Origin of the sequence: Agrococcus sp. Marseille-P2731 (assembly GCF_900117395.1) — a bacterium.
In the GTDB taxonomy this organism is placed as follows: Bacteria; Actinomycetota; Actinomycetes; order Actinomycetales; family Microbacteriaceae; genus Agrococcus.
Window position 1 is genome coordinate 223,281 of record NZ_FPEG01000003.1, and the last position, 226,883, is coordinate 450,163.

A 226,883-nucleotide genomic window follows, 5' to 3' on the forward strand; every position below is an offset into this window, starting at 1 on the left:
ATCGAAGTGGTTCTCCAGCGCGTTCTTGTTGCGGCCCGTCACGAACAGCACGTCCTGCAGCCCCGCCCGCACCGCCTCCTCCACCACGTACTGGATCGCCGGCTTGTCGACCACCGGCAGCATCTCCTTCGGCAGCGCCTTCGTCGCCGGCAAGAAGCGAGTACCGAGCCCCGCAGCGGGGATCACGGCCTTGGTCACGGAGTGCGGCATGAGGGAAAGGCTACTTCGGACGGCCGGGCGTCCAGCGCATCGCCGCGCGGGCCCGGTGCGGCGCTCCTTCAGGCGCGGATGAGCGCCAGGACCTCGTCGCGGATCGCCACCATGGCGGCCTCGGTCTCGCCCTCTGCGTTCAGCCGCAGCAGCGGCTCGGTGTTCGAGGGGCGCACCGAGAACCACCAGTCGCCGCCGGGCGCGGTCACCGTCAGCCCGTCGAGCTCGTCGAAGTCGCCCCGGCCAGCGAATGCCTCGACGACGCGCGTGTAGGCGGCCGGCACGTCGGCGACGGTCGAGTTGATCTCGCCCGAGGCGAAGTAGGGAGAGTAGCGCGCGCCGAGCCGCGACATCGGCTCGTCGCCCGCGCCGAGCGTCGCGAGCACGTGCATCGCCGCGAGCATGCCGTTGTCGGCGCCCCAGAAGTCGCGGAAGTAGTAATGGGCCGAGTGCTCGCCGCCGAAGACCGCGCCCGTCTCGGCCATGCGGTCCTTGATGAGCGAGTGCCCGACGCGCGTCCGCACGGGCGTGGCCCCGGATGCGCGGATCACCTCGGGGACGACGCGGCTCGTGATGAGGTTGTGCAGCACCACGACGTCGGTCTCCCCGGCCGCCCGCACGCGTCCGATCTCGCGCTCGGCCACGATCGCAGCGATCGCCGAGGGCGACACCGGCTCGCCGCGCTCGTCGATCACGAAGCAGCGGTCGGCGTCGCCGTCGAAGGCGAGGCCGATGTCGGCGCCGTGCTCGACCACGGCGGCCTGCAGGTCGACGAGGTTCTTGGGGTCGAGCGGATTCGCCTCGTGGTTCGGGAAGGTGCCGTCGAGCTCGAAGTACATCGGCACGATCTCGATCGGCAGCGCCGGCAGCCCCGCGGCCGTGCCGAGCACCGCCGGCACCGTCATGCCGCCCATGCCGTTCGCCGCATCCACCACGACCCGCAGGGGCCGGATGCCGCCGAGGTCGACGAGGCCGCGCAGGTGCGCCGAGTAGCCGGCGAGGATGTCGCGCTCGACCAGCTCGCCGTACCGCTCGGCCTCGGTCAGGCCGCCGTCGAGGTAGCGCTGCGCGCCGTCGCGGATCGCGGCGAGGCCGGTGTCGAGGCTGACGCCCCTGGCGCCCGCGCGCGAGAACTTGATGCCGTTGTAGGCGGCGGGGTTGTGGGATGCGGTGAACATCATCGCGGGCGCGTCGAGCGAGCCCGAGGCGAAGTAGGTGCCGTCGGTGGAGCAGAGCCCGATCAGCACGACGTCGGCGCCTCGGCGGCGCGCGCCGTCGGCGGCGGCGGTGGCGAGCTCCGGGGACGAGGGGCGCATGTCGTGCCCGATGACGATCGGGGCGTCGCCGCCCACCTCGTCGGCGAAGGCCGCACCGAGCGCGCGCACCACCTCGGCGGTCAGCTGCCCGTCGACGAGCCCCCGCACGTCGTACGCCTTCACGATGTCGGTCAGCGCCATGGCTTCCCCCTCCACATTCGACGCGGGCCTCAGCGGCTCGCGTGCCCCGGCTCGTATCGCACGACCTGCCAGCCAGAGGGCCCCGCGTGCCGGTCGGCGTGCGGCGAGCACAGGTCGTAGCTGCCCTCGATGGCGCCCTGCCTGGTCGCCGGCTGCAGCGGGCCGACGACGAGCAGCTGGGCTGCGTAGTCGACGGTGACGGTGCGGTCGGCGTACCGGCGGCAGCCGGGTCGCGAGCACGTCCTGTCTGCGCCGAGGCTGTCGCCGCTGCGGTCGAGGCTGGAGTCCATCCGACCCAGGCTAGTGGCGGCGAGGGCGGGCGCCGACGCGCGACACGTAGGATGTCGGCATGCCCGCCCGCACGCGCTCCCGCGGATCCCGGCACGGCCGTGACATCCGCTCCTCGGTGGCGGGCCCCGTCCTCCCCTTCCTCTCGTCGAGGGAGACGCGCTTCGAGGACGTCGCGGCGGACGCCGCCGACTACGTGGTCTCGCTGTGGCCGGCCGAGCTCGGTGACGTGCGCTTCCAGTGGGCGGACATGCCGCCCGGCGCCCTGGCGGACCGCGTCGACGAGGTGCCCGAGTGGGCGATCGACACCGCCCGGCGCACGATCACGATCTTCCGGCTGCCGCTGCAGCGCCTGCCGCGCGTGCACATCGACGATCCCTGGCACCGCCAGGTCGCCATCGAGGGCGCCGTCTTCCGGGCCGCGGCCGAGCTCATCGGGCGCGACCCGTGGGAGGTCGCCCCGGACCGCTGGCGCCACCACTGAGCCAGCCCGCCGCTGCGGCCGTCGGCGCTGCGGCTAGTGGAGCACCCGCACGCCCTCGGCGGCCGGCCCCTGCGGGCTCGCCGTGAAGCCGCCCGCCTCGCTCGCGCTGCGGTAGGCGACGGCGACGACGAGCTGCTCGCCGGCGACCTCGACCGATCCGCTGTCGACCCGCTGCTCGTGCACGCCGCCGGCCGGCAGCTGCACCATCGCGCCGTCGACCGTGATCTCCTGCGCCTCGGCTGCCGCGCTCACGATGTGCAGCGTCGCTCCCGGGCCACCGGGCACGGCGATCGCCGAGGTGCCCGAGCGCGGCTGACCGCCGGCCACCCAGTCGAAGTCGAGGCCCTCGCCCGCGATCGCGACCGTGCGCGCCCCCGCGACGACCGGCGCATCCGCCTCGACCCTGATCGCCAGCGTGCCGATCGGCAGCTCCTCGAGCGGGAAGTCGGTCACGCGACCAGCCTCGAGCGATCCGGCCGACTCGATCGTGGCGCCGTCGTCGGACTGGAAGACGATGCGCACGGGGCCGCCGGTGGGCGAGAGCAGGCGCAGCACCGGCACCGTGTCGTCGTAGCCCTCCTGCGTCTCCAGGCCCGTGGGCTCGGAGACCGTGACGCCCGGCAGCACCGCGGTGTCGAGCGCCGGCACGGGATCGATGACCTCGAAGCCGCCGCGCTCGAGCCCACGCGTCGTCACCTGCTGCAGGTGCGCCGCCACCGGGGCGCCGACGGCGGAGACCTGCACCACGACATCCGGCACGTCAGGCGCGATCGCAGCGAGGTCGAGCGCGACCTCGGTGCCGGCCTGCACGGCGATGCCGGTCGAGCCGACCGACGACACCTGGCCCTCGGCACCGTAGACCGTGACGTCGACGCTCGCGGCGACGTCGGATGCGTTGGCGATCGTCAGCACCGCCTGCCGTCCGGTGCGCGTCGAGCCGCCGACGAGCCACTGCTCGAGGCGCGGCTCGGCGCACTCGCTCGCGGCGTAGCCGCGCGCAGCCTCGGAGTCGAGCTCGAGCGACTGCGCCGCCGAGAGCGCGGACGCCTCGTCGCTCTGCACGACGGCCTCGCCACCGGGCTGCGCACCGTCGCCCGAGCCGGCGATCTCGACCCGGTCCTGCGCGACCTCGCCGCCGAGGCTGCCGACCGCGACCTCCGGCTCTGCGAGCGACGCGACGGCGAGCGCATCCGCGCCGTCAGCGGTGCCGATCCGCAGGGCGGGACCGGCGCACAGCCGCGACTGCAGCGGCGATGCCGGCTGCACGAGCGAGCTCGGCGCCTCGGCCTCGACCCGCGCGTCCTGCGGCACGGCGCCCGCCGCGAGCACCGCTCCGAGGCCGAGGGCCGCAGCAGCAGCGCCCGCGAGCGCTCGGAGCCCCCAGCGCACGAGGTCGCGGCGCTCGGCTCGTCGACCGGCCTCCGCGGCCTCGTTCGCGGCGGCCTCGCGGTCGGTCAGGGTGACGTCGCTCGCGATGTCGCCGGTGGGCTCGGCCTGGGCCTCGACCGCGAGCTCCTCCGGGGCGGGCCGGTGCTCGCGCGGCTGCTCGCCGTCGGGGATGGGCGAGGGGTCGTCGAACTGCTGCGAGTCGTCGAGCGGCTCCAGCTCGCTGTCACGATCGCTCATCGCCACTCCCCCGATCCTTCGAGCCGGCGCGTGCGGCCGCGCGCACCGCGCCGCAGCGAGGGCAGCGCCGTCACCACGGCGCCGGCGAGCGCGATCAGCTGCCCCAGCAGCAGCCAGCCGGCCCACGCGGGCCGCTCGGGCGGCGTCGCGCCACCCCCGTCGATGCGCTGCCACAGCAGCCCGGCCTCGGTCTGCCCGATCGCCTGCAGGTCGCCGCGAGCGTCGAGGGAGCGCTGCGCGCGATCGTGCAGGTCGGCGCCACCCTCGCGCTCCTGCTCGAGCAGCACGAAGCGCAGGCCTTGGGCATCGAGCAGGCTCGCGATGTCGGCGTCGCCGCCGGACGTCATGTCGACGGCCGCCTGCGCCAGCGCCTCCTCGTCCTCGCTCGGCGCGTCGCGCACGAGCTCGGCGGTCGAGACGCGATCGAGCGTCGTGCCGGTGCCGCGCTCGACGTCGACGCCGAGCGTCGCGTCGGCGAGCGGCAGCAGCACGAGCGTGCCGATCCCCGGCTCCTCGGTCGCCGCGGCCTCGACGAAGGCCGGCATCCGCCGCTCGGGCCCGGCGATGACGGTCGCGGGCGTCAGGAACGACGTCGCCACCACGGGCACCGCGGCGACGACCGCGACGAGCGCCACGAGGCCGCCGGGCACGGCGCCGCGGCGGTCGTCGACCTCGACGGCGACGACCGCGAGGGCGATGAGCGCCGCGAGGCACAGCGAAGCCCCGGTGCCCGCCCACACCGTCACCGGCTGCCCCTCGAGCGACGTCAGCGCGAGCCGCGTCGACGCGATGGCGGTCGCGTAGCCCGCGAGCAGGAGCACGACCCACGGCCAGGCCCGCGAGGGCCGCAGCACGACACCCGCCAGCGCGGCGAGCGCGAGCGGCACCAGCAGCCCGAGCGCGAACCACGCGCCGTCGACACCCGGCGCGAGCCAGGCGATCACGCCGTCGAGGGAGGCGAACGTGCTGTCGGGCGCGAGCAGAGCCGCCTCGACAGCGGTGGGCGGCAGCGACGCCCTCGGCACGCCCGGGTCGGCGAGTGCGGCGAGCGGGGAGCCTGCGAGCCACCGATCGACGACCACCGGAGCCATGAGCGCGGCGGCGGGGACGAGCGTGACGATCGGGCGGAGGAGGGCGCGCCAGCCGACCGCGGCCGCGAGCAGGGCGAGCAGCACCATGGCCGGCAGGAGCACCGGCGCGCCCGCGACCACGATCGCGACGGGGATCGCGGCGGCGCCGGCAGCCCGCCAGGAGTCCGAAGCCCGCAGCACCCCGCCGACGGCGAGCGGCAGTGCGAGGTGCGCGATGACCGCGCCGAGCCGACCCTCGGCGACGCTCATGAGGAGCAGCGGCGACAGCGCCCAGACCGCGGCCGCCACCGCCGGCGCCCACCGCGAGGTGGTCATCCGTCGCACGGCGAAGAACGCGGTGACCGAGGCGATCGCCGGCGCGAGGAAGAGCAGCAGCACGACGGCGGCGGATGGGCTCCAGGGCGTGAGCGAGCCCAGCAGCGCCAGCAGCAGCACGAAGGGATCGGCTGCGCCCGTCACCTCGCCGAGCGCGTCGCGGCTGCCTGCGAGGGCGTTCGACCACAGCTCGCCGAGCGACGAGGAGAGCGGCAGGAGCGAGCCGCCGGTGGCGGCGCCCGCGGCGATGAGCTGCGGTGAGAGCACGATCCCGACGACGACCGCGAGCGCCGTGACCCACAGCCCCGCGCCCTCCACGAATCCGACCCGCTCGTCGACCGCGACCTGCATCCGCTCGGGATCGCCGAGGGCCCTGCGCTGCGACCGCACGGTGCGCCACGAGGCGCGCAGCGGGCGCAGCGAGCGCCAGCCGACCCGCCGCACCGCTGCGATGCGCCGCCGTGCGCGCGCGGTGGAGGGCAGGGCGACGAGGGCGGTGAGCGTCGCGCGCCACTCGGAGAGCACCGCGGCCGGTCGCTTCGCCACCAGGTGCACGACGGTGCGCACGAGACCGGTCGGCAGCAGCAGCAGCCAGTGCAGGAGCAGGGCGAGGGGATGCGCGTAGGCGAGCCGGCGATGCAGCTGCGCACGCCGGGCGATCGCGACCCGCTGGGCGTCGCTGACCGAGCGGGCGGCGAAGTGCTCCGGCCCGCCCGCGCGACGCACCTTCGCGCGCGGCTCGACCGCGACGCGGTGGCCGGCGAGGCGCACGCGCACGCCGAGGTCGAGGCCCGCGTCGATCGAGCGGAGCACGGGGTCGAACCCGCCCACCGCTGCGTACACGTCGCGGCGCACCAGCAGGCCGGTCTCGGCAACGCCGAGGCGGTCGCTGTCGTCGTCGTGCTGGCCCTGGTCGAGCTCGCCCTCGTGCAGCAGCAGGCTGCGCCCGAGCGGTGTCACGGTCTGGCCGAACTCCGAGAACCGGTCCGGCTCATCCGCCCGCATGACCTTCGGCCCCACGAGCACGACGCTCGGGTGCGACTCGACGTGCGCGAGCAGCGCCTGCAGGGCGCGCGGATGCGGCGTCGCGTCGTGCGCGAGCAGCCAGAGCCAGTCACCGGCCTCAGCGTCCGGCAGGGAGGCGACGCCCCTGGAGATCAGCTCGCCGTAGGGCAGTCGGGGCGCGACGACCACGCTGTGCGCGCCGGAGGACTCGAGCAGGGCGCGCGTGTCATCCTTCGAGCCGCCGTCGACGGCGAGCAGCCGCTCTGGCGCGACGGTCTGCGCGTCGACCGCCTCGAGCGTCGCCGGCAGATATGCGGCACCGCTGCTGGCCGCGAGCACGGCGAAGACCCTCGGATGCACTCGGCAAGGCTAGGTGCGCAGGCGCGGCCCGGCTCGCGTTGGCTCCGGTGTGCCGCGGGATCGAGCACGCGGCTCCTGCCGGAGCGCCAGCGCGTCGACGCGCTCGCGCAGGTGGCTTCAGCGCCGCAGCAGCCGCCCCAGTGATCGCTGGGCCCGCGCCGCGATCACGCTCGGGCGCAGCGGGTGCGGGCGCTCGAGGTCGACGATGCGCGACTCGAGCGCGCGCTCGCGCTCGTGCGCCTCCTGCAGCTCGCGCTCCAGCCGGTCGGCGAGGCCCTGCGTGCCGTCGCGCTGCACGCCGAGCCGGTCGCGATCCTGCCGCAGCGTGTCGGCGTCGAGCCTGGCGTTCGTGAGCTCCTCGAGCACGAGCGCCTCGAAGGGCGCCACGATCGCCGCCCGTTCGCGCTCGGCCAGCACCGCCTCCGGCTCGAAGAGCTGGTCGTCGGCATCGTCGAGCGCAGCCGCCAGCCGCTCGGGCAGCAGCGCGGGCAGCGCCGCGAGCGACTCGGGCAGTCGCTCGTCGCGCTCGTAGGGGCCGTGCTCCGCCTCCTCGAGCGTCGGCAGCCGGCACGCGACGAACGCGGTCAGCAGTCCGGCGCGCATCCGTCGCCAGTCGCGCATGCCGTGGTGCTTCGGCGAGGGGTGCAGGTCGGGGCTCGCGTCGTAGCCCTCGCCCATGTTGCGCGTCTTGCGCTCGACCTGGGCCATCGAGCGCCATGGCAGGTGCAGCACCTCGAGCGCGAGCTCGGCCGGCACCTCGCCGCGCTGCTCGATGGAGACGCGGTGGTTGCCCTGCGCCACCTCGACCTCGGGGTCGCCGACGTGCACGGCGTTGGGCGTGGGGTGCGCGATCAGGCCGGCGGCCCGCAGCTGCTCCTCGCTCCGCTGATCGCGGTAGGTGAGACGGCGGATGCCCGACCCGGCTCGGGCGAGCGGCCCGACCATGTTGACGACCGGCACGAAGAAGGAGCCGAGCGAGCGCGGCAGCTCGTCGAAGACCTCGGCGAGGGTGCGGCCGGGGTCGACCGGCCGGAGGAACTCGTCGGCGTCGCCGTTGATGACCCAGTCGGCACCGTGCTCGGTGGCCGCGAGGCGAGCCATCGCGGTGACGACGCGCGACTGCTGCTTGCTGTGCTCGAGGTCGTCGAAGACCGTGACGGGCGCGACGGCCGCGTACTCGGCGAGGATCTCTCGAGTGCCGTCGACCGAGCCGTTGTCGGTCACGAGGATCCGGTCGACGCCCTGGGCGAGGTGGTGCTCGAGGAAGGCAGCGAGGATGTCCGCTTCGTCGCGGACCATCAGAGTCAGGACGAGGGTCACGCGCTCATCCTATGAGCGCGCCAGGGACCCCTCAGGCGAGCTTGCGGAGCTTGCGGCGCTCGCGCTCCGAGAGGCCGCCCCAGATGCCGAAGCGCTCATCGTTCTCGAGCGCGTAGTCGAGGCACTGCTGGCGCACCTCGCAGGTGTCGCAGATGCGCTTCGCATCGCGGGTGGAGCCGCCCTTCTCGGGGAAGAACGCCTCGGGGTCGGTCTCGGCGCAGAGCGCATCGGCCTGCCAGCCGAGCGGGTGGTCGTCGGCCTCGGTGCGGACGCCCGGGACCCCGAGCATGATCGGGTCGACGAACCAGTCGCCGGGCACGCCGCGGCGGAGCCCCTCATCATCGCTGCCTCGCGCTGCTGTCGTGCTGCGCTGCACTCCCTCTCGCATGGCTTCCCCCGGTTCTGCGAGACCCCGGCCGGGCTCGCGCTGCACCAATTACACCGGTGTAGTTCGTCCCGCGTCAAGTCGAGGATTCTACGCGTGTCGCTCGCTGAGGGCGGCAGCGCGCGTCACGGCGTGTCGAGCTCGATCGCCAGCCACGCCTCGGCCGAGTCGACCGCGAATCCGGCATCGACGTCGATCCAGGCGGCCTCGCCGCTCGCGAGCGCGCGCCGCTCCCCGTCGACCTCCACCTCCGTCGGTGCGATGGCGAGCATCAGCGCCCGCCGGGCGTCGACCGCGTGCGGCCCCTCGATGCGCCGCAGCTCGAACGGCGCCTGCGGGCGGTAGGCCAGGGCACCGTCGAGCGCTTCGGCGGCCAGGCGCGGGTCGGCCACCGGCGCGGTGTCGACGACCGCGAGCAGCTCTGCCACGTCGACGTGCTTCGGGGTGAGGCCACCGCGCAGCACGTTGTCGCTCGGTCCCATGAGCTCGATGCCGAGCCCCTCGAGGTAGGCGTGCAGGTTGCCGGCGGGCAGGAAGAGCCCCTCACCGGGCTGCAGCGAGACGCGGTTGAGCAGCAGGGCGACGAGGATGCCGGGGTCGCCCGGGTGCGTGGCCTCGAGCCGCCGGATGGTGTCGGCCTCGACCGGCAGCGCCGCTGCGATGGCGTCGATCCGCTCGTGCGCCGCGGCGAGCGCGGGCGCCACTCCCAGCGAGCCCGAGAGCAGCCACGCGAGGGCGTCGTCTGCGCGCACGCGCTCGGCGACCGGCGCGAAGCGCGCGTCGATGCGCTCGAGGGCAGCGAAGGCGTCGACGGCGGCAGCGCGCGGGCGGAATCCGCTGAGCGCCTCGAAGGGCGTCACGGCGACCACGAGCTCCGGCTTCGCGGCGGGGTCGCGGTAGCTGCGGTGCGGCGCGTCGCGCGGCACGCCCGCCGCCTCCTCGCGCTCGAAGCCCGCGCGCGCCTGTTCGGCGTCCGGATGCGCCTGGAGCGAGAGCGGCTCCGCGGCGGCGAGCACCTTCAGCAGCATGCGCGGCTGCGGCCGCTCGAGCGCGTCGAGCGCGGCGTCGAGGTCGAGGCCGGCGTGCTCGCCCTCGGTGACGCGCGCCGGGCATCCGGGGTGCGCGCCGAGCCAGAGCTCGGCCTCGGGGCCGCCCGAGGGAGCCCGACCGAGGTAGTCGCTCAGCAGCCTGCGGCTGCCCCAGGCGTAGTCGCGCGGTGCATTGGCGATCGGCACAAACACGTCCCGGTCTCCTTCCCGCGATTTGCACGAGCGTACCAACGAGCGCGCCGCCGATCTCGCGCTCCGCATAGCCTGACGCCGACGGCCCGACGGCCGACAGCATCCGCGGCACCGCCGCCGCCGACAGGAACCGAGGAGCCATGACCTTCACGCCGCTCACGAGCGACTTCTACGGGTTCGCCGCCGACCTCAGCGAGGCCGAGCAGGCCTCGCTCACCGAGATCCGCGCCTTCATGGAGGAGCGCGTGCGCCCGGTCATCGACGACCACTGGCACCGCGATGCCTTCCCCATGGAGCTCATCCCGGGCATCGCCGCGCTCGGCGTCATCGGCGCGGGCTGGGCAGAGACGGCGGCGTTCGAGAACTCCGCCGTCTACCGCGGCTGGGTCGCGCTCGAGATGAGCCGCGTCGACGCATCCGTCTCGACCTTCGTCGGCGTGCAGAACGGCCTCGTCGCCGGCTCCATCGGGGTCGGCGGCAGCGAGGAGCAGCGCGCACAGTGGCTCCCGAAGCTCGCCGACTGCTCGGTCGTCGGCGCCTTCGGCCTGACCGAGCCGCTCTCGGGCTCCGACTCCGCCCAGGGCCTGCGCACCGTCGCTCGGCGCGAAGGCGACACCTGGGTGATCGACGGCGCGAAGCGCTGGATCGGCAACGCGACGCACGCCGACATCGTGGTGATCTGGGCCAAGGACGCCGAGGACGGCCAGGTCAAGGGCTTCATCGTGCCGACCGACTCCCCCGGCTTCACGGCCACGAAGATCGAGCGCAAGATCTCGCTCCGGATGGTGCAGAACGCCGACATCGTGCTCGAGGGGGTGCGCGTGCCGGAGGCGATGCGCCTGCAGCAGGCCGCGAGCTTCCGCGACACCGCGCGAGTGCTGCGCCTGACGCGCGCCGAGGTGGCGTGGAGCGCCGTCGGCATCATGGTCGGCGCCTACGAGGCGGCGGTGCGCTACACCACCGAGCGCGTGCAGTTCGGCAAGCCGATCGCCGGCCACCAGCTCGTGCAGGACATGCTGGCGAAGTCGCTCGGGCACATCACCGCCTCGATCGCCCTGTGCGTGCAGGTGTCCCGGATGCTCGACGAGGGCAGGCAGGGCGACGCCCACTCCGCGCTCGCCAAGGCCTACACGACGAGCCGCATGCGCGAGGTGGTCGCCTGGTGCCGCGAGGTCTGCGGCGGCAACGGCATCGTGACCGACTACGACGTCGCGCGCTTCTTCGCCGACGCCGAGGCGATCTACACCTACGAGGGCACCGCGCAGATGAACTCGCTCATCGTCGGCCGCGCGATCAGCGGGCAGTCGGCGTTCGTCTGAGCCGGAGGCGGTCGGTCGCCGCGGCCACCGCGCGGCCGACGGCCCATCCCGTGACGCTCGTGAGCGCCTCGCGCACGATGCCGGGCGTCATCTTCGAGACGCCGAGCTCGCGCTCCCGGAACCGGATCGGCACCTCGACGACCGTCGCCCCCGCGTCGTGGGCGCGCCTGGTCATGTCGATCTGGAAGCAGTAGCCCTGGCTGCGCACCTCGTCGAGCGGGATGCGGCGCAGCAGCGCCGCGGTGTATGCGCGGCATCCGGCGGTCATGTCGCGCACCGGCGAGCCCAGCAGGACGCGCGCGTAGACGTTGCCGAGGCGCGAGATCGCCTGCCGGTGCCACGGCCAGTCGACGATGCCCCCGCCCGGCACCCAGCGCGAGCCGATGGCGAGGTCCGCGCCATCGGCGATCGCGGCGAGCATCCGCGGCACGGCCTCGGCGGGATGCGAGCCGTCGGCGTCGAACTCCACCACCGCATCCGCGCCCCGCTCGAGCGCGACGCGGATGCCATGCAGGTAGGCCGCCCCGAGGCCGTCCTTCGACGGCCGGTGCAGCACGCTGATCCGGGAGTCGGCCGCAGCCATGGCGTCCGCGAGCGCGCCGGTGCCGTCGGGGCTCGCGTCGTCGATGATCAGCACGTCGACATCGGGGGCTGCGGCGAGCAGCCGCTCGATCGTCCCGGGGAGCGCGTCGCGCTCGTCGTAGGTGGGCACGAGCACTGCGACGCGCAAGAGGACCCCGGTTCGTAGGAGGACAGCGCTGGACATCCTCGCACACGGAGCCCCGCCGCTCCGGCCAGGAGCGGAGTGCGAGCCTCGCGGGTGCAGCGGCGACCTTCTCGGCCTCCTCATGCCACGATGGGGTGGTGTCCGGGCAGAAGCGCAGGACGATCCTCGCCACGTGGATCGTCGCCAACGCGGCCTGCGGCGACGCCGTGCGCAACGTGACGGGGTACCCCGTGTGGGGCGCGATCGTGCTGCTCACCTTCGCCTGGGTCGCGATCGAGCTCGTGCTGCTGCGCGTGCGCCTGCAGCGGATGCCGGTGCCGGTGGTCGCCTTCGCGGCCGCCGCGGTCGTCTCCGCCGCGTGGGCGATCGCCCCTGGGTGGTCGCTGCTCGGCAGCCTCATCCTGGTCGGCACGATCGCGGGCGCTGTGCTCATCGCCACGCTGCCGTACCGCACGATCCTCGACGTCGTGCACTGGACGCTGCAGGGGCTGCTCATCGCCTCCGTGCTCTTCGAGTCCTTCGTCGCGCTCGTGCTGCGGCGCCCGCTCTTCCCGCTCTGGGCCGACTACCCGCCGGACGTCAGCGGAGAGCTGCACTGGTCGAGCGGCGCCATCTTCATCGGCGGGCGCGTGCAGGGCGTGATGGGCAACGCCAACCTGCTGGGCATGATCGCGCTCATCGCGCTCATCGTCGCGGGATGCCGCGCCGTCGCGCGCATCGATCGGGCGTGGCCGGTCTGGATCGCGCTGCCGCTGCTCATGCAGGCCGCGACGCGCAGCGCCACCGTCCTGTTCGCGACCGCCGTCGTCGCCGTGCTCACGCTGCTCGTGATCGCCTGGGTGCGCTGGCGCGGCGCCGTCTTCTACCGGATCTTCGCGCTCGCGGTCGCGGCGGGCGTCGTGGTCGTCGGGCTCATCATCGCCAACTGGGCGACCGTGACGGATGTCCTCGGCCGCGACGCCGACATGACGGGGCGCTTCGACATCTGGGAGCGCGTGATCGACCTCGGGCTCACGAGCCCGGTGGTCGGCGTCGGCTACCTCGGCTACTGGATGCCCTGGGTCGCACCCTTCGACCGGCTCGGCGAGATGCACGGCATGGTCTACCTGCAGGCGCACAACGTCTGGCTCGACGTCTTCATGCAGCTCGGCATCGTGGGCGTGCTGCTGTGGGCGGGGCTGCAGTACCGCGCGGTCGCGAACTGCCTCGGCACCCTCTATCGCTCGCCGCGCGGCGAGCACGCGCTGAACGCCATCCCGCTGCTGCTGTGGGTCGCGCTGTTCGTGCAAGGCCTCGCCGAGTCGCGGCCGTGGATCGAGTTCGGCCTGATGCTGCTCGTGATCTTCGCCATCGGGCCGCTGCGGCGGCAGATCGCGCCGCGCGCGCCTCGCACCGTCGCCATGCCGACCGCCTCTTGAGCCCGCTCCGCTGAACCGCCCCCGCCCCAGCCTCGTTAGGCTGGCTCGGTGACCGACGACGAACAGACCGCGCGCCAGGACGAGCTGATCGCCCTCCGCCAGCAGCTGGACGAGCTGCGGGGCGCGCTCCGCAGCGCCGAAGACCGGGCAGCTCGCCAGGACCCCCTCGATCCGCGGCTGTGGAAGTCGCGCGCGGAGCGCATCGTGCGCTTCGGCGGCCGCGCGGCCCGGGCGGTCGTCCACGGCCGCCGTCGCCCGACGCCGCTCGCCGCCGGCGACGCCGACGCCCCCTCGTCGTTCGAGCGCTGGTCGGCACGCATGGACGGCTCCCGCTTCGTCGGCTTCCCCGTCGACTGGCGCTTCAGCCGCGTGCCCGTCACCGAACCCGCCGCCGTCGCAGCGGTCGTGCACTGCCACTTCCCCGAGCTGCTCGACGAGCTGCTCGCCGGCCTCAGCGTCATCGACGAGCCCTTCGACCTCTACGTCACGAACTCGTCCGGCACGCCGATCTCCGCGCAGCAGCTGCGCGCCGCGGGTGCCAGGCACGTCGAGGTGCTCACGGTCGAGAACCACGGCCGCGACATCTGGCCGATGCTGCAGCTCGTCAACGCCGGCATCCTCGACCCCTACCCGATCGTGCTCAAGGTGCACACGAAGCAGAGCGCGTGGCGCGCCGCGCACCAGGAGCTCGAGGGCGACGGGGCCTCGTGGCGGGCCTCGCTGCTCGGCTCGATGCTGGGCTCGCGCGAGAACGTCAGCAGCATCCTGGCGGCGCTGCGGGCCGATCCCGATCTCGCCGTCGTGACCGCGGACGGCAGCATCGCCGGCCCCGAGCACTGGGGCGGCGACCTCGAGCTCGTGCGCGGGATCTACCGCCGCCTCAGCATGCCGCTCGACCCCGATGCCCTGCGGTTCCCCGCCGGGTCGATGTACTGGATCCGCGGCTTCGTGCTGCAGGGACTGCGCGCGTTCCGCTTCGACCGCGACGACTTCGAGCCGGAGGCGGGCCAGGTCGACGGCACCTGCGCGCACGCGGTCGAGCGCATGATCGGCCTGCTGTCGGAGGAGGCCGGGATGCGCGTCATCACGCGCTCCGAGGTGCCCGAGTCGCCCGGCGCACCGTGCACCGCGCCCCGCGCGCGGCTCGTGCCCTTCTACCTGCCGCAGTTCCACCGCGTGGCCGAGAACGACAAGTGGTGGGGCAAGGGCTTCACCGAGTGGTACAACGTCGCGAAGACGACACCGCTCTACCCCGGCCACGACGTGCCGCTGCGGCCGACGGAGCTCGGCTTCTACTCGCTCGAGCTCGACTCGGTGCGCGAGCAGCAGGCAGAGCTCGCCGCCGACCACGGCGTCGCGGGCTTCATGTACTACTACTACTGGTTCGCCGGCCGACGCCTGCTCGAGCTGCCGATCGAGCGGCTGCTGGCGAGCGATACGCAGCAGCCCTTCTGCATCATGTGGGCGAACGAGAACTGGACCCGGCGCTGGGACGGCGGCGACACCGACGTGCTGATCGGCCAGGAGTACGAGACCGTGCCGCCCGAGGACTTCATCGAGGACGTCATGCCGCTGCTGCGCGATCCGCGCTACCTGCGCTCCGGTGGCGCGGTCGTGCTCGCGGTCTACAAGCTCGCGCAGCTGCCAGACCCGGCAGCGACCGTCGAGCGCTGGCGCCAGCGCTGCCGCGAGGAGGGCGTCGGCGAGCTGCTGCTGCTGCAGGTCGACGTCGGCAGCGCCATGGGCAGCCTCCGCGAGGCGGGCGCCCTCGGCATCGTGGACGGCTCGCTCGACTTCGCGCCGCACAACCTCGAGTGGGTCGCGACCGAGATCCCGGCTGACCAGTGGGATCCGCGCTTCGAAGGCAGGGCGATGAGCTACCGCGCCATGGTCGACGCCTACGACGAGCGCCTCTCGCGCCTCGCGAGCGACGCCTACCCCGGCGCGATGGTCACCTTCGACAACACCGCCAGGCGGCAGTGGCTGCCCGACCTCTTCACGGGCACCAACCCCTACACCTTCCGGCGCTGGCTCGCCGCGTGCGCGGCGGCAGTCGCCGACCGCGAGCCGGATGCGCGGATGGTCTTCGTGAACGCCTGGAACGAGTGGGCCGAGTCGGCCGTGCTCGAGCCCACCGAGCAGTACGGGCGCTCGTACCTGCAGGCATGCAGGTCGGCGGTCGGGATCGGATGACCGTGGCGCGCCCGATGACCCGCGCCCTCGTGTGGGCGTTCCACGACGTCGACGGCGTGCTCGACGCCGCGAACGCCCGCTACCTGCGCGCGCTGCTCGAGCACGTCGAGCACGCGGTCGTGGTCGTCAACGGCGAGCTCGACGACGCCGGTCGGAGCCTGATCGCAGCGCTCGGTGCCGAGCTCATCGTCAGGGAGAACCACGGCTACGACGTGGAGGCCTTCAAGGCCGGCGTCACGGCGCTCGAGAGCCGGCTGCCGGAGCTCGACGAGCTGGTGATCGCGAACTCCTCGGTCTTCGGGCCGCTGCGCCCCCTGGCCGAGATGTTCGACCGCATGGCCGAGGTGGACGTGGACCTCTGGGGCATCACGCGGCACGCTCCCGCGAACCCCGAGTCGGGCACCACCGCACCGCGCGCCGAGCGGGCGCACATCCAGAGCTACTTCACCGCCTACCGCGCGAGCGTGCTGCGGAGCGCCGCCTTCGCCGACTACTGGCACGCGCTGCCGCCCATCGAGGGCTATGCGGATGCGGTTCGCCTGCACGAGCTGCAGCAGACCGGCTACTTCGAGGACCACGGCTTCACGTGGCAGGTCGCCGTCGACACGGCCGACCTCGAGCACCTGTCCACGAACCCGATCATCGGCCTCTCCGCGCAGCTGGTGCGCGAGCGCGGCTGCCCGGTCTTCAAGCGGCGGATGCTGTACCTCAGCACCGAGGAGCTCACGGTGCACTCCGACGGTGCCGCGACGGCGGAGCTCTGGCGCCTGCTGCGCGAGCTGCCGGCCGAGCAGCGCGACGAGCTCGTCGCGCACGCCATCCGCACGATGCCCGCCGATCGGCTGCGGCGCACGCTGCAGGACGCGGTGTGGCTGGATGCGCCGGCGCAGGCCCACACCGACACGGCAGAGACAGCCGACGGTGCCGTCGCGATCCTCGACGGGCCCATGGCCCGAGCCTCGGTGCTCGAGTGGGCGGCGGCGATCGGGCCGGAGCGCGTGGCCCTGCTGGGCGACCGCGACGACTCCCCCGCCGCGTCCGCCGCGACCGAGGCCGGCGTGCGCGTGCTCAGCCCGGGAGACCGACCGGCGATGCTCGCCGCGCTCGACCTCGACGCCGAGCTGCTGCTCGTGCTCGGCGACGACGCGCGCCCCGGCTGGGCCGAGGATGCCCGCATCGCGCGCTCCCACGCGCGCGCCGCGCTCGGCTCCGGCGCCGAGGCCCTCCGCGCCGCGGGCGCTGCGTTCCGCGATGACCCGACACTCGGCGCGATCGTGCCGCCGACAGCGCTCGGCCGGCGCCTGGTGGGCAGCCAGGCCCGCCTGCCGGATGCGCGCGCCCGGGCCGCGCTCGAGGCCGCTGCGCCCGGCAAGCCGATCGGGCAGCCGCTCGCGCCCACGCCGGGTGCGTCCCTGTGGGTGCGCAGGGCGGCGCTCGAGCACCTCGCCGAGATCACGGCGGGCGTGCGCGGCGTGCGCCAGCTCGACCACCCGACCCTCGTCTCGGTGCTCGTGCAGGGCCTCGGCACGATCGGTCTCCGCGCTCGCACCGGCATCACCCGAGCTGCCGCCGCCACGCGCGTCGAGCTCGGCGACGCCGCGCTCAGCGCGATCGCCGCGGCTGTGGGCGCCGGCGCGCACGACACGCTCGCCGACGTGATCGCGCGGGCCGGTGGGCGCCCGCTCGACGCGAGCATCTTCTTCGACACCGGCGGCGGCTACCGCCACGTCGGTGCCGTGCAGCAGACCTTCCCGAACGGCGGACCCGCGGTGCTCCAGGCCGTCGTGCCCGACGGCACCCTCGGCATCCGCTTCGACCCTGCCGAGGGCACCGGCCTGCTCGTGAGCGGGATCCGCGTCGACGAGCGCGGCTACCGCATCCGCCCCGTCAACGGCTCGCGCGCCGGCTCGCTCGACCTCTTCTCGACGCACGACCCCGCCTATGACGTCGCCGGGCCGCTGCGCCCGGGCGACACCATCACCATCCGCATCGAGCACGCGGAGCGCATCGACGGCTCCACCGCGGCGCTCGAGCGCATCGAGCGGCGGTTCGGCCCCCTCGGGCCGCTCGGCCGCGTGCGCTCGGCGGGTGTGCGCGTGGTGCGCAAGGCGAGCCGCGTCGTGCGCTCGCGCATGCGCTGAGCCCTGCCGGCGGCGGAGCCGCCATCGCCGACTGGGATACGATGGCGCGGTTCATCCGATCCGCCGGCGCTGCCGGCACCGGGTCATCGTGAGGCAGGAGCTGGCATTGTCGGAGGTCGCGACGCGCCGCGCGCAGCAGCTCGCCAGCACACCCTGGGAGCACGCAGGGGCCAGGTCGAGCGGCATCGGCGGCTTCGTCGCCTCGGTGCGCGACATCTGGCGCTACCGCGAGCTGCTCGGCAGGCTCACGAAGCGTGAGCTGAAGGCGCGCTACAAGGATTCGAAGCTCGGCTTCGCCTGGAGCCTCGTGCGGCCCCTCACGATGCTGTTCGTCTACGCCATCGTGGTGGGCCAGTTCCTCGGCGCCGCCCGCTCGATCGAGAACTTCGGCATCTACATCTTCGCCGGGCTCGCGATCTACACGGTCTTCGCCGAGGTCATCGGTGGCGGCACGAGCTCGATCGTGACGAACTCGGGCCTCATCAAGAAGGTCTACCTGCCGCGCGAGGTCTTCCCGCTCGCGACCATCGGGCCCGCGATGTTCACGCTCGCGATCCAGCTCGCGATCCTCATCGTCGCCGCCCTCGTGACGGGCGCGCTCGCCGTCGGCCCGCACCTGCTCTACGCGCCCTTCGCCATCGTGGTCGCCCTGGTCTGGAGCGCGGCCTTCGCGATCCTCCTCTCGGCCATCAACGTGTACCTCCGCGACATCGCCTACCTCGTCGACGTGGTGCTCGTGCTCGTGATGTGGGGCTCCCCCATCCTCTACTCGATCAGCATGGTCGAGGGGCAGCTGCAGGGCACGGCCTTCGAGTGGCTGCTGACGCTCTACGTCAACAGCCCCGTCACGCTCTCGGTGCTCGGCTTCCAGGAGGCCTTCTGGCAGCCCGGTGCCGCCTCGGCCCACGTGCCCGACCTGTGGCTCAACATGCTCATCTCGGTGGGCGCGGGGTTGATCGCGCTCTTCTTCGCGCAGCGCGTGTTCGCGCGCCTGCAGGGCGACTTCGCACAGGAGCTGTGATGTCCGACGTCTCCGTCATCCGGCTCGACGACGTGTCGAAGCACTTCACCGTGCGCAAGGACAAGAGCCTCAAGGAGCGCATCGTCAACGCTGCGCGCGGTCGCGCGCACGCCGAGCGCTTCGAGGCGCTCAAGCACGTCTCGCTCGACATCGGCAGCGGCTCCACCATCGGGCTCATCGGCCCCAACGGCTCCGGCAAGTCGACGCTCCTGAAGACCATCGGCGGCATCATCCAGCCCTCGAGCGGCACCGTCGAGCGCCGCGGCCGCATGGCAGCGCTGCTCGAGCTCGGTGCCGGCTTCCACCCCGACCTCACGGGCCGCGAGAACGTCTACCTCAACTCCTCGATCCTGGGGCTCACCGAGCGCCAGATCGACCGCTACTTCGACGAGATCGTCGCCTTCTCGGGCATCGAGCAGTTCATCGACCAGCAGGTCAAGTTCTACTCCTCCGGCATGTACGTGCGGCTCGCCTTCGCGGTCGCCGTGCACGTCGACCCCGACATCCTGCTCGTCGACGAGGTGCTGGCGGTCGGCGACGAGGCCTTCCAGGAGAAGTGCCTCGACAAGATCCGCACCTTCCAGCGCGAGGGCCGCACGATCGTGCTCGTCACGCACACGCTGAGCCAGATCACCGACCTCTGCACGCGCGGCGTGGTGCTCTCGCGCGGCTCCGTCGTCTTCGACGGCCCGCCGATCGAGGCGGTCGACGTGCTGCGCGGCGGCTTCCGCTCGCAGCGCGAGTACGAGGATGCTCGGGTCGCGCGCGAGGCGGAGGCGCGCACCGCGAAGCCGCTGGAGCGCGTCACGATCGACGCCGTGCGGATGGTCGACGCCCGCGGCGAGCGCACCACCGCCGTCGACGTCGGCGACGACGTCGCCCTCGAGGTCGACCTGACCGCGCACGACCCGGTCGACGACTGGCGCATGGGCGCCGCGCTCGCCAACGGCTTCGGGCAGACCGCCCTCTTCACCACCACCGAGCGCCTCGGCCTCGACGCCGGCACGCTGCGCGGCAGCACCCGCATCCGCTTCGAGATGCCCGACCTGCACCTGGGCGCCGGCTCCTACGCGGCGAGCATCTCGCTCGAGCACCGCTCCGGCGGCGAGCTCGCGCGCGTCGACGATGCCGCGACCTTCCAGGTCTCGGCCGACGACGCATCCGTCGGCCCCGCCCGCACCGCGCTGCGCGTGCACCGCGAGCAGCGCTGACCCCGGACCCGGTCGGCCCGGCGCATCGCGGCGCGAGCCCGACGCCCCGGCTCAGGACCAGGGGTCAGCCGGGTACCACTGCGCGTCGCGGTGCAGCTCGGCGCTGAAGAGCCCTGCGAGCGACCTGGCGAAGTGCTCGCCGAGGTGGCTGTTGTCGACGTACGTGACGATGCCGCCGAGCGCCGGCGTGCATCGGCCGTCGGGGCAGATGTGGTCGTTGAGGTCGACGAAGAGGCCGCCTGCGTCGGCGATCTGGCTGGCATAGCCGTCCAGGTCTGGCCGCTGCAGCTCGGCGTCGAAGGCGCAGGCCGCGCTGTCGAAGCCCTCACGGCCCGCGCACTCGAGCGGGTCGAAGTCGGTGCGGGGGTTGTCGCGCAGGCCGACGACGAGGGTGCCGGTGCGCTCGTGCAGGAAGCTGACCCAGCCCGGGAAACTGCCGCCGAAGAGATCCTCGCTGCCGTCGGTGTGCGTGAGCGAGGCGATCGTGAAGACCATGTCGGGCGAGGTGGCCAGGATGTAGTCGTTGGCGACCTTCCAGGTGTTGCTGCACGCGCTGACGTCCTCGGGCCAGGCGTTGTCCTCCGGCCAGTGGAAGTAGCAGCCCGGTGAGGTGTAGGTGCGCACGTGCCACGTCGGGTGCTGCTCGATCGTCTCCATGAGCGTCGCCGACATCGCTGCCGAGTGCGAGCTGCCGACGATCACGATCGAGCGCTCCGGCGACTCGACCTGGCCCCAGTCGCGGCAGATGCCGGCGAGGTACGGGTCGTCGTCGGCGCACGCCTCGCCCGGCTCCTGGGCGAACGAGGCGGTGAGGGCCTCACCCGGGTAGACCGTCTCGAACACCTGGTCGGGGTCGGCGTTCGCGCCCATCGAGGCCAGGTCGAGGCTCGACCCCTCAGCCGCCTGCTCATCCGTCGCGCGGTCGAGGGCGGCGCGGATGCCGGCGATCGCCCCGAGCACGAGCGCGACCGACACGACGATCGCGATGAGCTGCTGCGCGGTGCCCGATCGCAGCAGCGCGGGCCCTCCGCCTCGCCGGTTGCGGCGCGTGAAGCGCGACACCGGGAACTCGACGAAGTGGTAGATCAGCACGCTCGCGAGCCCGGAGACGACGAGGATGCCGAGGCCCTGCAGCGGGTTCGGCCGCTCGATGCCGGTCGCCGCCGCGAAGAGCACGAGCGCAGGCCAGTGCGTGAGGTAGAGGGCGTACATGTAGGAGCCCGAGCGCTCGAGCACCGGGTGCCGCAGCAGCGCGTTGCCGCGATCGCCCTCCTGCCGAGGCGAGTCGGCGGCGAGCAGCACGAGGCCGGCGGCGACCACGGGCCACAGCGCTGCGAGGCCGGGGAACGCCGACTCGACCGGCAGCAGCCAGCCGGTCGCGAGCACCGCTGCGAGCCCGACCCAGGTCATCAGCTGCTTGATGCGCGACGAGAGCCGCAGCGAGGGCGCGATGAGGGCGAAGATCGATCCCGCGGCGAACTCCCACAGCCGCCCCCAGGTGTCGAAGTAGGCGAGCTGCTGGTTCTGCGCGACCGAGATGACCGACCACGTCAGCGAGGCGACGAAGATCGTCGCGAAGACGATGAGCAGCGCGCGCCGCACCCGGTCGCGGAACAGCAGGGCGACCACCACGTGGATGATCGGCCACAGGATGAACATCTGGCCCTGGATCGAGAGCGACCAGAAGTGCTGGAAGACGCTCGCCGTCGACCGCGCCTGCGCGAGGTAGTCGACGGCGTTGCCCTGCAGCCAGAAGTTCATCGTGTAGCTGATGGCGGCGAAGGCCTGCTGCGCCAGGTCCTCCCAGTGCCGCTGCGAGAGCAGCAGCAGCGCGCCGCCCAGCGCGAGCAGCGTCGCCGCTGCCGCCGCGGGCAGCAGTCGGGCAAACTTCCGCAGGATGAACGGGATCACCCGCACGCCCCTGCGCTGCTCGACAGCCGTCATCAGCGACCGGGTGAGGAGGTAGGCCGAGATGAGCAGGAAGACGTCGACGCCGCCGGAGACGCGGCCGAACCAGATGTGGAACGTCGCCACCATCAGGAGCGCGACGGTGCGGAGCCCCTGGATCTCGGCGATGTACTGCTGGGCGCCGCCGGTCTTCACCGGTTCGCGGACGGATGTCATCGAGCTCGTACCCTGCTTCGAAGTGGACGGTGGTGCGGGCGCCGGTCGGCGCGACGGCTCAGCCGCGCTGCAGCAGCCGCATCATGTACTGGCCGTAGCCGCTCTTCAGCAGCGGCTGCGCGAGCTGCTCGAGCTGCGCGTCGTCGATCCAGCCGGCGCGCCAGGCGATCTCCTCCATGCAGCCGATCTTGAAGCCCTGGCGATCCTCGATCACGCGCACGTACTCGCTCGCCTGCATCATCGACTCGAAAGTGCCGGTGTCGAGCCATGCGACGCCGCGGTCGAGCACCTCGACCTGCAGGCGCCCCTCCTGCAGGTAGCGCTCGTTGATGCTCGAGATCTCGAGCTCGCCGCGGGCGCTGGGCCTGATCGACTTCGCGATCTCGACCACCTGGTTGTCGTAGAAGTAGAGGCCGGGCACGGCATAGCTGCTCTTCGGCTGCGCCGGCTTCTCCTCGATCGAGACCGCCCGCATCTGGTCGTCGAACTCGACGACGCCGTAGGCGCTCGGGTCGGCCACCTGGTAGGCGAAGACGAGGCCGCCGTCGACGTCGCGGTGCTGCCGCAGGCTCGAGCCCAGGCCCGTGCCGTGGAAGATGTTGTCGCCGAGCACGAGCGCGACTGACTCGCCGTCGAGGAACTCCTCGCCGATGATGAAGGCCTGCGCCAGCCCGTCGGGGCTCGGCTGCACGGCGTACTGGATGTCCATCCCGAGCGACGATCCGTCGCCCAGCAGCGCCTGGAACTGCTCGTTGTACTCCGGCGTCGTGATGACGAGCACCTCGCGGATGTCGGCCATCATGAGCGTCGACAGCGGGTAGTAGATCATCGGCTTGTCGAAGATGGGCATCAGCTGCTTCGAGATGCCCTTGGTGATCGGCCACAGCCTCGTGCCCGATCCTCCAGCCAGGATGATGCCGCGCATGCGCACTCCGTTTCGTCGTCGCTCGCCGCACCCGGCGGCTGAGACAGTCTAGTGCGCGGCTCCCGGCAGGCTTCGCGAGCGGTCGGCGATGATCCTCGCCCGCTCCTCCGGGCCGAGGCACGCAGCGACCGCCCGGTCGTTGCCGTCGCCGAAGACGTTGCCGATGTAGAGGCCGCCGCTCTGGGTGCCCGGCACGAAGGGGTAGTTCGCCGACTGCGGCCGCACCTGGACGGTGCGGAAGCCGCTCGCTACCGCCGTCGCGTGCAGCCACACGTCGTCCTGGTGGGGCGCGAGCGCGAGGAACCCGTCGCCGCGATCGCGCAGCGCGTCCACGAGCTGCGACGGCAGGAGCTGCCCGGAGACCGAGGTGCCGAACGCCGCGTAGCTGGGCACGACGTGCGCGATCGGCGTCCAGCTCAGGTAGCTGCCGATGCGATCGCCCTCCACGCTGACCTCGTGCGCGCGGTGCGCGATGACGGTCGTCGGATGCGCGGCAGCGGTCTCGAGCAGCTCGGCGAGCCACCCGTGCGGGTACAGCTGGTCGTCGTCGCTCGTGACCATCGGCAGCGCGTGCGAGGGCTCGCTGAGCGCGTGCGGGCGCCACTTCGTGTGGACGCCGAGGCCCGGGGCGACGTGGCGGACCTCGAGCCCCCGCCGCTCGAGGCGCGCGATGGAGCGCGGCAGCGTCGTGAGCGAGGGGTCGTCGAGCCAGAGGATGAGCCGCTGCGGTCGTCTGCTGCCGGCCGCGATCGACTCGAGCGCAGCCCAGGCGAAGGCGATCCGGGATGCGGTGGTCGTCATCACCACGACGGCGGGCGCGTCGCCCAGCACCGAGTCCCGCGAGCGCAGGTTGCGCTCGCGCAGCCGGGCGAGCCGACGCAGGGTCGCGAGATCGGGCCGGTCGTCGTAGCGGCCGGCTCCGACCCCTACGCCGAGCGCCCGCAGCGCCATCCGCTCGGCTCGCGCGCTGACCTTCCGAGCAGCACTGCCGAGCGCGCTCGGAAGGGCGCGGCTGAGCGAGTCTCGGGCGGCAGGCACAGCGGCACTCTACTCAGGGGGACAGCTCGAAACATTGCGCCCCGGGCACGGAGGCGACAGGATCAGGTGTTCCCCACCACGTTCGGAGCTCCACCGTGCCCACTCGAACTGCAGCGCGCCGCTGGCCGCGCATCCTTACCGCGGTCGCGCTGGTCGCCATCGCCACGATGCTCGCCCCCACCGCGCCCGCGCACGCCGTGCGAGAGGTCGATCGCGTCGCCGGCAAGGACCGATACTCCACGAGCGTCAACATGTCGCGCACGATCCCCGGTGCGACGGACACGGTCTTCCTCGTCTCCGGGGAGGACTACCCCGACGCGCTCGCCGCCGCCCCGGTGGTCGCCGCGGAGCGTGGTCGCATGCTGCTCACGACGCGACACCAGATCCCGGCGATCGTCCAGCAGGAGATCCGGCGGCTCGCCCCGGCCCACGTCGTGCTCGTCGGCGGGGAGCCGACGCTCTTCCCCCGGATCCAGGCCCAGGCCGCGGCGATGGCGCCCCGAGCCGAGATCGTGCGCATCGCCGGCACGAACCGCGTCGACACCGCGATGCAGCTGCTCGATCGCCTTCGAGGGCGGGCCTCCGCAGGCGTGGTCTGGGTGGCGAGCGGCCGCAACTTCCCGGACGCCCTCGCCGCAGGCGCGGTCGCCGCGCGCCAGGGCCACGGCCTCGTGCTCACCCTGGGCGCGAACGAGCAGTTCACGCGGCAGATCCAGGAGCGTCTGCCGGCCACGACCCGATACATCATCGTCGGATCGGCCGCGTCCGTCGACACCCGGGTCGAGGCGATGCTGCGGCAGACAGGCAGGGCGGTGGAGCGGATCGAGGGCCGCGACCGCTACGCGACCGCAGCCGCGGTCAACACCAGGTTCACCACCTCGACGTCGACGGGCCGCATCCTGCTCGCGAGCGGCGCCGGATTCCCCGACGCCCTCGGCGGCGCCGTCGTCTCGGGCCTCACCGGCAGTCCGCTCTACCTCACCACCCCCGCATGCGCCTCCGCGGACGCGGTGCTGTGGGACATGCGCCGCATCAGCGCCACCGGGGTGATCGCGCTGGGCGGCCTGCCGTCCGTGAGCACGACAGCTGCGCACCTGATCGGCTGCGGCCGCGAGACCGCACTCCAGGGGGTCGCCTCGCTCATCAACGTCGAGCGCGCTGCGCTCGAGGTGCCGGTCGACCCGCTGACGCGGCACTCGTGCCTCGACTCCGCGGCGCAGGGATGGGCCAACCACATGGCGTCCCGTCAGCTCGCGGGCACGGTGCACAACCCGAACCTCACCACGCACGCACGCGCGTGCGCCGTCCGGTCCTGGAGCGAGATCGTGGGCCGCACGGTCGGCGCGGAGGCGGATCCGCAGGCGATGGTGACGCGGTGGATGAACTCCGCCCCGCATGCGCGGATCATCGAGCGCGGATCCTTCGACCACTACGGCGTCGGCGTCGCCCGGTCGAGCACGGGATCCTGGTACTACGTCGTGGTCTTCGGGACCGTCTGAGCCTCGCGCGGCTCGGAGCGGGCCGCGCTAGATCGAGGGCACCTCGACCTGCGCGACGAAGCGGTCGACGAAGCGCTGCACGGACTCGATGAGGTCCCCGAAGGCGACCCCGGGCTCGTACCAGCTGCCCTGCGCCGAGATGATGAACGCCTGCGCCCCGCCCTGGGTCGCGAGCGCGAGCATCCCGAGCGCGACCACCGCGAGCACCACCGGGGCGAAGCGCGCGCGGCGGAGCGAGTCGGCGGCACCGTGCATCGCGAGCGCGGTGACCGCCACCACGGCGGGCAGCAGGTATCGCCCCTGCACGCCGTACGGCTCACCGAACGCGCGCCACTCCCCGTAGTTGTGCCAGAAGAGGAACAGGACGTAGACCGCGCTGGAGAGCACGAGCGGCAGCAGGGCGCGGCGGCGCGGGGCCGTCGGACCGGTCACGAGGGCGATCGCGAGCACGGAGATCACGGCGATCGGGATCGCGACCGTCACGACCGTGGAGACGAGCGGAGGCGCGTGCCAGAACCAGACCGCCTGCAGGTACAGCATGAGCCGCGGGACCCACACGTCGAAGAAGAACTCCGCCCCGTTGCCGACCGCGACCGGCAGGTCGGGGAAGGCCGCGTCCGCGACGCGGTTGCGCTCCCAGACGCCGTAGGTCGAGCATCGCAGCTCGTCGAGCACGGCAGCGCAGTCGGGCGACGGCGACCCGTAGGACAGCAGGTTGCCGACGTAGCGCTCGACGCACAGCGCGATGAGCACGAGCAGCGCGAGCGCGACCACGCCGAGCGCGATCCGGTGCGAGGTGCGGGACGGCATCCGCGGCAGCGAGCGGTCCCGCACGATCGCGATCACGATGAAGCCGAGCAGCACGAGGACGATCGGCGCCGCGTGGAACTTCGTCAGCACGGCCGCGAGGCCGAGAGCGACCGCGCCGAGCACGCCGATCCAGGTCAGGTGACGGCGGCCGTCGTCGCGTCTGGTGCACTGCCGCACGGTCACCCAGCCGCACGCCGCGACGAGCATGAGCATCGCGGAGTCGTAGTTGACCTGCGCCGCCAGGAACGGCGTGACGGGGAGCGCCGCATACGCGAGGCCCGAGAGGTTCGCGACGGTGCGCGAGACACCCGCGGCCCGCACCGCCTCGATCATGCACAGCAGCGCGATCGCGTGCATCGCGACGGTGAGCAGTCGCAGGATGACGATGCGGTCGAGGTCGCCGGCGCCCGCGTCCGCCATCCACCGATCCGGGAACGACATCACGAAGTGGTAGAGGTAGGAGTTGCTGCGGCTGATCGCGCCGACACCCTCCTGGGGGACGGTCTCCTCGAACCACGGCGCCGGGTGCCCGCCGTAGATGGCGATCGACTCGAGGTGCCACTGCTCGTCGAACACCATGCCGGCCCTGGCGATCACGGCGATCCATGCCGCGCCGAGGGCGAGCCACAGGACGATCGCCGCCGTCATCCACCGGCTGCCGATGCCTCTGAGCACCGCTTCCGCCGCGGCGACCGCGCGGTCGCCCGCGACGCGCATCCGTTCGAGAAGCACTGCCTCACCCCTGTCTCCGGGCGAAGCGCCCCTGGCAGTCTAGCGACCGCGCGCCCCCGCCAGCGGTAGGCTGGGGCCCCGTGAGACGGAACCCCGTGAAGCTGTTCATCCAGATCCCCTGCCTGAACGAGGAGCAGACGCTCCCGATGGTGCTCGAGACCATCCCCAAGGAGATCCCGGGTGTCGACGAGATCCACATCCTCATCATCGACGACGGTTCGAGCGACCGCACGGTCGAGGTTGCTCGCGCGCACGGAGTCCGCCACTTCGTCCGGCACCGCCGCAACATGGGGCTCGCGCGGTCGTTCCACGACGGCGTCGAGTATGCGCTGTCGCACGGCGCCGACATCGTCGTGAACACGGACGGCGACAACCAGTACCCGCAAGCGATGATCGGTGAGCTCGTGCAGCCCGTGCTGCGCGGCGAGGCCGAGATCGTGGTCGCCGATCGCCAGACGAAGACGATCGAGCACTTCTCGCCCTTCAAGAAGGCGATGCAGCGCTTCGGCAGCTGGGTGGTCAACCGCGCCGCGGGCACCGATCTCCCCGACGCCGCGAGCGGCTTCCGCGCCTACTCGAAGTACGCGCTGATCCGACTGAACATCGTCACGACCTTCAGCTACTGCATGGAGACGATCATCCAGGCGGGCAACAAGCGCCTGGCGATCACCTCGATCCCGATCACCACGAACCCCAAGACGCGCGAGTCGCGGCTCTTCAAGAACATCTGGCAGCACATGCGCGAGTCGGGCTTCGCGATCCTGCGGGCCTACTTCATGTACAAGCCGTGGGCGCTGTTCGCGACCCTCGGCGCGCTCTTCACGGTCGCCGGCGCCGTGCCCTTCGTGCGATACCTGGTGCTCATCCTGACGGGCACGCCCGGCAGCCACGTGCAGTCGCTGCTGCTCGGCGTGCTGCTGTTCGTCGGCGCGCTGCTGTCGTTCGCGCTGGGTGCGATCGCCGACCTCACGCGCATCACGAGATCGCTGCAGGAGGATTCGCTCGAGCTCGACAAGCTCGACCGCTACGGCGCGACGCGCAACTGGGTCACGGAGGCCACCGCGCCCGAGCAGGACGCGACCGCGGCGTGAAGGAGCGGCTCGCCCGCGCGCGGGCCATGCTCACGCGGCTGGCGGGGAGCCCGCCGGCCCGCTGGGTGGGGCGCCACAAGCGAGCGCTGGCCATCGCGGTGCTGGTGCTCGTGGCCGGCTTCATCGCGATCTACGTCGCGGTACGACCCGAGATCATCGGCGAGGTGCTGGCGGTGGGGCCCGCCGCACTCGCCTGGCTCGCGGCGCTCTACGCCGTCATCGTCGCCACCCACTGGATCATCCTGATCCTGACCGTGCGCTGGTGCGCCGCCAGGATCGGGGGCCGAGAAGGACTCCTGCTGACCGTCTACTCGACGGTCGCGAACTTCTTCGGGCCGCTCCAGAGCGGGCCGGGCGTGCGCGCCGCCTACCTCAAGGCGAAGGTGGGGGTGCGACTGCGCGACTTCACCTTGGCGACGATGGTCTACTACCTGGCGTTCGGCGCCGTGAACGTCTCGCTGCTCTTCGCCCGCACGCTGCCGTGGCTCACGATGCTCGGCCTCATCGTCACGGTGGCGGTCATCGGCGTGGTCGCCTGGCGGTCGGGAGCAGGCCGACGCGTGACCACCGCGCTGATCGCAGCCGTCACCGCCGTGCAGGCGCTGCTCATGGCGGCCGTCTACTTCGTCGAGCTCAACGCGATCGCGGGACCCGGCGCCGATGCGCTCCAGAGCCTCGTCTACAGCGCGTCCGCCAACCTGTCGCTCTTCGTCTCGATCACCCCGGGCGCCATCGGCTTCCGCGAGGCGTTCCTCGGCTTCGCGCAGACGCTCCACGGGGTGGGCTTCGACGCGATCGTCGCTGCCGGCATCGTCGATCGCGCGTTCTACGTGCTGTTCCTCGGCGTGCTCTTCCTGCTGTCGAGCCTGTTCAACCTGCGGGCGATGTTCTCAGGCCCGGCGCAGCGCAGCGATGTCGGCGAGCGCGGCACCGAGAGCGCGGGCGATCCGCGGGCGTGACCAGAGCCGCTCGAAGAGCGCTCGGCCGCGCTCCCCGACCTGCGCGAGCTGCCTGGGGTGATCTGCCGCCCACTCACATGCCTCCGCGACCGCGCGGGCGTCGCGCTGCGGCACGACGAGCGCGTCGCGTCGATCGCTGAACACCCCGCTCTCGAGGTTCTCGCCGACGAGCGTCGGCACTGCGGAGGCGAGGAACTGGTAGGTCTTGCCGGTGATGACGTAGCGGCTCTGCACGGTGCCGCCCAGCGGACCGCCGATGGCGAGGCCGGTGGTCGAGAAGAGCGCGGGCAGCTGCTCGTACGGCACCCAGGACCGGTAGTCGATGCGAGCACCGCGCGCGACCGCGTCGTCCACGAGCGCCCTGGCGTCGTCGTCCCCGCCGACGACGTCGAACACGATGTCCTCGCGCTCGGCCAGCAGCACCGCCGCGTCCAGCAGCACGTCGAGGCCGTGCAGCGGCAGCATCGAGCCGTAGTAGAGCACCCGGAGGGGCGATGCGGGCTCCCGCGGCGCAGGGGCGAAGGTCGCCTCATCGGTGCCGACCGGCACGACCGACCAGAGGGTGCGCGGCAGCGCCATGAGACCAGCAGCGTGGTCGGCGTGGGACGCGGTGTCGGCGAGCACCCTGGCGCACCGCTGCATCAGCAGCCGGAAGGCGGCCCGCAGCGCGCGAGCCGGCACACCGCCTGCCCGCAGCTTCCCGTGCTCCTCGACGAACCACTCGACGGGGTTGATGAACTCGTCGTAGATCACGGGCCTGCGCCCGGCGAGCGCGAGCACCGCCGGCAGGATCTCGAACGCCCGGAAGGTGACGATGTAGGCATCCGGCCGATCGCGGCGCACGCGCCACAGCTGGGCGAGCACCTCCGGGTAGCGGCGCACGCCCGTCGAGCGATTCTTCACGACGACGACCTCGTGGCCGAGGTCCGCCACCGCGTCGCGGAGCGTGATCGCCCGCACGTAGTCGGGCTGTCGGTAGCACGTCACGACGGCGATCCGGAGCACGCGGCTTCCTTCCGATCAGGGATGCTCGGGTCAGGCTAGTCGAGGTTCGGCGGGTAGGCTCGGAGGCCGGCTCGGAGGTCGCCTGAGGAGAGGTTCCGCACCAATGCACGCAGGGGATCAGACGGGTTCGCCCGATCGCCGCGTCCTCGTGCTGCTGGCGACCCACAACGGCGCCGCGTACCTCGAGGAGCAGGTCGGGAGCATCCTCGCGCAGCGCGACGTCGCCGTGCGGCTGGTCGTCTCCGACGACGCCTCCTCCGACGGCACGGGCGAGCTGCTCGCGGCCATGGCCAGCGACTCCCGCGTGACGATCCTCCCGGCCGGGCGGTTCGGCACCCCGCAGGCGAACTTCCTCCGCCTGCTCCGCGAGGCGCCCCTCGACGGCGCGGACGCCGTCGCCTTCGCCGACCAGGACGACGTCTGGCACGCCGACAAGCTCAGCCGCCAGCTGGGCCTGCTCGATCGCCTCGGCGTCGACGCCGTGTCCTCCAACGTGGTCGCCTTCTGGGAGCGGCCCGACGGCGGTCGGCGCACCGAGCTCATCGACAAGGCGCAGCCGCAGGTCGCGCTCGACTACCTGCTCGAATCGGCCGGGCCGGGGTGCACCTTCGTCATGACGCCGCGCGCCGTCGCGGGCATCCGCGCCGGGCTCGAGCACCTGCGCGACGACGACCTCGTGCCGCACGACTGGCTCGCCTACGCCATCGTGCGCGCGAGTGGCGGCCGCTGGCACATCGACGCCGAGCCGACACTGGACTACCGCCAGCACGGCGCCAACGCCACCGGCGCGAACCGCGGCCTGCGGCAGGCCACCACGCGCTTCCGCCGGCTCGAGTCGGGCCACTACCGCGCGCAGTGCGCCGCTGTCGCGCGCCTCTGCGCCGCCGTCGCCGACGACGCGCAGCGGCCCAGGCTCGAGCGCATCGCGCCGCTCTTCGAGCGCACCGACCTCGGCTCGCGCCTCGCGCTGCGACGCCTCGCCGGCGAGCTGCGCCGCGAGGTGCGCGAGCGACGCCTGCTGCGCAAGGCGCTGCTGCTCGGCGTCTGGTGAGGCGACGGCGCTGAGGCCGCGAGCGACACCGCTCCCCCGCGCCCGCCGGTGGCCTGCGCGTCCTCCCTGGCTCCAGCTCGACGCCGACTAGAGTCAGCACTCCCGCCCGTCGACCGAAAGGCCTCCTGCTCCGTGAAGATCCTGGTCACCGGCGGCGCCGGCTTCATCGGATCCACCCTCGTCAGGATGGTGCTCGACGACCGGCTCCCCGGCCTCGAGGGCGCATCCGTCACCGTGCTGGACGCCCTGACGTACTCGGGCAACCGCGCGAACCTCGCCGACGTCGAAGCGCATCCGCACTTCGCCTTCGTGCACGGCGACATCCGCGACACCGGCCTGCTCGATCGTGTGCTGCCGGGTGTCGACGCGGTCGTGCACCTCGCCGCCGAGAGCCACGTCGACCGCTCGGTGCTGGACGCCTCGATCTTCGTCGAGACGAACGTGGTGGGCACGCAGCGCCTGCTCGACGCCGCCCTGCGCCACGGCGTGCGCCGCTTCGTGCACATCTCGACCGACGAGGTCTACGGCTCGATCGAGCGGGGCTCGTGGGCAGAGCACGACCCGCTCGAGCCCAACAGCCCCTACTCCGCCTCGAAGGCGGGCAGCGAGCTCCTCGCGCGCAGCTACCACCGCACGCACGGGCTGGACGTGCGCATCATCCGCTCCTCCAACTGCTACGGGCCCTTCCAGTTCCCCGAGAAGCTCGTGCCGCTGTTCGCCACCAACCTGATCGATGGCCTCCCGGTGCCGCTCTACGGCGACGGCGAGAACGTGCGCGACTGGCTGCACGTCGACGACCACTGCCGCGGCATCGCGCTGGTGCTAACAGGGGGCCGGCCGGGCGAGGTGTACAACCTCGGCGGTGGCACCGAGCTCTCGAACCGCGAGCTCACCGCCATGCTGCTCGAGGCGACCGGCTCCGACGAGTCGGCGATCCAGCAGGTGGCAGACCGCAAGGGCCATGACTTCCGCTACTCGGTCGACACCGCGAAGATCGCCGACGAGCTGGGCTTCGCGCCGCAGATCCCGTTCGCGCAGGGCCTCGCCGAGGTCGTGCAGTGGTATCGCGACCACCGCTCGTGGTGGGAGCCCCTGAAGGAGCGTGCTGCCCTGTGACCGACGCGACGTCGACCCTCGCGACCGACGATGGCGGGCGCCTGACCGTCGTGCTCGACGAGGTCGCCGAGCGGTCGCGCACCATGGTGGGGCGCTATGCGGCCGAGCTCACCCGGGGGCTGATCGCCACCGCGCCGGAGGGCTTCGGCGTCGCTGCCCTGTCGCCCAAGATCTCGACCTCGCGCGAGGCGCGCCTGCGCGAGCAGGTGCCGGGGCTCACCGACCTGCGGCAGACCGCGATCTCGGCGCGCGAGCTGCGCGAGGCGTGGCTGCACACGATCACGACCATCCCCGTTCGCGGCCTCGTGCACGCGACGAGCCTGATGGCGCCGCTCGTGCGCGAGCCCGAGCCGGGCGACCAGGTGACGGTCACCGTGCATGGCCTGCAGTCGTTCTCCGACCGCAGCGAGCGCAAGCAGCGGTGGTTCGACCGCGCGCTCAAGCGCGCCCTCGCCCGCGCCGACGGCATCGTCGTGCCCACCACCGCCGTCGCCGAGGACCTCGGCCTCCTCGCCGATGTCGCGAGCCGGGTGCGCGTGGTGCCGCCGGCGCCGTCCGCGACGCTCCTCACCGCCTCCGCCACCCCGCCGGCGCGCGAGCTGCACCTGCCGGACGAGTACGTGCTCGCGCTCACGCAGCCGGGTGGCCGCGGCCAGGCCCAGCGCCTGGTCGAGACCATCGCGAGCGCGCAGATGCCGGATGTGCGGGTCGTCATCGCGGGACCCGTCGAGTGGGGCGAGACCCGGCTCGCGGGGCTCGCGGTGGAGGCGGGCATCCCGGCCGGCCGCATCGTCATGCTCGGCGAGCTGGGCGACGCCGACCTCGCCGTCGTGCATCGTCGCGCGCTCGCGCATCTGCACGCGTGGGAGCAGGATGCGCTCGGGCTCTCGCTGCTCGACGCGGCCGCGCTCGGCACGGTCACGGTGCACCCCTCGACCCGCTCGCTCGACGAGATCGCGGGCGGCGCGAGCGTGCCCGTCGAGGGCGGCACGCACGAGCTCGCGTCGGCACTGGCGGGGCTGCTCGGCGACGAGGCGCAGCGCGACAGCCTGCGCCTGCACGCGCAGGACCGCGCGCAGGCCTTCACCTGGGAGGGCGCCGCGCGCCAGGTCTGGCAGCTGCACGCCGAGATGTAGGCCTGCGGTGCGGGCGCCGGCGCAGCCGCACCCCGCAGCTCGAGCAGCGCGCGGCCCCCCGCAGGTCGAGGAGTGCGCGGCCCAGCCGCACCCCGCAGGTCGAGGAGCGCGCGGCGCAGCCGCACGCGTCACGAGACCGCAGCAGCGCTGCGCGCCGCGGCCTCCTCGAGCTGCGTCACGGTGCGGGCGCCGGGCTCTCCGTCGAGGCCGTCAGCGCAGCCGCCTCGGCGAGCGCCTGCTGCACCATCGCGTGGATCTGGTCGAAGTCGGGGTTCCCCGTGTCCACGCCGGAGGTCGGCACCAGCTCGAGGTTCGTGATCGGCAGCTCGCGCGTCTCGAGCGCCAGCTCCGACAGCGGCCCGACCATCGCCTGCGGGATGTCGGTGTCCACGAGGTTCTGGCCGGCTGCCGAGAGCTCGCCGTACTTCGTCAGCAGCGTCTGCGGGGTGAACTGCGCGATGATCGCCTCCTGCACCAAGCGCTGCCTCGCCATGCGGTCGTAGTCGGAGGTGCCGGTGCGGCTGCGGGCGTACCAGAGGGCGGTCGGGCCGTCCATGCGCTGCAGTCCCGGCGGGATGTAGCCGAAAGGCTCGGCGCCCTCGACGCCGAGCGCGACCTCCGTGGGCACGTCGATCTCGACGCCGCCGAGCGCATCCACCACATCTTCGAAGCCGTGCATGTCGACGGCGACGTAGAACTGCACCGTGAGCCCGGTGACGCCCTCCACTGCGTCGCGGGTCGCCTCGATGCCTGGGCTCGAGCCGCTCTCCTCCGCGTCCGGGTAGAGCTCGGGGTGTTCCTCGCCATAGGTGAAGGAGCCGTTGAGCATGCAGTCGCTCGACTCGCAGTCGAAGCCGTTCGGGAACGGCCCCCACATCGGCGAGCCCTCCGAGAAGGGGGCGTTGCGCAGGTTGCGGGGCACGCCGACCATGGTCGCCGCACCGCTCTCGGCGTTGACCGCGATCACGGTCATCGAGTCGGGGCGCGTGCCCATGCGATCCTCGCCGGCGTCGCTGCCGAACAGCATGAAGGTGTAGTGGCCGTCGATCGGCTCGACCGTTGGCCCGGCGAAGTCGAACAGGCTCGACACCAGACCGCGGGATGCGTCGACCAGGGATGCGCCGTAGCCGGCGAGCGCGGCGGGCCCGAGGGTCGCGACGATCGAGACGATCGCGATCGCCGCTCGACCGCGCCCGGCCACCTTCGGCAGTCGCGCGAGTCGCAGCGTGTCGAAGCCCAGCACGAGCCAGAGCACGGCGTAGGCGATGAGCAGCACCTCGATAGCGACGAGGCCGATCGAGTTGGCGACCATCGTCAGGAGCGCCGTGCGCCACGCGATCCAGAGGAGGCCGGCGAGCAGTGCCAGCACGACGAGCGTCGCCGTCGCCGCGATGCCGAAGCGGCCGAGCCGCCGGTTGCCCGCCAGCACCTGGGCGCTGCCCGGCAGCAGGAAGCCGACGGCGACGAGCCACCAGCCGCGCCGCTGCATGAGCTCCGGGCTGCCGGAGTCGGGGCTGCGAAGCGGCGTGCCGACCTCGAGCAGCGTCATGCGCCCGTCGCCGGGCGGTCAGCGGCGCCGTCGCCCACGCGGTCGCGCAGGGCCCGGGCCTTCTCGCCCACCTGCCGCTCGAGCGCGGCGGCGTAGTCGTCCAGGCGAGCACCGAGCTCGGCGTCGAAGGCACCGAGGATGCGCGCGGCGAGGATGCCGGCGTTCTTGGCCCCGCCGATGGAGACGGTCGCCACGGGGATCCCGGCGGGCATCTGCACGATCGAGAGGAGGCTGTCGAGGCCGTCGAGGCGCTGGAGCGGCACGGGCACGCCGATCACCGGCAGGCGCGTCATCGAGGCGACCATGCCGGGCAGGTGGGCGGCTCCCCCTGCGCCCGCGATGATGACGCGGATCCCGCGCTCGGCCGCGCCGTGCGCGAACTCCACCATCTTCTGCGGGGTGCGGTGCGCCGAGACGACGTCGACCTCCGACGCGACGCCGAGCTCATCGAGGACGGCCCTGGCCGCCTCCATGACCCGCCAGTCCGAGTCGGAGCCCATGATGATGCTGACCTGCGCTGCCATGCCGTCCAGGGTACGGCGGCTCCCTATGGCCGCCGACCGCCCCTCGCCAGCGTCGGTGCGGCTCACGCGTCGAAGTGCGCGCCCGCGGCGCGCGCGCGGTAGGCGACCTCGTCCATGTCGTCGCCGACCGCGGTCACGTGGCCGACCTTCCGGCCCGGGCGCGCCGCCTTGGCGTACGAGTGCACCTTCACGTCCGGATGCGCCGCGAGCGCCGACGGGTAGCGGTCGGCCATCGAGCCGGAGGCCGGCCCTCCGATGACGTTCACCATGACCGCCGCGGGCGCCACGAGCGCCGTCGAGCCGAGCGGCAGGTCGAGCACCGCGCGCACGTGCTGCTCGAACTGGCTGGTGATGGCGCCGTCGATGGTCCAGTGGCCCGAGTTGTGCGGTCGCATGGCGAGCTCGTTGACGAGCACGCGGCCGTCGCTCGTCTCGAACATCTCGATCGCGAGCACGCCGGTGACGGCGATGCCGTCGGCGACGGTGCGCGCGAGGTCGTCCACGATCGGCTGGATGCCCGCGGCGTGCGGCGCCGGCGCCAGCACCTCGACGCAGATCCCGTCCCGCTGCACCGTCTGCACGAGCGGCCACACCACGACCTCCCCGGAGGGGCGGCGCGCGATCACCTGCGCGAGCTCGCGCCGGAACGGCACGAGCTCCTCGACGAGCAGCCGCGGCCCGCCCGCAGCGGCGCCCTCGAGCCAGTCGCGGGCCTCGTCGACCGAGCGCACCACGCGCACGCCCTTGCCGTCGTAGCCGCCGGTCGCCGTCTTCACGACGCCGACCCCGCCGTGGTCGGCGAGGAACCGCTCGAGGTCCTCCGCCGCATCCACCGCCGCCCAGTCGGGCTGCGGCACGCCCAGCTCGGCCATGCGCCGCCGCATCTCGCGCTTGTCCTGCGCGAAGCGCAGCGCGTCGGGGCCGGGGTGCACGGCCACGCCGGCATCGACGAGCGCGCGCAGCACCTCCTGCGGCACGTGCTCGTGGTCGAAGGTCACGGCGTCGACGCCTTCGGCGAAGGCGAGCACGACGGATGCGTCGCGGTAGTCACCGATGTCGGTGGCCGCGAGCGAGGCGGACATGCCCTCGAACTCTGCGAGCACCCGGATCTCGATGCCGAGCGCGACCGCGGCGGGGATCATCATGCGCGCGAGCTGCCCGCCACCGATCACCCCGAGGATCATGCCGACGGCTCCGAGGCGAGGGCGCCGGAGGCGGGCGCCGTGTCGGGCCGCCCGAGGCCGATGACCTTGAAGCCGGCGGCTGCCCAGCGCTTCGCGTCGAGCGTGTTGCGCCCGTCGACGATGACGCGCGCCTCGGTCTGCGCGGCGACCGCCACCGGGTCGAGGTCGCGGAACTCCTGCCACTCCGTGCCGAGCGCGAGCACGTCGGCGCCGCGGATCGCTTCCTCGACCGACGCGGCGATCGTGAGCGTCGGCACCGAGCGCAGCGCCGTCTCCCCGGCCTCCGGGTCGTAGCAGGTCACGACGCGGCCCTGCTCCTGCAGGCGCCGCGCCACGTCGATCGCGGGCGAGTCGCGCACGTCGTCGCTGTTGGGCTTGAAGGCCAGCCCGAGGAGCGCGACGCGGTCGCCGCCGACGCGGGCCAGCTCGCCGTCGATGAGCTCGACCATCCGGTCGCGGCGGCGCAGGTTGATCTGGTCGACCTCGCGCAGGAACCCGAGCGTCTGCTCGTGCCCGAGCTCGGTGGCGCGCGCCTGGAACGCCCGGATGTCCTTCGGCAGGCATCCGCCGCCGAAGCCCAGTCCCGCGTTCAGGAAGCGGCGGCCGATGCGCGCGTCGAGCCCGATCGCGTCGGCCAGCTGCGTCACGTCGGCGCCCACGGTCTCGGAGAGCTCCGCCATCGCGTTGATGAACGAGATCTTCGTGGCCAGGAACGCGTTGGCGCTCACCTTGACGAGCTCGGCGGTCGCGAAGCTCATCACCAGCCGCTCCGTGCCGCGCGCCAGGATCGCCGCGTAGACGGCATCGAGGGCGGCGACGGATGCCTCGTCACCGTCGGCGACGCCGTAGACCAGGCGGTCGGGCGCGAGGGTGTCCTCGACCGCGAAGCCCTCGCGCAGGAACTCGGGGTTCCAGGCGAGCGTCGCGCCGGTCGGGGCGATGAGCTCGGCCAGCCGCTGCGCCGTGCCGACCGGCACGGTCGACTTGCCGGCGACGAGCGTGCCGGGAGCGAGGTGCGGCAGGAGCGAGGCGATGGCTGCGTCGACGTAGGTGAGGTCGGCGGCATCGGAGCCTGCGCGCTGCGGTGTGCCGACCGCGACGAAGACCACGTCGCTGCCCGCCGCCTCGGCGACGTCGGCGGTGAAGCGCAGCGTCCCTGCATCCACGCCTGCCCGGAGCAGCTCAGGCAGGCCCGGCTCGAAGAAGGGCGGCTCGCCGCGGCGCAGCCGCTCGATCTTCGCCTCGTCGATGTCGATGCCGATGGTCTCGTAGCCGAGGGACGCCATCGCTGCGGCGTGCACGGCACCCAGGTACCCGCAGCCGATCACGGCGATCTTCATGTGAGCTCCTCTTCGTGCGCCCGCGGGCGCGGTGGGTGGATCAGGCGCCGAGGCCTGCGTGGGGGAAGCCGGCACCGGGGTGGCCGGCGGCGGAGGGGATCGCGCCGCGCGCGCTCAGCTGCTCGGAGAGCATGCGCTGCACGAGCGAGGCGACCGGCACGTCCTGCAGCACGACGGCGCGGTCGCCGCCGGTCGACAGCAGCACGTCCCCGGCGCCGAACAGCGCCTGGAGCCCGCGTCGCCGCACGGTCACGTCGTGGACGCGCGCGAGCATCGTCTCGCGACGCGTGCCGCCGAAGCCGGTGCGGATGATGACGCGCTCGGTCGTGAAGGTGAAGCCGCGCGACAGCCACGCGAGCGTCGGCACCACGGTGAGCAGCACCACCACGATCGCGAGCACGGTCAGCACCGCGGTGTTCCAGAGCGCCCAGTCGACGGTGTCGAGCAGCAGCATCGCGAGCCCGGCGCAGAGCCAGAGCACCAGCACGGGCACGACGAGGGCGCGCCCATGCGGTCGCATGCGCGCGATGACTCGCTCCTCGCCGGCTGGCACCCGACGATTCTCCCCCATCAGCGCACGTGCACGACGTCACCGACCCGCACGTCGACGATTTGTCCCTCGTGCTCCACGCGCAGCTCGCCCATCGGCCCGAGGCCCACGGCGCGCCCGAGCAGCTCGCCGTCGGGCAGCTCCACGCGCACGTCTCGCCCGATCGTCACGAGCCTGGCGGCCACCGCCTCGCGGAGGCGCTCGCCGCCGAGCGCCGGCAGCAGGGCGTCGAGCGAGCGCAGCATGTGCCAGAGCACGGCATCGCCGAGCACCGCGGCCGTGCCCTCCGCCCCCTCGAGCGTGAGCGAGGTCGCGGTCGCGGTCGGCAGCTCCTCGTGCTCGAGCGTCAGGTTGACGCCGAAGCCCACGGCGACCGCGTTCCTGCGCCGCTCGCAGAGCACGCCGGCGACCTTCCGGCCGTCGACGAGCACGTCGTTCGGCCACTTGAGGCCCGCTCTGTCGCCGACGAGGGTGCGCAGCGCGTCCGCGAGCGCCAGGCCCGCCGCGAGCGGCATCCAGGCCACCGCGTCCTCGCGCATCCGCCTGGTGTGCACCAGCACGGTCGCGGCGAGGCACTTGCCCGGCGGGCTCACCCACTCGCGCCCGAGCCTGCCGCGACCCGCGCGCTGGTCGAGCGTCGCCCAGGTGGTGAGGTGGCCGGCGCGCTCGTCGACCGCGTCGAAGGTCGAGGCGACGGTCTCGAGCTCGACGATGGGAGCGATGCGGGCGGCGCCGGGGAACAGCATCCCCACAGGCTAGGGCGCTCGGCCGCGCCTCGCCCGCAAGCGAGCGACGACGGCACCGTCGCTCGGAGATGGAGAGGATCACCACCGTTCCGCGGCGAGACGCTGTGGGAGTCCACAAAGGCCGAGCATGCGGCGGCGTCTAGAGTGGCATCCGTGACCGACGAGACCGTGACCGAGGGCAACAGCGCGTCTGACGACTCCGCGGCCGCAGCCCCCATGTCCACCACCGCCGACCGCATCGCGGATCTGCGGGTGCGCCACAGCGAGGCGGTGACCGACAAGGAGGCCCGCGCGAAGGAGCGCCAGGGCGCCAAGGGCAAGAAGACCGCGCGCGAGCGCATCGAGCAGTTCGTCGACCAGGGCTCGTTCGTCGAGTTCGACGCCTACGTGCGCCACCGCACGACCGCGTTCGGCATGGAGAAGAACCGGCCGTACGGCGACTCGGTGGTCACGGGCATCGGCACCGTCCACGGCCGGCGGGTCGCGGTCTACTCGCAGGACTTCACGACCTTCGGCGGCTCGCTCGGCGAGGTCGCCGGCGAGAAGATCACGAAGATCCAGGAGTACGCGATGAAGGTGGGCGTGCCCATCGTCGGCATGCTCGACTCCGGCGGCGCGCGCATCCAGGAGGGGGTGGTCGCGCTCGGCAAGTACGGCGAGATCTTCCGCAACAACACCGCCGCATCCGGCGTCATCCCCCAGATCTCGATCATCATGGGCCCGGCCGCCGGCGGCGCCGTCTACTCGCCCGCGCTGACCGACTTCGTGATCATGGTCGACAAGTCGAGCCACATGTTCGTCACCGGCCCCGACGTCATCAAGACGGTCACGGGCGAGGAGGTCGGCTTCGAGGAGCTCGGTGGCGGACGCGCGCACAACACCGTCTCCGGTGTCAGCCACTACCTGGCCGCCGATGAGGACGACGCGCTCGACTACGTGCGGGCGCTGCTGGCCTACCTGCCCGACAACAACCAGGCAGAGGTCCCCGCCTACGACCACAGCGCCGAGCGCGTCGTCAACGACGCCGACCGCCGCCTCAACACGATCATCCCCGACTCGCCGAACCAGCCCTACGACGTGCTCGCCATCATCGAGACGCTCATGGACGACCGCGAGTTCTTCGAGGTGCAGCCGCTCTACGCGCCCAACATCGTGATCGGCTTCGGGCGGCTCGAGGGCCGCACGGTCGGCGTGATCGCCAACCAGCCGAACGCGATGGCCGGCACGCTCAACATCGAGGCCGGTGAGAAGGCCGCGCGCTTCGTGCGCTTCTGCGACGCGTTCTCGATCCCGATCCTCACGGTCGTCGACGTGCCCGGCTACCTGCCCGGCACCGACCAGGAGTGGTCGGGCGTGATCCGCCGCGGCGCGAAGCTGCTCTACGCCTACGCCGAGGCGACCGTGCCGATGGTCACCGTCATCACCCGCAAGGCCTACGGCGGCGCCTACATCGTGATGGGCTCGAAGCAGCTCGGCGCCGACATCAACGTCGCGTGGCCCTCCGCAGAGATCGCCGTCATGGGCGGGCAGGGCGCTGTCAACATCCTCTACCGCAACGAGATCAAGCGGGCGGAGGCGGACGGCGACGACGTCGCGGCCGTGCGCCAGCGGCTCGCGAGCGAGTACACCTACAACGTCGCCTCGCCCTTCCTCGCCGCTGAGCGCGGCGAGCTCGACGGCATCATCGAGCCGGCCGAGACGCGCGTCATGATCACGCGGGCCTTCCGATCGCTGCGCACCAAGCGCGTGCAGCGGCCGGAGCGCAAGCACGGCAACATCCCGCTGTGATGCGTCCCACGACATGGCCCGTGACGCGATGACGACCTCGAGCCGCCCGGCGCACGCCGACGCATCCGAGCCCCTCATGCACGTCGTCTCGGGCGCACCCACCGCGCAGGAGCAGGCCGCGGTCGAGGCCGTGCTCGTCGGGCTCGCCGAGGAGTGGGCCGAGACGAAGCACCGCCGCGTGCTCGACACCGAGAGCGAGTGGCAGGCGAAGACGCGGCTCCCCTCCGGCGCGCGCTGGAAGCGCGACTGACAGCAGACACCGGGCTCCGCCTCGCTAGCATCGCGGCATGGTGAGGCTGCGCAAGGCGCGTCCGGGCACGGATGCGGGGATCCGGCGACGCAGGTCGGGTCGCGGGTGGTCGTACGCGCACGACGGCGGGCGGAAGGTCTCTGCCGAGGACCGCGAGCGCGCCGAGACGCTCGCGGTGCCGCCTGCCTGGCGGGACGTGTGGATCGCGGCGGACCCGCTCGCGCACATCCAGGCGATCGGCGTCGACGACGCGGGTCGCACGCAGTACCGCTACCACCCCGAGTGGCGCGAGCGACGCGACCGCGCCAAGCACGAGCGCGCCCTCGACCTCGCCGAGGCCCTGCCGTCGCTGCGCCGCCGGGTGACGCGCGACCTCGCGCTCGAGGGACTGCCGCGCGAGCGCGTGCTCGCCGCGGCGCTGCGCATGCTCGATGCCGTCGCGATCCGCGCGGGCGGCGACACCTACGCGCAGGAGCGCGGCTCGCGCGGCCTCATGACGCTGCTGTGCCGCCACGCGACGGTCACGGGCGACGCCGTGCGCCTGCGCTTCCCTGCCAAGTCGGGCCAGCGCTTCGACGTGACGATCGACGACGCACCGCTCGCGGGCTGCATCGACGAGCTGCGCTCGGGGCGCTCTGGCCGCTCGCGGCTGCTCGCCTGGCGCGACTCCGCCGGCGTGCACGCGCTGCGCGACGTCGACCTCAACGCCGCGGTGCGCGAGGCGACCGGCGGCGAGTTCACGGCGAAGGACTTCCGCACGCTGCACGGCACGCTCGTCGCCGCCGACTCGCTCGCCCGCGCCCGCGAGGTGGGCTCGGAGACCGCGCGGCGCCGGGCGGAGCGCGCCGCGGTGCTCGCGGTGGCCGAGGCCCTCGGCAACACCCCCGCCGTGGCCAAGTCGAGCTACATCGATCCCGAGGTGTTCGCGCGCTTCGAGGCCGGCGCGACGATCGGGCTGCGCGGCTCGCGCGAGCGCGCGCTGCTCGATCTGCTGCGATGAGCGCCGCGGGTGCTGGAGCGGGCCCGGTTGACGGCGGCCGCGCCTCGCCGCGCATGCACGCCGTCGTCTCGGGCGCCGGCGTCGCCGGGCTCGCGCTGGCCGGCCGGCTGGCGCTCGACGGGTGGAGCGTCGAGGTGGTGGAGCGCGCTGCCGCGCCCCGCGCATCCGGGTATCTCGTGGACTTCTTCGGGCCGGGCTTCGACGCGGCCGAGCGCATGGGCCTGCTGCCGGGGCTGCGAGCGCGCGCCGAGTCGTTCGAGGAGCTGCGCAGCGTCGACGCCGTCGGGCGGGTGCGGGCGCGACTGCCGATCTCGCTCGTCGAGCGGGCGGTGCAGGGGCGCTCCCTGACGATCCTGCGGCCGCAGATCGTGGCGGCGCTCTCCGAGGCACTGCCTGGTGCGGTGCGGATGCGCTGGGGCACGCAGGTCGAGGCGGTGCACGACGACGGCACCGCCGCGCACGTGCTGCTCTCGGACGGCGAGCGCGTGGCAGCCGACCTGCTGGTGGGCGAGGACGGCGTCGGGTCCCGAGTGCGACAGCTCGTGTGGGGCCCGGCGCGCGGCTTCGTGCGCCCGCTCGGCGAGCTGACCGCTGTCGCGTGGATCGGCGACGACGGGCGGCTGCACGATGACCTGGGCGGCAAGGTGGCGATGCAGCTCGAGCAGGATCGGCAGCTCGTCGTCGCGCCGCTCGGCGAGACGGAGGTGACCGGCTTCGCGGTGCTGCGGGGCGTGGGCGCCGCCGACGCCCGCGGGGCGATCCGAGGGATGGGCGCGCTCGGGCGGCGGGCGGTGCAGGGCGTCCGCGATCCCTACGTCGATGCGGTCGCGCAGACGGTGGTCGAGCCCTGGGTGCGCGGCCGCGTGGTGCTGCTCGGCGATGCGTGCGCCGCCGTCTCGCTGCTCGCCGGGCAGGGCGCGTCGCTGGCCATCGCGGGCGCGGAGCGGCTCGCGGAGGAGCTGGCCTTCGCACGGCACCCGAGCGACGTGACGGCCGGCCTCGCCGCCTTCGAGCGCGACTGGCGGCCGGTGATCGAGCGCGAGCAGGCGCGCGGTCGCCGCGCGCAGGCGACCTTCGCGCCCCACACCCGGCTCGAGGTCGAGGCGCAGCGCGCGGTCTGGCGAGCGGCGGCCCTCCCGGGCGTCGCGCACCTCGTCGCGCGCGCGGCCGGCGGCATCACGAAGCCGCGCTGACGAGCAGCGCGTCGCGGCTCAGCTGCGGCGGAAGGCCGCGACCGCCTCGACGTGGTGCGTGTGCGGGAAGAGGTCGAAGGCCTCGAGCGAGTCGATGCTCCAACCCCGCTCGCCCAGCAGCTTCGCGTCGCGCGCGAGCGCCACCGGGTCGCACGCGACGTAGACGATCTGCGCGGGCGAGAGCTCGACCAGCTGCTCGATCACGTCGCGCCCGGCGCCGACGCGCGGCGGGTCCAGCACGACGAGCCCGTTCGCGAGCCGCTCGCGATCCTGCTTGCTCGCCCGGCTGCCCAGCTCGCGCAGCCAGCGATCCACGCGCCCGGTCTCGGCGTTCGCGCCCAGCCACTCCGCCAGGTTCTCGGAGGCGTGATCGGTCGCCACCTCGTCGCCCTCGACGCTCGTGACGCGCGTGCGCTCGCCCAGCACCTCGGCGATGGTGGTCGCGAAGAGCCCGACGCCGCCGTAGAGGTCGAGCGACCAGCCCGCGGGGTCGACGCGAGCGACGTCGATGACGCGCCGCACCGCATCCGTCAGCACCCCCGGCGCCTCGCGGTGCACCTGCCAAAAGCCCGAGCGGTCGAGCTGGAACTCGCGATCGCCGACCGTCTCGACGATCGTGTCGGATCTGCCGCGCTCGGGCGCGCCCTCCGATGCGATCACGTCGACCTCGCCCTCGCCCCACTCGACGTAGTCGACGGCGGTGACGCCGCCGAGGCGCTGGTCGAGCTGCGCCGAGAGCTGGATGCCCTGGGTCGCCAGGGGGAGGCTCGTCACGGGCACGACCTCGTGGCTGCGCGGCGCGAAGGGGCCTTGGCGGCCTCGGTCGTCGACGTGCAGGCGCACGCGGGTGCGCCAGCCGAGGCCACCGCGCTGGTCATCGCCGGGCGCGGCCTGCACGGGCACCTCGCGGGTGATGCCGCCGGTGCGCTGCAGGGCGTCCTCGATGACGCGCTGCTTGAGCTCGCGCTGACGAGCCAGGCGGATGTGGCCGAACTCGGCGCCGCCGGCGCGCTCGGCCGGCGAGCGGTCGATCGCCGCCTCGGGCCAGATGTGGTCGACGCGGTCGGCGGATGCGTCGACGACCTCGAGCGCGACAGCGGTCGCGAACGACTTCTTCACCTCGACGACCTGCGCACGGACGGTCTCGCCCGGCACGGTGTCGGGCACGAAGACGACGCGACCGCGCTCTGTGTCGGTCGCGCCGTGGCGGCCGACGAAGCGGCCCCCGTGGGCGACGTTGTCGATGGTGAGGTCGACGATCTGGCCTTCGGTGATGTCTGCGGGCATGGCTCCATCCTCCCGCACCGGCGACACTGCCGCGCTCAGCTGGCGGCAGGGCGCGGCCGGCGGGGCCGGCGCCCTCGGCTCACCTCCGCGCCGACGGGGTGCGAGGATCGACGCGTGCAGCTCATCCTCGCCTCCGCCTCCCCTGCCCGACTCGCGTTGCTGCGCCAGGTCGGCATCGAGCCGATCGTGCGACCCACCGACCTCGACGAGGAGCTGCTGATCGCCGCGCACGAGGCCGAGCACGGGCCGCTCTCCCCCGACTCCTACGTGCTGCTGCTCGCGCGCGCCAAGGCTGAGGCGCTGCTCGACCAGGATCCGCTCACGGGCTTCGACGGCCTCGTGCTCGGCGGCGACTCGTCGCTCGAGCTCGACGGCGCCATGCTCGGCAAGCCGCACACGGCAGAGCGCGCTCGCGAGCGCTGGCTCGCGCAGCGCGGCCGCTCCGCGACGCTGCACTCGGGGCATTGGATGCTGCGCGTGCGCGACGGGCGCATCCAGGATTCGGCCGGGGTCACCACGGCGACCCACCTCGACTTCTCGCCCGACATCGATGATGCCGAGATCGACGCCTACGTCGCCACGGGTGAGCCGCTCGAGGTCGCCGGTGCCTTCACGATCGACGGCCGCGGGGCCGCGTTCATCGACCGCATCGATGGCGATCCCTCGACGGTGATCGGCATGAGCATCCCCGCCGTGCGCCGCCTCGCTCGCGAGCTCGACGTCGCGTGGCCGACGCTGACCGCAGCACCCGCCGGCTGAGCCCCTCGCCGGCCGAGCCCTCCTACGTCGTCTGCTGCGCGGGGATCGTGCCCGTCTGGGCGCGGCCGTCGTCGATGTCGAGGTCGGTCGCCGCCTGCTCGAACTGCGCGTGGAGCAGTCGCCAGTAGGCGCCCTCTGCGGCGACCAGCTGCTCGTGGGACCCCTGCTCGACGATGCGGCCGGCCTCCATCACGAGGATCAGGTCGGCGTCGCGGATCGTCGAGAGCCGGTGCGCGATGACGAACGAGGTGCGATCGGTGCGCAGCGCCGCCATCGCCTGCTGCAGCAGCAGCTCGGTGCGGGTGTCGACCGAGGAGGTCGCCTCGTCGAGGATCAGCACGCTCGGCTGCGCGAGGAACGCGCGGGCGATCGTGACGAGCTGCTTCTCGCCCGCGGAGAGGTTCGAGGCCTCCTCGTCGATGACGGTGTCGTAGCCCTCGGGCAGCGCGTGCACGAAGCGGTCGACGTAGGTCGCCTGCGCCGCCTCGAGGATCTCGGCCTCGGTGGCATCCGGCCGGCCGTAGGCGATGTTCTCGCGGATCGTGCCGCCGAAGAGCCACGTGTCCTGCAGCACCATGCCCGTCTGCGCGCGCAGCGCATCCCTCGTCATGGTCGCGGTGTCGACGCCGTCGAGCGTGATGCGCCCGCCGTCGAGCTCGTAGAAGCGCATGAGCAGGTTGACGAGCGTCGTCTTGCCGGCGCCCGTCGGCCCCACGATGGCGACCGTCTGCCCCGGCTCGACATCGAGCGACAGGTCGTCGATGAGCGGCTTCTCCGGCGAGTAGGAGAAGCGCACGTGGTCGAAGACCACTCGGCCGCTGCCGGATGCGGGCGCCGCGCCGCCCTCGTCCGAGGACTCGTCCTCGGCGTCGAGCAGCTCGAAGACGCGCTCCGCGCTCGCCACGCCCGACTGCACCATCGTGACGGTCTGCCCGATCTGGCCGAGGTTCTGCGAGAACTGCTGCGAGTACTGGATGAAGGCCTGCACGTCGCCCACCAGGATCTGGCCGGCCGCGACGAACAGCCCGCCGGCGACGGCGACCAGCACGTAGCCGATGTTGCCGACGAAGGTCATGAGCGGGAAGACGAGGCCGGAGATGAACTGCGCCTTGAACGATGCGGCGAAGACGCCGTCGTTCTCCTCCGCGAAGCGGGCGCGCACCGCCTCCTCGCGGCCGAACACCTTGACGAGCGCGTGGCCGGTGAAGGCCTCCTCGACGATCGCGTTCAGCTTGCCCGTGCGCTTCCACTGCTCCTTGAAGAGCCCCTGCGCCGGTCCCATCACCGCGGCCAGGATGATGCCGGTCAACGGCACGGCGATGAGCGCGATGAGCGCGAGCCAGACGTTGATCGTCAGCATCATGACGAGCACGCCGATGACGGTCAGGAAGCCCGTCACGAGCTGCGACATGGTCTGCGACATCGATTGCGCGACGTTGTCGAGGTCGTTCGTCACGCGGGAGAGCAGCTCGCCGCGCTGCGTGCGGTCGTAGTACGACAGCGGCAGGCGGTGGATCTTGTCCTCCACGTCGCGGCGCAGCCCCTGGACCGTGCGCTGCACGACGCGGTTGATGACGTAGCCCTGCAGCCACTGGAACAGCGCACCGACGAGGTAGACGCCGAGCACGAGCAGCAGGATGCCGCCGAGCGCCTCGAAGTCGATGCCCTGGCCGGGCTGCAGGTTCGGCATCCGCTCGACCATGTTGGCGAAGTCGCCCTGACCCTGCTGCCGCAGGCCCTCGACGATCTGCGACTGCGTCGCGCCCTCCGGCATCTGGCGCTGGATGAAGCCCTGCACCACGAGGTTCGTCGCCTCGCCGAGCAGCTTCGGGCCGAGCACGACCAGCAGCACGCCGATCGCGCCCAGCACGAAGACCACGCCGAGCCACCAGCGGTAGGGGTGCATGAGCCCGATGAGGCGCCGGCCCGACGACCAGAAGGACTTGGCCTTGCCGGGCGGCGGCTCCCAGTCGCCGGCGCCCAGGCGCGCGGCCTCGGCGAGCTCCTCCTCGAGGCGCTCCTCCTCGGTCAGCACGTGCTCCGTCTTCTCGTTCCGTGCCATCTCAGGCCTCCACAGCCATCTGCGACTCGACGATCTCGCGATACGTCTCGCTGCTCGCGAGCAGCTCGTCATGGGTTCCGGTGCCGACGACCCTGCCGGCCTCGAGCACCACGATGCGGTCCGCGTCGACGATCGTCGACACCCGCTGGGCGACGACGATCTGCGTCGTCTCGCCCACCGCCTCCCTGAGCGCCGCCCGCAGCCGCGCATCCGTCGTCAGGTCGAGCGCCGAGAACGAGTCGTCGAAGACGAGCACGTCGGGCTCGGCGACGAGCGCCCGCGCGATCGAGAGGCGCTGGCGCTGGCCGCCGGAGACGTTGGTGCCGCCCTGCGCGATGCGCGCCTCGAGCTGCCCCTCGAGCTGCTGCACGAAGCCGGCGGCCTGCGCGATCTCGAGGGCGCGCCAGAGCTGCTCATCGGTGGCGTCGTCGTTGCCGTAGCGGAGGTTCGAGGCCACGGTGCCGCCGAACAGGTAGGGCCGCTGGGGCACGATCGAGATGCCGCTCCAGAGGGTCTCGGCATCGACCTCGCGCACGTCGGCGCCGCCCACGAGCACGCGGCCGCCGGTGGCGTCGAACAGGCGAGGGATGAGGTTCACGAGCGTCGTCTTGCCCGCGCCGGTCGAGCCGATGATGGCGAGCGTCTCGCCGGGCTCCACCCGGAGCGAGACGCCGTCGAGCACGGGCGTGTCGGCGCCCGGGTAGCGGAAGACGACGTCCTGCAGCTCGACGGTGCCCGGCGTCGGCATCGATGCACCCTGCCCGGGCGTCACCTGCACGACCGTCGAGTCGGTGTCGAGCACCTCGCCGATGCGGTTCGCCGAGACGGCGGCCCTCGGGAGCATGATCGTCATGAACGTCACCATGAGCACGCCCATGAGGATCTGCATGAGGTACTGCAGGAACGCCATCATCGTGCCGATCTCGAGCTCGCCGCGGTCGACGAGCCCGGCGCCGAACCAGATGACCGAGATCGACGAGACCTCGACGATGAGCATGATGATGGGGAACATCAGCACGAAGAGGTTGCCGGTGCGCAGCATCGCATCGGTGACGTCGTCGTTCGCGACCGCGAAGCGCTGTCGCTCGCGGCGCTCCTGCACGAACGCGCGGATCACCCGGATGCCGGTGAGCTGCTCGCGCAGCACCTTGTTGATCGCGTCGATGCGGTCCTGCAGCTGCCGGAAGATCGGCACCATGCGCGAGACGATGATGCCGAGCACGACGAGCATGAGCGGCACCGCGACGGCGATGAGCCACGAGAGCGTCGCGTCGGCGCGCACCGCCATGATGACGCCGCCCACCGCGAGCATCGGCGCCGACAGCAGCATCGTGCAGCTCATCAGGATGAGCATCTGCACCTGCTGCACGTCGTTCGTGTTGCGGGTGATGAGGCTCGCTGCGCCGAAGCGCTGCACGTCCTGCTCGCTGTAGTCGCCGACCTTGCGGAAGATGTCGCTGCGCAGGTCGCGGCCGGCGCGCATCGCGAGCCGTGCGCCGAACAGGATCGCCAGGATGTTCGCGGCGACCTGGCCGAGGCTCAGGCCGAGCATCAGGAAGCCGAGGCGCCAGATCGTGTCGGTGTCGCCGGCGAGCACGCCGTCGTTGATGATGTCGGCGTTGATCGTCGGCAGCATGAGCGAGAGCACCGACTGCGTGAACTGGAACGCGACGACGAGGATCAGCGGAAGCCAGGAGGGCCTCACGTAGCGGACGATGAGCTTCCAGAGCATGGGTCAGGCCTTCTGGTCTTCGAGGACGGATGCCGGCGGGCCGGCCAGGGGTGTCGGTGCGGATGCGTCGGGCTCGGCATCGGTGCGGACGATGCCGTGGAGGAGCACCTGCAGGATGTCATCGGCCGATGACACGGGGGCGTCCTCGCCCCAGGAGGCGGCGGCCGCCCAGGAGAGGGTGCGGACGAGGTCGGCGGCGACGAGCGGCGTGACGCGCAGCTGGCCGGCGTAGGGCTCGAAGTGCTCGGCGATCCAGTGCTTCGACTGCTCGAAGTCGGCGCGCCGCTCGCCGGCCACCCGCTGGGCGATGGGTCCGAGGGCCACGACCAGCTGGAACATGAAGCGCATGCGCTCCACGAGCACGCCCACCATCGTCTCGACGACCGCCTCGAGCGAGTCGCTCTCGAAGCCCTCGGTGCGCTCGTCGGTCATGTGGTGCTCCACCAGCGCGGTGAGCAGCGACTCCTTGTCGCCGAAGGCCTTGAAGAGCGTGCCCTCGGCGACGCCGGCGGCATCGGCGAGCTGCCGGCTCGTGATCGCCGCGCCGTGCTCGAGCACCGCGGGCGTGACCGCCTCGACGATCTGCGCGCGACGGGCGTCGTTGCTGAGGCGCGGGATGGGAGTCACGCCGCCATCATAGATGAGTGAGCGCTCACTCACCAACCCCGCTGCGCAACCGTCGCGGAGGGCGTCAGGCCTGCGGGCGCTCGCGCCGGTCGCGCTGCCACGCGTCCAGCGAGCGCGCGATCGCGGCCTGGGCGGTGCCCAGCAGCTCGTCGGCGATGGCGCCCCAGCTCCCGGGCTCTGCGGCGCGCGGGAGCGCGGCGGGTCCGCCGACGGCGGCGCGCTCCGCGACCTCGAACGCGGCTGTCGCCCCGGCCACCGCGTCGCGGTACGCCGCGAAGCCAGCGGCGCTCAGGCGCGCATCCGCGCTCGCCGGGCGCAGCTCCAGGGCCCGGCCCTGGGCCTCGAGGAAGGCGCGCAGGGTGGGTGAGGCGGCATCCTGCATGCCGGGGGCGTCGAGCGCCGTGCCGGGGTCGGTCTCGTAGACGAGCCAGCGCGCGGTCACCGCGTCGTGCTCGGCGCGCAGTCGCGCGAGCGGCATCGCCTCGACGGGAGCGCTGAGGGGCGGGAGCGCCGCACGGGCGGCCGCGACGGACGCGCGCCGCGCCGCCAGGTCAGCGACGGCAGCCTTGGCCGCGCGCTCGCTGTGGCGCACGAGCCGCCTCGCCTCGGCGATCGCGGCGGCGCCGCCCTCGGCCTTCGCGCGGGCGAGCTCCGCGCGCACGCGCTGCAGCTCGGCCCTCGCCCGGGCGAGCGACCGCTGCGCGCCGCGCACGTCGTGGCGCGCGGCGTCGAGCTCGAGCCGTCGACCGGCCGGGCCGAGGCGCCGGGCGCCGAGCACGCCGATCGTGCCGGCGCTCGCGCCGGCGGGAGCCACCCACCACCACTCGGCGAGCAGCACGAGCACGGGTTCCACCCCTGGATGCTACGGCGCACGCGACGCGCCCCGCCAGGCCCAGGCGACTGTGGGAATCCGCAACGGAATGCCGTCGATCTGTGTGGCGAGTGCACGCATCCGTCATGCATCGCCGCCTAGGCTGAGGAACCATGCCCCGCATCACGAAGGTCCTGATCGCCAACCGCGGTGAGATCGCCGTCCGCATCATCCGCGCAGCGCGCGACGCAGGCATCGGCTCGGTCGCCGTCTACGCAGAGCCCGACCGCGATGCGCAGCACGCGCAGCTCGCCGACGAGGCCTACTCGCTGCACGGCTCGACCAGCGCCGAGAGCTACCTCGTGATCGAGAAGATCCTCTCGGTCGCGCGCCGCTCGGGCGCGGATGCGGTGCACCCGGGCTACGGGTTCCTGGCGGAGAACGCAGCCTTCGCGCGCGCCGTCATCGGTGCGGGACTCACCTGGATCGGGCCGAGCCCCGAGGCCATCGAGCAGCTCGGCGACAAGGTCTCGGCCCGGCACATCGCCGAGTCGGTCGGCGCCCCCCTCGCCCCCGGCACGATCGAGCCGGTCTCGGGCGCGGCAGAGGTGCTCGAGTTCGTCGACGAGTTCGGGCTGCCCGTCGCGATCAAGGCGGCGTTCGGCGGCGGCGGGCGCGGCCTCAAGGTCGCCTTCACGCGCGACGAGGTCGAGCAGCAGTTCGAGTCGGCGACGCGCGAGGCGGTCGCGGCCTTCGGTCGCGGCGAGTGCTTCGTCGAGAAGTACCTCGACAAGCCGCGCCACGTCGAGACGCAGTGCCTCGCCGACGCGCACGGCACCGTCGTCGTCGTCTCCACCCGCGACTGCTCGCTGCAGCGCCGCCACCAGAAGCTCGTCGAGGAGGCGCCCGCGCCGTTCATCACCGCGGAGCAGGATGCGCAGCTGCGCCACGCCTCGAAGGAGATCCTGCGCGCCGCGAAGTACGTCGGCGCCGGCACCTGCGAGTTCCTCATCGGTGCCGACGGCACCATCTCCTTCCTCGAGGTCAACACGCGCCTGCAGGTCGAGCACCCGGTCTCCGAGGAGGTCACGGGCATCGACCTCGTGCGCGAGCAGTTCCGCATCGCCGAGGGCGAGGAGCTCGGATACGACGACCCCGAGGTCCGCGGCCACTCCATCGAGTTCCGCATCAACGGCGAGGATGCCGGCAGCGGCTTCATGCCGCAGCCCGGCCCCGTGCGCATCTACCGCACCCCCTCCGGCCCCGGCGTGCGCGTCGACTCCGGCGTCATCGCGGGCGACGTGATCGGCGGCAACTTCGACTCGATGCTCGCGAAGCTCATCGTCACCGGTCGCGATCGCGCCGAGGCGCTCGAGCGCTCGCGCCGCGCGCTCGCCGAGTTCGAGGTCGACGGCCTGCCGACCGTGCTGCCCTTCCACCGCGCGATCGTCGACGACCCGGCCTTCGCGCCCGCCGGCGACGCGCCCTTCAGCATCTACACCTCGTGGATCGAGACGGAGTTCGACAACCAGCTGCAGCCCTGGGCGGGCGAGGCCGGCGAGCTGGGCGGCCCCGAGCCGCGCCGCACGGTCGTCGTCGAGAGCGACGGCAAGCGCATCGCCGTCTCGATGCCGAAGCGCCTCTTCTCCGACGCGAAGGACGCCAAGGGTCCCGCGCCGCGCCGCACCCGCCGCGCGCTCGAGGGCGGTGCCGGCTCGGGCTCGATCGTCTCCCCGATGCAGGCGACGGTCGTCAAGGCCGAGGTGCAGGTGGGCGACCACGTGGTCGCGGGCGACCTGCTGGTCGTGCTCGAGGCGATGAAGATGGAGCAGCCGCTCTCGGCGCCGATCGACGGCACGATCGCCGCGATCGACGCCCCGGTCGGCAAGACGGTGCCCTCTGGTCACCCGCTCCTGACGATCACGCCCGACGCGGCCTGACGCCGCTCAGTCGTCGCCGGCGTCGCGGATGCGTCGTCGGACGAAGGCTGCGACGGGCCCCGGCAGCGCATCGACGAGCGCGCGGTAGCGCGCTGCTGCCGCGCGCCGGCTGCCGGTGCGCCACTCGAGGTCGGCGAGCGCGAGCGAGGCGTCACGGCGTGACGCAGCGGTCCCCTCGAGCTCGAGCGCGCGCAGCGCCGCCGTCGCGGGCCCGAGGTCACCGCCGGCGCCGAGCGCCGACCGGGCTGCCGCGACGGCCGCCGCGACCCGGGCGGCCGGCGCCGGCCTGATCGCGACGAGGCGCTCGTGCAGCGCCGCGATGCTCGACCAGTCGGTCGCCTCCGCAGAGGGTGCGGCCGAGTGCAGCGCGGCGATCGACGCCTCGAGCGCGAACCTGCCCCCGCTGCCGGCGGTCGCGGCGGCGAGCTCGAGCCCGGCGAGCAGCATCGGGCGATCCCAGCGCGACCGGTCGACCTCGTCGAGCGGCAGGGCGGCGCCGTGCGCGTCGAAGCGCGCGGGCCTGCGGGCGAGCGCGAGCAGCACCACGGCCAGCAGCGCAGCCGCCTCGGGCTCGTCGGGGTGCGCCGCGCGCACCGCGCGGGCGAGCGTGAGCGCGCTGCGCCCCAGGTCGTCGGCGGCGTCCGCAGGCCGCAGCGCGTCCCGCTGCGAGACGGCGTGCACCGCGGCGACGCACTCGAGCACCGCGGGCAGCCGCTCGGCCCGCTCCTCCCCCTCCGGCACCCGGAAGCCACCCGCACCCTCCGCGAGCGCGCGCTTCGCGCGGGTGAGGCGGGCGGATGCGGCCCTCGGGTCGATCCCGAGGTGCCAGGCGATGCGTGCGGTCGGCAGCCCGCACACCACGCGCAGCGCCAGCACGAGGCGGTTCGCGAAGCCGAGCGCGGGATCGCAGGCGACGAGCAGCAGCGCGTAGCGGTCGTCCTCGACCGCCGCTGCGACCGCGGGCTCCGCTGCCTCGCGCGGCGGCTGCCGCGCGAGCTCGCCGTGCACGCGGTCGCGCACCGCGCGCGCCCGCGCTGCGTCGATGTGCAGGCGATGTCCGACCGTGGTGCACCAGGCGACGAGGTCCTCCACCGGTCGCGGCTGCTCGAGCGCCCGCGCGAAGGCCTCGGCCGCGAGCTCCTCCCCCGCGTGCAGCGACCCCGCGAAGGCCGCGAGCTGTCGCACCGTGCTCGGCCATGCCCGCCGGAAGCGCGCATCCATCGACGCCTCCGCAGCAGCCAGCATCCGCGCCTCCGTCACCCCATCGGGAAGATGCGCCGCCACTCGATGTGCCCGCCCGTCGGCACGAGCGGCGCGAGCTGCCGCGCGATCTCCTCCGACTCCGCCTCGACGAGGTAGTAGCCGCTGATGACCTCGTCGCTCTCGAGGCTCGCCCCGTCGGTCCACACGGCATCCTCGACCTCGCGCCCGTCTGGGCCCGGCGTCACGATGCCGCCGTGGCGGCGGTTGTGCAGCGCGTTGCCCGCGACGATGCGAGCGCCGAGCTCGGCGACCCGGCGCTCGAACGCGTCGAACTCGGGGAACTCCGCCGCGATCTTCTCGCCGGCGCCGTCACCGAGGTAGGCGTCGGAGTCCCAGTCGGGCTCCACGATCATGAACAGGTACGTCTCGGCCATCGCCGCATCCTCTCCTCGAGCCGGCTGCGTCAGCTGACGCCCAGCAGGTGCCGTGGTCGATCGACCACACGAGGGAGACGGATGGACCCGGCCGGATTCGACACGTCAGTCCTCGAAGCGGTGCATCGCTCGCGCGGCGTCGGTGATCGAGCCGGTGAGCGAGGGGAAGACCGGGAAGACGCGCGCGAGCTGGTCGACCGTCAGCCGGTGCTCCATCGCCATCGTGACGGGGAAGATCAGCTCTGACGCCTTCGGGGCGACGATGACGCCGCCGATGACCGTGCCGGAGCCGGTGCGGGCGAAGAGCTTCACGAAGCCGTCCTCGACGCCCATCATCTTGGCCCGCGCGTTGGTCGACAGGTCGATGCGGTAGATCTCGCCCTGCGCGACGCCCTGCTCGATCTGCGTCTGCGACCAGCCGACCGTCGCGATCTCCGGCTGCGTGAAGATGTTCGAGGCGACGGTGCGCATCGAGATGGGGTGCACGGCGTCGCCCATGGCGTGGAACATCGCGGTGCGGCCCTGCATCGAGGCGACGGAGGCGAGCGGCATGGCGTTCGCGCAGTCGCCCACGGCGTAGATGTTGGGCAGGTTGGTGCGCGCCACGCGGTTCACGAGGATGTGGCCGGACTCGGCCATCTCGAGCCCCGCCTCCTCGAGGCCGATGCCCGCCGTGTTCGGCACCGAGCCGACCGCCATCAGGCAGTGCGAGCCCTCGACGGTGCGGCCGTCGGTGAGCGTGACCACGACGCCGTCGCCGGCGCGCTCCACCTTCTCGGCCCGCGACTTCGACAGCACGTGCATGCCCTGGCGCCGGAAGACGTCCTCGATCACGCGCGCGGCGTCGGTGTCCTCGCCGGGCAGCACCTGCTCGCGGCTCGAGATGAGCGTGACCTCTGCACCGATGTGGCTGTAGGCGCTCGCGAACTCTGCGCCCGTCACGCCCGAGCCGACCACGATGAGGTGCTCCGGCACCTCCTCGAGCCCGTACAGCTGCGTCCAGGTGAGGATGCGCTCGCCGTCCGGCATCGCCGAGGACAGCTGGCGCGGCGCGGCACCCACCGAGACGACGATCGTGTCGGCCTCGAACTCGTCGAAGTCGGCGCCCTGCTTGCCGGTCGAGACGACCACGCGCCCCGGTCCGTCGAGCCGGCCCTCGCCCTGCACGAGCGTGACGCCGACCTTCTCGAGGTCGGCCTTCATGTCGAGCGACTGCTTCGCGGCGAGCGAGAGCAGCCGCCGGTTCACGGCACGCAGGTTGACGGCGACCTCCGGCTTCTGCGCACGGCCAGCGTCGCCGCGCACCGAGAACTGCACGCCGAGCTGGTTCGCGTCGCGGATGGCGGCGGCCGACTCCGCGGTCGCGATGAGCGACTTCGAGGGCACGACGTCGGTGAGGATCGCGCTGCCGCCCACGCCGGTGCGCTCGATGAGCGTCACGTCAGCCCCGAGCTGCGCCCCCGAGAGGGCCGCCTCGTAGCCGCCCGGTCCGCCGCCGATGATCACCACGCGCTGCTTGCGCTCGAATGCACTCACGCGCACCATCATCCCGCATCCCCGCGGTGGCGCGGGACGCGGGTGCTGCCTGAGCTCAGGCCGCGCGGCGCTCGTGGACGCTCGACGTCAGCGTCGTGCCGTTCACCTCGAGGTAGAGCACCCGCTCGGTGATCGACACCGACATCGTCGTGCGGCGATCCACCGCATCAGCGACCGCGTCGATGAAGCCGTCGTCGAACCAGACGAGCCGCACCTCGTCGGCGCGATGGATGCGCTTGCCCGCCCAGCGCGCGGCGACCCGGTCGGGATCGTGGTGCGTGTAGACGGCGGCGCGCTCGGCGGCCATGCTGCCGCGGTGGACCCGCTCGGCCTCCGGGGCGCCGACCTCGATCCAGGCGGTGATCGCGCCGGTCGCGTCGCGCGCGATGACCGCCGGCTCCGCGCCGCTCGCGACCCCGGAGCCGAAGGCGATGCCCTCCTCGTGCTCGAGGCACAGCGCGAGCACGCGGGTCGCCATGAAGGCGAGGGTCTCGGAGGCGTGCTGGGCGACCTTGAGCGAGAGCTCCTCGTAGACGCCGCGATCGACGTCGGCGAGCTGCACGCTGAAGGTGTGGACGGTCGCGCCGATGGCCATGGGGGCCGAGCCTACGCGAGTGCCGCGCTCGCGCAGCGCGCCCCTCGCATGAGGGAGCTCTCACGCCCGCAGCCGCCCCCGTCTCATCCGGCGCGCGCACACTCGCGGCAGAGCCACCGAAGGAGCCGCCATGACGCTCGCCGCACCGCAGATCCCCGCAGCGCACATCCCCGCGCCGCCCGTCCCGGCGACGCCGACGCCCGCATCCGCCCACCCGATGCCCGTCGCGCCGCCGCAGCGCCCGGCACCGGCCGCCGCCGCGACCGACCCGCTGCCGTGGTGGCTGCCCGTCGTGCCGCTCGCGCTCGTGCTCACGGGCATGCTCGTGCTCGCGGGCTTCGGGGTCATCGAGCCGGCGCCGCCCGGCACGCCGACCTGGTGGCTCCTCGTGCTCATCGGCCACGTGCCCTTCCTCGCCATCCTCGGCTTCCTCGCCGCCGGCCTCACCGAGCGCATCGGCTACCTGCGGCACGGGCGGGCCGCGGCGGTGCCTGGGCGCCTGCCCCCGCGGGCGCCGAAGATCGCGGTGCAGCTGCCCATGTTCGAGGAGCCCGCCGTCGCCGCGCGCGCGATCGCCGCCGCCGCAGCCCTGCACTGGCCGACCGACCGACTGGTGATCCAGGTGCTCGACGACTCGGTCGACCCGGAGTCGCGCCGCATCGTCGACGAGGCGGCCGCCCGCGCTCGCGCGATCGGCGCCGACTGCCGCGTGCTGCGCCGCAGCATCCGCACCGGCTACAAGGCTGGCGCGCTCGAGGCCGCCAGGCGGCAGACGGACGCCGAGCTCTTGGTCATCCTCGACGCTGACTTCGTGCCGGCGAGGCGCTTCCTGCTCGACGCGGTCGCGCACTTCTACGACGCGCACGGGCACCCCCTGCCGGACCTCGCGCTCGTGCAAGCCCGCTGGGGTCACCTGAACGCGGATGCCTCGTGGCTGACGCGCGCGCAGTCGCTCTGGGTCGACGACCACCACATCGTGCAGAAGTCGTTCCGCAGCACCCGCTGGCAGTTCGTCAACTTCACCGGCACGGCCGGCATCTGGCGAGCGGACGCCATCGAGTCGGCCGGCGGCTGGCGCGCCGCGAGCCTCGTGGAGGACTGCGAGCTGAGCTTCCGCCACCTGTTCCGGGGATGGCGCACCACCGCGGTCAAGGAGATCGTGGTGCCGAGCGAGCTGCCGGCGACGGTCACCGCCTACAAGGCGCAGCAGAAGCGCTGGACCTCTGGCTGGATCCAGCTGCAGCGGCTGCACCTGGGCACGCTGCTCGGCTCGCACCGCGAGCGCGCGGGCCGCCGAGCGCAGCTGGCGTACCACATGACGATCGCGTGGCAGTGGCCGCTGTGGGCGGTGTGGGTCTGCACGCTGCCCTTCCTGATCTCGACCGGCCTGTGGGCGGGCGCGCTGGGCACCGGCCTCGGGGTGGCCGTCTACCTGGTGCCGACGCTCGCGTGGCTGCTGCTGTCGACGCTGCTCGCGAGCGTCGAGGGCATGCGGCTGGACGACGAGCGGCCGAGCATGCGGGGCCTCGGCTGGCGGCTGGCTCGGGTCGTCCCCTACATCGTGCTCAACGCCGGCATGCTGCCCCACCAGCTCATGGCCTTCGTCGAGGGCCTGCACGGCCCGCTGCACACCGAGTTCGAGCGCACGCCGAAGGCCGGCGCCGGCACAGCGACCCACGCGGTGCGCATCCACTGGCCGGCGGTGCTCGCCGAGCTCGGCTTCGTGCTGCTGCAGCTCGGCTGGGCCGTCGTGCTGCTCGCCTCCGGGCTGGCGTGGTGCGCGCTCGGGGCCCTGCTGCTCGCCGCCGCTGTCGCCTGGCTCGGATGGTTCTACGGCGATCACGCCGGCCGTCGCGCGTTCCTGCTGCATCGGCGCGCTCGCATCTAGAGTGGGCGGCATGACGCACCCGCTCGACCCGCCCGCAGACCCCCGCGACGTCGCCGCCCAGGCCGCCGACGACATCCGCCGCATCACAGGGGTCGACCGCCACGACATCGCCCTCACGCTCGGCTCAGGCTGGGCGCAGGCCGCAGACCTCATCGGCGAGACGACCCACACGATCCCGGCCACCGAGGTCACCGGCTTCTCGAAGCCTGCGCTCGAGGGGCACGTCGGCACGATCCGCTCCGTGCTCACCGACGACGGCCGCCGGGCGCTCGTCATCGGTGCGCGCACCCACTACTACGAGGGCCACGGCGTGCGCCGGGTCGTGCACTCGGTGCGCACGGCCGCGGCGGCGGGCGCCACGATCATGGTGCTCACGAACGGCGCCGGCGGCATCAAGCCGCAGTGGGAGCCCGGGCAGCCCGTGCTCATCAGCGACCACCTCAACCTCACGGCCGACTCGCCGCTCGAGGGCGCCACCTTCGTCGACCTCACCGACCTCTACTCGCCGCGCCTGCGCGACATCGCCCGGACGGTCGACGCGAGCCTCGACGAGGGCGTCTACGTGCAGTTCCGCGGGCCGCACTACGAGACCCCCGCCGAGGTGCAGATGGCGAAGGCCATGGGCGGCCACATCTGCGGCATGTCGACGGCGCTCGAGGCGATCGCGGCGCGCGAGGCGGGCATGGAGGTGCTGGGGCTCAGCCTCATCACGAACCTCGCCGCCGGCATCCAGACGACGCCGCTGTCGCACCAGGAGGTCATCGACGCGGGGCGCGAGGCCGAGGGCCGCATCTCGCACCTGCTCGCCGACGTCATCGGCGCGATCGGCGACGCCGCATGAGCTCGCCGCTCGAGGCGATCCAGGCGGCGCGCGCGTGGGCTGCGGCCGACCCCGACGCCGAGACCCGCAGCGAGCTCGAGGCGCTGGTCGCCGCCGCCGAGGCGGGCGACGCGGCTGCGGCAGCAGAGGTGACGGATGCGTTCCGCGGCCGGCTGCAGTTCGGCACGGCCGGGCTGCGCGGCAGGATCGCGCCCGGCCCGAACCGCATGAACACGGTCGTCGTCCAGCAGGCATCCGCGGGGCTCGCGGCCTACCTCATCGGCCGTGAGCCGCATCCCTCGGTCGTGATCGGCTGGGACGGCCGGCGCGGCTCCGAGCGCTTCGCGCGCGACGCCGCCGAGGTGTTCGCCGGGGCCGGCGTGCGGGCGATCCTGCTGCCGCGCCTGCTGCCGACGCCGCTCGTGGCCTTCGCCGTGCGCCACCTCGGCACGAGCGCGGGGGTCATGGTGACCGCGAGCCACAACCCGCCGGCCGACAACGGCTACAAGGTCTACCTGGGCGGCGCCGACGACGGCAGCCAGATCGTGCCGCCCGTCGACGGCGAGATCGCAGCGCTCATCGAGCACGCGGCCGAGACGCCCGTCGGCGACTACCCGCGGGGCGAGGTGGAGGTCGCGGGCGAGGGCGTCTGGCGCGCCTACGTCGAGGCGACCGCCGCGATCGGTCAGCCCGATCAGGGCATGGTCGGCGCGAGCGGCCCGAAGGTCGTCTACACGCCGCTGCACGGCGTCGGCCTCGAGACCGTCGAGGCCGTGCTCGACGCCGCCGGCTTCCCGCCGGTCATCGCCGTGCCGGAGCAGTCGCAGCCGGACGGCGCCTTCCCGACCGTCGTCTTCCCGAACCCCGAGGAGCCGGGCGCGCTCGACCTCGCGATGGCGCTCGCGAGCGCAGAGGGCGCCGAGCTGATCGTCGCGAACGACCCTGACGCCGATCGCCTCGCGGTCGCGGTGCCCGACGAGGGCCCCACGGGCTGGCGCATGCTCACGGGCAACGAAGTCGGGCTGCTGCTCGGCTGGGACGCCGCCCGCTCGGCGCGCGGGCACGGCGTGCTCGCCGCATCCATCGTCTCCTCCCCCGGGCTCGGCGCGATCGCGGAGGCGCACGGGCTGCAGTTCGTGCAGACCCTCACGGGCTTCAAGTGGGTCTCGCGCGTGCCCGGCCTGACCTTCGGCTACGAGGAGGCCCTCGGCTACCTCGTCAACCCGGGCACCGTGCGCGACAAGGACGGCATCTCGGCGCTCCTGCGCGTGCTGACGCTCGCGAGCGAGCTGCACGAGCGCGGCTCGTCGCTCTCGGAGGAGCTGCTCGCGCTCGCGGGCGAGTTCGGCGCCTTCGAATCGGGGCAGGTGAGCGTGCGCGTCACCGACCTGAGCCGCATCCCGGCCACCATGGCGGCGCTCCGCGCGCATCCGCCCATCGCGCTCGCGGGTGCCGCGGTGCTCGCAGCCGACGACCTGTCGCTGCCGGAGCACGGCGCGATCGGCGACATCCTGCGCTTCACGCTCGATGACGGCTCGCGGGTGATGGTGCGCCCGAGCGGCACCGAGCCCAAGGTGAAGGTCTACATCGACGCGACCTCGACCGACGGCTCCCCGGCGCAGCGCATCCGTCTCGCCCGCGAGCGCGTCGCGGCGCTCGCCGACGCGGTGCGCCCCCTGCTCGACGCCTGACCCACGACGCTCAACCGGTCAGACGGCACGGCGAGCCCGAGCAGCGCTCGCCTCACCTGCTGACCGGTTGAGCGACGAGGGCTAGGGGCGCAGCGCCTCGATCGCCTCGTCGCGCGCGGTGGCGGCCGCGATGCGGTCGGCGACCCCGGATGCGTCGAGCGCGTTGGCGAGCTCGGCCAGCATCGTGAGGTGGCGCTTCGCGCTCGTCGCGGCGAGCCCGATCACCACCCGCACCGGATCGTGGTGGGGGTGCCCGAAGACCACCGGCTCCTCGAGCACGACGATCGCGAGCGCGTCGCGGCGCACCACCGCGCTCGCGCGCGCGTGCGGCACGGCGACGCCGGGGGCGACCACGCAGTAGGGCCCGGACTGCTCGATCTGCTGCACGAGCTCGTCGACGTAGGCGCGGCCGACCGCGCCGGCCGTCACGAGGTCGACGCCCGCCGCGCGCACGGCAGCGCGCCAGTCCGCGGCACGGACCCCGGGCGAGAACGTCGCCCGGTCGAGCGGCAGCGTCATCGGAGGTCGTCGAACCCGTCGGAGATCTGGTCGGCGAGCTCGTCTCGCTCCTCGATCGTGCAGAACGCGCTCGCAGCGGCGTTCTGCGTCACCTGCTCGAGGTCGTCGAGATCCCAGTCGAAGGCCTCCACCAGCAGGCCGAGCTCTCGGGTGAGCGTGGTGCGCGACTGCAGCCGGTTGTCGGTGTTGACGGTGACGCAGAAGCCCAGCTGGTGCAGCAGGTCGATCGGGTGATCGGCGAGCGTCGAGCCCCACTGCGCAATCGTGCCCGTCTGCAGGTTCGACGAGGGGCTCACCTCGAGCGCGATCTCGCGATCCTTGACCCACTCGGCGATCTCGCCCAGGCGCACGACGATCGCGTCCTCCGACTCCTCCTCGATGACGATGTCCTCGGCGATGCGCGTGCCGTGGCCGAGCCGCAGGGCGCGGCCGGAGAAGAGCGCGTCGGCGATCGAGTCGATGCCCGCCCCCTCGCCCGCGTGCACGGTGGCAGGGAAGTGCGCCTTCGCCAGCAGGTCGAACGCGGACCGCATGCGGGAGGCGGGGAAGCCGTCCTCCGGGCCTGCGATGTCGAAGCCGACGGCTCCGGTGTCGCGGTGGCGGAGCGCGAGCTCGGCGATCTCGTCGCCGCGGTCGAGGTGCCGCATGGCGCTCACGAGCTGGCCGATGCGGATGCGGCCGCCGTGCGTCGCGACGAGGTCGATGGCCTCCTCGATGCCTGCCTGCACGGCTTCGACCGCCTGGTCGAGCGTGAGGCCGCGCTGCAGGTGCTGCTCCGGCGCCCAGCGGATCTCGCCGTAGATCACGCCGTCCTCGGCGAGGTCGAGCACGAACTCCTTCGCGACCCGGTGCAGCCCGTGCTCGGTCTGCATGACGGCCGTCGTGATGTCGAAGGTCTGCAGGTACTCGGGCAGCGAGCCGGACTCCGACTGCGCGGCGAACCAGTCGCCGAGCCCTGCCGCGTCCGTCGAGGGCAGCTCGAGGCCGATCTCCTCGGCCAGCTCGATGATCGTCTGCGGGCGGAGCCCGCCGTCGAGGTGATCGTGCAGGCTCACCTTTGGCAGCGTCTGGATGTCGACGCCGTCGACCTCATACCGGCTCATTCCGCCTCCGTCATCGGGTGCCTGGGGCTCCGATGCTACCCGGCTCGAGCGACGGCACGATGACGGATGCGGGCCGAGGCCCATCGCACCCGGTCGTCAGGCGATGCGCTCGCGCACGATCGGCGGCACGTCGACGACGGTGCCGGGCGCCGCGAGCTCCCAGGCGCCCTCCAGCGCCTCGAGCGCGCGAGGGATGCGGGAGGCGTCGTCCGCCGAGATCGTCCAGAGCGGGTCGCCGGCGCGCACGCGCTCCCCCGGCTTCACGTGCAGGTCGATGCCCGCGGCGTGCACCACGGGGTCGCTCGCCCGCGCGCGGCCGGCGCCCAGGCGCCACGCGGCGATGCCGAAGGGCAGCGCCTCCTGGCGGGCGAGCACGCCATCCTGCTCCGCCACGACCGTGTGCGTCTCGTTCGGCGTCGGCATCGCCGCGTCGGGGTCGCCGCCCTGCGCGATCACGAACCGGCGCCAGACGTCCATCGCGCGGCCGTCGGCGAGCGCCGCCTCGACGTCCGCATCGCCCTTGCCCACCGCATCCAGCATCTCCCGCGCGAGGGCGACGGTCAGCTCGACGACGTCGGCGGGGCCGCCGCCTGCGAGCACCTCGACCGACTCGCGCACCTCGTTGGCGTTGCCGATCGCGAGCCCGAGCGGCGTGTCCATCGTGGTCAGCAGCGCTCGCGTCTCGACGCCCGCGTCGCGGCCGAGGGAGACCATCGTGTGCGCGAGCTCGCGCGCCCGCTCGAACTCCTGCATGAAGGCGCCGGAGCCGAACTTCACGTCGAGCACGAGCGCACCGGTGCCCTCGGCGATCTTCTTCGACATGATGGAGGATGCGATGAGCGGGATCGCCTCGACGGTGCCGGTGATGTCGCGGAGCGCGTAGAGCCGCTTGTCGGCCGGCGCGAGGCCGGCGCCCGCGGCGCAGATCACGCCGCCGACCGTGCGCAGCTGCTCGAGCATCTCGTCGTTCGTGAGGTCTGCGCGCCAGCCGGGGATCGACTCGAGCTTGTCGAGCGTGCCGCCGGTGTGGCCGAGCCCGCGGCCCGAGAGCTGCGGCACCGCCGCGCCGAAGGCGGCGACGAGCGGCATGAGCGGCAGGGTGATCTTGTCGCCGACGCCGCCGGTCGAGTGCTTGTCGACGGTCGGCGCCTCGAGCGATGAGAAGTCCATGCGCTCGCCGGAGGCGATCATCGCGGTCGTGAGGTCATGGATCTCGCGCCGCTCCATGCCGTTCAGCAGGATCGCCATCGCGAGCGCCGCCATCTGCGGGTCGTCGACGTAGCCGCGCGTGTACGCGTCGATCAGCCAGTCGATCTGCTCGGTCGACAGGGCTCCCCTGTCGCGCTTCGTGCGGATGATGTCGACGGCGTCGAATGCCTCAGCCACGGGTGCTGCTCCTCTGGTGCTCGGTGTAGTCGTCCAGCGCGGCCGGGCCGAAGGCATCCGGCAGCACCTCCTCCATGGTGCGGATGCCGCTGACGGTGTCGAGCAGCATGCCCGGCGCCGCATGCTCGGAGAGCAGCTGGCGGCAGCGGCCGCACGGCATGAGCCGCTCGCCGGCGCCGTTCACGCAGGCGAAGGCCACGAGCCTGCCGCCGCCGCCCATCACCATCTCGCTCACGAGCGAGCACTCGGCGCAGAGGGTCACGCCGTAGGCGGCGTTCTCGATGTTGGCGCCCGCGACGATGCGGCCGTCGTCGACGAGCGCTGCGGCGCCCACCGGGAAGCGCGAGTAGGGCACGTAGGCCCTGCTCGACGCCTCGACGGCGCGCGCGTGCAGCGCATCCCAGTCGATCTCGCTCATGGTGCGCCGCCCCTACTGCTTGACGTAGGCCTTGCCGCTCGCCGCAGGGGCGCGCGACTGACCGATGAAGCCCGCCACGGCGAGGATCGTGATGACGTACGGCAGCATGAGCATGAACTCGCTCGGCACCGGGGAGCCGATCGCCCCGAGCGTCTGCTGCAGCGCTGAGGCGAAGCCGAACAGCAGCGCCGCGAAGGTCGCCTTGATCGGGTGCCACTGGCCGAAGATCACCGCGGCGAGCGCGATGTAGCCCAGGCCCGCCGTCATCTCGCGCGTGAACGCGCCGTTGGAGTCGAGCGTGAAGTAGGCGCCGCCGAGGCCCGCGACCGCGCCGGCGAGCGACACGTTCCAGAAGCGCAGCTTCGTGACCTTGATGCCGACCGTGTCGGCCGCGAGCGGGTGCTCGCCGATCGCGCGGAGCCGCAGGCCCCACGTGGTGCGGAACAGGCCCCAGGCGATGAGCGGCACGATGACGTACATCGCGTAGACGATGATCGACTGCTTGAACAGCGCCGGGCCGAGGAGCGGGATGCTCTCGAGCAGCGGGATGGGGATCTTCGGCAGCCGCTCGGGAGAGTTGAGCGCCGGGTTGTCGCTGAGCACCGAGGAGTAGAGGAAGTTGGTCAGGCCGGCGATCAGCACGTTGAGCACGACGCCGACGATGACCTGCTCGACGTAGTAGCGGATCGCGAAGACCGCGAGCACCATCGAGACGAGCACGGCCGCGAGCATCGCGGCGAGCACGCCCAGCATGGTGACGCCGGTGGTGGAGGCGACGACGGCGCCCGTGAAGGCGCCGCACAGGAGCTGCGCCTCGATGGCGATGTTGACGACGCCGGCCCGCTCGGAGATCACGCCGCCCATCGCGCCGAAGATCAGTGGCACCGAGAGGCCGATGGTGGCGAAGAGGAGACCGGGGATGGGGATCATCGCTCCGGCGCCGGCCCAGGTGAGGAAGCCCAGCACGAACAGGATGCCGAAGGCGATCGGGAGCCACATGCCCTGCTGGCGCAGGGTCGCGACCGCCCAGGAGGACAGGGCGGTGAGCGCTGCGAGCAGCACGACGACCACGACACCCGTCGCGCGGGCGGGCAGCACCGCGTCGGGCAGGGCGAAGAAGTCGCCGGCGGACGCCAGGCGAAGCCTCGCCTCGCCGTCTCGGCCGAGCAGCACCATGAGGAGCAGCGCGATCACGGTCAGCACCGCGTAGGAGATCGGCGCCTTCCAGTGCTTGACGACGGCGCGCTCGAGCTCCACGGTCTCGGGTGAGGCGGGGGCGGGGGTCGCGACGGGCTGCGAGGTGCTCATGCCTGCGCTCCCTTCTGCTCGGTCATGGCTCGGAGCGCTGCCTCGTCGCGGCGCTGGCGGCGCGACTTCTTGCCGGGCTGCGGGAGCCCGAACATGGCCCGCACGAGCGGCGGCGCGGCGATGAAGAGGACGATGAAGGACTGCACCACGAGGATGATGTCGATCGGCACGCCTTCGGCGGCCTGCATGCGGAAGCCGCCGGCCTTGAAGGCGCCGAAGAGGAGGCCGGCGAAGAAGGTGCCCCACGGCGTCGAGCCGCCGAGCAGCGCGACCGTGATCGCGTCGAAGCCGATGCCCGCGTCGATGCCGGAGGTGAAGCCGGTCGTGACCGAGCCCGTCACCTGCTGCGCACCGGCGAGGCCCATGAAGCCACCCGCGAAGAGCATGGCGAGCACCGTGATGCGCTTGACGTTCATGCCCGCGTTCAGCGCCGCGCTCGGGTTGTACCCGACCGCGCGGAACTGGAAGCCGAGGTTCGAGCGGTTGATGAGCCACGAGCAGAACACCACCGCGGCGACCGACAGCACGAAGCCCCAGTGCAGGGTGAACGGCGGCCCGAAGATCGACGGCAGCACCGCCGTCTCCGGCATCGGAGGCGAGATGGGGTTGTTGTTCACGGCGTTCTGCAGCAGGCCCGGCGTGCGCAGCATCCAGGTGATGAACCACAGCGCCACGAAGTTCAGCATGATCGTGACGATCACCTCGTGTGCGCCCGTGTAGGCCTTCAGCGCGCCGGCGACGGCACCCCAGAGTGCTCCGGCGACGATGCCGACGGCGATCGCGACGAGCACGTGCAGCACCGGCGGCAGCTGGAACGAGAAGCCCACCCAGCCGGCAGCGGCGGCCGCCCACAGCATCTGGCCGCGGCCACCGATGTTGAACAGGCCGACGCGGAACGCGATCGCGACGCCGAGGCCGGCCGCGATGAGCGGGGTGGCGAAGTTGAGCGTGTCGGTGAACGGCTTGATCAGCTGGGCGAAGCCCGCGTCGGCGCGCGAGAAGTTGAGGATCGAGCCCTGGAAGAGCGCGGAGTAGGCGCCGAAGACCGCCTCCCAGACCGCGCTGAGCATGTCGGCGGGACGGGCGAAGAAGTATCCGCTCGTCTCCTGCACCCGCTCGTCGGTGAGGGCGATGAGGATGCCGCCCACGATGAGCGAGGTGACGATCGCCAGCAGCGCCATCACCAGGTTGCCGCCCATGATGCGCTGGAAGGCGCTGTTCCACGGATCGGCGTCCCCGACGACCTGGCGGTCGTCGGTCGGCGGGGCGACCGTCGGCGCTTCGACCTCCGCCGCCTCGGGTGCGTGCACCACCGGTGCCCCCTCGCCGGAGTCGGGAGACCCGCCCGCGTGGGGCTGCTGCGCAGGCTGGATCGGGTCGTCGGCGTCGCGCGGCTGATCGTTCACGCTGCGGCTCCTTCTGCGTGGCTCTGTCGTTCGCCGGCCATCATCAGGCCGAGGGTGTCGCGGCTCGTGTCCGAGGGCACGATGCCGACGACGCCGCCGCGATACATCACGGCGATGCGGTCCGCGAGCCCGACGACCTCGTCGAGCTCGGTCGAGACCACGATGACGGGGATGCCCGCGTCGCGCGTCGCGATGATCTGGCTGTGCACGAACTCGATCGAGCCGACGTCGAGGCCGCGCGTGGGCTGCGACGCCACGAAGAGGGCGAGGGGACGGCCGAGCTCGCGGGCGAGCACGACCTTCTGCTGGTTGCCGCCCGACAGGGTGCCGACGCGCGTGTGGATGTCCTGCGCGCGGATGTCGAAGGCGCCGAGCTTCTCGGTCGCGAACTCGTCGCGCGCGCCGCGGTCGACCGTGCCGGCCGAGACGAAGGGCGCGCCGCGGTAGCGGTCGAGCATGAGGTTCTCGGCGATCGAGTACTGCCCGACCAGGCCGTCGACGTTGCGGTCCTCCGGCACGAAGCCGACTCCCGAGTCGAGCACCTGGCGCACCGACCTGCCAAGCAGCTCGTGGCCGTTGAGGCTGATGGAGCCCGCCGACTTCGGCTGCAGGCCCAGGATCGCCTCGGTGAGCTCGGTCTGGCCGTTCCCCTGCACGCCGGCGATGCACAGCACCTCGCCACCCTGCACGGTGAAGGAGACGTCGTTGACGACCTTCTGGCCGATCGCGTCGAGGACGGTCAGACCGCTCACCCGCAGCTCGTTGTCGGTGTGCACGGGCGGGCTCTTCTGCACCGTGAGCTCGACAGGGCGGCCGACCATCATGGATGCGAGCTCGGTGCTCGAGGAGTCGGGGCTCGCCTCGCCGACGACCTTGCCCAGCCGGATGACCGTGATGCGGTCGGCGATCGCGCGCACCTCGCGGAGCTTGTGGGTGATGAAGACGATCGCGGTGCCCTCGTCGCGCAGCTGCTGCATGATCGCCATCAGCTCGTCGGTCTCCTGCGGCGTGAGCACGGCGGTGGGCTCGTCGAAGACGAGCACCTTGGCGTCCTGCGAGAGGGCCTTGATGATCTCGACCCGCTGCTGGACGCCGACGGGGAGGTCCTCGATCTTGGCGTCGGGGTCGATGTGGAAGCCGAAGCGCCGCGAGATCTCGAGCACCTTCTGCTTCGCGCCGGCGAGGCCGCCGAGCGCGCGCTCGTGGCCGAGCAGCACGTTCTCGGCGACGGTGAAGACGGGGATGAGCATGAAGTGCTGGTGCACCATGCCGATGCCGGCGCGCATCGCGTCGCCGGGGCCGGAGAATCGCTGCACCTCGCCGTCGAGGAGGATCTCGCCCTCCTCGGCGCGGTAGAGGCCGTAGAGGACGTTCATGAGGGTCGACTTGCCCGCGCCGTTCTCGCCGAGGAGGCAGTGGATCTCGCCCGCCCTGACCTGCAGGTCGATGTGATCGTTCGCGGTGAGCGCCCCGAAGCGCTTCGTGATGCCTCGCAGTTCGAGGGTCGAGTGCTCGAGAGTCATGGGCCTTCCTTCGACGACGCTGACGACGTGGGTGAATCTAGCCGGTGGCGAGCCGCTCGCGCGGACCGGCGGCCGTGCACGCGCGTGGGGGCCGGCCGGAGCCGACCCCCACGCGAGCAGCGCCCTTACGGGCTGGCGGGCGACTCGACGACGATCTCGCCGGCGATGATCGCCTCGCGGATCTCGTCGAGCTGCGTCTGCAGCTCCGCGTCGACCGAGTCCTCGAAGTCGTGGAACGGCGCGATGCCGACGCCCTCGTTCTCGAGCGTGCCGACGTAGGGCTCGTTCGAGAACTCGCCGCTCGCGGTCTCGGTGATGACGGTCTCCACACCGGTCGCCATGCCCTTCAGCACCGACGTCAGGAAGAGGTCGCCGTTCTCGGGCGAGGTCTCGTAGAGGTCGGCGTCGACGCCGATCATCGCGATGCCCGAGTCGTCGCCCGCGTCGCGGATGGCCTCGATCGCCGAGAGGAAGATCGGGCCGCCGACCGGCATGAGCACGTCAGCGCCCTGGTCGATGTAGGTCTGCGCCATGGCCTTCGCCTCGACGCCGGCCGCGAAGCCGCCCGTGAACGAGCCGGTCTGCGCCTCGGCGTCCCAGCCGAGGATCTGCACGTCGGCGTCGTTCTGCTCGTTGAAGTACTCAGCGCCCTCGACGAAGCCGTCCATGAAGATCGTCACCGGCGGGATCTGGATGCCGCCCCATGTCGCGATGATGCCCGACTCGGAGTGCGAGGCGGCTGCGTAGCCGGCGAGGAACGCGGCCTCGGCCGTGTTGAAGACGATCGGCTTGACGTTGTCGGCCGTGATCGAGTTGTCGTCGATGATCGCGAAGCTGACGTCGGGGTTCGCGGTGGCGGCGGCGCCGGTGGCCTCGGCGAGGTTGAACCCCACGGAGACGACCATGTTGCAGCCGCCGGAGATGACGCTGTCGAGGTTCGGCGCGTAGTCCGACGGCGAGGAGGACTCGACCTCGACGCCCTCGACGCCGAGCGTCTCGGAAGCGGCACGGAGGCCCTCTGCACCGAGCTGGTTAAACGAGCGGTCGTCGAACCCGCCCTCGTCCGAGACGATGCAGGGCTGGATGTCGGTGGTGGGCACCTCAGCGGCGGGCTCGGAGCCCGACGGTGCCTCGGGGGCGGCGGAGCAGCCTGCGAGCAGCAGCGCTGCGCCGACGGCGAGCACGCCGCCTCGCGCAGCAGAACGGGTGAACTTCCTCAAGGGATCCTCCAGTGCAAAGGATGCTCGCCGCGACGCGGCTGAGCGCATGATGGATCGAGCATAGGGCCGCGCGCGAGGCCGCCAGGCCGATCATCGGGCACTGCAACGCAATCGTTGCAATCGCGAGGTTGTCTCAGGCTCGACCTCAGCGGCCGAAGGGCGAATCGATCACGATCTCGCCGGCGACGATCTGCCCGCGGAGCGCATCGAGCTCGGCCTTCGTCTCGTCGCTGACGCGGCTCTCGAGGTCGTGGAAGGGCGCGATGTCCACGCCGCCGTTCTCGAGGGTGCCGATGATCGCCTCCGCAGAGATGGACCCGTCGACCGCGTCGGTCACGGCCCGCAGCACCGCATCCTCGGTGTCCTTGAGGATGCTCGTGAGCAGCAGCGGACGGAACTCGGCGGGCAGCGTCTCGTAGCCGTCGTTGTCGACCCAGATGACGAGCGCCTCGCCGCCGGCGTCGAGGGAGGCGCGGAAGGCGCCCTCCCCCACCTGGCCGGCCACCGGGAGGATGACGTCGGCACCCTGCGCGATGAACGCCTGGGTCTGCGACTGGCCGAGGCTGACGTTCTCGTAGTCGCCCGTGAAGGTGCCGTCCTGCTCCTCGGTGTCCCACCCGAGCAGCCGCACCTCCGTGCCCTTGGCCTCGTTGTAGGCCTCGATGCCGGCGGCGAAGCCGTCCATGAACAGCGTCACGGGCGGCTGGTTGGTGCCGCCGAAGGTCGCGACGACCCCGGTCTCCGAGACGGATGCGGCGGTGTAGCCGGCCAGGAACGCCGCCTGCGCGGTGTCGAAGACGATGGAGCGCACGTTCTCGCCCGCGACAATCTCGTCGACGATCGCGAACTGCACGTCGGGGTTCGCGGCCGCCTGCTCCTGCGTGGCGGCGACGAGCTCGTAGCCGACGGTCAGCACGAAGCCGCAGCCCGTGTCGACCGCGGCCTGCACGTTCGGCGCGAGGTCGCTCTCGGTCGTGGAGACCAGCGCGTTCGCGTCGACGCCCAGCTCCGCGTCGGCGCGCTGCATGCCCGCCCAGCTCGTCTCGTTGAACGAGCGGTCGTTCAGTCCGCCGGAGTTGGTGACCATCTGCGCGCACTCCAGCGCCTGCTCAGCCCCCGGGTCGGCGGGACCGGAGGCACCATCGGTCGCAGCGGGTGGCGGCGTGCTGCACGCGGCCAGCACGAGGAGCGCGGCGAGCGCGGGGACAGCGAGGATGCGGGACACGGCGACTCCTTCAGGCAGGTGGCGCCATGCTAGCCCGCGCTCAGAGCGCGTCGGCGTTGCCGCTGCGCCGCACGGCGTCGACGACCTGCTTCACGCGCTGCGCGTTGTCCGTCGTCGTGACGAGCAGCGCATCCGGGGTGTCGACCACCACGACGTCGTGGATGCCGACGACCGAGATGATGCGGTTCGACTGCGACACCACGATGCCGCTCGCGGAGTCGGCGATCACGGTGCCCTGGGAGCCCAGGATCGCGAGCCTGCCGCGGCGGCCGTTGTTGTGCAGCTTCGCGACCGCCGAGAAGTCGCCGACGTCGTCCCAGTCGAAGTCGCCGGGGACGACGACCATGCGGCCTCGGGCCGCTGCGGGCTCGGCGACCGAGTAGTCGATGGCGATCTTCTTCAGCTGCGGCCAGAGCCGATCGACCGCCGGGCCTCGGCGGCCAGGCTCGTCCCACACCGCTGCGAGCTCCTCGATCTGCGCGGAGAGCGCCGGCTCCTCCTTCGCGAGCTCCTCGAGCAGGACGTCGGCGCGGGCGATGAACATGCCGGCGTTCCAGAGGTAGTCGCCCTCCTCCACGTAGCGGCGCGCGACCTGCGCGGAGGGCTTCTCGACGAACTGCTGCACGAGGGCGGCGTTCGGAGCGCCCTCGACGCCGGCCGGCTCGCCGGCGCGGATGTAGCCGAAGCCGATCGCGGGCTCGGTCGGGGTGATGCCGATCGCGGCGATGTAGCCGGCGCGCGCAGCCGTCACCGCCTCCGTCACCGCGCGGCGGAACGCCCGCTCGTCGTGGATCACGTGGTCTGCGGCGAACGAGCCGACGATCACGTCGGGCTCGCGACGGCGCAGCACGGCCGCAGCGAGCGCGATCGCGACGGTCGAGTCGCGCGGGTCGGCCTCGAGCACGATGTTCGCGTCCTCGAGCTCGGGGATCTGCGCCTCGACGGCGGCGCGGTGCGCGCGGCCGGTCACGACCATCGTGCGGCCGGCGCCCGTGAGGGGCGAGAGGCGGTCGAAGGTCGCGCGCAGGAGCGTCTTCCCGCTGCCCGTCAGGTCGTGCAGGAACTTCGGTGCATCGGCGCGCGAGAGCGGCCAGAGCCTCGAGCCCGCGCCGCCGGCAGGGATGATGCTGTAGAAGTCGTCGATGGTCGCCACGCTGCGAGCCTAGTGATGCGCGCGGCGACCGCCGCCGGGCTGGGCGCCTCCTGAGCGGCCCGGCACATCCCCAGGCCGCGTTCACCGCGCGTTCACCCGCTCCTCCCCGCCCGCCCACGCTCGCGCCGTAGCGTTGCCGCCGTGAGCATCGAGCGAGTCGCGATCGTGACCGAGAGCTTCCTGCCGACCGTGAACGGCGTGACGACCTCGGTCTGCCGCGTCCTGGATCACCTCGTCGACACCGGGCGCGAGGCGATCGTCATCACTCCCCGCTGCGGTGCGCCCGTGCACTACCGCGGCGTGCCGGTGCACGAGGTGCCCTCGTTCGCCTACCGGCAGTTCCCCGTCGGGCTGCCGAGCCCGCGGGTGGCCGCCCTGCTGCAGCGCTTCCAGCCCGACGTGCTGCACGCCGCCAGCCCCTTCATGCTCGGCGGGCAGGCGCTCGCCGAGGCCTCGCGCATCGGCCTCCCGAGCGTCGCCATCTACCAGACGGACGTCGCGGGCTTCGCTCGCCGCAACCGGCTCGGCGCCGGCTCGGCCTTCGCGTGGCAGCTGATCCGCCTGATCCACAACGCGGCCGACCGCACCCTCGCTCCCTCGACCTCGGCCATCGCCGACCTCGAGGCGGCGGGCATCAAGCGGGTGCACGGCTGGGCGCGCGGCGTCGACCTCGACGGCTTCCACCCCGACAACCGCACGAGCCAGGCCGCCACGGCGCTGCGCCGACGCATCGCTCCCGGAGGGGAGGCGGTGATCGGCTACGTCGGCCGCGTGGCGCCCGAGAAGGGGCTCGACCGGCTTCGCGCGCTCACTGGGCTGCCCGGCATCCGCGTCGTCATCGTGGGGGACGGCCCCGGCATGCCGGAGACCCGCCGCCAGCTCGCACCGCTGCAGCCCGTCTTCCTCGGGCAGCTCGCGGGCAGCCGGCTGCGCACCGCGTACGCCGCCATGGACGCCTTCGTCCACACGGGCGCGGAGGAGACCTTCGGGCAGACCCTGCAGGAGGCCGCGGCGAGCGGCCTGCCCGTCGTCGCGCCACGCGCGGGCGGACCGATCGACCTCGTGGACCACGGCACGACCGGCTTCCTCTTCGGCGTCGACGACGCATCCGAGCTACGCCTCGCCGTCGAGCGGCTCGCCGCCGACCCCGGCATGCGGGCGCGGATGGGCGAGGCGGGCCGACGGCGCGTGCTCGGTCGATCGTGGCCCGCCATGGTCGAGCAGCTGATCGGCCACTACGACCTGGCCGCCCGCCGCGCGCGCCGCGGCGCGGAGGACCTGGTCGAAGCCTGACCGGCGGCGACCGAGCCCCGAGACGGGCCTCGGCGCTCGCGGCGCTCCCGAGCTCCAGCGCGCGGGCGTAGGATGGGAGCATCTTGCCCGGTCGAACTTCGGAGGGAACGCGCGTGTCTGAGACATCGAGCAGCCTCACCCTCCCCGACCCCACGCCTCGGAGGACCACGTTCAGCGGCACGCTGTATCGCGGCAACGAGGGCATGTGGTCGTGGGTGCTCCACCGCATCACCGGTGTGGCGATCTACTTCTTCCTGCTTGTCCACGTGCTCGACACCTCACTGATCCGCGTGAGCCCCGAGGCGTACAACGCAGTCATGGCGACCTACAAGAACCCGATCATGGGCCTCGGCGAGGTCGTGCTCGTCGGCGCGGTCGTGCTGCACGCCATCAACGGGCTGCGCATCATCCTGGTCGACTCGTGGTCGTGGGCGACGCGCCACCAGCGCGCGCTGTTCTGGGTGGTGATCGGCATCGTCGTGGTGCTGATGGCCTACTTCGTGCCGAACCACCTCGCCAACGTCTTCGGCGAGTTCGGCGAGATCGGGGGCGAGCACTGATGACGACCATCGAGACTCCGAACTACGCCTACCCGGCCCGCTCGAAGGGCCGTCGCGGCCCCAACCTCGAGAAGGCCGGCTGGATCTTCATGCGCGCCTCCGGCGTCGTGCTGGTGGTGCTGATCTTCGGCCACCTCGCCTACAACCTCATCTGGACCCCCGGCGGCATCCACGCCATCGACTTCGGCTTCGTGGGCGGCAAGCTCGCCGACCCGTTCTGGAAGTGGTGGGACGTGCTGATGCTGTGGCTGGCCATCCTGCACGGCTCGAACGGCATGCGCACGATCGTCAACGACTACGTGCACAAGCCCAAGGTGCGCGCCGTCGCGCTGGGGGCGATCGGCGTCGCCGCCGCGGTCCTGATCATCCTCGGCACCCTCATCACGTTCACGTTCGACCCCTGCCCGCCGAACGCCGACCCCTCGCTGCTGCCGTCGTTCTGCGCAGAGCTCTAAGCACCGGAGATCCCCCGCTACATGGCTGACCAGAGTCCCGTCACCGACGGCATCCACTACCACCAGTTCGACGTCGTGATCGTGGGCGCCGGCGGCGCCGGCATGCGCGCGGCGATCGAGGCCGCCCCCAAGGCCTCGACCGCCGTCATCACGAAGCTCTACCCGACGCGCTCCCACACGGGCGCCGCGCAGGGCGGCATGGCCGCAGCCCTCGCGAACGTCGAGGAGGACAGCCACGAGTGGCACACGTACGACACGGTCAAGGGCGGCGACTACCTGACCGATCAGGACTCCGCCGAGATCCTGACGCGTGAGGCGATCGACGCGATCTACGACCTCGAGAACATGGGCCTGCCGTTCAACCGCACGCCCGACGGCAAGATCGACCAGCGCCGCTTCGGTGGGCACACGCGCGACCACGGCAAGGCGCCCGTGCGCCGCTCCTGCTACGCCGCCGACCGCACCGGCCACATGATCCTCCAGACGCTGTACCAGAACTGCGTCAAGCACGGCGTGAACTTCTTCAACGAGTTCTACGCGCTCGACCTCGTCATGGCAGAGGTCGACGGCGTCAAGCGCGTCGCGGGCATCGTGGCCTACGAGCTCGCGACCGGCGAGATCCACGTCTTCCAGGGCAAGTCGGTGATCTTCGCCACCGGTGGCTTCGGCAAGATCTACAAGACCACCTCGAACGCGCACACCCTCACGGGCGACGGCGTCGGCATCATCTGGCGGCAGGGCCTGCCGCTCGAGGACATGGAGTTCTACCAGTTCCACCCGACGGGCCTGGCCGGGCTCGGCATCCTCCTCACCGAGGGTGCCCGCGGCGAAGGCGCGATCCTGCGCAACGCCTCGGGCGAGCGCTTCATGGAGCGCTACGCCCCCACCATCAAGGACCTCGCGCCGCGCGACATCGTCGCCCGCTCGATGGTGCAGGAGGTGCTGGATGGCCGCGGTGCCGGCCCGCACAAGGACTACGTCTACCTCGACTGCACGCACCTGGGCGCAGAGGTGCTCGAGACGAAGCTCCCCGACATCACCGAGTTCGCGCGCACCTACCTCGGCGTCGACCCGGTGACCGAGCGCGTGCCGGTCTACCCCACCGCGCACTACGCGATGGGCGGCATCCCGACCAACAACGACGCGCAGGTGCTGAGCGACAACGACACCGTCGTGCCCGGCCTCTACGCCGCCGGCGAGTGCGCCTGCGTCTCGGTGCACGGCGCCAACCGCCTCGGCACGAACTCGCTGCTCGACATCAACGTCTTCGGCAAGCGCGCCGGCAACCACGCGGTCGCCTACGCGCAGACGGCCGACTTCGTCGACCTGCCGACGGATGCGGCGGACGGCGTCGTCAAGCTGCTCGCGCAGCTGCGCGAGGGCAACGGCAGCGAGAACGTGGCGGAGATCCGCAAGGCGCTCCAGGAGACGATGGACCGCAACGCTCAGGTGTTCCGCACCGAGGAGACGCTGCAGACCGCGCTCGCCGACATCGCGGCGCTGCGCCAGCGCTACCCGAACGTGCGCATCCACGACCGCGGCCGCCGCTTCAACACCGATCTGCTCGAGGCGGTCGAGCTGGGCTTCCTGCTCGACCTGGCCGAGATCGTCGTGGTCTCCGCGATCAACCGCAAGGAGTCGCGCGGCGCCCACATGCGCGACGACTACCCGACGCGCGACGACGTCAACTTCATGCAGCACACGATGGCCTACCGCACCGCCGGCGACACCGGGGTGCCGCAGGAGATCCGGCTGGACTGGAAGCCCGTGCGCATGACGCACTACGAGCCGCAGGAGAGGAAGTACTGATGGCAGCGACACAGGTCAGCACGCCCGGCCAGGAGACCGCCGCAGAGGCTGCCTCGGTCGAGGGCGGCACCGCACCCGACTCGGTCGACTCGGCCGCCGAGGGGCACGACCGCCCGCTGGAGGCCGCTGAGCCGATCGAGGAGCCGCAGAGCTTCCCCGTGACCGTCATCGTGCGCCGCTACGACCCCGAGGTCGACGACGAGCCCCGCTGGGTCGACTACGACGTCGAGATGTTCTCCACCGAGCGCATCCTCGACGCCCTGCACCGCATCAAGTGGGAGCAGGACCCCTCGCTCGCGTTCCGCCGCTCCTGCGCGCACGGCATCTGCGGCTCGGACGCCATGCGGATCAACGGCAAGAACCGCCTCGCCTGCAAGGCGCTCGTGAAGGACTTCGACGTGTCGAAGCCCATCTACGTCGAGGCCATCAAGGGCCTGCCGCTCGAGAAGGACCTGATCGTCAACATGGAGCCGTTCTTCGACTCCTTCCGCGAGATCCAGCCCTTCCTGCAGGCGACGGGCAAGCCCGACAAGGAGCGCCACCAGACGATCGCCGAGCGCGAGCGCTTCGACGACACCACCAAGTGCATCCTCTGCGCCGCGTGCACGACCTCGTGCCCGGTGTTCTGGACGGACGGGCAGTACTTCGGTCCGGCCGCGATCGTGAACGCGCACCGCTTCATCTTCGACTCGCGCGACGAGGCGAGCCAGGTGCGGCTCGACATCCTGAACGACAAGGAGGGCGTGTGGCGCTGCCGCACGACCTTCAACTGCACGGATGCCTGCCCGCGCGGCATCCAGGTCACGAAGGCGATCGCCGAGGTCAAGCAGGCGATGATGACGGGCGTCAAGCTCTAGGGCTCCTGCCCACCGACGAGGCCCGCTCCGCGCTCCGGCGCCGAGCGGGCCTCGTCGTCTGCGGGGTCACGTGCGCTTCGCTCAGAGAATACTTAGCCTGGCGATGTATCGTTTCGGCATGGACGCCGCAGCGAACAGCACTCGCACCGAGACGCGCACCGATCGCCCCGACGGGGCCGGTCGGGCCACTGGCCTCGCCGACCGCATCCGCCCCTGGGCCGTGCTCATCGCGCTGCCGGCGACGCTGGCGCTGGCGGCGCTCGGCGGTGGCGCGTTCGGCGGCCAGGAGGTCTCGAGCGCTTCGTCGGGCGCGCTCTCGGCCGACGCCACCCCGCTCGCGCCCGCGGGGCCTGCGTTCTCGATCTGGTCGCTCATCTACCTCGGGCTCGCCGCCTACGCGATCTGGCAGGTGCTCCCTCGGCACCGTCGCGACGCGCGACAGCAGCGGATGGGCTGGCTCGCCCTCGCCTCGCTCGTGCTGAACGCGGTCTGGATCATCTGCGCGCAGGCGGGCCTGCTGCCCCTCACGGTCGTCGTGATCGTCGCGCTGCTGGTCGTGCTCGTGCTGATCATGCGCGTGCTCGTGCGCGAGCGTGCCGCGAGCTGGCAGGAGGCGGCGGTGGTCGACGGCACCTTCGGCCTCTACCTCGGCTGGGTCTCGGTGGCGACGGTGGCGAACGTCGCGGCGTTCCTCGCCGATGCCGGCGTGCGCCCGGAGCCCTTCGAGGGGCCCGCGATCGCGATCCTCGCGGTCGTCGCTGCGATCGGCCTGCTGCTCGCGCTGTGGAGCCACGGGCGCCTCGCGCCTGCGGCCGCGATGGCGTGGGGCTTGGCCTGGATCGCCGTCGGCCGCGCCTTCGACGAGCCGCACAGCATGGCGGTCGCGATCACCGCCGCAGGTGCGGCGGTCTTCGTCGCGGTGTCGGCGATCGCGCTGCGCGTGCGCGCATGGTCGTCGCCCGGGCCGGCCTGACGCTCAGGATCGGCGGACGGCCACGACGTTCGCGATCGCCCAGGCGATGGCGAGCAGCAGCGCCTGCGCCCACGCCACGAGGAACATCGGATCGTCGGGCTGGAGCAGCAGCATGGCCGCCACGAACGCGCCCAGGGCGATGAGGAGCGCGCAGACGCCGACGATCGCCAGCGCGTGCACCCCGATGTTCCGGTCTCGCTCGTCCAGGTACTCCGCCGCGTTGAGGCGCGTGTAGTCGCTCGCTCGGCCGGAGCGCGCGTAGATCGCGCTCGCTGCCCCCGCGATCGCGATCACGGCGAAGACGATCGCGACGAGCCACTGGGAGCGCACCGCGAACAGCACAGCGGTCAGCAGCGTCGCTGCCGTCAGCACCGCGTTCCACCACGACATGCGGAGCCACCTACGCGTCCACATCGAACAGCTCCTCCACCGTCATCCCGAAGTGCCGCGCGAGGTGCACGGCGAGCGCCAAGGAGGGGTCGTACCGGCCGGTCTCGATCGCGTTGATCGTCTGGCGCGAGACGCCCATCGCCTGCGCCAGCGCCAGCTGCGACAGCTCCTGCCGCAGGCGCAGCTCGCGGACGCGACTCTCCATGTGGAAAGCGTACTTGACACGTCGGCGAGTGACAAGCAGACTTGTCATGACAAGCCGACTTGACACACAGGCGCGCTGCGCGCCCAGTGCGTCACCGCGCATCCGCCACCGAAAGGACCCCCTCGTGCTCGAAGCCCTCTCCGACTTCACCAACGGCCTGCCCGGCTGGGCGCAGTGGCTGGGCATCATGGCGATCAGCGCCATCCCGTTCGTCGAGAGCTACTTCGGCTCCGTGATCGGCATCCTCGCCGGAGTGCATCCCGCGGTCGCGATCGGCGCCGCCATCGTCGGCAACGCGGTCTCGATGCTCGTGTTCGTGCTGGTGGCGGATGCGGCGCGCAAGAAGGCCCTGGGCGGTCGCGAGACCGCGCAGGAGGGCTCGCCGCGCCGCCAGCGCCTCAAGCGCATGTTCGACCGCTTCGGCGTGCCGGGCGTCAGCATCCTCGGGCAGACGCTGCTGCCGAGCCAGATCACCTCGGCCGCCATGGTGTCGTTCGGCGCCTCCCGCAACGCGGTCATCCTGTGGCAGTGCATCTCGATCGTGCTGTGGGGCGTCGCCTTCGGCCTGCTGGCGCTCGGCGGCGCAGAGCTGCTCTCGCTGCGCTGAGCGCCCGGTCCGCTGCCGGATCCGCAGCGGACCGCCTGACGTCGAGCAGCGTGGGGCAGACTGGCCGCGTGAACCACGCGACCATCGCCGCCCTCGACCGGCTCGACGCCCTGCGCACCGCGCTCGACGGCGTCGACCTGCCGCTGTCGATCGCCGGCGCCGACGTCGCCCGCGATGCGCGCCGCGCTGCCGTCCGCCAGATCGACGACTACATCCAGCCGCGCCTCAGCAACCTCGACGCGCCGCTGCTCGCGGTCGTGGGCGGCTCGACCGGTGCGGGCAAGTCGACACTCGTGAACGCGCTCGTGGGGCTCCCGGTGACGCGCACCGGCGTCATCCGCCCGACGACGCGGCAGCCCATCCTGCTGCACTCCCCCGCCGATGCGGCCTGGTTCGCCTCCACGCGCATGCTGCCGGGCCTCGCCCGAGTCACGGGTGTCGTGCGGGAGGCACCCGCGCACCAGGCTGGCGACGACCCCGACGCCACGCGGATCGGCTCGGTGGTCCTCGTCACCGACGATCGCGTGCCGCGCGACCTCGCGATCCTCGACGCGCCCGACGTCGACTCGATCGCCGACGAGAACCGCGAGCTCGCCGGGCAGCTGCTGGCGGCGGCAGACCTCTGGCTCTTCGCGACCACCGCCAACCGCTATGCCGACGCCGTGCCGTGGAAGCTGCTCGACGACGCGGCAGCTCGCGACATCACCGTCGGCGTCGTGCTCAATCGGGTGCCGCAGGGCGCCGAGTCCGAGGTCGAGGCCGATCTGCGCACGATGCTGGGCGAGCGAGGCCTGGGATCCGCGCCCGTCTTCGTGGTCACGGAGTCGCCGCTCGACGAGCGCGGCATGCTGCCGGCGTCGGCCGTCGCGGGCATCCGCGCGTGGCTCACGGGCATCGCGGGCGATCGCGCCGAGCGCGCACGCATCGCCGGTCGCACGCTCGCCGGCACCGTGGAGCGGCTCGGTGCCACCGCTCGCACGGTCGCCGACGCCCGCGACGAGCAGCTCGTCGTCGCGCGCGATCTGCGCGAGACGGTGCGCACCGCCCACCACGACGCGGCGGAGCGCGTCGGCGACGCCACCCGCGACGGCGTGCTGCTGCGCGGCGAGGTGCTCGCCCGCTGGCAGGACTTCGTGGGCACCTCGGACGTCTTCCGCACTCTCGAGTCCTGGTTCTCCCGCACGCGCGACCGCGTGACGGCGTGGTTCCAGGGCAGACCCGCGCCGACCGTCGAGGTCGAGCACGAGATCGAGTCGGGCCTCCACGCGGTGATGGTCGACGAGGCGGGCCGCGCGGCATCCGACGCCTGGTCGCGCGTGCGGCAGAGCGCCGTCGGCAGGCAGCTGACCGGCGGGGCCGACCTCGCGCATCCGCCTGCCGACCTGCCGGAGCGCACGTCGAGGCTCGTGCGCGACTGGCAGCAGGCGCTCATCGAGCTGATCACCGAGCAGGCAGCCGGCAAGCGCACGAAGGCGCGCGTGATGTCGCTCGGGCTCAACGTCATCACGGTCGCCCTGATGGTCGTCGTCTTCGCCTCGACCGGCGGGCTGACGGGCGGCGAGCTCGCCATCGCGGGCGGCTCGGCGGTCGTGGGGCAGAAGCTGCTCGAGACGATCTTCGGAGAGGATGCGGTGCGCCGGCTGGCTGCGCAGGCGCGGGCCGACCTCGAGGCGCGCGTGCACGTGCTCCTGCTCGAGCAGGCGAGCCGCTGGGACCCGCTGCTCGAGCCAATCGAGGCGGGCGCCGACGGCGACGCGCTGCGCGATGCTGCCGCGCAGCTCGAGCGCGCGATGGCCGCGGTCGGCACGCCCGCCGATGGCGCGACGCACCGCGAGCTGCTGCCGAGCGACATGGTCGAGGGCGAGGCCCTGGATGCGGTCGTGACGGGTGCGCAGGCCGAGTCGCCGATCGACGGCGAGGCCGACGAGGTCCACGAGCTGGAGCCGCCGCGATGAGCCGACGGCGCACGGAGAGCGTCGACGAGCTGTTGGAGGCGCTCTCGGAGGCCGCGGAGCTCGGCGCAGGACGCGTGCCCGCCGATGAGCTCGAGGCGGTGCGGCGCATCGCCGAGCGCGCCGGCGAGCGGCGGGCGCTCTCCTCGGAGCACACGGTCGTCGGCTTCTTCGGGGCCACGGGCTCCGGCAAGTCGTCGCTCATGAACGCGCTGGTCGGCGAGGCCGTCGCGCGCACGCACGTGCGCAGGCCCACCACCTCCGAGCCGCTCGCCGCCGTGTGGAACCCGCGCGGCGCATCCGCCCTGCTCGATTGGCTGCAGATCAGCGATCGACGCATCATCGAGCGGCCCTTCGCCGTCGGATCGGGTGGGATCAGCGGCGGAGCGGGCGACGACGAGCTCTCGCTGATCCTGATCGACCTGCCCGACTTCGACTCGGTCGCGCTCGAGCACCGCGCGATCGCCGAGCGCCTCGCCGGGCAGGTCGACGTGCTGGTCTGGGTGGTCGATCCGCAGAAGTACGCCGACGCCGTCATCCACCGCGACTTCATCGCACCGCTCTCGACGCACGCCGCGGTGACGGCGGCCGTCCTCAATCAGGTCGATCGGCTGCCGGCCGGCGAGGTCCAGCACGTCGTCGAGTCGCTGCGCGGACTGCTGCGGCGCGACGGCCTCGAGCGGGTGCAGGTGCTGCCGGTGTCCGCGACCGAGGGCACGGGCATCGCCGAGCTGCGAGGACTGATCGCGCGATTCGCCGGCGAGCGCACAGCGGCGACGCAGCGGCTGCTCGCCGACGTCCGCGGCGTCGCGGCGCGGCTGGAGTCGGCCGGCGTGCCCGGCACGCTGCGCAGCGCCGACGGGCAGGCGCTGGAGCGCGGCCTCGCGACCGCGGCGAGCGTGGATGCGGTCGCCGGCGCTGTCGCGGGCAGCTACCGCAAGCGCGCTGGCCAGGTCACGGGCTGGCCGCTCACCGCATGGATGCTGCGGCTCGCGCCCGATCCGCTGCGCCGGCTGCACCTGCCCTTCGGGCGCGATCGCGCTCGCGATGGCGGTCGCGACGCCGAGCTCCACCGCACTGGTCTGCCGCCGATGCGCGCGGCGCAGCGCGCGCAGGCTGGGCTCGCGGTGCGCGCCTACGCCGATGCGGCTGCGGCCGGGCTCGGCGAGGGCTGGTCTGCCGCGATCCACGAACGGGCGGCGGATGCGCTGGAGTCGTTGCCGGGCGAGCTCGACCGGGCGGTCGCGCGCACCGACCTCGGGGCTCGCGGCTCGTGGTGGTGGCCCGTGCTCGCCGCGCTCCAGTGGCTCGCGCTGCTGGTCGCGGTCATCGGGGGCGTCTGGCTGCTGCTGCCGCTCGTGCTGCCGCTCTGGGGCATGGTCGCCCCGGTGATCCCGCAGCTCGAGGGCACGCAGACGTGGTTCGACGGCTGGCCGATCCCGTTGCTGGCGCTCCTCGGCGGCGTGCTGCTGGGCATCGTGCTCGGCTTGCTCGGCGCGCTGATCGGCGGCGCGGTCGGCGCTGCCCGTCGCAGGCGCGCCAAGCGCCGACTCCGGCGGCAGGTCGCCGCCGTCGCGCGCGAGACCGTGGTGCTCCCGATCGAGGGAGAGCGAGAGCGCGCCCGCGCGTTCGCACTGGCCGTCGGCCGCGCCGGGGGCGCCGCGCGCTGAACCCGCGTCCCCCACCGGGCGCCGCGGCTCGCGCTTCGCGCCGGGTGGCGGCGGACCCTATCCTGCAGCCGCCTCGCGCGCCTCCGCGGCCGAGTTCGCCGTCAGAGCGCGCGCGGCGCGCTCCTTGGCCTCGTCGAGCGTCACCGTGAGCAGCTCGGCGCGCACATCGGCGATGGCCGACGCGCTCATCGACAGGCTCGTCGCGCCCAGGCCTACGAGCACCACCGCGAGCGCAGGATCTGCGGCAGCCTCGCCGCAGACGCCGACGGACTTGCCCGCACGCGCGCCGGCGTCGCCGATGAGCTTCACGAGCCGCAGCACCGCCGGGTGCCAAGGATCCTGGAACCGCGCGACCGTGCCGAGCTGTCGATCGGCGGCCATCGTGTACTGCGTGAGGTCGTTCGTGCCGATCGAGACGAAGTCCGCGGCCTCGAAGACCTGGTCGGCGAGCACGGCGATCGACGGCACCTCGGCCATCGCGCCCACGCTCGTGAGGCCGAGCTCCTTGCCGAGGGCGACGAAGTAGGCCGCCTCCTCGTGGTCGGCGATCATCGGCGCCATCACGTGCAGCTCGGCGTCAGTCGCCGCCTGCGCAGCCGCCAGCGCCGTCAGCTGATCGCGCAGCACCTGCTCGCTGGCCCGGAGTGCGCGGATGCCGCGGAGGCCCAGCGCCGGGTTCTCCTCGTGCGCGTCGTTCAGGAACGCCAGCGGCTTGTCGGCGCCGGCGTCGAGCACGCGCACGACGACCTTCTTGCCCGGGAACGCCTGCAGCACCTCGGTGTACGCCTTCGTCTGCTCCTCGATCGATGGCGCGCTCGAGGCGCCCAGGAAGAGGAACTCGGTGCGGAAGAGACCGACGCCCTCGGCGCCGAGCTCCACGGCACCGGGCGCGTCCTTCGCCGACCCGACATTGGCCATCAGCGGCACCTTCGTGCCGTCGGCGAGCGCGCCGTCCGTGATCGGCGCGGACGCAGCGGCGAGACGGACCTCGCGCTCCGCGCCGGCGGTGGCGACGGCCTCGGCATCGGGGTCGAGCACGACGGTGCCTGCCTTCGCGTCGACGACGGCGAGCTGCCCGTCGCTCGCTGCGCCGAGGATCCCGACGACACCCACCACGGCGGGCAACGACTTCGAGCGAGCGAGGATCGCGGTGTGCGACGTGGGCCCGCCGTCCTCCGTCACGAGCGCCAGGGTCTTCTCGAGGTCGAGCGTGGCGGTGTCGGCGGGCGCGAGGTCGCGGGCGATCAGGATGAAGGGCTCGTCGGACTGCGGGACGCCTGGCGCGGACACGCCGCGCAGGCGCGCCACGACGCGCTGCGCGACGTCCTCGAGATCGGTGGCGCGCTCGGCCATGTAGCCGCCCATCGCGGTGAGCATGTCGCGGAACGACCCATACGCATCCCACGTGGCCCGCTCGGCGTTCGAGCCGCTCTCGAGCCGCGACCGCACGTCGTCGAGGATCGCGGGATCCTGCGCCATCAGCGCGGCGGCCTCGAGCACCTGCTGGGCCTCGCCGCCGACGGCCGCAGCCCGGGCGTTCAGCTCGTCGGCGACCAGCTGCAGCGCCTGCTGCACGCGCTGGTGCTCGCTCTCGACGTCGGCGGCCAGCGGCTCGTCGCTGGGCGGCGCGAGCGGATCCGGCATCTTCAGCATCTTCGCGGCGGCGATGCCGCTGCCGACTCCAACTCCAGAGAGCGCATTCATGCGGCCACACTACGCTGAGCCGGCTGGCCGTCGCGACGCGAGCAGGAGGGCAGGGGATGCAGCAGCTGATCGACCGCGTCATGCGCTCTCGGCCCTGGCGCACCTGGCAGCGCTATGCCGAGACGAGAGGCCCTGTGCTCGCCCAGGGGATGACCCTGCAGGCCTTCCTGTCGCTGTTCGCAGCGCTGTTCGTCGCGTTCGCGATCTTCATGGCCGTGCTCGGCGGCAACGTGGAGCTGCGCGACGCCGTCATCGCCACGCTCTCCTCCGCGATCCCCGGCCTGATCGGGGAGGGCGGAGCGCTCGACGTCGCGTCGCTCACCGGCTCGCGCATCGGCTGGGCCGGTGCGGTCGCGGCGGTCGCGATCCTCTTCACGGCGATCGCGTGGATCGCGGTGAGCAGGGAGGGCTTCCGCGCGATGTTCGACCTCGAGGCGCCACCCGCCAACCTCCTGATGCTGAAGCTGGGCGACCTCGGCGTCGCGGTCGGCATCGGCGTGCTGGTGCTCGTCTCCTCTGGCGTGCAGATCGCCTCGGAGGCCCTCGTGACCGCGCTCGGGCTCGGCTGGGCCACGCAGCTGGTGAGCGTCGGGGTGCAGCTGCTGCTCGACACCGGCATCGTGCTGCTGCTGTTCCGCTTCGGAGGCCGATTGCGGCTGCCGTCCAGGGTCATGCTGCCGGCCGCGGTCGCGTGCGCAGGCGCGTTCCTGGTGCTGAAGATGCTCGCCACGCTGCTGCTCCGCGGGGTCGAGAACAACCCCCTGCTGGCCGGCATCGCCGCACCCGTGATCATCCTGCTGTGGCTCGGCTTCATCATGCAGATCCTGATGCTGGTGCTCGCGTTCGTCGCGGTCGGCCCGACCGGCCGTGCCTACACCCGCCTCGTGCGCGCCGGGGGCATCGACGCGACGCTGAGCCCGGCCAAGGCACGCGAGCTGCTGGGCGAGCTCGAGGCCAACCGGCAGGAGGGCGGCGACGCCGCTCGGCTGCACCGACGACTGGCCAAGCGCCTGCGTTGAGCGCTGTCCTCGCTCGAGCCCCGTGGCGCTCGCACGTGGGCGGGCCTCGGTAGGCTCGACGGCATGGTCCGCATCGCCTCCGTCAACGTCAACGGCGTCCGCGCCGCGTTCCGCAAGGGCATGGGCGAGTGGCTCGAGTCTGGCGGCTTCGACGTCGTGGCGCTGCAGGAGGTGCGGGCCCTCGACGAAGACCTGCTGCCCCTCGTGCCCGGCTGGCACGTGCTGCACGACCCTGCGACCGCGAAGGGCCGCGCCGGCGTCGCCGTGCTCTCCCGCGAGCCCTCGATCGGTCACCGCACCGACATCGGGCTCAAGACCTTCGACACGAAGGGCCGCTGGCTTGAGGCCGACTTCGTCTTCGGCGAGACGCCGTTGACCGTCGTCTCGACCTACGTGCACTCCGGCGAGGTCGGCACGCAGAAGCAGGTCGACAAGTACCGCTTCCTCGACTCGATGGCGAAGCGCCTGCCGCAGCTGCGCAAGCACTGCGACAACGTCGTGGTGATGGGCGACCTCAACGTCGGCCACACGCCGCTCGACATCAAGAACTGGCGCAGCAACCAGAAGAACGCCGGCTTCCTGCCCCAGGAGCGCGCCTACTTCGACCGCTTCTTCGGCACCGGCATGGTGACGGGCGCCGATGGCACGCGTGGTCGCGGTCACGGATGGGTCGACGTCGGCCGTGCAGCGCATCCGGGCGTCGACGGCCCCTACACCTGGTGGTCGCAGCGCGGCAAGGCGTTCGACACCGACACCGGCTGGCGCCTCGACTACCACATGGCCTCCCCCGCGCTCGCGGCCGTCGCGAGCGAGTACCGCGTCGACCGCTACCCCTCCTACGACACCCGCTGGTCCGACCACGCGCCCGTCGTCGTCGACTACAACCTCTAGGAACCACCTGATGACTCAGCCCCGGCTCTACTCGGGCATCCAGCCCTCTTCGGGCTCGCTGCACCTCGGCAACTACATCGGCGCCCTCCAGCAGTGGAGGACGATGCAGGGCGACTTCGACGCGTTCTTCTCGATCGTCGACCTGCACGCCATCACCGCGCCGCAGGACCCGCAGGTGCTGCGCGAGCAGGTGCGCACGCTCGCCGCGCAGTACATCGCCGGGGGGATCGACCCCGAGCGCTCCTGCCTCTACGTGCAGTCGCACGTCACCGCCCACGCGCAGCTGGCGTGGCTGCTGAGCACGATCACGGGCTTCGGCGAGGCGAGCCGCATGACGCAGTTCAAGGACAAGACCGCCAAGGGCGGGCAGGAGTCGGCCTCGGTCGGCCTCTTCACCTATCCGATCCTCATGGCGGCCGACATCCTGCTCTACGACACCGACGTGGTGCCGGTCGGCGACGATCAGAAGCAGCACGTCGAGCTCACACGCGACCTGGCCGAGCGCTTCAACAAGCGCTTCGGCTCGACGTTCCGCCAGCCCAAGCCGGTCATCCGCGCCGAGGGCGCGCGCATCTACGACCTGCAGAACCCGCAGTCGAAGATGTCGAAGTCGGCCGACAACGACAAGGGCATCGTCTGGCTGCTCGACGAGCCCGCGAAGACGGCGAAGAAGATCCGCTCGGCCGTGACCGACACCGAGGGCTCGATCCGCGCCGACAAGGTCGAGAAGCCCGGCGTGACGAACCTGCTCGGCATCATGAGCGCCATGACCGGCACGAGCGTGCCAGACCTCGAGGCGCACTTCGAGGGCCAGGGCTACGGCGTCTTCAAGACAGAGGTGGCCGACGCCGTCGTGGCGGAGCTGGCGCCGGTGCGCGAGCGCACGCTCGAGCTGCTGGCCGATCCGGCCGAGCTCGACCGGCTGCTGGCAGCGAACGCCGAGCGCGCCGCTGCAGTCGCCGACGCGACGCTGCGCCGCGCCATGGAGGCGATGGGCCTGCGATGACCGGGCCCACTCCCCGCCTGGCCGGCCCGACGCTGCCGCTGCTGGGCGCCAAGGTCGTGCTGACCGCGCTCGGCGAGGATGACGTCGACCGCATCGTCGAGGCCTGCAGGACCGAGCAGGCGGTGCGGTTCCTGGAGACCCCGGTGCCCTACACGCGCGCCGATGCCGAGGAGTTCGTGCGCGTCTTCGTGCCCGCGGGCTGGCGCGGCGAGCACGACGAGCGGGTCTACGCGATCCGCGAGTCGCTGCGCGGCCCGCTCGCCGGCGTCATCGGGCTGCGCGGGCTCGAGCGCGAGGTGGGCTTCTGGCTGCACCCCGACGCGCAGGGCAAGGGCCTCATGACGGATGCGGTGCGCACGGTCGTCGGGCACGCAGAGGGCTGCCTCACCTGGCCAGAGGTCACGTGGAGCTGCTTCGACGGCAACACTGCCTCGATGCGGGTCGCGAAGGCCGCCGGCTTCACCTACCTCGGCACGATCGAGTCGACGCAGCGCGGCGAGCCGGTCGTGCAGCACGTCGCGGTGCGGCGGGCGTCCGGTGCGCCCGAGGGCGCGCTCCCCTGGCCGAGCCTGGACTGACGCGCGCTCGCTCGGGCACTTCCTCCGCCGCGCGCCGCGAACAGGCGCGCACCGCAAGTCCCGCCGAACCAGCGCGCGGACCTCTTCGCGCAGCACAAGCCTTGGCGAACCAGCGCGCGGCCAGCTCCGCACAACGCAAGCCTCAACGCGGCGGAGCAGACGACATGCCGCAGCGTCGGCGAACCAGCGCGCGGCCAGCTCCGCACAACGCAAGCCTCAACGCGGCGGAGCAGACGACATGCCGCTTCGCGGCTGGCTCCGACGCGGATCGCGGTTCGGCGACTTGCGTCGTGCACGCGTCGGGGTGAGCGCGGCGGCCAGCGCTCGTCATCCTCTGGGATGCATCGCGAGCGCCGCCCGGACGAGCTCGACGAAGCGGTCGTGATTGCCTGCGAGCCACGCGGCAGACACCCGCACGGTGATGTAGCCCTGGAGCAGTGCCTCAGCGTCGCGAGCCCGGTCGCGCTCGAAGGTCTGCTCGTGCGTCGCTCGACCGTCGATCTCGACGATCACGCAACCGCCCACCATGAAGTCGACGTCGCCGACGCGTGCGATGCGGACCTGCTGGCGATGCTCGAGGCCGGCTGCGCGCAGCAGCAGCTTCGCGTCGGTCTCATAGCCCGATCCGCACAGCGCATCGACCGCCTCGATCGCGGGCTCCTCGTTCCACTCGAAGCCGTGCAGGGCGAGACGCATCTCGCCGCGCGTCGCCCGGCGTCGCTGCATCGCTGAGTCCGCGACCCGGATGGCCTCGTGCACCCCGAGGCAGCGCGCGATGCAGCGCACGGCCGCGGTGACCGAGGTCGTGCAGCGGGTGCCGTCATCGGCGTCCAGGTCAGACCAGTGCAGGACGACGCCGTCGCGCCGCGCCAGGCGCTGGAAGCGGTCGCTCGGATCGCGCAGCCGCGTCGATCCATCCCACACGTGCACGTGCAGGCGTGTGTCCTGCGGCTCCCAGAGGCCGAGCGCACGGGCGGCAGAGGCGCACGCGAGCCGGCCGCCGATCCGGAGCGCCTGGAGCAGCGGCTCATCGATGGGTCCGCAGGCGTAGACATCTCGGCGCGCCCGCACCAGAGCGCCTGAGCGCAAGGCCTCCTCGATATCGCGGCGGCTGAGACCCTCGGCTCGCAGCTCCCGATACTCATCCACTCTGGTGAAGCCCTGGGGAAGCGCTCGGAGCGTCGACATGGACGCGAGGATGCGATGCAGACGGGCACTCTCGCTCCCCGAGCACCGCGCCATGTGGACAGTCGTCCGCGCGCGCGGCGCTGCGCGAGCATCCGCGGGGCGCAGGGCGGGCAGGGGACGCGGAATGAGGTCGCGGCCGCACGAGTTGTAGGCTGGGAGTGCAACGTGCCCGGGGTCAGTGCAAGTCTGAACCGGCGGTGAGAGTCCGCGACCCGAGCGACCGCGTCATGGCGAGCGATCGTTCGGCTGAGCTGGTGGAATTCCAGCACCGACGGTGAGAGTCCGGAGGGGAGGCGCACGCGAGGTCGTCAGCGACCCCTCGGATCCCCGTGCGCGTTCGGAGAGGAACGGATGTCGGGGATCACCGCAGCAGAGCGCGCAGCGATGGCGCGCGCACGTGCGCTCGCCCTGCGCGGGCCGCGCGGGGCGAACCCGCAGGTCGGCGCCGTCATCCTCTCCCCCGACGGCCGCACGCTCGCCGAGGGCTGGCACCGCGGCGCCGGGACCGCGCACGCCGAGGTCGACGCGCTCTCGCGACTGGGCGCATCCGAGGCCCGCGGCGCGACCGCCGTCGTCACCCTCGAGCCGTGCAACCACGTCGGCCGCACCGGCCCCTGCGCTGTCGCCCTGCTCGAGGCCGGCATCGGCCGCGTCGTCTACGCCGCCGCCGACCCGGGCGCCGCATCCAGCGGCGGCAGCGCCCGACTGCGGGACGCCGGCGTCGAGGTCGCCCGCCTCGACGAGGCCGAGGGTGAGGCGCTCATCGCCGACTGGCTCTTCGTGCAGCGCACCGGCCGCCCGCGCGTCACCGTCAAGTGGGCGCAGTCCCTCGACGGGCGGGCGGCTGCGACCGACGGCACGAGCCGCTGGATCACCGGCCCCGAGGCGCGCGCGCACGTGCATCGCGAGCGCAGCGCGCACGACGCGATCGCCGTCGGCACCGGCACGGTGCTCGCCGACGACCCGCGGCTCACGGCGCGCGTCGAGGGCGATCCCGACGCACCGCAGCCGCTCCCGGTCGTCTTCGGCGAGCGCGAGATGCCCGCGACCGCGGCGCTGCGCGAGCATCCGCGGGGCTACCGCACCGCCGGTCACGACCTCGGGCGCGAGCTCGCAGCGCTCGCCGCCGACGGCATCCAGACCCTCTACGTCGAGGGCGGCCCGACGCTCGCCAGCGCCTTCATCCGCGCCGGCCTCGCCGACCGCCTCAGCGTCTACCTCGCGCCGACCCTCCTCGGAGGCCCTCGCACGGCCCTCGACGACCTCGGCGTCGCCACGATCAACGAGCAGCGACGCCTCACGGTGACGCGGCTCGAGCAGCTCGGCCGGGATCTCCTGGTCGAGGCCATGACAGAGAGCGAGCAGTGATGTTCACCGGCATCATCGAAGAGCTCGGCGAGATCATCTCGTTCGAGCCCCACGCCACCGACCCGGGCGCGTGGCGTCTGTCCGTGCGCGGGCCGCTGGCGGTCAGCGACGCGTCGCACGGCGACTCGATCGCGGTCAACGGCCTGTGCCTGACCGTGGTCGACCAGACGGCGGATGCGTTCACCGCGGATGTCATGCGGGTCTCGGTCGACATGTCCACGCTGGGCGAGCGCCGCCCGGGCGACCGCGTGAACCTGGAGCGCGCAGCCGCGGTGGGCGATCGCCTCGGCGGCCACATCGTGCAGGGCCACATCGACGGCACCGCGACGGTGCTCGCGATCAGCGAGGGCGACGGGCAGCGCACCGTGCGCTGCTCCCTCGACGCCGAGCACGCGCACCTCGTCACGACGAAGGGGTCGATCGCCATCGACGGCATCTCGCTCACCGTCTCGGCCATCAGCGCCCCCGACGAGCCCGAGCAGTGGTTCGAGGTGTCCCTCATCCCCGAGACGCTCGCGTCGACGACCCTGGGCTTCCGCTCGGTCGGCGAGCGCGTCAACATCGAGACCGACATCGTCGCCCGCCACGTCGAGCGCATGCTGCAGCTGGAGGCGAAGCGATGAGCATCACCACGATCGATGTCGCCCTGCGGGCGCTCCGCGAGGGCCGCCCGGTGATCGTCGTCGACGACGAGGGGCGCGAGAACGAGGGCGACCTGATCATGTCGGCGCACCTCGCGACGGCAGAGTGGATCGCGTTCATGGTGCGGCACACCTCCGGCTACCTGTGCGCACCGCTCACCGCCGAGCGCGCCGACGAGCTGGGGCTGCCGCTGATGGTGCTCGAGAACCAGGATGAGCGGCAGACCGCCTACACGATCACGGTCGATGCGGCGGATCGCTCGTCGACCGGCATCTCGGCGGACGACCGCGCGCACACCCTGCGGGTGCTCGCCGATCCGGCATCGACCGCGACGAGCCTGCGGCGACCCGGGCACATCGTGCCGCTGCGGGCCGTCCAGGGCGGCGTGCGCGCCCGGGCCGGCCACACCGAGGCCGCGGTCGAGCTGATGCAGCTCGCCGGCCTCCCGCCCGTCGGCGTCATCGGCGAGCTCGTGGAGGACGCGGGCGAGATGCGACGCCTGCCGGCGCTCATCGCGTTCGGCGACGAGCACGACCTGCCGGTCATCACGATCGAGGACCTGATCGACTACCTCGACGCAGGCGGCCTGCCGACGGCCTGCAGCGGCACCAACGAGGAGTCGGCCCGCGTCTCCTTCGAGGTCGAGACGAACGTGCCGACGGCGTTCGGCACGTTCCGCATCGCGGCGTTCCGCGACCGGCAGACGGGAGCCGACCACCTGGCGATCATCGCCGGCGACGCGCTCGCCGACGGCGCGCTCGTGCGAGTCCACTCCGAGTGCCTCACCGGCGAGGCCCTCCACTCGCTCAAGTGCGAGTGCGGGCCGCAGCTCGACGCCGCGCTCGAGCAGATCCAGGCGGCCGGCAACGGCATGGTGGTCTACCTGCGCGGCCAGGAGGGCCGCGGCATCGGGCTCATCAACAAGCTCCGCGCCTACCGCCTGCAGGAGCAGGGGCTCGACACGCTCGACGCCAACCTGGCGCTCGGCCTGCCGGCCGACGGCCGCGAGTACGGCGCGGCCGCCGCGATCATCCGCCAGCAGGGCATCAGCTCGGTCCGGCTGCTCTCGAACAATCCGCTCAAGCGCGAGGCGCTCGAGCAGCACGGCGTGGCGGTGCAGGAGCTCGTGCCGCTGCTCGTGGGCGTCGGCGCGCACAACACCGCCTACCTGCAGGCCAAGCGCGACCGGATGGGGCACGCGCTGCCGCAGGCACTGCCCGCGGCAGCGCCGGCGTCGGTGCCCGCAGGCACCGCGCACGACGACGAACAGGAAGAGGGCTAGCCATGGCCGGAGCAGGACGACCCCAGCACGAAGGCGCCGCAGGAGCGGACGGCGCCTCCCACCTCGACGGGCGCGGCATGCGCATCGCCGTCGTGCACGGCCGCTGGCACGAGCAGATCGCGACCGGGCTCCTGGAGGGCGCACGTCGTGCCCTCGCAGAGATGGGCGCCGACGTCACCGAGCTGCCCGTGCCGGGCTCGTTCGAGCTCCCCGTCGTCGCGCAGGCGGCGCTCGAGGCCGGCTTCGACGGCGCGGTGGCGCTCGGCGTGATCATCCGCGGCGGCACGCCCCACTTCGAGTACGTCTCCGAGGCCGCGACCATCGGACTCACCGAGGTCGCCGTGCGCAGCGGCAAGCCGGTCGGCTTCGGTGTGCTCACGCTCGACGACGAGCAGCAGGGCATCGATCGGGCCGGCTTGCCCGGCTCGAAGGAGGACAAGGGCCGGGAGGCCGCGGAGGCGGTCGTCGAAGCGGCGCTCGCGCTGCGCAGCCTGCGCGACTGACGCACGCCGCGCATCCGTCACAGCGACGCGGATGCGTGGCGCACCTTCCTGTGTGCGCGCCGTGGTGCAGATGAACGGTTACGATGAACCGTCGTCCACGCGGAGTCAAGGGTGTCTCCGACGCGACCGGCCCGTCACGAGCGGTCCGCACCACCCACGCGCACCGCACACCCGCATCCACCTCGCGCGTGAACCCGTCAGGAAGCAGCATGTCCACCTCTGCCCCCCACACGGCCACCGCGCCGAAGCCCGCCAACTCCCGTGGCCGCGTCATCTTCGCCAGCCTCATCGGCACGACGATCGAGTTCTACGACTTCTACGTCTACGCGACCGCCGCCGTGCTGGTGTTCCCGCACCTCTTCTTCCCCACCGGCGACGACACCACGGCCCTGCTCGCCTCGTTCGCCGCCTTCGGTGCCGCGATGGTCGCCCGGCCGATCGGCTCGATCGTCTTCGGTCACCTCGGCGACAAGCACGGCCGCAAGCTCACGCTCGTGGGCGCGCTGCTGACGATGGGCATCGCGACCTTCCTCATCGGCGTGCTGCCCACCTATGCGCAGATCGGCTGGGTCGCCGCCGCGCTGCTCGTGCTCATGCGCCTCGCGCAGGGCTTCGCGCTCGGTGGCGAGTGGTCGGGCGCTGCCCTCGTGGCGACCGAGAACGCGCCGGCCGGCAAGCGCGCCTGGTACGGCACCTTCCCCCAGCTCGGGGCCCCCGTCGGCTTCATCATCGCCAACGGCCTCTTCCTCATCATCGCCGCGGCGCTGCCCAGCGATGACCCCTCGCGGCCCTCCGACGCGTTCCTCGAGTGGGGCTGGCGCATCCCGTTCCTGTTCTCCGCGGTCATGGTGATCGTGGGCCTGTGGGTGCGACTGAAGCTCGTCGAGTCGACCTCCTTCGAGAAGGCGAAGACCACCGGCACCATCCAGCGCCTGCCGCTCGCGACCGTCTTCCGCGGGCACTGGAGGGAGCTGATCCTCGGCACCTTCTTCATGCTCGCGACGTACGTGCTGTTCTACCTGATGACCGCGTTCTCGCTGACCTACGGCCGTGCCCCTGTGGACGCGGACGTGCCCGGCCTCGGCTACTCGTACAACACCTTCGTGCTCATGCTGATCGTCGGCGTCGTCTTCTTCGGCATCTTCACCCTGGTGTCGGGTCCCCTCGCGGACCGCTTCGGCCGTCGCCGCACGCTCATCATCGTCACGGTCGCGATCATCGCGTTCGGCCTGCTGTGGGTGCCCCTCACCGGCGGCGGCACGTTCGGCGTCATGGCGTGGCTCATCATCGGCATGTCGCTGATGGGCTTCACGTTCGGCCCGATGGGTGCGCTGCTGCCGGAGCTCTTCCCGACCAACGTGCGCTACACGGGCTCGGGCGTCAGCTACAACGTCGCGTCGATCCTGGGTGCTGCGCTCGCCCCCTTCATCGCGGTGGCGCTGTGGACGGCCGGCCAGGGCAGCCCATTCTGGGTGGGCGTCTACCTCTCGGGCGCGGGCGTGCTGACGCTCGTCGCCCTGATCCTCTCCAAGGAGACGAAGGACATCGACATGGAGCGCTAACGGCTCCCCCGACGGATGCGGACGGCCGGCTGCCCGAGGAGGGTCGCCGGCCGTCTGCGCGTCTCCGGCCGACCCTCAGGGGGTGCGGTCGGCGATCGTCCGCACGACGGTGACGGTCGCGGCTCCCGCCGCCAGGCGCTCCATGTCGGTGCCCGGTGCATCCGCCGCGCTGTGCTCGCGGATCGAGAGCCGCACGTCGTCGCCGTCCAGCTCGGTCATGGTCGTCTGCACGATGCCGAAGGGAGCGAGCGGCGCCTCGACGAGCTCGAGCGCCTCGGCGTCTGCCACGTTCGGCACGTTCACGTTCAGGATGGTGCCCGCGGGAGCGTCGAGCAGCCGCGCGAGCGCGCGACCGGCGATCGTCGCAGCGGTGCCCCAGTGCTGCTGCGGCAGCTCGACGAGGCCGACGTCGAGCGAGACGGCGAGCGCCCGCACGCCACCCTGCCCGGCGGTGAGCGCCGCGCCCACCGTGCCCGAGTGCATGATGGCGCCCCCGACGTTCGCGCCGCGGTTGATGCCGCTGAGCACCACGTCGGGCGCGCCGCCGAACGAGCCGTGCAGCGCGAGCAGCGTGATGAGCGCCGGCGCCGCGTGCACCGCATAGGCCTCGCCCTCGATGCCCTCGAGGCGACGACGCTCCGAGCGCACCGTGCCCTTCCCTCCTGCGGCGGTGACAGCCGCGCCCTGCGTGGCGATGATGGATGCGCTGGCACCGGAGTGCTCGTGCGCCGGCGCCGCGATCACCACCTCCAGGCCCGCGGCCGCCGCGACACCCGCGAGCGCCGCGAGGCCCGGGGAGTCGATGCCGTCGTCGTTGGTGATCAGTGCGCGCATCAGTCGTCCTCGTCCTTCTGCTCGTCCTTCTGCCCGTCGGTCGTCCGGTCGTCGGCCCGTCCGAGCTCCTCCAGCTGCACGCGCTCGGCGATCGCCCTGACGGCCGCTGCGTCGCCGGTGCCGAGGCCTCGCCTCGTCGCGTTCACGGCTCCGGCCGCCGCCGCCGTGCGCACCGCCTCTGCATGATCGCCGCCGCTCGCGAGCACGGCAGCGAGGCCTGCCGTGTAGGAGTCGCCGGCACCGCGGGTGTCGACGGGCTCCAGCTCTGGCGCGGTGACGCGCCAGCTGCCCTGCTCGCCGACGACGATCGAGCCCTCGGCGGCGCGGGTGATCGCGACCAGCTCGATCCCGCCTGCGACGAGCTCGCGGGCTGCTGCCAGCAGCTGCTGCTCGTCCTCGCCGTCCTCGACGCGGCCGTCGGCGACGAGCTCCTCGTGGCTCACCTTGAGCACGTCGACGCCGCCCTCGAGCGCGGCCTCCAGCCGCGGACCGGCGAGATCCACGAGCACCGGCTTCTCGAGCTCACGCATGTCGCTCGCGAGCCGCCGATACACGTCGGCCTCGATCGTCTCGTCGCCGTCCGGGCCGGAGAGGATGACGAGGTCGGCCCCCGTCGCCTCGCTGAGCATGGCCGAGTAGAGCGCGTCGAGGGCGTGCCGCGAGATCGGCTCCCCCTGCGCCTCGACGATCGGCTCGCGCTCGCCGCCGCGCCGATCATGGATGTAGGCCGGGCTGCTGCCCTCTCGCTCGATGGCGACGACCTCGAAGCCCTCCCCCTCCAGCAGGTGCCGCGAGACGGATCCCGCCTCGCCGGTGACCGTGCACACGATGGCGACGTCCGCGCCCAGCGCCTCGAGCATCCGCGCCTGCCACACGCCCTGCCCGCCGACGTGCAGGTGCACGTCTGGCTCGCCGTGCAGCTCTTCGATGGTGACGGTCAGCATCGGGGCGGGTGCGAAGATCACGACGCGAGGCATGCCGCCACCCTAGGATCGCCGGCTGAGCGTCAGCGCAGGAAGAGCGCGCGCAGCCTCGCCGTCGTGAACCACAGGCCCAGCACGATCATGACGCCGAAGTAGAGGAGGTGCAGCCAGATCGACGGCTGGATGAGCCCGGTGGTGAGCTGCCGGATCATGTCGACCCCGTGCCACAGCGGCAGCGCCTGGATCACCCACTGCATGCCCTGCGGGTAGACCTCGATCGGGAAGAACGTGGCGGAGAGCATGAACATCGGCGCCATCAGGAAGAAGACGTAGTCGAGGTGCTGGAAGGTCTTCATGTAGCTCGTCACCGCCATGCCGAACGACGCGAAGCCGAAGGCGATCACGAGCGCGGCGGGGATGGCGAGCACCGCCGTCCACGACAGGTTGAGGCCCATGAGCGTCGTCACCGCCATGAAGCCGCAGGCGTAGAGCAGGCCCCGGAAGAGGGCCAGCACGATCTCGCCGAGCGCCACGTCGAGCGGGCCGAGCGAGGTCGAGAGCATCTGCTGGTAGAGCTTCGCGTGGCGCATCTTGAAGAACACGTTCATCGTCGAGTCGTAGACGGCGCCGTTCATCGCGCTCACGGCCATCAGCGCCGGCGCGATGTAGGCCGCATAGGGCACGTCGGTGCCGTAGAACTCGACCGAGCCGATCAGCGCACCGAGGCCGATGCCCATCGAGAGCAGGTAGAAGACCGGCTCGAAGAAGCCGGTGAGCACCACCACCCAGTTGGTGCGCGCCATCACGTGGAGGCCGCGCGCGACCACCGAGCGGGTGTTGCCGGAGTAGAGGCCGCGGAGCGGACCGCGGATGGTGGGAGCGGGAGCCTCGAGCAGCTCGTCGGTGCGCAGCTGGGTCACGTGTCGAGCCTCTTCCGGAAGACGCGGATGGAGAGCACGCAGGTCACGGCGGCGAGCAGCACGAGGAAGCCGACGTGCACGAGCGCCATCAGCGGTGAGAGCTCTGCGCCGTAGAGCGCGCTCCTGCCGAGCTCGGCGGCGTGCCAGAGCGGTGAGATCCACCCGATCCAGTGCAGGAACCACGGCAGTGTCTCGAGCGGGAAGTAGGTGCCGGAGAAGAGCGTGAGCGGCAGCACGACGAAGCGCTCGATGAACGAGAGCTGGCCGCGATCCTGGGTCTGCGTCGCGACCCACGCCATCACCGAGAAGCCGACGGATGCGGCGAGCAGCAGGCCGATGGGGAGCAGCAGGAGCGCGCCCAGCGGGTCGCCGAGCTGCAGGATGAGGATCATCGCGGTGAAGGTCAGCAGCGGCAGCGCGACCCGCACGAGCGTGGCGAGCTGGTAGCCGAGCACGATCTGCGCTGCGCTGATCGGGGTGCCGTTCATCGCGAAGAACATCGGGAACCACTTGAAGCCGCCGAAGACGCCCCAGGTGTTCTCGTTCGCGGAGGTCTGCATGGCGGAGGCCATCATGAGCGCGGGGACGATGAAGACGAGGTAGGGCACCCCGTCGACGCCCGACTCCTGGTTCTGGTCGACCAGCAGCGCGAGCCCCAGGCCGAGCCCCATGACGAACAGGAAGGGCTCGCCGATGCTGAGGCCGAACCACGAGGCGACGTAGGAGCGCATCGAGCGGACCCGGTGCTCGCAGACGTACCACCAGCCCCAGCGTCGGCTGCGACGGGCGATGCCGCGGTGGTCGACGCCGTCGACCACCGCCGCGGGCTGCGTCGTCTCGCTCATTCGATCAGGCTCCTGCCGGTGAGCCGCAGGAAGACGTCCTCCAGGCTCGACCGGCGCACGAGGCTCGTGACGGGGCGCAGACCGCGCTCGTGCACGGCTGCCATGGCGGCATCGCCATCATCGTCGTAGACGAGCACGCGGTCGGGCAGCACCTCGATGCGGTCGCCGATGCCCTCGATGGTCTTCGCCGCGGCCTCGTTGTGCGCCGAGCCGAAGCGCACCTCGAGCACCTCGCGGGTCGAGTACTGCCGGATCAGCGCGGCCGGGCTCCCCTCGGCGACGATGCTGCCCTTGTCGACCACGACCAACCGGTCGCAGAGCTGCTCGGCCTCATCCATGTAGTGCGTGGTGAGCACGAGCGTCGTGCCCTCCTCCTTGAGTCGGAAGAGGCGGTCCCAGAGCACATGGCGGGCCTGCGGGTCGAGACCCGTGGTGGGCTCGTCGAGCAGCATGGCCTTGGGGCTGTTGATGAGGCCGCGCGCGATGGTGAGGCGGCGCTTCATGCCGCCGGAGAGGCCGTCGACGCGGGAGCGGCGCTTGTCGGTGAGCTGCGCGAACTCGAGCAGCTCCTCTGCGCGGCGCTTGACGTAGGGCAGCGGCATGCCGAAGTAGCGGCCGTAGACGATGAGGTTGTCGATCACCCGCAGCTCCTCGTCGAGCTGATCGGCCTGTGGCACGATGCCGAGCTGCGCTCGGATCTCGGGGCCGTGCTCCGCGGGGTCGAAGCCGAGCACGCTCAGCGCCCCGGAGGTGCGGGTCGAGGTCGCGGCGATCATGCGCATCGTGGTCGACTTGCCCGCGCCGTTGGGCCCCAGGAAGCCGAAGGCCTCGCCCGGCTGGATGGCGAAGTCGATGCCGTCGACAGCGGTGAAGTCGCCGTAGCGCTTCGTCAGGCCCGTGGCCTCGATGACAGGTGCTGGCACGAGACCTCACAGTAGCGCCAGGCGCCCCCACCGCGCCGCTCCCACAGCATCCAATCGTCAACCCATGTTGACACATCCGTCGTTGTCAACCATCATTGACAGATGGACAAGGCGACAGCCCAGGGGGAGCGGCCGCTCGGCGTGCTCGAACGACTGGCCGAGGCGGCAGCGGCTCGCCGCGAGATCGAGCGAGAGGAATCGGCGCTCGTCAGACGCGCAAGAATGGAGGGGTTCGCCTGGCAGGCGATCGCCGACGCGCTCGGCGTCTCGCGCCAGGCGGTCCACCAGAAGCACGGGAAGCGGTAGCGGATGCCGACCCGGGAGCCGGAGAGCGCGGGGATGAGCGAACGACGAGGCATGTTCGGCAGGCGCCGCAGCGAGGACGACGGCCCGCGCGCGAGCGTCAAGGAGCTGCTGCCCTACCTCTTCCCGAAGAAGGGGCTGCTGGCCGGCGCGATCGCGCTGTCGTTCCTCGGGGCGATCTTCGCCCTCGCGCAGCCGCTGCTCGTGCAGGAGCTCATCGCGCGCGTCGAGGAGATGCAGCCCCTCGAGTGGCTGCCGTGGCTGCTCGTGGTGGTCGTGATCGTCGGGGCGGTGTCGGATGGGTTCCAGCACTTCCTCCTGCAGCTCCTCGGCGAGCACGTGGTGCTGCGCACCCGCCGCACGCTCGTCGGTCGCATGCTGCGACTGCCGATCGCGGAGTTCGACCAGCGGCGCATCGGCGACCTGGTGAGCCGCGTCGGCAGCGACACGACGCTGCTGCGCGCCGTGCTGACGCAGGGCCTCGTGGAGTCGATCGGCGGCGTGCTCACGCTCGTCGGCGCGGTGATCGCGATGCTCATCATCGACCCGTTGCTCTTCGGCCTGACCGTGCTCGTGCTGATCGTCGCGATCGCGGCGATGCTCGTCGTGATGCCGCTGCTGACGCGCGCATCGGGCAAGGCGCAGGAGCAGGTGGGGCACCTGACGAGCGCGCTCGAGCGGGCGATCAGCGCCGTGCGCACCGTGCGCGCCGCTGGCGCCACCGAGCGCGAGGTCGACGAGATCGGCTCGCGGGCCGGAGATGCCTTCGGCGCCGGCGTGCGCGTCGCGCGCATCTCGGCGCTCGTCGTGCCGATCCTGGGCGTCGCCGTCAACCTGTCGTTCCTCATCGTGCTCGGCGTCGGGGGCCTCCGCGTCGCCACCGGCGAGATCGAGATCTCGCAGCTGGTCGGGTTCCTGCTCTTCCTCTTCCTGATGGTGATGCCGCTCGGCCAGCTCGCGGGTGCCATCGCCGCCGTCAGCGTCGCGCTCGGCGCGCTCGGCCGCATCCAGGAGATCGTGCGGCTGCCCGGCGAGGCGCACGCTGATGCGACGATCGCGCTGTCGCCGCAAGCGGGCGCACCGATGGTGGCCTTCGAGGGTGTCGGCTTCGCCTACCCCGCGGCCGAGGATGCGCGCGTGGTGCTCGAGGACGTCTCGTTCGCGGTGCCGGCCGGCTCCCGCACGGCGCTCGTCGGGCCCTCCGGCGCCGGCAAGTCGACGACCTTCGCGCTCGTCGAGCGCTTCTACGACGTGACCGAGGGCCGAGTCACCGTGGGCGGCGTGGATGTGCGCGACGTCGATCGCGACAGCCTGCGCGCGCGGATCGGCTACGTCGAGCAGGATGCCCCCGTGCTCGCCGGCACGCTGCGCGACAACCTCCGACTCGGCGCGCCGGATGCGAGCGACGAGCAGCTGCTGGCCGCGCTCGAGTCGGTGAACCTCAGCGATCTCGTGCGTCGTGCGGCGAAGGGCCTGAGCGCAGAGGTCGGCGAGGGTGGCGTCCTGCTCTCGGGCGGCGAGCGGCAGCGGCTGGCGATCGCGCGGGCGCTGCTCGCGTCCACCCCGATCCTGCTGCTCGACGAGTCGACCGCCAACCTCGACGCCCGCAACGAGGCCGCGTTGAAGACAGCGCTGGATGTGGCGAGCGAGGGGCGCACGACGCTCGTCATCGCGCACCGGCTGGCGACGGTCGTGGACGCCGACCAGATCGTCGTGCTCGACGGCGGACGGGTGCTCGCGAAGGGCACGCATGCCGAGCTGCTCGACGCATCGCCCCTCTACCGAGAGCTCGCGGCGCACCAGCTGCTCGCTCCCGCCGCCCCCGCCGGCTGAGTCGCTCCACGGCCGCAAGCCCGCCGGCTGAGCCGCTCCACGGCCGCAAGCCCGCCGGCTGAGTCGCTCCACTGCCGCAAGCCCGCCGGCTGAGTCGCTCCGCTGCCGCAAGCCCGCCGGCTGAGCCGCTCCGCGCCCGCAGGCCGCTGAGCGTGTCGAAGCCCCACCCGCATACCGTTGCCCCATGCGACGCGTCATGCACGACCGCTTCGGCGGCCCGGAGGTGCTCGAGCTGCGGGAGGTCGACGAGCCCCACGCCGCTCCCGGCGAGGTGCGCATCCGCGTGGAAGCCACCGCCCTCAACCCCGTCGACTGGAAGATCTTCTCCGGCGGGCCCGCCGCCGCATCCCGCGGCCTCGTGCCGCCGCTCGGCGTGGGCAACGACATCGCCGGCACGATCGACGAGGTCGGCGACGGCGTCAGCGGATGGGACGTGGGCGACCGGGTGTTCGGGTCGGCCCGCACTCGGGCCCTGCAGGATCACACCGTGGTGGATCCCGCAGCGGAGCGCCTCGCCCGCATCCCCGAGGGCCTGGATGCGGGCGTGGCCGCCAGCCTCGTCGTCGCGGGCCGCACCGCGTGGGATGCCGTCGAGCAGCTGGTCGAGCGCGCGGGCGAGACCCTCTTCATCCACGGCGCGTCAGGCGGCGTCGGTCAGCTCGCGGTGCAGCTCGCGGTGCGTCGGGGTGCGCGCGTGATCGGCTCGTCGAGCGAGCGCAACCACGAGCTGCTGCGCGCGCTCGGCGCCGAGCCGGTCGTCTACGGCGCAGGGCTCCCGGAGCGGCTCGAGACGATGCTGCCGATCGACGCGTGCTTCGACTGCGCCGGTGCCGACGGCATCGCTGCTGCGCTCCAGGCCGGTGTGCCCATCCATCGCTGCATCGCCATCGCCGCGAAGGGCGCGCACGGCGCCCGCGGCGTCGCCACCGACCTCGCGCAGACCGGCGCCCTCGACGACCTCGCGCGCCTGGCCGCATCCGGTGACCTGGAGGTCGCGATCGAGCAGCGCTTCCCGCTGGAGCGCTTCCGCGAGGCCTACGAACGCCTCATGGCCGGCCACGCGCGCGGCAAGCTCATCCTCGACCTGACGCGCTGAAGCCGTCCCGGTCGCGACTCAGCGGCGCGTCGCGACGACCGCTACCGCCCAACCACGGGCGCTCGGAGTGAGGAGGCACGCGCCGATCGCGGCGCAGAGCACGACCATCGTCACGGAGCCCAGCGACGCATCGAGCACCGTCCGCACCACGCCCGAGGCGCCGAAGATCGCGATGGCGGTGGTGAGCACCGGGTGGCCCCAACGGCGCCCACGCTGCATCGCCAGCGCGCAGGTCGGCACGACCGCGGTGACCAGCACCCCCGAGGCCATCGCTGTGAGCAGCTCTTCGACGGGCGCCCGCCCGATCGACGCGAGCGCCGCGATCACCAGCAGCACGCCCTGCACGAGCACCAGCAGCACGACGAGCACGATCGCCGCCCGCATGGCGCGCGGCGCCTGGGGCACAGGCTGGGGCGCCGGCTCAGCACGAGCGCGGCCTGCGACCACGACGCGCCTCAGGCGAAGGGGTTGGGCATCAGCGTGTACTTCGTCTCGAGGTACTCGTGGATGCCCTCGGCGCCGCCCTCGCGGCCGAGGCCCGACTGCTTGACGCCGCCGAAGGGGCCGGCCGCGTTCGAGACGACGCCGACGTTGAGGCCCATCATGCCCGTGTCGATCAGCTCGATCATGCGCTGGCCGCGCTTCGTGTCCTGCGTGAAGACGTAGCCGACGAGGCCGTACTCGGTCGCGTTCGCGAGCCGCACCGCGTCCTCCTCGGTGCTGAAGCGCTGGATCGCGACGACCGGGCCGAAGATCTCCTCGATCGAGACGGCCATGCTCGCCTCGACGCCGTCGAGCACGGTGGGCTGGAAGAACGAGCCGGGCCCATCGATCGCCTTGCCACCGGTGACGAGCGTCGCGCCGGCCGAGACGGCCTCGTCGACGAGTCGCACCGCGTTGTCGACGGCCTTGTCCTCGACGAGCGGGCCGATCGTCACGCCCTCCTCGGTGCCGCGGCCGATCTTCATCGCCCTGACGGCATCCCCGATGCGCTGCGCGAACTCGTCGGCGACCGACTCGTGCACGATGAAGCGGTTGGCCGCCGTGCACGCCTGGCCGATGTTGCGGAACTTCGCCAGCAGCGCCCCCTCGACGGCCTTGTCGAGATCGGCGTCCTTGAAGACGACGAAGGGGGCGTTGCCGCCGAGCTCCATCGACGACTTCAGCACGTTGTCGGCGGCCTGCTTCAGCAGCTGCACGCCCACCGGGGTCGAGCCGGTGAAGGAGACCTTGCGCAGCCGCGGGTCGGCGAGCAGGCGCTCCGAGAGCGCGCCGGTCGACTTCGTCGTGATGACGTTGACGACGCCCTTCGGCAGCCCGGCCTCCTCGAGCAGCGCGACGAGCGCGAGCGTGGTCAGCGGCGTGAGCGTCGCGGGCTTCACGACCGCGGTGCATCCGGCCGCGAGCGCGGGGCCGAGCTTGCGCGTCGCCATCGCGAGCGGGAAGTTCCAGGGTGTGATGAGGAAGCAGGGGCCGACCGGCCGGTGCGTCACGATCATCTGCCCGGTGCCCTCCGGCGTCATCGTGTAGCGACCGTCGATGCGCACGGCCTCCTCAGAGAACCAGCGCAGGAACTCGCCGCCGTAGGCGACCTCGCCGCGCGCCTCGGCGAGCGGCTTGCCCATCTCCATCGTCATGAGGAGCGCGAACTCCTCCTTGCGCTCCTGCAGCAGGTCGAAGGCCTTCCGCAGGATCTCGCCGCGCACGCGCGCCGGCGTCCTGGCCCACTCGTCCTGCGCGGCGACGGCGGCGTCCAGCGCGCGCACGCCGTCCTCGACCGATCCGTTGGCGATCTGCTTGATGACCTCGCCGGTCGCGGGGTCGCGCACGTCGATCGTCCCCTGCTCACCATCGATCCACTCACCGCCGATGAACAGCTGGCCGGTGACGGCATCCAGCACCTGGGTCTCGGTGGTCGCGTTCATGCAGGACTCCTTCGTCGTGGCTTCGGCGGATGCTCACATCGTATACGAAGTGGGGCCGATCGGTCAGGGGCGCTTGCCCGATCCCTGGCGCGGCGCTCGAGCCAGCTTCGACGGCCACCAGGTCTTCGGACCGATCTCGAGAGCGAGCGCTGGCACGAGCAGCGAGCGCACGAGCGTCGTGTCGATCAGCACGCCGAGGGCGACGATGATGGCCAGCTGCAGCAGGAACAGCACCGGGATCACCGAGAGCGCCGCGAAGGTCGCCGCCAGCACCACACCCGCCGAGGTGATCACGCCGCCGGTGACGCGCAGACCGCGCAGCACGCCCTCGCGATGGCCGCGGAGCCCCACCTCCTCGCGCACCCGCGTCATGAGGAAGATGTTGTAGTCGACCCCGAGCGCCACGAGGAAGACGAACGCGAACAGCGGCACGGCAGGATCCATCGCCGGGATCCCCATCAGGCCGAGGATCACCGCACCGACGCCGAGCGCCGTGTAGTACGACAGCACCGTGGTCGCGAGCAGCAGCAGCGCGGCGACGATCGAGCGCAGCAGCAGCATGAGGATCAGCGAGATCACCAGCAGCACGATGGGGATGATCAGGGCGCGGTCATGGGCGGATGCGTCGTTGGTGTCGATCGCGGTCGCGGTCGTGCCGCCGACGGCGATGTCGGGCGAGATCGCGTGCACGACCTCGCGGATCTCGCGCACCACGGTCTGCGCCTCGTCGGAGTCCGGCGCGGCGACGAGCGTCGCCTGCACGAGCACCTGCCCGTCGACGACCGTCGGCGATGCCTCGGCGAAGGGCGAGGCCGCTTCGACGGGCAGCGGGATCGATCCGGACGGCGAATCCTCGCTCACCACCGCGACGCCCTCGACGCCCTCGAGCGCCGCCAGCGCATCCGCGACCTCGTCGAGATCGGCCTCTGCGGCGAGCACCTGGGTGGGCGTGCCGGAACCGCCCGGGAAGTGCGCCGACAGCAGGGCCTGCCCGTCGCGGGCCTGCGATTCGCCGACGACGAAGTCGCTCGAGGGAACGCCCTCGGCCTGCAGCTGGGTCACGCCCACGGCGCCGATGCCGAGCACGAGGGCCGTCGCGATCCACACGGTGCGCGTGCGACGCTCGACCAGCTTGGAGACGCCGCCCCAGAGGCCCTTGCCGTCTGGCTTGGTGCGTGGCCGCTCGGGCGTCGGCGCGAACGGCCAGAAGGCGACCCGGCCGAACGCGAGCAGCAGCGCCGGCAGGAGCGTGAGGCCCGCGACGATCGAGGTGGCGATGCCGATCGCGGCGACCGGGCCCAGCTGCTGGTTGGAGACGAGGTCGCTCAGCAGCAGGCAGAGGAGGCCGGCGATCACCGTGCCGCCGGAGGCGACGATGGGCTCGACGGAGCCCTTGAGCGCGCGGACCGTCGCCTCCCAGCGGGAGTCGACCTCGCCGAGCGCCTCGCGGAACCGCGCGGTGTACAGCAGGCCGTAGTCGGTGGCGGCACCGACGACGAGGATGAAGAGGATGCCCTGCGTCTGCCCGCTGAGCGTGAGCACCTCGGCCTTCGCGAGCTGGAAGACGATGAGGATCGCGAGGCAGAGCGCCGACACCGAGGTGAACAGCACCAGCAGCGGCAGCAGCGGCGAGCGGTAGACGATCACCAAGATGACGAACACCGCGCCGAGCGCGACGAGCAGCAGGATGCCGTCGATGCCGCCGAAGGCCGCGCTGATGTCCGCGGTGAAGCCGGCCGGGCCCGTGACCGCGGTCTGCACCTCGTCGCCGAGGTCGGCGTCGGCGACGGCCCCGCGCACCTCCTCGACGATGTCCGCGAGCTCTCCCGAGCTGTCGAGCACCGCGACGAACTGCGCAGCCTGGCCGTCCTCGCTCGGTATCAGCGGCGACGCCTCGACGACCCCGTCGATGTCGGTCACGGACTGCTGCAGCTGCTCGAGCCCCTCGAGCGCGTCCGCGGGGATGTCGCCGTCGGTCGCGGCGATCACGATCGCGGGGATCTCGTCGGCGCCCACGAACTCGGCCAGCGCCTCCTGCACCGTCGTCGACTCCGCGCTCGAGGGCAGGAAGCTGCTCTGGTCGTTGGACACGACCGTCGAGAGGCTGCCGAAGGTCGGCCCGCCGAAGCCCGCGGCGGCGAACCAGCCGAGGATCAGGACGGCAGGCAGCACCACCCGGAGCCAAGTGGGGATCCGACGGGTAGCGGAGCGTTCGCGCGATGACACTTCGCCACACTATCTTTTAGTTTGGCTATCTACAAGCCAGGCGCATCACCTGGAGCGAGCCGTCGAGCCTCACACGGTTCGCACGATCTCCACGCCCCCGTCGCGCAGCTCGTCGAGCGCGGCCGCCCGCGTCTCGGGCGACACCGCCGAGGTCAGGCCGTCGATGACGCGCACCCGGATGCCCGCGAGGGCCGCGTCGAGCGCCGACGCCTTCACGCAGTGGTCGGTGGCGATGCCCACGACGTCGAGCCGATCGATCTCCTGCTCCTCGAGCACCTCGGCGAGGGTCTCGCCGTCGTCGGTCGTACCCTCGAACGCTGAGTACGCCGGCTCGCCCTGCCCCTTCTTGATGTGCACGTCGATCGCGAGCACGTCGAGGGCCGGGTGGTAGTCGGCGCCGGGCGTGCCTGCGACGCAGTGCACCGGCCAGGTGTCGACGTAGTCGGGCTCGCCCGCCGCGAAGTGCCCGCCGTTGTCGCCCTGCGGGTCGTGCCAGTCGCGGCTCGCGGCGACGATGGCGTAGTCGTGCGTGCGCAGGTGCTCGCTGATGGCGGCCGCGACGGCAGCGCCGCCGGCCGTGCCGAGAGCGCCGCCCTCGGTGAAGTCGTTCTGCACGTCGACGATCAGGATGCCTGCGCTCATGGGGCCAGGGTACGCCGCTCGGCCGAGCGCAGCGGTGCGGATGCGCTCCGGGCAGCGCGACCGCGCGCGGTCAATTTGGGGTACAGAATCGGGTAGATTCTGGAGGTGCTCACCTCGCCACGCCTGCCGGTCTTCAGCACTGCAGACATCGCCGCAGTCCTCTCCGACCTCCAGGCCCGCGCGAGCGGCCCTTCGAGCCTGCGGGCCTGGGCGAGAGAGGCGAGCGTCGCGACCGACCGGGTCGTCGCGACCGACGGCCTCACCTATGTGCGGCTCGCAGCGCGAGACGACGAGGGCGCACCCATCGTGCTGATGCTGCTCGAGGACGTCTGGGAGCGCGCGGTCTGAGACCTGCGCCCGAGCGTCTCGCCGTGGGCCCGCTCAGTCGCCGATGCGTGCCTGAGGGCTGTCGACCTCGCCGTCGCGGTTCTCGTCCCGGCTGCGCGAGCGCCGCGCATCCCAGCGCAGCAGTGGAGCCGCCAGCAGCGCTGCGACGCCCGAGCCGATGAGCACCGCGAGCTTGGCCGCGTCGGTGCGCGCGGCGTCGTCGAAGGACAGCTCCGTGATCAGCAGCGACACGGTGAAGCCGACGCCGGTCAGCAGCGCGACAGGCACGAGATCCCGGATGCCGATGCCGTCCGGCAGGCGCAGCGGCGTGATCCGGGTGACGAGCGCGGTGACCCCGAGCACGCCGATGAGCTTGCCCAGGACGAGCCCACCCGCCACCGCGATCAGCACCGGCTGTGCAGCCAGCTCGGCGAAGCCGCCGCCACCCGCGACGGAGACGCCCGCCGAGCAGAACGCGAAGACCGGCAGCGCGACCGCGGTCGACCACGGCCGCACGGCGGCTTCGTGGCGATGCGTGCGGGCGTGCCGCTCGCCGTGCACGGGCGCGGCGGGCACGAGCGCGCCCAGCAGCACGCCGGCGATCGTCGCGTGCACACCGGATTCGTGCATGCACCACCACGCGACGAGCGCGATCGGGATGAGCAGCCACCACATGGCGTAGCGGGATCGGACCAGCAGCCCGAACGCGGTGAGGGCGAGGAGCGCGCCGAGGAGCGCGAACAGCTGCACCGTCGCCGTGTAGAACACGGCGATCACGACGATGGCCAGCAGGTCGTCGACGACCGCGAGCGTCAGCAGGAAGGTGCGGAGGCCCACCGGGAGGCCGCGGCCGAAGATCGCCAGGACGGCCAGCGCGAACGCGATGTCGGTGGCGGCCGGGATCGCCCAGCCGCTCAGCGCCTCCGGATCCCCGGCAGCGAGGACGACGGCGATGTAGACCGCTGCCGGCAGCGCCATGCCGCCGACCGCGGCCAGCACCGGCACGGCTGCTCGCTTCGGATCGCGCAGGCTGCCGGCGACGATCTCGTGCTTGAGCTCGACGCCGACGACGTAGAAGAACACGGCCAGCAGCCCGTCCGCCGCCCACGCCGCGACGCTCAGGTCGAGGTGCAGCAGCTCCGGGCCGATGCGCAGCTCCATGAGGGATGCGTAGGAGTCGCGCCACGGCGAGTTGGCCCAGACGAGCGCGGCAGCGGCGGCGATCAGCAGCAGCACGCCGCTGGTCGTCTCGAGGCGCAGGGCCTGCGCGATGCGCGCGCGTCGTGCGCCGATGGGTGTGCGGGTCGGTTCCACGGGTCTCCCGTCGTCCCCGCCGAGCAGGTTCGCTCGGCGGCACGCCGACCAGGCTTCCCGGCACACCACGCCCTCGCCGCGTTCGCCGCGAGAGACGGAGGAAGCCCCGCTGAGCGCCCAGCGCATCGGAGATGCGCCGGGCAGCCCGCGAGGCTGTTCCCTGTGCCGCCTGGGAGAATCGAACTCCCGACCTATTCATTACGAGTGAATCGCTCTGCCGACTGAGCTAAGGCGGCGTGCCGAGGCACGATCAACGATCATAGCGCATCTGCCTCGCCAGCCACGACCGCAGGCGTGCTCCGCACCCGCGCCGCGGCGCATCCGCCCGCACCCGGAGTTGACGCACCGAGCCCTCTCTATCAGGCTCGAACCCATGACCGCGCCAGCCTGGAGACTCAGCACCGCACCCGCCTCCCCCACCGCCCTCGAGCAGGTCGATGCCTGGTGGCGCGCCGCGAACTACCTGAGCATCGGGCAGATCTACCTGCAGGAGAACCCGCTGCTGCGCGAGCCGCTCGAGCCCGAGCACCTCAAGCGGCGGCTCCTGGGCCACTGGGGCACCACGCCGGGGCTGAACTTCGTCTACGGGCACCTCGGCCGCGTCATCCGCGAGCGCGAGCAGCGCGCGCTGTTCGTGATGGGGCCCGGGCACGGCGGGCCGAGCGGCGTCGCCTGCGCGTGGCTCGAGGGCACCTACACCGAGCGGTTCCCCGACATCGAGCAGAGCGAGCGGGGCATGCAGCGGCTGTTCCGGCAGTTCTCGTTCCCCGGCGGCATCCCGAGCCACGCGGCACCGGAGACGCCCGGCTCGATCAACGAGGGCGGCGAGCTCGGCTACTCCCTCGCCCACGCGTACGGCGCCGCGCTGGACGACCCCGAGCTGCTCGTCGCCTGCGTCATCGGCGACGGCGAGGCCGAGACGGGGCCGCTGGCTGGTTCCTGGCACGCGAACAAGCTGCTCAACCCGGTGGCCGACGGGGTGGTGCTGCCGATCCTGCACCTCAACGGCTGGAAGATCGCGAACCCGACGCTGCTGGCGCGGATCCCCGAGCACGAGCTGCTCGAGCTGATGCGCGGCTACGGGCACGACCCGATCCTCGTGACCGTCGGCGGTGACGACGACACGGCGGGCTCGCATCGCCGCTTCGCCGCCGCGCTCGACGACGCGCTCGACCGCATCGCGGCGATCAAGGCGGATGCGGCGGCCGGCACGCTCACCGCCCGACCTGCCTGGCCCATGCTGGTGCTGCGCAGCCCGAAGGGCTGGACGTGCCCGAAGGAGGTCGACGGACAGGCGATCGAGGGCACCTGGCGCGCGCACCAGGTGCCGCTCGAGGAGGTCCGCGAGGACGAGGAGCACCGTCGGCTGCTCGAGGAGTGGCTGCGCTCCTATCGCCCGGACGAGCTCTTCGACGAGCGGGGCGCGCCGCGAGAGCTCGTCACGGCCGCCGCGCCGAGCGGCGACCTGCGCATGAGCGCGACGCCGGTCGCGAACGGCGGGGTGCTGAGGCAGCCCCTCTCCCTCGCCGCGCTCCGCGGCTCAGCGCACGAGGTCGACCCCGCGCGGCGCGGCGCCAGCAGCACCGGCTCGACGGCGGTGCTGGGCGCATGGCTGGCCGAGGTGCTGCGCGACAACCCCGAGACGTTCCGCCTCTTCGGGCCCGACGAGACCGCATCCAATCGCCTCGCACCCGCGGTCTACGAGGTCACCGACAAGCAGTGGAACGCGGTGGCCCTGCCCGGCGACGAGCACCTCTCCCCCACCGGCCGCGTCATCGAGGTGCTGAGCGAGCACCTCTGCCAGGGGTTGCTGGAGGGCTACCTGCTGACCGGGCGCCACGGGCTCTTCACGACCTACGAGGCCTTCGCCCACATCGTCGACTCCATGCTGAACCAGCACGCGAAGTGGCTCGAATCGGCGATGCACGTACCGTGGCGCGAGCCGATCTCAGGCCTCAACTACCTGCTCTCGAGCCACGTCTGGCGGCAGGACCACAACGGCTTCAGCCATCAGGATCCCGGCTTCATCGACGTGGCGCTCAACAAGAGCGCCGAGGTCGTGCGCGTCTACCTGCCCTTCGACGCGAACACGCTGCTCGCGACGACCGACCACTGCCTGCGCTCGACCGGCACGATCAACGTGATCGTCGCCGGCAAGCAGCCGCAGCCGCAGTGGCTGACGCTCGACGAGGCCGCCGAGCACTGCGAGCGCGGCTTGGGCGTCCTGCCCTGGGCCGGCACCGAGACCGACGAGCGGCCGGCGGATGCGGTGCTGGCGGCCGCGGGGGACGTGCCGACCCTCGAGGCGCTCGCCGCCGCCTCGCTGCTGCGCGAGGCCGTGCCGGAGCTGTCGCTGCGGGTCGTGAACGTGGTCGACCTCGGGCGGCTGCAGCAGGAGGAGCACCATCCGCACGGGCTGCCGGATGCCGAGTACGACCGGTTCTTCACGGCGGACAAGCCGGTGGTGTTCGCCTATCACGGCTATCCGTGGACGATCCATCGCCTGACCTACCGGCGCTCGGGCCACGACCAGCTGCACGTGCACGGATTCCTGGAGCGGGGCACGACCACCACACCCTTCGACATGGTGATGATGAACGGACTCGACCGCTACACCCTCGCGATCGACGTCATCGATCGCGCCGGCTTCGCGCAGTCGCACGCCGAGGCGAGGCAGTCGTTCTCGGCTGCGCGGGACCGGGCGAAGGCCTACACGCGCGAGCACGGCATCGACATCCCGGAGGTCGCCGACTGGGAGTGGCCCGCCTGACGCGACCGCAGGTCGCGCGCGTCACGAGACCGCCCTCAGCAGTCCAGCGCCCCCGCCGGCGCCGTCCCCGTCAGGAAGTAGTCGTTCACCGGCCGGTCGACGCACGCGTTGCCGTTGTTGTACTGCCCGTGCCCCTCCGCATCGACCGAGATCAGCACGCCCGACTCGAGCATGTCGGCGAGGTCGACGGCCTGCTGGTAGGACGTCGCCGGGTCGTTGACGCCGCCGATCACGATGATCGGCTCGGCGCCGGGCGCCGTGATCTCGTGCGGCTCCCTGGTCGCCTCGAAGGGCCAGGCAGCGCATGAGCCGATGCCGACGAAGTCTGGCCCGAGCGTCGGCGCCGCCGCCATGATCTCCTCGGCGTTGGCCCGGATCTGCTCGAAGTCGGTGACCGCCGGCGAGTCGAGGCAGTTCACCGTGATGAGCGCCTCGAGCGAGTTGTCGGCGAACGAGCCGTCGGGTTCGATCCCGTAGTACTCGTCGGCTGCGGCGAATGCGCTCTCGCCGTTGCCGGCCTGCACGTCGGCGATGATCTCGCGCAGCAGCTCCCACTGCCAGTCGGCGTAGAGGTTGGCTGCGATGGCGATGAAGAAGGCGCCCGTGCCGAGCTCGCGGCCGTCGGCCACCGGGATCGGCTCCTCCTCGAGCGATTCGATCAGCGCGCGGGTCTGTGCCAGCGCATCCGCCTTCGACCCCGTGAACGGGCACTCGCCCGAGGCGAGGCAGTCGTCGACGAAGTTGCCATAGGCCAGCTCGAACCCCGCCGCTTGGAAGAGCGTGCCCTCGAAGTCGCTCGCGTCGGGCGCGACCGCGGCGTCGAGCACCATGCGACCGACGCGCTCGGGGAAGAGGTCGGCGTAGGTCGCGCCGATCAGCGTGCCGTAGGAGACGCCCAGGTAGTCCAGCTGCTCCTCGCCGAAGAGCGCGCGCAGCAGGTCCATGTCGCTGGCGACCTGCTCGGTGCCGACGAGCTCGAGGTAGGGGCCGGTGTGCTCGAGGCACGCCTCGCCGAACCAGCGCGAGGACTCGAGCTGCTCCTCGAGATCCTCGTCGCTGAGCGGCTCCGGCGCAGGGCCCTCGGGGATCTCCCACAGCCAGTCGTAGAGCTCCTGCGGGTCGTCGTAGCAGGAGATCGGCGTCGAGCCGCCGACGCCTCGAGGGTCGAAGCCGACCAGGTCGTAGTGCTCGCGCACGTCGGGGTGCAGCAGGTAGTCGCCGAAGTCGCGCACGTACTCGACGCCCGAGGCGCCGGGGCCGCCGGGGTTGTAGAGGATCGCGCCCCGCCGCTCGCCGGTCGCTGGCGCCACGGTGACGGCGAGCTCGATCGAATCGGCGGAGGGGTCGTCCCAGTCCATCGGGGCCGTGACGGTGCCGCAGTACAGGCCGGCGCACTCTGCCCAGTCGACCTGCTGGCCGTAGAACTGCTCGAGCTCCGGCGCTACCTGCTCACCCGTCGGGCTCCACTGCGGCGGGCCGAGGCGCTGGCTGTCGCCGGGCAGCTGCGGCGGCAGGATGCAGCCGGTGAGCGCGATCGCCGTCACGGCGATCGCGGCGAGGGCGGCGAGGCCGCGGCGGGTGCGATGCATGCCTCTACGCTACGGCCCGCGGGTCGGTCGAGCCTCCCGTGCGACATGCGAAGCGGCCGGCGACTCTGGTGCTCAGCGGCGCTGCGCTGCCCTCGCCGCGCGCACGAGCATCGCCTCGAGCGCGAGCAGCGGCGGCACGTTCGCCTCGATGCGCTCGCGAGCGAGGCGGATCGAGTCGAGCACGTCGATCACGTCGGCGCGGCGCAGGTAGTCCGCCGCCGCGTGCACCGTCGGCTGCATCGCCGCGTTCACGAGCTCGCGCCCGACGCCGAGCTGCGTCATGAGGATGTCGCGGTAGAGCGACAGCAGGTCGACGAGGATGCGGTCGACGCCGTCGCGCATGCCGCGCTTCGCGCGCTGCTTCTGCGCCTCGTCGAGCTCCTTCAGCTGCCGGCGCAGCTGGGGCGGCACGGTGCCGCCCGGCTCGATGCCCAGCTGCCGCAGCGCCTGCGCGCGCTCGGCCTCATCGCGCTCCGCCGACAGCGCATCGGCGTCTGCCGTCGCGATCTCGACGAAGCGGGCGGCGGCCAGCACCGCCGACGCCGCGGTCGAGACCCGCATCGCGACCGCGAGCGTCTCTGCGCGTCGGGTGCGGGCCTCGTCGCTGGTGGCGAGCCGACGGGCCATCCCGATGTGGCTCTGCGCCTCCCGAGCGGCGCGCTCGGCGATCGCCGGGTCGACGCCGTCGCGCTCGACCAGCAGCCGGGCGACCTCTGCGGGATCGGGCACCTGCAGCGTCAGCGTGCGCACCCTCGAGCGGATGGTCGGCAGCAGATCGGCCTCGCTGGGCGCGCAGAGGATCCAGACCGTCTCGGGCGGCGGCTCCTCGAGCGCCTTCAGCAGCGCGTTCGAGGTGCGCTCTGCCATCCGGTCGGCGTCCTCGACGACGACCACCCGGTAGCGCGCGGTCGACGGAGCGAGCGAGGCCCGTTGCACGACGGCTCGCGCCTGCGCGATCGTGATGAGCACGCCCTCGGTCGAGAGCGTCACGAGATCGGGGTGCGTGCGCGCGGCGACGAGCGTCGCGACCTCTGGGTCGATGCCCGCCGGTGACGACAGCAGGGCGGTCGCGAAGGCGTAGGCGAGGTTCGACCTGCCCGATCCCGGCGGCCCGGTCAGCAGCCACGCGTGCGTCATCGCGCCAGAGGAGTCAGCGCCGCCGACGTCGCTCGAGGCGCGCTGCAGCGTCGTGACGGCGTCGGCCTGGCCGACGATCTCGCTCCACCCGCCTGTCATGCGCGCTCCTCCCGGTGCTGCAACCGTTCGCAGCGCGCTCAGCGCTGCGCGTCGAGCATCGCACGCACGTGCGACACCACGCGCCCGTGCACCTCGTCGGGGGTGCCGGATGCGTCGACCACGACGAAGCGGTCGGGCTCGGCCTCGGCGAGACCGAGGTAGGCGGCGCGCACGCGCTCGGCGAAGTCGAGACCCGTGTCCTCCAACCGGTCGTACGGCGCATCCGCACGGCCCGCCATGCGCTCGCGGCCCGCGGCCGGGTCGATGTCGAGCAGCAGCGTCAGCTGCGGCAGCAGGCCGTCGGTCGCCCACAGCGACAGATCCCGGATCTGCTCGCCGTCGAGCTCGCGGCCCGCGCCCTGGTAGGCGACGGACGAGTCGAGGTAGCGATCCTGCACGACGACGTCGCCGCGCTCGAGCGCCGGCCGCACGAGCGTCGCGACGTGGTGGGCGCGATCCGCGGCGTAGAGCAGCGCCTCGGCGCGCGGGGCGACGTGCCCCTCGGTGTGCTGCACGAGCCGGCGGATCTCGACGCCGAGCTCGGTGCCGCCGGGCTCGCGCGTGCGCACGACGGTGCGCCCCTCGGCCTCCAGCCACGCCTGCAGCAGCGCCGCCTGCGTCGACTTGCCGGAGCCGTCGCCGCCCTCGAGCGTGATGTAGGCGCCCGTCATGCGTCGGCTGGCGGGGTCTTCTTCGCGGCGGGCTTCTTGGCCGCCGGCTTCTTCGCTGCGGGCTTCTTGGCCGCGGGCTTCTTGGCGGCCGGCTTCTTCGCGGCGGTCTTGCGGATCGGCTTCTTGACCGGTCCCTTCTCGCGCTTGATCTGCAGCAGCTCGATCGCGCGCTCGAAGGTGATCGCCTCGACGTCCTCGCCGCGCGGGATGGTCGCGTTCGTCTCGCCGTCGGTCACGTAGGGGCCGAAGCGCCCGTCGCGCACCTTCACCGGCTTGCCGCTGACCGGGTCGGCGTCGAACTCCTTGAGCGCCGATGCGGCCTTCCGCGCGCCGTACTTCGGCTGGGCGAACTTCTCGACGGCCTGCTCGAGGGTGATGGAGAAGATCTGCTCCTCGTCGTCGAGCGATCGCGTGTCCTCGCCCTTGGACAGGAACGGGCCGTAGCGCCCGGGGCGGGCGGTGATCTCGGTGCCCGACTCGGGGTCGACGCCGACGAGGCGGGGCAGGCCGAGCAGCTTCAGCGCGGTCTCGAGGTCGACGCTCTCCGGCTCCATCGTCTTGAAGAGGGATGCGCGACGCGGCTTCGGCGCGGCCTTCCCCTTCTTCGGCGGCACCGGCTTGCCCTCGTCGTCGAGCTCGACGGGCAGCGACTCCTCGATGTAGGGGCCGAAGCGGCCGTTCTTGACCACCACGTCGAGGCCGCTCTCGGGGTGCGGGCCGAGCACGCGGTCCTGCACGGGCTCGGCCGCGAACAGCTCCTGCGCCTTCTCGGGCGTGAGCTGATCGGGCGTGAGGTCCTCGGGGATGTTCGCGCGCTTGACCTCGCCGTCGGGGCCGGTGCCCTCGAGGTAGGGGCCGTACTGGCCGACGCGCAGCGTGACGCCCTCGGCGACGGGGATGGAGTTGACCGCGCGCGCGTCGATGTCGCCGAGGTTCTCGACGGTCGACTGCAGGCCCGGGTGCTCGGGGCTGCCGAAGTAGAAGCGCTGCAGCCACTCCTGCCGGTCGAGCTCGCCGTCGGCGATGCGGTCGAGGTCGGAGAGCATGGCCGCGGTGAAGTCGTAGTCGACGTAGTCGCCCAGGTTGTCCTCGAGCAGCTTGATGGTCGAGAACGCGATCCAGTTCGGCACGAGTGCGCCGCCGCGCTGCGTGACGAAGCCGCGCCGCACGATCGTGTCGATGATCGACGCGTAGGTCGAGGGTCGGCCGATCTCGAGCTCCTCGAGCGCCTTCACGAGGCTCGCCTCGGTGTAGCGCGGCGGCGGCGTCGTGGCGTGCGCCTTGCGCTCGAGCTCGGCCAGGCCCACCGCGTTGCCCTCCTTGACGTCGGGCAGCCTCGACTCGCTGGCCGACGCATCCGCCTGGGACTCGTCGGCGTAGCGCCCGACATCCTTCGACTCCTCGTACGCCTGCAGGAAGCCGGGCTCGGTGATGACGGTGCCGGATGCGGTGAACTCGGCCACCCCGCGGCCGGTCTTGTCGGAGGCGATGGTGATGGTCGCGGTCTGGCCCGTCGCGTCGATCATCTGGCTGGCGACCGTGCGCTTCCAGATCAGCTCGTAGAGCCGCTGCTCGTTGGGCGTGAGCGACGAGCGCACCTCGCTCGGCGTGCGGAACGACTCGCCAGAGGGGCGGATCGCCTCGTGCGCCTCCTGCGCCGACTTCGACTTGCCGGCGTAGTGGCGGGCGGCCTGCGGGATGCTGCCGGCGCCGTAGAGAGCCGTGGCCTGCGACCTGGCCGCCTGGATCGCCTGCTTCGAGAGCGAGGGCGAGTCGGTGCGCATGTAGGTGATGTAGCCCTGCTCGTAGAGCGATTGGGCGACCGACATCGTCTGCTTGGCGGAGAGCTTCAGCTTGCGACCGGCCTCCTGCTGCAGCGTCGAGGTCGTGAACGGTGCCGAGGGGCGACGGCGGTAGGGCTTCGACTCGACGCTCGAGACCCGGAAGGCGCTCTGCTCGAGCTCGGCGGCGAGCGACTCGGCGGCGGCCGCGTCGAGGATGGTGCGGACGCCCTTGATCTGGCCTCGGTCGTCGAAGTCGGAGCCGGAGGCGACCCTGGCACCGTCGAGCCGCACGAGGCGCGCGCCGAAGCGGCCCGCCTGCGCGCCGCTCTCGGCGTCGGGCGCCTCGAACTGCGCGGTCAGGCTCCAGTAGTCGGCGGCGACGAACGCCATGCGCTCGCGCTCGCGGTCCACGATCAGGCGAGCGGTCGGCGACTGCACGCGGCCCGCGGAGAGCCCCTGCCGCACCTTGCGCCACAGCACGGGGCTCACCTCGTAGCCATAGAGGCGGTCGAGGATCCTGCGGGTCTCCTGCGCGTCGACGAGCGGCATGTTCAGCTCGCGCATCTGATCCTTCGCCTGCTGGATCGCTTCCTCGGTGATCTCGTGGAACACCATCCGCTTCACCGGCACCTTGGGCTTCAGCACCTCGAGCAGGTGCCACGCGATGGCCTCGCCCTCGCGGTCCTCATCCGTCGCGAGGATGAGCTCGTCGGCGTCCTTGAGCGCCTTCTTGAGCTCGGCGACCGTCTTCTTCTTCTCGTCGCTGACGACGTAGTAGGGCGCGAAGCCGTTGTCGACGTCGACGGCGAACTTGCCGTAGGAGCCCTTCTTGAGCTCGGCCGGGAGGTCGCGCGGGCTCACGAGATCGCGGATGTGCCCGACCGATGCCAGCACCTGGTATCCATCACCCAGGTACCGCTCGATCGTCTTGCCCTTGGCCGGGGACTCGACGATGACGAGCTTCTTGCCCATGCTCACGCTCACTGCTTCTTGGGGTTGCCGGGCCCGACTGGGCCACGGATCGACACCTTACACACGGTGCCACTGCGCTCTGGCTGCCGCGGGCCGCTCGTTCGCTCGGGGCGCACGCCGGCTGCGGCAGCGGCGCGACGGCGCGCCAGCACCATTCTCGCTCACGGCGGCGGCCCGGCCAGGGCGGTGACGGATGCGTGCAGGTGCCCGACGGGGACGGCCACCGTCACGCGCGCCTCGAGCCCGTCGACCGCGCAGTCCACGAGCCGCGCGCCGCTCGCCGTCGCGACTGCCTGCGCGAGGGCGCAGGCGCTGCCGTCGGCGAAGCCGGAGAGCGCGTCGGCCGCGGCGAGCACGGCCGCATCGGCTGCCGCCGCGGCCCGCGCCTGAGCGATCGACGCGGTGCCGGCGCCGACCACCAGCAGCGCCAGCAGCATCGCCACCGCCGCGACCGCGAGCGCGAGCACGGCGCCCGCGCCCCGCTCGTCGAGGAGGCCGCGGGCCGCTCTCCGTGCGTCGAGGGGGCAGCGGGCCATCGGCCCGATGCCGTCACGAGACGCCACCCCGCTCATCGTCCACCCCCGTGCGCGCAGCTGCGCGCCGTCAGCGTCAGCGCCCCGCCCAGCACGTCGCGACGGAGCACGGCGCAGACGAGCTCGCCCTGCGACTCGACGCGCAGCGCGGCGCCATCGCTGTAGAGCGCCGGATCGTCGCCCCGGCCGGCGGCCCGCGCGGCGGCCCCGGCGGACTGCTCGAGGCCGACCTGCGTCGCCGTCGCAGCGACGGCGCCGATGGCGATGCCGATCACGAGCACAGCAGCCGGCAGCGCAGCGGCGAGCTCGGCGGTCACCGCGCCGAGCTCGCCGTCCCGGCTGCTACTGCACCGTGAGCGCACGCTGGACCATGTCGGTGAGGATCCCGCGCACCTCATCGCTGCGCAGGATCACCACCAGCAGCCCTGCGAAGCCGACGGCCGCCATCGTCGCGATGACGTACTCGGCGGTCGCCGCGCCGTCCTCCTCGTGCACCAGCCTCTTGAGCATCCTCATGCTCGCCTCCTTCCCTCGGGGGCCCCAGGGTGGGGGAAGCGAAGCGGCGCCCGCGCCGCTTCGAGGGCGACCTGTGGAGAGCGTCCGTCAGCGTCAGCGCTCAGTGGTGGCGCTGGTGCGGTTCCTCGTCGGAACGCGGCGCCTCGGCGTCCGGCTGCGGGCGCGCGTCGTCCGCCCACGACCCCTCGCCCTCCGGCGCATCCTCCGCCGACTGCCCCGCATCCCGCGAGCGCGCGCCGACGTCGTCGGTCGCGACCATCGGATGGGGCGCGCCGCCGATCGCTCCCACGAGCGCAGCCACCCAGTTGACGATGCCGTTCCAGAGATTGCGCATGCCCCGACGCTAGCCGAGCGGACTGAGCGCCCCCTCGAGCATCGAGACGACGAGGGGCACGATCACGAGCAGCGAGAAGGCTGGCAGCACGCAGACGCCGAGCGGCAGCGAGAGCTGCACCGCCGCGCGCTGCGCCCGCGCCTCGCCCTCGAGCCGCGCGCGCGTGCGCGCGGCGGCGGCCTCGGCGAGCAGCAGGCCGCGCACGGGCACACCGGCCCTCCGCGCCAGCTCGAGCGCCGCGTCGACCTCGCCCCAGCCGCTCGCGTCGACCTCAGCCGCCTCGAGCGCGGCGACCGCCGCCGGGCGCGCACTCGTCGTCGCGCCGCCGCCGGCGAGGGCCACGGCCACGAGGTCGAGCGCCAGCCCAGGAGCCGGTTCCCCGCGCGCCGCGCGCCGGACGATGGCGCGCGACCACGCCCAGGCGGCGACGAGCAGGACGGCGCCGGCGATCACCGACCACGTGCCGATCCCGCCGCTCGTCGCGGCGGCCAGGACGTCGAGGCCCAGCGCCAAGCCGAAGCCGAGTCCGACGAAGGGGAGCACCATCACCAGCCGCGCAGTCGCGCGCGGCCCCGCAAGGGCCGCCCCGATCGCGCGCTGCTGGGCCGCCTGCTCTCGCAGCAGCGCCGCGAGCCGCTCGAGCGTCGGCGCCGTCGGCGCCCCCGTCTGCTGCGCCACCGCGAGCACCGCGGCGACGAGGCCGCCTCCGGTGCGCCGACCGACCGTCACCGCGTCCGTTCCGAGCACCGTCCATGCGCGTTCCAGCGGCAGCCCGCCTGCGACGAGCGCCGCGAGGCGATGCACCGTCGCGGCCGCGGCCTCCTGCTCGGCGGCCGCATCGCGCGCTCCTGCGCCTCCGCGCCCGCTCTCCGAGCGGCCGACGCTCCACGGCGGCACGAGCCGGATCACGTGGCGCGCACCACCAGCCGGTCGCCGTCGAGCGCGAGCGCACCGATCGCCGCCACCCGTCGGCCGCGGTCGCCCCGCTCGACGTGCAGCACGGCATCGAGCGCGCTCACCGCCTGCCTGGCCAGGGCCGCCGGGCCGAGCCCCGCGAGGGCCCCGAGGGCCTCGAGCCGCGCAGGCACGTCATCCAGCGAGTTCGCGTGCAGCGTGCCCGCACCACCGTCGTGCCCGGTGTTGAGCGCCGAGAGCAGCTCTCGCACCTCCGCGCCTCGGCACTCCCCCAGCACCAAGCGGTCCGGTCGCATGCGCAGCGCCTCCCGCACCAGCTGCTCCAGCCCGATCGCGCCGGCGCCCTCGGCGTTCGCCTGCCGCGCCTCGAGCGCCACGACGTGCGGGTGGCGGATGCGGAGCTCCGCGACATCCTCGATCGTCACGATGCGCTCCGTGGCGGCGGCGGCCGAGAGCATCGCGCCCAGCAGCGTCGTCTTGCCCGAACCGCCTGCGCCGGTGACGAGCACGTTCGCGCGCCGGCCGACGAGCGCCTGCACGCGTGCGAGCGGCACGATCGAGAACGCTCCGCCGTGCTCGAGCTCGGCGAGCGACAGGGCCGCCACCCGCGGCAGCCGGATGGACAGCTGCGCACCACCGACCGCGATCGGCGGCAGCACGGCGTACACCCGGATCCCGTCGTGCAGGCGCACGTCGACGCACGGCGTCGCCTCGTCGACGTGTCGCCCGCCCGCCGCGACGAGCGCCACCGCGAGCGCTCGTGCCCGATCGGGGTCGAGCAGCAGCGGCACGGCCTCGGCCCCTGCGCCCCGGTCGACCCAGACCTGCCCGGCCGTGACGAACACATCCGTCACCGACGGCTCTGCGACGATCGCGGCCAGCTCGCCGAACTCGCGCAATGCGCCGCCGTCGACGGCCGTGCGCGTCGGCCCCTCGGTGCGCACGGCCGGCCGCGCGCCGCCGGCGACGAACGGGATGCCCGTCCCCCGCCCGAGCGTGGGCCCAGCGCGTGTCGACATGCTGCGCACGGTAGGGCGTCGTGCGCTCACGCACCGCCGCTTCCCGAGCGCCTGTGGAGAACCGGCACGCAACGAGGAGGCGGCGCCCACCGGGGGAAGGGGGGCGCCGCCGCAGGAGTGGCGGACGGGGGATCCGCCGTGCACCTGCTCACGTCGGCAGGGCCGACGGCGACCATGCTATGCACCATCGGCACGCATGACGCCGTGCAACACGGCGTCACGTCACGCGCGGCCTCCGCCGATAGGCTCGGCCCGACGACGACGTCTGGAGGAACCGCTGTGTCTGACCGCATCGACCATCTGCTGAACGAGACCCGCCGCTTCGCGCCGCCCGAGGCGCTCGCGCAGGGCTCTGCCACGTCTGCCGAGCTCTACTCGCGGGCGGACGAGGACCGGCTCGCCTTCTGGGCGGAGCAGGCCAGGTCGCTGCAGTGGGAGACGCCGTTCACCGAGGTGCTCGACTGGCAGCCCCCGCACGCGAAGTGGTTCCACGACGGCACCCTCAACGTCGCGGTCAACTGCCTCGACCGGCATGTCGAGGCCGGCGACGGCGACCGCGTCGCCCTGCACTGGGAGGGCGAGCCCGGTGACACCCGCACGCTCACCTACGCCGACATGACCGCTGAGGTCAAGCGCCTCGCGAACGTGCTCGAGTCCCTCGGGGTCAAGGCCGGCGACCGCGTGGCGATCTACCTGCCGATGCTGCCGGAGGCCGTCGCCGCGATGCTCGCCTGCGCCCGCATCGGTGCCGTCCACACGGCCGTCTTCGGGGGCTTCAGCCCCTCGAACCTGCGCGGCCGCATCGACGACGCGGGCGCCACCTTCGTCATCACGACCGACGGCGCATGGCGCAAGGGCAAGGTCTTCGCGCTCAAGCCCACCGTCGACGAGGCGCTGCGCGAGCCAGGCCACGGTGTCACCAACGTGCTCGTCGTGCGCCGGGGCGAGAACGAGATCGACTGGGTCGAGGGACGCGACGTCTGGTACCACGAGGCGATGGCGGATGCCGCAGAGGAGCACCTCGCGCAGGCCTTCCCGGCCGAGCACCCGCTCTTCATCCTCTACACCTCCGGCACGACCGGGAAGCCGAAGGGCATCCTCCACACGAGCGCCGGCTACCTCACCCAGACCTCGTTCACGCATCGACACGTCTTCGACCTGAAGCCCGAATCCGATGTCTTCTGGTGCACCGCCGACATCGGCTGGGTCACGGGCCACAGCTACGTCGTCTACGGCCCGATGGCCAACGGCACGACGCAGGTGATGCACGAGGGCACCTTCGACACCCCGACGCCCGAGCGCCCGTGGCAGATCATCGAGCGCTACGGCGTGACCATCTTCTACACCGCGCCCACGGCCATCCGCACCTTCATGAAGCTCGGCCGCCAGCACACGCAGTCGAGCGACCTCTCCAGCCTGCGCGTGCTCGGCACGGTGGGCGAACCCATCAACCCGGAGGCGTGGATGTGGTACCGCGACGTCGTCGGCGGCGGCACGACCCCGATCGTCGACACGTGGTGGCAGACCGAGACCGGCGCCATCATGATCTCCGCGCTCGCCTCCGTGACGACGCTGAAGCCGGGCAGCGCCCAGGTGCCGATCCCCGGCATCGCGATCGACGTGGTCGATGAGGCGGGCTCCCCCGTCGGCGACGGCCAGGGCGGGCTGCTCGTCGCGACCGAGCCATGGCCGTCGATGCTGCGCACCATCTGGGGCGACGACGACCGCTACCGCGAGACCTACTGGGAGAAGTTCGGCGACCGCTACTTCGCCGGCGACGGCGCCCGCAAGGACGAGGACGGCGAGATCTGGCTGCTCGGTCGCGTCGACGACGTCATGAACGTCTCGGGCCACCGCCTCTCGACGGCAGAGATCGAGTCGTCGCTCGTGGCCCACGCGGGCGTCGCCGAGTCGGCGGTCGTTGGTGCGACGGATGAGACCACGGGCCAGGCGGTCGTCGCGTTCGTGATCCTGAAGCAGTCGGCGTCGCAGGAGCACTCCGTCGAGGAGGCCGAGCAGATGCTGCGGCAGCACGTCGCCACCGACATCGGCGCGATCGCGCGGCCGCGGCAGGTGTTCATCGTGCCCGACCTGCCGAAGACGCGCTCCGGCAAGATCATGCGGCGCCTGCTGCGCGACCTCGCCGAGGGGCGTGCGCTCGGCGACACGACCACGCTCGCCGACCAGAGCGTCGTGGAGGCGATCAAGCAGCAGTTCCGCGGCTGACGTCGCGCCCGCTCCGCAGGTCGAGGAGCGCGCGCCGCAGGCGCACGCGTCACGAGACCGACAAGAGCGAATCAGGCGAAGGCGACGACCAGCTCGACCTCGACGGGCGCGCCGAGCGGCAGCTCCGCGACCCCGACGGCGCTCCGCGCGTGGATCCCGGCGTCCCCGAAGATCTCGCCCAGCACGTCGCTCGCCCCGTTGACGACGCCCGGCTGCCCTTGGAACCCCTCGGCCGAGGCGACGAATCCGACGACCTTGACGACGCGCGTGATGCGGTCGAGCGACCCGATCTCTGCGTCGATCGCTGCGAGCGCGTTCAGCGCGCACTGGCGCGCATCGAGTGCCGCATCCTCGGCCGACACCTCGGCACCGACCTTGCCGGTGCGCGGCATCGCGCCGTCGACCATCGGCAGCTGGCCAGAGGTGTAGACGAAGCCGCCGGCCGAGACCGCCGGCACGTAGGAGGCCACGGGCGGCACCACGGCCGGCAGCGCGAGGCCGAGCTCTGCCAGGCGATCCGCCACGCTCATGCCTGCTCCCCCGACTCGACGGGGCGCTTCAGGAACGCGACCATGCCGCCCTCGGGCCCGTTGGCGACGTGCACGAGTTCCCAGCCGTCGCTGCCCCAGGTGTTGAGGATGGCGGTCTCGCGGTGGATGAGGAGCGGCGTGGTCGCGTACTCCCAGGTGGTCTTCGGCATCGTCGGTCGTCCCCTGCGTCATAGGTTGTTCGCGTACCCTCGTATGCTATGGCCGCCACACGACACAAGCCGGGAAGCCTGCTCGGCTCGCTCCTCGGGCTCATCGGTTTCTCCGCGATCGCCGGGATCCTCGTCTCCGCGACGCTGACGCCCGCGCTCGCCGTCGCCTCGAGCACGGCCAACAGCGGCCTCGACCTCTTCGAGAGCCTGCCCTCCTACGCGGAGATCAACCAGCAGGCGGAGCGCAACCGCATCTACGGCGTGCGCGACGGCCAGCCGGTGGAGATCGCGCAGTTCTACGCGCAGGACCGCCAGGTGCTCCAGTGGGGCGACGTGCCCTCGAACGCGGTGAACGCGCTCATCTCCGGCGAGGATCGCCGCTACTACACGCACGGCGGCGTCGACGCGCCATCGGTCGTGCGCGCTGGCATGTCGCAGCTCGGCTTCGGCAGCGACTCGGGTGCCTCGACGCTGACGATGCAGCTCGTGCGCATGCAGATCGCGATCGACGCCTGCCTCTCGGACGACGAGGAGTCGCAGGCCGTCTGCGCCGCGCAATACACCGAGTCCTACCAGCGCAAGCTCGCCGAGATGCGGCTCGCGATCGGCCTCGAGCAGCAGTACACGAAGAACGAGATCGTGCTGGCGTACCTCAACATCGCGAACTTCGGCGGCAACATCTACGGCATCGAGTCGGGTGCGCAGCGCCTGTTCGGCAAGCCGGCGTCAGAGCTCACCGTCGCGGAATCCGCGGCGCTGATCGCGACGGTGCAGAACCCGTCGATCCGCAGGCTCGACAACCCCGAGAACTGGGAGCGCAACCAGGAGCGCCGCGACTTCATCATCAACCGGATGGCGGACGACGGCCACATCACCGCCGAGGAGCGCGATGAGGCCCTCGCGACCCCGGTGGACGAGAACTTCGTGAGCGTCCAGGCGCCGAACAACGGCTGCATCACCGGCTACGACTCCGCCCGCTTCTTCTGCGACTACGTGCAGCGCGTGCTGAACGTCGACACCGTCGACGGCAACCACATCCTCGGAGCGACTCCGGAGGACAACCAGCGGGCCCTCCGCCAGGGCGGCTACAGCATCTACACCTCGATCGACCTGAACCTGAACGACGCCGTGCAGGCGACGGTCGACAGCCTCGCTCCGAACGACGAGACCCGCTGGGAGTCCGGCGCCGCCGTGACCCAGCTCGAGGTCGGCACGGGCCGCATCCTGACGATGGTGCAGAACAAGGACTACGACAACCGGACCGAGCACGCCTCGACAGGCACCGCGGTGAACTTCAACGCCGACGCACGGCACGGCACCTCCGGCGGCTTCCAGCCCGGCTCAGGCTTCAAGATCTTCACCCTCGCGCAGTGGATCATCGACGGCCGCTCCGTCAACGAGCAGGTCGACGCGACCGTCGAGAAGTGGGAGAACGGCGACTTCACCGCGACGTGCGACCCGGGCGTGACCGCCATCGGCGAGTGGGAGCCCCAGAACAACGAGGGCAACGAGTACTCGCGCATGACGCCGACGGAGATCATGGTGAACTCCGTCAACACCGGCACGCTGCGCATGGCGAGCGAGCTCGACCTCTGCGACGTGATGGCCACCGCCGAGCGCATGGGCATCGAGCGCGCAGACGGGGGCGAGCTGACGCCCAACCCGTCCGGCGTCATCGGCGGTTCGTGGAACACCACGCCGATGGCGATGGCGGAGGCCTTCGCCACCATCGCGAACGGCGGCGTGCACTGCGAGCCGATCGCCATCGACCGCATCGTCGCGCGCGACGGTTCAGAGGTCGCCCCTCCCGGGCAGGACTGCAACCAGGCGATCACGCCGGAGGTCGCCTCAGTGATGCAGCTCGTGCTCGAAGAGGTGACGCAGCGCAACCCGCTCAACAACCCGCCAGGCACGACCCCGGTCATCTCGAAGACCGGAACCTCGAACGAGGTCGTCCAGACCTGGGTGAACGGGGCGAGCCCGACGGTCGCGACCTCGGTCTGGGTGGGCAACATCAAGGGAAACGCGAACCTCGCCGAGCGGGATCGCTGGAACGTGCGCTCGTCGATCTTCTCCGCAGCCATGACGGAGGCGATCAACCGCTACCCCGGTGGTCAGTTCCTCACCCCCGACCAGGACACGCTGCGCGGCGACGCGGTCGAGCTGCCCGACGTCTCGGGCCTGAGCGTCGCGGATGCCCAGGCCACGCTCGAAGCCGCTGGCTACACCGTGCAGGTGGCCGACCCGATCGAGGGCCTGCAGGGCGAGGGCGTCGTGGAGTACACGGCACCGGGCGCCGGCTCGCTCGTGGCCTCGCAGACGCCGATCATCATCTACCCCTCGAACGGTGGGCTCGGGGCGGGCGCCGAGGAGGCGCCGACCGAGACGGAGGCGCCCGGTGCCGCTGCCTGGCCCGACCTCGTGGGGCAGGCGATCGGGGATGCGCGAGCGGCGGTCGGCAGCGCCGGCTTCGATCCCGAGCTGATCCAGATCACCTGGCAGGATCACGGCGAGCCGAACCTGTGCACCGTGCTCGCGCAGAATCCGGAGCCTGGCGCCCCCGGCGGGCCGACCGATCCGATCTCGGTCGTCGTCGGCACGAACGCCAGCGGAGGCGACCCTGGCTGCTAGCCCCAGAGCGCTCGGCGCGGTGGTCGGCGGCGTCCTCGCCGCGGGCGCCGCCGTCGCTGCCTACGCGACCGCCATCGAGCCGCGCGCCTTCCGCATCCGCACCGAGGAGCTGCGCGTGCTGCCCGCAGGCGCGCGACCGATCACGGTGCTGCACCTGGCCGACATCCACCTCGCACCGTGGCAGTCGGGCAAGCTCGACTGGCTCGAGGGCCTGACGACGCTCGAGCCCGACCTGGTCGTCAACACCGGTGACAGCCTCGGGCATGCGGCCGCGCTGCCGGCGCTCGCGGATGCCCTCCGCGTCTTCCGCGGCGTGCCCGGTTTCTTCGTGCACGGCTCCAACGACGTCTTCGGCCCGCAGCTCAAGAATCCGCTGCGCTACTTCGGCGGCCCCTCGCAGCACACCGGCGGCGACACGGCCGAGCGGCTCGACACCGCTGGCCTGGAGCGCGCCTACGAGGAGCTCGGCTGGCTGAGCCTCAACAACACGGCGCGCGCCGTCGAGGTGCGCGGCACGACCGTCGCCGGCTTCGGGGTCGCTGACCCCCACCGCGACTGGGATCGCCTGGACGAGACCGAGGCCGCGATCTCCCGGATGCGCAAGTCGCTCGGCGACGGGCCGCGCGTGACCCTCGGCGTCACCCACGCGCCCTACCGACGCATCCTCGACGCCTTCGTCGACCTGGGGGCGGATGCGATCCTCGCCGGTCACACGCACGGCGGCCAGGTGCGGGTGCCGGGTGGGCACGCCATCGTCACCAACTGCGACATCCCGCGCGATCAAGCCTCTGGGCTCAGCACCTGGGTGCACGACGGTCGCGCGGTGCCGCTGAACGTGTCGCAGGGCATCGGCTCGTCGATCTACGCGCCCTTCCGCCTCGGGACTCCCCCGGAGGCCGTCGTCGTGTCGCTGCGAGCCCGCGACATCAGGTAGACTGGTGCGGTTGCTCAGCGGGGTCTCGACCCGGCAGGCAGCATCGGGGTGTGGCGCAGCTTGGTAGCGCGCGTCGTTCGGGACGACGAGGTCGCAGGTTCAAATCCTGTCACCCCGACAGATGGCAGAAGGCCCTCGCCAGTAGGCGGGGGCCTTCGCGCATCCGTCGAGGTGGCTCAGGTGCCCAGCCGCCCACCGGACTCCTGCAGGTAGCAGGTGGCGCAGAGCGACTCGTAGGTGACTGCCTCGCCATCGATGGCGACCTGATCGCCGTCGAAGACGAATCCGCCCGCGATCTTGCGACCGTTGAACATGGCCTTACGCCCGCACCGGCAGATCGTCTTGAGCTCCTCGAGCGAGTGCGCGAGCTCGAGCAGCCGTGCCGAGCCCGGGAAGGCGTGCGTCAGGAAGTCGGTGCGGATGCCGTAGGCGATCACCGGGACGCCGCGCTCCACCGCGATGCGCAGCAGCTGGTCGACCTGCACGGGCGCCAGGAACTGCGCCTCGTCGAGGAGCAGGCAGGCGACGGGTTCCTCGCGCTGCGCTGCAGCAGCTGCGAAGGCCTCCTCGGCCGACTCGTCGACGGCGATCAGGAAGTCGACCTGCCGCGTGACACCGAGGCGCGAGACGATGTCGCGCTCGCCCTTGGTGTCGGTCGCGGGCTTCGCGAGCAGCACGCGCTGGCCGCGCTCCTCGTAGTTGAAGGCCGCTTGCAGCAGGCCGGTGGACTTGCCGGAGTTCATCGCGCCGTAGCGGAAGTACAGCTTCGCCAACGCTAGAGGATCCCGTCTTCCTCTGCCCGGTTGATGAGCTGCGAGCGCTTGCTCGCAGGGCGATCGAGCGCCGCGTACTTCGCGCGCACGCGCCGCAGGAACGTCTTCGCCGTCTCGTAGCCCACGCCCATCTCGGCGGCGACCTGCACGGTGGTGAGGCCCTGCACGTAGTGCGCGAGCGCCCGGCGCTCACCGGAGGAGAGGCGCGGGCGACGCTCGACCTCGGGGAGCTGCCGCGAGGTGCGCCGGTGCGCATGGCGCGCTGCGCCGATGCGCTCGGCGACCGCAGATGGGCTCTCGGTCAGCGGCACGACAGTCGCACCCGTGGCGGCCAGCGCCTCGCGCAGATCGTCGTCGACATCAGCGTGCACGACCACCAGAGCGCCGGCCGCGGCCGCGGTCTGCGCGTGCGCGAACAGTGCGCGGCCGGGTTCCTCCGCCAGCACCACGATGTCGCCGGGGAAACCGCTCTCGACGACGAGGTCGGTGAAGCGTGGAGCGACGGCGCCGAGGGTGAGCGATCGATCGGCCGCGATCGCATCGCGGAGCTCGGCGCCCAGCGTGCCGCTCGCGACCACGCTCACCGAGCGCGGTGCCCCTGTCGTGGCCTCCATCTCGGTCGCGGGCATCATGGCCGCCTCAGACCTTCACGGTGGCTGCGACGTCGAGCGCGGGGGCACCCGACGTCTCCACGAGTCGCAGGGTGCGCGCGGTGCGCTCGAGCGCTGCGCGCGCAGCCTCGGGATCGTCGTTCAGCTTCGTGCCGTAGCTCGGGATCAGCTCGCGGAGCGTCTCGCTCCACACCGGCATCTTCTCGGGGAAGCAGCGCTCGAAGAGGGTGAGCATGACGTGCACGGCCGTCGATGCGCCCGGCGATGCTCCCAGCAGACCTGCGATGGTGCCGTCGGCGCCGGTGACGAGCTCGGTGCCGAACTGCAGCACGCCACCCTTCTCCGCGTCCTTCTTCATCACCTGCACGCGCTGGCCTGCGACGATGAGGCGCCAGTCCTCGTCCTTCGCGTCGGGCATGAACTCGCGCAGCGCGTCGAGGCGCTGCTGCCGGGAGGCGAAGACCTCGCCGAACAGGTAGCTCACGAGATCCAGGTTCGCGAGCCCGGCCCGCGCCATCGGCCAGATGTTGTGACCCTTGATGGTCTCGAACATGTCGGTGTAGCTGCCGGTCTTCAGGTACTTCGGGCTCCAGCCCGCGTAGGGGCCGAAGAGCAGGCTGGCCTCGCCGTCGACCACGCGCGTGTCGAGGTGCGGCACGGACATCGGCGGGGCGCCCACGCTGGCCTTGCCGTAGACCTTCGCGGTGTGGCGCGCGACGACCTCCGGGTTGTCGGTGCGCAGGAAGGCGCCGGAGATCGGGAAGCCTGCGAAGCCCTTGGCCTCTGGGATGCGCGCCTTCTGCAGCAGCTTGAGCGCACCGCCGCCCGCACCGACGAAGACGAAGCGCGCGTTCACCTCGAACTTCGCCTGGCCGACCTCGCGACGCAGCTTGATGCGCCAGTCGCCCGCTGGCAGCCGCTTCAGGCCGGTCACCGTGACGTCGGTGCTGAGCGCGGCGCCGTCGTCCTGCAGCTTGCCGATCAGCATGCGCGTCAGCGCGCCGAAGTCGACGTCGGTGCCGTCGGTCGAGCGGGTCGCAGCGATGCGCTGCGACTTCTTGCGACCGGGGATCAGTGTGGGGGCCCAGGAGCGGATGACCTCCGCGTCCTCCGAGTACTCCATGCCGGCGAAGAGCGGCTCGTCCTTGAGCAGCTCCCAGCGGCGGCGGAGGTAGTCGACGTTGTCGTCGCCCCACACGAAGGTCATGTGCGGCGTGGGCGAGATGAAGCCCTTGGGATCGGGCAGCGTGCCGTCCTCGACGAACGATGCCCAGAGCTGCCGCGAGAGCTGGAACTGCTCGTTGATGTCGACGGCCTTCGCGGTCGTCATCGAGCCGTCCTTGCCCTCGGGCATGTAGTTGAGCTCGCACAGCGCCGCATGGCCTGTGCCCGCGTTGTTCCAGGGGTTCGACGACTCGAGCCCGACCTCCGAGAGGCGCTCGAAGATGGCGATCGACCACGTCGGCTCGAGCCGGTGCAGGAGGGCTCCGAGCGTGGCGCTCATGATCCCTCCACCGATGAGGGCTACGTCGATGGTCTTGGTCACGCCCCCGATTCTAGAACAAGGGTCAAGAACCCCGGGACGCTATCCCCAGTCGACCGCTCTACCATTGCCCGCGATCGGCGGCGCTGCTGCCGATCACCGACGAGAGGGAGCACCATGGGAATCCTGGATGACGCCAAGGGCAAGCTCGGCGACGCCGCCGGCTGGGTCAAGGATCGTGCCGACCAGATCGGCGATCAGGCGCACGGCGCCGGCCATTCGATCGGCGAGCGCGCCGCCGACGCGAAGCACTGGGTCGAGTCGCGCATCAGCTCCGGCGAGACCGAGGAGAAGCCCACCTTCGAGCGCACCGGCGGCGGCGGCGACTTCGCCCACGCGTCGGCGGATGCGTCCGACGAGGCGGCTGCGGACGCCCCGATCGTGGCAGGCGTCGACGGGCACGGCGTGGACGCGCCGAGCCTCGACGGATCCGGCGTCGAAGCGTCCGACAGCGACGCGCACCGCACCGACTCCGACGCCCCGACCGCCTGATCTGCCGAGGGCGGCCCCGCGCTCGGCGGGGCCGCCCTCAGCCGAGGCGTTCTGCGACGAGCTCTGCCAGCTGCACGGCGTTCAGCGCCGCGCCCTTGCGCAGGTTGTCGTTCGAGACGAAGAGCACGAGGCCCTTGCCGGGCTCGGCCGACTGGTCGGCGCGGATGCGCCCCACCAGCGAGGGATCCGCACCGGCGGCCTGCAGCGGGGTGGGCACGTCGACGAGCGCGACGCCCGGCGCCTGCGCCAGCAGCTCGCGGGCGGCCTCCGGGCTCAGATCGCGCTCGAACTCGGCGTGGATCGCCAGCGAGTGGCCGGAGAAGACCGGCACGCGCACGCAGGTGCCCGCCACGCGAAGCTCTGGCCGCTGCAGGATCTTGCGCGACTCGTTGCGCAGCTTCTGCTCCTCGTCGGTCTCGCCCGTGCCGTCGTCGACGATGGAGCCGGCGAGCGGCAGCACGTTGTGCGCGATCGTCTGCGTGTAGACGGCGGGCGCGGGGAAGTCGACGGCGCCGCCATCGTGCGCGAGGCGCTCGGGGTGCTGCGATGCGGCCTGCTCGAGCTGGCCGCGCAGCTCCTCGACGCCCGCGAGCCCCGAGCCGGAGACCGCCTGATAGGTCGTCACGACCAGGCGCACGAGACCGGATGCCACGTCGAGCGGCTTCAGCACGGGCATCGCGGCCATCGTGGTGCAGTTCGGGTTGGCGATGATGCCCTTGACCGCACCGCCGATCGCGTGCGGGTTCACCTCGGAGACCACGAGCGGCACGTCGGGATCCATGCGCCAGGCCGACGAGTTGTCGATGACGATGACACCCGCCTCTGCGAACCTCGGCGCCAGGCGCTTCGAGGTCGCGCCGCCGGCGGAGAAGATCGCGACGTCGAGCCCGGCGGGATCTGCCTCCTCGGCATCCTCGACGGTGATGCGCTGGCCCCGGAAGTCGAGCGCCGTGCCGGCCGAGCGCGCGGAGGCGAAGAGCCGCAGCTGCTCGATGGCCACGTCGCGCTCGGCGAGCAGGCGCAGCACGACGCCACCGACCTGGCCGGTCGCGCCGACGACGCCGAGCCTGATCGGCCTCGCCTGACCGGCCTCGGCCTGCAGCTGGCGGATCATCGGCCCGTCCCGGCGTGCACGACGGCCTGCTCGGCCGCGTCGAGGTCGAATGCCGAGTGCACGACGCGCACGGCGTCGATGAGCTGGTCGGCGCGCGTGACCACCGAGATGCGGATCTCGGACGTCGAGATCATCTCGATGTTGATGTCCGCTTCTGACAGCGCGCGGAACAGCCGCGCAGAGACGCCCGCGTTCGTGCGCATGCCCGCGCCGACGAGCGCGAGCTTGCCGATCTGGTCGTCGTAGTGCAGCTGCTCGAAGCCGGCGTCCTCGCGGTGCGCCTCGAGGGCGTCGAGGACGGTGCCGGCCTCCTCCTTCGGCAGGGTGAAGGAGATGTCGGTGCGGCCGGTGGTGGCCGCCGAGACGTTCTGCACGATCATGTCGATGTTGGCGCCGGTCTCGGCGACGATCGTGAAGATCCGGGCGGCGACGCCGGGCACGTCGGGCGTGCCGACGACCGTGACCTTGGCCTCTGACAGGTCGTGGGCGACGCCCACGATCATCGGCTCTTCCATTTGGGACCCTGCTCTCTCTGGGTCGTACACGATGGTGCCCTCGTCGTTGGTGAACGACGAGCGCACGTGAAGGGTGACGCCGTGGCGACGGGCGTACTCGACGCTGCGGATGTGCAGCACCTTCGCCCCGCCGGCGGCGAGCTCGAGCATCTCCTCGCTGGTGATACGAGGGATGCGGCGCGCCAGCGGGACGACGCGGGGGTCGGCGGAGAAGACCCCGTCGACGTCGGTGTAGATCTCGCACACGTCTGCGTCGAGGGCTGCGGCGAGCGCGACGGCGGAGGTGTCGGATCCGCCGCGACCGAGGGTGGTGATGTCGCCGGTCACCTTGTTGAAGCCGGCGAAGCCCTGCACGATCGCGATCTGGCCGCGGTCGAGGGCATCGCGCACGCGTCCGGGCGCCACGGAGACGATGCGGGCGGACCCGTGCCTGTCGTCGGTCAGCATGCCCGCCTGGCTGCCGGTGAAGGAGACGGCCTCCGCGCCCTGCGACTTGATCGCCATCGCGAGCAGCGCCATGGAGATGCGCTCCCCGGCGGTGAGCAGCATGTCGAGCTCGCGGCCGTGCGCCGGCAGGGTCGGCACCACCTGGTGCGCGAGGTCGAGCAGCTCGTCGGTGGTGTCGCCCATGGCGGAGACGACGACGACGACCGAGTGGCCGCGCTTGCGGGTCTCGACGATCCGCTTGGCGACGCGCTTGATCCCCTCGGCGTCGCCCACACTGGACCCGCCGTACTTCTGCACGATGAGGCTCACGTCGCTCCTCTGCACCCCTGGACCTTCCAAGTCTAGGCTTCAGCCCCGGCGCCGCCGGTCATGCGGCCCCTAGTGCTCGACGGTGCGACGCCCCTCGAACGCTCGCCCGAGCGTCATCTCATCGGCGAACTCCAGGTCGCCGCCGACGGGCAGCCCGCTCGCGAGCCGCGAGATGCGCACGCCCATCGGCAGCAGCGAGCGGATCAGGTAGGTCGCCGTCGCCTCGCCCTCGACGTTGGGGTCGGTGGCGATGATGACCTCGTCGATCGCCGCGTCCTGCAGGCGCGTCATGAGCGAGGCGACCCGCAGCTGGTCGGGCCCGATGCCCTGCATGGGGTTCAGGGCGCCGCCGAGCACGTGGTAGAGCCCGCGGTACTCGCGGGTGCGCTCGATCGCGACGACGTCCTTCGCCTCCTCGACGACGCAGATGGTCGTCGGCACGCGGCGCGGATCGCGGCAGATGGAGCACCGCTCCTGCTCGCCGATGTTGCCGCAGACGACGCAGAAGCGCACCCGCTGCCGCACGGTCTGCAGGATGGTCGCGAGCCTGTCGACGTCGAAGGTCTCGGTCTGGATGATGTGGAACGCGATGCGCTGCGCCGACTTCGGGCCGACCCCGGGCAGGCGGCCGAGCTCGTCGATCAGATCCTGGACGATGCCGTCGTACATGTCAGCGCTCCCCTCGCACTCGTGGTCGTTCCTCGATCAGCTCGGCGCCGAGCTCCTCGCGCACGACCGCCTCGCCGTAGCGAGCCGCCTGCGACGCCGAGAGCGCCGGCTCGGGCGCCGGTGCCGCCTTCGCGAGCTCGCTGAGCGAGGGCCCGGTCGGCACGGGCGCGCTGGCCGGGGCCTCCGCGCGCGCCGGCACCGTCGGCGCAGGCGCGTCAGGGGCGGAGACGAACGAGAACGGGTCGGGCTCCGGCTCGTCCGGCAGCGGCTGCTCGGGCAGGTCCTCCGGCGGAGCCTCTGCGTCGCTCGGGATCGCGGCCACCGCCCAACCGACGACCGGAGCTGCTGCCCCGTCGGCCGCGGGCGGTGTGGCCGCGGGCGCAGCGTCGGATGCGCGAGCCTGCGCGGGCGGGTCGGCCCGCCTCGCGCTCGTGGCCGCCGGCCCTGTCGCGGCCACCGTGGGCTGGCTGGGTGACGCGGTGTCGGCTGGCTGCTGGCTCGGCGGGACCGCGTCGATCGACGGCTGGCTCGGCGGGACCGTGTCGATCGGCTGCTGGCTGGCTGCGTCGCCAGCTCGATGCTCGTCGTCGGGCGCGGACGGCTGGCCGACGGCGGCGGGCGCGCGGCTCGACTGCCTGGTGCGCGGCACGTACTTCACCTCGATGCCGAGCAGCTCCTTGATGGCCGTGCGCAGCAGGTCGGCGACCGTCGGCTTCGCCCCGTGCGCCTCGCGGAAGCGCTGCACGTCGGCATCCGACTGGAAGCCGAGCAGCAGGACGTCGCCGTCCTTCAGGTCGATGGGCGTCGTGTTCGAGACCAGCATCCAGGCGGTGCGGTGGTGGTCGGCGAGCTTCTGGAGCACTTCGTCCCAGCTGTCGCGCAGCTGCTTGAAGGTGATCGGGGCGGCGGGCGCCACCATGAGCTGCTCACCGGCGGGCTCGAAGGTCGGAGCGATCGGCGCGGCCTCTGCGGACTCGTCCTCGACGGGCGCGGCCTCTGCGGGCTCGTCCTCGACGGGCACCGCCTCTGCGGGCACGACCTCGACGGGGGCCACCACCGCGGGCGCGCTCTGCGCGGTCGCGGCCTCGACGGGGGCCACCGCTGCGGGCGCGGGCGCAGCAGGCGCAGCCTTCGCCGGCGGGCCAGCCGGTGCGGGCGCGCCGTCGAGGCGCTGCTCGATCCGCTCGACGCGCGCCAGCGTGCCGACCTCGACGTCGCCCGACTCCGGCACGAGCAGCCGCGCTGCCATGAGCTCGAGGTGCAGGCGCGGGCTCGTCGCACCCGCCATGTCGGTGAGCGATCGCGCGACGATGTCGGCGGCGCGCGAGAGCTCGGCGGCGCCGAAGCCGCCCGCCTGCTCCACGAGCGTCGCCAGCTCGTCCTCTGGCACGCCGTGCAGGATCGCCGCCGGGTCGCTCGCCGCGTGCGCGACGATGAGGTCGCGGAGCCGCTCGAGCAGGTCCTCGACGAAGCGACGCGGATCCTGGCCCGTCTGCACCACGCGGTCGATCGACGCGAACAGCCTCGACGCATCCGCCGCAGACAGCGCGCCGATGATGTCGTCGAGCAGCTCGCCGTGGGTGAAGCCGAGCAGCGCGACCGCGCTCTCGTAGGTGACCCGCGCCTCGGAGCCCGCGATGAGCTGGTCGAGCAGGCTGAGGGTGTCGCGCGCCGAGCCGCCGCCCGCCCGCACCACGAGCGGCAGCACGCCGGGGTCGACCTCGACGCCCTCCTCGACGCACAGGCGCTGCACGTACTCCAGCATCGGCGCCGGCGCGATGAGGCGGAAGGGGTAGTGATGCGTGCGCGAGCGGATCGTGCCGATCACCTTCTCGGGCTCGGTCGTCGCGAAGATGAACTTGATGTGCTCCGGCGGCTCCTCGACGATCTTCAGCAGCGCGTTGAAGCCACCGGAGGTCACCATGTGCGCCTCGTCGATGATGAAGACCTTGTAGCGGTCGCGGCTGGGTGCGAAGGTCGCGCGCTCGCGCAGGTCGCGGGCGTCGTCGACGCCGCCGTGGCTCGCCGCGTCGATCTCGACCACGTCGAGCGAGCCGCCGCCGTCGCGGCCCAGCTCGACGCACGAGTCGCAGGTGCCGCAGGGCTCCGGCGTCGGGCCCGCGGCGCAGTTCAGGCAGCGCGCCAGGATGCGGGCGCTGGTCGTCTTGCCGCAGCCTCGCGGACCGGAGAAGAGGTAGGCGTGGTTGACGCGGTCGGCGCGCAGAGCCGTGCGCAGCGGATCGGTCACGTGCGCCTGCCCGATGAGCTCGGCGAACGACTCCGGCCGATACCGGCGGTACAGGGCTGCGACCATGGGCTCCAGGCTACTTGGCACCGGTGACACCGGGCGACGGCCCTCCCCGACGAGAAGGACTCCCCGCGCACCCGCCAGAGCCCGGTTGCCCTTGCTTCGTCTCCGACCTGGGGGAGTTGGCCTGGATGGCGCCACGCGGGGAGCCGCCTCCATCGTACCCAACGCTGGCGCTCCACGCGAAGCGGGCCCCTGTAGCGTTGCCGCATGCGCTTCCTCGCCGACTCGACCGGCCCCTTCGACCTCGCGTTCGGGCTGCCGCTGCACGCCCTCGCCGTGCACGTCCCGGTCGTGCTGCTGCCGCTGGGGGCGATCGGCGTGCTGCTGGCGCTGCTCGTGCCGCGCTGGCGCGCCTCGCTCGCGTGGCCGGTGGTCGCCGTGCTCGGCATCGCCACCGTCGGCGCGCTCGTCGCGAAGCTCTCCGGCGAGGCGCTCGCGCAGCGCGTCGGCTCCCCCGGCCAGCACGAGCAGCTGGGCAACTGGGTGCTCATCGTCAGCGCGCTGCTGTTCGCCGCGACGCTCGCATGGTGGCTGTGGCAGGGCAAGGCCGACCGACGCAACCGCTCGACCGGCGTCATGGGCCTGATCGCCGGAACCGTGCTCGCCACCGTCGCGGTCGGCGCGATCATCGTCGCCGTGCTCACGGGGCACACCGGCGCCACCGCGGTCTGGGAGGACCGCATCGGAGCCGGCCAGTCCGAGGCGCCGCTGGAGCCCGGGGCTGCAGCGGAGGACACGCCCGCACCGTCGTCGAGCAGTGACGGCACGACGCAGATCGGGCTCTCCGAGGTCGCGCAGCACGACGACGCCGCATCGTGCTGGGTCGCGATCGAGGGCACCGTCTACGACGTCACCGAGTGGGTGACGCAGCATCCCGGCGGCCCCGACCGCATCCTCGGCATCTGCGGCACCGATGCGACCGACGCCTTCGGTGCGCAGCACGGCGGACAGGCGCTGCCCACCGAGCAGCTCACCCGCTTCGCGATCGGCGAGCTCGCAGAGCGCTGACCGGTCTCAGCCGACGAGCGCCGCCACCTGCCGCGCGATCTCGAGCTCCTCGTCGGTGGGCACGACCCACACCTCGATCGCGGAGCCCGCTGCTGAGATGCAGCGCTCGCCGCGCCCGGCGTTGCGCTCCGGGTCGATGACGATGCCGAGGCCCTCAAGACCGGAGAGCGCTGCGGTGCGCACCGCTGGCGAGTTCTCGCCGATGCCGGCGGTGAAGGCGATCGCGTCGGTCCGGCCGAGGTGCGCGAGGTAGGCGCCGACGGTGCCGCGCAGCCGGTGCGCGACGATCTCGAGCGCTTCGACCGCGCGCGGGATGCCCGCGTCGGCAGCCTGCTGCACGTCGCGCATGTCGCCGGTGCCCGTGAGCCCGAGCAGCCCGGAGCGCTTGTTGAGCAGCGTGTCGATCTCGTCGATCGACATGCCGGCCGTGCGGTGCAGGTGGAAGATCACGCCCGGGTCGATGTCGCCTGAGCGGGTGCCCATCACGAGGCCGGCGAGCGGCGTCATCCCCATGGACGTCTCGATGCTCTCGCCGCCGCGCACCGCGGTCGCCGAGGCGCCGTTGCCGAGGTGCAGCAGGATCGTGTTGACCTGCTCGAGCGGCTTGCCGAGCAGCTCGGCCATGCGTCGGGAGACGAACTGGTGGCTCGTGCCGTGGAAGCCGTACTTGCGGATGCGGTGGTCGGCCGCGACCCGCTCGTCGATCGCGTAGCGATGGGCGGCGGGCGGGATCGTCAGGTGGAAGGCCGTGTCGAAGACGGCGACGTGCGGGAAGCCGGGGAACGTGGCGCGAGCAGAGCGGATGCCCTGGAGGTTCGCGGGGTTGTGGAGTGGTGCGAGCGGGGCGAGGTCGTCGATCTGCTGGGCGACGTCGTCGTCGATGAGCACGGCGCGATCGAAGCGGGCGCCGCCCTGCACGACGCGATGCCCGATGCCGATCAGCTGCGCCTCGTCGAGGTCGGGGCCGTGGGCGTCGAACTGCCGCAGCACCCAGCCGAAGGCATGGGCGTGATCGGTGATGACGCGCTGCTCGACCACGTCGTCGCGGCCGGGCACCTGGTGCATCGCGCGACCGGTGGTCTCGCCGATGCGCTCGATGAGCCCGCTCGCGAGCGCCTCGCCGGAGTCGACGGCGACCAGCTGGTACTTGAGGCTGGACGAGCCGGCGTTGATGACGAAGACGGATGCGCTCACGCTGGCCCCTCCCCCGCGCCCGCGGACGTCGCGCCCTGGGCCTGGATCGCGGTGATCGCGATCGTGTTGACGATGTCGCTCACGAGCGCCCCGCGGGAGAGGTCGTTCACCGGCTTGTTCAGCCCCTGCAGCACCGGGCCGATCGCGAGCGCGCCGGCCGACCGCTGCACGGCCTTGTAGGTGTTGTTGCCCGTGTTGAGGTCCGGGAAGACGAAGACCGTGGCCCGTCCGGCCACCTGCGACTCGGGCATCTTCTTCTGCGCGACGGCCGCATCCGCCGCCGCGTCGTACTGGATCGGGCCCTCCACCGCCAGCTCAGGCGCCCGCTCGCGCACCAGCGCGGTCGCCGCGCGCACGCGGTCGACCTCTGCTCCTGTGCCCGACTCGCCGGTCGAGTAGGAGAGCATCGCGACCCGGGGCTCGATGCCGAAGTCGCGCGCCGTCTGCGCCGAGGAGATCGCGATGTCCGCGAGCTCCTCGACGGTCGGCTCGGGGATCACCGCGCAGTCGCCGTAGACGAGCACGCGATCGGCGAGGGCCATGAGGAACACGCTCGAGACGACCGAGACACCCGGCTTCGTCTTGATCGTCTCGAACGAGGGCTTGATCGTGTGAGCCGTGGTGTGCGCGGCGCCGGAGACCATGCCGTCGGCGTCGCCGGTGTGCACCATCAGTGTGCCGAAGTAGCTCACGTCGAGCAGTCGCTCCATCGCCTGCTCGATCGTGACGCCCTTGTGGGCGCGCATGCGCTGGTACTCGGCGGCATACTTCGGCCGCAGCTCGTCGTCGTCGGTCGCGACGATGCGGGCGCGCGCGAGGTCGAGCCCGAGGCTCGCGGCGCGCTGGCGGATCGCGGGCTCGTCGCCGAGGATCGTGAGCTCGGCGATGCCGCGCGCCAGCACGGTCGAGGCGGCCTGCAGGATGCGGTCGTCATCTCCCTCGGGGAGCACGATGTGGCGCACGCTCTGACGCGCGCGCTCGATGAGGCTGTGCTCGAAGATGAGCGGCGTCACGACGTCGGTCGTCGCGACCTCGAGGCGCTCGAGCAGCGCCGCGGCGTCGACGTGCTGCTCGAACAGCGCGAGCGCCGAGTCGCGCTTGCGCTGCGTGCCGTCGATCAGCGAGCCGCGCGTCGTCGCGATGCGCCTGGCTGTCTCGTAGGTGCCGTGCGGGCTCGTGCCGATCGGCAGCTCGAGGTCGAGGCCGTCGAGCAGGCGCTGCACCGCCGGGTGCAGCTCGAAGCCGCCGTTCAGGATGATGCCCGCGATCGACGGGAACGTGTCGGACTGCTGCGCGAGCAGCGTGCCCACCACGACGTCGGAGCGATCGCCCGGCATGACCAGGATGCCGCCCTCGATGAGGCGCTCGAGCACGTGCTCCATCGACATGCCCGCGACGACGGTGCCGAGCGACTCGCGCGCCAGCAGCTCGGCGTCGCCGCGCAGCAGGGTCGCTTCGGTCGCCGCGAAGAGCGCGCCGACGCTCGGCGCGCTCAGCAGGGCGTCCTCGGGGATCGACCAGATCGGCACTCCCTCCGGCGCCGCATCCGCCACCGATCCGGGGATCGCGTCGATCGCCGACGGCTCTGCGCGATTCACGACGATGCCGGCGATGGATGCGTGGGCCTGCGCGAGCTCTGTCGTCGTCACGTCCGCGAGCTGGCGCAGCTGGTCGGCGCTTCGAGGCGCATCGGTCTCGGGGTCGCGACCACCGAGCACCAGCAGCACGGATGCGCCGAGGTTGGCGGCGACGCGCGCGTTGAAGCCGAGCTCGGTCGGACTGCCCACGTCGGTGTAGTCGGAGCCGACGATGACGATGGCGTCGAACCGCTCGTCGATGCGGTGATAGCGGTCGACGATGGTTGCGAGGGCAGCCTCGGCGTCGTCGTGCACCGCGGCGTAGGTGGTGCCGATCGCCTCGTCGTAGTCGAGGTCGACCGCCTCGTGCGCGAGCAGCAGCTCGAGCACCTCGTCGCGCTGCTGCTCGGAGCGCGCGACCGGTCGGAAGACTCCGACGCGCTCGACCCGGCGGCTGAGCGCTTCGACGAGCCCCAGCGCGACGATCGACTTGCCTGCGTGGCCTTCGGGGGAAGCGATGACGATTCGGGTCGGCACGGCTTCAGGCTAGCCCGCCGACCTTAGGTCACGAAACGGTAACGCTTGGCTCACCGCCATATCGGCCCACCACAGCCCGAGCATAGATTCGAGCGCATCCGCCCCGTCTCTTCGGGGCTTCGTCACGAACGAAGGATCACCTGTGATTTCACACACCACTAGGCGTGTGCGTCTTCGCCGTGGCCTCGCACTCACAACTGCCCTCGCGCTCAGCGCGGGGGCATCTGTGCTCGGTGCGGCCGCGGCCGGCGCAGCGCCGATCGAGCAGCAGCGCTCGATCGACACGAGCGGATTCGAGAGCGGGCGCTACATCGTCGTGCTCGACAACGATCCGCTCGCGACCTACCGAGGGGGGCTGCCGAACCTGGCTCGCACCGCTCCGCTGGGGGATGCGGACATCGACGTCTCGACCTCGGCAGCGACCGCGTACGCCCAGCACCTCGAGAGCCAGCAGACCGCTGTCGCCAGCTCGATCGGCGCGGAGGTCGCCGCGAGCCTGACGGTGACGATGAACGGCTTCATCGCCGACCTGTCGGCCGAGCAGGCGCTCGACCTCGCCAGCGACGGTCGCGTCTCGCAGATCTTCCCGGACGAGATCCTCCAGGTCACCGCGAGCCCCGCCAACGAGTTCCTCGACCTCGAGGGCCTCTGGGCCGAGGTCGGCGGCGTCGACGAGGCCGGAGCCGGAGTCGTCGTCGGTGTCATCGACACGGGCATCGCGCCCGAGAACCCGCTCTTCGCCGGCGAGCCGCTCGGCACCACGCCGGGCGCCGAGCCCTACTGGGACGGCGACGCCATCGTCTACGAGAAGGGCGACGGCAACACCTTCTCCGGTGCCTGCGAGACCGGCACCCAGTTCACCGTCGAGGACTGCTCGACGAAGATCATCACGGCGCGCTACTTCGTCGACGGCTACGGCACCGCCGACCTCGGCTCCGAGGACCAGGTCCCGGGCGAGTACGTGTCGCCGCGCGACGGCGACGGCCACGGCTCGCACACCGCGTCGACCGCGGCCGGCAACGCCGAGGTCGCGATCACGTCCGCTGGTGGTGAGGACCTCGGCACCATGTCGGGCGTCGCCCCCGAGGCGCGCATCGCCGCGTACAAGGCCTGCTGGTCGGGTCCCGACCCGACGACCACCGATGACGACGGCTGCTCCAGCAGCGACCTCGTGGAGGCGATCGACCAGGCCGTGATCGACGGCGTGGACGTCATCAACTACTCGATCGGTGGCGGCGCAGCCACCTCGGTCGCCACGGCCACGGACGTCTCGTTCCTCGGTGCTGCGGCTGCCGGTGTCTTCGTCTCGGTCTCGGCCGGCAACAGCGGCCCGGACGCATCGACGCTCGACCACGCAGCTCCGTGGTACACCACGGTCGCCGCTTCCAGCGTCCCGAACTACGAGGCGACCGTCGTCCTCGAGGGCGACGTCCGCCTCCCGGGCGGATCGATCACGGTCCCCATGGGCGAGGACGCCGAGCCCATCACCGGGCCGTTCGTCTACGCCGGCGACATCGCTGCAGCGGGCGCTGACCCCGCTGAGGCGGCACTCTGCATCGCGGACACGCTCGACCCGGCACTCGCTGCCGACAGCATCGTGCTCTGCGACCGCGGCGTGAACGCGCGCGTCGACAAGTCCGCCGAGGTCGAGGCCGCTGGCGGCATCGCCGCAGTGATCGTCAACGTCACGCCGGGCTCGATCGACCTCGACGACCACGTCATCCCGACCGTGCACCTCGATGCCCAGTACCGCGACCAGCTCCTGGCTGCGGCGCAGGCGGACGGCGCGACGGTCACGCTCGAGGCTGGCAACAGCTCGGGCATCGCGACTCCCGCGCCCGTCGTGGCGGGCTTCTCGTCGCGCGGCCCGGCGCTCGCGGATGGCAGCGACGTCATCAAGCCCGATGTCGCCGCCCCCGGTGTCGGCATCATCGCGGCCGGCCCCAACCCGGCCGACGGCGAGCCGAGCTTCGCACTGCTCTCCGGCACGTCGATGGCCGCACCGCACGTCGCGGGCCTCGGCGCGATCTACCTGGGCGCGCACCCCAACGCCACCCCGGCAGAGGTCAAGTCGGCGCTCATGACGACGGCGACGGACACGCTGAACGATGACGGCACGGAGTCGACGGATGTGTGGGCACAGGGCGCAGGCCACGTGAACACGCAGTCGATGCTCGATGCCGGCCTCATCTACCAGAACGGCACCGCCGACTGGTACGGCTACCTCCGCGGGATCGGCTACGGCCTGCCCGACGCGTGGGTCGGCTCGCCGATCGATCCGAGCGACGTGAACATCGCGTCGATCGCGATCGGCTCGCTCGCCGGCATGCAGACGGTGACCCGCACGGTCACGGCGCTCGAGGCGGGTTCGTACACCGCGTCGGTCACCGATGTCCCGGGAGTCGACGTCGAGGTCTCGCCCTCGACGCTGACCTTCGACGCAGCGGGTGACACCGCCACCTTCGAGGTGACGTTCACCACTGAGGACGCCCCGCTGGCCTCCTGGTCGACGGGTTCGCTCACTTGGACCAGCGCGGAGCACACCGTGCGCTCGCCGCTGGCGGTCCGCCCGGTCGCCGTCGCGGTGCCCGAGTGGGTCGAGGGCATGGGCACGTCGGGTGAGACGCCGATCTCCGGTGTCTCCGGTCTCGCTGGTGAGATCGAGCTCCAGGCGAACGGCCTCGTGCCGTTCGAGGAGTTCGTGACCGGTGGCGGCGTCGAGGGCCAGGTCCTCGACTTCCCGCTCGAGATCCCCGCGGGCGAGCTCGCTCGCTACTTCTCGCTGGACGCCGACGACAACACCGCTGACCTCGACCTCTACGTGCAGCGCATGCAGAACGGCAACCCGGTGGAGCAGTGGGTCGGCGGCACCGCGGCAGCCGACGAGCAGGTCCTCCTGGAGGACCCGCAGGCCGGCACCTACCGCGTGCGCGTCGTCATCTTCGCCGAGGGCGGCGAGGGGGCACCGGTCAACTTCACGGTCGACCAGGTGGCCGTCACGCCCGGTCAGCAGGAGGGCTCGTTCACGACGGACCCCACCTCGCTGACGGGTGAGATCGCAGCACCCTTCTCCTTCACGGCGGAGTGGCGGGGTCTCGACCTCGACCGCGAGTACCTCGGCCTGATCGGGTACAACGACTCGGAGGAGCGGACCTACGTCCACGTCACGAGCGGCGAGGTGGCCATGCCGGCGCCTGACCGCATCGCGGGCGGCAACCGCTTCGAGACCGCTGTCGCGATCTCGCAGCAGGGCTACCCGGAGGGTGCGGACGTCGTCTACATCGCCAGCGGCCAGAAGTTCCCGGACGGGCTGGCGGCGGCTCCCGCTGCTGCTCGCGAGGATGCTCCGCTGCTGCTGACGATGGCCAACGAGCTGTCGGACGCGGTCGTCGAGGAGATCGAGCGCCTGTCGCCCGATCGCATCGTGATCGTGGGCGCTGAGCCCTCCGTCTCGGCGGCAGTCGCCGACCAGCTCGCTGACATGGCGGCCACGGTCGACCGCGTCGGCGGCGTCAACCGCTTCGAGACCAGCCGTCTCATCGCGGAGTACGCCTTCGAGGGCTCGGCGAACGCGTTCATCGCGACCGGTCGCAACTTCCCCGACGCCCTGTCGGCGGGAGCTGCTGCTGGCTCGATCGACGCGCCGATCCTCCTGGTGGACGGCATGGCAGCAGGCGTCGACGAGGCCACCATGGCCGAGCTCGACCGCCTGGGCGCGCAGAACGTGTACCTGCAGGGAGACCAGCGCTCGATGTCGAACGGCATCGAGCTGGACTTCGACAACGCAGGCCACGTCGTGCACCGCTTCGCCGGCGCGAACCGCTTCCAGACGGCAGTGCTCGTCAACCAGGCGTTCTTCACGGCGCCGGTGCCGGCGATGTACATCGCCAGCGGCATGAAGTTCCCGGATGCCCTGAGCGCCTCAGCGCTCGCGGCCTCCGAGGGTGCGCCGCTGTACCTGGCGCAGCCGACGTGCATCGACTCGCAGATCGTCACGGAGAGCCTGCGACTCGACCAGCCGCCGGTCTTCCTGCTCGGTGACGAGAACACGCTGTCGGCTGAGGTCGCGGAGTACGCGATCTGCGGCTAGCAGCGCAGTAGGAGCGGGGGCGGGGACTTCGGTTCCCGCCCCCGTTCCTCGTGGGGCTAGAATCGCAGGGTTGGCCTCGCGAGGCCGGCACGGAGGATTCGCCTAGTGGCCTATGGCGCACGCTTGGAAAGCGTGTTGGGTGCAAGCCCTCAGGGGTTCGAATCCCCTATCCTCCGCCACGCGTGAAGAAGCGGGACATCCTGAGCGATGTCCCGCTTCTTCGTCTGCGGCCGGCGGCATCCTCCGGCCCTCGACACGCGCTACAGGTGCGCTCCGCAGCGCCGGGCGGCGAGCACGGCGAGGGTGCGCGTCGTGGCGATCAGCTCGTCGATCTGCACCTGCTCGCGCGGCGCGTGGGCGTAGCGCACGTCGCCGGGGCCGTAGTGCAGCGTGGGGATGCCCCCCATCCCCGCGTACAGCCGGAGGTCGCTGCCGTAGGGCGCTCCGGTGAGGCCCGCCTCGCGGTGCTCGATGTGCCGGATCGCGCCGATCACCTCGTCGACGAGCGGGTGCGCTGCGTCGAGCTGTCCGCTCGCGAACTGCCCGCCGGGCCAGGTGACGTGCACGGGGTGATCGCGAAGCCACGCATCACGCTCGCAGGCTGCGGCGACCGCTCGCTCCAGGGCTGCCCGAGCACCTGCGACCGGCTCCCCCAGCTGCACGCCCAGGCGCCCCTGGGCGACCAGCAGGTCTGGCACGCTGCTCGCCCAATCGCCGGCTCGCACGGTGCCGATCGAGATCGGATACGGCAGCGGGTTGCCGTCGAAGAGACGATCCGGATGCGCGTTGCGCGCACGCTCGAGGTCGAGCAGAGCAGCGTGCACGGGCAGGAAGGCGTCGATGGCGCTGTAGCCGCTCAGCCGCGCGCTGCCGTGCGCGGCGCGGCCGGCGATGCGCAGCTCGAAGGTCAGCGCGCCCGCGTTGCCCACCACGAGGTCGCTGCTCGTCGGCTCGGTGATGATGGCCGCCTCACCGCGGTGACCGCGCAGGATGGTCGCGAACGCGCCCAGGCCGCCGTCCTCCTCGCCGACGACGGAGTGCAGCGCGAACGAGCGCTCGAGCCGCACACCGGATGCGACGAGCGCGCGGGCGACGGCCAGGTTCGCCGCAGCACCCGCCTTCATGTCGCAGGCGCCGCGGCCGTGGACGCCACCGCCGCGGATGGCGCCGCTGAAGGGATCCCGGTCCTGCCACCTGTCGAGGTCGCCGGTCGGGACGACATCCACGTGCGCCTGCAGCACGAGCGCGGGCACGCCACCGGCATCGCCCAGCACGCCGACCACGCCGTAGCCCTCGGTGCGCGGCGCCTCGGTGCCGGGGAAGTCGGGATGGCCAGCCAGGCCGTCGAGGTCCAGCTTCCAGGCGTCGACGTCGAAGCCGAGCGTCGCCAGCCGACGCGCATGCTGGTGCTGGAGCTCGGACTCGGCGTCCGACCCCGTCACGCTCGGCACTCGGATGAGGTCGACGAGGTCGCCGACGAGCGCGTCGACATCGATCGCGTCGAGCACGCGGGCCTCCGCCGCGGCGCGGGTCGTCGGCGAGGCGGAGTCGAGGGTGAGGCCAGGGCGCGGGGAGGTCACGTGGTGAACCTAGTTCGACGTCAGCCCTCGACGGAATAGCGCGATCTCGTAAGCATCGACATAGGATCTATGACGTGCTCCAGCCGCAGCAGCTCCGCGTGCTCGTCGCGATCCGCGAACAGGGTTCGCTGACCGCAGCCGCGGCGTCGATGGGCTACGGCGTGCCGACGATCGCGCATCACCTGTCGTCGCTCGAGCGGCACTTCCGTGCCCGACTCGTGGAGCGCGACCGTCGCGGTGCGCGGCTCACCCCGCTCGGTGCGGTGCTGGTCGAGGAGGCGGTGCAGATCCTCGCGCGGCTCGAGCAGGCCGAGCGGCTCGTCACGACCCAGCGCGACCAGGGGCTCACGACCATCCGCATCGGCACCTTCGCCTCGATGGGGTCCCAGCTGCTCCCCCGAGCCATCCGCAGCCTCCGATCGCGGATGCCGGTGCAGGTCGAGGTGGTCGAGGCCGAGCCCACCGGGGTGGTGCAGCTGCTGCAGGCCGGGGAGATCCACGCCGGCCTGATCTACGACTCCGCCGAGGACCCCGCCTTCACCTCACCGGAGCTGCGGATGCAGGTGCTGCTCGAGGAGCGCTACCGGGTGCTCGTCGCAGGCGGCACCGAGCAGCACGACGACGTCGCGATGGACATCGCCGCGCTCGCGGATGCCGACTGGATCTGCAGCCGGCACGAGTCCGAGACCTCGGACCGCGTGCTGCGGCGCGTGGGGCGCAGCCTCGGCTTCGAGCCGCGCGTCCTCATGCGCACCGACGACCTCAACATGATCCACGGCCTCGTCGCCGAGGGACTGGCATGCACGATCATCGCGCCGAGCGCGGTGGACACCAGGTTCGCGGTTCGCGCGCTCCCCGCCGTCCAGAGCCTCGATGTGCGCCGCACCCTGTTCGTCCGCCCCAGGACGACCTCGCCGCGCGCGGTGGTGGAGCTGCAGCGCATCCTGGTGGACGTGCTGCACGCGCAGGTGGCGTGACCCGGCTCAGCGTCGCCGGTTGCGGAAGATCCCGCGCACCACGTCGCGGATCATCGCCTGCCCCGAGCGGGAGCCGAGGAAGTCGGTGACGATGTTGCCGCCGGCTGGCTGCTGCGTCCTGCCGGTGCTGCGCGGGCGGTTGCGCTTCGCCTCCGCCTCGAGGCGCTCGGCCTCCTCCTGCGCGGCCTCCCTGGCCGCCGCATCCTGCTCCGCCTTCTGCGCGGCCTGCAGCTTGGCCTGCAGCATCTCGTAGGCGGATTCGCGGTCGACCGCCTCGCCGTACTTCGGCAGCAGCGGCGATGCCTGCACCGAGCGCTGGATCTCGGCGACGGGCGTGGGATCCATCGAGCCCTGCGGCGCGCGCATCCGCGTCCACGCCACGGGCGAGGGTGCTCCGCGCTCGTTCATCACCGTGACGATCGCCTCGCCGATGCCGAGCGTCGTCAGCACCTGCTCGAGGTCGTACTCGCTGGTGGGATAGGTGCGCACCGTCGCCCGCAGCGCCTTCTCGGCGTCTGGCGTGTGCGCGCGCAGCTGGTGCTGCACGCGCGACCCGAGCTGCGCGAGCACGTCGGCGGGCACGTCCTTGGGCGTCTGCGTGACGAAGAAGATGCCGACGCCCTTCGAGCGGATCAGCCGCACCGTCTGCACGATCGCCGCCAGGAAGTCCTTCGAGGCGTCCTTGAACAGCAGGTGCGCCTCGTCGAAGAAGAACACGAGCCGGGGCTTCTCGACGTCGCCGACCTCGGGGAGATCCTCGAACAGGTCGGCGAGCAGCCACATGAGGAAGGTCGAGAACAGCGCCGGCTGATCGGCCACCCCCGGCACCTCGAGCAGGCTGATGACGCCGCGACCCTCGGGCGTCGTGCGCAGCAGCTCTCGAGTGTCGAAGTCGGGCTCGCCGAAGAAGACGTCGGCGCCCTGCGCGCTGAAGGCGGTGATCTCGCGCAGGATCACGCCGGCGGTCTGCGGCGAGATGCCGCCGAGGCGCTTCAGCTCGGCCTTGCCCTCGTCGCCCGTCAGCCACAGGAGCAGCTCGCGCAGGTCCTTCAGGTCGACGAGCGGAAGCTTCGCCGCATCGGCGTAGGCGAAGACGATGCCCAGGCTGGACTCCTGGGTGTCGTTGAGGCCGAGCACCTTCGCCAGCAGGGTCGGGCCGAAGTCGAGCACCGTCGCCCGGATCGGCACCCCGTGGCCCACCCCGCCGAGGGCGAAGTACTCGACCGGCGCGGCGGCCGCCGCCCACGCCTGCCCGATGCCCGCAGTGCGGGCGAGCAGCTTGTCGCTCGAGGCCCCCGGCGTCGCGACACCGGAGAGGTCGCCCTTGATGTCAGCGGCGAAGACGGGCACGCCCGCCGCCGAGAGCTGCTCGGCGAGCACCTGCAGCGTCTTGGTCTTGCCCGTGCCGGTCGCGCCGGCGATGAGTCCGTGCCGGTTGACCATCTGCAGCGGGATGCGGATCTGCGTCGCAGCGTCGGCCTCGCCGTTGACGAGCGCGCCCATCTCGAGGGCCGGACCCTCGAACGCGTAGCCCAGGCGCACGGCGGCGACACCGTCGGGGCTCAGCGGACCGGTCACATCGTGCTCCTCGACGACCGTGCCCGGCTCGCTCGGCTCCCCGGGGTCGGCTGGCGCGGGCGCCGAGGGTGCGGGCTCGAAGTGCTCCTGCACGGGCGGCACCCGACCGGGGGCGACGTCCTCCGCGGGCCTCGGCGGGAGGTCTGCCTTCGCCCGCTCCTCGCTCGCCTGCAGCGCAGCCAGGCGCGCCTCGGCCTCGCGCTGCGCCGTCCTGGCCGCCTCGATCTCCGCCTGCAGCTGTGCGAGCTCATCCGTCATGCCGCAATCCTAGGCGCGCCGCTGGATGCTGCCCTGCGACCGACTCACTCGATCGGCGGCACGCTCCGAGGGCGCACGACGAGCCACAGCGCGCAGACCGCGAGCACGCCGCAGATCAGCATGATGGAGCCCATCGGGATCGCGTTCTGGATCTGGAAGAGCCCCACGATCGGGCTCACGAGGCCCGCGATCGACATGTTCAGGGCACCCAGCAGCGACGCCGCGGTGCCCGCCTCGCCCGAGTGCCCCGCGAGCGCCAGCGTCTGCACGCACGGCATCGACAGGCCGAAGGCGAAGGCGAACAGCGCGAGCGGCGGCACGAGCCCGACGATGCCGAGGCCTGCGACGTCCAGCGCGATGATGCCGGCCGCGCCGACCACGAGCAGCGCGGTCGAGACCGCCAGCACCCACTGCGCGCCGAAGCGATTGGCAGCTCGACCAGCGGTCTGCGTGCCGACGAGCACGCCCACCGAGCAGAGGGCGAACACGAGTCCGAACTCGCCCGGCGAGAAGCCGTAGACCTCCTGCAGCAGCAGCGAGGCGGTCGAGATGTAGGCGAACATGCCGCCGAAGATGCTCGCGCCGATGATCGCGACGCCGATGAAGACCCGGTCGGTCAGCACCGCTCGATAGCGCTGCCGCAGCGTCGAGTGGCCGGGCGCGTGCCGCAGCTGCGGCGGCAGCGTCTCGCGCAGGAACACCAGCTGCAGCACGATCACGAGCACGGCGTATGCCGCGAGGACCCAGAAGAGCCCGCGCCAGTGCATGATCCCCACGAGCCAGGAGCCGATGACGGGCGCGGCGATCGGGGCGATGCCGATCACGAGCGCGAGACGCGACAGCGCGGTCGTCAGCTGCTTGCCGCCGAACAGGTCGCGCACCATCGCCATGGCGACGACCGTGCCCGCGGCAGCGCCGAAGCCCTGGATCACCCGCATGAGCGAGAGCGTCACGATGTCGGGCGCCATCGCGACCGCGACGCTCGCGAGCACGTGCACGCTCGTGGCGATCAGCAGCGGCCTGCGCCGCCCGATGCGATCCGAGAGCGGCCCGACCACGAGCTGCCCGAAGGCGAACCCCAGGGTCGTGGCCGACAGCGTCAGCTGCACCGCCGCATCCGTCGTGCCGAAGTCCTCCTTCACCGCCGGGAACGCCGGCAGGTAGAGGTCGATCGTGAACGGCCCGAGGCCGGCGAGCAGGCCAAGGACGATCAGCGTCGTGACGCGGCGGCGCCTGGTGTACTGCGCGCCCGGCTGTGCGGCGCTCACTCGTGCGTGAGGCGCAGCGGCACCTCGTGGCGGGACGCGACGCGCTCCTCGCCCGTCGCTGCGTCGTGCTCGAAGACGACGCGGCCGTCGATCAGGACCGTGCGGGGTCGCGCCATCGGGTCCATCCAGTCGCCGCTCCACACGACGATGTCGGCACGCTTGCCGACCGCGAGCGAGCCGACCTCGTCGGCGACGCCCAGCACCCGCGCGGGGTTGATCGTGATGGCCCGCAGCGCCGTCTCGCGATCGAGCCCTTCGCGGACGGCGAGGGATGCCTGGTGCACGAGGAACGAGATCGGGATCACCGGGTGGTCGGTGATGATCGAGATCTCGACGCCCGCCTGCGCGAGCTTGCCGGGGTTGGAGATCGAGCGACCGCGCAGCTCCATCTTCGACTTGGTCGTGAAGAGCGGGCCGATCAGCACCGGCACGCCGCGCTCGGCGAGCAGGTCGGCGACCACGTGCGCCTCGGTGCCGTGATCGATGACGAGGTCGTAGCCGAACTCGGCCTGGATGCGCAGGGCCGTGACGATGTCATCGGCGCGGTGCGCGTGCTGCCGCCACGGGATCTCGCGGTCGAGCACCTTCACGAGCGCCTCCATCGTCAGGTCGACGTCGTGGCGCTTGTCGTTGTCGGGGTCGGCCTTGCGACGCCGGTAGCTCTGCGCCGCCACGAAGGCGTCGCGGATCACCTTGGCCGTGCCGAGGCGCGTCGAGGGCATGATCTTCTTCTCGCCGTAGACCCGCTTGGGGTTCTCGCCGAGCGCGCTCTTCACGCCGGCGGGCTCGCGGAGCACCATGTGGTCGACGATGCGGCCGTGGGTGTGCAGCGTGGTCGCCTGGCCGCCGATCGGGTTGCCGGAGCCCGGGTTGACGTTGACGGTCGTCACACCGCCCGCCAGCGCCAGGTCGAAGCCCTCGTCGAAGGGGTCGATCGCGTCGACCGTGCGCACGCCCGCCGTGTTGGGGTTCGTCATCTCGTTCGTGTCGCTCGCGCCGGGGCCGTCGCCCTCGGGGTGCACGCCGAGGTGCACGTGCGCGTCGACGAGGCCGGGCGTGACCTGCGCCCCCTCGACGTCGAGCACGGTGGCATCCGCCGGCACAGCGACGTCGGCGCCGAGCTCGGCGATCCTCCCGTCGCGCACCAGCACGGTGCCCTCGAACTCGTCGCCCTCGACGGGCACGACACGGGCGTTGACGATGGCGAGCAGCATGATCCCTCTTCCTGTCAGACAGCGAGTTCCAGCCTACGCCTGATTAGCCCGACGAACGATTCCCGACTGCCTCGCCCCGTCCGCCCAGCAGGCTCCCACCGGGCTGCGCCAGGGTGGGGCGCAGAGACGGACGGGGATGCGGTGACAGCACGGGCGATGAGCGAGCGCTCGAGCGACCCCGCAGCGGCACTCGCTGCGGGCATGCGCCTCTGGGCGGGCGTCGCAGCCATCGCCGGCGGCCTGCTCGCCGCCGGAGCGTGGCTGCCGCAGGTCTCGGGCGCCGCCGAGATGCTGCTGGGCATCGGATCGGCCGCGGCCATGCTGGCCTCGACGCTGCTGCTCATCACCGCGCTGCTCGGCAGGCGAACGCGGCTCGGCTGGGCCAGGCTCGGCGGCATCGCGCTCATCGTCTTCCACTGCTGGTGGCTCGTCGCGTGGGCGACGCCGCTGCTGCTCGGCGACCCGGACGCCGCGCCGAACGACGCCGGAGCGCTCGTGCGGCAGCTCGTGGGGCTCGCGGCCGCGACCGCGATCGCCGCGCGCTGGCCGGTCTCGGGATTCGACCGCTGGTCGATGTTCCTCGTGGTCGCGTGCGACGTCCTCACGACCTACGGATGGGTCGCAGCGGCCTTCGGGAGCATGGCGGCCTTCGGGGCGCTCACGCTCACCTTGCCGCTGGCCCTCGTCGCCTTCGGCGCCGGTCACGCAGTCAGCGGGCTGCGCGCGGGCCGCGCCGCCCATCCGGCGCCCGCGTGACGACCGCGCGACCGCGCACCGGCGACGGCCTCAGTCGTCGAAGTGCTCCTCGAGGCGGGTGAGGCAGTCCTGCCAGCCCTCGCGCAGCGGCTCGAGCTCGTCGAGCGGGCCGGTCTGCGTGACGCGCACGTGCGTGCCGTCGCCGAGCTCGTCGAACTCGATCACGACGAGGTCCTCGCGCTGGTCGCCGCCCTCGTAGTTGCTCATCCAGTCCCAGAGGAGCACGATGCGCTTGGCCTCGTCGAGCTGCAGGAACCGCCCCTGCACGCCGAAGCCGCCCGTGGCGGTGCGGAACCGGTAGCTGCCGCCCTCGCGCGCATCCACCTCGTAGCTCGTGTCGCCGAACATCGGCCACCACCACTGCTCGAAGCCCTCGGCCGTCGTCCAGAGCTCCCACACCGCATCCGCCGAGGCCATCACGAAGGCCTCGATCTCGGTGCGCTCGACCTCGTCGGGGATCTCGATTCGCTCGCTCATGCCGCAACGCTAGCCCTGGAGACCAGGCGCCGCACTATCGTGGGTCCGTCTGGCCCAGTGCGCCCCCGACGAGAGGCCCCGCATGCCCGTGCTCCCCGCCACTGACGGCGCCACCCGCTCCGAGCGGCTCGACCACCTGCCCTTCACCCGCAAGCACGGCCGCCTGCTCGGCACCTCCGGCATCGGCTGGGCGCTCGACGCGATGGATGTGGGGCTCATCGCCTTCGTCATCGCGGCGCTCGGCGAGCAGTGGGGGCTGACCGGCGCCGACAAGGGCTGGATCGCGTCGGTCGGCTTCATGGGCATGGCGCTCGGCGCGACCCTCGGCGGACTGCTCGCCGACCGCATCGGCCGCCGCAGCGTCTTCGCGCTGACGCTGCTCGTCTACGGGCTCGCGACCGGAGCCTCGGCGCTCGTCGGCTCGCTCGCGGCGCTGCTGGTGCTGCGGTTCGTCGTGGGGCTCGGCCTCGGTGCCGAGCTGCCCGTCGCCTCCACGCTCATCAGCGAGTTCGCGCCCAAGCGCATCCGCGGCCGCGTCGTCGTGTGGCTGGAGGCCTTCTGGGCGGTCGGCTGGATCGCGGCGGCCGTCATCGGCACCTTCGTCGTCGGCACCTCCGACGACGGGTGGCGATGGGGCCTCGCCATCGGCATGGCGCCGGCGCTGTTCTCGATCGTGGTGCGCTGGGGCATGCCCGAGTCGGTGCGGTTCCTCGAGTCGAAGGGCCGCTTCTCGGAGGCGGAGCGCACCGTGCGCCCCTTCGAGGAGGCGGCGGGCATCGCCGCACCGAGCTCGCTGCCCGACCTCGAGCCGAGCGCAGCCGTCCAGCAGGGCACGGCGGATGCGGTGCAGGCGACCGCGGGCGAGCCGCGGGTGTCGATCTGGTCGCCGGCGCTCCGCCGCCGCACCATCGCGCTGTGGACCGTCTGGTTCTGCATCAACTTCTCGTACTACGGCGCGTTCATCTGGATCCCGTCGCTGCTGGTCGAGCAGGGCTTCTCGCTCGTGCGCTCCTTCGAGTTCACGCTCATCATCACGGTCGCGCAGCTGCCGGGCTACGCGGTCGCCGCGTTCCTGATCGAGCGCTGGGGCAGGCGGCCGACGCTCACGGCCTTCCTGATCGGCTCTGCGCTCGCCGCAGCCTGGTACGGCACGGCATCCACCGAGGCGATGATCATCGCGGCCGGCTGCACCCTGTCGTTCTTCAACCTCGGTGCGTGGGGCGCGCTCTACGCCATCGGGCCGGAGCTCTACCCGACGAACGTGCGCGGCACGGGCACGGGCGCAGCCGCGGGCTTCGGCCGCATCGCATCGATCCTGGCGCCGCTCGCCGTGCCGCTGCTGCTGGGCAGCGGCGGCGGCTCGCTGCTGCTCTTCGGGGTCTTCGCGGCCGCGTTCACGATCGCGGCGGTCGCCGCCTGGACCCTCCCCGAGCTGCGCGGCAGGTCGCTCGAGTGACGGCGGGCGCGACGGCCGCCGCTCCCGCCGCTACCTGAGCGCGTCGAGCGCCTGCCGCAGGTCCGCGACCAGGTCGTCAGCGTCCTCGAGGCCGACGGAGAGCCGCAGCAGGTCCTCGGGCACGGCCAGCTCGGTGCCCTGCACCGACGCGTGCGTCATCTCCGACGGATAGCAGACGAGCGACTCGATGCCCCCGAGCGACTCCGCGAGCTGGAAGAGCCGCGTGCCACCCACGAGCTCGTGCACGGCCGGCACTCCCCCGCGCAGCTGCAGCGACACCATGCCCCCGAAGCCGCGCATCTGCCGCTGCGCGAGCGCGTGCTGCGGGTGGTCGGGCAGCCCCGGGTAGTGCACGGCGGCGACGGCCGGGTGGCCGACGAGCGACTCGGCGACCGCCTGCGCGTTCGCGCAGTGCCGCTCGACGCGCACGGCGAGGGTCTTGAGCGAGCGGCTCGTCAGCCAGGCATCGAACGGGCTGTTCACCGCGCCCACCGCGAACTGCTGGAACCCGACGCGCTCCGCGAGCGCCGCATCCGCCGTCGCCACCGCACCGCCGACGAGGTCGGAGTGGCCGCCGATGTACTTCGTGGTCGAGTGCACGACGGCGTCGGCGCCGAGCGCGAGCGGCTGCTGCAGGTACGGCGTCGCGAAGGTGTTGTCGGCGACGACGACCGCTCCCGCGGCGTGCCCGATCTCGGCGAGGCCGGCGATGTCGGCGATCTTCATGAGCGGGTTCGAGGGCGTCTCGACCCACAGCACGCGAGTGTTCGGGCGCAGGGACGCGCGCACGGCATCGAGGTCTGAGGCGTCGGCCGTCGAGATCTCGATGCCCCACTGCGCGTGGATCTGCGAGACGAGGCGATGGGTGCCGCCATAGACGTCGTTGCCCATCAGCACGTGGTCGCCGGGCTTCAGCACCGCGCGCAGCAGGGCGTCCTCGGCCGCGAGGCCGGAGCCGAACGAGAAGGCGTGCGAGCCGCCCTCGAGGCTCGCGAGCTGCTGCTGCAGCGCATCGCGGCTCGGGTTGCCGCCGCGCGAGTACTCGTAGCCGTCGCGGAACCCGCCGACACCGTCCTGCACGAAGGTCGACGTCATGAAGATCGGCGGGATGACCGCGCCCGTGCGCGGGTCGAACGGCTGCCCGTCGTGGATCGCCCGCGTCGAGAAGCCGTGCGCCTCGGCTGCGGTGCGCGCTGCCTCGCGCGGGGCGGATGCGTTCGGCTCGGTCGTCATGTCAGGCCTCCTTCGAGAGGTGGGAGAGCAGGTCGGTGCGGGTGATGACGCCGACGGGCTTGGCGTCCTCGAGCACGAGCACGGCGTCGGCCGACCGCAGGGCCGTGCGCAGCGCATCCACCGACTCGGTCACGCCCAGCTGCGGCAGGCGCGCCCCGAGGTGCGCCGAGACGGGGTCGGCGAGCTGCGCCTCCTCGGCGAACACCGCGTCGAGCAGCGAGCGCTCGTCGACGGCGCCGGCGACCTCGCCGACCACGACCGGCGGCTCGGCCGTGAGCACGGGCAGCTGGCTGACGCCGAACTCGCGCATGATCTCGATCGCGTCGTGCACCGTGTCAGTCGGGTGCGCGTGCACGAGGGCGGGGAGCGCACCTGCCGCGCCGGTGCGGGCCTTGCCGGTCAGCACATCGCGCACGGTCGTGCCGCTGTCGGGTCCGGCGAAGCCGTAGGAGCGCATCCAGGCGTCCGAGTAGACCTTCTGCAGGTAGCCGCGGCCGGAATCCGGCAGCAGCACCACGACGACCGCGTCGGCGGGCAGCCCCTCGGCGACGCGCAGCGCAGCGACCACGGCCATGCCGCTCGAGCCGCCGACCAGCAGGCCCTCCTCGCGGGCGAGGCGGCGGGTCATGGCGAACGACGCGGCGTCGTCGACGGCGATGACCTCGTCGACGACGCTCGGGTCGTAGTTGCCGGGCCACATGTCCTCGCCCACGCCCTCGACGAGGTAGGGGCGGCCCGTGCCGCCGGAGTAGATCGACCCCTCGGGGTCGGCGGCGATGATGCGCACGCGCTCGCGCTCGGCCGCGCCGCTGCCGGGCCCCGCGCCATCCGCTCGCCCCTCGCCCGCCGAGGACACGCGGCGCAGGTACCTGCCGGTGCCGGTGATCGTGCCGCCGGTGCCGGCGCCTGCGACGAAGTGCGTCACCCGGCCATCGGTGTCGCGCCAGATCTCGGGGCCGGTGCTCGCCTCGTGGGCCGCGGGCGCCGCGGGGTTGAAGAACTGGTTGGGCTGGAAGGCGCCCTCGATCTGCTCGGTGAGGCGGTTGGCGACGCCGTAGTAGCTCTCGGGGCTGTCGGGCGCGACCGAGGTCGGCGTGACGACGACCTCTGCACCGTAGGCGCGCAGCGTGGCCCGCTTGTCCTCGGAGACCTTGTCGGGGCACACGAAGACGCAGCGGTAGCCCCGCTGCTGGGCCACGAGCGCGAGCCCGACGCCGGTATTGCCGCTCGTCGGCTCGACGATGGTGCCGCCGGGGCCGAGCAGGCCCTTCGCCTCGGCGTCCTCGATCATCGCCGCCGCGATGCGATCCTTGACCGAGCCGCCCGGGTTCATGAACTCGACCTTCGCGAGCACGGTCGCGGCGATCCCCTCGGTGACCTTCGACAGCCTGACGAGCGGGGTGTCGCCGATCGTCTCCACGATCGACTCTGCGTAGCGCATGGGGCCTCCTGCCTTGCCGCACGAGCCTATCGCCGCGCCGTCGCGCGCCTCCGGCATCATGGGGTGGTGGATGCGCGCAGGGAGCTCGTGGTCGAGCTCGTGCTGCGATGCGTCGAGCTGGTCCCCGCGGGGCGCGTCGCCTCCTACGGCACCATCGCCGAGATCTGCGGCATCGGTCCCCGGGAGGTCGGCGCCGTCATGCGCCACTGGTCCGACGGACTGCCCTGGTGGCGGGTGACGAACCACTCGGGCGACTTCGCCCCCGACCTGCTCGAGCGGGCGCTGCCGCACTGGCAGGAGGAGGGCATCGCCGTGAAGCCGAGCGGGCGCGGCTGCCGCTACCGCGATCACGCGGCCGACGTGCAGGAGCTCGCCCAACAGTGGCGGGAGGCGACCGCCGACCTGCCGAGCCTCGTCGCGGTCGCGCGCAGCGCATCCGTCTGACGCACGAAGGACGGGCGGCCCCGATGGAGCCGCCCGTCCGCACGAGTCGTGAGACCCGCTGCCTCCTACTGCTCGGTGAGCGGCGCGAGGTCCTCGTTGTCGGCGTAGGCCTCAGCGGCGTTCGCCTGCGTCACGATGACCGGCTCGAGCAGGTTCGCGGGCACCTCGACGGCGCCGTTGTCCGACGTCGCGGTGGTCGTGGGCTCCTCGCCCGCCTGCAGCGCCTGTGCCATCTCGATGGCCGCGGCGACGAGCGCGCGGGTGTCCTTGTAGATGGTGGAGTACTGGTCTCCGGCGACGATCGACTGCACCGACTCGACCTCGGAGTCCTGGCCCGTCACGACCGGCACGTCGCGCCCGTCGTTCTGCACCGAGGTGAGGATGGCGCGAGCGAGGTTGTCGTTCGGGGAGAGCACGCCGTGCAGGTCCTCGCCCTGGTACGAGTTCTGCAGGATCGTGTCCATGCGGTTCTGCGCGTTCTCCGCAGCCCAGTCCTCGGTCGCCGTCTGCTGCACCGAGGTCTGCTCCGAGACGACCGTCAGGGTGCCGTCGTCGATCTTCGGCTGCAGCACGCTCATCGCGCCGTCGAAGAAGACCGCCGAGTTCGAGTCGTCGGCCGAGCCCGAGAAGAGCTCGATGTTCCAGGCCTCCTGGTCGCCGAAGCGCTCCTCGAGGCCGTCGAGCAGCGACTGCGCCTGCAGCTCGCCCACGTGGTAGTTGTCGAACGCCACGTAGTAGTCGACGAGCTCGCTGTTCTGGATCAGGCGGTCGTAGGCGATCACCGTGATGTCGGCTGCGTCGGCCGCCTCGAGCTGCGTCGCGAGCTGGTTCGTGTCGGCAGCGCCGACGATGATGACCTCGGCACCGGCCGAGATCATGCTCTGGATCTGCTGCTGCTGGTCACCGACCGAGTTCGACGAGCCGGCGTACTGCACGTTGCCCGTGAAGCCCGCCTCCTCGAGGCCGTTCGTGAACAGGTCGCCCGCGAGCACCCAGTTCTCGCTCGTGCGGTCGGGCAGGGCGACGCCGATCGTGGCGTCGGCGGCGAAGCCGCCCGCTGCAGCGGCGGTCTCGCCGCCTTCGGCGGCCGTCTCTGCGGGGGTCTCTGCGCGGCCGCAGCCGGTCAGCGCGATGCTGACGGCGGCGATGCCGGCCAGCGCCGCGAAGGTGGTCTTCTTCATGAGTGCTCCTGGTGTTCGGTGGGGGTGTTCGAGATGAGTGGTGCGGATGCGGTGGTCACGACGAGACGGTCAGGCCGTCTCGGTCGCGTCCCCGCGTGAGTCCGCGCTGCAGCAGCGCGATGATCGAGAAGCGCCCCTGGCGCTTGTTGAGCACGTCGATGGCGACGGCGATCAGCAGCACGAGGCCCTTGATGACCTGGATCCAGTCGGAGCCGGTGCCGACCGCGAAGAGGCCGTTCGACAGCACTGCCATCACGAGGCCGCCGATGATGCTGCCGGCGACCGTGCCGATGCCGCCCGCGACCGCCGCGCCTCCGATGAACACGGCGGCGATGGCGTCGAGCTCCCAGCCGTTGCCGTCCGCGGGGCCGGCTGACTGCGAGCGAGCGATCCACATCATGCCCGCGACCGATGCGAGCACCGACATGTTGGCCATGACGAAGAAGTCGATCCAGCGCGAGCGCACGCCCGAGAGCTCTGCTGCACGGCGGTTGCCGCCGACCGCGTAGATGTGGCGGCCCAGGGTCGTGCGCTGGGTGAGGAAGCCGTAGACGAGCACGAAGGCGACCAGCAGCAGGCCGGAGAGCGGGAAGCTCGTGCCGGGGCGGCCGCTGGCGAACAGCAGCGCGGCGGCGATGATGACGCCCGCGACCAGCACGAGCCGCGTGATGAGCACCCAGGTCGGTGCGACGGGGGCTCCCATGCGCGCTCGGCGCGAGCGGGCGCGCAGCTCGAACACGACGACCGCGACGATGGCCGCGGCGCCGAGCAGCAGCGTCAGGTTGTTGTACCCGGTGTTGGGTCCGACCTCAGGCAGGTAGCCCGCGAGCGCGGAGACGAAGCCGGGGTCGACGCCGATGCCGCGCGACTGCCCGACGAGCTGGTTGAGGCCGCGGAACATGAGCATGCCGGCGAGCGTGACGATGAACGCGGGCACGCCGACGAACGCGACCCAGAAGCCCTGCCAGGCGCCGATCACGAGCCCGAGGCCCAGGCCGAGCAGGATGCTCAGCCCCCACGGCAGGCCCCAGTCGTTCATCGAGATCGCGACGACGACGCTCGTGAAGGCGGCGACAGAGCCGACCGAGAGGTCGATGTGCCCGGCGATGATGACCATCACCATGCCGATCGCGAGCAGCAGGATGTAGGACTGCGACTGCACGATGTTGATCACGTTGCCCGGCGCGAGCGTGGTGCCGCTCGTGGCGATCTGGAAGGCCAGCACGATCACGATGAGCGCACCGAGGATGCCGAACTCCTTGAGCGAGCCCTGCTTGCCGAACAGCATGCTGAACTCCGTCAGGAACCCTCGGCGCTCTGCCACTCGTTCGGTCATGCGTCGTCACCCTTCGTCGGCGCCATGCGGCGCATGAGCATCTCCTGGTCGGCATCGGCGGCACGCAGCTCGCCCGTGATGCGACCTTCGAAGATCGTGTAGATGCGGTCTGCCAGGCCGAGCAGCTCTGGCAGCTCGGAGGAGATGAGGATCACGCCCTTGCCGGCATCCGCCAGCTCGCGCACGATCTGGTAGATCTCGCTCTTCGCCCCCACGTCGATGCCGCGAGTGGGCTCGTCGAGGATCAGCAGGTCGGGGTCGGTGAACATCCACTTCGCCAGCACGACCTTCTGCTGGTTGCCGCCGGAGAGCGTGTCGACGCCCTGCTCGACGCTCGGCGACTTGATGCGCAGCGTCTGGCGGTACTCCTCCGACACGCTCGACTCCTGCAGCGCGTCGACGACGCCCGCGGGAGCGATCTTCGACAGCTTGGCCGAGACGATCGAGCGCTTGATGGTGTCCAGCAGGTTGAGCCCGAGCGCCTTGCGGTCCTCGCTCACGTACGCGATCCCGTGGCCGATCGCCTCTGGCACGGAGCGCACCTTGATCTCCTTGCCGTCCTTCAGGATCGTCCCGCCGAGCCAGGTGCCGTACTGGCGACCGAAGATGCTCATCGCGAGCTCGGTGCGGCCGGCGCCCATCAGGCCGGCGAAGCCGACGATCTCGCCGCGACGCACGGTGAAGCTGGAGTTCTTGGCGACGAGCCGCTCGGCAGAGAGCGGATGCTGCACGGTCCAGTCGCGCACCTCGAAGAAGGTCTCGCCGGCGGTGTGCCCGCGCTCCGGGAACCGCTGCCCGAGCGTGCGGCCGACCATGCCGCGGATGATGCGGTCCTCGTCGACGCCGCCTGCGGCAATGTCGAGCGTCTCGATCGTCTTGCCGTCGCGGATGATGGTGATCGCATCCGCCACCTGCTCGATCTCGTTGAGCTTGTGGGAGATCATGATGGACGTCACGCCCTTGGCCTTCAGGCCCACGATCAGGTCGAGCAGGTGCTGCGAGTCGGTCTCGTTCAGCGCCGCGGTGGGCTCGTCGAGGATCAGGAGCTTGACGTCCTTCTCGAGCGCCTTGGCGATCTCGACGAGCTGCTGCTTGCCGACGCCGATGTGCTTGATGGGCGTGTCCGGATCCTCGCTCAGGCCGACGCGGGCGAGCAGCTCGGTCGCGCGCATGCGCACGGTGTCCCAGTCGATCGCGATGCCGCGACGCGGCTCGTTGCCGAGGAAGATGTTCTCGGCGATCGAGAGCTCCGGCACCAGCGCGAGCTCCTGGTGGATGATGACGATGCCGGCGCGCTCCGACTCGTTGATGCTGCTGAACGCGACGGGCTCGGCCTGGTAGACGATCTGGCCGCTGAACGTGCCGTGCGGGTAGACGCCGGAGAGCACCTTCATCAGCGTCGACTTGCCGGCACCGTTCTCGCCGCAGATCGCGTGGATGGTGCCCTTGTGCACCTCGATGCTCACGTCGTCGAGGGCGCGCACGCCGGGGAACTCCTTCGTGATGCGCTGCATCGACAGGATCACCGGCTCAGCCACCCTTGGCTCCCTCCATCGACCGCCGCCATCGACGGATCGCGGATCAACCTACGCTGGCGGATGGGTCGCGTCAAGTCATGAACGCAATCTCAGCAGACGCGATCGTCAGATGAACGCGTTGGCGCGCGCCGTCTGGCGAGCGAGCGTGACCGCACCCAGCACCTCTGCCCGCGAGCCGAGCGACGACCCGACGACCTGCGTCGTCGTCACGAGCGCGTGCAGCGCGAAGCGCCGGAAGCCCTCGCGCACCGGCTCCAGCAGCAGCTCGCCGACCTCGGCGAGCGGCCCGCCGACGACGACGACGGATGGGGCGAGCAGGTTCGAGAGGTTGGCGACCGAGCGCCCGATCGCGACGCCGGAGTCGGCGACGACGCGACGCGTCGCGAGATCGCCCTCGATGGCCTGGCGCACGATGTCGGCGGTCGTGATGGGCCTGCCGAAGGCCTCGGAGAGCGACTGCGCCATGACGCGCACGGACGCGAGGGTCTCGAGGCAGCCCCTGCTGCCGCACACGCACAGCGTGCCTCCCGGCTCGACCTGCACGTGCCCGAGCTCGCCGGCGATCCCGAAGGCGCCTCGATGCAGCCGGCCGCCCAGCACGAGCCCGCAGCCGATGCCCGTGCCGATCTTGACGAAGATCAGGTCGTCGACGTCGGCGTAGGGGCCGAAGGCGCGCTCGGCGATCGCGCCGAGATCGGCGTCGTTCGCCACCTCCACGGGCATGCCGAAGGCCTCGCCGATGCGGTCGCGCGTCACGCCGTCCCACTCCGGCAGGATCGTGTGCCCGACGATGGCGCCTGAGCGCAGGTCGATCGGGCAGGGCACGCCGACGCAGATCGCCGCGACGTCGTCGCGCCGCAGCCCGGCCCCTCGCAGCAGCTGATCGAGCCGGTCGACCGCGATCGCGAGGCTCTCGTCGGCACGGTGCCCGGCGGGCAGCACCACCTCGTCCTCGATGAGCACCATCGGATCGTCAGCCGCGACGGCGATGCGCACGTGCTGCCGACCGAAGTCGACCCCGACGACGGTGGGGCCCTCGGCGCGCTCGAGGGTCACGAGGCTCGCGCGCCGCCCCTGGTGCACGGTCGGAGCGGTGGAGACCGCGCCGCGCTCCCGCAGCGCTCGCACGATGTTGGAGACGGTCGCGTGCGCGAGGCCGGTGCGCTCGGCGATCTCCGACTGGGTCGCCGGCGAGTCGCGCAGCGCCTGCACGACGCGCGCCTGGTTGGCGGCGCGCAGCGCGCCCTGGGAGCCGGGGCTGCGTCGGGTTGCCATTGGGCAATGGTGACGAGCCGCCCCCTTGTTGTCAAGAAATGAACGCGAGACCGGACGTGCGGACGCGCTCGGCGGGCCCGCCGAGCGCCGTCGGTGCGGTCAGCGCGCCGCCTGCTGCGCGAAGAGCGCGGCATAGGTGCCGGCCTGCGCGAGCAGCTCGTCGTGCGTACCCCGCTCGACGATGCGGCCGGCATCGATGACGAAGATCACATCGGCGTCGCGGATCGTCGACAGCCGGTGCGCGATCGCGAGCGTCGTGCGGCCGCGCGCGGCCTCGTCGAGCGCCGCCTGCACCACGCGCTCCGAGACCGTGTCGAGCGCGCTCGTCGCCTCGTCGAGCACGAGCACGGCGGGATCCTTGAGCAGCACCCGCGCGATCGCGATGCGCTGCTTCTCGCCGCCCGAGAGCCGGTAGCCGCGCTCGCCGACGATCGTGTCGTAGCCGTCGGCAAAGCGGTGGATGGTGTCGTAGATGCTCGCTGCGCGCGTCGCTGCGTCGAGCTCGGCGTCGGTCGCGTCGGGCTTGGCGTAGCGCAGGTTGTCGGCGATGGATGCGTGGAACAGGTAGGGCTCCTGGCTCACGATGCCGATGTTGTCGGTGAGCGCAGAGGTGTCGATCTCGCGCACGTCGACGCCCGCGAAGCGCACGGCTCCCCCGGTGACCTCGTGCAGTCGCGGCAGGAGGTATCCGATCGTGGTCTTCCCAGCCCCCGAGGGCCCGACGAAGGCGGCGAAGGTGCCGGGCTCCAGGGAGAACGAGACGCCGTCGAGCGTGTTCGGCTCGCTCGCCTGCGCATCCGGATAGCGGAACTCCACCGCGTCGAACTCGACCTCCCCCAGGCGCGACGCGTCCGGCTGCACGGGCTCCGCGGCCGGCACGATCGACGGCCTCAGGTCGAGGTACTCGAAGATGCGCGCGAACAGCGCCGAGGAGGTCTGCAGGTCGAGCGCCACCCGCAGCAGGCCCATGAGCGGCATGAGCAGGCGCGACTGCACCGTCGTGAAGGCGACGAGCGTGCCAGCGGTGACCCCGACATCCCCGCCCGTGATCAGGTAGCCCGCGATCACGTAGATCACCGCGGGCAGGATGGAGATGAAGATCGAGACGAGCGCGAAGAACGTCTGGCCGCTCATCGTCAGCCGCACCTGCAGCCCGATCTGGCGGTCGTTCTCGTCGCGGTAGCGGCGCGACTCGTCGGTCTGACGACCGAACACCTTCGCGAGCAGGATGCCGGAGACCGAGAGGGACTCCTGCGTGATGGCCGTCATCTCGCTCAGGGACTCCTGCGTCTCCGTCGCGATGCGCGCGCGCACCTGCCCGACGCGGCGCTGCAGGATGACGAGCAGCGGCGTGAGCAGCACGGCGGCGATCGTGAGCTCCCACGAGAGGATCAGCATCGTCACCAGGCTCGAGAGCACGGTGACGGTGTTGCCGACGACCGAGGAGATCGTGTTCGAGAGCACGTTCGCGACGCCGCCGACGTCGTTCTGCAGGCGCGACTGGATGACGCCCGTCTTCGTGCGGGTGAAGAAGGCCAGCTCCATGCCCTGCAGCCGGTCGAAGAGGCTGTTGCGCAGCTCGCCCATCACGCGGTTGCCGACTCGCGAGGTGAGCCAGGTCTGCCAGATGCCGAGCAGGCTGGCAGTGATCCAGAGCGCCACCATGACGGCCACCAGCGTCCACAGCAGCCGCAGGTCGGGCCCGCCCTCGGGCGGGAAGAGCGCCTCGTCGAAGACGCGCTGCGTCAGCAGCGGCGGGAAGACCGAGACCGCGGCGACGACGAGCACGAGGGCGATCGTGAGGGTGATCTGGCCGCGGTGCGGCGCGAAGAGTCCGAGGATGCGCTTGCCGAGGTCGGGCACGCGGGGTGCTGTCGCGTTCGCCTCGCGCTGCGCGGATTCATCGCGCATCGCCACCCGGCCGCCGCGGCCACCGCCCATCCCCATGCTCATGGGCCAACCGTAGCGGCGCCCACCCCGCCGATGCCGCGCGCCGGCCAGCGAGGCTCAGCGGTCGACGGCGCCGGCATCGCCGGCCCGGAACCCGCGGCCGCGCTCGTCGAGCGCCTCACGCAGGATGCGCACCGCCTTCGGCCCCACACCGTGGACCGCGAGCAGCTCTGCCTCGCGCATCCCGGCGACCTGATCGAGCGTCGTGACGCCGATCGCGAGCAGCGCGCTCGCGGCCGGCCGGCCGATCTTCGGCAGGTCACCCACCTGCTCGGGCAGGCCTCGCGTGCTCATGCGCACAGCCTCCCACCGGAGCATCCCCGCGCACGACGAAGGGCCGCACCCTCGCGGGTGCGGCCCTTCGTGCTGGATCGAGCGGTCTTACTTGACCGTGACCGTCGCGCCGGCCTCTTCGAGGTCAGCCTTGGCCTTCTCGGCGTCCTCCTTCTTCGCGCCCTCGAGCACGTTGGCGGGAGCACCGTCGACGAGGGCCTTCGCCTCGCCGAGGCCAAGCGACGTGAGCGAGCGCACGACCTTGATGACCTGGATCTTCGCCGAGCCGGCAGCCTCGAGGACGACGTCGAACTCCGTCTGCTCCTCAGCCTCCTCAGCAGCAGCGCCACCGGCGGCGGGTGCCGCGGCGACCGCGACCGGAGCCGCAGCGGTGACCTCGAAGGTCTCCTCGAATGCCTTCACGAACTCGCTGAGCTCGATGAGCGTGAGCTCCTTGAACTGCTCGAGCAGCTCGTCAGTCGACAGCTTTGCCATCGTCTTCTCCTTGTTTCTGGTACCGACCGGGCCTTATTCGGCCGCGGACTCCTGCTTCGCACGCAGCGCGTCGACCGCGCGAGCGGCCTGGGCGAGCGGTGCGTTGAACATGTATGCAGCGCCGAACAGCGAGGCCTTGAAGGCTCCTGCCAGCTTGGCCAGCAGCACCTCCCGCGACTCGAGATCGGCGAGCTTGTTGACGTCCTCGGTCGTGAGCGGGTTCCCGTCGAAGAAACCGTTCTTGACCACGAGCGCCGGGTTCGCCTTGGCGAAGGCACGCAGCTCCTTCGCGACGGCGACAGGGTCGCCGTGCACGAAAGCGATCGCCGACGGGCCGACGAGCGAATCGTCGAACGCCGTGATTCCGGCGTTGTTGGCAGCGATCTTGCTGAGCGTGTTCTTCACCACGGCGTACGTCGCGTGCTCACTGATCGATCGGCGCAGCGTCTTCATCTGGCCGACGGTGAGACCGCGGTACTCGGTCAGCAGGACGGCGTTCGAGGTCTCGAAGAGGTTCGAGAGCTCGGCGACCGATGCTTCCTTGTTCGCCATGGTGCTCCTTGCATCGTTGCTGGCTGCCCTGGCCCGCACATGAAAATGAGCTCCGGCGACAGCGCGGGAGCTCGGTCCTCGACGGGACTCTTGCACCTGCGCGGGCCGACGCTCTCACGAGCAAGCCTTCGGTTGTCGCGCACCTTTCGAGCACGCGCCAACGACCAGCGGTCTTTGGTATGCGGCAAGACTACGGCACGACGGATGCGCGGCGCAAGCCGGTCACTCGGCCAGCGGCGCGTCGGTGGCCGCCGAGGGCGCCCCGGCCTCCGCCTGCCAGAGCGGCAGCCGCACTTCGAAGGCCGTCCTGCCCGGCTCGCTCTCCAACCGGATGCTGCCCTGGTGCGCGTCGACGAGCGCCTGCACGATGGCGAGGCCGAGGCCCGACGATCCGGTCGCGCGCGAGCGGCTGGAGTCGCCGCGAGCGAAGCGCTCGAAGACCGTCCGCTGCAGCGGCTCCGGTATCCCCGGGCCCGCATCCACGATGTCCAGCACCGCATCCGCCCCCTCGGTGCGCAGGTGCACGTCGATCGCGGTGCCGTCCGGCGTGTGCACGCGCGCGTTGGCGAGCAGGTTGGCGACCACCTGCTGGAGGCGCAGCTGGTCACCGGCGATCACGAGCGGCTCCTCGGGCAGCTCGAGCGAGATCGGATGCGCGGGCCCGGCCGCCTGCGCATCGGCGACGGCCTCGACCACCATGAGCGAGAGGTCGACCTCGTCGCGCTCGAGCTCGCGCCCCTCGTCGAGCCGGGCGAGCAGCAGCAGGTCGTCCACGAGCGCCTGCATGCGGTGCGCCGCGGCCTCGATGCGCTCGAGCGATGCCCGCGAGTCGCCGCTCAGGTCGGTGTCGTGCTTGCGCGTGATCTCTGCGTAGCCGCGCACGGCCGCGAGCGGGGTGCGCAGCTCGTGCGAGGCGTCGGCGACGAACTGCCGCACCCGCTTCTCGCTGAGGGCGCGGGCCTCGAAGGCCTCCTCGATGTGCTTGAGCATCCGATTCATCGACTCCTGCACGCGGCCGACCTCGCTCGCGGGCTCCTCGATGCGCACCCGGTTGGTCAGCTGCGCGTCGCCGGATGCCAGCGGCAGCTGCGAGATGCGCTCCGTCGTCGCGATGACCGCGGTGAGCGGGCGCAGCGCCCGGCGGATGATCCAGTCGCCCAGCAGCAGCACGACCGTGACCGCCGCGATGGCCGAGACGGCGATGACGAACGCCAGCGCGGCCAGCGTCTGGTTCGTGTCGAACAACGAGATGCCGACGATGACGCGCGAGCCGCCCACGTCCGTCGCGATCACGCGGAACGCGCCGTGGGTCGGGAGCGAGACGGTGAGCGGAGCGTCGCTCGCCACCCTCACCAGCACGGACTCATCCTTGGCCGCGAGCGCCTGCCGGGTGACCCGGGTGATCAGCACGTCGGAGACGAGGACGCCATCGGTCTCGATCGCGTACAGCGTGCCCGAACCGCCTGCGCGCGGATCGACGCGCGCGGTTCCGGACTGCTCGACCTGCTGCGCCGTCTGCGCGGAGATCTCCCGCAGCTGCTCGTCGACGCGCGTCTCGAGCACGACGCGCATCGTCATGACGCTCGCGATGGCGACGGCAGCCGTGAGCGCCGCGAACAGCAGCGCGACGACGACCAGCAGCCGTCGGCGCAGCGACCATGACGAGGGGTTCTGGATGCGCCGGCCCAGCTGGGCCGCCGACGCCGCGGCCTGGCTCACGCCAGGGTGCCCGAGCCCGTCACTCGGCCGCGCGCAGCTGGTAGCCCACGCCGCGCACGGTGTGGATCATGGGCGGGCCGAGCGTGTCGATCTTCTTGCGCAGGTACGAGATGTAGAGCTCGACGACGCTCGCGCGGCCGCCGAAGTCGTAGGACCACACGCGGTCGAGGATCTGCGCCTTCGAGAGCACGCGGCGCGGGTTGCGCATCAGGTAGCGCAGCAGCTCGAACTCGGTGGCGGTGAGGTCGACCTGCTGGCCGCCCCTGCGCACCTCGTAGGAGTCCTCATCCATCATCAGGTCGCCGACCCAGAGCACGCTCGACTCCTCGGCGGCGGTCGCGGTGCGGCGGATCAGGCCGCGGAGGCGCGCTACGACCTCCTCGAGGCCGAAGGGCTTCGTGACGTAGTCGTCGCCGCCCGCCGTGAGTCCCGCGACGCGGTCGTCGAGCGAGTCCTTCGCGGTCAGGAAGAGCACCGGCACGTCGAAGCCCGCGGAGCGCAGGCGCTGGAGCACGGTCAGCCCGTCGATGTCGGGGAGCATGATGTCGAGCACGACGGCATCGGGACGGAACTCGCGCACGGCCTGCAGTGCCTGCTGGCCGTTCGCGGCGGTCTTGACGTCCCATCCCTCATACTTCAGGCCCATGGCGACGAGGTCGGCGAGGCTCTGCTCGTCGTCGACGACGACGACGCGGATGGGCGAGCCGTCCTGGCGGGTGAGGCGCGGCTGGGCACGCAGCTGCTGCTGAGCGGTATCGGTCATGCCATCCATTTCGCCAGAGTCTCCTATGCGTGCGAGCCAAGCCATCCTATGCGCTTGCTGTGCGCTTGCTTTCCCCGTTCGAGCCGCCGCGCCGCGACCGCGTCGTGCTCGCACCGTGGGACGATGGATGGATGGACCTGCAGCTCGACATCTTCGGTGATCTCGCCGAGGAGTCGACCGCGGTGCGCACCAGGCCCACGGTCTCCTTCGCGCCGACGCGCGATGTCGCGACGGCCCCCGCCGCGCGGGTCGCGGCGACGCCCGTGGCGGTCGCGCAGCCAGCAGCGCCAGCACGCATGACCGCCGCGCCGGCGCCTGTCGCCGGGACCGCGACCTCCGTGCTCGAGCGCGGGACGACATCCGCCCCCGGCATCGTGATCGCGGGCCACGTGCACCGCATCGTGGCGCGCTCGAGCGATCGCATCGCCTGGCTGCGCGCCCGCTCGCAGGGCGTGACTGCGACCGACGCCGCGAAGCTCAGCACGCCGCGCTCGATCGCCACGGTCGCGCGCGACAAGTTCGCGCTGCGCGGCTTCACCGGCAACGCCTTCACCGACCACGGCAGGGCGCGCGAGCCGCACATCGCCAGCTGGGTGCACGACCACTTCTCGCTCTCGCCCTCGGACGCGCTGTTCCACTCGGTGCCCGATCGCCGGCACCTCGCGACGCCCGACTGCATCAGTGACGACGGCTCGGTGCTCGCCGAGATCAAGACCACCTCGAAGCCCTTCGAGCGGATCCCGAAGTCCTACCTGCGGCAGATCTGGTGGCAGCAGTACGTGCTCGGCGCCGAGCGCACGCTCTTCGTGTGGGAGCAGCACGACGAGTTCGTGCCCGTCGGGCCGCCGCGGCACCAGTGGGTCGAGCGCGACGAGGATGAGATCGCCGCGCTGGTCGATCGCGCCGAGCAGCTGCTCGAGCTGCTGCGCGGCTGATGCTGCTCGCGCTGCACGGGCTCGGGTCCGACGCGAGCGCGATGCGCGGCTACCTCACCGGCGCCGTGCCGCCCGGCGTGCAGGTGCTCGCACCCGATCTGCGCGCGCACGGGGCGAACCCGCTCATCGGCGAGCCCGACGACTTCGCCCTCGAGGCGATGGCCGACGAGATCGCGCGCGAGCTGATCCGGGTCGGCGACGGCTCGCCCGTGTCGATCGTGGGCGTCTCGCTCGGCGCGGCGCTCGCATCGATCATCGCTCGCTCGGGCCGCTTCCCCCTCGACCGCATCGCGCTCGTGCGGCCGGCGTTCACGACCGAGCCGCTGCCACCGAACCTCGCGATCTTCCCGCTGCTGGGCCGCCTGCTCGAGGAGCCCCGCCCGCAGCGCGTGCTCGCGCAGCTGCGCGCCTCCGGGGCGTGGCGCGGCATCGCGCACGAGTCGCTCGCACACGCCCGCGCGATCGAGGCGCAGGTGACCCAGCCGCGGGCGGCCGAGCAGCGCATCCGCTTGCTCGAGATCCCGCGGAACGTGGCCTACCGACCTGGTGCGCTGCGCATCCCCGCACCGACCGTGGTGCTCGCGAGCCCGCGCGACCCGGTGCATCCGCTGCACGTCGCCGAGGCGTGGCGGGACGAGCTCGGCACCCGGATGCTGGTCTCGCCAGCGCGGGACGACGGCGAGGAGGCGATGATGCGCTGGTTCCAGCAGCAGCTCGGCAGCTTCCTGGTGGGGATCCGCTAGCCGCGCGAGGCGACGCCGGAGCCGGCGGCCGCGCGCGCAGGCTCGACGCGCGGCGTCCGCTGCGGCAGGCAGTGCACGACCGCCATCACCATCAGCCACAGCAGCCCGATCGCCGCCGCGATGTACTCGAGGGTCGAGCCGATGTCGGTGTTGCCGCGCGCGAGCGAGATGATGCCACCGGTCGCCGCGATGACGCCGACCGCGAGCCCGCAGATCGTCGACAGGCGCGCCACCCATCGCTCGCGCGCCGTGGCGAACTGCAGCATCGCCAGGCAGCCTGCGGCGAACGCCAGCACGGCCGCGACGATGTGCACCCAGTCGCGCCACTGCGCCGCATCGGTGAGCAGCGAGGGGCAGCCCATCGAGCACGGCACGGCGGCCGCGACCAGGAAGAGGGCTCCTGCGGCCACGAGCGCGGCAGCGGGCGTCATGCGGCGCAGCAGCGGCAGCCGCGACCGCACGTCGCGCAGCACGACGGCGACGAGCAGGATGCCGCCCGCCACGAGCACGAAGCCGATCTGGAACTGCGCAGCCGTCGGCATGCCGAGGGCCCCGAGCTCGGAGATGTAGAGGAAGCGATCCGCAGCCGCCCGCGCCTGCCCGATGACCACGGCGCCCGCGATGAGGCAGACGGATGCGATGGTCGCGACGACGGCGTCGACGAACGAGAGGCGCTGGAGCACATGAGCACTGTATCCGCGAGGCACGGCGCGTCATGCGCCGTCATCCGGACATCTGCCCGTCACACGCCTGCGCTACGGTCGAGGCGATCGGGAGGATGTGCGATGCGTGCAGTGCTGGTGCGGGAGTTCGGGCCGACGGACGGGGTCGAGATCGGGGAGATCGAGGCACCGCTGAGGCTCGGCACCGAGGTGCTCGTCGACGTCCACGCGGCGGGGATGAACCCCATCGACTTCAAGACGGTCATCGGCAAGGGCGCGGCGAAGGCCGTCGAGCCGCTCCTCCCCTGGATCCCGGGCGGCGACATCGCCGGCGTCGTCGCAGAGGCGCCCTACGAGGCGCACGACCTGCAGCCCGGTGACGCCGTCTTCGGCTCGGCCAACCACTGGCGCACGCGCGGCAGCTTCGCCGAGCAGGCCGTGGTGCCGAGCCTCGCGCTCGCGCTGAAGCCGCAATCGCTCAGCTTCGAGGAGGCCGCAGCGGTGCCGTGCGCGGCGCTCACCGCATGGGATGCGGTGGTGCGCATCGCGAAGGCGCGCGCCGGGCAGCGCATCCTCATCCACGCCGGCGCGGGCGGGGTGGGCCACTTCGCCGTGCAGTTCGCGAAGTACTTCGGCGCGCAGGTCGCCACGACCGTGTCGGAGCGCAACGTCGACTTCGTGCGCAGCCTCGGCGCCGACGAGGTCGTCGACTACCGCGCGCAGCGCTTCGAGGAGGTGCTGCAGAAGGTCGACGTGGTGGTCGACCTGATCGGCAACGTGGCCGACGACACGGGCACGCGCTCGCTCGACGTGCTGAAGCACGGCGGGCTCTACCTGAACGTGCCCACCGGCTCCTGGCCCGACTACGCATCCGTCGCCGCCGAGCGCGGGCTGCGCGCGTCGGCGGTGAAGGTCGAGGCCGACGGCTCGAACCTCGGCATCATCGCTCGGCTCATCGACGCCGGAGACGTGCGCGTCGAGGTGCAGCGGGCGTACCCGCTCGAGAGCGTGCACGAGGCCTTCGACGCCCTGCAGGGCGGCCACGTGCGCGGCAAGCTCGTGCTGCAGGTGCGCTGAGTCAGCGAAGCGGCGCGAGACAGGGCAGGATGGTCGCCATGAGCGACGCGAAGAAGCCGCTGCTGGAAGTCTCGGGCCTCAAGGTCGAGTTCACCACGCAGGACGGCGTGGTGACGGCGGTGCACGAGGCCAACCTGACGATCGGCGCGGGCGAGACCCTCGCGATCGTGGGCGAGTCGGGTTCCGGCAAGTCCACGACAGCGATGGCGGTCATCGGGCTGCTGCCGGGCAACGGCCGCGTCACCACCGGGAGCATCCGCTTCGACGGCGAAGAGCTCGTGGGGGCGAACGAGTCGAAGCTGCGCACGATCCGCGGCCGCCGCATCGGGCTCGTGCCGCAGGATCCGATGTCGAACCTGAACCCGGTCGCGAAGATCGGCACGCAGGTCGCCGAGACGCTGCTCGCGCACGGGCTCGCCACGAAGAAGGACGTCGAGCAGAAGGTGATCGAGACGCTCGAGGCAGCCGGCCTGCCCGACGCCGCGGCACGCGCGAAGCAGTATCCGCACGAGTTCTCGGGCGGCATGCGCCAGCGCGCCCTCATCGCGATCGGCCTCGCCTGCCGCCCGCAGCTGCTGATCGCCGACGAGCCGACGAGCGCGCTCGACGTCACGGTGCAGCGCACCATCCTCGACCAGCTCGAGACGATGACGCAGGAGCTCGGCACCTCCGTGCTGCTCATCACGCACGACCTCGGCCTCGCAGCCGAGCGCGCGAAGCAGGTCGTCGTGATGCACCGCGGTCGTGTTGTCGAGCAAGGCCCCGCCAAGCAGATCCTCGAGGACCCGCAGCACCCCTACACGCAGTCGCTCGTGAAGGCCGCGCCCTCGGTGGCGATGGCTCGTCTGCGACCCGAGGACTTCATCGGCAAGGGCGTGGGCACCACTGCGCCGCGCCCCGCGGCGGATGCTGCGGAGGCGCCCGGCGCATCGGTGGCGGACACGATCATCGAGTTCGAGGGCGTCACGAAGGAGTTCCCGGTGCGGGGCAGCCGCGAGCCCTTCAAGGCCGTGGACGACGTCTCGCTCAAGGTGCCGCGCGGCACGACCGTCTCGATCGTGGGCGAGTCGGGCTCCGGCAAGACGACGACCGCTCGCATGCTGCTGAAGGCCTACGAGCCGACCAGCGGCACGGTGCGCTTCGAGGGCAAGGACATCTTCACGCTCTCGCGCGAGGAGCAGAAGGCCTTCCGGCAGCGCGTGCAGCCGGTGTTCCAGGACCCGTACTCGTCGCTCAACCCGATGTTCACGATCGAGAAGATCATCGAGGAGCCGCTGTCGTTCTACGGCAAGGGGTCGCGCGCCGAGCGCGAGCGGCGCGTGCGCGAGCTGCTGGACCAGGTGGCGCTGCCGAGCGACATGGCGCGCCGCTACCCCTCAGAGCTCTCCGGCGGCCAGCGGCAGCGCGTGGCGATCGCGCGCGCGCTCGCGCTGAAGCCCGACGTGATCGTCTGCGACGAGCCGGTCTCGGCCCTCGACGTGCTCGTGCAGGACCAGATCCTGCGCCTGCTCGGCGACCTGCAGCAGGAGCTCGGGCTCAGCTACCTCTTCATCTCGCACGACCTCGCGGTGGTGCGGCTGATCAGCGACTACGTCGCGGTGATGCAGAACGGCAAGCTGGTCGAGGCGGCGACGTCGGAGGAGATCTTCACGAACCCGCGCGACCCGTACACGCGGAAGCTGCTCGCGTCGATCCCGGGCAACGAGCTGCAGATCGCGAGCTGACCCTTCGTCACGGTGTGCGCCTGCGGCGCGCACCGGCTCAGGGCGCGGCCCTTCGTCACGGTGTGCGCCTGCGGCGCGCACCGGCTCAGGGCGCGGGACCGGCCGGCTGAGCCGCTCCGCGGCCGCGGGCCGATGAGCGCGTCGAAGCCCTAGCGCTTGCGCGTCCGCGGGTCCATCGCCTCGCGCAGCGACTCCCCGAGCAGCGTGAAGCCGAGCGCGGTGATCATGATGCAGATGCCCGGCAGGAACGCCAGCGACGGCGCGATCGCGAGCTCGGCCTGCGCGTACGTGAGCATGCGACCCCACTCCGCGGTCTCCGGCCGCCCGCCGCCGAGGCCGAGGAACGACAGCGCGGCGGCGTCGATGACGGCGGTCGCGAGCGTCAGCGTGGCCTGCACGATCACGGGGCCGACCGAGTTCGGCAGCAGGTGCGTCATGGTGATGCGGCCCGTGCCGAGGCCCAGTGTGCGCGCGGCGAGCACGTAGTCGGCGCTGCGCTGGCCGAGCATCGACGAGCGCAGCAGGCGCGCGAAGATCGGCACCTGAGCGACGCCGATCGCGATCATGATGGCGAGCGGGGTCCGCCCGAGCACCGCCGCGATCGACACGGCGAGCAGGAGGTGGGGCACCGAGAGCAGGATGTCGACGACCCGCATGATCACGCTGTCGACCCATCCGCCGAACGCGCCCGCCAGGGCGCCCAGCACCATGCCGCCGACGAGGCCGAAGAAGGTCGAGATGATGCCGATCAGCAGCGATGCCTGCGCGCCCCAGATGAGCTTCGAGAGCACGTCGCCGCCGAAGCGGTCGATGCCCAGCGGGAACTCCGGCAGGTCGCCGATGCCCGGCAGCGAGGTCGGGCGCAGGTTCTCGCGGCCCGGGGTCGCGAGCTCGGGATAGGGCGCCAGGATCGGCGCGAGCACGGCGACCAGGATGAACAGCGCCACGACGACCGCACCGACCCACGCAGCCGGGTTGCGGCGCACGCGGCGGAGGACATCGCCCCAGAAGCTGCCGCTGCGGCGCTGCGGGCCGCCAGCCTCGGGTCCGGTCGGTGTGGGGAGGACCTCTGCGGCGCTCACTGGATCCTCACTCTCGGGTCGATGAAGCTGTAGGAGATGTCGACGAGCAGGTTGATCAGCGCGTAGGCGACGGCGATGAAGAGCACGAAGCCCTGCAGCACCGGGAAGTCGCGGCCGAAGATCGCGCCGGCGAGGAACGCACCGATGCCCGGGAAGGCGAACACCGTTTCGGTGAGCACCGCCCCCGAGATCAGCAGGCCGGTCTGCAGGCCGATCGTCGTGACGACGGGGAGCATGGCGTTGCGCAGCACGAAGCGGTTGCGGATGATCTGCGTCGAGACGCCCTTGGCCCGGCCGGTGCGCACGTAGTCGGCGTTCACGACCTCGAGCACAGAGGCGCGGGTGATGCGCACGATGATCGCGAGCGGGATCGTGGCGAGCGCGAGCGCCGGCAGCAGCAGGTGCAGGAACGCGTTCCAGGCTGCGTCGAACTCGCCGGTCAGGAAGCCGTCGAGCACGTAGAAGCCCGTGAAGTGGGTGGCGTCGATGCCTCGGTCCTGCCGGCCGGTGGTCGGCAGCCAGCCGAGCTGCACCGCGAACAGCCACTTGAGCATGAAGGCGAGGAAGAAGACGGGGATCGTGATGCCCAGCAGGCTCAGGCCCACAGAGACGTGATCGACGAGCCGGCCGTGGTTGCGGGCCGCCCAGTAGCCGAGCGGGATGCCGATGCCGACCGCGATGATGAGGGCGAGCAGCGACAGCTCGATGGTGGCCGGGAAGCGGTTCATGAACTCTTCAAGCACCGGGCGCCGGGTCTCGATCGAGTTGCCGAAGTCGCCCTGCAGCAGCCGCGTCAGCCAGGTGAGGTACTGCTCGGGCAGCGGCCGGTTGAATCCGTAGGCCTCGTTGATGCGCTCGATCGCCTCCGGCGTCGCGCGCTCGCCGAGCAGCGCCGCAGCCGGCCCGCCGGGCAGCGAGCGCACCCAGAAGAACAGCAGCACGGACAGCCCGAAGAGGGTCGGGATCAGCAGCAGGAGGCGTCTGCCGATGGTTCGAAGCACGTCGTCTCTCCGTCAGGGGCGGGGTGGCGATGACCGACTGAGGCCGGTCGTGCCGGATGCCGTGGGACGAAGTCGCCCCACGGCATCCGGATGATGGATCGAGACTACTCGCTGAGCTCGATCAGGTTGTAGACCTCGTCGTTGACCGGGCTGGCCGGGTAGGAGGTCACGCGCGAGTCGAACGCCAGCGACGGGGCCGGGTGCGCGAGCGGCACACCGGGCACGAACTGCGCGATCTGCTCGTTGATCTCCTGGTAGGCGGTGCCCGCCTCCTCGGGGTCGGGCAGCTGCCGTGCGTCGGAGAGCGCCGTGAACAGCTCGTCGTTCTCGAAGCCCCACTCGTTCGACGGGCTGCCGAAGAAGACGCCGACGAAGTTGTCGGTGTCGTTGTAGTCGCCCGTCCAGCCGAGCAGGTGCACGCCGTGGTCGTCAGAGCCGCGCATCAGGTCGAGGTAGTCGGTCCACTCGTCGGCGACGGGGTTGACGGTGATGCCCACCGCTTCGAGCTGGCCGGAGAGCGCCGAGAAGATCTGCTCGGGGTTCGGCATGTAGGGGCGCGAGACGTTCACCGGGTAGTTGAAGTCGATCTCGAAGCCATCCTCGTAGCCGGCCTCGGCGAGCAGCTCGCGAGCGCGGTCGGGGTCGTACTCGTAGTCGGTGACGGCGTCGTTGTAGCCGTTGACCACCGGCGGGATGAACTGCGAGGCGACCTCGGTGCCCTCGGGGAGCACCTGCGTGACGAGCGCCTCGCGGTCGATCGCGTGGGTGATCGCCTGGCGCACGCGCACGTCCTGGAGCTCCTCGACGGTCTGGTTGAGGCCGAGGTAGAGGATCGTGAACGGGTCGCGCTGCATGACGTTGAAGCCGGCCTCGTCGAGGGCAGCGGTGTCGGCGGGCGCGACCAGGTCGTAGCCGTCGACGTCGCCGGCCTCGAGCGCCTGGCGGCGCGCGGTCGGGTCGTCGATGACGCGGAAGACGACCTCCTGGACCTGGCCCTGCTCGCCCCAGTACTCGGGGTATGCCTGCAGCACGACCGACTCACCGGGCGCCCAGGAGTCGAAGGTGAACGGGCCGGTGCCGACCGGGTGACCCTCGGCGTACTCGCTGTACTCCGGAGCCTCCTCCGAGCCGCCGACCTCGTCGGCGCTGTACTCCTCGAGCGCCGTCGGGCTCTGCATCGCGAACGCGGGCAGCGAGAGCGAAGGGATGAAGCCCGAGAAGGCGCGCGTCAGGTTGACGGTCGCGGTGAGCTCGTCGTCGGCGGAGCACGACTCGTAGAGCGCGTTCTCGTCGCCGGCGTAGCCTCCGAAGAGGTTGCCGTAGTAGTACGACAGGCTCTCCGTGGCCGTCAGGCCCTCCCAGTTGTACCAGCGGTCGAAGTTGGCGCAGACGGCCTCGGCGTCGAAGGGCGTGCCGTCGTGGAACGTGACGTCGCTCTTGAGCGTGAAGGTGGTCGAGGTGCCGTCCTCCGTGGTCTCCCACGACTCGGCGAGCAGCGGGGCCGGGTCTGCCGTGCCCGGCTCGACGCCGATGAGGCCCTCGAAGATGTTGCGCGAGATGCGGAACGTCTCGCCGTCGGAGGCGAAGGCCGGGTCGAGGCCCGAGGGGTCGCTCGAGGCGGCGAAGGTGAACGTCGAGTCGACGTCGCTGGGCGCCGCGGTGTCGCCACCGGTGTCGCCGCCGTCCTCGCGCTGGCTCTGGACGCAGCCGGTGAGCACGAGCGTCATGGCTGCGCCTCCGGCCAGGCCGGCGAGCAGGCGCCGCTTTGCGGGTGAGATCACGATGCTGGACCTTTCATCAAGGGATTCATCGCACGGGCTCCGCGCTCCGCGTCGAACGTGCGTGAGCACCAACCTAGCCCGCGCAGGGCGCAAACACCGCGCTCGCACAGTCACGATCGCGCAACGACCTGCTCGGGGTGGCTCGCTCCCTCCTCCCTGAGGACGAGAAGGGCGCGGATGCGGTGCGAGCGCGGCACCGTCGGCCTAGCCTGAGCGCATGATCCTCACGGAAGCCGTCCGCCTCGCCCTGCGGTGGTCCCCGACGCTGATCGCCGCGTGCTTCCTCGGCTCGCTGGTGCTCAGCATGCAGATCGACGGGCTCGCAGGGCTCTTCGTGACCCTGCTGATCCTCGGCGGCTTCGCGGTGCTGCCGTGGTGGCCGCGCGCCGCCTTCGCGGCGGTGCTGCTCGGCATCTGGTCGGCGTCGCCCACCGAGCCCGCCCACTCGGGGCTGCTCTTCGCCCTCGGCTTCGGCGCCGCCGCGCTGATCGCGTGGCGCGTGGAGCCGCTGCGGCTGCGGCTGCTCTCCGGGCTGCCGCTCGGGCTCGTCGCCGCGCTCGCCCTGACGTGGCGCAGCACCGTGCAGGTCAGCGAGCAGGGCTGGGGTCAGACCGACGTCAGCACGGTGGCGGGGCCGTGGCTGCTCGCGATGCTCGCGTGGGCCGCGGTCGTCGGCGCGAGGGGCCTCCGCGATGCCCTGCGCGCCGAGTCGGCGAAGCAGCAGGCCGTCGCGCGCACGACGGTCGTCGAGTCGGAGCTGCGCGACGAGCGGCTGCGCGCCGACCTGACCCACGACTTCCACGACGTGATGGCGCACTCCCTGGCCGTGCTCGCCGCCCAGGCCGAGGGGCTGCGCCTGAGCCACGCCGCGCATCCGGAGCGCATCGATCCCGTGCTCACCACCATCAGCGACACCGCGCGCCTGGCGCTGGTCGAGGTGCGCCAGCTGCTCGAGCGGGTCGACGACGACGCGCGGCGGCCGCAGGCGACGAGCACCGACATCCCGAGCCTCGTGGCGCAGGTGCGCTCGGCGGGCCCGACCGTCACCCTGCTCGACGTCGGCGAGCACGGGCGCCTCCCGCGGCTGGGCGACATCGCGGCCTACCGCATCGTGCAGGAGAGCCTCACGAACGCCCTCCGCCACGGCGGCAGCGACATCGACATCGTCGTCAGCCTCACCTGGACGGGGCCGGGGCTCAGCCTCGCCGTCTCCTCCCCCATCGCCGACCGCGCTGCGCTGCAGCCCGCGGGCCGCGGCATCGCCGGCATGCACGAGCGCGCCAGGCTCGCCGGCGGCTCGCTCGAGATCAGCGCCGACGGCGACCGGTTCCTCGTGAGCGGACACCTCCCCTACGCGGCGGATGCGGAGGCAGGCGAACCGGAGTTCCGGAAGGTGAGCGAGGCCCCGACGCCGCCGCTCACGGAGTCGCAGCTGTTCACCCTGCCGGTCGCGACGCAGCCGCGGCCGGAGGACGTCGTGGCACCGTGGATCGTCGCGCGGTGGAGCGCTGAGGCGGAGACCCCTTCGGGTCTCCGCCCCGACCCCAGCGCCGACCCTCGTCCCGAGCGTCGGATCGCAGCAGCAGCGCCGCCGCCGGTGGGCTGGTCGCTGGCGTCCACGGTCGACCTGGGCCCCGCGCTGCCACCCGACGGGCGCATCCGAAACCCCATGGCGCCCGGCGCGGGGCCGCAGTGAGGCTGCCGTGATCAGGCTGCTGCTCGTCGACGACCAGGAGCTCTTCCTGCAGGGGCTCGCGATGATCCTCGAGAGCCAGGAGGGGCTCGAGGTGGTCGGCACGGCGCTCGACGGCGAGCAGGCGATCGCGCGCACGCGCGAGCTGCAGCCAGACGTGGTGCTCATGGACATCCGCATGCCCGTGCTCGACGGCGTGAGCGCCACCGCGGCCATCCGGCGCGAGTCGCCCGAGCCGCCGCCGCACGTGATCGTGCTGACCACCATCCGGCACGACGAGGCGGTGGTGGATGCGCTGCGCGCCGGAGCGAGCGGGTTCCTGCTCAAGGACGCGCGGCCGGAGTTCCTCGTGCAGTCGATCCGCGCGGTCGTCGAGGGCCAGCAGGTGATCGCGCCCGCCGAGACCTTCGATCTGCTGCGGGCGTTTGCGCCGGTGCGGCCGGCGCCCGACGCGTCGATCCTCGCCGAGCTGACGGAGCGGGAGCGCGAGCTCTTCGCGCTCGCGGCGCGGGGGCTCTCGAACGCCGACATCGCGAGGCAGCTGTGGGTGGCGGAGACCACCGTGAAGACGCACATGCGCGCGATCCTCACGAAGCTCGGCGTCGCGAGCCGGGTGCAGCTGATCGCGCTCGCCTACGAGCACCGACTCATCGAGGTGTAGCGCTGCGCGCTGGCTGCCGAAGCGCGCCGGCCGAGTGGCGCGCGGGGGCTCCCGCGCAGCGCGCGGCACCGCGACCGCACGCAGCGGACCCCTTCCGCCGAGCGGGACCCGGTGCACCGGGTCTGCCGTGGCGGAAGGGGTCCGATTCGCTCAGGCGCGGCCGGTGCGGCGCGTCAGCAGTGCTCCGGCGGCCAGCAGCGCGCCAGCCAGCAGCAGCACGGCGAGCGCGGGCTCGCCGCCCGTGCGGGGCAGCTCACCGCCGGCACCGGGTGCGGCGCCGCCGGTCGGTGCGGGTGACGCGTCGTCCGTCGGCGCGGGCTCGCTCGGCGCGGGCTCGCTCGGCGCGGGCTCGCTGGGAGCGGGCTCGCTGGGCGCGGGCGTCTCGGCGAGCGGCGTCGTGGTCAGCGACCAGTTGACGTCGGCGAATTCGGCCGGGTCGATCGTGCCCCGCTCGATCGCGTAGTCGATCAGCAGCTGGCGCAGCTCGAGCAGGCCGTCGTAGACCACCGGGGCGTCCGCCACGTGCGGGTAGCCGGAGCCGCCCGACTGCCGGTAGTTGTTGATGCCCATCACGAAGGTGTCGTCATCGGCGATCGCGCTGCCATCCTCGTGCTGGAAGCGCACGAGGCGCTCCCCGACCGGCTGCGAGATGTCGAAGACGTACTCGATGCCGTCGACGACGTCGTAGGCGTAGTCCGGGATCGGCCGGTTGGCAGCAGGATCGAACGCGCCCGCCACCTCCGCGGTGATCGGCGCGCCGACCTCCTGCTCGATGAAGTAGCGCGCCGACCACTCGAGGTAGTCGCGCAGCTCGGCGCCGGTGAGCTCGACGGCGAGCAGGGTGTTCTCGTAGATGTACAGCGCCGCCATGTCGCGCACCGTCACGGGGCCGGCCTGGAAGACCACATCCCGATTGAACGGGGACGCCTGCGAGATGACGGTCGCGCCCTCGTGCTCGGTGCCGACCAGCGCGTCGCGCACGGTGGCGGTCTGCACCTCGTTGACGAAGTCGAGCAGCGCCGTGTCCTCGAAGCGGCTCGTCGCGCCCGACATCGTCTCGGTGAGCGTGGCGATCTGGGTGTTCACGTAGTCGACCGTCGCCTGGTGCTGCTCCTGCACGGCGGCGACGACGTCGGTGTGCTCGGCCACCTCGCCCGAGGTGGTGAGCTGCTGCCCGGTCGGCGCAGCATCCGCCCAGTCGACCTCGAAGCCGTCGCCCGAGGGCACGAGCGTCAGCTCGACCTGCGAGACGCTGCCGCCCCAGTAGACCGGCTGCGTCACGATCGCGTGGCCGCCGCCCGGCTGCTCGACGATCACCTCGGGGTTGTCCTGGTGCGAGTGGCCGGCGACGACCACGTCGACGCCCGGCACTCTCGCCACAGAGGTGGCGAGGTTCTCCTGGAGCGCTGCCGGGTCGTAGACCTGGGCCTCGGGGTCGAGACCGGTGTGCGCGAGCACCACCACCAGGTCGGCTCCGGCCGCCTCGAGCTCTGGCACGTAGCGCTCGACCGTCTCCACCTGATCCTCGAACTCGAGGATGCCCTCGACGATCGCACGATCCCAGACGCGCACGCCCGGTGCCACGACGCCGATCACACCGACCTGCACGGTCTGCCCGTCGATGGTGCGCTCGACCATGGTCGTCGGCGGCAGCACCGGCTCTGCAGTCGCGGCGTCGACGGCGTTGGCGCCCAGCAGCGGCGCGTCGAGCTGCGCGTCGTAGGTCTCGAGCAGGTCGAGGCCGTAGTTGTACTCGTGGTTGCCGACGACCTGCGCGTCGTAGTCGAGGGCGTTGAAGGCGGCGGCCATCGGATGCGTGTCACCGGTCTCGGTCACCGGCTCGCGCAGGCCCGTCAGGTAGGTCAGCGGGGTGCCCTGGATCGCGTCGCCGTTGTCGAACAGCAGCACCGAGTCGTCGCCGCGCTCCGCGCGGACCTGCTCGATCACGGTGCCTGCGCGGGCGAGCCCCAGCTCCTCACCCGCGGGGTAGGGCGCATTGGCGAAGTAGTCCCAGTTGAGGACGTGCCCGTGGGTGTCGGTGGTGGAGAGGATCGTCAGCTCGACCGGGTCGCCGGGGGCAGCGGCTGCGGCGGTCGCCGGCACGAGGGCGAGCGCCGCTGCTGCGATGGCAGCGGTGATCGCCGGGAGGGTGCGGTTGGGCATGGGGGCCTTTCTCGATGATGCGGGACCGGCGCCCAGGGGCACCTCGTCGAGCCAAGCGGATGCCGCGACCGAGGGTCAAGCGACAGGCGGTGAACATCCGGTGACGCCCGTCGGATGACGCCGGGAACGACAAGAGCCCCGCCGAAGCGGGGCTCTTGGCTGGTTCTCGTGACGCGTGCGCCAGCGGCGCGCGCTCCTCGACCTCGAGGCTTCCGTGCGCAACGCGGCTTCGCCGCATTGCGCACTCCAGGCTCAGATGGTGGTGACGTCCACCGGGATGCCGGGGCCGAAGGTCGTCGAGACGGTGGCCTTCAGCACGTAGCGGCCCTTCGACGACGACGGCTTCAGGCGCACGATCTCGTCGAGCGCGGCCTGGATGTTGTCCGTGAGCTGCTCGGCCGAGAACGACGCCTTGCCGACGATGAAGTGCACGTTCGAGTGCTTGTCGACGCGGAACTCGATGCGGCCGCCCTTGATGTCCGTCACGGCCTGCGCGACGTTCGGCGTGACGGTGCCGGTCTTCGGGTTCGGCATCAGGCCGCGCGGGCCGAGCACCTTGCCGAGACGACCGACCTTGCCCATGAGCTCGGGGCTCGCGACGGCGGCGTCGAAGTTGGTCCAACCGGCGGCCACCTTCTCGATGAGCTCGTCCGAGCCCACCTCGTCGGCACCAGCGGCGATGGCGGCCTCAGCAGCCGGGCCCTGCGCGAAGACGATGACGCGAGCGGTCTTGCCGGTGCCGTGAGGAAGAGAAACGGTACCGCGGACCATCTGGTCGGCCTTGCGGGGGTCGACGCCGAGCTTCAGCGCCACCTCGACGGTCGAGTCGGTCTTCGCCGAACCCGTCTCGCGAGCGAGCATGACGGCGTCAGCGGCCGTGTAGGACGAGTCAGCGTCGATCTTCGCCGCTGCGGCCTTGTAGGCCTTGGACTTCTGTGCCATGTGATCCTCCAGATCAGAGTTCGTGGTGCGCGCCTGGCCGGCGCTCCCACTGGTGAGCCTTCGGCTCGGGTGCTGCGCGAGCGCAGCGAGGGGGTCAGCCCTCGACGGTGATGCCCATGGAGCGGGCCGTGCCGGCGACGATCTTCGCAGCGCCTGCGAGGTCGTTCGCGTTGAGGTCCTGCATCTTCTGCTGCGCGATCTCCTCGACCTGCGCCTGCGTCAGCTTGCCGACCTTCGTCGTGTGCGGGACGCCAGAGCCCTTCTTGACGCCAGCTGCCTTCTTGATGAGCTCAGCGGCCGGCGGGGTCTTGAGCACGAAGTCGAACGAGCGGTCCTCGTAGACGGTGATCTCGACGGGGATGACGTTGCCGCGCTGGTTCTCCGTGGCAGCGTTGTACGCCTTGCAGAACTCCATGATGTTGACGCCGTGCTGGCCGAGCGCCGGACCGACCGGCGGCGCGGGGTTGGCGGCGCCGGCCTGGATCTGCAGCTTGATCAGACCCGTGACCTTCTTCTTGGGTGCCATGTCTCTTCCTTCTTGGTGTGTCGCGGACGCGGGCTCGCCTGTGGAGCCCGGGACCGCATCCAGCCCCTGTCGGGGCTAGAGCTTGCTGACCTGGCCGAAGCCGAGCTCGACAGGAGTCTCGCGCTCGAACAGGCTGACGAGCACGGTGAGCTTGCGGCTCGCCGGCTGGATCTCGGAGATCGTGCCGGGGAAGCCCGCGAACGAGCCCTCGGTGATCGTGATGGTCTCGCCGACCTCGAAGTCGACCTCCACCGTGAGCTGCGCGGGCTTCGCGTCGGGCGTGGCCTTCTGCTGCTCGGCGAGCTGCTCGTCGGCGATCGGCTTCAGCATCGTGAAGGCCTCGTCGAAGCGCAGCGGCGCGGGGTTGTGGGCGTTGCCGACGAAGCCGGTCACGCCAGGCGTGTGGCGGACGACGGACCAGGTGTCCTCGTCGAGGTCCATGCGCACGAGCACGTAGCCCGGCACGCGCACGCGGTTGACGCGCTTGGCCTGGCCGTTCTTGGTCTCGAGCACGTCCTCCGTCGGCACCTGGATCTCGTAGATGCCCTCGACCTGCATGTTCTCGGCGCGCGAGGCGATGTTGGCCTTGACCTTCTTCTCGTAGCCAGCGTACGAGTGGATGACGAACCAGCGACCCGGCTTCATGCGCATCTCGCGCTTGAAGTCCTCGTAGGGGTCGGTCGTCGGCTCGGCCGGCTTCTCCTCGTCGGGGACGAGATCGTCGAGCGCCTTGTTCAGCTCGATGTCGAGGTCGTTGACGTCTGACACGTATCCACCTTCTCCTTCACGTCTCGGATCGGGCTCAGCCAGCGAGGCCGAACAGCGGCAGATCGCCGAACATCCAGCCGACGAACGAGCCGAACACCAGGTCGAGAGCCGAGACGAGGAGCATCATGAAGACCACGAAGACGAGCACGACGAGCGTGTAGCGGATCAGCTCCTTGCGCGTCGGCGTGACGACCTTGCGGAGCTCGACCAGCACTTCCTTGAGGAAGGCGACCAGGCGCGCGAACGGGTTGCGAGAAGCAGCCTCGCGTGAGCGGGGTGCCTCCTCGATCGCGTTCTCAGCCACAGTGACCCTTCGTCCGTTCGGCCCGGCGAATGCCGGAGCCCATCAGGCCCCGGTTCCGGAGCCCTGAGCAGGGCGGACAGGACTCGAACCTGCAACCTGCGGTTTTGGAGACCGCTGCTCTACCAATTGAGCCACCGCCCTGGGCTGGTGGCATCCCACGCGGTCGTGAGCCCGGAGGCACGCAACAGCATGGCGATCGTCAACCACCAAGGGAACAGCATACTTCGACTCGGAGGCCCCTGTCCACTTGGGGCGCGCGTCGCTGGCGCGTCGGGTCGGCCGCACGCCAGCGCGCCGCATCCGCCGCGGCCTAGGCTTGGTGCCGTGAACCGCATCGCCGCGCGCATCGCCGCCATCAACGAATCCGCCACCCTCAAGGTCGACGCGAAGGCCAAGGCCCTCAAGGCCCAGGGTCGCGACGTGATCTCCTATGCCGCGGGCGAGCCCGACTTCGCGACGCCGCCGAACATCGTCGAGGCGGCGCAGCGCGCGCTCGCCGACCCGAAGAACTATCGCTACACCCCCGCTGCGGGCCTGCCGGAGCTGCGCGAGGCCGTGGCGGCGAAGACCCTGCGCGACTCAGGCCTCGAGGTCGCGGCGAGCCAGGTGCTCGTCACGAACGGCGGCAAGCAGTCGGTGTACCAGGCGTTCCAGACGATCCTCGACCCGGGCGACGAGGTGCTCGTGCCCACGCCCTACTGGACCACCTACCCCGAGGCCATCGCCCTCACCGGCGCGACGCAGGTCGACGTCTTCGCGGGCGCCGACCAGGGCTACCTCGTCACCGTCGACCAGCTCGAGGCGGCGCGCACCGAGCGCACGAAGGCGCTGCTCATGGTGAGCCCCTCGAACCCGACGGGCGCCGTGTACCCGGCCGACCACATCCGCGCCATCGCCGAGTGGGCCGAGAGCCACGGGCTGTGGGTCGTGAGCGACGAGATCTATCAGAACCTCACCTACGACGGCGAGCGCGCGCTGTCGATCGTCGAAGCACTGCCGGCGATCGCCGACCGCACGATCCTCGTCAACGGCGTCGCGAAGACCTATGCGATGACCGGCTGGCGCGTGGGCTGGATGGTGGGCCCGGCCGACGTCATCAAGGCGGCGGGCAACCTGCAGTCGCACCTGACGAGCAACGTGAACAACGTGGCGCAGCTCGGCGCTGTCGAGGCGCTCAACGGGCCGCAGGACGCGGTGGCAGAGATGCTGACGGCCTTCGACCGCCGGCGGCAGACGATCGTCGGCGAGCTGTCCAAGATCCCCGGCTTCTCGGTGCCGACGCCGAAGGGCGCCTTCTACGTCTACGCGGATGTGTCGGGGCTGCTGGGGCAGGAGTGGGGCGGGGTCACACCCACATCGAGCCTGGAGCTCGCCGACCTGATGCTCGAGCAGGCCGAGGTCGCGGCAGTGCCGGGCGAGGCGTTCGGGCCGTCGGGGTACCTGCGCTTCTCCTACGCGCTCGGCGACGACGCGCTGCTCGAGGGCGTGCAGCGGCTGCAGCGGCTCTTCGGCGCCTGAGCCGCGCATGCTCGAGGTGCGGGCGGTTCGACGCGACGACCGGTCGGCACTGACGGCCGTCTTCGCGTCGGCGCGCTGACTGAGCGCGACGGCGGCGCCCGCCACCCCACCGATCGGTGGATGCGCGGTGCCGGCAGCGCCGCCAGCCTGGAGGCATGAGCACAGCACCAGCGGTCGTCGTCGACGGCCTCACGAAGCGCTATGGCGATCGCATCGCCGTCGACGGCGTCTCCTTCGAGATCGAGCGCGGCGAGACCTTCGCCCTGCTCGGCCCGAACGGCGCCGGCAAGTCCACCACCGTCGAGATGCTCGAGGGCTTCCGCACCCCGACGAGCGGCAGGGCGCGCGTGCTCGGCGTCGACCCGCGCACGGGCGACCGCGCCTGGCGCAGTCGCATCGGCGTCGTGCTGCAGTCGAGCGGGCAGGCGGGCATGCTGACGGTGCGCGAGATCCTGACGCACTTCGCCCGAGTCTTCCCCCGCGCGCGGGACGTCGACGAGACCATCGCGGCGGTCGGCCTCGGCGAGCACGCGAGGCGCCGCGTCGGCAAGCTGTCGGGCGGCCAGCAGCGGCGCGTCGACGTCGCGCTCGGCATCATCGGTCGCCCGGAGGTCCTCTTCCTCGACGAGCCCACGACCGGTTTCGACCCGCAGGCGCGAAGGCAGTTCTGGGAGCTCATCCGCGCGGTCGCTGCAGACGGCACCACCATCCTGCTCACCACCCACTACCTCGATGAGGCCGAGCAGCTCGCCGACCGCGCCGGCATCATCGCCGGCGGCCGGCTGCTCGCGCTCGACAGCGTCGATCGCATCGGCGGCGCCGAGGCGCGCACGCCGATCGTGCGGTGGGCGGATGCCTCCGGTCACCACGAGGTGCGAACGCTCGAGCCCGCGGCCGTGGTGCGGGCGCTCGCCGGTGAGCCGCGCGAGCTCGAGATCGTGCGGCCGTCGCTCGAGGACGTCTACCTGGAGCTGCTCGCTGCCGCGCCGCCCGGGGACGGCACGGAACCGGATCGACGCGGCGCCCGCTCCCAGGTCGAGGAGGTCGCGGCATGAGTGCCTCCGCCGTCAGCCGGCCGGCCGCACCCGAGGGCATCCGGCCCCGCGGCATCCGCCCATGGCACACCGCGCGATGCGCTGTCGACCGCATCCGGGTCGAGCTGCTGCAGTACGTGCGACGCAGCGACGCGATGGTCTTCACGTTCCTGTTCCCGGTGCTCCTGTTCGTCATCTTCGCGAGCGCGTTCGGCGATCTCGACCCGATGCTCGAGATCGACGGCCAGGTCGTGACGCAGGCGCACACCTACCTGCCCGCCATGCTCGCCGCGGGGGTGTTCCTGACGGGTGTGCAGAACCTCGGCATCGAGATCGCGGTCGAGCGCAACGACGGCACGCTGCAGCGCCTGGCCGCGACGCCGCTGCCGGTGCTCGCCTACTTCATCGGCAAGCTCGGCCAGCTCGTCGTCACCGCGCTCGCGCAGGCGGCGCTGCTGCTGCTCGTGGCGCGGTTCGCGTTCGGCATGGAGCTGCCGAGCGAGCCGGAGCGCTGGCTCACGCTCGCGTCGGTGTTCCTCGCCGCGCTCGTCTGCTTCGCGGCCATCGGCGTCGTGATCGCCCAGATCCCCCGCTCGGTGAGCTCCGCATCCGCCGTCGTCATCCCCGTCGCGCTCGTCCTGCAGTTCATATCCGGCGTCTTCCTCCCCTTCACGCTCCTCCCAGACTGGTTGCAGACCGTCGCCAACCTCTTCCCGCTCGCGTGGGTCGCCCACGGCTTCCGCTCGGCGATGCTGCCCGACATCGCTCGATTCCTCGAGGTCGGCGAGGTGTGGGACCTGCCGATGGTCGCGGTCATGTTGGGCGCTTGGGCGGTCGTGGGTACCGTGATCGCAGCGGCGACGTTCCGCTGGGTGAAGCGCGCGTGACGGCCGCGCGCCGGGAGGAGCGGAGGATGACGGATGCAGCCCTCCGACGCCCACCGGCGGATGATCCGCGGGTGTGGGACGCGTATGTCGGGATCGGTGCGCTCGTGCTCTCGGGCGTCGCGTGCTTCGCCGCACCGACGCCCGCCGCCATCGGCCTCGGTGCCTCGGGCGTGCTGGTCATCGCGGTGGCGTACGCGCTGACGCGGCGCCGGATGGTGGCCGATCGGCCCAGCGCGGCGTTCCAGGTCGTCGCGGTGATCGCTTGCGCCGCCGCCGCCTACGCCTTCGGGCCGCTCGCGAGCGCGCAGGCGCTCGTGGCGCCGCTGCTGTGGATGTCGTCGGGCACGAGCACTCGGCGCGCAGTGGTGACGAACGTCGCGCTGTTCGGCGCTGTGCTCGGCGCCTTCGCGCTGCGGGGCAGCGAGATCGGACTGCTCGCCACGACGCAGGCGCTCAGCCTCGCGTTCAGCCTCGTCATCGGCCTGTGGATCTCGGGCCTGGCGCGCGCGAACGACGAGCGCGAGCGCCTCATCGGCGAGCTCGAGCACGCGCACGCGAGCGTGGCAAGACTGAGCGGCGAGCAGGCGACTGCCGCCGAGCGGGCGCGGATGGCGCGCGATCTGCACGACACCATCGCGCAGGACCTCGCGGCGATCGCGATGCTCGCTCAGCGCTCCCAGCTCGACCGCGAGGCGCTGCGCTCGATCGAGCAGCTCGCGCAGGACTCGCTGGTTCAGGTGCGCGGCATGGCCGCAGCCCACGCTGGAGTCGGACTCGACGATGGGCTGCAGGTCGCGCTCGAGCGGCTCGGCGGGCGGTTCCAGGCCGAGACGGGTGTCGTCGTCGCCGTCGAGGCCGCGCTCGTCCCGCTCCCGGTCGACGTCGAGGTCGCCCTGCTGCGGACGGCGCAGGAGGCGCTCGCGAACGTGCGCAAGCACGCGGCGGCGCGCCGCGTCGAGGTGCGGGTGTCGACGGATGCGTCGGGCACCGTGCTGTCGGTGGCCGACGACGGGCAGGGCTTCGACCGCGCGTCGGTCTCGCGAGGCCTCGGGCTGCAGGGCCTGGACGAGCGCATGGCGCTCGCCGGCGGCAGCCTGGAGATCGAATCCTCGCCGGCGGGCACGACCGTGACCGCACGGCTGGCGGCCGCGCCCGCTGCGACGCAGGGCGGTGGCGCGTGATCCGCGTCGTGGTCGCCGACGACCATCCCGTCGTCCGCGGTGGACTGGTCGCGCTGCTCGCGGAGGCGAGTGACATCGAGGTGGTCGGGCAGGCCGCCGACGGGGATGCGCTCGTGCGCGTCGCGCTCGAGCAGCGGCCCGATGTCGTGCTCACCGATCTGCGCATGCCCGGTGTCGGCGGGGCCGAGGCGACAAGACGGATCCGCGCCGCGCTCGAGGCCACGCACGTGCTCATCCTGACGACCTACGAGACGGATGCCGACATCTTGGCGGCGACCGAGGCCGGAGCCACGGGCTACCTGCTGAAGGCCGCGCCTCCGCTCGAGATCTTCGCCGGCATCCGCGCAGCGGCGAGGGGCGAGCGCGCCATGGCGCCGAGCGTGGCGCGCGCGCTGGCCGAGCGTCAGCGCACCCCTGCGATCGCGCTCTCGGCGCGCGAGCGGGAGGTGCTCGCGCTCATGAAGCAGGGCTCGACGAACGCCGCGATCGGGGCCACCCTCTTCATCGGGGAGGCCACCGTGAAGTCGCACGTGCAGTCGATCTTCTCGAAGCTCGGCGTGCGAGACCGCACGAGCGCGGTCGCGATCGCGCTGCAGCGCGGGCTGCTCTAGCGGTCAGGCGTGGGCGCGGCTCGTTGCGGGGCGCGGCACGCGCCGCAAGCCGGCACGCACGACGCAAGCCCGACAGGCAGGATCCGCGGCCGTGGAAGCGCGGCGGTCCGGAAGCGCACGAGCAGGGATGCGCCGCTTGCGTCGTGCACGCGAGGGCCGCCGGGAGGGCGGCGCGGGAGGGCAGCCGGGAGGGCTGACCGAGAGCGACGAGCAGCCGAGCCGCCCGAATCGGCGGGCCAGGGGCCGGCGGGGGCCCGCCGTCGCTACAGCGGCAGGCCCACGAGCACCGGCTCGGGCACGAGGTGCACGCCGAACTGGTTCTCGACCCTGGCCTGCACGAAGCGCGCGAGCTCTGCGACCTGCTCGCCCGTCGCGCCGCCGCGATTCGTGAGCGCGAGCGTGTGCTTCGACGAGATCGCTGCGCGCGAGCCCGGCAGGCAGAAGCCGCGCCCGATGCCCGAGTGCTCGATGAGCCACGCGGCCGACAGCTTCACCTGCGGCACCGGCCGCTCGAGGGGCGGCAGCGCGTCGGGCTCGGCCTCAGGCCCATCGGCGCTGAGGGGCACCACGACCGTCGAGGGCTGCGGCGACATCGACCAGCGAGGTGCCGCATCCGGAAGCGTCGCCGCGAAGCGCGCCGAGACGATCGGGTTGGTGAAGAACGAGCCGGCGCTCACCGAGTCGGGGTCGTCGGAGAGCACCATGCCCTTCGAGCGCCGCAGCTCGAGCACCGCCGAGCGCAGGTCGTCGAGGGGTACGCGCGTGCCGAGGTCGACGCCGAGGGCGGTCGCGAGCTGCTGGTAGGCGATCGGCTGGCTGCGACCGTCGGCCGAGCGGCGCAGCCGCAGGTCGACCGACAGCACGACGCCCGTCAGCAGCCCGCGCTTGATCGCGGACTCGCGGTAGCCGAGCCGCAGCTCGGCCGCCGGCACCGACCGCACCGCGAGCTCACCGCGCTCGTCGCGCGTCAGCAGCTCGACGCCGAGCAGCGTCGACGCGACCTCCTGCCCGTACGCGCCGATGTTCTGGATCGGCGCCGCACCCACCGAGCCCGGGATCCCGCTGAGGGCCTCAAGCCCCGCGAGGCCCTCGGCGACCGAGTGCGCGACCAGCGCATCCCACCCCTCGCCAGCTTCGACGCGCAGCACGACCGAGTCGTCGGCCGGCGGCTCCTCCCCCGCAGGGCGGTGGGGGCGCTCTGCTGTGGGCAGGGTGCGGATGCCTCGGGTCGCCACGCGCAGGACCGTGCCGTCGAAGGGCTCGGAGGAGGAGACCGTGTTGGAGCCGCCACCGAGCAGCAGCAGCGGCGTGTAGTCGTCGTCGATCGCTTCGGCGTACGCCGCGGCGACCTCGTCGCGGGTGGTGGCCTCGACCCACGTCGCGACCTCGCCGCCCACCCGCATCGTCGTGGCGTCGGCCAGGCGTCGGGGCTCGGCGCTCCCGGGCTGCTCGCTCATCGGGCGGTGGCGACGACGACCTGCGCCTTGCCGAGCACGGTCGACTCGCCGACGGTCACGGTGAGGTCGATGCGGGCAGTGCCCTCGCCGAGCTGGCCGACCTTCGCGACGATGCGCAGCAGCGCTCCCGCCTCGGGGTCGACCACGACGGGGCGCGTGAAGCGCACCTGGTAGTCCAGGATGCGCGCGGGGCCTGCCCAGTCGACGACCGGCTGCACCGCGGCGCCCATCGTGAGCATGCCGTGGGCCAGCACGCCCGGCAGGCCGACGGCCGCGGCGACGTCGTCGCGGTAGTGGATCGCGTTGAAGTCGCCCGAGGCGCCGGCGTAGCGCACGAGCGACTCGCGCGTGAAGGTCAGGTCGCGCTCGGCGACGACCTGGCCGACCTCGAGCTGCTGGAGCTCCTGCTGCTGGCTCATGCCGCCTCCCCCGCGATCACGAGCGACGAGGTGGCCGTGACCACGTGACTGCCCGACGCATCCGTCACCTCGGTCTCGCAGGTCACCATGTCGTTGCCGCCCAGCGAGCGCACGCGCGTGACCGTCAGCTGGGCGGTGAGCTCGTCGCCGGCGACGATGGGCCGCGTGGCGGTGAAGCGCTGGTCGCCGTGCACGATGCGCTCGAGCACGATGCCGGCGCTCGGGTCGTCGAGCAGCTGGTTCCAGGTGAGCTGCTGGATCACGATTGGGAAGGTCGGCGGGGCGATCACGTCGGCGTGGCCGGCAGCGCGCGCGGCCTCGACGTCGTGGTGCTCGGGGTGCAGCGCCTGCACGGCGCGCGCGAACTCGCGCACCTTCTCGCGGCCGACGAGGTAGGGGGCCGTGGGCGGGTACTGCCTGCCCTGGATCTCGGGGTTCACTGGCACCCGCCCAGCCTAGCGAGGGGTGCGGATGCCGGTGGCGGCGGCAACGCGAAGGGCCCGGTCAGCAGACCGGGCCCTCCGTGGCGGTAGCGAGGGCGGGGTTCGAACCCGCGACCTCACGATTATGAGTCGTGCGCTCTCACCAACTGAGCTACCCCGCCAGATGCGCCCACCCAAGCCCGAAGCGTCAAGCAAGCGCGAGCCCCGAGCGAGGATCGAACTCGCGACCCCTTCCTTACCATGGAAGTGCTCTACCGCTGAGCTATCGGGGCGATGCCGTCTAGGCAACCGAACGATCATAGCATTCGGTGGACCACCCACGCACACCAGGAGCGCATCATGCCCGACGTCGTCATCGCAGGAGCAACCGGCTTCATGGGCCGCCACCTCGCCGACGCCATGCGGCGCGACGGCCGCGTCGTCCGCACCATCGGGCGAGGCCCAGGGGCGGATGCGTCGTGGGGCGACGCGGACGGCATCGCACGCGCCGTCGACGGGGCCGGTCTGCTCATCAACCTGGCAGGCAAGCCGGTGCACGCGCGCTACGACGACGCCACGAGGGACGAGATCCTGCGCTCGCGCGTCGAGACCACGCGCGCGCTCGGCGAGGCCGTCGCTCGGGTCGCGGCGCCTCCGGCGGTGTGGATGAACGCGTCGACCGCGACCGCCTACGCGCACACGACCGAGCGGGCGCACACCGAAGCCGACCCGGCGGGCGAGCACGGCTTCTCGGAGGATGTCGCGCGAGCGTGGGAGCGCGAGCTCGTGCGCGCGGATGCGCCCGCGACGCGGAAGGTCGCGCTGCGCACGACGATCGCGCTCGGCCACGACGGCGAGGCGACGCGCCTGCTGTTCCGCCTCGCGCGACTCGGTCTCGGTGGCCCGCAGCTCGACGGGCCGTGGTTCCGGCACGAGCGCTACCGCGGGCTCGCGGCCGATCGCGGCACACCGGAGGCCTCGGCGCCCAGCGCTGGCAGGCCGACGCGCGGCGGGCAGCGCTTCTCGTGGATCCACATCGACGACGTCGTCGGCGCCGTGCGCCACATCGAGGCGACCCCAGAGCTCGCGGGCCCCGTCAACCTCGCCGCTCCGGAGGCGGTCACGAACCGGCAGCTGATGGCGCTGCTGCGCCGCACCGTCGGCATGCCGATCGGCATCCCGGCGCCGCGCTTCGTGCTGGAGCCGGCGATGTGGGCGCTGCGCACCGAGAGCGAGCTGGTGCTGAAGAGCCGCTGGGTCTCTCCCGGCAGGCTGCTCTCGACCGGCTTCGCCTTCCAGCACCCGCGGCTCGACTGGGCGCTGCGCGCCATCTGGGGGCGGATGCGCGCGGGTGCCTAGCCCGCGGCGTAGCCGCGAGCACCGAGGGGCGCGACTCGCTCGGCGCAGCGGCGCAGCACGTCGATCGTGTGAGCGACGACCGCGCGCTCCGCGACATCGGGGCGCGCGAGCACGCTCACGATCCGGCCGGTCGGCAGCCCTGCGAGCGGCAGCAGCGCGACGCCGGCGCCGGAGCGGGTGCTGAAGCGCGGCAGCATGCCGATGCCGAGCCCCGCGGCGACGAGCGCCTCGATCAAGCGGTTGTCGCGCACGCGCTGGACGACCGTGAATCGCTCACCCGCCGCATCCTCGATCGCGATGCGCAGGTCGTCGAAGGGGTATCCCTCGGGGACCCCGATCCACCGCTGACCCGCGAGGTCGATGGGCCGCACCGGCTCGGCCGCGGCGAGCTCGTGCTCGGATGGCACCGCGATGTCGATCGGCTCGCGCAGCAGGTCCACCACCTGCAGGCCACGCCACTCGGCCGGCGGTGTCGCTGCCATCCGGTGGCCGATCACCAGGTCGTGGTCGCGCGCGAGCGCTGCGTAGTCCGCCTCCGGGACGTCGTGGTCGTGCACGCGCAGGTCGATGTCGCTGCCGAGCGCCGAGATGAGCGAGGGCAGCAGCACGACACCCGCACTCGGCAGCGCCGCCACGTCGACCCTGCCGCGGATGCCACCGCGATGGACGGCGAGCCGGGCCTCGACGCGAGCGACGACGGCCGAGACCTCGATGGCGCCGGCGGCGAGCAGCCGTCCGGCCTCGGTGAGTCGCACGCCGCGCCCGGCCGACTCGGTGAGCGGCAGACCCAGGTCGCGCTCGAGCGCACGGATGCGCTGCGACACGGCGGAGGGGGTCACGTGCGTCGAGCGTGCCACGGCGGTGAGGCTGCCGCGCTCATCGAGCTCTCGGAGCAGCGCCAGATCCCGGAGTTCCATGAAGCAACGCTACACATACGCTCTTCGACTCTTCGCTTGTGCTGCACGGTATCGACTGCTGTGCTCAGCGCATGACGAATCGTGAACGCCTGCTGGGCTGTCTGGTGGCGGTGCTCTGGGGAGCGAACTTCCTCGCCATCCACCTCTCGCTCGAGCAGTTCCCGCCGTTCTTCCTGGTCGCCCTGCGGTTCGCGCTCATCGCCGTGCCCACCATCCTGCTCGTGCCTCGCCCCGACGTGCCGCTGCGCTGGCTGATCGGCTACGGCCTCGGGTTCGGCACGCTGCAGTTCCTGTTCCTCTACTGGGCGATGGCGTCGGGCATGCCGACCGGCCTCGCCTCGCTCGTGCTGCAGGCATCCGCCCCCTTCACCGTGCTGCTCGGCGCCACGCTGCTGCGGGAGCGCCTCGACCGCGGCCAGGTGGCGGGCATCGTCCTCGCGGCGGCCGGGTTGACGGTCATCGGCGCCCAGCAGCTCGGCGCCGCCGCCCTCGGACCCTTCCTCCTCGCGCTGCTCGCCGCGCTCGGGTGGGCGCTCGGCAACCTCTCGAGCCGCCTCGCGCGCCCCTCGAAGCCGCTGCACATGACGCTGTGGATGTCGGTGGTGCCGGTGCTGCCCATGCTCGCGACCTCGCTGTGGGTCGAGGGGCCGGGCCGCATCGCGCAGTCCTTCGTCGGGCTCGAGCTGCCGCAGGGGCTGCTGGCGATCGCCGGCCTCGCCTACACGATCCTGCTCGGCACCGTCGTGGGCAGCGGCATCTGGACCTGGCTGCTCAGCCGCCACCCCGCCGCGCGCGTCGCCCCGTTCTCCATGCTCGTGCCCGTCGTCGGGCTGCTCACGGCGTGGCTGGTGCTCGGCGAGACCCTCACCGGCATCGAGATCGCGGGCGCCGCCGTGGTCGTGCTCGGCGTGCTGCTCGGCTCGGGCGCACTCCGGCAGCTGCGCCGCCGCGCGTCGATCGATCCTGCCGCAGCGGCGGACCCGACCGCAGTGGCCGCCGCGCCCACGCGCTGAGCGACTCGATCAGCGCGCGCCTCGAGCGCGACGCCAGCCGTCACCGACGCGCTCGACGGCACCCTCGCGCTCGAACGCCTCGAGCCAGCCGAGCATCGGCCAGAACCCCCAGCGCTCGGCGAAGAGGCCGCCGTTGCGCAGGATGTCGTCGAGGTGCTGCCACGGCGGGCTCGAGGTCGGGTGGTACTGGTGGTAGGCGTGGGCACCGCCCACCCACGCGAGCCGTGCTGACGCATCCGCCGACCGCATCGCGAAGTCGGTGTCCTCGGCGCCGTAGCCCACGTATGCCTCGTCGAACCCGCCGATCCGCTGCCACGTGCCGGCGGTGACCGCGAACGACAGCGACCAGAACAGCAGCTGCTGCTCGGGCTCGGCGTCCTGCACCGCACCCTCGGCAGGTGAGGGCCGAGCAGCGTGCGGCGCGGTGAGCGCGGCGAGGTCGGTCGACGGCGTCACGGCGACCGACTCGGGGAGGTAGGTCACCGGACCCGCGAGCAGGCCGTGCGGGCGCGCGCGCAGCGCGTCGTCGTAGCGCGGCAGCAGCTCCTCCCCCGGTACACAGTCGGCGTCGAGGAAGACGAGGCGGTCGCAGCCGAGCTCGATGGCCGTGCGTGCGCCGACGTTGCGGGCGGCCGCGAGCCGCATGCCGCCCGGATCGGGCGGCACGTGCTGCACGTGCGTCGCGGGGACCTCGGCGGGCGGAGCCTCCGCGTCGAGCCAGACCACGATGCGCTCGAGCCCGGTGACGTGCTGCAGCCGCGCCTGCTGCTGCGCGAGGTGCGCGAGCCGCGCCCGCGAGGCGAGCGTGATGGTGGCGATCGTCACGAGGCGCCTCCCGCTGCCACCCGGTCGATGATGGCAGCGGCTCGCTCAGCCGCGCCATCGATGCCCCAGCTGGGCCACCGCGGGTCGAGCGACCGCGCCCGCTCGAGCAGTGCGGGCCAGTCGGCGGTCTCGGAAGGCTCGAGGGCGATCGCGAGGCCGTGCTCCCGCAGCAGCTCGGCGGTGCGGCGCTGCTCGTCGAAGGGGCGGGGGCGCGGCACCACGATCGCGCGCGCCCGCGCAGCGGCGACATCCGCGATCGCGTTCTGCCCCGCCGCGGTCACGACCACCTCGGCCTCGCACAGCGCCTGCCACGGATCGTCGAGCCAGGTGTCGCCGCCCGCGACCTGCCACGCCCATCCAGGGGTGGAGGCGACGGCCGCGTCGAGCATGGCCTCCCACTCCGCGTCGCGCGCACCGCCGCCGAGCGCCAGCACCGTGCCGGCTCGCCGCCCACCCGCCGGCCGGCGGGCTGCGAAGCGCGAGACGCCGCCGACGTGGTGCAGGGCGGATGCGACCGGGCCTGTCGCGGCGGAGGCGGGCCATGGCGCGATGATCGCGTCGGCCAGCCGCCGACCGAGCGCATGGGGCGCATCCTCCCTGTCGCCGGGCTGCGCGAAGAGGGCCACGCGTCGACCCATGAGCCGCGCGAGGACCGTCACCTCGACCGACACGTCGACGACCACTGCGTCGAGCACCGGCGCACGCGCGGCGATCGCCGCCAGGCGCTCCGCGTGGCCCCGGTGCCCGAGCGGCGCCCAGTGCAGCGCGCCGCCCGCGGTCGGCGCGGCGCTCGAGGGTGGGCCATCGCCCTCGTCGGCGTCATCGCGGGGCAGCACCACCCACTCCGTCGCGGGCGGCAAGGACTCGGGGCGCGGCAGCGAGCTGAACGCGACCACCGACGCGTCGACGTGCGGGCGCACGGCCAGGAAGCGCGTCAGGTGCCCCCTGCCGTGGTGGTGGATGTACCAGCCGACGACGCTCACGTGGTGGCCGCCGCGCGGTCGGGCTCCACCGCACCCGCGGCGAGCCGGTGCCGGTAGAGCGCGTCGAGCTGCAGGCCGCGACGGCGGGACGAGAACCGCTCGACGGCGTGCTCGCGGATGCGCTGCCGCTCCGATGCCGAGAGCTGCAGCAGCTCCTCGGCGGCTTCCGCGAGCGCCGCGGTGTCGCCGGCCGGCACGAGCCTCGTGCCCGGTAGCCCCTCGAGCACCTCGGCGATGCCGCCGCGGTCGAAGGCGGCCACCGGCGTGCCGGTCGTGAGCGCCTCGGCGAGCACGAGGCCGAAGGGCTCCTCCCAGCAGGGCGTCACCAGCGCGCAGCCGCTGCTGCCGACGAGGTGCGCGAGGCGTCGCCTGCGCATCGGTCCGAGGTGGCGCACCCCGTCGCCGAGGCGCGGCGCGATGAAGCCATCGAAATACTGCACGTCGCCGACGCGGCCGGCGACCGTGATCGGCCGCCCGAGCGACTGCGCGACGTCGATCGCGAGGTGCGCGCCCTTCTCGGGCACGAGCCGCCCGAACCAGACGAGGCTGCGCCCGCCGGGGCCGAGCGGCCAGGCGTCAGGGTCGACGGCGTTCGGCAGCACCGTCGACTCGACGCCGTGCGCCTGCCACTCCTGCGCGGTGTGGCCGCTCACGGCGACGAACGAGTGCGCGGGGCCTGCGGCATCCGCTGCGGCGACGAGCTCTGGCAGCGGCGGCGTGTGCAGCGTCGTGAGCATGGGGATGCCGTGCTCGGCGGAGCGCGCGATCGGCACCGGGTGGAGGCTGTGGTTGTCGACCAGGTCGTAGGCCGAGGGGTCCGCCGCCAGGTGGTCGAGCACGCCGTCGAGCACGCTGGTCACCTGGTCGAGGTAGCCCTCCGGGTAGGCCTCGTCGGAGGAACGGTCGCCGCCCCACACGACGCTCGGCAGCCGCATCCGCTCTGGTGTGCGATCGAGGAAGTCCGAGCCGCGTGCAGCGATGAGCGTGATCTCGTGCCCGCTCGCGCGCAGCGAGCGCACGCGATCCCAGACCGCCGCCTCGAGGCCGCCGGGGTGGGGCTCGCGGATGGGGTGTCGTGACGGGGCGATGACGAGGATGCGCAGCCGGTCGCGGCGGGTGAGGCGCGTCACCGCCGTGCGCCGGTCTGCGCGACGAGCTCGCGGTAGAGCTCGTGGTGCGCGTGCGCGATGGCCGTGCGCTCCGCGCGGCGGAGGCACGAGCGATCGGCGACGACGCGGCGGCGCGCGGCGGAACGGGGCCGCGTGGCACGCTGCACCGCCTCCAGCACGACGGGCCCTGGGTCGCCGTCCCGCTCGAGGCCGAGGTACGCATCCGGGTGCTGGCCCGCCATCGCGAGCCAGTCGGGTCCGACGACGCTCACGCCGCGGTCGTAGCAGAGCTCGAGCCAGCCCGAGTGCGTGCCGTGGCGGTAGGGCAGCAGCGCGACGTCGAGCGCGTCGATCTCGGCGAGCAGCGCGTCGTCGTCGGGGCGCTCGCGCACGAGCAGCTCGCAGTCGGCGCGGTCGCGCAGCGCCGCAGCGAGCTCGAGCTCGAGGGCGGGGTCGCGCGTCGTGGCGTTCCGCAGCACGCGCCCTGACGCGAGGATCCCCGCCTGGGCGAGGGCGTCGAGCCCGGCGAGCAGGGAGCGCACGGCCGCCAGCGCATCGATGTTGGGGCGGAGGTCGCGCAGGTGCACCCCGATGACGCGGGCGGGCGGGGTGGTGCCTGGCTCGCCCGCGACGTCGTCGCAGGTGGCAGCGAGCGCGCCGCCGGCAGGCAGGAGGGTCGGATGCCCGAGCACGCGCGCCTCGCGGCCCCACGTGCGGCGCACCTCCGCGCCCGCCTGCGGGGTCAGCGTGAGCAGCGCCGCGGCGCGCGAGATCACCAGGTCGAGGTCGCGCCGGTGCGCCGACTGGTCGTCGAGCTGCGGGTTCTGCAGGTCGTGCACCGTGTAGACCAGTGGCTTGCCGAGCGCGTCGAGCGCGTCGAGCGCCGCTGCCAGTCGGCCCTCGGGCAGCGACTCCATGCCGAAGTGCACGTGCACCAGGTCGAACCGGTCGGCGTTCGCGCGGATCCACGCCGCGTCGAGGACGAGCGGTGGCCACCAGCGCTCGGGATGCGCGGGGTCCGGGACGGGATCGGGGAGCACGGCGACGCGGTCGTGCTCGGTCACGGCGACGACGTAGGGATGCACGGCGGGGACCGCAGCCACGCGCACGACTGCGACCTGGTCGGGTGTCTCGATGCGATGCTCCTTCGTCGGCAGGCGGGGGCCCCGGTGGGCGCCGACAGGGGTACAAGGCCGGCCAGGTACGTACACTACTGCTGACAAGCAACCGCTAGCCCGGCGACGCTGACCGCCACGGTCGTCCTCGGCACGAACGCCGGAGGAGCCCCGATGCCGAGCGAGGATGCGGGCCGGCGCGAGCACTACGCCGACCTCTACGCGCCGGTCGAGCACGACGGCCCGCTCGGCATGGTGCTCGGCAACTGCCAGGCCGAGTCGCTGCGGCAGGCGCTCGCAGGCTCCGACGTGCGCTTCCTGCGCATCCCGCCGGTGCACGAGCTCGAGGCGACCGACCTGCCGCACCTCGAGCGCGTGCTCGCCCGGGCGACCGTGGTCGTCGCCCAGCCGATCCGCGACGACTACCGCGGACTGCCGCTCGGCACGCGGCAGCTGCTCGCGGCGGCCCCCGGGGCGCGCTCGGCGGTCGTGCCCGTCATCCGCTTCGCCGGCCTCTACCCGTGGCAGGCGATCGTGCGACCGCCGCACGACCCCTCCGCCAGCCCGCCGATCGTGCCGTACCACGACCTCCGCACCATCGCCGCGGCGGCCGGCGCCGCCCCGAGCGCCCCGCCCTCCGCGGATGCGCTGCGAGAGGTCGCCGCTGCCTCGGTCGCGCAGCTGCGCTCGCGCGAGCGCGCGCACAGCGCCGTGCCGATCTCCGACGCCTTCGCGCATCCGCGCTTCGAGCTCGTACGCACCATCAACCACCCCGGCAACCCCGTGTGGCACGCGCTGGCCGAGCGCGTCCACGAGGCGCTCGGGCTCGGCGGCGCGCCGCACCAGCTCGATCGCCAGCTGCTCGACCGCATCCACGCCCCGCGCGAGGCCGCGGTGATCGACGCCCACGGCCTCGACGACGAGCCCCGCGAGCACTGGATCGTCGACGGCGATCCCGTCGACGACGCGCTCGTGCGGGCCGCGCACCTCGACTGGTACCGGGCGCGCCCGGATGCGCTCCAGGCGGGCATCGACCGGCACGCCGGGACGATGCGGGTGCTCGGGCTGTGACCGCGCTGCCCCTGCTCCTGCACCACGGCGACGCGCAGCACGGCGTCGACCGCTGCGCCCGGGCGCTCGCGGAGGCCGTCCGGGCCATCGACCCCACGGTGCAGCTGCGGCGGGCGGGCGAGATGGCCGGCGCCGCGCGGGTGCACGTGCACTTCACCGACCGCCTCTGGGGCGCGAGCGCCGAGGCGGCGGCCGACGCGATCGAGGCGCTCGCCGCGCAGGCGCAGGTCGCGGTGACGCTGCACGACATCCCGCAGCCCTCCGACGGAGGCACCGCGATGCGACGACGAGCGGATGCGTACCGTCGGGTCGTGGACGCGGCCGGGCTCATCGTGTGCAGCAGCCAGCACGAGCGTGCGCTCCTGCGGGCAGCCACGGGCAGCGACGCGCCCGTCTCGGTGATCCCGCTGCCGGCCGCTCCCCCGCTGCCCCGGCCGAGCGACTGGGCGCCGCGACGCGAGATCGCCGTGCTCGGCTTCTTCTACCCGGGCAAGGGGCACCGAGAAGCTGTCGAGGCCTCCGCCGCGCTCTCGACGCCCGCCCCGGTCACGGCGATCGGGCGCGCGGCCCCGGGCCACGAGGGCGAGCTGGCCGAGCTCGCGCGCGACGCCGGCGCTCGCGGCGTCGCGTTCGCATCCACCGGCTTCGTGCCCGACGGCGCGCTGCTCCAGCGGGCGCGCCAGGCGGCGGTGCCGGTGGTCGCGCACCAGCACGTCTCCGCCTCCGGCTCGCTCAACGACTGGATCGCGGCGGGCCGCCGACCGATCACGATCGCGAACGACTACTTCGCCGAGATGGCGGCGCTGCGGCCCGGCACCGTGCGCCTCGTGCAGCCCGAGGGACTCCGCGACGCGATCGAGGATGCGCTCGGCGACCCGTCGAGCACCTGGCTGCTGCCGGGCGCATCCACCGCACCGCACCTCGACGACGTCGCGGCAGCCCACCTCGAGCTCTGGGCGCGCTGGTGACCGCGCCCTTCGGCCGGCCGCTCGTCGGCAACGACTGGGCAGCGCTCGCCGACGATGCGGCGCCGCCGCGGACCGTCTCCGTCGTCGTGACCCACTTCGACCAGCAGGCGCAGCTCGATCGCACGCTCGGCGCGCTGCGGCGGCAGACGCATCCCAGCGAGCTGCTCGAGATCGTCGTCGCCGACGACGGCTCCCCCTCCGCGCCGCGCGTGCCCGCGGGCGTGGCGCTGGTGCGCCAGGAGGATCGCGGCTTCCGCGCCGCTGCGGCGCGCAACCTCGGGGCTCGGCACAGCTCCGGCGACATCGTCTGCTTCCTCGATGCCGACACGGTGCCCGAGCGCGACTACGTGGCGCAGATGGCCCGGCTGCCGTCCCTCGCCCCCGACGTGGTCGCGGTCGGGCGTCGCCGCCACGCGCTGCTGGAGGGCGCCGGCGACGAGCCGATCGAGATCGCCGGCCCCGCGCTCGAGATCGCAGAGCCCGCCTGGCTGCGAGACGCCTATCGCCGCTCTGGCGACCTGCTCGAGGCCGACGACCGCTCCTACCGCTTCGTCATCAGCGCGGTGCTCGCGTGCAGCCGCTGGCTGCTCGACGAGGTCGGTGGCTTCGACGAGAGCTTCGACACCTATGGCGGCGAGGACTGGGAGTGGGCGCACCGCGCCTGGCTCGAAGGTGCAGCCCTCGCGCACGTGCCGGGCGCCGTCGCATGGCACGACGGGCCCGACTGGGCCGGCCGCGACGAGGCCGACCGGCTGCACCGGAAGAACGCCGAGACGCTGCGCCTGCTGCAGCTGATCGCGGTGCCCGGGGCCGCGCCGCGAGCGCTGCTGGGGCCGCAGGCGGATGCGCTCATTACCCTCCGGACGGCGCCCTCGGTCGCGTCGGCGCTCGTCTGCATCGACAGCGTCCTCGAGGCGCTGCCCGGCGCCCGCGTCATCGCGCCCGCGCACGTGCGCGCAGCGCTCGCGCACGATCCGCGGGTCATCGACGCTTGGCCAGGCAGGACCAGGGTCGCCATCGACCTGCCCTCGCCCCTCCACGTCGACCCGGCCGCGGCCGAGCGACTGCGCGAAGCCCTCGCGGCGGTCGGCAGCGGTGACCTTGGCACGATCGACTTCGGCGCGCGGATGCGGGTCTCGGCGACGCGGGCCCGCGCGCGCGAGCGCCGGTGGGGTCGGCCGACCGGCTGGCGCGCCGAGGAGCGCTCCGCCGAGGGCTTTCGCCCTCTCGGCGACGCCCCCGACCTCGAGGCCTACCTCGGTGGCTGGTGGCAGCCGCCCTCGGCCTGAGGCCCTGCGCGCCCGACGCCGCGCATCCCGAAGTGGCCGCTACTCCGGCGCGGCGGTGTCCTTGCTCCAGGCGGCCGTGAGCGTGGGCGCTGCGGGCTCGCCGTGCGCGAGCGCCGCATCCTGCGAGGCGTTCTCGTCGAGCATCTCGCGCTGCTCCTGCTCCTGCTCGCCCTCGGCGCGCGGCACCTCGACGCCCGGCAGCCCCCACGCGGCGAAGGCCGGCCCGGCGCCGGTCAGGCGCAGACCGCTGGCGCCGAAGACGCTCGCGCCGCCCTCGCCGAAGAGCCGCTCGGGCTCCCCGTCGAGCAGCAGGTCGCCCTCGTCGATCACGACGTCGTAGAAGCCGCGCGCCGCGACGCAGAGCACGCTCGAGCCCTCGGTCTCGCGCACCCAGACCAGTGCCTCCTCGCCCACGTGCAGCCAGCGCATCCCGCCACCCCGCAGGGCAGGCTGCGACGAGCGCAGCGCGAGCAGCTCGCGGTGCAGCGCGATCGAGTCGGCGTGCTCGTCGAGCGACTCCCACGGCATCGGCGTGCGCGAATCCTCGCCGTTCACCCCCGACAGGCCGAGCTCGTCGCCCGCCCAGACCACCGGGATGCCCGGGAGCGACACCGCCATCCCGAGCGCCACCGGCACCGCGCCCGGCAGCGCGTTCGTGACGAAGCGCGGGGTGTCGTGCGTGTCGAGCGCGTTCATGTTGTGCAGGCGGGTGCGCCACGGGATGCCCGCGACGAAGCGCTGGTGCTGCGCATGCAGGTCGAGACCCGAGTAGGAGGGGATCACCGAGCGCGCCATGCCGAGGCCTCCGAAGGCGGCGGAGCCGGGCACCGACAGCCAGCCCCACACCGGCCGCGTGAAGTTCGCGTAGGTCATCGCGCCGTGCCACGCGTCGCCCTGGAAGTCATCGGTCGCGTCGTTCGTCGACTCGCCGAGCAGCAGGGTGTCGGGATTGATCTCGATCATCGTGCGCCGGATGATCTGGCGCACCTCGGCGTTCAGGTCATCGCCCTCGTAGCGGCCCGTCATGTTGGCGACGTCGATGCGCCAGCCGTCGAACGAGTAGGGCGGCCGCAGCCACGTGCCGACCACGGAGTCGGGGCCTTCGATGAAGCGCTGCCGCAGCTCCTGCGAGTTCCAGTTGAGCTTCGGCAGCGAGCCGTGGCCGAGCCACGCGGCATAGGTGCCGCCCTCGTGGAAGTAGTAGAACTCGCGCTCCGGCGCCTGCTCGTCTGCCAGCGCCGCCTGGAACCACGCGTGCGTGTCGCCCGTGTGGTTGCTCGTGAGGTCGCCCATGACCTTGAGGCCACGCGCATGCGCCGCCTCCACGAGCGAGATCAATGCCCCGTCGCCGCCGAGCAGCGGGTCGACGACGTCGAACGTGGATGCGTCGTACCGGTGGTTCGACGCGCCCGGGAACACGGGGGTCAGGTACAGCACCGTCGCGCCCAGCTCGACGAGGTGGTCGAGGTGCGCCTCCACCCCCGGCAGGTCGCCGCCGTAGAGCTGTTCGGAGACGCCCGGGCCGGAACCGATCACCGGCTCGTCCCACTCGGCCGCCAGCGCCCATCCCGGGGTCGGGTGCTGGGCTGCCTGCTCGGAGCGGGCGAACCTGTCGGGGAAGACCTGGTACAGCACCGCGTCCGTCGCCCAGGCAGGCGGCGCCGGGTGCGCGACGAGCGCGAAGTCAGCGTCGTCGCGGGTCTCGATGCGATGCACGCCCTCCTGGTTGATCCACTCGGTGTGGCCGGAGGCGTAGTGCACGAGCCAGCGGTAGCGGTGCAGCGGGTTCGCCACCCGGATCTCGGCCTCCCACCAGTCGTGGGCGCCGGCGGTGCCGATGTGCACGGCCTTGTTGAAGAACGGCTCGCGGTCTGGGTTCGAGCGCACCAGCACCTCGAGCGGCTCGTCGTGCGAGACGGGGATGCGCATGCGCACCTTCACGACGTCGCCGAGGTCGGGCGTCAGGGTCGAGACGTAGAGGGGTGAACCGTCGTGGTGGGGCTGCAGCACGCGACCACGCTAGAGCACGCGAGAGGGCCGGCGCGCAACGACACCGGCCCCCTGTGGGCGAGCTCGGATCAGTGCTCCGAGGCCTTCTCCGAACCGGCGCCGGTGAACGAGCGCACCTCCATCTCGGCCTGCTTCGCGTCGTGGTCGGCCTCCGGCTTCGACAGGAACGTGCCGATGATGCCGAGCAGGAACGCGAGCGGGATCGACACGATGCCGGGGTTCGACAGCGGGAAGATCGCCCAGTCGGCGTCGGGGAACATCGACTTCGGGCCGCCGGAGACGGCCGGCGAGAAGATGATCAGCACGACGCAGGAGATCAGCCCGCCGTACATCGACCACAGCGCCCCGCCCGAGTTGAAGCGACGCCAGAACAGCGAGTAGAGGATGGTGGGCAGGTTGGCGCTGGCCGCGACCGCGAACGCGAGCGCCACCAGGAAGGCGACGTTCTGGTTCTGCGCGACGATGCCGCCGATGATCGCGATCACGCCGATCACCACGACCGTCATGCGCGCGACCCTCACCTCGGCACCCGGCTTCGTGTTGCCCTTCTTGATGATCGAGCCGTAGATGTCGTGCGCGAACGAGGTCGCCGCCGTGATCGCGAGCCCGGCGACGACCGCCAGGATGGTGGCGAACGCGACCGCCGAGATGATCGCCATCAGGATCGGCCCGCCGAGGGCGAGCGCGAGCAGCGGGGCGGCGGCGTTCTCTCCGCCGGGCGCCTCTGCGAGCACCTCGGGCCCGACGAGCGCGCCAGCACCGAAGCCGAGCACGAGCGTGAACAGGTAGAAGATGCCGATCAGCCAGATCGCCCAGACGACGCTGCGCCGCGCCTCCTTGGCCGAGGGCACCGTGTAGAAGCGCATCAGCACGTGCGGCAGGCCAGCCGTGCCGAGGACGAGCGCGAGGCCGAGCGAGATGAAGTCGACGGGGTTCGTGTAGCGCAGGCCCGGTGCCAGGATCGCCTCGCCATCGGGCGAGGCCTCCACTGCCTGTCGCAGCAGCTCGTTGAAGTCGAAGCGCACGACGATCAGCACCATCACCACCATGATCGCGGCGCCCGCGATGAGCAGCACCGCCTTGATGATCTGCACCCAGGTGGTGCCCTTCATGCCGCCGAAGATCACGTAGACGATCATCAGCACGCCGACGACCGCGATCGTGATCGACGTCGCCGCCGGGTCGGTGAAGCCCATCAGCAGGGCCACGAGGCCACCGGCGCCGGCCATCTGCGCGACGAGGTAGAAGAAGCACACCGCGAGCGTCGCGAGCGCCGCCGCCATGCGCACCGGGCGCTGCTTGAGGCGGAAGCTCAGCACGTCGGCCATCGTGAACTTGCCGGTGTTGCGCAGCAGCTCTGCCACGAGCAGCAGCGCGACGAGCCACGCGACGAGGAAGCCGATCGAGTAGAGGAAGCCGTCGTAGCCGGCCACCGCGATCGCGCCGCAGATGCCGAGGAAGCTTGCGGCCGAGAGGTAGTCGCCGGCGATCGCGATGCCGTTCTGCCTGCCGGAGAACGAGCGGCCAGCGGCGTAGAACTCGTTCTCGGTCGCCTTGCGGCGCGAGACGCGGAACACGATCACGAGGGTGACCGCCACGAAGGCGGCGAACACGATCATGTTGATGACCGGGTTGATCTCCTGGCCCATCAGCGCGCACCCCCAGCCAGTGCCTGCTCCATCTCGGCGGCGAGCGGGTCGGCCGCCCGGTCGTAGACGCGATTGGCCCAGCGGCTGTAGAGCATCGTGATCGCGAAGGTCGAGACGAACTGCCCGAGGCCGAACAGCAGCCCGACGGTGAAGTAGCTCTCCCCCAGCCTGGTGGCGAAGAAGTCGGGCGCGAAGCTCGCGACCAGCACGTAGGCGAGGTACCAGGCGAGGAACGCGATCGTCATCGGCAGGATGAACGTCATGAACGTCCTCCGCAGCCTCTGGAACTCCGGGGAGCGCTGCATCGCGATGCTGCGCTCGGCGACGGACGTCGGATCGGCCATGAGCGTCACTCCATTCCCAGGCGCGCCGTTGCGCCTGCTGCGATCGTGCAGTGTCGCGATCCTAGCCGCATCCTCAGGGAAGGCTCAGGAGGACCGCAGGCGAGTGTCGGCGAGCGGCGCGGCGCTCGCCGTCAGAGATCGCGCTGCGGATCGCCGGGCTGGGGCCCCTTGAACCGCACGATGTTCACGATGGCCGTCGCCAGGCCGCCCCACAGGACCAGCATGCTCAGGCCCATCATCACGATGGCTCCGATGGTCATCGGATCACCTCCTCGTCGTGCTCGGGCGCCTCCATCGGCGTCGTCCGCTTCCACTTCGGGATCGACAGCAGCACGCCAGCCACCAGCGCGAGCCCCGCGACGCCCCAGCCGAAGATGCCGAGCATCCAGGCCGGGTAGCCCTCGTAGGGCGTGGTGATCGCAGTGATGAGCTCGAGCACCAGCATCAGGCCGATCAGGATGGGGGTCACCACGGTGATGAGCGCGACCCACCAGCGGCCGAGGCGGATGGATCCGAAGCGGCTCATGTGCTCGGCGAACGCCGGCACCCTGCGGATGCCCCAGGCGACGGCCAGCATCGCGACGAGCGCGGCCAACAGGATGCCGAAGCGGTTGATGAAGTAGTCGGAGATGTCGAGCACCAGGATGCCGCTGGTGGTCGAGAAGAGCAGCACGCTGACGAGCGCGATCGGCACCGTGACGATCAGCGTCGCCTGGACGCGTCCCAGCTCGAGCTTGTCGCGCACGGCCGAGATGACGACCTCCAGGATGCTGACGAGCGAGGTGAAGCCGGCGAGCACGAGCGAGGTGAAGAAGAGGACCCCCAGGAGCGCCCCGAGGGGCGCCTGCGAGATGATCGCCGGGAACGCCACGAACGCGAGCCCGATGCCGCCCGCCACGACGTCCGCGACCTGCGCGCCGGATGCCTGGGCGAGGAAGCCGAGCGCCCCGAAGACGCCGATGCCCGCGAGGAGCTCGAATCCGGAGTTCGCGAAGCCGACGACGAAGGCCGAGCCCGTCATGTCGATCTTCCGGCCCACGTAGGAGGCGTAGGTGATCATGATGCCGAAGCCGACCGACAGCGAGAAGAAGATCTGGCCGAAGGCGCTCGCCCAGACCGCCGGGTCCGCGAGCGCCGCCCAGTTCGGGGCGAAGAGGGTCTGCAGCCCCTCGACCGCGCCCGGCAGCGTGAGCGCCTGGATCACGAGCGCTCCGAACGCGACGAGCAGCACGGGGATGAAGATCACAGCGGTGGCGCCGATGCCCCGCTGCACGCCGAGCGCCATGACGACGATCGCCACCAACCAGATGAGCACCATGGGGATGAGCACGGCAGGCACGAAGTCGAGCGTGATCGTGTTGTCGGCTGCGTGCAGGAAGTCGCGGAAGAAGAACGCCTCGGGGTCGTCACCCCAGGCCTGGGTGAAGGAGAAGCCGACGTACTGCGTCGACCAGGCGAGGATCGCGGCGTAGTACACGGCGATGACCACGCAGATCGCCACCTGCCACCAGCCGATGAACTCGAGGCGCCGAGACAGGCGCGCGAACGACAGCGGCGCAGAGCCCCGCTGCGAGTGCCCGATGGCGTAGTCGAGCAGCAGCAGCGGGATGCCCGCCACCAGCAGCGCGATCAGGTAGGGCAGGATGAACGCCCCGCCACCGCCCTCGTACGCGACGTAGGGGAATCGCCAGATGTTGCCGAGCCCGACCGCGGAGCCGATCGCCGCCATGATGAACACGGTCTTGTTCGAGAATCGACCGCGGTCGATCGGGGCCTTGATCGCTGTCATGGCAGCGCTCCTTCTTCGCAGGTGCAGTGCGGGTCGCCCCACCCTGCCACTTCAGCACTCCCGCCGCTACTTCACGGCGCCCGCCGTCAGCCCTCCGACGATGTACTTCTGCAGGTAGAGGAACAGCGCGACGACCGGGATCGCAGCCAGCACGGCACCAGCCGCGAACACGGCGTAATTGGTGTTCGTCTCCTCACTGACGTAGCGGAAGAGCCCGACCGCCAGGGTCAGCTTCTCGGGGCTCGTCAGCAGCGTCGACGAGATCACGAACTCGCTCGTCGTGCCGATGAACGACAGCAGCGCGACGACGGCGAGGATCGGCGCGACCAGTCGCAGGATGATCGTGAAGAAGATGCGCGCGTGGCCTGCGCCGTCGAGCTTCGCCGCCTCGTCGATCGACGTCGGCACGGTGTTGAAGAAGCCGTACATCAGGTAGGTGTTCACGCCGAGCGCGCCACCGAGGTAGACGAGGATGAGGCCCGTGAGCGAGTTCAGCCCGATCGCCGGGAAGATCTGGTCGATGCCGCGCATCAGGATGTAGATCGCGACGACCGCGAGCAGCTGCGGGAACATCTGCACGAGGATCAGGCTCAGCAGCCCGACGCGACGGCCGAAGAAGCGCATGCGGGAGAAGGAGTAGGCGGCGAGCGCCCCGAGGAAGACCGTGCCCACGGAGGTGATGACGCCGACGATCATCGTGTTGAAGAACCACGCGGCGTAGGGGCGACGCTCGTCGCTCAGGAGCGTCGAGTAGTTCTCGAGCGAGATCGAGCGGAAGAGGTCGTTCGAGCCGGTGAGGGTGCCGCCCGGGTTGAGGGAGGCGCTCAGCACGTAGACGATCGGGAACAGCGCGAAGATGACGACCGCGATGCCGATGAGGTGACGCCAGCCGAGGGTGCGAGCCCACTTGCCGAACGACATGCGCGGATGCGGCGCGGGCTTGCGCGGCTGCTCCTCCGAGGGCTCGGAGATCGCTGCGGGGTCGATCTGGATGCTCATCAGTGCAGATCCTCCAGTGCCTTGGTCTGCCGGAACGAGATCGCGGAGACGGTGGCGACGATGATGAAGATGATGATCGCGAGCGCCGAGGCGAGGCCGTAGTCGCGCCCCTCACCGCCGGCGAACGCGGTCTTGTAGACGAGGGTGATGAGCAGGTCGGTGTGGCCCACGTTCTCGCTCACGCCTGCGATGCGCGGGCCGCCGCGCGTCAGCATGTAGATGATGTTGAAGTTGTTGAAGTTGAACGCGAACGACGAGATCAGCAGCGGCGCGATCGAGACGAGCAGCAGCGGGAACTTGATCAGGCGGAACACCTGCCAGGGCCGGGCGCCGTCGACCGTCGCAGCTTCGGTGAGCTCGTCGGGGATCGACTGCAGCGCACCCATGCACACGAGGAACATGTACGGGAACCCGAGCCAGACGTTGACGAGGATCACGGAGAACTTCGCAAGCCACGGATCGGTGAGCCACGGCACGTTCGCGCCGCCGAGCAGCACGTTGTTGATGAAGCCGAACTCGGTGTTGTAGAGCCCCAGCCAGACGAGGGCCGAGAGGAAGGAGGGGAAGGCGTAGGGCATGATCGCCAGCACGCGATAGATCTTGCGGGAGCGCATCCGCGGATCGTTGAGCGTGACGGCGAGGAAGAGCCCGAGCACGAAGGACAACCCCACCGAGATGGCGGCGAAGGCGAAGGTCCAGATCGTGACGCCGATGAGCGCGCTGCCGAACTGCTGGTTCTCGAACGGGTACAGGAAGTTCTCGAAGCCGACGAGGATGCGCCAGCCGGTGCCGAGCGCCTGGCCGTCCTCCGATTCGAACAGCCCGTTGCCCAGGTCGCGGTAGACCGTGCCGGTCGCGTCATCCGTCATGGTGCCGGCGTCGGCATCCCAGACGTAGCTCGACTGGAAGACGAAGGCCTGCGTGGCGTTGCTGGTGCGCAGGAAGCCATCGGCCAGGTCGTCGGAGAGCGGCACCTGCAGCTCGGCGATCTCCTGCTGCCGCTGGAGGATCGTCTGCAGGTCGAGCGAGGTCCAGCCGTCGACGGCGACGGCGCGGTCGCCATCGAGCGTGACGGCGGCGGGGTCAGCGGGCTCCAGCCCGTCATCCGCGGTGCCGACGAGCACGGTGCCGTCGGGCGCGGTCGCGAGCAGGCCGAGCCCGGTCAGCGACTCGACGACCTGCACGTCGTAGACGGGCGAGCCCTCGATGCGCTGGGTGTTCTGCGACACGATCGCGCGGATCGCGTCGTCCTTCGTCGAGTTGTGGCCGTCGCCGTAGTTCGTGAAGGCGATGTAGCAGGAGTAGACGATGACGAAGACCTGGAAGATCGCCAGGAAGATCAGGCCGGGCGTGAGGTACTTCGCCGGCAGCATCCCCGGCGAGAGGTAGACGACGTTGACCAGCAGCGTCGCGAGCACGACGACGGCGAGCACCGTCCAGTTCTCCTGGAAGAACAGGATGGTCATCGCGAACACGGCGATGGCGTCGACGATTGCGAGCATGGCGATCTTCGCGACCAGCACCCTCATGCTCGGAGGCTGGTGCTGGATGCCTCGCTTCGGCGCGCGGCGGCGCTGGGCGAGGTGGGGGGACGTCGTCGTCACTCGTGCTCCTGGGTGGGGTGGAAACCGGGGCGACGGCCGGCCGAGGTGCACTCGGCCGGCCGTCGCAACAGGGTGTCAGCCGTCGATCGTCGACTGGATCGAGGCGGCAAGGTCTGCCCACGCGGCAGCCGGGTCAGCCGTCTGACCACTGATGATCTGTGCCTGGACGGCACCCCAGTCAGCCCAGACAGCATCCATCTCGGGGATGTTGGGCATCGGGACGCCCTCGGCGCCAACCTCGCCGAACGCGGCGACGGTCTCGTTCGACTGCGCTGCGTCGAACGCGGCCGTCAGGGCCGGGGCACGGTCGCCGGCCTCGTAGATGGCCGTCTGCGCCTCTTCGCTCGCGATGTAGTCCGTGAGGAACTGCGTCGCGACGATCGGGTTCTGGCTGTACGCCGACAGGAAGAAGCCCTGCACGCCGACGAACGGCGTTGCCGGCAGGTCACCAGCGGCGGGGATCGGGTCGATCGCGTACTCGATGCCCGCGTCGTCGAACTGCTCGAGGCTCCAGGGGCCGGTGATCGTGAACGGGCTGGCGCCGGAGGCGAACTGCTCCTTGGCGATGTCCTGCGAGATGTTCAGGTTCAGCACCCCGGTCTCGCCCCACGCCGCGAGCGCCTCAGCGAACTCGAGGTTGCCCTCGTTGCCCATCTGGAGGTCATCGGCGTTGTAGGAGCCGTCCTCGTTGACGCCGAAGATCGGGCCACCGAACGAGGCCTGCAGCGGGTACAGGTGGTAGGGGTCGGCCGCGTTCGGGTCGAGCCCGATCAGCACGGGGTACTCGGCGTCGCCAGCCTCGACCGCTGCCTCGCCGACCTGCACGAGCTCATCCCACGTGGCGGGAGCCTCCGGGGCGAGCGCGGTGTTGCGCACCAGGGCGATGCTCTCGATCGAGACGGGCACGCCGTAGACGGAGCCGCCGTTGCTCATCGCCTCGATCGCGACCTCCTGGAAGTCGCCGACGGCGTCTCCGAGCTCGATCGGCTCCGCGACGCCGTTCTGCACGAGCTTGCCGATCGCGTCGTGCGGGCCGAGCACGATGTCAGGCCCGTCGCCCGACGGCGCCTGGGTGATGAAGTCGGCGGCGAGCGTGTTGAACTCCTTGATGATGACCTCGACCGTGGTGCCCGTCGCGTCCTCGAACTCGGCGATCACCGGCTCGAGCGCCGAGGCGCGGTTCTCGTCCATCCAGACGACGAGCGAGCCGCCTCCGGCGGCCTGGGTCTCGGCCGGTCCGCTCTCGGACGGCGCAGGGGTCCCTCCGCCGGAGCACGCCGCGAGCGTGAGCGCGAGCGCTCCGACCCCGGCGGCCTTCATGAGGCTGCTTCGCTTCATGGTGCCTTCTTTCGTTTGTTGGGCTCCGCGGCCGACGGCCATCGTCGGCTGGGCCGAGCACAGCGTGGCGGAGCGCACGACCCCGCGCAAGTCGGTGGCGCGTGGCGACTGCGATCGTTGATGATTCGTTACCTTCGACGCCTCAGCCCTCGCGCACGTGCCGTTCGCCGGCGCGTCGTAGCCTTGATGGATGCATCCCGAATCCACGCGATCCATCCCGAACCAGACTCCGCCCGGCGACGAGTGGTGGCGCTCCGCCGTCATCTACCAGATCTATCCGCGATCGTTCGCCGACGCCAACGGCGACGGCATCGGCGACCTCCAGGGCATCGCGGCACGCCTGCCGCACATCGCCGAGCTCGGCGCCGACGCCGTCTGGCTGAGCCCCTTCTACCGCTCGCCGCAGAAGGACGCCGGCTACGACGTCGCCGATTACTGCGACGTCGACCCGCTCTTCGGCACGCTCGACGACTTCGACCGGATGCTGACGACGGCCCACGGCCTGGGCCTCCGCGTGATCGTCGACCTGGTGCCGAACCACTCCTCGGACCAGCACCCCTGGTTCCAGGAGGCGCTGACCGCCGGGCCGGGCAGCGAGGCGCGCTCGCGCTACATCTTCCGCGACGGCAAGGGTGAGGACGGCGAGCTGCCGCCCAACAACTGGCAGAGCGTCTTCGGCGGCCCGGCCTGGACCCGCGTGCCGGACGGCCAGTGGTACCTGCACCTGTTCGACTCCTCACAGCCCGACTTCGACTGGGATCACCCGGCGGTCGGCGACATGTTCGTCGACGTGCTGCGATTCTGGCTCGACCGCGGCGTGGACGGGTTCCGCGTCGACGTCGCGCACGGCAACGCGAAGGCGCCGGGCCTCCCCGACGTCGACGAGGTGCTGCTCGCCGCCGGTTCGATGGAGTCGCCGTACTTCGGCCAGGAGCACGTGCACGAGATCTACCGTCGCTGGCGCGCGGTGCTGGAGGAGTACGAGGGCGACCGCGTGCTCTGCGCCGAGGCCTGGGTGAGCCCGCTCGAGAAGATGGCGCGCTTCGTGCGCCCCGACGAGATGCACCAGGCGTTCAACTTCGTCTACCTCGAGACCCCGTGGAGCGCGCCCAAGCTGCGCACGGCGATCGACGAGTCGATCGAGGCCTTCGGTGCTGTCGGCGCTCCCCCGACCTGGGTGCTCTCGAACCACGACACCATCCGCCACCGCACGCGCCTCGCGCTGGTGCCGCCGCCGGCGCACGGCGTGGGCATCGGCCCGACCTCCGCGTCGAAGGCCGACTCGACGGTGTCGCTCCGGCGTGGTCGCGCGGCGACCGCGCTCATGCTCGCGCTGCCCGGCGGCGCCTACCTCTACCAGGGCGAGGAGCTCGGGCTCCCCGAGGTCACGGCCATCGAGGCAGACCAGCGCCAGGACCCCACCTTCATCCGCACGCAGGGCGAGCTCTGGGGCCGCGACGGCTGCCGCGTGCCGATCCCGTGGGAGGCCGACGCCGTCGGCTACGGCTTCAACACGACCGGCGAGAGCTGGCTGCCGCAGCCACCCGAGTGGGCTGCGCTCGCTCGGGATGCGCAGGTCGGCGTGGCCGACTCGACGCTCGAGATGTACCGGCAGGCGCTGCGCGTGCGGCGCGAGCTGTCGCTCGGCACCGGCACCCTGGAGTGGCTCGACGTGGGCCCGACGGCGCTCGCCTTCCGCAACGGCCCGCTGACCGTGGTGGCGAACCTCGGCCACGACGCGATCGATGTCCCGCGCGGCGAGATCGTGCTGGCCTCGTCGCCGCTCGACTCCGCGTCGCTGTCGGCTGACGAGGTCGTCTGGGTGCGCACCAGCTAGGCACGCACCGCGAACGCAGAAGCCCCGCCGAGCGATCGGCGGGGCTTCTTGCTGCTCCCGGAGGATGCATCCCGCGGAAGGGGCATCGCGCGGTGGCGAAGCGGTCTAGCGGTACTCGAGGTTCATCTCGCGCGTCTGCAGCCACAGCATCGGGTCGAACGAGACGTACTCGGAGTTCTTGAGCTCGAGGTGCAGGTGCGGGCCCGTCGAGCGGCCCGAGTTGCCGACCTGGCCGATGACGTCGGTGATGTCGACGACCTGGCCGACCTCGACCTGGATCGAGCCGGGCATCATGTGCGCGTACCACGACTGCACGAACTGGCCGTCGATGTTGTGGTCGATGAAGACCGCGTAGCCGCCACCGCCGGGGTTGTTGCCCTGCCACACGGCCGAGACCACGCCGTTGGCGATGGGGCGGATGTCGGTGCCGAGGCCCGGCGTGAGGTCGCTGCCACCGTGGAAGCCGCCCGGCCGGTAGCCGAACTGGCTCGACATCGGCACCTGGTCGAGGCTCGGGAACGGCGTCTGCACGAAACCGGTCTCGAGCATGCTCCACACCTGCGGGAAGGCGGCGTCGCCCGTGTAGGACGGGCCTGCGGTCTCGCCGTCGGCGACCGACTGGTAGGCCGCGCGCTCGCCCCCGGACATCCGCGCCGCCGCCATCTGGTCGTTGACCGTGACGTCGTCGCGCGAGAAGTAGGTGGTGGTCTCCGACGAGACGCTCTCGAGCGTCTGCACGTCGTGGATCTGCGCGACCTCCGGGTCGATCCCGATGGCCGGCTGCACGGCCTGCGCCGGCAGCGAGGTGACGACGACGAGCGAGCCGATGAACAGCAGCGCCGCGCCCGCCGAGATCTTCTGCGCGAGGCGGCGGGTGCTGCCTGCCTTGCGGGTGGGAGGGGCGACGGGCGCGGGGTGGACGACGCGCGGCGAGAAGGGGCGGGCCGGTCGCACCGAGGGCGTCGCGGTGCCGCCGTTGCCGAGCGACGGAGCGTCGACCGTGATGATCGGAGCGGTGAACGTCGGCTCGGCGATGGTGACCGAGATCTCCTGCGCGACGCGCGTCGCGGCCTCGCGCATGGCGCGGCGGCTGGTGTAGATCGGGGCGGAGCCCTCGACGACCGTGACGCGAGCAGCGGTGCGCGCCTCGTTGGCCGTCACCGCGATCGCCGCAGCGGCGCGCTCGCGCTCGCGCAGCTCACGGCGGGTCGGGGCCAGCTGTTCCTCGGGTCGACCAGCGTCCACAGCAGACGAGCGAAGTGCTCGTCGGGTGGGATGCGTCACGCTTCGGCCGTCCTGGAGGTCTGTGGGTCTGGGGTTGCTCTGCACTCAGCTGAACGCGCGCCGCGCGTTGCCTTCGTGCAAGCATTGCGCGCGGGTGCGGCGTGCAATTCCACCGGCATCGATAGTGGCATGAACCTGGGAAGCGCCGCAACGACGTGCCGAGTGCATGTGCACTGCGTCGTTCAACGGTCAAATATAACGGATTGGTAACGACCTGGCAAGAGGTCAGACTTCGTGCGGGTGCAGGGGCGCGAGCAGCTCCATCAGCCCGGCGGCCAGGTCGGGCGCCGCTGCGAGCAGGAAGTCGGAGCTCGCTGGCGCGCCGTCCCACCCCAGCACCGCGCCGCCCGCCTCTTCGACCAGCAGGGCGCCGGCGGCCATGTCCCACGGCTGCAGGCCTCGCTCGAAGTAGGCGTTGAGGCTGCCGCTCGCGACCGAGGCGAGATCGAGCGCCGCCGATCCGATCCGGCGGATGTCGCGCACCGACCCGATGAGGCCCTGCACCACGGCGGCCTGCCGCACGCGGCGCTCGGCGCTGTACCCGAAGCCCGTGCCGATAAGCGCGATCTCGGCGGGCACCGCATCCGCCACCCGGATCTCGCGACCGTCCCTCCGGGCGCCGCCGCCGCGCTGCGCCTCGAAGAGCTCGCCGGTGGCGGCGTTGACGACCGCACCGGCGATGGCCCGCCACGTGCGCGGGTCGGGGTCGCCCTCAACGAGCGCGATCGAGACGGCGTAGGCGGGGATGCCGTAGAAGTAGTTGACGGTGCCGTCGATCGGGTCGATGACCCAGGTGAGACCGGAGGTGCCGGTGACGCTCGTGCCCTCCTCGCCGAGGATGCCGTCGTCGGGGCGGGCGGCGCGGATGCGGTCGACCACCAGGCGCTCGACCTCGCGGTCTGCCTCGGTCACGATGTCCTCGAGGCTGGACTTGCTGGCCGCGACGGTGACGCCGACATCGCGGCGCTGCTTGGCGAGGGTGGCGGCGTCGACGGCCATGCCGACGAGCAGGTCGTGGAGCTCGCTCATGCCTCGAACCTACCGTCGGGCGCCTCTGGGCGACGACCGCCGGAGTCGTCGAGCAGGTCGCTCGCCATGTATGCTGGTCGGCGGCCTTGCACGGCCAATGGCGAGTTACCCAAGTGGCCAAAGGGATCTGACTGTAAATCAGCTGGTGTATGCCTTCGGGGGTTCGAATCCCTCACTCGCCACGCTCCGAAGCCCCGTCCACGCGACGGGGCTTCGTCGCCTCCCGGGGAGCTCGGCCCGCGCCGGTGCACTGGCGGACTGGATCACTGCAGCTGGGCTGCCAACCGATCGCGCAGCGCTGCCGCAGCATCCGTCCAGCCTGTCGAGTCGTGGCCGGGCGGCACGAACGCGAGGGTCGTCCAGAGCAGCAGCACCGGCCACCACTGCCGCTCCGCAGCTGTCAGCCCGGCCACTGACTCGTAGCCCTGGAGCAGCGCCTTGTGGGTGTCGCTGCCGACCGGTCCCCAGTGGTGGAACCGCGTGCCGAGCAGCACCGCCGTTCGCGCCAGCTCGACGATCCGGTCGTCGATGCGCGCATCCTCGAAGTCGAGGAAGGCTGCGATCCCATCTTCGGAGCAGAGCACGTTGGCGGCGCGAACATCGCCGTGGACGAGCTGCGTGCTGAGCCCCGGAGTGGCGAGGCTGCGGCATCGCTCGAGCAGCGCGACCGCCACGGGATCGAGGTGCCCGGGCGCTGCGTCGAGCCATCCGGCCAGCCGTGCGGGCAACGGAGCCGGCTCGTCGCCGAACGCGGACGTCACGGCTCGTGCGTCGCGGAGCTCAGCGTGGAGCAGCGCGAGGGCGCGCCCGGCGGCGACGACCTGCGCTGGGTCTTCGGCGTCGAGCAGCCGGCCGGCGACTTCGTGCTGCAGCCCCATGGAGACCCCCTCGGTCTCGACCTGCAGCGAGCCATCCGCGGCAGGCACAGGTGCCGACACCGGCACGCCACGAGCGGCGAGCCAGTGCACCAGCGCCGCGAGAGCGCGCAACCGCTCGAACCGTTCATCCGCGCCAGTCCACTTCAGGACCATCCTGGATCGGCCGACGCGCACCCAGGCCAGCGCATTGCGATCGCTCATCACGACGCGCTCGCAGACATCGACGTCGATCCCCCAGTGCCTCCGCAGCATCGCGCGCACCCACTCCGCGACATCCGCCGCCGACTCGAAGCCGAACCTGCGCTCCAGCACGCGCGCGGGATCGTGCGCCTCCCACAGCATCTCCAGCGCCGGGCGCTCCTGTGCATCCATGCTGCGATCCTGCCTCAGCACCCGCCAAGACGCCTGCCGTGGTCGCTCGCCCCACAGCGGCTGAGAGCGACCGGCACGGCGGTGCGTAGGATCGGGGCATGGCAGATTCCTCGTTCGATGTGGTCAGCAAGGTCGACAAGATGGAGGCGGAGAACGCCGTCAACCAGGCGCGCAAGGAGGTCGAGCAGCGCTACGACTTCAAGGGCGTCGGTGCGGATGTCTCCTGGAGCGGCGACAAGGTGCTGCTCAAGGCGTCCTCCGAGGAGCGCGTGAAGGCCGTGCTCGACGTCGTGCAGTCGAAGTTCATCAAGCGCGGCATCGAGCTGAAGATGCTCGACCAGGGCGACCCCTACCCCTCCGGCAAGGAGTTCCGCATCGAGATCGCGCTGAAGGACGGCATCTCGACCGAGGACGCGAAGAAGGTGACGAAGCTCATCCGCGAGCAGGGGCCGAAGACGGTCAAGACGCAGATCCAGGGCGACGAGGTGCGCGTCACCTCGAAGAGCCGCGACGACCTGCAGTCGACGATCGCGCTCCTCAAGGGCGGCGACTTCGACATCGACCTGCAGTTCATCAACTTCCGCTGACGCGCTTCCAGTGGAGGTGACGCTCACCCAGGCGCTCACCTGGCTCTTCTTCGCGATCGACATCGCGCTGCGCCTGCTGGCGCTCGTCGTGGTGCCCTACAACCGCCGACCCGCCTCCGCGATCGCGTGGCTGCTCATCATCATGATCCAGCCGATCGCCGGTTGGATCGTCTTCGGCGTGCTCGGCAACACCCGCCTGCCGCGCGGCCGGCGCAAGAAGATGGCGGCCATCCAGGAGCTGATCCGCGAGAGCACGCTGAGCGTCGAGGACTCCCCCGCCGTCACCGAGCGACCCGACTGGCTCCCGGGCGTGCTGGAGCTGAACCGCGGCCTCTCGTCGATGCCGCACGTCGGCCCGACGAAGGCTCTCGTCATCGACGAGTTCGACGACCAGCTCGCCGCGATGGCCCGCCGGATCGACGAGGCGACCCGCTTCGTGCACGTCGAGTTCTACCTCATCGTCGCCTCGAAGCGCACCGAGGTGTTCTTCGACGCCCTCGAGCGCGCGGCCGCCCGCGGCGTCACCGTGCGCGTGCTCGTCGACCACCTCACGAGCATCCGCTACCCGCGCCGCAAGCAGACGGTCGCCCGCCTGCGGGCGATGGGCGCAGAACTGCGGGACATGGTGCCGCTGCGCCCGTGGCGCGGCGAGTGGCAGCGACCCGACCTGCGCAATCACCGCAAGCTCGTCGTCATCGACGGCGACGTGGGCTTCACCGGCTCGCTCAACCTCGTCGACCCCTCCTACCTCTGGCGCAAGAACATCCGCCGCGGGCTCCAGTGGCGCGACTCCTGGGTCGAGCTCGAGGGACCCTCGGTCGTCGCGCTCGACGTGCTCTTCTGGTCGGACTGGTGGGCCGAGACCAACGAGCTCGTGGAGCTCGCCAGCCGAGCCCGCGCCACCGATGGCGATCTCAACGCCTCCGTCGTGCCCTCGGGCCCGGGCTTCGAGGGCGAGATCAACCTGCGCATCTTCCTCGAGCTCGTGCACGCGGCAGAGCGCCGCATCACGATCGTGAGCCCCTACTTCGTGCCCGACGAGGCCATGCGCTACGCCATCACCTCGGCGGCGATGCGCGGCATCGAGGTGGAGCTGTTCGCGAGCGAGGTCGGCGATCAGTTCTGGACCTACCACGCGCAGCGCAGCTACTACGAGGAGCTGCTGCGAGCGGGTGTGAAGATCACGCTCTTCGCCAAGCCGACGGTGCTGCACTCGAAGTTCATGACCTTCGACGACCGCGTCTCGGTCATCGGCTCCTCGAACATCGACATGCGCTCGTTCGGCCTGAACTTCGAGGTGTCGATGCTCATCGAGGGCGCCTCGATGGTCGATCAGCTGCAGGCGACGGTGGATGCGTACCGGCGGCAGTCGACGGAGCTGACGCTCGAGGCGTGGATGGCCAGGCCGCGCATCGCCCAGGCCTTCGACAGCATCGCGCGCCTCACCTCTGCGCTGCAGTAGCCGCCGTCAGGTGAGCAGCATCGCGAGGGCGACGGCCAGCGCGAAGCCGATGACGACGATGCGCAGCAGCCAGCTCGGCACGCGGCGCGAGAGCCAGCCGCCCAGCAGACCGCCGAGCAGCGAGGCGCCCAGCATGATCGCGACGACGCCCCAGTGGATGAGCGGCGAGAACGCCAGGATGATCGCTCCGGTGCCGTTGATGACGGCGGCCATGATGTTCTTGAGGGCGTTGTGGTGCTGCAGGGTGTCGTGGATGACGAGGCCGAGCAGCGCGAGCATCATGATGCCGATGCCGGCACCGAAGTAGCAGCCGTAGGCGCCGATGAGCACGAAGGCGGCCTTGGCGGGCCAGCCGCCGGTGTGGTCTCGTGACGCGAGCGCCTCCGGCGCGCGCTCCTCGACCGGCGGGGCGGCGAGCGCCTCCGGCGCGCGCTCCTCGACCGGCGGGGCGGTGTCAGCGGCGGAGCGGTTGAGGCGCTTCGTGAGGGCTGGCTGGATCGCGAAGAGCGCGGCCGCCAGCAGCACGAGCCACGGCACGATCTCGGTGAACGCGGCCGAGGGCGTCACGAGCAGCAGCACCGCACCGATCACGCCGCCGATCGCCGCGAAGGGCGCGTTGACGACGAAGCGCCGGCGCTGGCGGCGCAGCTCGTCTCGGTAGCTCCAGGCACCGCCGAGCGTGCCGAACAGCAGGCCGATCGACGACGTCATGTTGGCAGCGAGCGGGCTCATGCCTGCGGCGAGCATCGCCGGGAAGGTGATGAGGGTGCCGCCGCCGGCCGCCGCGTTGATGGCGCCGGCGCCGACCGCCGCGAGGGCGATCAGGAGGTAGCCGGTCAGGTCCATGCTGGGTCTCGTGACGCGTGCGCCTGCGGCGCGCGCTCCTCGACCGGCAGGGGAGTCACTGCTGGCGCGAGACCGCGATCATCTCGTCGCGCGGCACCACCTTGACGCGAGCGCGCCCGTGCGGCTCGCCGAGCGACATCTCGTGCTCGTCGAGGCGGATCCAGCCGTCGATGTCCGTCCACGCGACCCCGCGCTCCTCGAGCAGCCGCGGCACGGCCTGCTCGTCGTAGGCCTCTGGCGTCCACCACGAGTGCTCGTCGCCGAGCAGCTGCTCGATGGTCTCCTTGGCATCCGACTTCGTGTGGCCGATCAGGCCCACCGGTCCGCGCTTGATCCAGCCGGTCGCGTACATCCCGGGCATGGGCCGGGTGCCGTCCTGCACCCGCCCGGCGATGTTCGGGATCACGCCCCGCAGCTCGTCGAAGGGCACGCCCGGCAGCGGCGACGAGAAGTAGCCGACGGCGCGGTAGACGGCCTGCACGGGGATGTCGCGCAGCTCGCCGGTCGACTCCAGACCGTGCTCGCCCGGCTTCGTGCGCTCGACGCGCAGGGCCGCGACCCTGCCGTCCTCGCCGAGCACCGCATCCGGCTTCGACCAGAAGTGCAGGTGCAGCCGGCGCGACGCCGAGCCCGTCTCGCGCTGCCGCCACTGGTCGAGCACGCGCGAGATCACGAGGATCTGCTTGTTCTGCTTCAGGGTCTCCTCGTCGGGGTCGACCCCGAAGTCGTCGTCGTGGAGGATCATGTCGACGTCGCGCAGCTCGCCGAGCTCGCGCAGCTCGAGCGGCGTGAACTTCACGTGCAGCGGGCCGCGGCGGCCGAACACGTGCACGTCGGTGACGGGGGATGCCTCGAGGCCGTCGACGACGTTGGCGGGCACCTCGGTGGGCAGCAGGTCCTCGGGGTGCTTCACCAGCATGCGGGCGACGTCGAGCGCGACGTTGCCGTTGCCGATGACCGCGATCTCGCGCGCCTCGAGCGGCCACTCGCGCGGCACGTCGGGATGGCCGTCGTACCAGGAGACGAAGTCGGCGGCACCGTAGGAGCCCGCGAGGTCGATGCCGGGGATGTCGAGCGGGGCGTCCTTCGTGGCGCCGGTCGCGAAGATCACGCCGTGGTACAGCCGCTCGAGGTCGTCGACCGTGATGTCCTCGCCGAAGCGCACGTTGCCGAACAGCCGCACGACGCCCGCCTCGAGCACCTCGCGGAGGGCCGCGATGATGCCCTTGATGCGCGGGTGATCGGGTGCGACGCCGTAGCGCACCAGGCCGTAGGGGGCAGGCAGCTGCTCGAACAGGTCGATGAAGACGTCGCGGCCGGTGTCTGCGGCCGACTTCTTGAGGATGTCGGCGGCGTAGATGCCGGCGGGGCCGGCGCCGACCACGGCGATGCGGAGCGGTTCGCTCACGGTTCTCCTTCAGCGAGGGGCGGCAGCGCCGCGGGGGTTTCAGCGGGTTGCGGTCTTAGCGGGTGCGAGCCACGACGTGCTCGGCGAAGGCCTCGAGGCCGCGGCGCACCGTGCCGGCCGGCAACGGCCGCAGCGCCTCGAGCGCCCTGCGCTGGAAGCGCTCAGCCTCGGCGATCGACTCGCGGACGACCTCGTGGGTCGCGAGCTCGGCGATCGCGGCAGCCAGGTCGGCGTCGTCCGCGGGCGACTCGAGGCGGGCGCGCAGCGCCACGGATGCCGCATCGTCGCGCTTCGCCAGCAGCAGCACCGGCAGCGTCCGCACGCCGGCGCGCACGTCGTTGCCCTGATCCTTGCCCGTCGCCGGGTCGGCGGAGAGGTCGATGACGTCGTCCACCAGCTGGAACGCGACGCCGATGCGCTCCCCGAACTCGCGGAGCGGCTGGCGCAGGGCCTGATCGGCGCCACTGACGACGATGCCGAGCTCAGCGGCGGCGGCGATGAGCGAGCCCGTCTTGTCGCTGAGCACCTGCAGGTAGTGCGCGACGGGATCGGCCTCGCCCGGGCCGAGCGTCTCGTGCAGCTGGCCGAGGCAGAGCCGCTCGAAGGTGCGCGCCTGCAGCTCGGCAACCTCGCCGCCGAGCGGGGCCGACACGGCGCCGGCGCGGGCGAAGAGCAGGTCGCCCGCGAGGATCGCGACCGAGTTGCTCCACACGACGTGGGCCGCGGGCACCCCGCGACGGGTGTCGGCCTCGTCCATGACGTCGTCGTGGTACAGGCTCGCGAGATGCGTGATCTCGACGACCTGGGCGGCCGCGAGCACATCGTCGTCGATGCCCCTGCCAAGGTGCGCGGCGAGCAGGAGGAGCAGCGGCCTGGCGCGCTTGCCGCCAGCCTCGTTCAGGTACCGCGTCACCGCATCCGCCACCGGATCGGCGATCTGCAGGTGCGCAGCCAGGAGCGTCTCGAGCCGCTCGAGGCCCGACTCGACGGCGTCGACGACGCGCTTGTCCGCGGGCATCGCGAAGCGCGCCCCGCGCAGCCCGAAGGCCGAGGTGACCGAGGCCATCAGGCGTCCTGCTCCTCCGGCTGGGCGTGGCGGGCGAGGCGCATGGCGCTCGTGATCTCGGTGGGCTTGCGGCCGCGGTGCAGCGCGACGACACCCATCGTGAGGTTGCGGTGCGCGACGCGCGTGAAGCCGGCCGTGCGGATCCACTGGGACAGCGTCTGCTGGTCGGGCCATGCCTGGATCGACTCGACCAGGTAGCGGTAGGACTCGGGGTTGCTGCTGGCAGCCTTCGCGAAGCCGGGCAGTGCCGTGCGCATGTAGAACTCGTACCCCTTGCGCACGACGTTCACGGGGGGCTGCGAGAACTCGCAGACGACGAGGCGGCCGCCCGGCTTCAGCACGCGGAGGAACTCGCTGAGCGCCGCGCGCGGGTGCTGCACGTTGCGCAGGCCGAAGGAGATGGTCACGGCTTCGAAGGTGTCCGCCTCGAACGGCAGCTCCTCGGCTGAGCCGTGCACGAACTCGATGTCGGGGTGCCTGCGCCGGCCCTCGTCGATCATGCCCTGGCTGAGGTCGAGCGCGGTGACGAGCGCCCCGGCCTTCGCCATCGGCGCGGCGGATGCCCCGGTGCCGGCGGCGACGTCCAGGATCCGCTCCCCCGCCTGCGGCCGCACGGCGCGCTGCATGTGGATGCGCCAGAGCTTGTCGTTGCCGCCCGACATCAGGGAGTTCAGCAGGTCGTAGCGCTTGGCCGTCGCGTCGAACATGCCCGCAACCTCGTCCGGGTCCTTCTGCATGTCTGCTCGGCTCACCCCTCCATCCTAGGCTCCCGCGCGTGCGCGCTCCCCGGGTGCTCGCGTCGACGCCGAGGGAGGGCGCCTCGGCGTAGGCTTGGAGCATGCCAGGCCTGCGGGTGCGCTCCGAGCGCGCGGAGCTCGGGCGCCTGCTGGAGCACGCGGATCCGCGGTTCCCGCTCGCCGTCCGACGCGGCGCCGACGGCATCGTCGGGCGCGGCGAGGCCCTGCGGCTCGAGTTCCACGGCGCCTCTCGATTCACCGAGGCGGCGGATGCGTGGCGCGCGGTCGCGCGCGCGGCCACGGTCGAGGATCCGGTCGGGGTGCCCGGCACCGGCCTGATCGCCTTCGGCGCCTTCGCCTTCGACGACCGGTCGAGCGCGACGAGCGTGCTGATCGTGCCGCAGGTCGTGGTCGGCCGCCGGGGCGATGACGAGTGGATCACCTGGATCGGCGACGAGGGCCGTCTGCACCCGACCGCGGTCGACGAGGTGCGCGTCGAGCTCGCGGACGGCGCGATCGACGGCGAGCGCTACCGCGCCGTCGTGGCCGAGGCGACCGAGCGCATCCGTGCCGGTGCTGCCGAGAAGGTGGTCGTCGCCCGTGATCGCGTCGGGCAGCTGCCGGAGGGCGGCGACGTGCGCTCGGTGGCCGTCGGCCTCGTGCAGCGCTACCCCGATGCCGTGACCTACGCCGTCGACGGGCTGATCGGCGCGAGTCCCGAGACGCTGATCGCCGCGCACCGCGGGCACTTCTTCTCGCGGGTGCTCGCCGGCACCGCTGCTCGCGGCGCCACCCCCGCGCTCGACGCGGAGATCGCAGAATCGCTCGCCTCCGGAGACAAGGACCTGCGCGAGCACCGCTACGCAGCCGACTCGGCGATGGCGGTGCTGCGCGACCTCGCTCCGGACGCGCGCGCGTCGGAGCCGTTCCCGCTGCGGCTGCCGAACCTCTGGCACCTCGCGACCGACATCACCGGCACCCTCGGCGACCGATCGACGCTCGACGTGCTCGCGCTGCTGCACCCGACTGCCGCGGTGGCCGGCACGCCGCGCGCCGCGTCGCTCGCGATCATCCGCGAGCTCGAGGGCGTCGACAGGGGCCGCTACGCGGGTCCGGTCGGATGGATCGACCAGCAGGGCGGTGGCGAGTGGGTGATCGCGCTGCGCGGCGCCGACATCGCGGCCGACGGCTCGATCCGAGCGTTCGCCGGTGCCGGCATCGTCGCGGGCAGCGATCCCGACGCCGAGCTCGCCGAGACGGCCGTGAAGCTGCGGCCGATCACCGACGCGCTCGCCGACCCGCTGCCCTGAGCAGCGGACGAGCTGCGCGCCGCTCCTCGCGCTACATCGCCTGCTTGTCGAGCTTGGCCTTCTTGGCACCCTTCGACTGCTTGCCGCTCTTGGGCTTCTTGCGCTCCTTGGCCTGCTTGTCGCCCTTGCGCCGCTCGTCGGCCTTCCGCTTCTTGCCGCCCTTGGCCTTCTTGCGCTTGCCGGTCTGCTTGCCCTGCTCCGACGGCGCAGCCGCGTCATCGGGCGCTGGCTCCTCGCCGGCCTCCGGCAACGTCACGTCGCCCGTCGCCAGCAGCCGCTCGCGCTCGACCTCCACGTCGAAGTCCGCCGTCGGCCACTGCGGATCGACCGCCTCGAGCGCCTCGAGCAGCAGCTCGCGCACGGCGAGCCGCGCGTACCACTTGCGGTCGGCGGGCACGACGTGCCACGGGGCGCCGACGCGGGCCGTGCGGTTGATGGCGACCTGGTAGGCCTCCATGTAGTCGTCCCAGCGCTCGCGCTCGTCGACGTCGCCCGGGTTGTACTTCCAGTGCTTGTCGGGCCGGTCGATGCGCTCCAGCAGCCGCGAGCCCTGCTCGGCGCGCGAGATGTGCAGCATGACCTTGACGAGCCGGATGCCGCGCTCCGCGACCTCGCGCTCGAACTCGACGATGCGGCCGTAGCGCTCCTGGATCTCATCTGCCGGCGAGAGCTGCCGCACGCGATGGATCAGCACGTCCTCGTAGTGCGAGCGGTCGAAGACCCCGATCATGCCGGGCTGCGGCAGCGCCTGCTCGATGCGCCAGAGGAAGTCGCGCTTGCGCTCCGCGGCGGTCGGCGCCTTGAACGAGGTGATCGCGACGCCCTGCGGGTCGACCTGCCCGATGACGTGGCGCATGATGCCGCCCTTGCCAGAGGTGTCCATGCCCTGCACCATCAGCAGCACCGCATCCTGCGCCCCTGCGCGGCTCGCGGCGAAGAGCCGCTCCTGCAGCTCGGCCAGCCGCTCGACGCCCTCGGCGAGCGCCACCTGGCCCGCGAGCTTGTCGCCCGTGAAGCCGGGCGTGGATGCGGGATCCAGCTCCGCCAGCCGGATCGAGCGGGTGATGCGGAGAGCGTCGGTGATCTCGGTCATGCGCCGAGACTACTGCTGTGGCGCTCCGCGCTTGCCCCGGCCTCGGCCGGCGCCCCGATCGGCCTTGCTGCGCTTGGCCCTGCCGCGCTCGCCCCTGCCTTGCTTGGCGGCGCGTCGTCGCTCGGCCCTCGGCTCCGCGGTGCGCTCGCCCACCTGCACGCCCGGGCCGATCGCCCGGCCGATGCGGCCGTCGCGCGCGGGCTCGAGCTTGTTCGAGATGAACTTGCTCACCCAGTGCAGCTTCGGATCGGGATCGATGAGCAGCGTCTTCACCGCCAGCGTGGCCGGCAGCGCCAGCAGCGCGCCGACCGGTCCGAGCGCGAACGCCCAGACCAGCAGCGACAGGAAGGAGGTCGCGGGCGTGACGCCCACGGCGTCGCCCGCCACCTTGGGCTGGATCAGCGACTGCATGACGAAGTTGATGACGCTGAAGAGGATGGCCGTGAGCAGGGCGTTGAGCGGCCCGTTCGCGAGCAGCGCCATCAGCGTCGGCGGGATGACCCCGAGCACGAAGCCGACGTTCG

Annotated in this window: 199 protein-coding genes, 7 tRNA genes, 1 other RNA gene, 1 pseudogene and 1 riboswitch (2 of these 209 cut by a window edge); of the genes and pseudogenes, 78 read left to right on the plus strand and 130 right to left on the minus strand. The window is 72.0% G+C overall.

The window, feature by feature from the left end; all coding sequences use genetic code 11:
- The 3 genes from galU to BQ6202_RS09275 all read right to left on the minus strand — a co-directional run.
- Positions 1-210: the 5' end (the start) of a UTP--glucose-1-phosphate uridylyltransferase GalU gene (gene galU / locus BQ6202_RS09265; RefSeq protein ID WP_072314199.1), read on the minus strand. Its footprint begins 684 nt before the window's first position; 210 of the gene's 894 nt are visible here — the first part of the coding sequence; it begins with the start codon at positions 208-210; its stop codon lies beyond the left edge, outside the window.
- A gap of 68 nt (positions 211-278) precedes the next feature.
- Positions 279-1,667 carry a phosphomannomutase/phosphoglucomutase gene (locus BQ6202_RS09270; RefSeq protein ID WP_072314200.1) on the minus strand — a complete coding sequence of 463 codons (1,389 nt, stop codon included), beginning with the start codon at positions 1,665-1,667 and terminating at the stop codon, positions 279-281.
- A gap of 29 nt (positions 1,668-1,696) precedes the next feature.
- Positions 1,697-1,957, minus strand: coding sequence for a DUF3499 family protein (locus BQ6202_RS09275; RefSeq protein ID WP_072314201.1), 261 nt, complete (start codon positions 1,955-1,957; stop codon positions 1,697-1,699).
- 59 nt (positions 1,958-2,016) lie between these two features.
- Here BQ6202_RS09275 and BQ6202_RS09280 point away from each other — a divergent pair, with 59 nt between their 5' ends.
- Complete coding sequence (locus BQ6202_RS09280; protein ID WP_072314202.1) at positions 2,017-2,439, plus strand: hypothetical protein; 423 nt, start codon at positions 2,017-2,019, stop codon at positions 2,437-2,439.
- Between the two features lie 33 nt (positions 2,440-2,472).
- Here BQ6202_RS09280 and BQ6202_RS09285 read toward each other — a convergent pair whose 3' ends face one another.
- The 5 genes from BQ6202_RS09285 to manA form a co-directional block, all read right to left on the minus strand.
- Positions 2,473-4,065, minus strand: coding sequence for a DUF5719 family protein (locus tag BQ6202_RS09285; RefSeq protein ID WP_143143707.1), 1,593 nt, complete (start codon positions 4,063-4,065; stop codon positions 2,473-2,475).
- The gene (locus tag BQ6202_RS09290; RefSeq protein ID WP_072314204.1) at positions 4,062-6,836 is read right to left on the minus strand and encodes a glycosyltransferase; all 2,775 of its coding nucleotides are present in this window, start codon (positions 6,834-6,836) and stop codon (positions 4,062-4,064) included. Before BQ6202_RS09290 ends, BQ6202_RS09285 begins: the two co-directional genes overlap by 4 nt.
- Before the next feature lie 117 nt (positions 6,837-6,953).
- Complete coding sequence (locus BQ6202_RS09295; protein WP_072314205.1) at positions 6,954-8,156, minus strand: glycosyltransferase family 2 protein; 1,203 nt, start codon at positions 8,154-8,156, stop codon at positions 6,954-6,956.
- 31 nt (positions 8,157-8,187) lie between these two features.
- Entirely contained in the window at positions 8,188-8,445 is a 258-nt protein-coding gene (locus BQ6202_RS09300) for a WhiB family transcriptional regulator (protein ID WP_072315077.1), read from the minus strand.
- A 221-nt stretch (positions 8,446-8,666) separates the two neighbouring features.
- The gene (gene manA / locus BQ6202_RS09305) at positions 8,667-9,782 is read right to left on the minus strand and encodes a mannose-6-phosphate isomerase, class I (protein WP_234946176.1); all 1,116 of its coding nucleotides are present in this window, start codon (positions 9,780-9,782) and stop codon (positions 8,667-8,669) included.
- Between the two features lie 140 nt (positions 9,783-9,922).
- Between manA and BQ6202_RS09310 the strand changes: the two genes are divergently transcribed.
- On the plus strand, positions 9,923-11,101 hold the full coding sequence (locus tag BQ6202_RS09310) for an acyl-CoA dehydrogenase family protein (RefSeq protein WP_072314207.1): 1,179 nt from the start codon (positions 9,923-9,925) through the stop codon (positions 11,099-11,101).
- On the opposite strand, the gene BQ6202_RS09315 is transcribed toward BQ6202_RS09310, so the two are convergent.
- The gene (locus BQ6202_RS09315) at positions 11,076-11,813 is read right to left on the minus strand and encodes a polyprenol monophosphomannose synthase (RefSeq protein WP_442855769.1); all 738 of its coding nucleotides are present in this window, start codon (positions 11,811-11,813) and stop codon (positions 11,076-11,078) included. The two genes, BQ6202_RS09310 and BQ6202_RS09315, sit on opposite strands and share 26 nt — an antisense overlap.
- 152 nt (positions 11,814-11,965) lie before the next feature.
- On the opposite strand from BQ6202_RS09315, the gene BQ6202_RS09320 reads away from it, so the two are divergent.
- The 5 genes from BQ6202_RS09320 (at position 11,966) to BQ6202_RS09340 (ending at position 19,812) form a co-directional block, all read left to right on the plus strand.
- Entirely contained in the window at positions 11,966-13,246 is a 1,281-nt protein-coding gene (locus tag BQ6202_RS09320; protein WP_072314209.1) for an O-antigen ligase family protein, read from the plus strand.
- A gap of 48 nt (positions 13,247-13,294) precedes the next feature.
- Complete coding sequence (locus BQ6202_RS09325; protein WP_143143708.1) at positions 13,295-15,439, plus strand: glycoside hydrolase family 99-like domain-containing protein; 2,145 nt, start codon at positions 13,295-13,297, stop codon at positions 15,437-15,439.
- Positions 15,440-15,453: 14 nt separating this feature from the next.
- Entirely contained in the window at positions 15,454-17,580 is a 2,127-nt protein-coding gene (locus tag BQ6202_RS15135; protein ID WP_159433636.1) for a rhamnan synthesis F family protein, read from the plus strand.
- An 88-nt stretch (positions 17,581-17,668) separates the two neighbouring features.
- Positions 17,669-18,601 carry an ABC transporter permease gene (locus tag BQ6202_RS09335; protein ID WP_234946177.1) on the plus strand — a complete coding sequence of 311 codons (933 nt, stop codon included), beginning with the start codon at positions 17,669-17,671 and terminating at the stop codon, positions 18,599-18,601.
- On the plus strand, positions 18,601-19,812 hold the full coding sequence (locus BQ6202_RS09340) for an ABC transporter ATP-binding protein (RefSeq protein ID WP_072314211.1): 1,212 nt from the start codon (positions 18,601-18,603) through the stop codon (positions 19,810-19,812). The genes BQ6202_RS09335 and BQ6202_RS09340 overlap by 1 nt, the downstream gene beginning before the upstream one ends.
- Positions 19,813-19,863: 51 nt before the next feature.
- On the opposite strand, the gene BQ6202_RS09345 is transcribed toward BQ6202_RS09340, so the two are convergent.
- Genes BQ6202_RS09345 through BQ6202_RS09355 form a run of 3 tightly spaced genes read right to left on the minus strand, consistent with a single transcriptional unit; the run spans position 19,864 to position 23,899 of the window.
- Complete coding sequence (locus BQ6202_RS09345) at positions 19,864-21,936, minus strand: acyltransferase family protein (RefSeq protein ID WP_072314212.1); 2,073 nt, start codon at positions 21,934-21,936, stop codon at positions 19,864-19,866.
- 58 nt (positions 21,937-21,994) lie between these two features.
- On the minus strand, positions 21,995-22,861 hold the full coding sequence (rfbA, locus tag BQ6202_RS09350; RefSeq protein ID WP_072315080.1) for a glucose-1-phosphate thymidylyltransferase RfbA: 867 nt from the start codon (positions 22,859-22,861) through the stop codon (positions 21,995-21,997).
- Positions 22,862-22,909: 48 nt separating this feature from the next.
- Positions 22,910-23,899, minus strand: a complete 990-nt coding sequence (locus BQ6202_RS09355) for a hypothetical protein (protein WP_143143709.1) — start codon at positions 23,897-23,899, stop codon at positions 22,910-22,912.
- Between the two features lie 95 nt (positions 23,900-23,994).
- Here BQ6202_RS09355 and BQ6202_RS09360 point away from each other — a divergent pair, with 95 nt between their 5' ends.
- Entirely contained in the window at positions 23,995-25,398 is a 1,404-nt protein-coding gene (locus tag BQ6202_RS09360) for a cell wall-binding repeat-containing protein (protein ID WP_072314214.1), read from the plus strand.
- Between the two features lie 27 nt (positions 25,399-25,425).
- Here the strand turns inward: BQ6202_RS09360 and BQ6202_RS09365 are convergent, their stop codons facing one another.
- Entirely contained in the window at positions 25,426-26,940 is a 1,515-nt protein-coding gene (locus BQ6202_RS09365) for a glycosyltransferase family 39 protein (protein ID WP_143143710.1), read from the minus strand.
- 80 nt (positions 26,941-27,020) lie between these two features.
- Between BQ6202_RS09365 and BQ6202_RS09370 the strand changes: the two genes are divergently transcribed.
- Both BQ6202_RS09370 and BQ6202_RS09375 read left to right on the plus strand, forming a co-directional pair.
- A complete protein-coding gene (locus BQ6202_RS09370; RefSeq protein ID WP_442855770.1) occupies positions 27,021-28,031 on the plus strand; it encodes a glycosyltransferase family 2 protein in 1,011 nt (336 codons plus the stop codon).
- Positions 28,028-28,990 (plus strand): hypothetical protein, encoded by a 963-nt coding sequence (locus BQ6202_RS09375; protein WP_072314217.1) that lies wholly within the window; start codon positions 28,028-28,030, stop codon positions 28,988-28,990. Before BQ6202_RS09370 ends, BQ6202_RS09375 begins: the two co-directional genes overlap by 4 nt.
- Here BQ6202_RS09375 and BQ6202_RS09380 read toward each other — a convergent pair.
- Positions 28,922-29,995, minus strand: a complete 1,074-nt coding sequence (locus tag BQ6202_RS09380) for a glycosyltransferase family protein (protein ID WP_072314218.1) — start codon at positions 29,993-29,995, stop codon at positions 28,922-28,924. The genes BQ6202_RS09375 and BQ6202_RS09380 overlap by 69 nt on opposite strands.
- Before the next feature lie 103 nt (positions 29,996-30,098).
- Here BQ6202_RS09380 and BQ6202_RS09385 point away from each other — a divergent pair, with 103 nt between their 5' ends.
- The 3 genes from BQ6202_RS09385 (at position 30,099) to BQ6202_RS09395 (ending at position 33,298) form a co-directional block, all read left to right on the plus strand.
- Positions 30,099-31,046, plus strand: coding sequence for a glycosyltransferase (locus tag BQ6202_RS09385; RefSeq protein ID WP_072314219.1), 948 nt, complete (start codon positions 30,099-30,101; stop codon positions 31,044-31,046).
- A 132-nt stretch (positions 31,047-31,178) separates the two neighbouring features.
- Positions 31,179-32,162 (plus strand): dTDP-glucose 4,6-dehydratase, encoded by a 984-nt coding sequence (gene rfbB, locus BQ6202_RS09390; RefSeq protein WP_072314220.1) that lies wholly within the window; start codon positions 31,179-31,181, stop codon positions 32,160-32,162.
- On the plus strand, positions 32,159-33,298 hold the full coding sequence (locus BQ6202_RS09395; RefSeq protein ID WP_072314221.1) for a glycosyltransferase: 1,140 nt from the start codon (positions 32,159-32,161) through the stop codon (positions 33,296-33,298). The genes rfbB and BQ6202_RS09395 overlap by 4 nt, the downstream gene beginning before the upstream one ends.
- 175 nt (positions 33,299-33,473) lie before the next feature.
- On the opposite strand, the gene BQ6202_RS09400 is transcribed toward BQ6202_RS09395, so the two are convergent.
- The 6 genes from BQ6202_RS09400 to BQ6202_RS09425 all read right to left on the minus strand — a co-directional run bounded on the left by BQ6202_RS09400 (position 33,474) and on the right by BQ6202_RS09425 (position 39,191).
- A complete protein-coding gene (locus BQ6202_RS09400) occupies positions 33,474-34,847 on the minus strand; it encodes an LCP family protein (protein WP_072314222.1) in 1,374 nt (457 codons plus the stop codon).
- A complete protein-coding gene (gene purE, locus BQ6202_RS09405) occupies positions 34,844-35,371 on the minus strand; it encodes a 5-(carboxyamino)imidazole ribonucleotide mutase (RefSeq protein ID WP_072314223.1) in 528 nt (175 codons plus the stop codon). The genes BQ6202_RS09400 and purE overlap by 4 nt, the downstream gene beginning before the upstream one ends.
- 62 nt (positions 35,372-35,433) lie before the next feature.
- Positions 35,434-36,555, minus strand: coding sequence for a 5-(carboxyamino)imidazole ribonucleotide synthase (locus BQ6202_RS09410; RefSeq protein ID WP_072314224.1), 1,122 nt, complete (start codon positions 36,553-36,555; stop codon positions 35,434-35,436).
- Complete coding sequence (locus tag BQ6202_RS09415; protein WP_072314225.1) at positions 36,552-37,895, minus strand: UDP-glucose dehydrogenase family protein; 1,344 nt, start codon at positions 37,893-37,895, stop codon at positions 36,552-36,554. The genes BQ6202_RS09410 and BQ6202_RS09415 overlap by 4 nt, the downstream gene beginning before the upstream one ends.
- A gap of 40 nt (positions 37,896-37,935) precedes the next feature.
- Positions 37,936-38,448 (minus strand): PH domain-containing protein, encoded by a 513-nt coding sequence (locus BQ6202_RS09420; protein WP_072314226.1) that lies wholly within the window; start codon positions 38,446-38,448, stop codon positions 37,936-37,938.
- Between the two features lie 17 nt (positions 38,449-38,465).
- A complete protein-coding gene (locus BQ6202_RS09425; RefSeq protein WP_072314227.1) occupies positions 38,466-39,191 on the minus strand; it encodes a biotin--[acetyl-CoA-carboxylase] ligase in 726 nt (241 codons plus the stop codon).
- Between the two features lie 216 nt (positions 39,192-39,407).
- Between BQ6202_RS09425 and BQ6202_RS09430 the strand changes: the two genes are divergently transcribed.
- The 4 genes from BQ6202_RS09430 to BQ6202_RS09445 are packed head-to-tail and all read left to right on the plus strand — an operon-like array spanning position 39,408 to position 43,422.
- On the plus strand, positions 39,408-40,979 hold the full coding sequence (locus BQ6202_RS09430) for an acyl-CoA carboxylase subunit beta (RefSeq protein ID WP_072315081.1): 1,572 nt from the start codon (positions 39,408-39,410) through the stop codon (positions 40,977-40,979).
- A 13-nt stretch (positions 40,980-40,992) separates the two neighbouring features.
- Positions 40,993-41,229, plus strand: a complete 237-nt coding sequence (locus BQ6202_RS09435) for an acyl-CoA carboxylase epsilon subunit (RefSeq protein ID WP_072314228.1) — start codon at positions 40,993-40,995, stop codon at positions 41,227-41,229.
- Between the two features lie 37 nt (positions 41,230-41,266).
- Positions 41,267-42,229 carry a DNA topoisomerase IB gene (locus tag BQ6202_RS09440; protein WP_072314229.1) on the plus strand — a complete coding sequence of 321 codons (963 nt, stop codon included), beginning with the start codon at positions 41,267-41,269 and terminating at the stop codon, positions 42,227-42,229.
- A gap of 53 nt (positions 42,230-42,282) precedes the next feature.
- Positions 42,283-43,422: an FAD-dependent monooxygenase gene (locus BQ6202_RS09445; RefSeq protein ID WP_072315083.1), complete on the plus strand. Its 1,140-nt coding sequence runs from the start codon at positions 42,283-42,285 to the stop codon at positions 43,420-43,422.
- Positions 43,423-43,440: 18 nt separating this feature from the next.
- On the opposite strand, the gene BQ6202_RS09450 is transcribed toward BQ6202_RS09445, so the two are convergent.
- Positions 43,441-44,709: a class I SAM-dependent RNA methyltransferase gene (locus BQ6202_RS09450; protein WP_083587177.1), complete on the minus strand. Its 1,269-nt coding sequence runs from the start codon at positions 44,707-44,709 to the stop codon at positions 43,441-43,443.
- A gap of 114 nt (positions 44,710-44,823) precedes the next feature.
- Between BQ6202_RS09450 and BQ6202_RS09455 the strand changes: the two genes are divergently transcribed.
- A complete protein-coding gene (locus tag BQ6202_RS09455; RefSeq protein ID WP_072314230.1) occupies positions 44,824-45,468 on the plus strand; it encodes a Maf family protein in 645 nt (214 codons plus the stop codon).
- A gap of 22 nt (positions 45,469-45,490) precedes the next feature.
- Here the strand turns inward: BQ6202_RS09455 and BQ6202_RS09460 are convergent, their stop codons facing one another.
- From BQ6202_RS09460 to BQ6202_RS09475, 4 genes are all read right to left on the minus strand, one after another.
- Entirely contained in the window at positions 45,491-47,530 is a 2,040-nt protein-coding gene (locus BQ6202_RS09460; protein WP_072314231.1) for an ABC transporter ATP-binding protein, read from the minus strand.
- A 1-nt stretch (position 47,531) separates the two neighbouring features.
- Positions 47,532-49,262, minus strand: coding sequence for an ABC transporter ATP-binding protein (locus BQ6202_RS09465; protein WP_072314232.1), 1,731 nt, complete (start codon positions 49,260-49,262; stop codon positions 47,532-47,534).
- A 3-nt stretch (positions 49,263-49,265) separates the two neighbouring features.
- Positions 49,266-49,889, minus strand: a complete 624-nt coding sequence (locus BQ6202_RS15010; protein ID WP_072314233.1) for a TetR/AcrR family transcriptional regulator — start codon at positions 49,887-49,889, stop codon at positions 49,266-49,268.
- A gap of 64 nt (positions 49,890-49,953) precedes the next feature.
- On the minus strand, positions 49,954-50,742 hold the full coding sequence (locus BQ6202_RS09475) for a hypothetical protein (protein ID WP_072314234.1): 789 nt from the start codon (positions 50,740-50,742) through the stop codon (positions 49,954-49,956).
- Between the two features lie 131 nt (positions 50,743-50,873).
- On the opposite strand from BQ6202_RS09475, the gene BQ6202_RS09480 reads away from it, so the two are divergent.
- Positions 50,874-52,640, plus strand: a complete 1,767-nt coding sequence (locus tag BQ6202_RS09480; protein ID WP_072314235.1) for an acetyl/propionyl/methylcrotonyl-CoA carboxylase subunit alpha — start codon at positions 50,874-50,876, stop codon at positions 52,638-52,640.
- A 6-nt stretch (positions 52,641-52,646) separates the two neighbouring features.
- Here the strand turns inward: BQ6202_RS09480 and BQ6202_RS09485 are convergent, their stop codons facing one another.
- From BQ6202_RS09485 to BQ6202_RS09500, 4 genes are all read right to left on the minus strand, one after another.
- Positions 52,647-53,885 (minus strand): DUF6596 domain-containing protein, encoded by a 1,239-nt coding sequence (locus BQ6202_RS09485; RefSeq protein ID WP_083587179.1) that lies wholly within the window; start codon positions 53,883-53,885, stop codon positions 52,647-52,649.
- Positions 53,886-53,896: 11 nt separating this feature from the next.
- Complete coding sequence (locus BQ6202_RS09490) at positions 53,897-54,277, minus strand: YciI family protein (protein ID WP_072314236.1); 381 nt, start codon at positions 54,275-54,277, stop codon at positions 53,897-53,899.
- A 105-nt stretch (positions 54,278-54,382) separates the two neighbouring features.
- Positions 54,383-55,822 carry an NAD(P)H-quinone dehydrogenase gene (locus tag BQ6202_RS09495; protein WP_072314237.1) on the minus strand — a complete coding sequence of 480 codons (1,440 nt, stop codon included), beginning with the start codon at positions 55,820-55,822 and terminating at the stop codon, positions 54,383-54,385.
- Between the two features lie 46 nt (positions 55,823-55,868).
- Positions 55,869-56,408, minus strand: a complete 540-nt coding sequence (locus BQ6202_RS09500; protein ID WP_072314238.1) for a YaeQ family protein — start codon at positions 56,406-56,408, stop codon at positions 55,869-55,871.
- Positions 56,409-56,538: 130 nt separating this feature from the next.
- On the opposite strand from BQ6202_RS09500, the gene BQ6202_RS09505 reads away from it, so the two are divergent.
- Genes BQ6202_RS09505 through BQ6202_RS09515 form a run of 3 tightly spaced genes read left to right on the plus strand, consistent with a single transcriptional unit; the run spans position 56,539 to position 60,807 of the window.
- Positions 56,539-58,296 (plus strand): glycosyltransferase, encoded by a 1,758-nt coding sequence (locus BQ6202_RS09505; protein WP_072314239.1) that lies wholly within the window; start codon positions 56,539-56,541, stop codon positions 58,294-58,296.
- A gap of 10 nt (positions 58,297-58,306) precedes the next feature.
- Positions 58,307-59,137 (plus strand): purine-nucleoside phosphorylase, encoded by an 831-nt coding sequence (locus BQ6202_RS09510; protein ID WP_072315085.1) that lies wholly within the window; start codon positions 58,307-58,309, stop codon positions 59,135-59,137.
- The gene (locus BQ6202_RS09515) at positions 59,134-60,807 is read left to right on the plus strand and encodes a phospho-sugar mutase (RefSeq protein ID WP_072314240.1); all 1,674 of its coding nucleotides are present in this window, start codon (positions 59,134-59,136) and stop codon (positions 60,805-60,807) included. Before BQ6202_RS09510 ends, BQ6202_RS09515 begins: the two co-directional genes overlap by 4 nt.
- An 81-nt stretch (positions 60,808-60,888) precedes the next feature.
- Here BQ6202_RS09515 and BQ6202_RS09520 read toward each other — a convergent pair whose 3' ends face one another.
- From BQ6202_RS09520 to BQ6202_RS09565, 10 genes are all read right to left on the minus strand, one after another.
- On the minus strand, positions 60,889-61,326 hold the full coding sequence (locus tag BQ6202_RS09520) for a PTS sugar transporter subunit IIA (RefSeq protein WP_072314241.1): 438 nt from the start codon (positions 61,324-61,326) through the stop codon (positions 60,889-60,891).
- Positions 61,323-62,429 carry an adenosine deaminase gene (locus BQ6202_RS09525; protein ID WP_072314242.1) on the minus strand — a complete coding sequence of 369 codons (1,107 nt, stop codon included), beginning with the start codon at positions 62,427-62,429 and terminating at the stop codon, positions 61,323-61,325. The genes BQ6202_RS09520 and BQ6202_RS09525 overlap by 4 nt, the downstream gene beginning before the upstream one ends.
- Before the next feature lie 96 nt (positions 62,430-62,525).
- Entirely contained in the window at positions 62,526-63,815 is a 1,290-nt protein-coding gene (locus BQ6202_RS09530; protein WP_072314243.1) for a thymidine phosphorylase, read from the minus strand.
- Entirely contained in the window at positions 63,808-64,233 is a 426-nt protein-coding gene (locus BQ6202_RS09535) for a cytidine deaminase (RefSeq protein WP_072314244.1), read from the minus strand. The genes BQ6202_RS09530 and BQ6202_RS09535 overlap by 8 nt, the downstream gene beginning before the upstream one ends.
- A gap of 12 nt (positions 64,234-64,245) precedes the next feature.
- Entirely contained in the window at positions 64,246-65,541 is a 1,296-nt protein-coding gene (locus tag BQ6202_RS09540; protein ID WP_072314245.1) for an ABC transporter permease, read from the minus strand.
- Positions 65,538-66,947: an ABC transporter permease gene (locus BQ6202_RS09545; protein ID WP_234946178.1), complete on the minus strand. Its 1,410-nt coding sequence runs from the start codon at positions 66,945-66,947 to the stop codon at positions 65,538-65,540. Before BQ6202_RS09545 ends, BQ6202_RS09540 begins: the two co-directional genes overlap by 4 nt.
- Positions 66,944-68,470 (minus strand): ABC transporter ATP-binding protein, encoded by a 1,527-nt coding sequence (locus BQ6202_RS09550; protein ID WP_072314246.1) that lies wholly within the window; start codon positions 68,468-68,470, stop codon positions 66,944-66,946. Before BQ6202_RS09550 ends, BQ6202_RS09545 begins: the two co-directional genes overlap by 4 nt.
- A 125-nt stretch (positions 68,471-68,595) precedes the next feature.
- Positions 68,596-69,738 (minus strand): BMP family lipoprotein, encoded by a 1,143-nt coding sequence (locus BQ6202_RS09555; RefSeq protein WP_083587181.1) that lies wholly within the window; start codon positions 69,736-69,738, stop codon positions 68,596-68,598.
- Positions 69,739-69,835: 97 nt separating this feature from the next.
- Positions 69,836-70,915 carry a BMP family lipoprotein gene (locus BQ6202_RS09560; protein WP_234946179.1) on the minus strand — a complete coding sequence of 360 codons (1,080 nt, stop codon included), beginning with the start codon at positions 70,913-70,915 and terminating at the stop codon, positions 69,836-69,838.
- 40 nt (positions 70,916-70,955) lie between these two features.
- Complete coding sequence (locus tag BQ6202_RS09565; protein WP_072314249.1) at positions 70,956-72,068, minus strand: mannose-1-phosphate guanylyltransferase; 1,113 nt, start codon at positions 72,066-72,068, stop codon at positions 70,956-70,958.
- A 141-nt stretch (positions 72,069-72,209) separates the two neighbouring features.
- On the opposite strand from BQ6202_RS09565, the gene BQ6202_RS09570 reads away from it, so the two are divergent.
- The 6 genes from BQ6202_RS09570 (at position 72,210) to BQ6202_RS09595 (ending at position 78,015) form a co-directional block, all read left to right on the plus strand.
- Positions 72,210-73,361 carry a glycosyltransferase family 4 protein gene (locus tag BQ6202_RS09570; RefSeq protein ID WP_159433637.1) on the plus strand — a complete coding sequence of 384 codons (1,152 nt, stop codon included), beginning with the start codon at positions 72,210-72,212 and terminating at the stop codon, positions 73,359-73,361.
- Positions 73,362-73,474: 113 nt separating this feature from the next.
- The gene (sdhC, locus tag BQ6202_RS09575; protein ID WP_072314250.1) at positions 73,475-73,921 is read left to right on the plus strand and encodes a succinate dehydrogenase, cytochrome b556 subunit; all 447 of its coding nucleotides are present in this window, start codon (positions 73,475-73,477) and stop codon (positions 73,919-73,921) included.
- Positions 73,921-74,376 (plus strand): succinate dehydrogenase, hydrophobic membrane anchor protein, encoded by a 456-nt coding sequence (sdhD, locus tag BQ6202_RS09580; protein WP_072314251.1) that lies wholly within the window; start codon positions 73,921-73,923, stop codon positions 74,374-74,376. The genes sdhC and sdhD overlap by 1 nt, the downstream gene beginning before the upstream one ends.
- 21 nt (positions 74,377-74,397) lie before the next feature.
- Entirely contained in the window at positions 74,398-76,185 is a 1,788-nt protein-coding gene (sdhA, locus tag BQ6202_RS09585) for a succinate dehydrogenase flavoprotein subunit (RefSeq protein ID WP_072314252.1), read from the plus strand.
- Positions 76,185-77,042, plus strand: a complete 858-nt coding sequence (locus BQ6202_RS09590; protein ID WP_083587182.1) for a succinate dehydrogenase iron-sulfur subunit — start codon at positions 76,185-76,187, stop codon at positions 77,040-77,042. Before sdhA ends, BQ6202_RS09590 begins: the two co-directional genes overlap by 1 nt.
- A 118-nt stretch (positions 77,043-77,160) precedes the next feature.
- Positions 77,161-78,015, plus strand: coding sequence for a tryptophan-rich sensory protein (locus BQ6202_RS09595; protein WP_083587183.1), 855 nt, complete (start codon positions 77,161-77,163; stop codon positions 78,013-78,015).
- Between the two features lie 3 nt (positions 78,016-78,018).
- On the opposite strand, the gene BQ6202_RS09600 is transcribed toward BQ6202_RS09595, so the two are convergent.
- Both BQ6202_RS09600 and BQ6202_RS09605 read right to left on the minus strand, forming a co-directional pair.
- Entirely contained in the window at positions 78,019-78,405 is a 387-nt protein-coding gene (locus tag BQ6202_RS09600; RefSeq protein ID WP_072314253.1) for a hypothetical protein, read from the minus strand.
- 10 nt (positions 78,406-78,415) lie between these two features.
- Positions 78,416-78,610 (minus strand): helix-turn-helix transcriptional regulator, encoded by a 195-nt coding sequence (locus BQ6202_RS09605; protein ID WP_072314254.1) that lies wholly within the window; start codon positions 78,608-78,610, stop codon positions 78,416-78,418.
- Positions 78,611-78,734: 124 nt separating this feature from the next.
- Here BQ6202_RS09605 and BQ6202_RS09610 point away from each other — a divergent pair, with 124 nt between their 5' ends.
- From BQ6202_RS09610 to BQ6202_RS09620, 3 genes are all read left to right on the plus strand, one after another.
- On the plus strand, positions 78,735-79,217 hold the full coding sequence (locus BQ6202_RS09610) for a hypothetical protein (RefSeq protein ID WP_072314255.1): 483 nt from the start codon (positions 78,735-78,737) through the stop codon (positions 79,215-79,217).
- A gap of 68 nt (positions 79,218-79,285) precedes the next feature.
- Complete coding sequence (locus BQ6202_RS09615; RefSeq protein WP_072314256.1) at positions 79,286-81,172, plus strand: dynamin family protein; 1,887 nt, start codon at positions 79,286-79,288, stop codon at positions 81,170-81,172.
- Entirely contained in the window at positions 81,169-82,839 is a 1,671-nt protein-coding gene (locus BQ6202_RS09620) for a GTPase family protein (RefSeq protein WP_072314257.1), read from the plus strand. The genes BQ6202_RS09615 and BQ6202_RS09620 overlap by 4 nt, the downstream gene beginning before the upstream one ends.
- Before the next feature lie 57 nt (positions 82,840-82,896).
- On the opposite strand, the gene ptsP is transcribed toward BQ6202_RS09620, so the two are convergent.
- Positions 82,897-84,543 (minus strand): phosphoenolpyruvate--protein phosphotransferase, encoded by a 1,647-nt coding sequence (ptsP, locus tag BQ6202_RS09625; RefSeq protein ID WP_072314258.1) that lies wholly within the window; start codon positions 84,541-84,543, stop codon positions 82,897-82,899.
- A 56-nt stretch (positions 84,544-84,599) separates the two neighbouring features.
- Between ptsP and BQ6202_RS09630 the strand changes: the two genes are divergently transcribed.
- The 4 genes from BQ6202_RS09630 to BQ6202_RS09645 all read left to right on the plus strand — a co-directional run bounded on the left by BQ6202_RS09630 (position 84,600) and on the right by BQ6202_RS09645 (position 88,037).
- Positions 84,600-85,562 (plus strand): YihY/virulence factor BrkB family protein, encoded by a 963-nt coding sequence (locus tag BQ6202_RS09630; RefSeq protein WP_072314259.1) that lies wholly within the window; start codon positions 84,600-84,602, stop codon positions 85,560-85,562.
- 63 nt (positions 85,563-85,625) lie between these two features.
- Positions 85,626-86,453: an exodeoxyribonuclease III gene (locus BQ6202_RS09635; protein WP_072314260.1), complete on the plus strand. Its 828-nt coding sequence runs from the start codon at positions 85,626-85,628 to the stop codon at positions 86,451-86,453.
- 10 nt (positions 86,454-86,463) lie between these two features.
- Positions 86,464-87,459 (plus strand): tryptophan--tRNA ligase, encoded by a 996-nt coding sequence (trpS, locus tag BQ6202_RS09640; protein WP_072314261.1) that lies wholly within the window; start codon positions 86,464-86,466, stop codon positions 87,457-87,459.
- Positions 87,456-88,037: a GNAT family N-acetyltransferase gene (locus BQ6202_RS09645; RefSeq protein ID WP_072314262.1), complete on the plus strand. Its 582-nt coding sequence runs from the start codon at positions 87,456-87,458 to the stop codon at positions 88,035-88,037. Before trpS ends, BQ6202_RS09645 begins: the two co-directional genes overlap by 4 nt.
- Positions 88,038-88,364: 327 nt before the next feature.
- Here the strand turns inward: BQ6202_RS09645 and BQ6202_RS09650 are convergent, their stop codons facing one another.
- A complete protein-coding gene (locus BQ6202_RS09650) occupies positions 88,365-89,108 on the minus strand; it encodes a DUF559 domain-containing protein (protein WP_072314263.1) in 744 nt (247 codons plus the stop codon).
- A 279-nt stretch (positions 89,109-89,387) separates the two neighbouring features.
- Positions 89,388-89,527, plus strand: a riboswitch (FMN riboswitch).
- Positions 89,528-89,576: 49 nt separating this feature from the next.
- Here BQ6202_RS09650 and ribD point away from each other — a divergent pair.
- From ribD to BQ6202_RS09675, 5 genes are all read left to right on the plus strand, one after another.
- Positions 89,577-90,593: a bifunctional diaminohydroxyphosphoribosylaminopyrimidine deaminase/5-amino-6-(5-phosphoribosylamino)uracil reductase RibD gene (gene ribD, locus BQ6202_RS09655; RefSeq protein ID WP_072314264.1), complete on the plus strand. Its 1,017-nt coding sequence runs from the start codon at positions 89,577-89,579 to the stop codon at positions 90,591-90,593.
- Entirely contained in the window at positions 90,593-91,216 is a 624-nt protein-coding gene (locus BQ6202_RS09660) for a riboflavin synthase (protein ID WP_072314265.1), read from the plus strand. The genes ribD and BQ6202_RS09660 overlap by 1 nt, the downstream gene beginning before the upstream one ends.
- Positions 91,213-92,517 carry a 3,4-dihydroxy-2-butanone-4-phosphate synthase gene (gene ribB / locus BQ6202_RS09665; protein ID WP_072314266.1) on the plus strand — a complete coding sequence of 435 codons (1,305 nt, stop codon included), beginning with the start codon at positions 91,213-91,215 and terminating at the stop codon, positions 92,515-92,517. The genes BQ6202_RS09660 and ribB overlap by 4 nt, the downstream gene beginning before the upstream one ends.
- 2 nt (positions 92,518-92,519) lie before the next feature.
- Positions 92,520-93,020 (plus strand): 6,7-dimethyl-8-ribityllumazine synthase, encoded by a 501-nt coding sequence (ribH, locus tag BQ6202_RS09670; protein WP_072314267.1) that lies wholly within the window; start codon positions 92,520-92,522, stop codon positions 93,018-93,020.
- A 209-nt stretch (positions 93,021-93,229) separates the two neighbouring features.
- Positions 93,230-94,582, plus strand: coding sequence for an MFS transporter (locus BQ6202_RS09675; RefSeq protein ID WP_072314268.1), 1,353 nt, complete (start codon positions 93,230-93,232; stop codon positions 94,580-94,582).
- Between the two features lie 75 nt (positions 94,583-94,657).
- Here the strand turns inward: BQ6202_RS09675 and surE are convergent, their stop codons facing one another.
- From surE to BQ6202_RS09700, 5 genes are read right to left on the minus strand one after another with little or no spacing between them, the layout of a single operon-like run.
- Positions 94,658-95,416, minus strand: a complete 759-nt coding sequence (gene surE, locus BQ6202_RS09680; RefSeq protein WP_072314269.1) for a 5'/3'-nucleotidase SurE — start codon at positions 95,414-95,416, stop codon at positions 94,658-94,660.
- The gene (locus BQ6202_RS09685) at positions 95,416-96,393 is read right to left on the minus strand and encodes a 1-phosphofructokinase family hexose kinase (protein ID WP_072314270.1); all 978 of its coding nucleotides are present in this window, start codon (positions 96,391-96,393) and stop codon (positions 95,416-95,418) included. Before BQ6202_RS09685 ends, surE begins: the two co-directional genes overlap by 1 nt.
- Positions 96,394-96,422: 29 nt before the next feature.
- Positions 96,423-97,250 (minus strand): ABC transporter permease, encoded by an 828-nt coding sequence (locus tag BQ6202_RS09690; RefSeq protein ID WP_072315090.1) that lies wholly within the window; start codon positions 97,248-97,250, stop codon positions 96,423-96,425.
- Between the two features lie 5 nt (positions 97,251-97,255).
- Complete coding sequence (locus tag BQ6202_RS09695; RefSeq protein ID WP_072314271.1) at positions 97,256-98,104, minus strand: ABC transporter permease; 849 nt, start codon at positions 98,102-98,104, stop codon at positions 97,256-97,258.
- Positions 98,101-99,027: an ABC transporter ATP-binding protein gene (locus BQ6202_RS09700; protein WP_072314272.1), complete on the minus strand. Its 927-nt coding sequence runs from the start codon at positions 99,025-99,027 to the stop codon at positions 98,101-98,103. Before BQ6202_RS09700 ends, BQ6202_RS09695 begins: the two co-directional genes overlap by 4 nt.
- 102 nt (positions 99,028-99,129) lie before the next feature.
- Here BQ6202_RS09700 and BQ6202_RS09705 point away from each other — a divergent pair, with 102 nt between their 5' ends.
- The 3 genes from BQ6202_RS09705 (at position 99,130) to BQ6202_RS09715 (ending at position 102,259) form a co-directional block, all read left to right on the plus strand.
- Entirely contained in the window at positions 99,130-99,333 is a 204-nt protein-coding gene (locus BQ6202_RS09705) for a transcriptional regulator (RefSeq protein ID WP_072314273.1), read from the plus strand.
- Positions 99,334-99,366: 33 nt separating this feature from the next.
- Positions 99,367-101,163, plus strand: coding sequence for an ABC transporter ATP-binding protein (locus BQ6202_RS09710; RefSeq protein WP_234946181.1), 1,797 nt, complete (start codon positions 99,367-99,369; stop codon positions 101,161-101,163).
- Positions 101,164-101,347: 184 nt separating this feature from the next.
- A complete protein-coding gene (locus BQ6202_RS09715; RefSeq protein ID WP_072314275.1) occupies positions 101,348-102,259 on the plus strand; it encodes an NADP-dependent oxidoreductase in 912 nt (303 codons plus the stop codon).
- Positions 102,260-102,277: 18 nt separating this feature from the next.
- Here the strand turns inward: BQ6202_RS09715 and BQ6202_RS09720 are convergent, their stop codons facing one another.
- The 4 genes from BQ6202_RS09720 to BQ6202_RS09735 form a co-directional block, all read right to left on the minus strand.
- Positions 102,278-102,643 (minus strand): hypothetical protein, encoded by a 366-nt coding sequence (locus tag BQ6202_RS09720; protein WP_072314276.1) that lies wholly within the window; start codon positions 102,641-102,643, stop codon positions 102,278-102,280.
- Between the two features lie 71 nt (positions 102,644-102,714).
- Entirely contained in the window at positions 102,715-104,184 is a 1,470-nt protein-coding gene (locus BQ6202_RS09725; RefSeq protein ID WP_072314277.1) for an NAD-dependent succinate-semialdehyde dehydrogenase, read from the minus strand.
- A 63-nt stretch (positions 104,185-104,247) separates the two neighbouring features.
- Positions 104,248-106,356: an MMPL family transporter gene (locus BQ6202_RS09730; protein WP_234946182.1), complete on the minus strand. Its 2,109-nt coding sequence runs from the start codon at positions 106,354-106,356 to the stop codon at positions 104,248-104,250.
- A gap of 123 nt (positions 106,357-106,479) precedes the next feature.
- Complete coding sequence (locus BQ6202_RS09735) at positions 106,480-107,052, minus strand: isochorismatase family protein (RefSeq protein ID WP_072314279.1); 573 nt, start codon at positions 107,050-107,052, stop codon at positions 106,480-106,482.
- A 105-nt stretch (positions 107,053-107,157) separates the two neighbouring features.
- Here BQ6202_RS09735 and BQ6202_RS09740 point away from each other — a divergent pair, with 105 nt between their 5' ends.
- Positions 107,158-107,400: a hypothetical protein gene (locus tag BQ6202_RS09740; RefSeq protein ID WP_072314280.1), complete on the plus strand. Its 243-nt coding sequence runs from the start codon at positions 107,158-107,160 to the stop codon at positions 107,398-107,400.
- A gap of 33 nt (positions 107,401-107,433) precedes the next feature.
- On the opposite strand, the gene nhaA is transcribed toward BQ6202_RS09740, so the two are convergent.
- On the minus strand, positions 107,434-108,693 hold the full coding sequence (nhaA, locus tag BQ6202_RS09745; protein ID WP_234946183.1) for a Na+/H+ antiporter NhaA: 1,260 nt from the start codon (positions 108,691-108,693) through the stop codon (positions 107,434-107,436).
- A 163-nt stretch (positions 108,694-108,856) separates the two neighbouring features.
- Positions 108,857-108,929, minus strand: a tRNA-Thr gene (locus BQ6202_RS09750).
- A gap of 137 nt (positions 108,930-109,066) precedes the next feature.
- Between BQ6202_RS09750 and BQ6202_RS09755 the strand changes: the two genes are divergently transcribed.
- Positions 109,067-111,463 carry a phosphoketolase family protein gene (locus BQ6202_RS09755; protein ID WP_072314281.1) on the plus strand — a complete coding sequence of 799 codons (2,397 nt, stop codon included), beginning with the start codon at positions 109,067-109,069 and terminating at the stop codon, positions 111,461-111,463.
- Between the two features lie 35 nt (positions 111,464-111,498).
- Here BQ6202_RS09755 and BQ6202_RS09760 read toward each other — a convergent pair whose 3' ends face one another.
- From BQ6202_RS09760 to BQ6202_RS09805, 10 genes are all read right to left on the minus strand, one after another.
- Positions 111,499-113,052, minus strand: coding sequence for an alpha/beta hydrolase (locus tag BQ6202_RS09760; RefSeq protein ID WP_072314282.1), 1,554 nt, complete (start codon positions 113,050-113,052; stop codon positions 111,499-111,501).
- A 72-nt stretch (positions 113,053-113,124) separates the two neighbouring features.
- Positions 113,125-114,288, minus strand: coding sequence for a DNA polymerase III subunit delta' (locus tag BQ6202_RS09765; RefSeq protein WP_072314283.1), 1,164 nt, complete (start codon positions 114,286-114,288; stop codon positions 113,125-113,127).
- A gap of 38 nt (positions 114,289-114,326) precedes the next feature.
- On the minus strand, positions 114,327-114,959 hold the full coding sequence (tmk, locus tag BQ6202_RS09770; protein ID WP_072314284.1) for a dTMP kinase: 633 nt from the start codon (positions 114,957-114,959) through the stop codon (positions 114,327-114,329).
- Complete coding sequence (gene topA / locus BQ6202_RS09775; protein WP_072314285.1) at positions 114,956-117,715, minus strand: type I DNA topoisomerase; 2,760 nt, start codon at positions 117,713-117,715, stop codon at positions 114,956-114,958. The genes tmk and topA overlap by 4 nt, the downstream gene beginning before the upstream one ends.
- A gap of 161 nt (positions 117,716-117,876) precedes the next feature.
- Complete coding sequence (locus BQ6202_RS09780) at positions 117,877-118,278, minus strand: Rv3654c family TadE-like protein (protein ID WP_234946184.1); 402 nt, start codon at positions 118,276-118,278, stop codon at positions 117,877-117,879.
- A gap of 5 nt (positions 118,279-118,283) precedes the next feature.
- Positions 118,284-118,565, minus strand: a complete 282-nt coding sequence (locus BQ6202_RS09785; RefSeq protein ID WP_200792242.1) for a hypothetical protein — start codon at positions 118,563-118,565, stop codon at positions 118,284-118,286.
- 25 nt (positions 118,566-118,590) lie between these two features.
- Complete coding sequence (locus tag BQ6202_RS09790) at positions 118,591-118,764, minus strand: DUF4244 domain-containing protein (protein WP_072314287.1); 174 nt, start codon at positions 118,762-118,764, stop codon at positions 118,591-118,593.
- 100 nt (positions 118,765-118,864) lie between these two features.
- A complete protein-coding gene (locus tag BQ6202_RS09795; RefSeq protein ID WP_072314288.1) occupies positions 118,865-119,098 on the minus strand; it encodes a hypothetical protein in 234 nt (77 codons plus the stop codon).
- Positions 119,099-119,107: 9 nt separating this feature from the next.
- Positions 119,108-120,007: a type II secretion system F family protein gene (locus BQ6202_RS09800; RefSeq protein WP_083587186.1), complete on the minus strand. Its 900-nt coding sequence runs from the start codon at positions 120,005-120,007 to the stop codon at positions 119,108-119,110.
- The gene (locus tag BQ6202_RS09805; RefSeq protein ID WP_083587187.1) at positions 120,004-121,032 is read right to left on the minus strand and encodes a TadA family conjugal transfer-associated ATPase; all 1,029 of its coding nucleotides are present in this window, start codon (positions 121,030-121,032) and stop codon (positions 120,004-120,006) included. Before BQ6202_RS09805 ends, BQ6202_RS09800 begins: the two co-directional genes overlap by 4 nt.
- Positions 121,033-121,311: 279 nt before the next feature.
- Here BQ6202_RS09805 and acs point away from each other — a divergent pair, with 279 nt between their 5' ends.
- Complete coding sequence (acs, locus tag BQ6202_RS09810; protein ID WP_072314289.1) at positions 121,312-123,258, plus strand: acetate--CoA ligase; 1,947 nt, start codon at positions 121,312-121,314, stop codon at positions 123,256-123,258.
- Positions 123,259-123,329: 71 nt separating this feature from the next.
- Here acs and BQ6202_RS09815 read toward each other — a convergent pair whose 3' ends face one another.
- Both BQ6202_RS09815 and BQ6202_RS15015 read right to left on the minus strand, forming a co-directional pair.
- Positions 123,330-123,788: a RidA family protein gene (locus BQ6202_RS09815; RefSeq protein WP_072314290.1), complete on the minus strand. Its 459-nt coding sequence runs from the start codon at positions 123,786-123,788 to the stop codon at positions 123,330-123,332.
- The gene (locus BQ6202_RS15015; RefSeq protein ID WP_200792244.1) at positions 123,785-123,958 is read right to left on the minus strand and encodes a Sp36 family protein; all 174 of its coding nucleotides are present in this window, start codon (positions 123,956-123,958) and stop codon (positions 123,785-123,787) included. Before BQ6202_RS15015 ends, BQ6202_RS09815 begins: the two co-directional genes overlap by 4 nt.
- Before the next feature lie 48 nt (positions 123,959-124,006).
- On the opposite strand from BQ6202_RS15015, the gene BQ6202_RS09820 reads away from it, so the two are divergent.
- The 3 genes from BQ6202_RS09820 (at position 124,007) to BQ6202_RS09830 (ending at position 127,641) form a co-directional block, all read left to right on the plus strand.
- A complete protein-coding gene (locus BQ6202_RS09820) occupies positions 124,007-126,589 on the plus strand; it encodes a transglycosylase domain-containing protein (RefSeq protein WP_072314291.1) in 2,583 nt (860 codons plus the stop codon).
- 19 nt (positions 126,590-126,608) lie between these two features.
- Positions 126,609-127,523, plus strand: a complete 915-nt coding sequence (locus BQ6202_RS09825) for a metallophosphoesterase (protein WP_234946185.1) — start codon at positions 126,609-126,611, stop codon at positions 127,521-127,523.
- Between the two features lie 44 nt (positions 127,524-127,567).
- A tRNA-Pro gene (locus BQ6202_RS09830) sits at positions 127,568-127,641 on the plus strand.
- Between the two features lie 58 nt (positions 127,642-127,699).
- Here the strand turns inward: BQ6202_RS09830 and BQ6202_RS09835 are convergent.
- Genes BQ6202_RS09835 through BQ6202_RS09845 form a run of 3 tightly spaced genes read right to left on the minus strand, consistent with a single transcriptional unit; the run spans position 127,700 to position 130,453 of the window.
- Positions 127,700-128,296 carry a thymidine kinase gene (locus BQ6202_RS09835; RefSeq protein WP_072314293.1) on the minus strand — a complete coding sequence of 199 codons (597 nt, stop codon included), beginning with the start codon at positions 128,294-128,296 and terminating at the stop codon, positions 127,700-127,702.
- A 2-nt stretch (positions 128,297-128,298) separates the two neighbouring features.
- Positions 128,299-128,925 carry a helix-turn-helix transcriptional regulator gene (locus tag BQ6202_RS09840; RefSeq protein ID WP_072314294.1) on the minus strand — a complete coding sequence of 209 codons (627 nt, stop codon included), beginning with the start codon at positions 128,923-128,925 and terminating at the stop codon, positions 128,299-128,301.
- Positions 128,926-128,935: 10 nt separating this feature from the next.
- The gene (locus BQ6202_RS09845; RefSeq protein ID WP_072314295.1) at positions 128,936-130,453 is read right to left on the minus strand and encodes a malate:quinone oxidoreductase; all 1,518 of its coding nucleotides are present in this window, start codon (positions 130,451-130,453) and stop codon (positions 128,936-128,938) included.
- 114 nt (positions 130,454-130,567) lie between these two features.
- Between BQ6202_RS09845 and BQ6202_RS09850 the strand changes: the two genes are divergently transcribed.
- The gene (locus BQ6202_RS09850) at positions 130,568-130,942 is read left to right on the plus strand and encodes a hypothetical protein (protein ID WP_072314296.1); all 375 of its coding nucleotides are present in this window, start codon (positions 130,568-130,570) and stop codon (positions 130,940-130,942) included.
- 37 nt (positions 130,943-130,979) lie between these two features.
- Here BQ6202_RS09850 and BQ6202_RS09855 read toward each other — a convergent pair whose 3' ends face one another.
- From BQ6202_RS09855 to ffs, 5 genes are all read right to left on the minus strand, one after another.
- Positions 130,980-132,056, minus strand: a complete 1,077-nt coding sequence (locus tag BQ6202_RS09855; RefSeq protein WP_072314297.1) for an aspartate-semialdehyde dehydrogenase — start codon at positions 132,054-132,056, stop codon at positions 130,980-130,982.
- Positions 132,053-133,327, minus strand: coding sequence for an aspartate kinase (locus tag BQ6202_RS09860; protein ID WP_072314298.1), 1,275 nt, complete (start codon positions 133,325-133,327; stop codon positions 132,053-132,055). The genes BQ6202_RS09855 and BQ6202_RS09860 overlap by 4 nt, the downstream gene beginning before the upstream one ends.
- Positions 133,328-133,396: 69 nt before the next feature.
- Positions 133,397-133,996, minus strand: coding sequence for a recombination mediator RecR (gene recR, locus BQ6202_RS09865; RefSeq protein ID WP_072314299.1), 600 nt, complete (start codon positions 133,994-133,996; stop codon positions 133,397-133,399).
- A gap of 1 nt (position 133,997) precedes the next feature.
- Complete coding sequence (locus BQ6202_RS09870) at positions 133,998-136,310, minus strand: DNA polymerase III subunit gamma and tau (RefSeq protein WP_072314300.1); 2,313 nt, start codon at positions 136,308-136,310, stop codon at positions 133,998-134,000.
- Between the two features lie 51 nt (positions 136,311-136,361).
- An RNA gene (ffs, locus tag BQ6202_RS09875) (signal recognition particle sRNA small type) lies at positions 136,362-136,458 on the minus strand.
- A gap of 56 nt (positions 136,459-136,514) precedes the next feature.
- Between ffs and BQ6202_RS09880 the strand changes: the two genes are divergently transcribed.
- Positions 136,515-137,315 (plus strand): cytochrome b5-like heme/steroid binding domain-containing protein, encoded by an 801-nt coding sequence (locus BQ6202_RS09880; RefSeq protein ID WP_072314301.1) that lies wholly within the window; start codon positions 136,515-136,517, stop codon positions 137,313-137,315.
- A 6-nt stretch (positions 137,316-137,321) separates the two neighbouring features.
- Here BQ6202_RS09880 and BQ6202_RS09885 read toward each other — a convergent pair whose 3' ends face one another.
- Both BQ6202_RS09885 and pta read right to left on the minus strand, forming a co-directional pair.
- The gene (locus tag BQ6202_RS09885; protein WP_072314302.1) at positions 137,322-138,509 is read right to left on the minus strand and encodes an acetate/propionate family kinase; all 1,188 of its coding nucleotides are present in this window, start codon (positions 138,507-138,509) and stop codon (positions 137,322-137,324) included.
- Complete coding sequence (gene pta, locus BQ6202_RS09890; protein WP_072314303.1) at positions 138,506-140,623, minus strand: phosphate acetyltransferase; 2,118 nt, start codon at positions 140,621-140,623, stop codon at positions 138,506-138,508. Before pta ends, BQ6202_RS09885 begins: the two co-directional genes overlap by 4 nt.
- Positions 140,624-140,849: 226 nt before the next feature.
- Between pta and BQ6202_RS09895 the strand changes: the two genes are divergently transcribed.
- Complete coding sequence (locus BQ6202_RS09895; protein ID WP_072314304.1) at positions 140,850-144,713, plus strand: cell wall-binding repeat-containing protein; 3,864 nt, start codon at positions 140,850-140,852, stop codon at positions 144,711-144,713.
- Between the two features lie 91 nt (positions 144,714-144,804).
- A tRNA-Ser gene (locus tag BQ6202_RS09900) sits at positions 144,805-144,892 on the plus strand.
- An 81-nt stretch (positions 144,893-144,973) separates the two neighbouring features.
- Here the strand turns inward: BQ6202_RS09900 and BQ6202_RS09905 are convergent.
- Positions 144,974-146,293, minus strand: coding sequence for an ArgE/DapE family deacylase (locus tag BQ6202_RS09905; RefSeq protein ID WP_083587188.1), 1,320 nt, complete (start codon positions 146,291-146,293; stop codon positions 144,974-144,976).
- A 74-nt stretch (positions 146,294-146,367) separates the two neighbouring features.
- Between BQ6202_RS09905 and BQ6202_RS09910 the strand changes: the two genes are divergently transcribed.
- Entirely contained in the window at positions 146,368-147,270 is a 903-nt protein-coding gene (locus tag BQ6202_RS09910) for a LysR family transcriptional regulator (RefSeq protein WP_072314305.1), read from the plus strand.
- 6 nt (positions 147,271-147,276) lie between these two features.
- Here BQ6202_RS09910 and BQ6202_RS09915 read toward each other — a convergent pair whose 3' ends face one another.
- The 3 genes from BQ6202_RS09915 to BQ6202_RS09925 are packed head-to-tail and all read right to left on the minus strand — an operon-like array spanning position 147,277 to position 151,591.
- Complete coding sequence (locus BQ6202_RS09915) at positions 147,277-149,106, minus strand: helicase HerA-like domain-containing protein (protein ID WP_072314306.1); 1,830 nt, start codon at positions 149,104-149,106, stop codon at positions 147,277-147,279.
- 44 nt (positions 149,107-149,150) lie between these two features.
- Positions 149,151-150,374, minus strand: coding sequence for a multidrug effflux MFS transporter (locus BQ6202_RS09920; protein WP_072314307.1), 1,224 nt, complete (start codon positions 150,372-150,374; stop codon positions 149,151-149,153).
- Positions 150,371-151,591, minus strand: coding sequence for an amidohydrolase (locus BQ6202_RS09925; protein WP_143143713.1), 1,221 nt, complete (start codon positions 151,589-151,591; stop codon positions 150,371-150,373). Before BQ6202_RS09925 ends, BQ6202_RS09920 begins: the two co-directional genes overlap by 4 nt.
- Positions 151,592-151,744: 153 nt before the next feature.
- Between BQ6202_RS09925 and BQ6202_RS09930 the strand changes: the two genes are divergently transcribed.
- The gene (locus tag BQ6202_RS09930; RefSeq protein WP_072314309.1) at positions 151,745-152,344 is read left to right on the plus strand and encodes a hypothetical protein; all 600 of its coding nucleotides are present in this window, start codon (positions 151,745-151,747) and stop codon (positions 152,342-152,344) included.
- Between the two features lie 30 nt (positions 152,345-152,374).
- On the opposite strand, the gene BQ6202_RS09935 is transcribed toward BQ6202_RS09930, so the two are convergent.
- Complete coding sequence (locus BQ6202_RS09935) at positions 152,375-152,821, minus strand: SRPBCC family protein (RefSeq protein WP_072314310.1); 447 nt, start codon at positions 152,819-152,821, stop codon at positions 152,375-152,377.
- Between the two features lie 82 nt (positions 152,822-152,903).
- On the opposite strand from BQ6202_RS09935, the gene BQ6202_RS09940 reads away from it, so the two are divergent.
- Positions 152,904-154,277 (plus strand): MFS transporter, encoded by a 1,374-nt coding sequence (locus BQ6202_RS09940; protein WP_072314311.1) that lies wholly within the window; start codon positions 152,904-152,906, stop codon positions 154,275-154,277.
- A 30-nt stretch (positions 154,278-154,307) separates the two neighbouring features.
- Here BQ6202_RS09940 and BQ6202_RS09945 read toward each other — a convergent pair whose 3' ends face one another.
- Together BQ6202_RS09945 and BQ6202_RS09950 are read right to left on the minus strand one after the other, a co-directional pair.
- Complete coding sequence (locus tag BQ6202_RS09945) at positions 154,308-155,510, minus strand: cystathionine gamma-synthase (RefSeq protein ID WP_072314312.1); 1,203 nt, start codon at positions 155,508-155,510, stop codon at positions 154,308-154,310.
- Between the two features lies 1 nt (position 155,511).
- Positions 155,512-156,951, minus strand: a complete 1,440-nt coding sequence (locus tag BQ6202_RS09950; protein WP_072314313.1) for a cystathionine beta-synthase — start codon at positions 156,949-156,951, stop codon at positions 155,512-155,514.
- 66 nt (positions 156,952-157,017) lie between these two features.
- Between BQ6202_RS09950 and BQ6202_RS09955 the strand changes: the two genes are divergently transcribed.
- A complete protein-coding gene (locus BQ6202_RS09955) occupies positions 157,018-157,395 on the plus strand; it encodes an MGMT family protein (protein ID WP_234946186.1) in 378 nt (125 codons plus the stop codon).
- Positions 157,396-157,460: 65 nt separating this feature from the next.
- On the opposite strand, the gene BQ6202_RS09960 is transcribed toward BQ6202_RS09955, so the two are convergent.
- The 10 genes from BQ6202_RS09960 to BQ6202_RS10005 form a co-directional block, all read right to left on the minus strand.
- Positions 157,461-158,576, minus strand: a complete 1,116-nt coding sequence (locus BQ6202_RS09960; protein ID WP_072314315.1) for a substrate-binding domain-containing protein — start codon at positions 158,574-158,576, stop codon at positions 157,461-157,463.
- Between the two features lie 55 nt (positions 158,577-158,631).
- Positions 158,632-159,879, minus strand: a complete 1,248-nt coding sequence (mmsB, locus tag BQ6202_RS09965) for a multiple monosaccharide ABC transporter permease (protein WP_442855777.1) — start codon at positions 159,877-159,879, stop codon at positions 158,632-158,634.
- A gap of 29 nt (positions 159,880-159,908) precedes the next feature.
- Positions 159,909-161,426 (minus strand): multiple monosaccharide ABC transporter ATP-binding protein, encoded by a 1,518-nt coding sequence (gene mmsA / locus BQ6202_RS09970; protein ID WP_200792279.1) that lies wholly within the window; start codon positions 161,424-161,426, stop codon positions 159,909-159,911.
- Positions 161,427-161,555: 129 nt separating this feature from the next.
- The gene (locus BQ6202_RS09975; RefSeq protein WP_072314317.1) at positions 161,556-162,725 is read right to left on the minus strand and encodes an ROK family transcriptional regulator; all 1,170 of its coding nucleotides are present in this window, start codon (positions 162,723-162,725) and stop codon (positions 161,556-161,558) included.
- Positions 162,726-162,824: 99 nt separating this feature from the next.
- Positions 162,825-164,678 (minus strand): ABC transporter ATP-binding protein, encoded by a 1,854-nt coding sequence (locus tag BQ6202_RS09980; RefSeq protein ID WP_072314318.1) that lies wholly within the window; start codon positions 164,676-164,678, stop codon positions 162,825-162,827.
- Between the two features lie 54 nt (positions 164,679-164,732).
- Positions 164,733-164,969, minus strand: a complete 237-nt coding sequence (locus tag BQ6202_RS09985) for a helix-hairpin-helix domain-containing protein (RefSeq protein WP_072314319.1) — start codon at positions 164,967-164,969, stop codon at positions 164,733-164,735.
- Between the two features lie 87 nt (positions 164,970-165,056).
- Positions 165,057-165,443: a 50S ribosomal protein L7/L12 gene (gene rplL / locus BQ6202_RS09990; RefSeq protein ID WP_072314320.1), complete on the minus strand. Its 387-nt coding sequence runs from the start codon at positions 165,441-165,443 to the stop codon at positions 165,057-165,059.
- A 33-nt stretch (positions 165,444-165,476) separates the two neighbouring features.
- Positions 165,477-165,995, minus strand: a complete 519-nt coding sequence (rplJ, locus tag BQ6202_RS09995) for a 50S ribosomal protein L10 (RefSeq protein WP_072314321.1) — start codon at positions 165,993-165,995, stop codon at positions 165,477-165,479.
- A 222-nt stretch (positions 165,996-166,217) separates the two neighbouring features.
- On the minus strand, positions 166,218-167,714 hold the full coding sequence (locus BQ6202_RS10000) for a sensor histidine kinase (RefSeq protein WP_083587190.1): 1,497 nt from the start codon (positions 167,712-167,714) through the stop codon (positions 166,218-166,220).
- Between the two features lie 19 nt (positions 167,715-167,733).
- Positions 167,734-168,477: a response regulator transcription factor gene (locus BQ6202_RS10005; protein ID WP_072315096.1), complete on the minus strand. Its 744-nt coding sequence runs from the start codon at positions 168,475-168,477 to the stop codon at positions 167,734-167,736.
- A gap of 131 nt (positions 168,478-168,608) precedes the next feature.
- On the opposite strand from BQ6202_RS10005, the gene BQ6202_RS10010 reads away from it, so the two are divergent.
- Positions 168,609-169,412 carry a YqaJ viral recombinase family protein gene (locus BQ6202_RS10010; RefSeq protein ID WP_327021589.1) on the plus strand — a complete coding sequence of 268 codons (804 nt, stop codon included), beginning with the start codon at positions 168,609-168,611 and terminating at the stop codon, positions 169,410-169,412.
- On the plus strand, positions 169,412-170,155 hold the full coding sequence (locus tag BQ6202_RS10015; protein WP_072314322.1) for an alpha/beta fold hydrolase: 744 nt from the start codon (positions 169,412-169,414) through the stop codon (positions 170,153-170,155). The genes BQ6202_RS10010 and BQ6202_RS10015 overlap by 1 nt, the downstream gene beginning before the upstream one ends.
- On the opposite strand, the gene BQ6202_RS10020 is transcribed toward BQ6202_RS10015, so the two are convergent.
- Positions 170,152-170,838: a DUF998 domain-containing protein gene (locus tag BQ6202_RS10020; RefSeq protein ID WP_072314323.1), complete on the minus strand. Its 687-nt coding sequence runs from the start codon at positions 170,836-170,838 to the stop codon at positions 170,152-170,154. The two genes, BQ6202_RS10015 and BQ6202_RS10020, sit on opposite strands and share 4 nt — an antisense overlap.
- A 102-nt stretch (positions 170,839-170,940) precedes the next feature.
- On the opposite strand from BQ6202_RS10020, the gene BQ6202_RS10025 reads away from it, so the two are divergent.
- Positions 170,941-171,894 (plus strand): NADP-dependent oxidoreductase, encoded by a 954-nt coding sequence (locus BQ6202_RS10025; RefSeq protein WP_072314324.1) that lies wholly within the window; start codon positions 170,941-170,943, stop codon positions 171,892-171,894.
- 38 nt (positions 171,895-171,932) lie between these two features.
- Positions 171,933-173,618 carry a dipeptide ABC transporter ATP-binding protein gene (locus BQ6202_RS10030; RefSeq protein ID WP_143143714.1) on the plus strand — a complete coding sequence of 562 codons (1,686 nt, stop codon included), beginning with the start codon at positions 171,933-171,935 and terminating at the stop codon, positions 173,616-173,618.
- Between the two features lie 149 nt (positions 173,619-173,767).
- Here BQ6202_RS10030 and BQ6202_RS10035 read toward each other — a convergent pair whose 3' ends face one another.
- From BQ6202_RS10035 to BQ6202_RS10045, 3 genes are all read right to left on the minus strand, one after another.
- Positions 173,768-174,700 (minus strand): ABC transporter permease, encoded by a 933-nt coding sequence (locus BQ6202_RS10035; protein ID WP_072314326.1) that lies wholly within the window; start codon positions 174,698-174,700, stop codon positions 173,768-173,770.
- Positions 174,697-175,701: an ABC transporter permease gene (locus tag BQ6202_RS10040; RefSeq protein WP_072314327.1), complete on the minus strand. Its 1,005-nt coding sequence runs from the start codon at positions 175,699-175,701 to the stop codon at positions 174,697-174,699. Before BQ6202_RS10040 ends, BQ6202_RS10035 begins: the two co-directional genes overlap by 4 nt.
- A 104-nt stretch (positions 175,702-175,805) precedes the next feature.
- Positions 175,806-177,482: an ABC transporter substrate-binding protein gene (locus tag BQ6202_RS10045; protein ID WP_442855773.1), complete on the minus strand. Its 1,677-nt coding sequence runs from the start codon at positions 177,480-177,482 to the stop codon at positions 175,806-175,808.
- A 217-nt stretch (positions 177,483-177,699) separates the two neighbouring features.
- On the opposite strand from BQ6202_RS10045, the gene BQ6202_RS10050 reads away from it, so the two are divergent.
- Together BQ6202_RS10050 and BQ6202_RS10055 are read left to right on the plus strand one after the other, a co-directional pair.
- On the plus strand, positions 177,700-179,178 hold the full coding sequence (locus tag BQ6202_RS10050) for a sensor histidine kinase (RefSeq protein ID WP_072314329.1): 1,479 nt from the start codon (positions 177,700-177,702) through the stop codon (positions 179,176-179,178).
- A 7-nt stretch (positions 179,179-179,185) separates the two neighbouring features.
- On the plus strand, positions 179,186-179,836 hold the full coding sequence (locus BQ6202_RS10055) for a response regulator (RefSeq protein ID WP_072314330.1): 651 nt from the start codon (positions 179,186-179,188) through the stop codon (positions 179,834-179,836).
- 150 nt (positions 179,837-179,986) lie between these two features.
- On the opposite strand, the gene BQ6202_RS10060 is transcribed toward BQ6202_RS10055, so the two are convergent.
- From BQ6202_RS10060 to BQ6202_RS10085, 6 genes are all read right to left on the minus strand, one after another.
- Positions 179,987-181,999 (minus strand): bifunctional metallophosphatase/5'-nucleotidase, encoded by a 2,013-nt coding sequence (locus BQ6202_RS10060; RefSeq protein WP_072314331.1) that lies wholly within the window; start codon positions 181,997-181,999, stop codon positions 179,987-179,989.
- 252 nt (positions 182,000-182,251) lie between these two features.
- On the minus strand, positions 182,252-182,941 hold the full coding sequence (gene rplA / locus BQ6202_RS10065) for a 50S ribosomal protein L1 (RefSeq protein WP_072314332.1): 690 nt from the start codon (positions 182,939-182,941) through the stop codon (positions 182,252-182,254).
- 94 nt (positions 182,942-183,035) lie between these two features.
- Positions 183,036-183,467, minus strand: coding sequence for a 50S ribosomal protein L11 (gene rplK, locus BQ6202_RS10070; protein ID WP_072314333.1), 432 nt, complete (start codon positions 183,465-183,467; stop codon positions 183,036-183,038).
- A 75-nt stretch (positions 183,468-183,542) separates the two neighbouring features.
- On the minus strand, positions 183,543-184,277 hold the full coding sequence (nusG, locus tag BQ6202_RS10075) for a transcription termination/antitermination protein NusG (protein WP_442855778.1): 735 nt from the start codon (positions 184,275-184,277) through the stop codon (positions 183,543-183,545).
- Positions 184,270-184,539, minus strand: coding sequence for a preprotein translocase subunit SecE (gene secE / locus BQ6202_RS10080; RefSeq protein WP_072314335.1), 270 nt, complete (start codon positions 184,537-184,539; stop codon positions 184,270-184,272). The genes nusG and secE overlap by 8 nt, the downstream gene beginning before the upstream one ends.
- 68 nt (positions 184,540-184,607) lie before the next feature.
- Positions 184,608-184,680: transfer RNA gene (locus BQ6202_RS10085), tRNA-Trp, on the minus strand.
- A 183-nt stretch (positions 184,681-184,863) separates the two neighbouring features.
- On the opposite strand from BQ6202_RS10085, the gene BQ6202_RS10090 reads away from it, so the two are divergent.
- The 5 genes from BQ6202_RS10090 (at position 184,864) to BQ6202_RS10110 (ending at position 189,770) form a co-directional block, all read left to right on the plus strand.
- Positions 184,864-186,057, plus strand: coding sequence for a pyridoxal phosphate-dependent aminotransferase (locus tag BQ6202_RS10090; protein WP_072314336.1), 1,194 nt, complete (start codon positions 184,864-184,866; stop codon positions 186,055-186,057).
- Between the two features lie 155 nt (positions 186,058-186,212).
- Positions 186,213-187,112, plus strand: a complete 900-nt coding sequence (locus BQ6202_RS10095; RefSeq protein ID WP_072314337.1) for an ABC transporter ATP-binding protein — start codon at positions 186,213-186,215, stop codon at positions 187,110-187,112.
- Complete coding sequence (locus tag BQ6202_RS10100) at positions 187,109-187,978, plus strand: ABC transporter permease (RefSeq protein ID WP_072314338.1); 870 nt, start codon at positions 187,109-187,111, stop codon at positions 187,976-187,978. Before BQ6202_RS10095 ends, BQ6202_RS10100 begins: the two co-directional genes overlap by 4 nt.
- A 26-nt stretch (positions 187,979-188,004) precedes the next feature.
- Positions 188,005-189,159, plus strand: coding sequence for a sensor histidine kinase (locus tag BQ6202_RS10105; RefSeq protein WP_083587193.1), 1,155 nt, complete (start codon positions 188,005-188,007; stop codon positions 189,157-189,159).
- Positions 189,156-189,770 carry a response regulator gene (locus BQ6202_RS10110; protein WP_072314340.1) on the plus strand — a complete coding sequence of 205 codons (615 nt, stop codon included), beginning with the start codon at positions 189,156-189,158 and terminating at the stop codon, positions 189,768-189,770. Before BQ6202_RS10105 ends, BQ6202_RS10110 begins: the two co-directional genes overlap by 4 nt.
- Positions 189,771-190,033: 263 nt before the next feature.
- On the opposite strand, the gene BQ6202_RS10115 is transcribed toward BQ6202_RS10110, so the two are convergent.
- The 5 genes from BQ6202_RS10115 to BQ6202_RS10135 form a co-directional block, all read right to left on the minus strand.
- Positions 190,034-191,227, minus strand: coding sequence for a UDP-N-acetylmuramate dehydrogenase (locus BQ6202_RS10115; RefSeq protein WP_072314341.1), 1,194 nt, complete (start codon positions 191,225-191,227; stop codon positions 190,034-190,036).
- Positions 191,224-191,646, minus strand: coding sequence for a MaoC/PaaZ C-terminal domain-containing protein (locus BQ6202_RS10120; RefSeq protein ID WP_072314342.1), 423 nt, complete (start codon positions 191,644-191,646; stop codon positions 191,224-191,226). The genes BQ6202_RS10115 and BQ6202_RS10120 overlap by 4 nt, the downstream gene beginning before the upstream one ends.
- Positions 191,643-192,092 (minus strand): MaoC family dehydratase N-terminal domain-containing protein, encoded by a 450-nt coding sequence (locus BQ6202_RS10125; protein ID WP_072314343.1) that lies wholly within the window; start codon positions 192,090-192,092, stop codon positions 191,643-191,645. The genes BQ6202_RS10120 and BQ6202_RS10125 overlap by 4 nt, the downstream gene beginning before the upstream one ends.
- A gap of 84 nt (positions 192,093-192,176) precedes the next feature.
- Positions 192,177-192,250, minus strand: a tRNA-Met gene (locus tag BQ6202_RS10130).
- Positions 192,251-192,289: 39 nt separating this feature from the next.
- Positions 192,290-192,361, minus strand: a tRNA-Thr gene (locus BQ6202_RS10135).
- A 67-nt stretch (positions 192,362-192,428) separates the two neighbouring features.
- On the opposite strand from BQ6202_RS10135, the gene BQ6202_RS10140 reads away from it, so the two are divergent.
- The gene (locus BQ6202_RS10140; protein ID WP_072314344.1) at positions 192,429-193,427 is read left to right on the plus strand and encodes an epimerase; all 999 of its coding nucleotides are present in this window, start codon (positions 192,429-192,431) and stop codon (positions 193,425-193,427) included.
- Here BQ6202_RS10140 and BQ6202_RS10145 read toward each other — a convergent pair.
- Positions 193,424-194,344, minus strand: a complete 921-nt coding sequence (locus BQ6202_RS10145) for a LysR family transcriptional regulator (protein WP_072314345.1) — start codon at positions 194,342-194,344, stop codon at positions 193,424-193,426. The two genes, BQ6202_RS10140 and BQ6202_RS10145, sit on opposite strands and share 4 nt — an antisense overlap.
- Positions 194,345-194,415: 71 nt before the next feature.
- Here BQ6202_RS10145 and BQ6202_RS10150 point away from each other — a divergent pair, with 71 nt between their 5' ends.
- Positions 194,416-195,357, plus strand: coding sequence for an EamA family transporter (locus BQ6202_RS10150; RefSeq protein ID WP_072314346.1), 942 nt, complete (start codon positions 194,416-194,418; stop codon positions 195,355-195,357).
- A gap of 9 nt (positions 195,358-195,366) precedes the next feature.
- On the opposite strand, the gene BQ6202_RS10155 is transcribed toward BQ6202_RS10150, so the two are convergent.
- The 4 genes from BQ6202_RS10155 to BQ6202_RS10170 are packed head-to-tail and all read right to left on the minus strand — an operon-like array spanning position 195,367 to position 199,377.
- Positions 195,367-196,182, minus strand: a complete 816-nt coding sequence (locus BQ6202_RS10155; RefSeq protein ID WP_072314347.1) for a glycosyltransferase family 2 protein — start codon at positions 196,180-196,182, stop codon at positions 195,367-195,369.
- Entirely contained in the window at positions 196,179-197,165 is a 987-nt protein-coding gene (locus BQ6202_RS10160) for a glycosyltransferase (RefSeq protein ID WP_072314348.1), read from the minus strand. The genes BQ6202_RS10155 and BQ6202_RS10160 overlap by 4 nt, the downstream gene beginning before the upstream one ends.
- On the minus strand, positions 197,162-198,295 hold the full coding sequence (locus tag BQ6202_RS10165; protein WP_072314349.1) for a glycosyltransferase: 1,134 nt from the start codon (positions 198,293-198,295) through the stop codon (positions 197,162-197,164). The genes BQ6202_RS10160 and BQ6202_RS10165 overlap by 4 nt, the downstream gene beginning before the upstream one ends.
- Positions 198,292-199,377 (minus strand): glycosyltransferase, encoded by a 1,086-nt coding sequence (locus BQ6202_RS10170; RefSeq protein WP_143143716.1) that lies wholly within the window; start codon positions 199,375-199,377, stop codon positions 198,292-198,294. The genes BQ6202_RS10165 and BQ6202_RS10170 overlap by 4 nt, the downstream gene beginning before the upstream one ends.
- Before the next feature lie 186 nt (positions 199,378-199,563).
- Between BQ6202_RS10170 and BQ6202_RS10175 the strand changes: the two genes are divergently transcribed.
- The 3 genes from BQ6202_RS10175 to BQ6202_RS10185 are packed head-to-tail and all read left to right on the plus strand — an operon-like array spanning position 199,564 to position 202,717.
- Entirely contained in the window at positions 199,564-200,460 is an 897-nt protein-coding gene (locus tag BQ6202_RS10175; RefSeq protein ID WP_072314350.1) for a WcbI family polysaccharide biosynthesis putative acetyltransferase, read from the plus strand.
- On the plus strand, positions 200,457-201,428 hold the full coding sequence (locus BQ6202_RS14775) for a glycosyltransferase family protein (protein WP_072314351.1): 972 nt from the start codon (positions 200,457-200,459) through the stop codon (positions 201,426-201,428). Before BQ6202_RS10175 ends, BQ6202_RS14775 begins: the two co-directional genes overlap by 4 nt.
- The gene (locus BQ6202_RS10185; protein WP_234946187.1) at positions 201,425-202,717 is read left to right on the plus strand and encodes a glycosyltransferase family 2 protein; all 1,293 of its coding nucleotides are present in this window, start codon (positions 201,425-201,427) and stop codon (positions 202,715-202,717) included. Before BQ6202_RS14775 ends, BQ6202_RS10185 begins: the two co-directional genes overlap by 4 nt.
- Before the next feature lie 39 nt (positions 202,718-202,756).
- On the opposite strand, the gene BQ6202_RS10190 is transcribed toward BQ6202_RS10185, so the two are convergent.
- The 8 genes from BQ6202_RS10190 to BQ6202_RS10220 form a co-directional block, all read right to left on the minus strand.
- Positions 202,757-204,727, minus strand: coding sequence for a glycoside hydrolase family 13 protein (locus tag BQ6202_RS10190; RefSeq protein WP_072314352.1), 1,971 nt, complete (start codon positions 204,725-204,727; stop codon positions 202,757-202,759).
- 68 nt (positions 204,728-204,795) lie between these two features.
- Entirely contained in the window at positions 204,796-206,376 is a 1,581-nt protein-coding gene (locus BQ6202_RS10195; protein WP_072314353.1) for a solute symporter family protein, read from the minus strand.
- Positions 206,376-206,720: a DUF485 domain-containing protein gene (locus tag BQ6202_RS10200; protein ID WP_072315101.1), complete on the minus strand. Its 345-nt coding sequence runs from the start codon at positions 206,718-206,720 to the stop codon at positions 206,376-206,378. Before BQ6202_RS10200 ends, BQ6202_RS10195 begins: the two co-directional genes overlap by 1 nt.
- A gap of 131 nt (positions 206,721-206,851) precedes the next feature.
- The gene (locus tag BQ6202_RS14780; protein ID WP_143143717.1) at positions 206,852-206,980 is read right to left on the minus strand and encodes a methionine/alanine import family NSS transporter small subunit; all 129 of its coding nucleotides are present in this window, start codon (positions 206,978-206,980) and stop codon (positions 206,852-206,854) included.
- Positions 206,977-208,509, minus strand: coding sequence for a sodium-dependent transporter (locus BQ6202_RS10205; protein ID WP_072314354.1), 1,533 nt, complete (start codon positions 208,507-208,509; stop codon positions 206,977-206,979). Before BQ6202_RS10205 ends, BQ6202_RS14780 begins: the two co-directional genes overlap by 4 nt.
- Positions 208,510-208,575: 66 nt before the next feature.
- The gene (locus BQ6202_RS10210; protein ID WP_072314355.1) at positions 208,576-209,508 is read right to left on the minus strand and encodes a sugar ABC transporter permease; all 933 of its coding nucleotides are present in this window, start codon (positions 209,506-209,508) and stop codon (positions 208,576-208,578) included.
- On the minus strand, positions 209,508-211,037 hold the full coding sequence (locus BQ6202_RS10215) for an ABC transporter permease subunit (RefSeq protein ID WP_083587333.1): 1,530 nt from the start codon (positions 211,035-211,037) through the stop codon (positions 209,508-209,510). The genes BQ6202_RS10210 and BQ6202_RS10215 overlap by 1 nt, the downstream gene beginning before the upstream one ends.
- 150 nt (positions 211,038-211,187) lie before the next feature.
- Positions 211,188-212,450 carry a sugar ABC transporter substrate-binding protein gene (locus BQ6202_RS10220; RefSeq protein ID WP_072314357.1) on the minus strand — a complete coding sequence of 421 codons (1,263 nt, stop codon included), beginning with the start codon at positions 212,448-212,450 and terminating at the stop codon, positions 211,188-211,190.
- Between the two features lie 190 nt (positions 212,451-212,640).
- On the opposite strand from BQ6202_RS10220, the gene BQ6202_RS10225 reads away from it, so the two are divergent.
- A complete protein-coding gene (locus BQ6202_RS10225) occupies positions 212,641-214,287 on the plus strand; it encodes a glycoside hydrolase family 13 protein (RefSeq protein ID WP_072314358.1) in 1,647 nt (548 codons plus the stop codon).
- Between the two features lie 105 nt (positions 214,288-214,392).
- Here BQ6202_RS10225 and BQ6202_RS10230 read toward each other — a convergent pair whose 3' ends face one another.
- Positions 214,393-215,532, minus strand: a complete 1,140-nt coding sequence (locus BQ6202_RS10230) for a M23 family metallopeptidase (protein ID WP_072314359.1) — start codon at positions 215,530-215,532, stop codon at positions 214,393-214,395.
- A gap of 264 nt (positions 215,533-215,796) precedes the next feature.
- Positions 215,797-216,600, minus strand: a complete 804-nt coding sequence (locus BQ6202_RS10235) for an inositol monophosphatase family protein (RefSeq protein WP_072314360.1) — start codon at positions 216,598-216,600, stop codon at positions 215,797-215,799.
- Between the two features lie 99 nt (positions 216,601-216,699).
- On the opposite strand from BQ6202_RS10235, the gene BQ6202_RS10240 reads away from it, so the two are divergent.
- Positions 216,700-216,782: transfer RNA gene (locus BQ6202_RS10240), tRNA-Tyr, on the plus strand.
- A gap of 81 nt (positions 216,783-216,863) precedes the next feature.
- On the opposite strand, the gene BQ6202_RS10245 is transcribed toward BQ6202_RS10240, so the two are convergent.
- Entirely contained in the window at positions 216,864-217,850 is a 987-nt protein-coding gene (locus BQ6202_RS10245) for a phosphotransferase enzyme family protein (RefSeq protein ID WP_072314361.1), read from the minus strand.
- A 98-nt stretch (positions 217,851-217,948) separates the two neighbouring features.
- On the opposite strand from BQ6202_RS10245, the gene BQ6202_RS10250 reads away from it, so the two are divergent.
- On the plus strand, positions 217,949-218,437 hold the full coding sequence (locus tag BQ6202_RS10250) for a YajQ family cyclic di-GMP-binding protein (protein ID WP_072314362.1): 489 nt from the start codon (positions 217,949-217,951) through the stop codon (positions 218,435-218,437).
- Positions 218,438-218,447: 10 nt separating this feature from the next.
- A complete protein-coding gene (locus BQ6202_RS10255) occupies positions 218,448-219,899 on the plus strand; it encodes a phospholipase D-like domain-containing protein (protein WP_072314363.1) in 1,452 nt (483 codons plus the stop codon).
- A 6-nt stretch (positions 219,900-219,905) separates the two neighbouring features.
- On the opposite strand, the gene BQ6202_RS10260 is transcribed toward BQ6202_RS10255, so the two are convergent.
- From BQ6202_RS10260 to BQ6202_RS10275, 4 genes are read right to left on the minus strand one after another with little or no spacing between them, the layout of a single operon-like run.
- Positions 219,906-220,745 carry a sulfite exporter TauE/SafE family protein gene (locus tag BQ6202_RS10260; RefSeq protein ID WP_072314364.1) on the minus strand — a complete coding sequence of 280 codons (840 nt, stop codon included), beginning with the start codon at positions 220,743-220,745 and terminating at the stop codon, positions 219,906-219,908.
- 55 nt (positions 220,746-220,800) lie between these two features.
- Complete coding sequence (locus BQ6202_RS10265) at positions 220,801-222,153, minus strand: FAD-dependent oxidoreductase (RefSeq protein WP_072314365.1); 1,353 nt, start codon at positions 222,151-222,153, stop codon at positions 220,801-220,803.
- Positions 222,154-222,208: 55 nt separating this feature from the next.
- On the minus strand, positions 222,209-223,219 hold the full coding sequence (locus BQ6202_RS10270; protein WP_072314366.1) for a polyprenyl synthetase family protein: 1,011 nt from the start codon (positions 223,217-223,219) through the stop codon (positions 222,209-222,211).
- Positions 223,219-223,971 (minus strand): class I SAM-dependent methyltransferase, encoded by a 753-nt coding sequence (locus tag BQ6202_RS10275; RefSeq protein WP_234946188.1) that lies wholly within the window; start codon positions 223,969-223,971, stop codon positions 223,219-223,221. Before BQ6202_RS10275 ends, BQ6202_RS10270 begins: the two co-directional genes overlap by 1 nt.
- 86 nt (positions 223,972-224,057) lie before the next feature.
- Here BQ6202_RS10275 and BQ6202_RS10280 point away from each other — a divergent pair, with 86 nt between their 5' ends.
- Complete coding sequence (locus BQ6202_RS10280) at positions 224,058-225,266, plus strand: isochorismate synthase (protein ID WP_072314367.1); 1,209 nt, start codon at positions 224,058-224,060, stop codon at positions 225,264-225,266.
- A 262-nt stretch (positions 225,267-225,528) separates the two neighbouring features.
- On the opposite strand, the pseudogene BQ6202_RS10285 reads toward BQ6202_RS10280, so the two are convergent.
- Both BQ6202_RS10285 and BQ6202_RS10290 read right to left on the minus strand, forming a co-directional pair.
- Positions 225,529-226,359, minus strand: a pseudogene (locus tag BQ6202_RS10285) (PPK2 family polyphosphate kinase); the annotation flags it as partial.
- Positions 226,360-226,368: 9 nt separating this feature from the next.
- A protein-coding gene (locus BQ6202_RS10290; protein WP_072314369.1) for an AI-2E family transporter crosses the window boundary here: on the minus strand, positions 226,369-226,883 show its 3' portion. The gene runs 727 nt beyond the window's last position; 515 of the gene's 1,242 nt are visible here — the last part of the coding sequence; its start codon lies beyond the right edge, outside the window; it ends in the stop codon at positions 226,369-226,371.

What these genes read in the sequence shown, in the direction of transcription:
- BQ6202_RS09270 (WP_072314200.1), bottom strand. Translation starts at nt 1,667, where the DNA reads ATGGCGCTGACCGACATCGTGAAGGCGTACGACGTGCGGGGGCTCGTC.
- BQ6202_RS09275 (WP_072314201.1), bottom strand. Translation starts at nt 1,957, where the DNA reads ATGGACTCCAGCCTCGACCGCAGCGGCGACAGCCTCGGCGCAGACAGG.
- BQ6202_RS09280 (WP_072314202.1), top strand. Translation starts at nt 2,017, where the DNA reads ATGCCCGCCCGCACGCGCTCCCGCGGATCCCGGCACGGCCGTGACATC.
- BQ6202_RS09285 (WP_143143707.1), bottom strand. Translation starts at nt 4,065, where the DNA reads ATGAGCGATCGTGACAGCGAGCTGGAGCCGCTCGACGACTCGCAGCAG.
- BQ6202_RS09300 (WP_072315077.1), bottom strand. Translation starts at nt 8,445, where the DNA reads ATGCTCGGGGTCCCGGGCGTCCGCACCGAGGCCGACGACCACCCGCTC.
- BQ6202_RS09310 (WP_072314207.1), top strand. Translation starts at nt 9,923, where the DNA reads ATGACCTTCACGCCGCTCACGAGCGACTTCTACGGGTTCGCCGCCGAC.
- BQ6202_RS15135 (WP_159433636.1), top strand. Translation starts at nt 15,454, where the DNA reads ATGACCCGCGCCCTCGTGTGGGCGTTCCACGACGTCGACGGCGTGCTC.
- BQ6202_RS09340 (WP_072314211.1), top strand. Translation starts at nt 18,601, where the DNA reads ATGTCCGACGTCTCCGTCATCCGGCTCGACGACGTGTCGAAGCACTTC.
- BQ6202_RS09345 (WP_072314212.1), bottom strand. Translation starts at nt 21,936, where the DNA reads ATGACATCCGTCCGCGAACCGGTGAAGACCGGCGGCGCCCAGCAGTAC.
- rfbA (WP_072315080.1), bottom strand. Translation starts at nt 22,861, where the DNA reads ATGCGCGGCATCATCCTGGCTGGAGGATCGGGCACGAGGCTGTGGCCG.
- BQ6202_RS09385 (WP_072314219.1), top strand. Translation starts at nt 30,099, where the DNA reads ATGCACGCAGGGGATCAGACGGGTTCGCCCGATCGCCGCGTCCTCGTG.
- BQ6202_RS09400 (WP_072314222.1), bottom strand. Translation starts at nt 34,847, where the DNA reads ATGACGCTGCTCGAGGTCGGCACGCCGCTTCGCAGCCCCGACTCCGGC.
- purE (WP_072314223.1), bottom strand. Translation starts at nt 35,371, where the DNA reads ATGGCAGCGCAGGTCAGCATCATCATGGGCTCCGACTCGGACTGGCGG.
- BQ6202_RS09410 (WP_072314224.1), bottom strand. Translation starts at nt 36,555, where the DNA reads ATGATCCTCGGGGTGATCGGTGGCGGGCAGCTCGCGCGCATGATGATC.
- BQ6202_RS09415 (WP_072314225.1), bottom strand. Translation starts at nt 37,895, where the DNA reads ATGAAGATCGCCGTGATCGGCTGCGGGTACCTGGGTGCCGTGCACGCC.
- BQ6202_RS09425 (WP_072314227.1), bottom strand. Translation starts at nt 39,191, where the DNA reads ATGCTGTTCCCCGGCGCCGCCCGCATCGCTCCCATCGTCGAGCTCGAG.
- BQ6202_RS09430 (WP_072315081.1), top strand. Translation starts at nt 39,408, where the DNA reads ATGTCCACCACCGCCGACCGCATCGCGGATCTGCGGGTGCGCCACAGC.
- BQ6202_RS09435 (WP_072314228.1), top strand. Translation starts at nt 40,993, where the DNA reads ATGGCCCGTGACGCGATGACGACCTCGAGCCGCCCGGCGCACGCCGAC.
- BQ6202_RS09440 (WP_072314229.1), top strand. Translation starts at nt 41,267, where the DNA reads ATGGTGAGGCTGCGCAAGGCGCGTCCGGGCACGGATGCGGGGATCCGG.
- BQ6202_RS09445 (WP_072315083.1), top strand. Translation starts at nt 42,283, where the DNA reads ATGCACGCCGTCGTCTCGGGCGCCGGCGTCGCCGGGCTCGCGCTGGCC.
- BQ6202_RS09450 (WP_083587177.1), bottom strand. Translation starts at nt 44,709, where the DNA reads ATGCCCGCAGACATCACCGAAGGCCAGATCGTCGACCTCACCATCGAC.
- BQ6202_RS09460 (WP_072314231.1), bottom strand. Translation starts at nt 47,530, where the DNA reads ATGGCACGGAACGAGAAGACGGAGCACGTGCTGACCGAGGAGGAGCGC.
- BQ6202_RS09465 (WP_072314232.1), bottom strand. Translation starts at nt 49,262, where the DNA reads ATGCTCTGGAAGCTCATCGTCCGCTACGTGAGGCCCTCCTGGCTTCCG.
- BQ6202_RS09480 (WP_072314235.1), top strand. Translation starts at nt 50,874, where the DNA reads ATGCCCCGCATCACGAAGGTCCTGATCGCCAACCGCGGTGAGATCGCC.
- BQ6202_RS09485 (WP_083587179.1), bottom strand. Translation starts at nt 53,885, where the DNA reads ATGCTGGCTGCTGCGGAGGCGTCGATGGATGCGCGCTTCCGGCGGGCA.
- BQ6202_RS09490 (WP_072314236.1), bottom strand. Translation starts at nt 54,277, where the DNA reads ATGGCCGAGACGTACCTGTTCATGATCGTGGAGCCCGACTGGGACTCC.
- BQ6202_RS09495 (WP_072314237.1), bottom strand. Translation starts at nt 55,822, where the DNA reads ATGGTGCGCGTGAGTGCATTCGAGCGCAAGCAGCGCGTGGTGATCATC.
- BQ6202_RS09500 (WP_072314238.1), bottom strand. Translation starts at nt 56,408, where the DNA reads ATGGCCATCGGCGCGACCGTCCACACCTTCAGCGTGCAGCTCGCCGAC.
- BQ6202_RS09505 (WP_072314239.1), top strand. Translation starts at nt 56,539, where the DNA reads ATGACGCTCGCCGCACCGCAGATCCCCGCAGCGCACATCCCCGCGCCG.
- BQ6202_RS09510 (WP_072315085.1), top strand. Translation starts at nt 58,307, where the DNA reads ATGACGCACCCGCTCGACCCGCCCGCAGACCCCCGCGACGTCGCCGCC.
- BQ6202_RS09515 (WP_072314240.1), top strand. Translation starts at nt 59,134, where the DNA reads ATGAGCTCGCCGCTCGAGGCGATCCAGGCGGCGCGCGCGTGGGCTGCG.
- BQ6202_RS09520 (WP_072314241.1), bottom strand. Translation starts at nt 61,326, where the DNA reads ATGACGCTGCCGCTCGACCGGGCGACGTTCTCGCCCGGGGTCCGTGCC.
- BQ6202_RS09525 (WP_072314242.1), bottom strand. Translation starts at nt 62,429, where the DNA reads ATGAGCCGGTATGAGGTCGACGGCGTCGACATCCAGACGCTGCCAAAG.
- BQ6202_RS09535 (WP_072314244.1), bottom strand. Translation starts at nt 64,233, where the DNA reads ATGAGCGAGATCGACTGGGATGCGCTGCACGCGCGCGCCGTCGAGGCG.
- BQ6202_RS09540 (WP_072314245.1), bottom strand. Translation starts at nt 65,541, where the DNA reads ATGAGCACCTCGCAGCCCGTCGCGACCCCCGCCCCCGCCTCACCCGAG.
- BQ6202_RS09550 (WP_072314246.1), bottom strand. Translation starts at nt 68,470, where the DNA reads ATGACTCTCGAGCACTCGACCCTCGAACTGCGAGGCATCACGAAGCGC.
- BQ6202_RS09555 (WP_083587181.1), bottom strand. Translation starts at nt 69,738, where the DNA reads ATGCGCTCAGCCGCGTCGCGGCGAGCATCCTTTGCACTGGAGGATCCC.
- sdhD (WP_072314251.1), top strand. Translation starts at nt 73,921, where the DNA reads ATGACGACCATCGAGACTCCGAACTACGCCTACCCGGCCCGCTCGAAG.
- sdhA (WP_072314252.1), top strand. Translation starts at nt 74,398, where the DNA reads ATGGCTGACCAGAGTCCCGTCACCGACGGCATCCACTACCACCAGTTC.
- BQ6202_RS09590 (WP_083587182.1), top strand. Translation starts at nt 76,185, where the DNA reads ATGGCAGCGACACAGGTCAGCACGCCCGGCCAGGAGACCGCCGCAGAG.
- BQ6202_RS09595 (WP_083587183.1), top strand. Translation starts at nt 77,161, where the DNA reads ATGGACGCCGCAGCGAACAGCACTCGCACCGAGACGCGCACCGATCGC.
- BQ6202_RS09600 (WP_072314253.1), bottom strand. Translation starts at nt 78,405, where the DNA reads ATGTCGTGGTGGAACGCGGTGCTGACGGCAGCGACGCTGCTGACCGCT.
- BQ6202_RS09605 (WP_072314254.1), bottom strand. Translation starts at nt 78,610, where the DNA reads ATGGAGAGTCGCGTCCGCGAGCTGCGCCTGCGGCAGGAGCTGTCGCAG.
- BQ6202_RS09620 (WP_072314257.1), top strand. Translation starts at nt 81,169, where the DNA reads ATGAGCCGACGGCGCACGGAGAGCGTCGACGAGCTGTTGGAGGCGCTC.
- ptsP (WP_072314258.1), bottom strand. Translation starts at nt 84,543, where the DNA reads ATGAATGCGCTCTCTGGAGTTGGAGTCGGCAGCGGCATCGCCGCCGCG.
- BQ6202_RS09630 (WP_072314259.1), top strand. Translation starts at nt 84,600, where the DNA reads ATGCAGCAGCTGATCGACCGCGTCATGCGCTCTCGGCCCTGGCGCACC.
- BQ6202_RS09635 (WP_072314260.1), top strand. Translation starts at nt 85,626, where the DNA reads ATGGTCCGCATCGCCTCCGTCAACGTCAACGGCGTCCGCGCCGCGTTC.
- trpS (WP_072314261.1), top strand. Translation starts at nt 86,464, where the DNA reads ATGACTCAGCCCCGGCTCTACTCGGGCATCCAGCCCTCTTCGGGCTCG.
- BQ6202_RS09645 (WP_072314262.1), top strand. Translation starts at nt 87,456, where the DNA reads ATGACCGGGCCCACTCCCCGCCTGGCCGGCCCGACGCTGCCGCTGCTG.
- ribD (WP_072314264.1), top strand. Translation starts at nt 89,577, where the DNA reads ATGTCGGGGATCACCGCAGCAGAGCGCGCAGCGATGGCGCGCGCACGT.
- BQ6202_RS09660 (WP_072314265.1), top strand. Translation starts at nt 90,593, where the DNA reads ATGTTCACCGGCATCATCGAAGAGCTCGGCGAGATCATCTCGTTCGAG.
- ribB (WP_072314266.1), top strand. Translation starts at nt 91,213, where the DNA reads ATGAGCATCACCACGATCGATGTCGCCCTGCGGGCGCTCCGCGAGGGC.
- ribH (WP_072314267.1), top strand. Translation starts at nt 92,520, where the DNA reads ATGGCCGGAGCAGGACGACCCCAGCACGAAGGCGCCGCAGGAGCGGAC.
- BQ6202_RS09675 (WP_072314268.1), top strand. Translation starts at nt 93,230, where the DNA reads ATGTCCACCTCTGCCCCCCACACGGCCACCGCGCCGAAGCCCGCCAAC.
- surE (WP_072314269.1), bottom strand. Translation starts at nt 95,416, where the DNA reads ATGCGCGCACTGATCACCAACGACGACGGCATCGACTCCCCGGGCCTC.
- BQ6202_RS09685 (WP_072314270.1), bottom strand. Translation starts at nt 96,393, where the DNA reads ATGCCTCGCGTCGTGATCTTCGCACCCGCCCCGATGCTGACCGTCACC.
- BQ6202_RS09695 (WP_072314271.1), bottom strand. Translation starts at nt 98,104, where the DNA reads ATGAGCGAGACGACGCAGCCCGCGGCGGTGGTCGACGGCGTCGACCAC.
- BQ6202_RS09705 (WP_072314273.1), top strand. Translation starts at nt 99,130, where the DNA reads ATGGACAAGGCGACAGCCCAGGGGGAGCGGCCGCTCGGCGTGCTCGAA.
- BQ6202_RS09710 (WP_234946181.1), top strand. Translation starts at nt 99,367, where the DNA reads ATGAGCGAACGACGAGGCATGTTCGGCAGGCGCCGCAGCGAGGACGAC.
- BQ6202_RS09715 (WP_072314275.1), top strand. Translation starts at nt 101,348, where the DNA reads ATGCGACGCGTCATGCACGACCGCTTCGGCGGCCCGGAGGTGCTCGAG.
- BQ6202_RS09720 (WP_072314276.1), bottom strand. Translation starts at nt 102,643, where the DNA reads ATGCGGGCGGCGATCGTGCTCGTCGTGCTGCTGGTGCTCGTGCAGGGC.
- BQ6202_RS09725 (WP_072314277.1), bottom strand. Translation starts at nt 104,184, where the DNA reads ATGAACGCGACCACCGAGACCCAGGTGCTGGATGCCGTCACCGGCCAG.
- BQ6202_RS09735 (WP_072314279.1), bottom strand. Translation starts at nt 107,052, where the DNA reads ATGAGCGCAGGCATCCTGATCGTCGACGTGCAGAACGACTTCACCGAG.
- BQ6202_RS09755 (WP_072314281.1), top strand. Translation starts at nt 109,067, where the DNA reads ATGACCGCGCCAGCCTGGAGACTCAGCACCGCACCCGCCTCCCCCACC.
- BQ6202_RS09760 (WP_072314282.1), bottom strand. Translation starts at nt 113,052, where the DNA reads ATGCATCGCACCCGCCGCGGCCTCGCCGCCCTCGCCGCGATCGCCGTG.
- BQ6202_RS09765 (WP_072314283.1), bottom strand. Translation starts at nt 114,288, where the DNA reads ATGACAGGCGGGTGGAGCGAGATCGTCGGCCAGGCCGACGCCGTCACG.
- tmk (WP_072314284.1), bottom strand. Translation starts at nt 114,959, where the DNA reads ATGACGGGCGCCTACATCACGCTCGAGGGCGGCGACGGCTCCGGCAAG.
- topA (WP_072314285.1), bottom strand. Translation starts at nt 117,715, where the DNA reads ATGGGCAAGAAGCTCGTCATCGTCGAGTCCCCGGCCAAGGGCAAGACG.
- BQ6202_RS09790 (WP_072314287.1), bottom strand. Translation starts at nt 118,764, where the DNA reads ATGAGGATGCTCAAGAGGCTGGTGCACGAGGAGGACGGCGCGGCGACC.
- BQ6202_RS09795 (WP_072314288.1), bottom strand. Translation starts at nt 119,098, where the DNA reads ATGCGCAATCTCTGGAACGGCATCGTCAACTGGGTGGCTGCGCTCGTG.
- BQ6202_RS09805 (WP_083587187.1), bottom strand. Translation starts at nt 121,032, where the DNA reads ATGTCGACACGCGCTGGGCCCACGCTCGGGCGGGGGACGGGCATCCCG.
- BQ6202_RS09815 (WP_072314290.1), bottom strand. Translation starts at nt 123,788, where the DNA reads ATGAGCGTGGCGGATCGCCTGGCAGAGCTCGGCCTCGCGCTGCCGGCC.
- BQ6202_RS15015 (WP_200792244.1), bottom strand. Translation starts at nt 123,958, where the DNA reads ATGCCGAAGACCACCTGGGAGTACGCGACCACGCCGCTCCTCATCCAC.
- BQ6202_RS09820 (WP_072314291.1), top strand. Translation starts at nt 124,007, where the DNA reads ATGGCCGCCACACGACACAAGCCGGGAAGCCTGCTCGGCTCGCTCCTC.
- BQ6202_RS09840 (WP_072314294.1), bottom strand. Translation starts at nt 128,925, where the DNA reads ATGCCCGCGACCGAGATGGAGGCCACGACAGGGGCACCGCGCTCGGTG.
- BQ6202_RS09850 (WP_072314296.1), top strand. Translation starts at nt 130,568, where the DNA reads ATGGGAATCCTGGATGACGCCAAGGGCAAGCTCGGCGACGCCGCCGGC.
- BQ6202_RS09855 (WP_072314297.1), bottom strand. Translation starts at nt 132,056, where the DNA reads ATGATCCGCCAGCTGCAGGCCGAGGCCGGTCAGGCGAGGCCGATCAGG.
- recR (WP_072314299.1), bottom strand. Translation starts at nt 133,996, where the DNA reads ATGTACGACGGCATCGTCCAGGATCTGATCGACGAGCTCGGCCGCCTG.
- BQ6202_RS09870 (WP_072314300.1), bottom strand. Translation starts at nt 136,310, where the DNA reads ATGGTCGCAGCCCTGTACCGCCGGTATCGGCCGGAGTCGTTCGCCGAG.
- BQ6202_RS09880 (WP_072314301.1), top strand. Translation starts at nt 136,515, where the DNA reads ATGCGCTTCCTCGCCGACTCGACCGGCCCCTTCGACCTCGCGTTCGGG.
- BQ6202_RS09915 (WP_072314306.1), bottom strand. Translation starts at nt 149,106, where the DNA reads ATGACGGATGAGCTCGCACAGCTGCAGGCGGAGATCGAGGCGGCCAGG.
- BQ6202_RS09930 (WP_072314309.1), top strand. Translation starts at nt 151,745, where the DNA reads ATGAGCGAGCGCTCGAGCGACCCCGCAGCGGCACTCGCTGCGGGCATG.
- BQ6202_RS09935 (WP_072314310.1), bottom strand. Translation starts at nt 152,821, where the DNA reads ATGAGCGAGCGAATCGAGATCCCCGACGAGGTCGAGCGCACCGAGATC.
- BQ6202_RS09940 (WP_072314311.1), top strand. Translation starts at nt 152,904, where the DNA reads ATGCCCGTGCTCCCCGCCACTGACGGCGCCACCCGCTCCGAGCGGCTC.
- BQ6202_RS09945 (WP_072314312.1), bottom strand. Translation starts at nt 155,510, where the DNA reads ATGACGACCGAGCCGAACGCATCCGCCCCGCGCGAGGCAGCGCGCACC.
- BQ6202_RS09950 (WP_072314313.1), bottom strand. Translation starts at nt 156,951, where the DNA reads ATGCGCTACGCAGAGTCGATCGTGGAGACGATCGGCGACACCCCGCTC.
- BQ6202_RS09960 (WP_072314315.1), bottom strand. Translation starts at nt 158,576, where the DNA reads ATGAAGAAGACCACCTTCGCGGCGCTGGCCGGCATCGCCGCCGTCAGC.
- mmsA (WP_200792279.1), bottom strand. Translation starts at nt 161,426, where the DNA reads ATGCAGCGCATCACGAAGGAGTTCCCCGGCGTGCGCGCCCTCGACGAC.
- BQ6202_RS09975 (WP_072314317.1), bottom strand. Translation starts at nt 162,725, where the DNA reads ATGGCAACCCGACGCAGCCCCGGCTCCCAGGGCGCGCTGCGCGCCGCC.
- BQ6202_RS09980 (WP_072314318.1), bottom strand. Translation starts at nt 164,678, where the DNA reads ATGAGCATGGGGATGGGCGGTGGCCGCGGCGGCCGGGTGGCGATGCGC.
- BQ6202_RS09985 (WP_072314319.1), bottom strand. Translation starts at nt 164,969, where the DNA reads ATGAGCACGCGAGGCCTGCCCGAGCAGGTGGGTGACCTGCCGAAGATC.
- rplL (WP_072314320.1), bottom strand. Translation starts at nt 165,443, where the DNA reads ATGGCAAAGCTGTCGACTGACGAGCTGCTCGAGCAGTTCAAGGAGCTC.
- rplJ (WP_072314321.1), bottom strand. Translation starts at nt 165,995, where the DNA reads ATGGCGAACAAGGAAGCATCGGTCGCCGAGCTCTCGAACCTCTTCGAG.
- BQ6202_RS10005 (WP_072315096.1), bottom strand. Translation starts at nt 168,477, where the DNA reads ATGACCGATACCGCTCAGCAGCAGCTGCGTGCCCAGCCGCGCCTCACC.
- BQ6202_RS10010 (WP_327021589.1), top strand. Translation starts at nt 168,609, where the DNA reads ATGGACCTGCAGCTCGACATCTTCGGTGATCTCGCCGAGGAGTCGACC.
- BQ6202_RS10015 (WP_072314322.1), top strand. Translation starts at nt 169,412, where the DNA reads ATGCTGCTCGCGCTGCACGGGCTCGGGTCCGACGCGAGCGCGATGCGC.
- BQ6202_RS10025 (WP_072314324.1), top strand. Translation starts at nt 170,941, where the DNA reads ATGCGTGCAGTGCTGGTGCGGGAGTTCGGGCCGACGGACGGGGTCGAG.
- BQ6202_RS10030 (WP_143143714.1), top strand. Translation starts at nt 171,933, where the DNA reads ATGAGCGACGCGAAGAAGCCGCTGCTGGAAGTCTCGGGCCTCAAGGTC.
- BQ6202_RS10050 (WP_072314329.1), top strand. Translation starts at nt 177,700, where the DNA reads ATGATCCTCACGGAAGCCGTCCGCCTCGCCCTGCGGTGGTCCCCGACG.
- BQ6202_RS10060 (WP_072314331.1), bottom strand. Translation starts at nt 181,999, where the DNA reads ATGCCCAACCGCACCCTCCCGGCGATCACCGCTGCCATCGCAGCAGCG.
- rplA (WP_072314332.1), bottom strand. Translation starts at nt 182,941, where the DNA reads ATGGCACAGAAGTCCAAGGCCTACAAGGCCGCAGCGGCGAAGATCGAC.
- rplK (WP_072314333.1), bottom strand. Translation starts at nt 183,467, where the DNA reads ATGGCACCCAAGAAGAAGGTCACGGGTCTGATCAAGCTGCAGATCCAG.
- BQ6202_RS10095 (WP_072314337.1), top strand. Translation starts at nt 186,213, where the DNA reads ATGAGCACAGCACCAGCGGTCGTCGTCGACGGCCTCACGAAGCGCTAT.
- BQ6202_RS10100 (WP_072314338.1), top strand. Translation starts at nt 187,109, where the DNA reads ATGAGTGCCTCCGCCGTCAGCCGGCCGGCCGCACCCGAGGGCATCCGG.
- BQ6202_RS10105 (WP_083587193.1), top strand. Translation starts at nt 188,005, where the DNA reads ATGACGGATGCAGCCCTCCGACGCCCACCGGCGGATGATCCGCGGGTG.
- BQ6202_RS10115 (WP_072314341.1), bottom strand. Translation starts at nt 191,227, where the DNA reads ATGAGCGAGCAGCCCGGGAGCGCCGAGCCCCGACGCCTGGCCGACGCC.
- BQ6202_RS10120 (WP_072314342.1), bottom strand. Translation starts at nt 191,646, where the DNA reads ATGAGCCAGCAGCAGGAGCTCCAGCAGCTCGAGGTCGGCCAGGTCGTC.
- BQ6202_RS10140 (WP_072314344.1), top strand. Translation starts at nt 192,429, where the DNA reads ATGCCCGACGTCGTCATCGCAGGAGCAACCGGCTTCATGGGCCGCCAC.
- BQ6202_RS10145 (WP_072314345.1), bottom strand. Translation starts at nt 194,344, where the DNA reads ATGGAACTCCGGGATCTGGCGCTGCTCCGAGAGCTCGATGAGCGCGGC.
- BQ6202_RS10150 (WP_072314346.1), top strand. Translation starts at nt 194,416, where the DNA reads ATGACGAATCGTGAACGCCTGCTGGGCTGTCTGGTGGCGGTGCTCTGG.
- BQ6202_RS10175 (WP_072314350.1), top strand. Translation starts at nt 199,564, where the DNA reads ATGCCGAGCGAGGATGCGGGCCGGCGCGAGCACTACGCCGACCTCTAC.
- BQ6202_RS10195 (WP_072314353.1), bottom strand. Translation starts at nt 206,376, where the DNA reads ATGGGCCAGGAGATCAACCCGGTCATCAACATGATCGTGTTCGCCGCC.
- BQ6202_RS10200 (WP_072315101.1), bottom strand. Translation starts at nt 206,720, where the DNA reads ATGGCCGATCCGACGTCCGTCGCCGAGCGCAGCATCGCGATGCAGCGC.
- BQ6202_RS14780 (WP_143143717.1), bottom strand. Translation starts at nt 206,980, where the DNA reads ATGACCATCGGAGCCATCGTGATGATGGGCCTGAGCATGCTGGTCCTG.
- BQ6202_RS10205 (WP_072314354.1), bottom strand. Translation starts at nt 208,509, where the DNA reads ATGACAGCGATCAAGGCCCCGATCGACCGCGGTCGATTCTCGAACAAG.
- BQ6202_RS10210 (WP_072314355.1), bottom strand. Translation starts at nt 209,508, where the DNA reads ATGAGCATCCAGATCGACCCCGCAGCGATCTCCGAGCCCTCGGAGGAG.
- BQ6202_RS10215 (WP_083587333.1), bottom strand. Translation starts at nt 211,037, where the DNA reads ATGAGGGTGCTGGTCGCGAAGATCGCCATGCTCGCAATCGTCGACGCC.
- BQ6202_RS10220 (WP_072314357.1), bottom strand. Translation starts at nt 212,450, where the DNA reads ATGAAGCGAAGCAGCCTCATGAAGGCCGCCGGGGTCGGAGCGCTCGCG.
- BQ6202_RS10225 (WP_072314358.1), top strand. Translation starts at nt 212,641, where the DNA reads ATGCATCCCGAATCCACGCGATCCATCCCGAACCAGACTCCGCCCGGC.
- BQ6202_RS10235 (WP_072314360.1), bottom strand. Translation starts at nt 216,600, where the DNA reads ATGAGCGAGCTCCACGACCTGCTCGTCGGCATGGCCGTCGACGCCGCC.
- BQ6202_RS10245 (WP_072314361.1), bottom strand. Translation starts at nt 217,850, where the DNA reads ATGGATGCACAGGAGCGCCCGGCGCTGGAGATGCTGTGGGAGGCGCAC.
- BQ6202_RS10250 (WP_072314362.1), top strand. Translation starts at nt 217,949, where the DNA reads ATGGCAGATTCCTCGTTCGATGTGGTCAGCAAGGTCGACAAGATGGAG.
- BQ6202_RS10260 (WP_072314364.1), bottom strand. Translation starts at nt 220,745, where the DNA reads ATGGACCTGACCGGCTACCTCCTGATCGCCCTCGCGGCGGTCGGCGCC.
- BQ6202_RS10270 (WP_072314366.1), bottom strand. Translation starts at nt 223,219, where the DNA reads ATGGCCTCGGTCACCTCGGCCTTCGGGCTGCGCGGGGCGCGCTTCGCG.
- BQ6202_RS10280 (WP_072314367.1), top strand. Translation starts at nt 224,058, where the DNA reads ATGCCAGGCCTGCGGGTGCGCTCCGAGCGCGCGGAGCTCGGGCGCCTG.